Genomic DNA, 228,943 nt, shown 5'->3' on the forward strand with positions numbered 1-228,943 from the left:
AACGCGGGCTTGACGATGGGGTGTTCCTGCTCGCGGGCACGCTGGAGCCAGGGCGGGGCGGCGCTATCCTTGCCCACAATCTTGACCAGGCCGCCCTTGAAGCCCGGGTCAGCGAAGATCCGTTTGTTGCCAATGGGGTTGTGGCATATGAAATCCATGAGGTTTCACCGGCCTTCACGGATGAGCGCCTGGCATTTCTGAAAAGCTGAGGGGACTTTATGAGCGATCTATTCACCGGGCCGGACGGCCAGCCACGCTGCCATTGGTGCAGCGCCACGCCTGACTATGTCGACTATCATGACCGCGAATGGGGCTTCCCGGTCGCCGACGACAGGCGGCTGTTTGAAAAGCTGTGCCTTGAAGGCTTCCAGTCCGGCCTCAGCTGGCGCACCATTTTGGCGAAGTGGGAGAATTTTCGCGCGGCGTTCGCGGGCTTCGACTATGACAAGGTCGCGGCCTTCACGGAGGCGGATGTGGAACGGCTTCTTCAGGACGCCGGCATCGTCCGTCACCGCGGCAAGATCGAGGCGGTGATCAACAACGCCGCCCGCGCGCAGGAACTGGTGGCGGAAAAAGGCTCGCTCGCCGCTTATTTTTGGGGCTTTGAGCCTGCGGCCGAGGACCTGCCCGAGCCACAGACCGTTTCCACGACGCCAGAATCGGTAGCGATTTCCAAGGATCTCAAGAAGAAGGGGTGGAAATTCGTTGGCCCGACCACGGTTTATGCCTTCATGCAGGCCATGGGGCTCGTCAACGACCATGCGGATGGCTGCGCCGTTCGCGAAAAAGTCATCAAGGCGCGGGCGGAATTCGACAGTCCGGGCTGTCGCGGATGATCGAGTTCGGCTATAAGGCGGTCCGATCAATTTCGTTCGGACCGGAGCCTCTATATGCGCCTTGCTTTTCTTGCTTCCCGTGACACGCTGCCCGGCTCGCCCACGCGGCGGGTCGATGCTTTTGAACATGACCAGATGATGGATTTCCTGGAGGCCGCTTTCACGCGCCACGGCGCCAGCGTTGAGGCCGTGTCGTGGGACGATGCGTCGGCTGACTGGGCGGCCTATGACGCCGTGATGATCGGCACGGCCTGGGACTATCAGGACCGGTTGGAGGAGTTCCTCGCCACGCTCGCGCGGATTGAGGCGGTGACCCGGCTTTATAACCCGCGTGCGCTGGTCGCCTGGAACGCTGACAAACGCTACCTCCGGGACCTGGAAGAGAAGGGCGTGCGCCTTATCCCGACCCGCTGGGCCGACCGGGTGACCGAAGATGTGGTTGCTGCCGCCTTCGCCGATTTCGACACCGATGAACTGGTGGTCAAGCGCCAGGTGGGGGCGGGGGCTGCGGGCCAGCACAAGCTGCATCCGGGTGACCCGGTACCCCATATGCCGGAGCCGATGATGATCCAGCCGTTCCTGAAGGCGATCGTCGAGGAAGGCGAGCTCAGCTTCATCTTCATCGGTGGGGCGTTCAGCCATGCGCTTCTCAAGACCGCGGCTGCGGGGGATTACCGCATCCAGTCCTGCTATGGCGGGCAGGAAACGCCGGTGGTGCCGGATGATGCCGACATCAAGGCTGCGGCGCATGCGCTTTCCGCCCTGGAGGCCGCGCCGCTTTATGCCCGGGTCGACATGATCCGCGCCGAAGACGGCACGCTGCGCCTGATGGAGATGGAGCTGATTGAGCCGTTCCTGTACCCGCTTCAGGGGCCGGAACTGGGTGAGCGGCTCTATCAGGCGATTGCGGCGCGTGTGGGGACGGATACAAAAGGCTCGTAATCCAGGTTTTTTTCCGGCACCTTTGGTCTTAGGGGACTGGGACCAAGGAGGAGCAAGGCCTTATGGCCGAAGGAAACCGCCAGAAAAACCCGAAATATCTCGCCGTGGGCATAGCACTCGGCGTGGCGTTCGGTGTGGCTTTACATGAAATCGCTATCGGTATTGCCCTGGGGGTCGCCTTCGGTGTGCTGTGGCAACGCTATCAGGACGGCAAGGACGGCTGCTGAGCCGCCTACGCGCCCATCACGGAATACCGACCACCTTGTGCGTCTGAACGCTTAAGCGCCATTTGGGGTGCGCCTTGCAATAATCGATGGCACGTGCCGTGTTCTCAGCCTGCGTCGGGCTGTCCATCGGCTGCAGGAAGAAATGGTCGAAATCCAGATGCTCGAACTGGGCCGGATCGCCGCCTTCCTGCGGATAGACGAGCTTCAGTTCCTGCCCGCTGGTCACGATCATCTCCGAGCCGATTTTCGGGCTGATGCACAGCCAGTCGATGCCGTCTGGCGGCAGGACCGTGCCGTTGCTTTCAACCGCGATCTCGAACCCTGCAGCATGGAGTGCTTTTATGAGCGCCTCATCCAGCTGCAACAAGGGCTCCCCGCCGGTGCAGACCACCAGCGGCGTGCCGCCTGCGCCCATCGGCCACTGGGCCGTGACCGCGGCGGCCAAATCTTCCGCCGTTTTGAACTTGCCGCCGCCTTCACCGTCGGTGCCGATGAAATCGGTGTCGCAGAACTGGCAGATGGCGGTCGTACGGTCCCGCTCAAGCCCGCTCCAGAGGTTGCAGCCGGCGAAGCGGCAGAAAACCGCCGGGCGTCCGGCGTTCGCGCCTTCACCCTGCAGCGTATAGAACAGTTCTTTGACCGTATAGACCATCAGGATCTATCCCATTTTCGGTGTCATGCTGAATTTGTTTCAGCATCCATTTTCTGGACCCTGAATCAAGTTCAGGGTGACGGCAATGATACTATCGGCGCCCGCCGAGCTTAGCCCTGATAGCGCGTGGGGTCGGGGATGCCGGCCTCACGGAAGCCCTTCTGGCGCAGTTGGCAACTGTCACAGTGGCCACAGGCGCGGCCTTCTTCGTCCGGGTCGTAGCAGCTGATGGTCATGGCGTAATCGACGCCGAGGCGCGTGCCTTCGGTCACGATCTCCGCCTTGGTCATGTCAATCAGCGGCGTCTGGATGCGGATGCGCTCGTCTTCGGTGACACCGGCTTTGGTGGCGAGGTTCGCCATGGTCTCGAACGCCGCGATATATTCAGGACGGCAGTCCGGGTAGCCGGAATAGTCGAGCGCGTTGACGCCGATGAAAATATCCTTGGCGCCGACGACTTCAGCGTAGGCGAGGGCGAACGACAGGAAGATGGTGTTGCGCGCGGGCACGTAAGTGACCGGAATGTCGTGGCTCATGTCCTCGTCCGTGCGGTCCTTCGGCACGTCGATATCGGCCGTCAGCGCGCTGCCACCGAAGGTGCGGAGGTCCAGCACTGCCGTCTTGTGTTCAGTGACGCCCAGATACTTGGCAACCCGGTCGGCGGCTTCCAGTTCTACACTGTGGCGCTGGCCATAGCGGAAGGAAAGCGCGTGCACGTCATAGCCCTGGTCACGCGCGATGGCGACGACCGTCGCACTGTCGAGCCCGCCCGAGAGAAGAACAACTGCTTTTTTCCGCGTTTCCATGATCGCCTCTTATAAAACAAAACTGCCGGGCGCCCTATAGCACCCGGCAGCCGGATTGATAAGAAAAAATCCCGTGGCTCGCGCTTAGTCGACCGCGCTGGCGTTGAAGACTTTTTCATCCAGGTCGCCTTCCCATTTGGCGACGGCGGTGCTGACCGACAGGTCACCGGTGACGTTCACGACAGTCCGGATCATGTCGAGTGGCCGGTCAAACGGGAAGATGAAGCCGACGATGAGGGCGGTTTGCACGTCCGTGATACCGAGGACGGCCATGACGGCGGCCAGCATGAACAGACCCGCGGACGGCACGGCGGCGGTGCCGACCGAGACCATGGTGGCAGAGAAAGCGATCAGCACATATTGGGTAAGCCCAAGCGGGATATGGAAAATCTGTGCGGCAAACACTGCGACGATGCCGACATAAAGCGCGGTGCCGTCCATGTTGATGGTCGCACCCAGGGGCAGTACGGAGGAGGCAACCGTCTTGTTCACGCCCAGGTTTTCCTCAGCCACTGTCATGGTCACTGGCAGCGTGCCGGAGCTCGAGGAGGTCGAGAAGGCGACAAGCTGGGCGCCGGTGATGTCGCGGAAGAAGCGCACGGGCGACAGCCGCAGCATGAATTTCATAATGCTGCCGTGGGTGATGACAAGGTGCAGGATGCAAGCGCTCAGGAAGGCGCCCACAAGCGGCAGCACTTCCAGAAGTTTGCCAACGCCACCGGTGCCGACGACGCCTGCGATCAGGGCGAACACGCCGAAGGGGGCGGTTTCCATGACCAGGTGGGTCATCTTGAGCATGACCTCAGAGCCTGCATCGAACACTTCGGCGAGCGGCTTGGCTTTCCGGCCAGCCATCAGAATGCCCGAGCCCAAGAGGATGGCGAAGAAGATGATCGCCAGCATATTGCCGTTTGCAAGCGCATGGACCGGGTTGGTGGGAATAATACCGACCAGCGTCTCGGTGAGCGAATGGCTGCGGTCAACGGCCTTGGGCGCCGCCCCCGTGAGGTCAACGCCAACGCCGGGCTGGAAAATCGCCGCCATGGTCAGGCCGATGGTCACGGCGACCACGGTCGTGCCGATATACATGGTCAGCGTTTTAATGCCGAGGGAGCCCAGCTTTTTGGGATCGCCCATCGCAACCACGCCGGAGACGAGGGTGACAAACACCAGTGGCACGACAATCATGCGGATCAGGCGGATGAAGATGGTTCCCATCCAGCTGATGCTGCTTGCGGCATCGCCCGCGATGGCGCCGAAAAGGATACCCAGAACCAGCATCGCCATGATGCGCTTCCAAAGCGTCGTTGCAAACCAGGCACGGATCATTTGATCGTTCTCCCCCTAATCATTTTGTTGTTCCAAGGCTTAAGCCTTCCTGCCCGTTTGGCAAGGGACAATTGCCGGCACTCTTTAAGGTAGACGTTGCACGCCCCGCGTTTGGGAGCTGGGGATGCCTAAAATTGACCATATAAATTAAAATGTTAGGAGAATTTTTGCCATATTGTCCCTTTAAGTTTCCGTTAGGGAAAGTCGGTCAAAGTTGGATGCTGGACATACCGAATCGGTAATGAAGGGCAAGAATGATCAGGCAGATGTTCCATGGCATGGCGGTGGCAGCCGTCCTTAGTACCCAGGCGCTCGGGGCGGACCCCGCTGGCGCCAAGCCCATCTGTATGCGTCCGGACGAAGTCACTGCGGACCAAATTCGTTTTATCGAAACCGAGCTCAGGATAGCGGCCCAGCAGTGCGTGGGCGGCAAGAATATTGACCTGCCAGACCTTTATACCAGTTTTGTCCTTGAAAAGCGGCCGTATCTTGCGCGCAGTGAGCGTCCGCTCACGCTCTATCTCAAGCGCAAGGGCAAGCAGGACCTGTCCAGCTATCTGAACACGGTCGCAAGCCGGGTTTCCTACGAAAGCGCGAATGTCAGCCAGTTTTGCAGCAAGAGCCGCCTGGCGGCCGAGGTTGCGGTCAAATCGGCGGACCCTTCCATCCTTCTGTCCCTGCTTCCGATCCCGTACCAGCGCCCTGCAGAGCTGTGCCAAAGCAGCTGACAGCCGAAAAGCTGAGAGGCCTGCCCATCAAAAAATCTTGATCCCGCTTGTGCGCGCGGCAAAGAACGCTAGCGTAAGGACAGATATAAGTGCTGCCCTTTGCAGGGCGGCCCTGCCAAACAAGGGGATACCATGACACGCTGGACTTTCTTGAAATGCGGCCTCGCCGCGCTTGCGCTCTCAGCCGGTGCGCTTCAGCCGCTTTCCGCACCGGCCTTTGCCGCTGATGATCAGGCGCAGGCCGAAAAAGACAGGCCGATTCCGGCCCGGCTCGATGTGGTCACCAAACACAAGGGCACGTTCGGCGGTGTGAAGGTGGACTATAAGGCTGTGGTTTCCGACCTTCAGCTCAAGAATGATGACGGTGACATTTATGCCGATGCCGTCACCACCTCCTATATCGCTGATGCCAAAGGCAAGAACCGCCCGGTGGTCTTCATCTTCAACGGCGGGCCGGGGTCGGCTTCCGTATGGCTGCATATGGGCCTGATGGGGCCGAAGCGCGTTGTCGTGCCGTCGGATGCCAAAGATGCGGGCAGCGCGCCCTACAAGCTGGTGGATAACGATGTGGCGATGCTCGATGTCGCCGATCTTGTCTTCATCGACCCGATCGGCACCGGCTATAGCCGCCTCGCCGGCAAGGGCAAGCCTGAGGATGTGTACGGTCTGGCGGAGGATGCCGAGAGCGTCGCCCAGATCATCCGGGAATGGATCAGAAGCCATAACCGCTGGAACGCCCCCAAGTATGTGCTGGGCGAAAGCTTCGGCACCACCCGGGCGGCCGCGATCCTGCCGTACCTGGAGGGTGGGCCGGAGCCGATCCGCCTGAACGGCGTGATCATGATATCGCAGGCGCTGGATTATACCGGCAGCACGCCGTCGGCCGATAACCTCGTCGCCTTTGTCACCTACCTGCCGACCATGGCGGCCACGGCCTGGTACCACGGCAAGGTGGACCACAAGGGCCGGACGCTGGAGGATTTCCTGAAGGAAGTTCGGACCTTCGCGACGGACGAATATCTGCCTGCGCTTTTCAAGGGCTCCAGCCTTCCGAAGGCGGAGTTCGACCATATCGCTCAGAAACTGGCGGCCTATACCGGGCTTGATGTCGCCTATGTCAAACGTGCGAACCTGCGGGTGCGGGCTGACCGGTTCGAAAAGCAACTCCTCAGGGACAAGGGCCTGTCCGTTGGGCGGCTTGATGCGCGCTACACCACGGATGAGATCGACGATACCGGCGCAGAGCCGCATTATGATGCTGCGGATGCCGCCATTTCGGGCGCTTTCTCGGCAGCATTTCACCAATATCTGCGCAATGATCTCGGTGTCGATATCAGCCGGCCTTATTATATGTCCGGCCCGGAAGTGGGCGCGAACTGGGTTTGGCACCGCCCGTCCGGCAACGGCTATTATGAGCCGGAGTATGTGAATACGGCGCCGGATCTCGCCGAAGCCATGCGCCGGAATGCGACCCTCAGGGTCATGCTGGCATCGGGCTATTTTGATTTCGCCACACCTTTCTTCGATGGGGAATATACCTTCCACCGGCACGGCATCGATATGAGCCGGGTCAGCGCCCATTATTACAAGGCTGGCCACATGATGTATCTGAACGCGGATGCCCGCAAAGCGGTTGCGCACGATATCAGGACATTCCTGACCGGTAAGTAAGGCCGAAGAATGAGACGGACGGCGCGGATTTCGGTTCGCGCCGTTTTGGTTTTTAGCTAAATCGTCTCCTGTCCTTAAGCTGCCTCAAGGACTGTGTTACGATGCCCCCAGGCAAAGCGGAAAGAGGCGCGCCCAAGACGACTATTGGCGCGCCCATAGGGGAAACCTTCATGATCAGGCACATGAAAGGGGCCTTCACAGCGACAGTTCTGGGAACCAGCGTTCTTGGGGCGACCCTGTTTACGGCACCGGCGATAGCTGCGGATGACTGTATGCAGCCGCGTGAAGCGGTGGCTGATGAAGTCCGCTATGTTCAGACTCACCTGAATGTGGCCGCCCTGATGTGCCGCGGCCCGCGGTATCAACAGTTTCCCGCGCTCTATAACCGCTTCATCCGCAAGAATCGCCATCATCTGATCAATGGCCGGGAGGCGATGATAAGCCTTGTGGCGCGGCTGGATGTCTCGCTCGACACGTACCTTACCCGCAGCTTCAACCGTGTGTCGTTTGAAAGCACCCGCACTGACGGCTTTTGTGACCGGGCGTTGGCGGCGCTCAGGCAATCGGTTGGGTCACCTGACCCGCTTGATATGTTGCCCTTGCTGCCTGTTGCCTATCAGCCCCCCGCGAACCGGTGCGGCTATGCGGGCCAGGCAGTGACTGCGGACGCCCGCCCGAATCGGTAGGCCGGATATGTCCTTAAAACCGGGGGCGTCATAGAAAAAGGGCCGCAGCCTGTGATGAGGCTGCGGCCCTTTTCTGTTTTATGCGCGGCCAGCTTAGCGGCTGATCACAATCGCCGTGCGGCGGTTCTGCGGTTCACGCACACCGTCCGCAGTCGGGACCAGGAGGTCGGTCTCGCCTTTCGATTCTACGCTGATGCTGTCTGCCTCAACGCCGAGGGCGACAAGCGCGGCTTTCACCGCTTCGGCGCGGTGCATCCCAAGCTTCATGTTGTAAGCTTCAGGGCCGGAACGGTCAGCGTGGCCGGTTGCCTGGATATGGACTGCCTTGCCTTCCTTAAAGGCTTTGGCTGCGGCTTCGATGATGTTCTGGGCTTCGGGCGTGATGGTGCTCTTGTCCCAATCGAAGAAGACCATGAACGGACCCGGGAGCGCGACCGGTGCCTGCTTGACGGGCTCAGGGGCCGGGGCCGGCTTCGGTGCTTCCTGAACAACCGCAGGGGCAGGTGCCGGAGCTGCGACCGGAGCCGGTTCAGCTTTCTTGGCCGGAGCGTCAGCGCCGAAGTGCCAGGTCAGGCGGGCGAAGACTTCGTTGGCCTTGAACGGCAGGCTGACGGTGCCAACCGGGCTGGTGAAATCGGAGGACAGGGTCCGGAAGTGGCGGACGCCAGCACCGAGTTCGATCCCGCCCGGAATTTCATGCACGACCTGCAGCATGGCCTGACCGGCGAGCTGCCACTGCGAACCATTGAGGAGCGCTTGCGGGCCGGAGCGTTCACTTTCAACGCGCAGGTTGGCAAGGCCGAGGCCCATACCGGCGAACAGCTTGGTGCGCTCGTTCCCAGCCAGTTCGTACCAGGCATTGGCCATGATCGCGGTCGAACGGGTGTCACCGCCGGCGCGGTTTTCACCAGTGTCGAGGTTGAGGCCGCCAGCGTTGGTGACCTGCAATTGCTTCAGCCAGTTCTTGCGGATGGCATATTCGCCTTCCAGCCGCCACTTGCCCATGGCTTTACCGAAATAAACGCCGCCCAGAACGCCGAGGCGTTTCTCGTCGGTCAGCGACAGGCCGGACCCACTATGGGAGATATCGTTATCAAGCGCCTGGGTCAGCCCCAGTTCGAAGCCGCCATAGTAGCTGCCGCTATCGTCGGCCTGGGCCGCGGAAGAAAGGGCAGGAGCCGCGAGGGCGGAGCCAAGCATCAGGGTGGTCAAGAGAAGGGTGCGCATAATGCTTCCTCTGGTTTTAGTTCTGGTTTTCGCCGAACGAGTGTCCGGTACTGGGAACAGCGGTGATCTTTAAACTTTCGGTTACGGGGCAAATGCGGCGAAAGCAAGAGAAAACGGGGATAAAATCATGGCTTTATCGCCATTTATCCAACGTTGTTGCATCCGGGTAATAGTGCGGGGTGGGATCATGCAGGTATCGCATAAAGCGAAAAGGGCTTGGGAAATTTCCCAAGCCCTTCCGTGATTGGCTCCCCAGGCCGGACTCGAACCAGCGACAAAGCGGTTAACAGCCGCTTGCTCTACCAACTGAGCTACTGGGGATCAGTAACCCGCGACCAGCGCCGCAAGTGGGGCCTTTATACTCAAAATTTTTGCCCTGCCAAGCCCTAATTTACATTTTTCTGACGCCTATAGCAAAAATACCGGAACCCTGCGGGGAACACTGCGGTTTTTCATGTTTTGTAATGGGCTTCCGCCAGCTGGCTGCGCCGGGATTCGCCTCAACCATAATAGCCATTAAGGAGGGCATAATCGGCAGCATAATAGTCCCGGAGTTTCATCAGATGCTTTTCCGACAGGCGGTCCCGCGTGAGCTTCGGTCCGCCTGTCTGGCTGTGGGGCAGGGTGAGCGTCAGCCCGGTGTGCCGGGACAGGAAAGTCACGACCTGGTCCAGCTCCTCGATCCGGAAAACATGGTTGAAACGGCTGAGGTCTCCGCCCAGGAAATGCCTGAGGGGCCGGGTGTGATGGAGGATGGCTTCGGAATCAGCCTGATAGTCTTCAAGATAGTCGACAAAGTCTTCGAGTGACGGGCGCGGGGCGCGGCGCAGGCTCAAGCTGCCGTTTTTAATGCGCCAGCGGTCCAGTTCACCATGGTGAAGCACCCGGTTGGCATAGGCAGACAGGAAACGCTGGATCGGGTCCCGCACAATCACGAAGCTTTCAAGATGCGCTGTCGCTTCCCAGTCTGCGCGGCGGAAGGGCATCTCGCCTTTCACGACGGCATGGATATTCTGCTTTTGGCCGCTGCCCACAACGTCATTCAGCCACACCCCGTGATCGAGGAAGTAAAATAGATGCTTCATCGACGTACAGGCGATCTTGGGAACCGAATAATAGGCAAGGCCGTATTTATTAGAAACGACGGGCAAGAAGTCCCCCTCCGAAAGGCCACGTTAGTTCGTGCCTTGCTCTATAGCCGACCGGGGGCGCCGATGCCAATGAGGTTGCTATATATAAAAGGGAGGAAATGGAGGCGCGAACCGGAATCGAACCGGTCTTCACGGATTTGCAATCCGGTGCGTAACCACTCCGCCATCGCGCCTCACTTGAGTGGTGGCAAACGTATAGTCAGGGCGGTCATTGGGGTCAAGACGCTTTTTAAGCCGAAAGGGCGGTCAGGCAGTCCCCGGTGGAACGCAGGCTTCCGTTCACCGCAAAAATGAGACCGATGGTCGCACCGTGGCATGTGTTACCGCTTTTTCATGGTAGGGGATGCGCGTAAAAGGCTACCGTTAGCCAGAAAACGCGTTGTTTCTTTATGCTGCTACCAGTATAAAGCGGCAAAGTTGAACTAACTGTGTATTGCTGTAACAGATGAAGGACCAGAGTGCCGTGAGCGAATCAGCCGTTGCCCTCAGCCATATGATCGATTGCCAGCTCCGCCCGAGCGAAGTGAATGACGAACGCCTGATCGGGGCGATCCGTGCCGTTCCGCGTGAGCAGTTCGTCCCCAAAGCCAAACGCGCCATCGCCTATGTCGATGAAGACCTTGAGGTCGCGCCCGGCCGCTACCTGATGGAGCCGGTGACCTTCGCGCGCCTGCTGGTGGAAGCGAACGTTTCCAAGAAAGATGTGGTCCTCGATGTAGGGTGCGCCACCGGATATTCGGCCGCCGTTCTTGCCGGTCTCGCCGATGCGGTCGTCGCATTGGAAGAAGACGAAGACCTGGCAGCTGCCGCCGAGAAAAAGATCGCGGCGCAGGAAATTATCAATGTCGCCGTTGTGAAAGGCGCCCTCAACAAGGGTGTCGCGAAGCAGGGTCCGTTCGATGTGATCGTCATTGAAGGCGCGGTCGAGGAAGTCCCCGAGGCGCTTGTGAAGCAGCTCAAGGATGGCGGCAGGCTTGTTTGCGTGAAGATCAGCGGCGGTATTGGCCGCGGTCATATCATCACCAAAACGGCCGGGATCGCGATCGAACGTGACCTGTTTGACGCCAATGTTCCGGTTCTGCCGGGCTTTGTCGTTGAAAAAGGCTTTGTATTTTAAGGTGACGCTCCCATATGGGGGTTATTGAACCCGGTAGAGTTGAAATGAAAAAGGTGGTAAAAACACCACCATCCTTAAGGCAAAGGCCCCCCTTGGCTGGCGCCGTATAAAACAAACAGCGAGGAAATAAGGAGACGAGGATGAGAAAGGGGATGATTTCACTGTTGGCTGTGACCACGGTGATCTGCGGCAGTTACGCTGCATCGGCCGAAACGCTTCAGGATGCCCTGGCGGCGGCTTACGAAAGCAACCCGCAGCTTTTGGCACAGCGGGCGGCGCTGAGGGCGACGGATGAGAACGTATCCACCGCGAAGTCGGCCTTTTTGCCGAACCTGTCGGGTACATATACACATACGAGAGATCATTCGAGCCTGACCGGACCGTCCCAGCAGCAGGATGGCTCTATTGCGATCACGACCCAAGGGGCTAACAGCCGAAGCGACGACTATAGCATCACAGCACGGCAAAATATTTTTAATGGGTTTCAGGATCGAAACGCCGTCAAGTCTGCCAAAAGCGGTATCATGGCAGGCCGGGCACAGCTTCTGTCTGTTGAACAACAGGTGCTTCTGCAGGCTGTAACCGCCTATATGAACGTGGTGCGGGACGAAGCTGTCGTGAAGCTGAATGAGAATAACGTTCAGGTTCTGGAACGCCAGCTTCAGGCCAGTAAGGACCGGTTCCGTGTGGGGGAAATCACCCGGACCGATGTTGCTCAGTCCGAGGCGCGCCTCGAAAGCGCAAAGTCAGCGCTTCTGTCTGCTAAAGCGACGCTGGCCTCCAGCCGGGCTTTGTATCGTCGTGTCGTAGGTCGGACCCCCGCGGGGCTCGATACGCCGTCGAAGAAGCCTGAGCTTCCAGTAAATCTGGATGCTGCCGTTGAACAGGCGATGGAGCTTAGCCCCGGTGTGATCGCCGCCAAATACAATGAGGAAGCCGCACGCTATAATGTTAGCAAGGCAAAGGGCGCGTTGCTGCCGAGCCTTAATGCACAGGCCTCTGAGCGTTACACGTCTAACAATGGCGGCTTGTCTCAATATGGCGCTTATGCTGGACGGGACTTGGAGACACAGTCTGTAACCGTACAGCTTTCTGTGCCTTTGTATTCGGGTGGACAGCGCTATTCGACCATTCGGAAGGCAAAACAGATTCGCAGCCAGCGCATGATGGAAATTCATCAGGCGGAACGGGTTGCGCAGGAGACTGTTTTCACGGCATGGGATAATTACCGCGCGGCCGTGGGGCAGATCGCTTCGACTGAGGCGGCTGTTCACGCCAACGAAATCGCGCTTGAAGGCGTGCGTCAGGAAGCGGCTGTTGGTTCCCGGACCACGCTTGATGTCCTGAACGCCGAGCAGGAGCTTCTGAACTCCCGCGTGTCGCTCGTCCGGGCGCAGCGTGATGAGTTCGTCGCGGCCTACAGCCTTGTGTCAGCGACCGGCCGGTTGACCGCGACCAACCTTGGCCTGAATGTCGAAAAATATGACGACGAGGCCTATTATAACAAGGTCAAGAACAAGTTCATCGGCTTCGGCACCGGCGACAAATAAGGCATCCTTTTAGGGGCCATGTGGAGAAGGAGGCGTTTTCGCCTCCTTTTTTATTGTGGCTTAGGGTGCACACTATCTGTGCCGAAACAGGCTGAATGACGCTTAACCGCCTTTGATGTCTTAAGAATTATTGACAGCAGAGTCCCAAGCAGGTACCTGTTTGGAAGGGAGTGTAAAATCTGGCTGGTTTATGAGCGATAACGCATCCGAAGACGAACCGACCATGGAAGAAATTCTGGCATCTATCCGCCGGATTATTTCTGATGAGTCGGACGAAGAACCGATCCACGATGAGGAAGCCCCGGAAGAGGACTTCCCCGAGGAACCGGTTTCTGCGCCTGAACCAGAACCTGAGCCCGAGTTCGAACCAGAACCCGAGCCGGAGCCTGAGCCAGAACCCGAACCGATTCCTGAACCAGAGCCCGAGCCGGAACCTGAACCGGTTTACGAGCCGGAACCAGAGCCGGAGCCTGAACCCGAGGAAGATATTTTGGAGCTGACAGAGTTCGCTTCGGCGAGCGATGTTGACGCCATTGTCTCTCCGCCTGTGGAAACCAGGACGGCTGAAAGCTTCGCGCACCTGACCCAGCTTATGGTTGCGGGCTATGAAGGGGCGGATAATACGCTTGAGGGTCTGGTGCGTGCCATGCTGAAGCCGATGCTTCAGGGCTGGCTCGATGAACACCTGCCGCAGATCGTAACGGACGCCGTCGAACGCGAAGTCGCCCGGATCGCCCGCCGCAAGTAAGGCGTTACGTCTTTCCTAAATGTGATTATCAGAGGCTGAGGAAGCCCCGTGCGCTATCAGCGTGGCTGTCCGCCAGCCTGTCCGCCATAGATCACTACTTTTGGTGACGCGGAGACAGGAGGACGGAAGTCCTTGACCACAAACTCTTCGTTGCCGGGCGTATAGATGGCTTTATTGTCCAAGTCGAAGCCGGAATAAAGACCGGCGATATTGGGGGTTAGCCACAATTTCCCGCTGGACAGATCAATAGCATAATCGAACGGGGCCAGCATGGTGGCGCCGATAATGCCTTGCCGCTCCTGAAGCTGTTTCGGCGTATGGCTGCCGATAAAGATAGGCAAGTTATTGAATATCAGCTTCCCGAAGCGGAAGCGGCCGAAATACAGGATGCCTTTATCGCTCTTGCGCAGCTCCGCCGCTTCTATCGTATTTGTCGCACGGGTAAATTGGTCATCATCCCACAGGGCAACCCCGCCCGGGTAGCCGGTATCAAGCATGAAAACCTTTATCGTCGGCATCTTTTCCCACGGCAGGCGGGAGCGGTGCACCAGATATGGCGTCCCGTTCCGAAGCGTGATTGGCTGCATGGTTTTGAAAAGGGACGACATGTCGGTGCCGGCCGGATACAGGCTCATCTTGTGGTTTGACGCGGAAATCGCAACCACATAGTTGCGGAAAAAGTCCCGCCCCAGGATGCCGTCCATCTGGGAGACCAGCCGCTGAACCATGTCGCCTTCATTATGCAGAAGCAGGGTGTCCTGGTTCTTGAAAACGAAGTTTCCAGCGCGGAATTCGACATTGCTGATCTGGCTGGCGTCTGCCAACTGGTTGAAAGCGGGGAACCGGATGTTTACCGGGGCAGAGGCCTGCCACTGACCTCTATGGAGGTCTTCCTTTTCCAGAAGCAGGGATTTTGAGGCGCCCGTGTCCAGAAGAAGGTCGAGATTCTGGCCCATGACCTCGAACGTGGTCGACGGCCGGTTGTTGTCGAGATGGATGGGCAGGGTGACAAGCGGCTCAGGCGGCGGGGTCAAATCCTTCGCCGTGGCGGACTCGGCACCCGGTGCCAACATCGCCAAACTCAAGGCGCTATAAAGCGCCAGCCTTATGGGGCGCAACATTGTCATAGCGGTGATAATATAACACAAAAAGTAAACAAACTTCAAAGCAACAAAAGTTTAACCGTGCGTGATTTGCGATAAAGCGAGTGCCTTAATGCAGCAATCGCCATGTTTTCATGCCTTTCGCTTGGAAAATCCCGCTTTCAGGGCTTCCGTTTTGCTGTGTTTTTGTGCAATGTGCGCGCACTTTAGCCATTGAGTAAGACGCGTACGCGAAAAACGGATCGAAGAATGTTGGATAAGACCTACACCCCCGGGGACATTGAAGCCAAATGGTACGAACATTGGGAAGGCACGGGCGCGTTCGCCTGCGGCCAGCGGCCGGACGCCGAGCCCTTTGTCATCGTCATGCCGCCGCCCAACGTCACCGGCAACCTGCACATGGGCCACGCGCTCGACAATAGCCTGCAGGACTGTCTTGTCCGTTTCGAACGCCTGCGTGGCAAGGACGTGCTTTGGCAGCCAGGGACCGACCATGCCGGTATCGCGACCCAGATGGTCGTTGAACGCCAGCTGGACGCCGCAGGCGGCCCCAGCCGTCAGGAAATGGGCCGGGATGCCTTCATCGAACGCGTCTGGCAGTGGAAAGAGGAATCAGGCGGCAATATCACCCGTCAGCTCCGCCGCCTTGGTGCCAGCTGTGACTGGAGCCGTGAAGCCTTCACCATGGATGAGCCGCGCTCCAGGGCCGTTCTCAAGAAATTTGTCCAGCTCTACCGCGATGGGCTGCTTTATAAAGACCAGCGCCTGGTGAACTGGGACCCCAAGCTGAAGACCGCCATCTCCGACCTTGAGGTCGAGCAGAAGGAAGTCGACGGCAACTTCTGGCACTTCAACTATCCGGTTGAGGGTGAAGACGGCGTCTTCATCGAAATCGCCACCACGCGGCCTGAAACCATGCTCGGCGATACCGCCGTTGCCGTGAACCCGGAAGATGAGCGTTACAAGCACCTGATCGGCAAGCAGGTTCGTCTGCCGCTGATCGGCCGCCTGATACCGATCGTGGGGGATGAGCACGCAGACCCGGAGCAGGGCACCGGTGCCCTCAAGGTCACGCCCGCGCATGACTTCAACGACTTTGAGATCGGCAAGCGCCATAACCTGGAGATGATCAACATCTTCGACCGCGACGCTGCCATCAACGAAAATGCGCCGGAGAAATACCGCGGCATGGACCGGTTCGAGGCTCGCAAGGTCATCGTCGCCGACATGGATGCCGCTGGTTTCCTCGTTAAGGTTATCCCGCACCGCCATATGGTGCCCTACGGTGACCGTGGCGGCGTGGTGATCGAGCCGTGGCTGACGGAACAGTGGTATGTGGACGCCGAGACGCTCGCCAAGCCTGCCATCGAGGCGGTTGAGACCGGCAAGACCAACTTCATCCCGAAAAACTGGGAAAAGACCTATTTCGAATGGATGCGCAACATCCAGCCCTGGTGTGTTTCGCGCCAGCTGTGGTGGGGCCACCGTATCCCGGCCTGGTATGCGCCGGACGGCACTGTCTTCGTTGAGGAAACGGAAGAGGAAGCTTATGCCGCCGCCCGCAAGCAGCTCGGCGCCGATGTCACGCTGACGCGGGACCCGGACGTGCTCGACACCTGGTTCTCGTCTGCCATGTGGCCCTACAGCACTATGGGCTGGCCGGAAGAAACGCCTGAGCTCGCGAAATATTATCCGAACACCACGCTGATCACCGGCTTCGATATCATCTTCTTCTGGGTGGCGCGCATGATGATGTCCGGCATCCACTTCATGGGGGATGTGCCGTTCAAGGATGTTTATATCCACGCGCTGGTGCGGGATGAGCACGGCGCCAAGATGTCCAAGTCCAAGGGCAACGTGATCGACCCGATCGAGTTTATCGAGAAATACGGTGCCGACGCGCTCCGCTTCACGCTGGTCGCCATGGAAGCGCAAGGGCGGGACATCAAGCTCGCTGAGAAGCGGGTTGAAGGCTACCGGAACTTCGGGACCAAGCTCTGGAACGCTGCGCGCTTCTGCGAGATGAACGGCATTCAGGGCTCGGATAGCGTGGAGGCACCCGAAGCCACGCTCGCGGTCAACAAATGGATCATCGGCGAAGTCGCCAAGGCGGCGAATGGTGTGACCTCGGCCCTTGAAGCCTTCCGCTTCAACGATGCCGCTGACGCCATCTATCACTTCGCCTGGGGCACCTTCTGCGACTGGTACGTGGAGCTGATCAAGCCGATCTTCTGGGGTGAGGATGACGCGCAAAAGGCTGAAACCCGTGCGGTTGCCGGTTGGGTGCTCGACCAGATCCTGGTGCTTCTGCACCCGTTCATGCCCTTCATCACCGAAGAGCTGTGGCACGCCACGCGCGACGACCGTCCGTATGACCTGATTGCTGCCCAATGGCCGACCGTCACGGCGGCAGATGCCGCTGCGGGTGAGGAAGTCAACTGGGCGATCAAGTTCATCACCGAAATCCGCTCGATCCGTGCGGAGATGAACGTCCCCGCGTCCGCCAAGGCCACCGCGCTGGTGGTTGGCGCGTCCGACGCCACCAAGGCGCGGCTCGATGCCTTCCAGGACATGCTCTGCCGTCTGGCGCGGCTGGAGGTCGCCAAGGCGGTCGATACCGCCGAAACCAAAGGCGCGGCCCAGCTCGTCGTCGACGAAGCGACCGTCTATCTGCCGCTTGCCGACCTGATGGACCTGGACGCCGAGAAGGCCCGCCTTGAAAAGAACGCTGGCAAGCTGGAGAAGGAAGCTGGGGGCCTGCGGGGCAGGTTGAACAACCAGGGCTTCGTTGCCAAGGCACCTGCGCATGTGGTTGAGGAAGCCAAGGAACAGCTTGCCGACCTCGAAGCCCAGCTCGAAAAAACCAAGGCCGCGCTCAAGCGTCTGGGCTAATCCCTTTAAATATCAAAAGAAAAGGGGCGCTTCAGGGCGCCCCTTTTTGTATTCGGATGGTGCGTGCCTTACGTGTCGTGGCCGAGACCGATCAGATAGAGGATATCGGCCGCGATGGTGGCACCGGCAAGCGCGGTGATCTGGGCTGCGCCTTCATAATGCGGGGCGACTTCGACCTGGTCTCCGCCGACGATTTTCATGCCGGCAAGCGCGCGGAGCACATCGCGCGCGTATGCAACACTTGGGCCGCCTACGACCGGCGTACCTGTTGCAGGTGCAACACTTGGGTCGAGGAAGTCGATATCGAAGGTCAGATACGCCGCGCGGTCGCCGACACGGTCGCGGATGCGCTTGGCCATCTCCTCGGCAGGGGTCTTCAGACACTCATTACCGTCGACGACCATCATGCCGTGTTTGTCCGGGTTCGGGGTGCGCATGCCGAGCTGGATCGAATTCTCAGGCACGATGATGCCTTCCTTGATGGCATGGTAGAACATGGTGCCGTGGTTGAGGTCTTCGTCCGTCCAGGTGTCCGAATGGGCATCGAAATGGATGAGCGCGAGCGGGCCATGCTTGCGGGCGTGCGCGCGCAACAGCGGATAGCTGATCGAATGATCGCCGCCGAGGGTGAGGAGCGAGGACCCAGTCGCCAGTACGGCGTCGGCTTTTTCCTCAACCGCGGGCATCATGCGGTCACTGTAAGCGGTGAAGCCGGTGACATCGCCGAGATCCGCCACAGCCCAGCGGTCGCGGAAATGAAAGTCCCACGGCCAGACGCCCCAGGGGAATTCCGCCATGGTCAGCGACATTTCGCGGATGCCGCGCGGCCCGAATCGTGAGCCCGGACGCCCGGTGGTGGCGAGGTCGAACGGCACGCCCATCACGGCGATGTCCAGACCCTTCGCGGTCTCGGCGACCGGCTGGCGGAAAAAACTGATCAGGCCCAGGTAGGGCTCCATCATGCCTTCTGACATGGTTTGCTCCTTGGAAGTTGGTTGCCTCCTTCATACGGGGCCGTCCGAGCCTTAGCAAATTAATTCAGGCGCAATTAAAATACAAAAAAGAGCAAACAAACTTTTCATTTCTTATCGACAGCGGCGGCCGCGCTCAGTATTGTCCGGCCCATGTAACGCTGTTTGCCCGATAAGGAATTTTCGATGCCGCATTATCGTTCCCGCACCTCCACCCATGGCCGCAATATGGCGGGCGCCCGGGCGCTTTGGCGCGCCACCGGCATGAAGGACGGTGATTTCCAGAAGCCGATCATCGCCATCGCCAACAGCTTCACCCAGTTCGTGCCGGGCCATGTGCATCTGAAGGACCTCGGCCAGATGGTCGCGCGGGAGATTGAAGCGGCGGGCGGTATCGCCAAGGAATTCAACACCATCGCGGTCGATGACGGCATCGCCATGGGCCATGACGGCATGCTCTATAGCCTGCCGAGCCGTGAGATCATCGCCGACAGCGTCGAATATATGGTCAACGCCCACTGCGCCGACGCTATCGTCTGCATTTCCAACTGCGACAAGATCACGCCGGGTATGCTGATGGCGTCCCTGCGCCTCAATATTCCGGTGGTGTTCGTCTCCGGCGGGCCGATGGAAGCGGGCGAGGCCGACTATGATGGCGGCACGCGCAAGCTGGACCTGGTTGACGCCATGGTCGAAGCCGCGAACCCGAACGTCTCGGATGAGGATGTCGCGGTGATCGAACGTTCGGCCTGCCCGACGTGCGGGTCGTGCAGCGGCATGTTCACCGCCAACAGCATGAATTGCCTCACCGAAGCCCTGGGCCTCAGCCTGCCGGGTAACGGCACCACGCTGGCGACCCACGCAGACCGCAAGGAACTGTTCCTGACTGCGGCCCGGCTGGTCGTCGACCTGTGCCGCCGCTATTATGAGGGCGAAGACGCGAGTGTTCTGCCGCGCAGTATCGCGAACCATAAGGCGTTCGAGAATGCCATCGCGCTTGATATCGCCATGGGTGGGTCCACCAATACGGTCCTGCATCTGCTGGCGGCAGCGCAGGAAGCCGAGGTCGATTTCACCATGGAGGATATCGACCGGATGTCCCGCAAGGTGCCGAACCTCTGCAAGGTGGCGCCGTCGACGCAGAAATATCACATTCAGGATGTCCACCGCGCCGGTGGTGTGTTCGGTATCTTGGGGGAACTGGACCGTGCAGGTCTCCTGAACCGGGACTGCTCCACCGTGCATACCCCCACGATGGGGCAGGCGGTCGACCAGTTCGACATTGTGAACAGTGCCGATGCTGAGTTGCACCACTTCTTCAAGGCGGCGCCGGGTGGCGTGCCGACCCAGGTCGCCTTCAGCCAGAACAAGCGTTACGACACGCTGGACCTGGACCGTGTGGAAGGCTGTATCCGGGCGAAAGAGCACGCCTACAGCCAGGACGGTGGCCTTGCCGTGCTGTTCGGCAATATTGCCGAGGACGGCTGCATCGTCAAAACCGCGGGTGTGGATGACAGCATCCTCAAATTTACCGGGACTGCGCGCATTTTCGAAAGCCAGGATTCGGCGGTTGAGGCGATTCTTGCCAATGAGATCGTCGCGGGCGATGTCGTGGTCATCCGCTATGAAGGGCCGCGGGGCGGACCGGGGATGCAGGAAATGCTGTATCCGACCAGTTACCTCAAATCCATGGGGCTCGGCAAAGCCTGTGCGCTTCTGACCGACGGGCGTTTCTCCGGCGGCACGTCGGGCCTGTCGATCGGCCACGTCAGCCCGGAAGCGGCCGAAGGCGGGGCCATCGGCCTTGTGGAGGAAGGCGACCTGATCGATATCGACATCCCCAACCGCAGCATCAATGTATCGGTCTCGGCTGACGAACTCGCCCGCCGCCGCAAGGCGATGGACGCCAAGGGCGACACCGCCTGGAAGCCGGTCGAGGAACGTAGCCGCAAGGTTTCCAAGGCGCTGAAGGCCTATGCCGCGATGGCGACGTCGGCCAGCAAAGGCGCTGTGCGTCAGCTTTAGCCTGACGGCAACCCTTGGTCGCAATTTTCGGCTTTTCGGTGCCACTTACTTCCGCTAGTCTGCCCCTTCAATTCTATGAATGGGGGACTTTATGCAGAAATTTCCGATCCTTGCTGTCACCAAGGAAGCGCTGGCCTTGCCTTTCAAATATCCGATGGAGATGGCGAAAACGCTTGGGCTGATGATCGCTGGCGTCTTTGGCGTTTCTATCCTGATGGCCATCCTGGTCGCTATCATGGGGGGCGCTGGAATGATGGGCTCCGGCGGGACCATGATGCAGCAGATGGAACAGGGTAATTTCTCTGGTATGGGCGGGATGATCCTGATCGTCTTTATCGTGCTCCTTGGTGTTTTCTGGCTCATCGCCTACGTCTTCAACTATTGGGTTCGCCTTGGCGCCTATGGTCATGATCGGGCGGCGCTGCGTCCGCTCAGCAAGGCCTGGGGCGCGGCTGGCGTTACCATGGTCAAGATGTTCCTGATCACCATTTTGCTGGTGCTCGTGACGCTGGTTGTCTGGTACGTTCTGCACCTCATGGGGCTGGTGCCCAGCCTGGCGGACCAGATGCGTATGGGGGCGGAAGGTGACATGGCCCATGCGGCGCGTGGCGGGCTGGCCACCAACATCATCACGACCGTGATCACCTGTGTGGTCTATTCGATCTTCTCCGCCAACTTGACACAAACCGCGCTCGGTTCTGACAAGGAAGGCTTTGAACACCCGCATACCATCGATTTCGCCGTCGTCCTGATGCTGCTTTATGCCATCGTCCTCATTCCCATGACGCTTGCTGAGATGTCCGGCAGCATCGTGATGCTGATGCTGGTTGTCTATGTGCTGGAATTTTATGTCATGCTGGCCATCGCCACGGCCCATGGCCTCCGCTACCGCATCTGTGTCGCCGATATGCCTGATGTGCCGGAGACATCTGAAGCCTGATCCCATCAAGCTTCGTAATCGACAGGAATGGCCGGGTTTGATGACCCGGCTTTTCTTTTTGCGCCTTTCATGGCTAACTGATGGTCGCCGAAAGGGAGGTCGTATGCTCAAAAAGTTTGTGTTGCCGTTTATTGCCTGTACCGCCATCAGCCTTGGAGCCGGAGTTGGGGCCAGAACTGGGGCCTGGGCGGAAGATGCGCCGCTTTCCCCCGCCAACGTTATGGGCGACCAGCCCTACGAAAGCCCGAGCTGCGTGCAGGCCGACTATCATGAAATGGATTTCCTCAACGGAAGTTGGGCCATGAAGGTGCTGAAGGACGGCCGCTGGCACGCCGCGGGCTTTGCCGAGCAGAAGCCTGTCCTCGGCGGCTGCGCGGTGATGATGAGCGTCTCCTTCGCTGAGTGGGGCGACTATTACCGCGCACTCACCGGGCGGGATGGATTCGCCGCCATCCTGATCAGCAGCTACGATACCCGGGCCCACGACTGGCGCCAGCGCTGGATGACCGACATGGGCAGTATGGTTACGCTGATGCGCGGCCGTAAGTTCAAGGATGGCGCCCGTTTTGTCGGTCATGCGCCGGACAGCGCAGGCCCCGAGCTTCAGCGCCACGAATGGAAGGTCACGGGCGATAACACCCGCGAATTCACCTTCGAACAGTCGCTGGACGGCGGCCAGCACTGGAGCGTGATCGGCAAGGTCCAGCTTATCCGCCGCGCGCCCTGAGCCTTTTTGACAGAAATACTAATAGCCCCGCCCATCTTGACGGCGGGGTCCTCCTGCGCCATATCGCTTTCGTCCCGAATAGGAGGATAGGGTCGAGATGACAAAACCTGTGCTCGATGGCGCCCTGCGCCAGTTCATGTATGGCAAACTGCACCGCGTGACGGTAACCGGCGCCGAGCTGAATTATGTCGGCTCGATCACGGTGGACCCGGTGCTGCTGCGCGCGTCCGGCCTGATGCCCTATACGGCGGTTGATGTGGTCAACATCACGAACGGCGAACGCATCACCACCTATATCATCGAAGGCACCGAGGGTTCGGGCGTTATCTGCCTGAACGGCGCCGCTGCACATCAGTTCAGTAAAGGCGACCTCGCCATCATCATGGGCTATGAAGCCGTGCCGGCGTGCGACCTGCCGGGGCGGATTTCCCGCGCGGTGCATGTGGACAGCCAGAACCGTATCGTCTCAATCGATGAATATGTCACGCCGGGGCTCGACGCGCTCGGCCAGCCTGCGAATAACCGCGAGAATGAGTGCTACGAGACCGTAGACACCTGAGCGGGTGCCAATAGCCCAGGGGATGATCAAGCCAGTTCGATCCACACCGGTGTGTGGTCGCTGGCTTTTTCCTTGCCCCTTGGCGTGCGGTCAACCTGCGCGTCCTGAAGCCGGTCAGCGGCTTGCGGCGACAGCATCAGATGGTCGATGCGGATACCGTTATCCTTCTGCCAGGCGCCTGCCTGATAGTCCCAGAAGGTGAAGGCCGGGCCCGCCGGTTTGATCTGGCGGAGGGCATCGAGATAGCCGAGATAGGTCAGCTCCCGTAGTTTGGCGCGGCTTTCCGGCTGGGTGAGGGCGTCGTCGACCCATGCGGCGGGGTTGTAGCAGTCCTCATCCTTGGGGATGACGTTATAGTCACCCGCCAGCACAATGGGTTGCTCGGTTTCCAGCAGGCGCTTCGCGTGGGCGACCAGACGGTCCATCCAGGCGAGCTTATAATCGAACTTCGGCCCCGGTTGCGGGTTGCCGTTCGGCAGGTAGATGGAGGCGATGCGCACACCCTGAACGGTGGCCTCAATATAACGGGCCTGCTCGTCCTCGGTTTCCTCACCGCCATCAAGCGCGGGCAGGCCGCGGCGGACGTCCTCGATCTTGTGTTTCGAGAAGATCGCGACACCGTTGAAACCTTTCTGGCCGTGGGTTTCCACGTTCCAGCCCTTGTCCTCAAACTCGAGGCGCGGGAAATTCTCGTCGACGCTCTTGATCTCCTGCAGGCAGGCGACGTCGGGGGAGAATTCTTCCAGCCATTCCAGAAGCCGGGGCAGCCGGGCCTTGACGCCATTGATGTTGAAAGTGGCGATTTTCATCGAGGATGCTCCGGTCTTGAAAGGGGATTAGATGGCGAAGGACGACCCGCAGCCACAGGACGATGAGGCGTTCGGGTTCTTGACCTGGAAGGATGCGCCAACCAGATCCTCGACAAAATCGACTTCCGAGCCGATGACATAGAGGAGCGACATGGAATCGACCAGCATGGTGACGCCGTCCCGGGTGACGACGATGTCATCGTCCTTCTGGGCTTCGTCAAAGTCGAAACCATACTGGAAGCCGCTGCAGCCGCCGCCCGAAACCGACAGGCGCAGCTTCAGGTTCGGGTTGCCCTGTTGTTCGATCAGTTGCGCCACGCGCTTCGCGGCGTTTTCGCTCAGGGTCACGGGGGTGTCCGGGCTGGTCATTGCTCTACTCGCTTCGCTTTGCGGTCATGGCCATCACTCCGGCCATGACGTTTGGTTTCCCCTTATGTAAGGGGCCGGGGCGTCAAGGTCAATCGAGCGGCGCTCAACGGTCGCTATAGACGGGCCTGAAGGTGATGGTTTCGGGCGTGTCGGGCGCGGTGGTCTCAGGCGTGCGGACAAAGTCGAATGCCAGCAGGAGGCTGCTCAGGCTATCCGGCTCGCCTTCCTGCGAAAAAGGCAGGACGAGGGCGCTGAAGGGGATGGGGCGAGCATCATCCGGCATGAACTGACCCTCAAAATATAGCGGTTCGCAGTGTTCGGTCGAGGCCTCGAGAATCGCTGTGAGGGTCTGGTTTATCTTGGCATCCCTGAAGGGAATAAGCCTGTCATCCGGGGATGTTAGCTTGAGAACTTCACAGATGGTGGTGCCGATCAGCCTGTCCTGAAAACGGCTTTTTTCAGTGACAGAAACGATGGCAAGCTGGGGCAGGAATTTTGGGAACATCTGGGGGCGGAAATCGCGCTTGCGGGGAAACCGTTGGCCGTTCCTTATCTGATGCCAGTGGTCCAGCATGTCCGCCTGGAACGGGGCCCGGAAAGCGGGGCGGTTGTTGTCGGTTGTATGTGAGCTGTCGTTCATCCCTGAATCATAGTTAATGAAACGTTAACGCACAACGAACAAAGTAAGGATTTATTAATTATTTGGACGTTGCCCAATCAGCGGCCTGACTACGCCTTGTTCGCGGGAAAAAGTTGCTCTCCATGTGGTGCGGCGATAATGTGCCGAAAACCGCGCGGGGACGTGTCCTCGCGGAACACAGACTTGTTCCTTTTGCTCCTTGGGGGAAGACAATGACCGACCCGCTGCCGCGCTATGAAGACATTTTGGCGCCCTACGCCTGCAAGCCGTCCGAAACCCGTGGCCGTGTGTTCAAGGAACCGGAAACCGCGAATCGGAGCTGCTACCAGCGCGACCGCGACCGGGTCATCCATTCATCCAGCTTCCGGCGGCTGAAGCACAAGACCCAGGTTTTCGTCTATCATGAGGGCGACCATTTTAGGACGCGGTTGACCCATTCGCTTGAAGTCGCGCAGATCGCGCGGTCGATCTGCCGCTCGATGCATCTGAATGAGGACCTCGGCGAAGCGCTCGCGCTCGCCCATGACCTCGGCCATCCGCCGTTCGGCCACATCGGCGAGACGGTGATCAACGAGTGTATGAAGGATTTCGACGGTTTCGACCATAACGCCCAGGCGCTCCGTCTCTTGACCCGGCTGGAGCACCGCTATGCCTCCTTCGAAGGCTTGAACCTGACGTGGGAGACGCTTGAGGGCCTCGCCAAACATAATGGCCCGCTGGTTGATAAGCCGATCGATCATACCAATCCGCCGGAAAGTTTGCCGTTCGGTTTCCGGGATTACCTGCCGGAAAACGACTTGATGCTGCATACCTGGCCGTCGGCCGAAGCGCAGATCGCGGCGCTCGCCGACGATATCGCCTATTCGAGCCATGACCTGGATGACGGCCTGCGCGCCGGTCTGTTCGAGCTGGATGAGCTCAAGAATATCCCAGTCGTCATGCAGCTGATCGATGAAGTGAAATGGACCTATCCGGACGCGCCCAAGGATGTGATGATCCATGAGCTGGTGCGCCGCCTGATCAACCGCATGATCGCCGACCTGATGGTTGAAAGCGGCAAGCGCATCCAGGCGCTGGACCCGGATACACCGGACGATATCCGGAACGCCGGTGGCCCTGTCATCGCCTTCGGCAAGGATATGGCCGACGCCGTCAAGACTCTCAAGGGCTTCCTGTTCGAACGCATGTACCGCCACTATCTGGTCAACCGCATGGGCAGCAAGGCAAAAAGGGTGGTCTTGGACCTGTTCAACCTGTATATCTCCGAACCCGAATGCCTGCCGACGGAATGGAACGCGCGCGCCGGTGCCCCGAATTCGGCTGAAACCGCCCGTGTGGTGGCCGATTTCATTGCTGGTATGACCGACCGTTTCGCTTTCCGTGAGCACGCCAAACTATTTGACCTGAACCGAGTATCGCTATGAATGTTTTTACCCATTTCCGGGACGCCGTTGATGCGGCCCTGAAGGATCTCGCTAACACCGGTGCACTGCCCGAGGGCCTGGATACCCGCAATATCGCGGTTGAGCCGCCCCGGGATGCGTCTCATGGTGACATTGCCATCAACGCGGCGCTGGTGCTGTCGAAGCAGGCGAAGATGAACCCGCGGGAGATCGCCACGCTGCTCGCAGGCAAGCTGGAAGCGCTGCCTGAGGTCGAGAAGGTCGATATCGCCGGTCCCGGCTTTATCAACATGACGATCGCAGCCAGTTACTGGCAGGCGCAGGTGAAGGCCATTCTCGAGGCAGGCACTCATTTCGGTGACAGCCAGATGGGCGGCGGCGACAAGGTGAATGTGGAATATGTTTCCGCAAACCCGACCGGCCCGATGCATGTGGGCCACGTTCGCGGCGCCGTGTTCGGGGACGCGCTGGCCAACCTTCTCCAGAAGGCTGGCTATGAGGTCTGCAAGGAATATTACATCAACGACGCGGGCAGCCAGATCGACACGCTCGCGCGGTCGGCGCACCTCCGCTACCAGGAAGCCTATGGCCGCGATATCGGTGAAATCCCCGAGGGGCTTTACCCGGGGGATTACCTGGTGCCGGTGGGCGAGGCGCTGAAGGCCAAATATGGCGACCAGTATCTGGATGCGCCGGAAAGTGAATGGCTCGCCCTTTTCAAGGTCGAAGCCTCGAACGCCATGATGGACATGATCCGCGATGACCTGGCGACGCTGGGTGTTGAGCATGAGGTCTTCTTCTCGGAGCGTGCGCTTCATGCTTCCGACCGGATCGGCGAGGCGGTCGAGGTGCTGCGCCAGCGCGGCCACATCTATGAAGGCGTGCTCGAGCCGCCGAAAGGCAAGAAGCCGGAAGATTGGGAGCCGCGCGAACAGACGCTGTTCCGCGCCACCGACTTCGGCGATGACGTCGACCGGCCGCTCCAGAAATCGACGGGCGAATTCACCTATTTCGCCGCCGACATCGCTTACCACCACGACAAGTTCGTGCGCGGTTACAAGCAGATGATCGACGTGCTCGGCGCCGATCATGGCGGTTATGTCAAGCGGATGCAGGCTGCCGTGAAGGCGCTTTCCGAGGATGGCACGCTCGATGTCAAGCTGTGCCAGCTCGTGCGCCTGTTCCGGAACGGCGAACCGGTCAAGATGTCCAAGCGGGCAGGGACCTTCGTCACGCTGCGTGAAGTGGTGGAAGAGGTTGGCAAGGATGTCACCCGCTTCATCATGCTCACCCGTAAGAACGATGCGCCGCTCGACTTTGACTTCAACAAGGTGATGGAACAGTCGAAGGACAACCCGGTCTTCTATGTCCAGTATGCCCATGCCCGTATCTGTTCGGTGCTCCGGAAGGCGGCTGAGGCATTCGGCGGCCTGGATACCTCTGACGCAGGGCTTTCGGGCGCTGATCTGCACGCGATCAATCACCCCAGCGAGATCGCGATGATCAAGCAGTGTGCGGCCTGGCCCAGGCTGGTCGAGCAGGCCGCCGAGGCACATGAGCCCCACCGGATCGCATTTTTCCTCTATGATCTTGCGTCCGAGTTTCATACCTTCTGGAACAAAGGGAACGAAGATGCCTCGCTCCGCTTCGTTATCGAGGGGGATGAGGCGCTGACCAGGGCGCGCCTGGCGCTTATCCGCGCCGTGGCGCTTGTGATCGCAAGCGGCCTCGCGGTCCTGGGGGTCAAGCCCGTGGAGGAAATGCGCTAATGAGCGACGATAGGGAAAAGGGGACAATGCCGGATAAGGACACGCCGCCGTGGCTGCAGGCGGTCCCGGAAGATGAAGAGCCCGAAGGCTTTTTCACCGGCCGCCGCAAGCTGATAATTTCGGCGGGCGCCGCCGTCACGGTGATCGTGCTTTTCGGGGCTGTCATGTGGACGCTTTACGAGCATACGGAAAGCGGCCCGGCGCGCCATATCACCGCGCCCCAGACGACCTATAAGGAAAAACCGGCTGATCCCGGTGGCATGGATGTGCCTTACCAGGACAAGAAAGTATTCGAGCAGGCCGACGGCGAGCCGGTGCGCAGCGCCGTGAAACTTGGCGCCCAGCCTGAGCAGCCGGTCGATCATCTGCCGACGGAAAGCACGGAGACGGCGACCGATACGCAGGCTGCCGCATCTATGCCCGCGGCGTCTCAGCCCGAGCCTAAACCAGCCCCGCGCAAAGCTGAGGTCACTGAAGCACCGAAGACGGTAACGCCTCCGGCCCAGAAGGCCGAAGCAAAGCCTGCGGTTCCGGCCAGCAAAGCCTATCAGGTACAGCTTGGGGCTTATGGGTCTGAAAAAGGCGCGGCCTCTGCCTGGCGGGTTATCCGGGGTAAATACCGGTCGATCCTGGGGGATGATGTAAAGGCGAGCTATGAGCCCGTCCAGTCCGGCGACCGTACGCTTTACCGGCTTCGTGTCGGGCCGCTTGCAAACCGCGCTGCGGCCGATGCCATCTGTTTGGGTCTCCGGGCACGCCAGCAGGCTTGCATTGTTGTAAACCCGTAAAGGCTTACCGATGATCCCTGTCATATTCGGCTGCTCGGGCACGAGCCTTACCGCTACCGAACGTGCCTTCTTTGGCCGGATCAAACCGGCGGGGTTCATCCTTTTCGCCCGCAATATCGAAAGCCCGGATCAGGTTCGGGTGCTTGTCCGGGAACTCAAGGAAAGCGTTGGCCGCACCAAGGTGCCGATCCTGATCGACCAGGAAGGTGGCCGCGTCCAGCGGCTGAAGGCGCCCCACTGGCGTGCCTATCCGCCGATGGCGACCTTCGGCGACATGGCGGCCAAGGACCCGACCCTGGCGGCCAGTGCACTCAGGCTCAATTGCCGGATGATTGCGGATGACCTCAGGCGCCTGGGCATCAATGTCGACTGCCTGCCGGTTCTGGACCTGCCGCAGGGTGATGCCGACCCCATCATCGGCGACCGGGCGTTCTCGCACGATCCGGACCTGGTGGCGGCCCTGGGCCGTATCGCCGTCGATGCCCTGATGGCAAGCGGCGTGCTGCCGGTTATCAAGCATATCCCCGGTCATGGCCGCGCCACGCAGGACAGCCATCTGGCCCTGCCGGTGGTGGATACGCCTTTGGCCGACCTTCAACAAAAGGATTTCGTGCCCTTCAAGGCGCTGAAGGATGCGCCTTTCGCCATGACTGCCCATATCGTCTATAGCGACATTGATGCGCGGGAACCCGCGACGCTGTCGCGGGTCGTGATCGGCCGTGTCATCCGCATGAGCCTCGGCTTCAGCGGGCTTTTGATGTCGGACGACCTGTCGATGAAGGCGCTTTCGGGTGATTTTGCCGCACGGACGAAGGGCGCGCTGGAGGCGGGCTGCGACCTGGTTCTGCACTGTAACGGCGATATGGACGAGATGCAGGCTGTCGCAAGCGCCTGTCCGCCTGCCGCACAGGCGCTTGAGAAACGTCTGGCGACACTTATATCCCAGGCTGATAAGATGCCAATGGCGGACCGCGGCGATATCCGTGCGCGTTATGACGCCCTGATGGCCAAGTTTTGAGGACGAGCTGATGGAGTTTATTTCCAACCGAGTTTTGCTTCTAAGCGTGATGGCGCTGCCGTTCCTGGTCGCTGTAACCTTGCGGGAAGCAGGGCGTTCCTTCATGGCTTACAAGCTGGGGGATCAGACCCAGAAGGCATCTGGCCGTATGTCGCTGAACCCGCTCGTTCATGCACACCCGATCTATACCGGGCTCCTGCCGGCGATCAGCTTCCTGTCGGGAATGCCTTTCCTGCTCGGTTTTGCCAAGCCGGTCGTGGTTCAAAGCGCCTTCTTCCGCAAATTGCGCCGGGATCTGGCGCTGATGGCGCTTGCGGGGCCGCTGACGAACCTGACCCTCGCTTTTCTGTCCGCCGGGCTGATGCGGCTCGCGGTCAATTATGGCCTCACGGCCAATAGCTGGATCGTCAATACCACGGCTTTCGGTGTGCTGATGAACTGCATGTTCCTGGTCCTCAACATCCTGCCGATCCCGCCACTGGATGGTGGCAAACTGCTGGAACAATTCCTGCCGTATCACTTCGCGCAGGGCTTCCGCTCCGTAGAACCCTATGCTTTTCTGATTATCTTGGGCATTATTATCGTGGCGCCGGGCATAATCGTGACGCCGACTTATATGCTGGCCAGTGCTATCATTGGCGTATTCGGACTGTCTGCATTCTAAAACATGGATTTTGAGGAAGACATAAAGCCCGAGATGGCCGGTCGAACAGACCCTAACCAGCTTGTCCTGCATATGGACGGGTTCGAAGGGCCTTTGGACGTGCTTCTGGTGCTTGCCCGGGCGCAGAAGGTCGACCTCACGCAGATATCGATCCTGGAGCTTGTCGAACAGTTCCTTGAATTCGTGACAGCGGCGAAGAAGCTGAAGCTGGAGCTGGCGGCTGACTATCTGGTGATGGCGGCGTGGCTTGCCTACCTAAAATCCCGCTTGCTGCTGCCGAAGGATGACGATGACGAGGAACCCTCGGCCGAGGAACTGGCCTTCCGTCTGCAACTCAGGCTGCAACGGCTGGAAGCCATGCGCGAAGCCGGGGCCCAGCTCATGGCGCGGGACCGCATGGGGCGTGAGGTATTCCGCCGCGGCCAGCCCGAAGGCCTGAAGCTTATGAAGAATGGCGCCTATGACCTGACGCTCTATGAGCTTCTCAAGGCCTATGCTGAAAATTGCCAGCGCCATTCGATTACCGAAATCCGCATTGAACGCCGCCCGGTTTATGCCCTTGAGGATGCCATCGACAGGCTTTCGGGCCTGATTGGCAAAACCTTTACCTGGGCGCGGCTTGCAACCTTTTTGCCGAACAATCTGAAGGACGACAGGCTCAGGCGTTCCGCGCTTGCCAGCATGTTCGCCGCCAGCCTGGAACTGGCGCGCCAAGGCCATGCCGAGCTGAGGCAGATGGAAACCTTCGGCCCGATTTATCTGAAGCAGCGCAGCGGCGATGACGGCGCGGCTCCAGAATGATTTTTGACCGCATGAAGTGACAGACCTGAATGACAGACATTTCCGAAAGCCTGCCAGAGCAGACGACAGAACAAGCGCCAGAAAAGGCACCGGTACAAGCAATTGAACACCGGCGCATGGTCGAAGCGACCTTGTTCGCGAGCGAAAACCCCATGTCGGTTGAGGAAATCGCCGAACGCCTGCCTGATGGTGTCGATGTCGCCATGCATATCGAGGCCCTGACGGAGTCCTATGCCACCGCAGGCGTCAACCTCGTTTATGTGGCGGGCAAATATATGTTCCGCACGGCGGCCGACCTGGCCTTCCTGCTCCGCCGGGAAGTGGATGAGCCCAGGAAGCTCTCCCGCGCGGCGGTGGAAACCATGGCGATCATCGCCTATCACCAGCCGGTCACGCGGGCAGAGATCGAGGAGATCCGAGGGGTCACCATTTCCAAGGGTACGCTTGATGTTCTGATCGAAGCGGGCTGGGTCCGGATGATGGGGCGCAGGCGGACGCCGGGCCGTCCGGTAACCTATGGTACCAGCGAAGGTTTTCTGGTTCACTTTGGTCTCGAAAGTGTTAAAGACCTGCCGGGTATGGCAGATTTGAAGGCTGCGGGTCTTCTCGACAGTGTCGATGTCGCGCTCGATAAATTGGGCGGGATGCCGTCGCCCGCCGAAGCGCTGGAGCAGGAAGACGCGCAGATCGACCTTGAGGATGCGATCGCCCGGTCCGAACGCGAAGCGGCTGACAGCAGACGCAATCCGGCGCCTCAGACCGAGGCAGATGAAAATAGCGCCGAAAGTGCCGAGCAATAGCTTGTTGTGTGCAGTCGGCGACGATAGAGTGTAGCGAATTTCAGGGGCGGGGTGCCCCGCAAGGGAGATAAATAGTTATGTTTCCAGGATGGATGCAGATTGCGATTGTGATCATTCTGATCATGCTGCTCTTTGGTCGCGGTAAGATTTCGGACCTTATGGGCGATGTCGCCAAGGGGATCACCAGTTTCCGCAAGGGCCTGAAGGAAGGCGCCGAGCCGGAAGTGACGGAAGCGCCGAAGCCTGTCGAAGACAAGCGCACGATCGAAGGCGAAACCGTCAAGACCGAAGAAAAGGAAAAGGACAAAGCCTAAGGCTTGTCCTTTTGTTCAAGAGTAGCTTCTAGGGTCGGGAGGCCCTCAATCCATGTTTGACGTCGGCGGAATGGAAGTGCTGGTCGTTGGTGTCGTCGCGCTCATTGTGGTCGGCCCCAAGGATTTGCCTCGGCTCCTGCGCTCGGCCGGGGCCATTGTCCGCAAGATCCGCGAAATGGCCAACGAGTTCAAAGCCGGTATCGACACGCTGGCGACCGAGGTGGAGCAGGAAGTGGCACGCGAAGCCGACCCCTTTGCCGACCTTAGGCAGGAGGAGGGCTTGCAGCCCGGCATGAGCCCCGAGGAAGTCACCAAGCATATCATGGCAAACCGGGAGCGGGAGGCGGCTGAAAAGGCCGCGATGGAGGAAGCGCAGAAGCAGTCCTCCACCGATACGGCGAGCAAGGATAAAGACGGGGAGGGCGCCAGCTCATGATGACGCCCGAAGACCAAGGCCCGGAAAGCCAAAAGGCAGGGGCCGAAAAGGAAACCCTGCCTGCCAAGCCTGACATTATCGACGAGCCCGATGAGATCGATGCCAGCCGTGCGCCGCTTCTCGATCATCTGATCGAACTGCGCGCGCGTCTGATCAAGGTGATGATCGGTCTGATTATCGCCTTCGGGATCGGCCTTTATTTCGCCGAGGATATTTTCAACATCCTCGCGCGGCCTTACATGATGGCGCAGACCCACGGGCATGAGCGGCGGATGATCTACACCGCGCTCACCGAAGGTTTCTTCGTGAACCTCAAGGTGGCGCTGTATGCCGCCTTCATCGTGACCTTCCCGCTGCTCGCCTTGCAGATATGGAAGTTCGTGGCACCGGGGCTTTATAAAAGCGAGCGCCGGGCTTTCCTGCCGTTCCTGGTGGCCACACCGGTCCTGTTCGCGATGGGCGCCTGCCTCGCCTATTTCATGGTGATCCCGTACGCCTGGAAATTCCTCTTGAGCTACGAACAGACGGGCGGGCACGGGATGGTCGCCATCGCCGCCGAAGCGAAGGTGAGCGAATATCTCTCGCTGGTCATGCAGATGATTTTCGGCTTCGGCGTAGCTTTCCTGATGCCGGTCGCGCTGACGCTCATGGGCCGGGCAGGCATCATTTCGGCTGCGAGCCTCCGGGAAAAGCGGCGCTATGTCATCGTGGTGATTTTCCTGATCGCGGCGTTCCTTACGCCACCTGACCCGATCAGCCAGATCGCCCTTGGCATCCCCATGCTGCTGCTTTATGAAATCTCGATCCTGATGATTGCGTCGACCGAGAAGAAACGTGCCGCCAAATCCGAGGAATAAGCCCAGCTTTTTCCATGGACGGCCGATCAAAACTTTAAATGACAGAGACAAGCGATGTTTGACCTGAAACTGATCCGCGACAACCCTGAAGAATTCGACCGTGCGCTCGCGCGCCGGGGTGAAGACCCGCGTGCCGCCGAAATCCTGGCGCTCGACGAAAAGCACAGGGCGCTGATTACCGAAGCTCAAACCTCGCAAGCGCGCCGGAACGAGGCCTCGAAGCTGATCGGCAAGGCCAAAGCCCAGGGCAACGAAGAAGAAGCCCAGGCCTTGATGGCGGAAGTCAGCGGCCTTAAGGACAAGTTGACCCAGCTTGAAGAAGACGCGCGTAACGCGGGCGAGCAGCTCAACCTGCTGATGATGCATCTGCCCAACGCGGTTTATGATGATGTCCCGCAGGGTGATAGCGAAGACGATAATGTCGAGGTACGCACCTGGGGCACCCCGCGCGAATTCGATTTTGCACCCAAGGAGCATTTCGACCTCGGTGAAGCCATGGGGCTGATGGACTTCGAGCGCGCGGCCAAAATGTCCGGTTCGCGCTTCGTGATCCTGAAGGGCGGCATCGCCCGGCTTGAGCGCGCGCTCGGCCAGTTCATGCTGGACCTGCACACGCGCGAACACGGCTATACCGAGGTGCTGACGCCTGCCATGGTGCGCGATACGGCGCTTTTCGGCACCGGTCAGCTGCCCAAGTTCGGTGAGGATGCCTTCCGCACGACGACCGATCATTGGCTGATCCCGACCTCCGAGGTCACGCTCACCAACATGCATTCCGGTGAAATCCTCGATGAGGAGACGCTGCCGCTCCGCTTCACCGCGCACAGCCAGTGTTTCCGGGCTGAAGCGGGCTCCGCCGGTCGTGATACCCGCGGCATGATCCGCCAGCACCAGTTCGAAAAGGTCGAAATGGTGTCTGTTACGACCCCGGAACAATCGGATGATGAGCTGGAACGCATGACCGGTTGCGCCGAAGAAGTGCTGAAGCGGCTTGAGCTGCCGTACCGCGTGGTCAAGCTGTGTACCGGTGATATCGGTTTCAGCGCGCGCCGCACCTATGACATTGAGGTCTGGCTGCCGGGGCAGGACAAATACCGTGAGATTTCCAGCTGTTCGGTCTGTGGTGACTTCCAGGCCCGCCGCCTGAAGATGCGCTGCCGTCCGAAGGGCGAGAAGAACACCCGCTTCGTCCATACGCTCAATGGCTCGGGCCTTGCGGTTGGCCGCACGCTGATCGCGGTTCTGGAAAACTACCAGCTGGCAGACGGTTCGATCCGCATTCCTGAGGTGCTGAAGCCCTATATGGGCGGCCTCGACCAGATCGGCGTCTGAGCATGGCGCCAGTCTCGACCAAGCGAATCCTGATCTCGAACGATGATGGTATCCGGGCGCCGGGGCTTGAAATCCTTGAGCGCGTCGCCCGCCAGTTTTCCGACGATGTCTGGGTGGTCGCACCTGAGGACGAGCAGTCCGGCGCCAGCCATTCGCTGACGCTGACCCGGCCCCTGCGCGTGCGGGAACTGGGACCTAAACGCTGGGCCATCTCCGGCACGCCGACCGACTGCGTGATGATGGCGCTGAACAAGATCATGGCGGACAATCTGCCGACGCTGATCCTGTCCGGCGTCAACCGTGGCGGCAACCTGGCTGAGGACGTTACCTATTCGGGCACAGTATCGGTCGCCATGGAAGGTACGCTTGCGGGCATCCCGTCGATCGCGCTCAGCCAGTGCATCCGCCCGGATGAACCGGTCTATTGGGAGACGGCGGAACGCCATGCGCCTGAGGTGATCAAGAACCTTCTGGATGAGGGCTGGCCCGCCGATGTGCTGATGAATGTCAATTTCCCGGCCTTCGCCCCCGATGAAATCGGTGGGGTGCGCCTGACCGAGCAGGGCCGCCGCCAGATGGTCGGCACCAACATCACCGAACGGGTGGACCCGCGCGGCTTCAAATATTACTGGTTCGGCCTTGGCCGTGAGGTCGGGATCCCTGGCCACCAGACGGATTTGAAGTCGGTCCGGGAAAAATGGATTTCGGTCACGCCGCTGCATCTGGACCTTACCCACCATGAAACCCGGCAGGCGCTTCAGGGTAAAATCGAGCGCGCTTTCAAGGCCTGATGCTCTCCTTCCTGTTACCGCAGCCAGGATATGCTGAGGGGGCTGTTGCTCCTTCTGCTCCAACTCGGTATCGTGGAGCCATGATGGGTGGAGGACAGTTTCGGGCAATCTTGCGCGCGGCCTTTTGGGCTGGGCTCTGCTTGCCTTTTCTTGCGGCCTGCGGGCATAGCCCGACAGGGCCTGCCGCCATTCCCCCTGTATACGAAATCCGCAACGCGCCTGTGCCTGTGCCGTATCCGAAGGCGAAGCCGACCTACGCTGAACGTGTCAGTGGAAAAGCCTCAAGAGCACGGGCGACAGCTGTTCGGGCAGGGCGCACGGTGACGGTTCGCAAGGGTGATACACTGTTCGCCATTTCGCGCGCAAACGGTATCCCGGTCCGGGACCTGATCGACGCCAACAAGATGCGCCCGCCCTATGCACTGTCTGTCGGGCAACAGATTCGCCTGCCTGCGGCCAAAATCCATGTGGTCCAGAAGGGCGAGACCAGCTACGGCATCTCCCGCCAGTATGGTGTGACAGTGTCCGAGCTGATGGAAGCCAACCACATCAAATCCCCCTATACGCTGGTGATCGGCCAGAAACTGGTGCTGCCGGGGGGCGCGGAGGAGGCAACCGCGTCGGTCTCGCCCCAGCCACAGGTTTCGTCGCGGCACACGCGGCACGGCAGACGCAGCACAACCCACTATACGCCGCCACCGCGGTCCGGCAGCGGCTTTATCTGGCCCGTGAGCGGCAAGCTCGCGTCCCGGTTCGGCCCCAAGTCGGGCGGGCTGCATAATGACGGCATCAATATCATCGCGCCGCGCGGCACGCCGGTCCGGGCGGCTGAGGTCGGCGTGGTCGTCTATGCCTCAAACGCGCTTGAAGGCTACGGCAACCTGCTGCTGATCCGCCACAGCGGTGGCTGGATCACCGCCTATGCCCATAATGAGAGGCTGCTGGTGCGGCCCGGTCAGCAGGTGAAGAAGGGCCAGGTGGTGGCGCGGGTTGGCTCCACGGGTGGGGTGATGACCCCGCAGCTGCATTTTGAAATCCGCCGCGGACGGCAGGTGCTGGACCCGCTCCGTTACCTCAGGCCGCAGACAGCGCAGTCCCGGTAACTCATTGGATTAAAAGCCGACTTTACGGCCGTGACGGCCGGCGATGTCAGCGACAAACTGCCAGGCCGTGCGGCCTGACCGGTTGCCGCGAGTCTTCGCCCATTCAAGTGCGTCGGCCCGCCAGTCGACATCATCCAATCCGAATTCCTTGAGATAACCTTCGACCATGGCGAGATAGTCTGTCTGGTCGGACGGGTGAAACCCGAGCCACAGGCCAAACCGGTCGGAAAGCGCGATGGTTTCGTCCATCGACTCGTTCGGATGAATGCCGGTGGCGCTTTCCTGTTCCATCATCGTGCGCGGCAGCAGGTGGCGGCGGTTGGAGGTGGCGTAGAAGACCACATTGTCAGGCCGGCCCTCGAGCCCGCCTTCAAGCACGGATTTAAGCGCCTTGAAGTCGGTATCGGGATTGTTGAAGCTGAGGTCGTCACAGTAAACGATGAAGCGGCGGTCAAGCCCGCGCAGCGCGCCGAGGAGTGCGGGCAGGGCGGCGATATCCTCCCGGTGGATTTCAATGAGCGCAGGCGCCTCGGCCCCCATTTCGGCGGCAAGCGCACCCTGTACGGCCTTGATCAGCGTGCTTTTGCCCATGCCGCGCGCACCCCAAAGAAGCGCATTGTTGGCGGACAGCCCGGCGGCAAACCGGCGGCTGTTCTCAAGAAGGGTTGCTTTGACGCGGTCGATGCCTTTTAGGAGCGTGAGGTGAGGCGCGGCCACATGGCTTACCGGGCGCAAACCATGGTGCTCGGCCTCGAACACATATGCGGCGAAACCGTCCTCCACAACAAGCGGCTGGGCCTTGCCTTGCACCCTTTCCAGCGTGTCTGCCAGGCGGTGGATGGCATCAATAAGCGCCTTGCCCGTCTCCTGATCGATCCCGTTGTTGATTTTAGGCACTTGCAACCCTTTTCTTTGGCTCCCATCTAGGGGAGAACGCATAACACGGGACAGCCGCCTTTACGAGGCTTGCTGTTGCATTTGAAGGCAATACGGCTATAGTCCCGGCGATGGAAAAACGGGGGCGCATATCAGGCGCCCTTATCAGAGAGGTTCTTGTCCTATGTTTTCGACCCCTGTCTTTGCCGCCGCAGCCGGTGCGGCCCAGCAGCAGCCCGGTATGCTTGACGGCCTGATCATGTTCCTGCCGATCATCCTCCTGTTCTGGTTCCTGGTGCTTCGCCCCCAGAACAAGAAGATGAAAGAACACCGCGAAATGGTGAACAATGTTCGCCGTGGTGACACGGTTGTGACTGCAGGCGGCATCGTCGGCAAGGTGGCCAAGGTCAAGGACGATAACGAAATCGAAGTCGACATCGCTGAAAACGTCCGCATCCGCGTGGTTAAAGGCACGCTTTCAGATGTGCGCACCAAGGGCGAGCCGGCCAAGACCGAAGAAAAATAAAAAAGAACGCCCGAGCGGAAAACCGGTTCGGGCGTCTTTCAGTTTAGGGGACTGAGCATGTTGACCTTTCCGCGCTGGAAAGTGCTGATGATTTTTGGGGTGATCCTCTACGGGATCTTGACAGCCCTGCCAAACTTCCTGACCGCCGACGAACGCGCCGAGCTGCCGGGCTTCCTGCCGTCCAAGACGTTGAGCCTCGGCCTTGACCTTCAAGGCGGCGTTCACCTTTTGTGGGGTGCGGAAACGAACGATGTCATCAAGGCCCGCCTTGATAACCTGATCGACCAGGTCGTCAGCATCCGCCGTACCGAACACGGTCTGAACTTCCAGAACATCCACATTGATGGACGCTCGGTTGTCTTCAACGTCACCCGTGACGAAATGGTCGAAAAGGCCCGCGAAAAGCTGCTGCCGATCACCAAGGCGAGTACGGTTGCCGGTGGCAACATCATGCAGGCCGGTGTTCAGGAAGTGGAACTGAGCCATGATGGCCGCAAGTTCAAGCTGACGCTGACCGACCAAGGCATCGAGGTGCAGAAACGCGAAGCCGTTGCCCGTGCGATCGAGGTGATGCGGAAACGTGTCGACCCGGACGGTACCAAGGAAATCACCATCCAGCCGCAGGGCTCGGACCGGATTGTCCTTGAGGTGCCGGGGGCAAGCGACCCGCAGAAGATCATCGACATCGTCGGTAAGACCGCGAAGCTGACCTTCCATGACGTGGTTACGAACGCCTCGCCGGAAGATATCGCCCGTGGCCGGGTAATGCCGGGCACCAAGGTGTTGCCGATGAAAGACGGTGGTCAGATCGTCGTTAAGAACCGGGTGATTGTCTCGGGGGATGACCTGACCGACGCCAAGGCGGCCTTCGACCGTTATGGCCGTCCGGCCGTGGCCTTCTCCTTCAATACCGCAGGGGCTTTGAAGTTCGGCAATCATACCAAGAACAATATCGGCCGTCCGTTCGCCATCGTGCTCGATAACCAGGTTATCAGCGCGCCGGTGATCCAGAGCCCGATCCTGGGTGGCCAGGGCCAGATTACCGGTATCGGTACGGCCGCCGATGCACAGGAACTGGCGACGCTTCTGAAGGCTGGTGCCCTGCCGGTGCCGCTTACGGTCATGGAACAGCAGACGGTCGGCCCGACCCTCGGTGCCGACGCTATTGCCGCCGGTAAGAAAGCGTCCGTGATTGGCTTTACGCTTGTGGTTGCCTATATGCTGTTGACCTATGGCGGGTTTGGTGTTGCCGCGAACATCGCGCTTATCACCAACGTGGTGCTTATCCTCGGTGCGCTGAGCCTGTTCCAAGCGACGCTGACGCTGCCGGGTATTGCCGGTGTCGTGCTCACGATCGGTATGGCGGTGGACGCCAACGTGCTGATCTTCGAGCGGATGCGGGAAGAGCAGTCGAATGGCCGGAAGCCGTTTGACGCCATGGCCCAGGGCTATGGTCAGGCTTTCTCGACCATCGTTGACGCCAACATCACCACTTTCATTGCTGCGGTGCTTCTGTATCTCCTGGGTTCCGGCCCGGTACAGGGCTTTGCCGTGACGCTCGGGATCGGTATCCTGACGTCCATGTTTACGGCCGTCCTGCAGACCCGTCTCATTCTTGCCACTTGGCTGACGCGTCGTCGTCCGGCCAAGCTGCCGATTTAAGGGAGGAACCGAACATGTTGCTGCGTATGGTTCCAGAGAACACCAAGATCAACTTCATGAAGCCTCGCTTCATCGCGATGGCCATTTCCGGGGTGTTGATCCTTCTTTCCTATGTGCTCTTCTTCACCGAAGGCCTCAATTACGGGATCGACTTCAAAGGCGGTCTGGCGATTGAGATCGGCATGGACAACAAGGATCAGGCTGTTCCGCTTGCCAAGGTTCGTGAATCGCTCACGAAGCTTAATCTCGGCGATGTCATGATCAAGGAATACGGCCGCAAGTCCGAAGCCATGATTAAGATCGAACGCCAGCCGGGCGATGAAAAAGCCCAGACGGCTGCGATGAAAAAGGTCAGGGCTGCGCTTAGCGAAGCCATTCCGGGTGTCAACTTCCGTCAGGAAAACATCGTTGGCCCCGTGGTTTCGGGTGAGCTGAAGGTGGACGGCACCATTGCCGTGACCGCCGCTGTTCTGGCCGTTCTCGTCTATATCTGGTTCCGGTTCGAATGGCAGTTCGGCTTGGGGGCGGTGGTCGCGCTTGCGCACGACGTATCGCTGACCATCGGCTTCTTCGTCGTGACCGGGCTTGAATTCAACCTGTCGATCATTGCGGCGCTGCTCACCATCGTGGGGTACAGTCTCAACGATACGGTCGTGGTTTATGACCGTATCCGGGAAAATATCCGCAAATACCGAAAAATGCCGCTGGAAGAGCTGATCAACCTGTCGCTTAACCAGACGCTGAGCCGGACGACCATGACGTCCTTCACCACGCTTCTTGCCCTGCTTGCGCTCCTCTTCTTCGGGGGCGAGGTTATCCGCGGCTTCACGGCGGCCATGACCTGGGGCATCGTTGTCGGTACCTACAGCTCGATCTTCATCGCCTCGCCGATGCTGCCGATGCTGAATGTCCGCCGGGAAGCCATGTTGCAGGACGAGAAGAAAGATCCGACGGTCGACAATTCGCGGCCGACGCCTTTCGACATGATGTAAGGCTTTCTGACGTATGACCCAGAAAATCCAATCAGGCGGTATAACCATCGAGCAGCAGTCGGATGAAGACCTGCTGCTCATCGAAGCCTATGGCGACGGTGGTTTCCGCCTGATGGGACGTCGCGTCGAAGGCGCGACCCTCGTTCTCAAGGACGGTTTTTATCCGGTTGAGGCCACTGAGGTCTCCGAGCTGTCTGCCGCCAGTTTTGACCGGCTGATGACGCAAGGAACCGATGAAACCGATATCCTGCTGATCGGGACGGGGGAAAAGATGCAGCTGCTGCCTGCTGCCGTGCGGTCCCATCTCGACCAGAACGGCATCGGTTTCGATATCATGGATACAGGGGCCGCTGCGCGCACCTACAATGTCCTGATGCTGGAAGGCCGCCGGGTCGCCGCCCTGCTGCTGCCTGTCGCCTGAACCTTATCAGGCCCTTTTCCGGCTTTTTACCGCATTCTCCACTCTGCCTGTCGCGGAAAATCTTGCTTTTGGCGGTATATGCCGCATCCTTGTCTCACAAAAACGTGAAGAAACCGGTGCCTCCTGGCAACTGGTCCTTAACCGACATGCGATGAGGATTACAGAATGGATATGAACCAAGATATGAAAATGGGGCTGCCCATCGGCAAGCGCGCGCTTGTGTGGGTGGCGGGCCTGTCCCTCATAGGGATGGGTGGCTTGGCGCACGCAAGCGGTCAGGATGACGGCAAGACCGTTCATAAGAAACAGGTGATTACCGTTCAGTCGGACGGCAGCACCATCGTCCGGAAGGATGGCAAGATCATTGTCAGCAACACCCATGTGGTGGCGGATACCGACCCGAGCATGGCTGAGACGGTCAGCGCCAAGGCCATCAGGGATGCGCGCGCGGCGCTTGAGGATATCGATGACCGGCTTAAGAAAACCCGCAACAGCGATGAACGCAAGGTGCTGGAAGTCGCCCGGGATAGCCTGAGGGGCACGATTGACGCACTTGAAGCCGCGCCCAATACACTGATTTACGACCATTATGTCATGGACGATGGTGACCTGAATGCCCGGGTGAAGGAACTTCGCCTGCATGAAGGCAAGATCAAGGGCCTGCGCGTGGAGTTGCACCGTGACCTTGAAAACGCCCGTTCCGACATTGCCGACGCGCTTGAAGGGTTGGAGGTTGAGGTCAACCAGAATGGCGATATCACGCGCCTGCGTATGAATGACCTTAAAGGATTGCAGGATGAGCTCGACCGCACGGAGGAGCAGCGCCTGAAAGCGCTCGAACGCGCGGAAGCGGAAATCAAGCGTGCCCGGGCCAACCTCGAACGGCGGATCGAGGAAAAGAAGGCCCGCGAGGCCGAAAACGCCCCGAAACACTGAGGGTTATACCTTAAAACCTGCCGGGATGGCTGCCTCAGGTGGCCATCTCGCATTTCCCGGTTCCCACGTCATTATCTGTGGCGAACGCGCAACAGAATTTCAATTTCATAAAGAAATCATTCCGATGATTGCGCTTCGGTCGTTTATCCCTTAGGGATATCGGTTCGGGTTCGCGGCATGGTGCCGCCACCCCTCAAGAGCAATTTACTGGATACTACTTCATCATGGAAAACCCCGCCTTTTACCGTATCAGACGCCTGCCGCCTTATCTGTTCGCTGAAGTGAACCAGATGAAAGCAGCGGCACGAGCGCGGGGCGAGGACATTATCGACCTTGGGATGGGCAACCCGGACCTGCCGACGCCGCAGCATATCATCGACAAGCTCAAGGAATCTGCAGACAATCCGCGCGCTCATGGCTACAGCATGTCGCGGGGTATCCCGGGGCTCCGCAAGGCGCTGGCGGGCTATTATAAGCGCCGTTTCGGTGTGGATATCGACCCGGAAACCGAAGCTGTGGTGACGCTGGGCTCCAAGGAGGGGCTCGCCAACCTCGCGCAGGCCATCACGGCCCCCGGTGACGTTATCCTGTCGCCGAACCCCAGCTATCCGATCCACCCTTATGGTTTTATGATCGCGGGGGCTTCTGTGCGCCATATGCCGATGGCGCCGGGTTATGATTTCATGACCGAGCTTGAAAAGGCCGCCCAGCATTCGGTGCCGAGCCCGTCGGCGGTTATCCTCAATTATCCGTCAAACCCGACGGCTGAGGTCGTGGACCTGAATTTTTACCGCGAAGTGGTTAATTTCTGTAAGAAGCGCGGCATCTGGATCCTGTCGGACCTCGCATACGCCGAAATCTATTTCGACGACCAGCCGCCGCCCTCGATCCTGGAAATCCCGGAAGCACGGGATATCGCGGTTGAGTTTACCTCCATGTCGAAAACCTATTCCATGGCGGGCTGGCGTGTAGGCTTCGCGGCCGGTAACAAGCATCTGATCGGCGCGCTGACGCGGGTAAAAAGCTATCTGGACTATGGCGCTTTCACGCCGGTGCAGGTGGCTGCGGCTGCCGCGCTCAATGGCCCGCAGGAGTGCATTGAGGAACACCGGCAGACCTATAAGGCCCGGCGCGATGTCCTCATCGAAGGCCTCGCCGCTGCCGGTTGGCAGGTGCCGAGCCCCAAGGCCACCATGTTCGCCTGGGCGCCGCTGCCTGAAGCTTTCAAGGAGATCGGGTCGATGGAGTTTGCAAAACTCCTCTTGACCCACGCGAAGGTGGCTGTATCACCCGGTGTCGGCTTCGGCGAATATGGCGAAGGCTATGTGCGGATCGCGCTCGTGGAGAACGAGCACCGCATCCGCCAGGCCATCCGGAACATCAAGCGCTTCATGGCGCACAAGGACGAAATTCTGGCTGAGTGGCGTGAAGCCCAGCAGGACAAAGACTAAGCCCTTCAGGAGTATGAGTATGGCGCATTCCGATAAACGCGAACTGGTGCTTGGCATCGCGGGGCTTGGCACCGTTGGCGCCGGCGTGGTCAAGATACTGACCGGGCACGCGGATTTGATTGCCGCGCGGGCGGGGTGCCCGGTGCGCATCAAGGCTGTCTCCGCGCGGGACCGCAGCCGCGACCGCGGCGTCGATCTCTCCGCCTATGACTGGTACGATAATGCGGCCGATATGGTCGAAGACGATGAGATCAACCTGATCGTGGAGCTGATCGGTGGCTCGGACGGCCCTGCGCTGAAGCTTTCCCAGGCGGCGCTTGAACGCGGCAAGGGATTCGTCACCGCCAACAAGGCGCTCATCGCCACCCATGGCAAGGCGCTTGCGATAACGGCCGAGGAGCAGGGCGCCGCGCTCCGGTTCGAGGCGGCGGTCGCAGGTGGTATCCCGATCATCAAGGCGCTGGGCGAAGGCCTGGCCGCCAATGAGATCATCGGCGTGCGCGGCATCCTCAATGGTACCTGTAACTATATCCTGACGCGCATGGAGAACGAAGGCCTTGATTTCTCGGAGGTTCTCGCGGACGCACAGCGGCTGGGTTATGCCGAAGCCGACCCGACCTTCGACATCGACGGCATCGACACCGCGCACAAGACCGCGATTCTGGCGGCGATGGCGTTCGGGAAGGAGCCGAATATCCAGAACCTGCCGACCGAGGGCATCCGCACCATCGCGCCGGTGGATATAGAATATGCCCGGGAGCTCGGCTACCGGATCAAGCTTCTCGGTGTCGCACAGCGCACCAAGGAAGGCATCGAAACCCGCGTCCACCCTGCAATGGTGCCGATTTCCGCGCCGCTCGCCGGGGTGATGGATGCGACAAACGCGGTGATGGTAGAGGGTGATTTCGTCGGCCAGACCGTCTATGTCGGCGCGGGCGCGGGCGAGGGACCGACCGCTTCGGCCGTGGTTGCGGACATTATCGATGTCGCCCGCTGCGGCAACAGTTGTCCCGCTTTTGGTGTTGCACCTGCAACACTTGAGCCTTATGTGCCGGTGCCGGTCGAACGTCATCAGGGCACCTATTACATCCGCCTGCGCGTCGACGACCGCCATGGGGTGATGGCGGACATCACCGCCGCGCTTGCCGAGGAACAGGTGTCGATCGAAAGCATGCTCCAGCGCGGGCGTGCGACCGAAGGTGGCGTTTATATCGTCCTTACAACTCACCTGACGGCAGAAGCTGCAATTTCGGCAACACTCAACCGTTTTACAAAATTGGAATGTGTGCTAGAGACCCCCACTATGTTAAGAATCGAGGCATTCTGATAAGGGGAGCTTGCCGATGTCGTCACAGGATCTGACCCGCCTTCTGGTCCTTGAAATGGTGCGTGTCACCGAAGCCGCGGCGATTGCCGCCAGCGCCCTGACCGGTCGCGGAGATGAGAAAGCCGCCGATGCCGCGGCGGTGGAAGCCATGCGGGAGGCCCTCAACGGCTTGCCGATCGACGGCACCATCGTCATCGGCGAAGGGGAACGTGACGAAGCGCCGATGCTTTTCATCGGTGAGAAGGTCGGCACCGGCGGGCCCAAGCTCGATATCGCGCTCGACCCGCTCGAAGGCACCACCATCTGCGCCAAATCCATGCCGAACTCGCTGGCCGTGCTGGCGATTTCCGAAGCTGGCGGCCTCCTGAACGCCCCGGACGTTTACATGGACAAGATCGCCGTCGGCGGCGGCCTGCCGGAAGGCATCGTCGACCTCGACAAGTCGGTCGAACAGAACGTCCGTGACCTGGCCGAAGCCAAAGGCAAATCCATCGAAGACATGATGGTCTGTGTGCTGGACCGCCCGCGCCACGCCGAGCTTATCCGTGAGCTGCGTGACCTGGGCTGCGGCATCAAGCTGATCGGCGACGGTGACGTGGCCGGCGTCATCGCCACCACCGACCCCGCAACCTGTATCGACCTTTACATGGGTTCAGGCGGCGCGCCGGAAGGCGTTCTGGCGGCGGCAGCACTGCGCTGCATCGGCGGCCAGATGCAGGGCCGTCTCTTGTTCCGGAACGATGACGAACGCAGCCGCGCCCGCAAGTGGGGCATCGAGGACCTGGACCGCAAATATTCGATGATCGAACTGGCGTCCGGCAATGTCATTTTCTCGGCAACCGGCGTCACCGACGGCGACATGCTCGAAGGCGTGCACAAGGAAGACGGCTGCTTCACCACCGAAACGCTGGTCATGCGGTCGGAAAGCAAGACTGTCCGCCGGGTGAAAACCGTCCACGGCGCGAACTAAGGGGTGGGCCCGATGCAGGCCGACCCGGAAAAAACAGAAACGGCGGAACCGCTTCTCGGTGTCCGCCGTTCTATTTTGGGCCAGGCCTGGCAGGCCCGCGCCTATGTTCCCAGAATCGCCGAGGCGATAGCCGCCACGCTCGATGTACCGCTTGTGGTAGGGCAGCTTATCAACAGCCGCGGGATCGGCCTGGAGGACGCTGAAACCTTCTTCACGCCGTCCCTGAAGGAAAGCCTGCCTGATCCGTCCAGCTTCCTGGATATGGACAAGGCGGCGGCGCGTATCGTCCGCGCCATCCAAATGGGCGAAGAGATCGCCATCTTCGGTGATTATGACGTCGATGGCGCCACCTCCAGCGCCGTTCTCTACCGCTTTCTCACCGCGCTTGGTGCCAAGGTGCGGATCTATATCCCGGACAGGATGCGCGAAGGCTACGGCCCCAACGCGCCCGCGCTTTTAGGACTTCGGAGCCAAGGCGTCGACCTCGTCATCACGGTGGACTGCGGCACGCTGTCGTATGAGCCCCTGAAGGCCGCGAAGGATGCCGGGCTTGAGGTCATCGTGGTTGACCACCACAAGGCCGAAACCAAGCTGCCGGAGGCCGTGGCCATCATCAACCCCAACCGGCTGGATGACGACAGCGGGCAGGGCCAGTTGGCGGCGGTCGGTGTTGCCTTCCTGCTGGCGGTCGCTATCAACCGGGACCTGCGGACGGCGGGCTATTATGCGGGCAGGCGCGCGCCGGACCTTCTGGGCCTTCTGGATATCGTGGCGCTTGGCACCATCTGTGATGTCGTGCCGCTTACGGGGGTTAACCGCGCGCTGGTCACGCAAGGGCTGAAGGTGATGGCGAGCCGCCATAACGCCGGCATCAATGCGCTCGCGGATATCGGCCGCGTTTCGGAAGCGCCGGGCACCTACCATGCGGGCTTTATCATCGGGCCGCGGCTCAACGCCGGGGGCCGTGTGGGTGAAAGCCATCTGGGCGCCCGTATCCTGACGACCGACAGCGACAACGAAGCCCGGATGATCGCTGAGAAGCTGGACCGCTATAACCTGGAACGCCAGGCGATCGAAGCTGAGGTGCTTCAGGCGGCGATGGAGCAGGTGGAAGCGGGCCTCGGCCCTGAAGGCGAGCCGGACACCATGGTGATCGCGGCGGGCGAAGGCTGGCACGCGGGCGTGATCGGCATCGTCGCCAGCCGATTGAAGGACCGCTACGGTCTGCCGAGCCTGGTGATCGGTATCGATGACGGCGAGGCCAAGGGCTCCGCGCGCTCAATCAGCGGGGTCGACCTGGGGGCTGCGGTCATCGAGGCCGTGCAGCAGGGGCTCCTGATCAAGGGCGGTGGCCACGCCATGGCGGCGGGGCTTTCGGCGGCACCCGACAAGCTGGAGGAGCTCAGCAGCTTCCTGCGGGAGTATCTGCGTGATGAAGTGGCGCGGGCGCGTGAAAGCCGGGCGCTGAAGATCGATGCGGTGATCAGCCTGTCGGGCGCCACCGTGGAGCTCCTGGACCAGATAGAGCAGGTCGGGCCGTTCGGTGCCGGGAACCCGGGCCCGCACTTCGCCATTCCCAATGTGGACCTCATCAAGGCCGACCGGGTGGGCACCAACCACCTGCGCTGTATCTTCAAATCGAAAGACGGCCAGTCGATCAAGGCGATGGCGTTCAGACAGGCGGATCAGGAACTCGGGCACGTGCTTCTGACCGGCCTTGGACGGCGCTTCCATATTGCCGGAAAGCTGAAGAAAGATACCTGGGGTTCAACCCCGAAGGTGGAAATGACGCTGGAGGATGCAGCGCTCGTCGGCCTACCGTAAGAAAAATGCAAAAAGGTGTTGACCGGCGACATGGCGACCGGTATCTAGGCCCCCGTCAGAGCGAGATGGTCCCTTCGTCTAGCGGTCTAGGACGTCGCCCTTTCACGGCGAAAACACGGGTTCGAGTCCCGTAGGGATCACCACTCGCTGGCCCTGACAAAAATACCGCATGGTCCCTTCGTCTAGCGGTCTAGGACGTCGCCCTTTCACGGCGAAAACACGGGTTCGAGTCCCGTAGGGATCACCATCGAAGAAGCCCCGCCAAGTGCGGGGCTTTTTGATTCTGTGCTATTTCAAGGAAATGCTGGGGTCTTCCTGTGTACGCGGCCAAGGGGTCAACTTGCCACCCCCACCGGCATTGCCTTTTCCTGCACGACTTCGAGAAAACGGCTGGCGAGAAGCCGGTTCGCCAGCGAAAGCCTGATATCGTCCCCGAAATCTCCGGGAATTTCGGCCACGCGGAAGCTGGGCGTGGTCGCCATGAAGTGCATGGCGTTCGCAACATGGGGATGAACCAGAATTCGTTCCCCGGGCTGGCGGAAATCCACAATCTCCTGACTTGCTGAAACCGATGCCGTGGCAAGGGGATTGTGCCGGAGAAGGGAATTGACGGTGATCGGCGCCATCGGGGGCGTGCCGGTCTGTATCTTGGGCAGGTCCGTCATCATACGGGCCTGCCGGTGGTTCAATGCTTGCTCGATGAAGTTGTCCGACCGGCAGTGTTGCTGTAATTTCACAATGCCGTGCCGTATCTGCTCGAGGATGAGCGCGCCATTCTGCCCTGTGGCGAGGCTATCGGCCCGGTTCCCAAGCTCAGCCCGTAGCGGCCTGTCCAGGTCGGATAGATAGTCCAGCGCGGAGGCAATGGCTTCCCGGATCGTAACGGGAACGAAACCAATAGCTAAGTGTATGGATTCACTGGTGGATTCTACCGTGTGGACGGTGCCTCGGGGGATATAGAGCAAGTCACCGGGGGCGACATCATAGGTGCTGTAGGCCCCTATCGGCGGCTCAGTTCTGCCCATGGCTTTCCACGTGTTCGGCAACCGCGTGGTTTCATCGGAAATGAACCAGCGCTTTTGCCCCTTAAGCTGGATCGCAATAACGTCCGTTTCGTCATAGTGAATGGGGGCCTTTGCGCCCGCCTCGCTCCAGAAAATGACGACACCTGCGGGGTTGCCCAGGATCACTTCCAGCGCCCGCGTCAACCGGCTGAGAGCGGGGGAGAGGTCCGTCACCTCCGGGATGCGGACGGTATAGCCGTGCTGGTGATATTCCCGCAGCAGGCTCAGAAAACCATTAGGGCTTTCAACCGGCCTTGGTGCGGGAGGCGGTGTTTGTGGCGTGTGGATATGGCAGGTAAGCGTACTGGCGTATTTTTCATACGCCTTCAGGATTTCGGTGGCCGGGTCTTCCCCGACAATAGTGGCGCGGTCCGTCCTGCCGCCCTTCAGGAGGGCCAGCGGTCGTTTCCCGACGATATCGTCAAAGAAACGGTCATAAGGAAAAGGGGTCAGGGCTCTTGCCACCACGTCCTGCGCTTCGGTCAGGTCCATTGTTCTATCGCTCGTGTCTGTTTTTGTGAGTATATTTTTTTATGAGTATATGTGGGGGCCGACAGGGCAGTAATCCTGACAAAGGTTTATTTTGACCCCTTTGGCATAATTCAAAGGTTTATATCAGCCTTGTTCATGGGGCGATTATTGGATGGGGAAACGGATGGGCACAGCCTTGTTGAGGGATGCCGAAGAGGCCGGATTTGCTGACCTGGGGGCCAGTATCCCCGGCCTGATCGTCGAGGCGCGCTATGCGGGGCGTGAGAACTTCATGGGTCGACCTGTGGCGGGCTATCATGCGAACAAGGCCTTCTTGGCTAAACCGGCGGCTGAGGCGCTGCAGGCCGTGCAGGCGGCGCTTGCACGCGAAGGGCTTGGCCTCAAGGTATTCGATGCCTACCGACCGCAGCGCGCGGTGGATGACTTCATGGCCTGGTGCGCGGATGCGGGTGATACGGTGCGCAAGGCCGACTATTACCCGGACGTCGACAAGGGCCAGTTGGTGGCGAAAGGCTATATCGCCGAAAAGTCAGGCCATAGCCGCGGCTCGACCGTGGACCTCACGCTCGTGAAGGACGGCGTGGAGCTCGATATGGGCAGCGGCTTCGACTTTTTCGGCCCCGTCTCCCATTATGCCGCAGAAGGCCTTACGGACGCCCAGAAGGCCAATCGCAAGCTGTTGCGCGATGTCATGGCCCGGCACGGTTTTGAGCCGTACGCGCCCGAATGGTGGCATTTCACGCTGAGGCACGAGCCATACCCAGACACTTATTCCGATTTTCCGGTGAGGTGACCATGAAGAAGGAAGACCTGAAGGCCACGCTGCATACGCTCGAACTCAGGATCGGTGACCCGGCGGTACGCGGGAGCGCGTCGGCGCTCGATGACCTCCTGCATGACGATTTTCTGGAAGTGGCCGCGTCCGGCGCCGTGCGGGACAAAGAGGCGGTGATTGCGTTGCTGGCTGCAAACCCCGGCGCGGGTTACGAGCCCCAGGACCTGCAGGTGCTGCCCTTGGGGGGCGAGGCCGCGCTGGTCACCTTCCGTGAGCCTGCGGCCCCTGGGCGGGCAGGCAGCCGCAAGTCGAGCCTGTGGGTGCGCGAGGCGCGCCGCTGGCTGCTCCGCTACCGTCAGGGTACCTATTCGGAAGGCTGAAGGGGTTGGGGCGCGTCAGCGCTGCTTCGTGAGCTCAAAAATAAACCCAGAGTATATATTTAATATCTATGGTATTTATAGCTTGGAGGTGAAATGGGCATTTAAGGCATGCAATGCCCATATTCATGAACAGCTAAATCCAATACTCATAGATAGGAGCGAACAATGGCTGTAAAGCATAAACCCACGGGAGAAGTACATAGTGGGACCAAAGGAGGGACCACTGGATGTGGCTTTGATACCAGGAAAAACCCGGATCACTGGGTATCGACCTCGGAAAGGATCACTTGTGCAAAAAATGGATGTAAGAACTAGCGCAACGTGATGAACCACCACGGCTTCAAATCATAGCCTGCCACAGATTTCGATTTTCCGATGGAGTGACGCGTCAGCGCTGCTTGGTGAGCGTGCGGACATAGTCCTTGCCCGGCATGGCCAGGTTGCCGGCCTCATCGCGCGTGTAGCGCTCCAGAAGCTCGGTCTGGGTCATGTAACCGGCACCGTCCCGGATATCCGCCTCGATCGCGGCCTTCAGGCCGAACGGGTTGCGGGTTTCGATCGCGCGCATGATCTCCACATGCCGGTCCGTGACATAGGAGGATTCGAGGTTCGCGAGCGCCAGCCGGTGCAACGGCCCAAGCTGGAGCCAGACCCGCTCGATCATCGGCAGGGTCACGGGGTAGGGGTGCGAAGTATAAAGCGCGCGGTGGAAGGCCTGGTTGCCGAGGATGATGCCCTCGGGGTCCGGGCCTTCGAACGCCTTGTTCTGGTCTTCGTTGAGCTGCTTCAGCTCAGCCAGCTTTTCGTCGTTGATGTAAGGAAGCGCGCGGTCGGCCGCGTGGGTCTCAAGCACGATCCGGAGCTCCAGCAGCTCGGCCAGCCAGGCGGGGCTGAAGTCCGGCACCATGATGCGGCGGTTGGACTTGAGCTCCAGGGCGCCTTCGGAGGTCAGGCGGCGCAAGGCCTCCCGGACCGGCATGGCGCTGGTGCCCAGCATGTCGGCGATGCCGCGGATCGTGAGCGCGCGGCCCGGCTGGACCTGGCCTGACATGACGGCGAAGCGAAGGGCGCGGTACACCCATTCCTGCGCGGTTTCACCAGTTTCCTGGCCCAGTTTGTCCAGATTAATGCCGCTGTGTTTATTCAACCGTCTACCTTCCCCCAACCCTCTGCGGGTCTCCGCTTACGCCAGCAGCCAGAAGCCCGTGAGTGCCAGAATGGCGGTAATCACGGCATAAGGCAACTGTGTCAGCGCGTGTTGGAGGGAAGTACAACCACAACTGTGCGAGGTCAAGACCGTTGCATCGGCATAAAGGCAGGCGTGGCTGCCGAAGGTGCTGGCCGACAGGGTCGCGCCGATCACCAGCGGGATGTTGGCGTTGGTCTTGAGCGCAAGCTCGGCGATGACCGGCAGCGCGATCACGAACATGCCCCAACTGGAGCCGGTGCCGAACGCCACGAGGCCCATGATCGCGAAGATAATGAAGGGCAGGGTCTGCGCATTCATGTAAGGCAGCGCGAGCTCAAGCACATACTCAGTGAGGCCCAGCTGGCCGTTGATTTCCTTCAGCACATAGGCCGCGAAAATGATGGCGAGCGGCTCGATCATGGTCCTGAAGCCGTCGAGCACCGTGTCGAACGCGTCATGATGGTCGAGGATACGAAGGCCAATGATAGCGATCAGCGTCAGCGTCAGCGTCGTATAGATCGCGGGCAGGAATTCGAGGTTGAAATAGAGCGTGAAGCCGACAAGGCTGGCGATCGGCAGGATAAACAGCCAGATGGAGCGGCGCCTGCCTTCGATCTCATCGATCGGGTGTTTCTCAGCCACCAGCTTGCCCTTGTGCGGCGGCACGCAGTGACCAGCATGGGCGCGGGCCTCGGCGGCTTTCATAGGGCCGATAAGCGGCAGTTTGCCAAGCGCCACCAGGGGCACAAGCGCGACCGCGAGCCAGGCGTAGAACATGTAGGGGATGCCGCTGATATAGGCGTGCAGGCCACCGCCCGCAGGCGCCAGATGCACATCCTCGAGGAGCTTGCCGAAGAAGACTGCCCAGGTGGAGATCGGGATAATCACGCTCACCGGGGCGGCGGTGGAATCGATCAGGTACGCCAGCATCTCGCGGGAGACCTTGTAGCGGTCGGTCAGGCGTTTCATGGTCGACCCGACGGCGATGGCGTTGAGGTAATCATCCACGAAGACGGCGATACCCATGAGCCAGGTGGCGACAATGGCGCCGTTCCGGGAATGCACGCGCTTGGCCACCTTGTCCATAAAGACGGTGACGGAGCCTGTTCGCACCAGAAGGCCGATCATCGCCCCCATGGCGCCGCAAACGAGCACGACCCAGGCGAGATCCTCATCCATGAGCGCGGCGAGCGTGGAGTTGGCGTAGGCGACGATGGCGTCGGTCGGGCCCATATGGTTGATCACCGCCAGGATGATCTGGCCGATCACGGCACCGAACAGCAGCGCCTCGATCGGGCGATGGATGGTGACCGCGAGCACGAGCACCGAAAGCGTCGGCACAACCGACCAGAAGCCGAAATGCGCGGCGGCCGCCGCAACCGTAGAAGCATCCATGCCCCTGAACCCCTATAATACTGCGTCCCCCCGGACGCCACCCGCCAGGCCCCCGCGTGGAGCCTTGGCCGAAAAAAGGTGCAGCCCTAAAGCTGCACCCACGTGGTTTTGAGATTGGTATATTTTTCGATCGCGTGCAACGATTTGTCACGGCCGAAACCGGACTGCTTATAGCCGCCGAACGGGATGCTCATGTCGCCGGTCGGGTCCCAGCAGTTGACCCAGACGGTCCCCGCCTGGATCGCGCGCGCCATGCGGTGCGCCCGGCTGATATTCTGGCTCCATACGGCGCCTGCGAGGCCGTAGATCGTGTTGTTGGCGATCTTGATGGCTTCTTCTTCGCCGTCGAACTCGATCACCGCGAGCACGGGGCCGAAGATTTCCTCACACGCGATGGTCATGTCGCACGTCACACCGTCATAGATGGTCGGCTCGATGAAGAAACCGCCCGAGCTCACGCGCGCGGCAGCACCGCCCGCGACCAGCTTGGCGCCTTCGTTCGCGGCGCTTTCGATATAGCGCAGCACACGGCGGTACTGGTCGGAATCGACGATGGCACCCAGGGTGGTGGCGGGGTCAAGCGGATCACCCGGTACCCATTCCTTGGTGGCGGCGACGAGCTTTTCGAAGAATTCATCCTTCACCTTGCGGTCGACCAACAGGCGGGAGCCCGCGGTGCAGACCTCACCCTGGTTGAAGAAGATGGCGCCCGCAGCCGCGTGGGCGGCGGCGTCCAGGTCTTCACAGTCGTCCATGATGATGTGCGGGCTTTTGCCGCCGCACTCAAGCGCCACGCGCTTCAGGTTCGACTGGCCGGAATATTCCATGAAATATTTGCCAACCTGGGTCGAGCCGGTGAAGGCGATGCCGTCGACATCCATATGGAGGCCGAGCGCCTTGCCCGCGGTGTGGCCGAGGCCGGGCACCACGTTGAACACGCCCGCCGGGATTCCGGCCTCAAGGGCGATTTCAGCGAGGCGGAGTGCGGTCAGCGGCGACTGTTCGGCGGGCTTCAGGATCACCGAGTTCCCGGCGGCAAGCGCGGGGCCCAGTTTCCAGCAGGCCATCATCAGCGGGAAGTTCCACGGAACCACCGCGGCGACAACGCCGATCGGTTCGCGGGTGACCATGGCCACCGAGCTCGGGTCCGTGGGCGCGATTTCGTCCATCACCTTGTCACAGGCTTCACCGTACCAGCGCATGGCGCGGATACAGCCGGGAAGATCGATCGCGATGGCGTCGGTGATCGGCTTGCCCATGTCGGTGACTTCGAGAACAGCCAGCTCCTCGGCGTGCTTTTCAATCATGCGGCTGAAATTGACGAGAATTTCACCGCGCTTGGTCGGGTGCATGTCCGCCCAGACGCCACTGTTGAAGGCTTTCCGGGCCGAGGCGACGGCGCGGTCGACATCTTCGGTGTCACACGAGGCGATCTCGGCGATCACCTTGCCGGTGGCCGGGTTGATGGTCTTGAAAGTGGCGCCGGAGGCGGCATCTTCCCATTTGCCATGGATGAAAGCTTTGGTGCGGATGCCAGCCTTCGCCTGCACCGCCTGCCAATAGGCGAGAGTCTTTTCGGTCATTGAGGGATACTCCTTACAGGCGGCCGATTTCTTTGGCAGTGAGGTCCAGGGCGCCCCTGGCCTTGTCCACCAGCTCATCGATTTCATCGTTGGTGATGACCAAGGGCGGGCACAGGATCATGCTGTCGCCGACCGAGCGCATGACGAGCCCGGTGTTGAAGCAATGCTCACGGCATTTGAAGCCGACATCAAGCGCCGGGTCGAATGCCTGTTTGGTTTCCTTGTCAGCGACGATTTCGATACCGCCGAGCATCCCGAGACCGCGGGTCTGGCCCACGAGCGGATGGTCATTCAGCGTGGCGAGCTGCTTCTGGAAATAGTCGATCCGCGGCTGTGCGCGTTCGCCTACCAGACCGTCCCGCTCCATGATTTCCACGTTCTTGAGCGCGACGGCACAAGCAACCGGGTGGCCGGAATAGGTGAAGCCGTGCGCCATTTCCTCATCACCCGAAGCGATGGCGTCGGCGATATCGCCACCGAGCGCGACTGCGGACAGCGGTACATAGCCGGACGACATGCCCTTGGCCATGGTCATCACATCGGGCGTGATGCCGAAATACTGGCTGCCAAACCATTCGCCGGTACGGCCCCAGCCGGTGATGACTTCATCGGCCCACAGAAGCACGCCATATTTGCGGCAGACGGCTTCGATTTTCGGCCAGTAGCCAGCGGGCGGCGGCAACATGCCGCCAGCGCCCATGACGGGTTCGCCAACGAAGGCCGCGACATTTTCCGGGCCGAGTTCGAGGATCTTGTCCTCAAGCGCCTTGACGCAGACGTCGGTGAATTCTTCCTCACTGAGGCCTTCGCCGTATTTGTAATGTTCAGGCGTCGGGCCGATATGGTGGATGCCGGGCAGCGGGAGGTCGAACTGCGGATGCATACCGGTCAGGCCCGAAAGCGAGGCGCCAACGGTGGTGGAACCATGATAGGCGCGTTCGCGGGCAATGAACTGCTTGCGCTGAGGCTGGCCCTTGAGGTTCCAGTAATATTTGATCAGCTTGTAGGCGCTGTCGACCGCTTCGGAACCTGAGCAGGCGAACAGGACTTGCGAGATGCCTTCAGGCGCCTTTTCGCACACTTTGGCCGCCATTTCGGTGGCATAGGGGTGCGAGGTCATGAAGAACAGATTGTAGTAGCTGAGCGTCCGCATGGCTTCGGTCGCGGCTTCTACCAGTTCCTCATTGCCATAGCCGACCTGGGTACACCAAAGGCCGGACATGGCGTCCAGGATCTTGTTGCCTTCGGAATCTTCCAGATAAATGCCCTTGGCGCTGGTGATCATCCGGGGGCCACGCGCCCGGAGAACCGGGTGCGTGGTGAATGGGTGCAGGTGGTGCGCAGAATCCTGCGCTTGCCACGACAGAGTACGGTTGGAAAGCATGAGTACTCCCCTCCTAAATTGAGAATGACGTTTCAGTCCTGGGGCGAATAGGCCCTTAGACGGACAGCATCAGGTATTTCTTTTCCCAGGGGTTCAGGACGGAGGAATAGTTCTCATATTCCATTTCCTTGACCATGAGATAGGTTTCGACGAAGCCCTGACCGAGCACTTCAATGAGCGGCTCGCAGTTGCGCATTTTCTGGATACCGTCCAGGAAGTGGCCGGGCAGCGCGCGGCTGCGGGCTTCGTAGGCCGAGCCCTTGAATTCGGGCGACGGCTTCAGGCCTTCCTTCATACCGAGGTAACCGCAGGCAAGCGAGGTCGCGAGCGCGAAATACGGGTTCACGTCCGACCCGGCAATCCGGTTTTCCACGCGGCGTGCAGCCTTCGGACCCGCAGGCAGGCGCAGGCCAACGGAGCGGTTTTCCCGGCCCCAGTGCGTGTTGGTCGGCGAGGACATGCCAGACGAGAAACGACGGTAGCTGTTCGGATAGGGCGCAATCAGCGGGATGGCGTGGTGCATGTATTTCTGCAGGCCCGCGATGTGGCTCATGAACAGGTCGGAATCCGAGCCATCTTCATTGGCGAAGATATTTTCCCCGGTTTTCATGTCACAGACCGACTGGTGGATATGCATGGCGCTGCCGAAATTGTCGGAGTAGGGGCTGGCCATGAAGGTCGCGAACATATTGTGCCGGATCGCCACCTGCCGGATGATGCGCTTGAACAGGAACGACTGGTCGGCAACGTTGAGGGCCGGGCCGTGGATGACGTTGAATTCGAACTGCGCCGGGCCCGCTTCGTGGATCAGCGTGTCCACGTTGATGTTCTGGGCTTCGCAGCTGTCGTAAACTTCGTCGAAATAGGGCGCGAATTCATCGAGGCTGTCGATCGAATAAGGGGCCGAGCCGATGTCACGGCGGCCCGATTGACCAACAGGCGCGATCGGGTTGGCTTCGACGTTGTCCTGCCGGTCGATAAGGTAGAATTCGAATTCCGGCGCCACGATCGGCTGCCAGCCTTCTGCTTCATAAAGGGCGAGTACGCGCTTCAGGATCTGACGCGGGGCGAACTCAACCGGCTCGCCGCCTTCCAGTTCGGAATCGCAGATGACAGCGGCTGTCGGTTCCGGCTGCCACGGTGTGGTACACACAGTGTCCAGGTCCGGCATCAGGATGACGTCGCGGTCGATTTCCTGCAGATATTCGTTGATGGCGTAATCGCCATGAATGGTCATGCCGAACACTGTTTCCGGCATCCGCAGGCCCCGAGTTTTCAGGCCTTCGATGAATTTGACGCGGGGCATGGATTTGCCGCGGGCAATGCCTGCGAGGTCCGCCACCATACATTCGATATCATCGATGTTTTTTTCTTTCAGCCAGGTATCCAGCTCTTCGATGCGCTTTGCATCATACATGAGTCACCAAACCAGGCCCATTACTGGGCGCTGTCCTTCTCTTGGTTTTTTTGGGCTTTGGCCCTTTGGTTTTCGCGCACGGCATTTCCGAACGCTTGAAAAATCTTTGTCGATTGCGGGTTGTCCCAAGCTTTCCATTCCGGATGCCACTGGACCGCAAGCGCGAATGCCTTGGCGTCTTCGACCGAAACCGCCTCAACGGTACCGTCGTCGGCCAGCGCTTCCACCTTCAGCCCCGGTGCGACATCGCGGATGGCCTGGGCATGGACGGTGTTGACCATGAACTCCTTGTCGCCGGTTACGGTTTCGAGGAGGCCACCATCCATCACGGTAACGGCATGGGCGGGGCCATATTGCACCTCAACCGGTGCGTCCTTGTCCTCCCGGTGGTCGAACCGGCCATCGATTTCATGGACGCGCGGGTAAAGCGTACCGCCAAGCGCAACGTTCATCTCCTGCAGCCCCCGGCAGATACCGAGGACAGGCACACCCGCTTCCAGGATCGCGGAGACGAGGGGGAGGGTGTTCTTGTCCCGTGCCGGGTCTTCATGTTCGGTCGCCGGTGCTGGTGCCTCGCCATAATGGTGGCGCTGGATGTTGCTGTAGCCGCCGGTCATCAGGACGCCGTCGGCAAGCGCGAGGATTTCCTCACGCGCCAGCGGTTCGTCGAGCGCCGGGATCAGGACCGGGGTGACATCGGCGACGCGGACGAGCGCCTGGACATATTTGTCCCCAACCTGATGGTAGACATGCGGGCCGCTTTTAGCGGTATCGCAAACAATGGCAACGACAGGTTTCATGATACCGCTCCGTCAGCATGCGCCACGCGGGGCGAAGCCTGTTCCATGGAATGTTCCCTTTCTTCCTCTTCGAGGTCGGCCTCATGCCATTTGAACAGGTTCATCTCGATGAAGATGAAGGCGATGAGCCACAGAAGCGCGTCCCAGAAATCAATAAGTGCCCCCAGCATAATCCAGTAAAAACAAGCAACTGCCAGCGTAGTGTAGCTGAGAATCTTGATAAATACATTGATCCGGTAAAGCTTCCGGGTCAATTCCCCTTCAAGCTGGAGCATGACATCCACCTGCAGGACAACGACGACCAGCAGCCAGGCAGCGGAGTTGACCGTGTCGGTCACGGCCAGCCGGTGCATCCGCGTAAGCGTCTCATGGTCGGCGAGAATGCTGACATTCGGGTTAACATACATCTGGGTCGCGGGCAGCATGTGGCAATTGTTGGCCGTGAGCGCGGTATAGTCATCAATATCAAGCGCATAGGACATGGCGTGACCGACATACTGGCAGGCATCGCCGATGACGGGGGCGAAGCCATACGTCATCATTGCCCGGTCGAAATAGCCCTTGAAGGCCAGAAGCAGGAAAGCATAGCAGACGACAGTGGCGATGCTGATCGCCCACTTGAGCGGTCCCTTCAGCTTGTCATCCGGGATGATGTAGGTTTCCAGCTCGAAAATCAGGAGAAGCGTCAGCCACGCCATGGAATCGATTGAGGTGGCGAAGGCGTCGCTGAGTTCCTCAAGCGGCAGGCCGTCACGGAACGTATAGCTTGCGGCGATGAAGTCCTCGCGCAGGAAGTAGATAAAGTTGATGAAGATCAGCAGATAAATGCCGTACTTGAAGCCTTGGAAAAGGCTTTCCTTCTTCATCCCCAGAAACAGATTTGACGCACTCATTATTCTTAATTCCCCTGCGCGGAGGCGGCTCTCCCCAGAGCCAGCGTGCCCCCGCCAAACTTCCCGTTAGATTCCCAGCTTGTCGCGCATGGAATACCACCAGCAACCAAGGGTGCTGAGAGGTACGCTAAGCGTTTGTCCGCCCGGGAAGCTTCTGGCCGGCATGCCGGCAAAAATATCGAAGGCACTTGCATCGCCGTGGATGGCATGGGCCAGCACACGCCCCATCATGTGGGTGCTCGTGACGCCATGACCGCTGTAGCCGTGGGCGAAATAGGTGTTTCCGCCAAGGCGTCCGACGTGGGGCAGGCGCGACCAGGTCAGCGCGATATTGCCCTGCCAGCCGTATTCCACCTTGATGCCGCGCATGAAGGGGAACAGCTTTTCCATGTTGGGGCGCAGGGCCTTTTCGACGTCGGCCACATCCTGGCCGCCATAGACCGTGCCGCCGCCGAACAGCAGGCGCTTGTCAGCGGTCAGGCGGAAATAGTCGAGCACATAGTTGGCATCCTCGACGCATTTATCGGTCGGCAGAAGCGCGTTCGCCGTGGCGTCGTCGAGGGTTTCCGTGACGATGATTTGCGTACTGGCCGGCAGGATTTTGGGGTACAATTCCTTCACGGTCTTACCGAGATAGGCGTTGCCGGCCAGCACGACATAACGGGCAGTCACCGACCCGTTTTCCGTATGAACCACAGGGTTCGTGCGCACCCAATCGACGTCGGTTACGCGGGTTTGTTCGTAAATGGTGGCATCCAGGCTTTCGGCCGCGGCGGCTTCGCCCTGCGCCAGGTTAAGCGGATGAATATGGCCGCCATTATGGTCGAGCCAGCCACCGGCATAGACATCGGTGCCGACATGGTCGCGAATCGCGTTTTTGTCCAGAAGGTCGATACCGTCACGGCCGCGCTGCTTCCACATGTCGATGGTGTCGGCGATATCGCGCACCTGTTTGTTCGTGTAAGCGGCGAGGACGGAGCCGTGCTTGAGGTCGCAGTCGATGCTGTAGCGTTCGGCCAGCTCGCGGATGACGTTGCCGCCTTCGAGCGCCAGGTCTGCAAGTGCCTTGGCGCCCTCACGCCCGACGGTGTGTTCGATATAGTCGATCTCGCGGCTGAAGCCGTTGATGATCTGGCCACCGTTCCGGCCCGATGCCCCCCAGCCGACTCTGGCCGCCTCGAGAATCACCACCCGGTAGCCGAGTTCGGCGAGCGTGAGGCCGGTCACGAGCCCGGTAAAGCCGGCGCCGATGATGCAGACATCGGTGCTGACATCGCCCTTAAGGCTAGGGCGGGCGGGGGTCGCGTGTGCGCTGGCAGCATAGTAAGAGCCAGTATGATCAATCTGTTGCTTCAAGATAACACCGTAAAAATTAGTGATGCAGTAATCGGCATTTGGCCGCTGTATTTCAAATAAAGTGATCACATTTTATCGGCGGCGTCAAGGGGGCTTGTTGCGAGATTGTGAAGCTATATGCGGCCAAAAGTGGCCATGTGTGAGCAATGCTCTTTAATATCTATGTAAATTTTCTGCGCCGCGCTGGTTGACATCATTGTAACATTGTGATCACATTACCGCAACGCAATGGGCTGTCGTAGCCGCCAATTTGACCTAAACTCGCGGTCGTCGACACGATCGTGTCTGGGTGGTCGAATGCGGCCGGTCCAATGTTACGTGGGGAATAGTATGAAACTGGTGGATAGTGCCCTTCTCAGGGACAAAGGTTATATTAATGGTGCGTGGACGGCCTCAGGAGGCGGTGCCACGTTCGATGTGCGTAATCCGGCAACGGGTGATGTGGTGGCGACGCTGCCGGATCAGGGCCTGGCGGAAACCAAGGCTGCGATTGCGGCTGCCGAAGCGGCTTTCGGTCCCTGGAAGGCCAAGCTCGCCAAGGAGCGCAGTGCGATTCTGCGCCGTTGGTTCAACCTGATCATGGAAAACCAGGAAGACCTGGCACAGATACTGACCGCTGAAATGGGCAAGCCGATCGCGGAAGCGCGCGGTGAAATCGCCTATGGCGCCAGCTTCATCGAATGGTTCGCTGAAGAGGGCAAACGCGTTTATGGTGACGTTATCCCGCAGCACCAGGGCGACAAGCGAATCGTCGTGATCAAGCAGCCGATCGGCGTTGTCGCGGCCATTACCCCGTGGAACTTCCCGAACGCCATGATTACCCGCAAGGTGGCGCCTGCCATGGCTGTGGGTTGCCCGGTTGTTGTGAAGCCTGCCGCTGAAACGCCGCTGTCGGCGCTCGCGCTCGCTGAACTGGCTGAACGCGCGGGTGTCCCCAAAGGTGTGTTCAACGTGGTTGCCGGCACCAATGCCCGCGAAATCGGCGGTGAGCTGTGCGCGAACCAGACCGTGCGCAAGCTGACCTTTACGGGCTCGACCCCGGTCGGCAAGCTTCTGATGCGCCAGTGTTCGGACGATATCAAGAAAGTCTCGCTTGAGCTGGGTGGCAACGCGCCCTTCATCGTGTTCGACGATGCCGACCTCGATGCCGCGATTGACGGTGCGATGGCATCGAAATACCGCAATTCCGGCCAGACCTGTGTCTGCGCGAACCGCATGTATGTTCAGGCGGGCGTTTATGATGCCTTCGTCGAGAAGCTCGCGGTTGCCGTGAAGGCGATGAAAGTAGGCAACGGCGCCGAGGACGGTGTCGTGCAAGGCCCGCTGATCAGCGCCAAAGCGGTCGAAAAGGTCGAAGACCATATCGCCGATGCGCTTTCGAAAGGCGCCGAACTGGTCCTGGGCGGCAAGCGGCATGATCTCGGCGGCAGCTTCTTCGAGCCCACGCTTCTGAAGAATGTCACCCGGGACATGAAAGTCGCGCGTGAGGAAACCTTCGGTCCGGTCGCGCCTGTCTTCAAGTTCGAGGACGAAGCCGATGTGATCCAACAGGCGAACGATACCGAGTTTGGCCTGGCGTCCTATTTCTATGCCCGTGACCTGTCGCGCGTCTGGCGCGTAGCCGAGGCGCTCGAGTACGGCATGGTCGGTATCAACACCGGCATCCTGTCGACCGAAGTGGCGCCGTTTGGCGGCGTGAAGCAGTCCGGTCTCGGCCGGGAAGGTTCCCGCTACGGCATCGAAGATTATGTCGAGATCAAATATCTCTGCATGGGCGGGATATAAGCATTCAGGGCAGGGGCGCCAGCACCCGCGTTTCCGCTGACGCCCCTGCAGTATTAGATAAGAAACACTAGATAACTATCGGATTTTTATGCGTATTCGTGACTCCATTCACACCGATCAGCTGCCGCCCAGCTATTATGCGGCGACCTGTAACGACACGGCTGACTTTCCGCGCCTTGAAGGCAATATCAAGGTCGACGTGTGCGTGGTTGGCGGCGGTTTTACCGGCGTTGCCACGGCGCTTCACCTGGCGGAAGCAGGCTATGATGTCGCGCTGGTGGAGCAGAACAAGATCGGCTGGGGCGCGTCCGGCAGGAACGGTGGACAGATCATCGGCGGTTATGGCCAATCCATGTCCGACATGGCGAAGATCAACAAGTCCTTCGGCAAGAAGAATGTCCAGGCGGTGCTCGATATGGGCGTCGAATGCGTGGATATCATCCGCGACTGGGTAGAGAAATACGCTATCGATTGCGACCTGACCTGGGGCTATTTCGATGCCGCGATGAAGCCGTCCGACATGGACTATCTTCTGGGTGCGATGGACACCATGCAGAAGCACGGCTACCCGCACGAACAGCGCGTGATCGGCCAGGATGAAGTGAAGTCCATCGTTGGGTCCGACAAATATATCGGCGGCGTCGTCAATATGGGCTGGGGCCATGCCCATGTGCTCAATCTCGTCCGCGGCGAAGCCCGCGCGGCGGAAAAGCTCGGCGCCCGCATCTATGAAGATGCCCGTGTCAGCAGCATCGATATCCAGGACGATCAAACCATCGTCAATATGGATACCTGCCGCGTGACCGCGAACCATGTGGTGCTTGCGGGCAATGCTTATCTCGGCCATCTGGTGCCGAAGCTGGCATCCCGAGTGATCCCGGCGGGCAGCTATATCATCGCGACCGAGCCGCTTTCCGAGGAATTGGCCGACAAAATCATGCCCAAGCGCTACGCCGTGTGCGACCAGCGCTGGGCGCTTGACTATTTCCGCATGAGCGCGGATCGGCGCATGTTGTTCGGTGGCCTCGCGACCTATTCGGGCCGTCACCCGAGCGATATCGTCGCTGCGGTGCGGCCCAACATGCTCAAGGTATTCCCGGAACTTGAAAGTGCCGAGATCACCCACGCCTGGGGCGGCTATATGGGCATCGGCCTCAACCGTATTCCGCAGCTTGGCCGGATCGCGCCGAAGGTTTATTATGCTCAGGCCTATTCGGGCCATGGCGTGGCGCCAAGCCATATGTCGGGCCGCCTGATTGCCGAGGCGATCGGCGGGAAGACCGACCGCTTCGATATCATGGTCGGCGTCAAGCATCCGCCGTTCCCGGGAGGCCGGATGTTCCGGCAGCCGATCCTGGCGGTGGGCATGGCTTATTATCGTCTTAAGGATGCATGGGGCTGAAGATGGCGATGGCAGGCGGCATAATTGGCCAGGGTGGTGTCGGTGGAAGGCCGATGACCAAGGCTGATGCGGCCGGGCTTCTGCAGCGCGGTTTCGGCGCCATGATGCGCGGCGATTTCAGGGAGGCCGGTGGCTGCTGCACCCTTGTGCTGCGCCACTATCCCCGCGCCAAGGAAGCGCATTTCCTCGTCGGTCTGATCGGGGTCGAAAGCGGCGATTGGTCGACCGCGCAACATGCCTTCAAGAATGTCGTCTCGCTTGATGAAAATCATGCCGCCGCCTGGGCCCAGCTTGCCCGCGCGTTTGTGACGACAGGCCAGATGGCCAATGCCGATAAGGCGCTTGAGAAAGCGGTTGCGCTCAATTCAGGCGATCCGCTTGTCCATGAAGTTCTGGCAACGGTTTACAGCCTGCTCGGCCATCAGGAAGAAGCACTGAAATGGTATGACCGGGCGCGTCAGATATCGGGCTCCGCCTATTTTGACCTCGGCCGCGCCAAATGCCTGACCTTCCTGGGGCGTATGGATGAAGCCCGCACCGCGCTTGAAGCGGTTCTGGCAGACAAACCGGATGCCGCGCAGGCCCACTGGATGCTGTCGCGCCTCGGTAGCGCCAAGGATGATAGCCATGTCAAAGAAATGGCCAAGTTGCTGTCCGCCGTTCCGCCGGGCCATCAGGACCAGGCTTTCTATCACTATGCCATGGGTAAGGAGCTTGAAGATCTTAAGCGCTGGGATAAGGCTTTCGAGGCTTATGCTGCCGGTGCCAAGGTCCGCCGTGCGCTTGTCCGCTATGACGAGGCCGAAGACCAGGCGCTTTTTGAGACGCTGGAGCGTGTTTATGATGCGGACTGGTGGCAGAAGCGCGGGGCAGGGTGCGAAGACCCGTCGCCCATCTTTGTCGTGGGGCAGCCGCGCACAGGGACGACCCTTGTGGAACGGATTGTCACCGCGCACAGCGATGTTCATTCGGCAGGGGAATTGCAGCAGTTTGGCCAGTCGCTCAAGCGCATGACCGGGATCACATCCCCACGGGCGATGACGGCGGAAATCGTTGAGAAGGCGGCAGAGCTGGACCTTGAGAAGCTGGGTCAGCTGTATCTCGCCACCACACGCACAGTTCGGGGGGATTTACCCCGGTTTGTCGATAAACTACCGGTTAATTATCTTTATCTGCCGCTTATTTTCGCGGCCTTTCCGAATGCCCGTGTCATTCATGTAACGCGGGACGCAGCCGATAGCTGTTTCGCCAGTTTCAAACAGCTATTCGCCGATGCCTACTTCCATTCCTACGACCAGGAGGAAATGGCCCGGCATTATGGTCGCTACAGTCGCCTGATGGCGCACTGGCGTGACCTTTTAGGAGACCGTGTCCTCGAGGTCGCTTACGAGGATGTGGTCGCTGATATTCCAGCTAACGCTCGAAAAATTATTGAATATCTGGGTCTTGAGTGGCAGGACGCCTGCGAAAATTTCCATATGCAGGAGACGGCTGTAACCACAGCCAGTGCTGCCCAGGTGCGGGAGAAGGCGCACACGAGATCCGTGGGGAGATGGAGAGAGTTTGAACCATATTTGGGGCCGATGCTGTCGGCCCTGAAAAATGCGGGATGGCAAAGTCCATCCTAAATTCCGGATGCGGTTAGGTTGGCCCGCATCCAAACCACGTAAAGGGCATGACCCATGGGGGGATCCTTGCCCAAAATGAAACTCTCAGGCTTTGCCTGAAAGGGAGGAACAGAAAATGAAATCTGTGTATCAGACCCGCAGTGCCATGCTGGCAACCGGCGCTTCGCTGGTTGCTCTGCTCGGTGCGGGCCAGGCGTCCGCACAGGACAAGCCGAAGACCCTCGGCCTCGAAGAGATCGTGGTAACGGCGCAGAAGCGAGCGCAATCCGTGCAGGATGTGCCGATTGCCATCACGGCATTCGACGGCAACTTCACCAAGCGGGTTCACCTCGATGACGTGAAAGACCTGGTCAAATTCGCGCCGGGCTTTGCTGGCAACAGTAAAGACAGCTTCATCGACTATATCAACATCCGCGGTATCTCGACCAACGACTTCGGCGTTGGCGGCGACCCGTCGGCCGGCTTCTTCAAGAACGGCCTCTATCAGGGCCGGAACGGTGTTGTTGTGTCGTCGATGTTCGATATGGAACGCGCCGAGGTTCTGCGCGGCCCGCAGGGCTTCCTGTTCGGCCGGAACGCTATCGGTGGTGCTATCAGCCTCTATACCGCCAAGCCGAAGTTCGGCTCGTTCGGTGGCCACGTTGACGCCGGTGTCGGTGAACGCGGCATTCTTGAAGGCGAAGTGGCTGTAAACCTGCCGATGGGTGATGATTTCGCCCTGCGCCTGGCCGGTTACCATAGCCATGAAAATGGCTTTGTCACCAACCACTATAACCCGAACGGTGACAAGTTGGTTGCCCACAACAAGAATGCCCTTCGTGTCAGCGCTGGTTGGCGTGGTGACAAGTGGGATGCCACCATGGTTGGCGAGTTCGAAGACCGCAATCAAAGCGGCTCGATCTACCGAGCCATCAATGATGAATCGATGGCTTTCCTTCAGACGCTGCGTCCGATTATTGGCCGGGCGAAGCCGCATGGCGCCGACATGCGCAATATCGATTCCGACCTTGGTCTCGGCAACTATGACCGCGGCAAAATCTATTCCGGTAGCCTGGAGGTCAACTACGACCTCGATTTCGCTACCCTGACGTCGAACACCGGCTACAAAGGCCATACCTATGCCTATGCCGAAGATTTCGACGGCATGCCGATCCGCTATAACGATTATGGCCAGAACCAGAGCGGCAGCTATTTCGAGACCGAGCTGCGTCTTGTCTCGCAAAAGGGTGACAGCCCGCTTAGCTGGTATGCCGGTGTTTCCTACTATAAGGAAACCATCAACGCCACGTTCGACAACGCCTCGAATCCTGAGGTTCTCTGTGCCGCTTATTATGAAATGAGCTGCTCGGACCTGTATGCCTATTGGGGCTATGGCGACTTTACCGCCAACCCGAACGGCCACCACGAGCGCAACCGTGTTGCCGGCAAATATAAGGGTTGGGGTGCCTATGTGGACTTCACCTATGCCGTAACCGACAAGTTCGAACTTGATGCCGGTGTCCGCTATACCAAAGACACCAAGCACTTCGGTATCGACGTTCTGCCGGTTCATGACGAGCTCGGTCCGTTCTTCATGTTCGGCTACACCACCGATGGCTTCGTCTATGGCGACAAGTCGTGGGATGACTTCACGCCGCGCTTCATCGCCCGGTATCGTCCGAACGACAGCTGGATGATCTATGCCAGCGCGACCAAGGGCTATAAGTCCGGTGGTTTCGGCAGCTTTGCCGTTCTGTTGCCGAATGGCATGGACGACAATCTGGTGGCGAACCCGGGTGCAACGCCTGACGCCTTCAACCCGGAGAAAGTCTGGTCGTATGAAATCGGCGCCAAGGGCGACATGTTCGACAAGAAACTGCGTCTCGATTTCGCAGGCTACCACTACCGTTACACCGACCTGCAGATCAACTATTGGGATGCAGGCACCAAGGTGGCAAACGTTGGTACTGTGAACGCCTGGGGTCTCGAAGCGTCGGCTCAGGCCATTCTTGGCCCGAACTTCGACCTGTTCGTGTCCGGTTCCTATAACCACAACAAGATCCACGGTGCGGACCAGATCGTACCGGGCAGTGATGGCCACCGCCTTGGTGGTACGCCTGAATGGATCGCGTCCGGCGTGCTGACGTTCCATACGCCAGTCAAGGATAAGGGTGAGGCCAACGCATCGGTCGAATTCCGGACCCAGACGTCGACCTTCGGCGGGCTCGATAACGCTGTTGAGGCGATCAACCCGGGTTGGACCGACGTTACCTTCCGGATGGGCTTTGACGCCGATGCCGGCTGGTCGGTTACCGGCTATGTCGAGAACGTCTTCAATGCGCTCTATTTCGACGGTACCGGTGAGGCTTCCTTCCCGTTCCCGGCGCACTATTTCGGCGCCAGCCGTCCGCGCACCTTCGGCGTCAAATTCTCGTACAAGTTCGGCGACGAGTAAGCCTTCAGGCCCTTCCTGGGGCTTTTTGGCAGATTTTGGAAAGGGAGGCTTCGGCCTCCCTTTTTCGTGGGCCAGATGTTTGTTGACAAGCGCCTTAAAAACATGCGTCAAACCAAGGCAATGACATGACGCAGGCGGGATAGATGGTTCGCAAACATGTGCAAAAAGTAACCCCAAACAGCCGGACCGGGCGGCTGGTTGTTGGCATCGCGCTGATTATCGGCGGTATACTGGGCTTCCTGCCCGTGCTTGGTTTCTGGATGATCCCGCTGGGGTTCCTGGTTCTGTCGGTGGACTTTCCCTCCGTGCGCCGGTTCAGGCGCCGGTATGAGGTCAAGATCGGCCGGGCCTGGCAGAATTGGAAAGCCAAAAGACGTAAAGGCCATAAAGGGGACTAAGATGACCGCGCCAGCCATCAGCTATGACGATATTCTCTCTGCCGCCCGGCAGATCAAGGGCGTTGCCGTCCGGACGCCGCTTTATGAGAGCCCCGCGCTCAATGACAGGATTGGCGGCCGGGTCTTCATCAAGCTTGAGAACCTCCAGCAGACCGGCGCCTTCAAGTTTCGCGGCGCCTATAACCGTTTGTCGCGCCTGAATGAGGATGAAAAAGCCGCGGGCGTTGTTGCCTTTTCAAGCGGCAACCATGCCCAGGGCGTGGCGCGCGCGGCGCAGATGCTCGGCATCAAGGCGACGATCGTCATGCCGCATGACGCGCCGCCCCTGAAGGTAGAGCGCACGCGCGGGTTCGGGGCCGAAGTGGTGATCTATGACCGCTACAAGGAAGACCGTGAGGCGGTAGCGCGCTCGGTTGCGAGCGACAGCGGCGCCGTGATCGTGCCGCCCTTCAATAATGAGTATGTCATGGCCGGGCAGGGCACGGCGGGCCTTGAGATCGCCGAGGACCTGAACGCCCTTGGCGTGGTGCCGGACCAGGTGCTGGTCAACTGTGGCGGTGGCGGGCTGGCGTCCGGTATTTTCACCGCCATGTATCATCATTTCCCGGAAGTTCAGGGCTATGCGGTTGAGCCGGAGACCATGGATGACGTCAAACGCTCGCTTGAGACAGGCACGCGCCAGGTGATCGACCCGGACGCGCGCTCCATCTGTGATGCGCTCCTGACCCAAAGCCCGGGGGAGCTGACCTTCAGCGTGCTGCAGCATCTGGGCATCAAGGGACTGACGGTCAGCGATGACGATGCCCTGAAGACGGTGGGCTATGCCGCACGGGAGCTGAAACTGGTCGGCGAACCGGGGGGCGTGGTGTCGCTCGCGGCGCTGCTTTCCGGTAAAATGAGCGGGCGCGACAAGGTCAGTGTCTGCATCATAAGTGGTGGGAATATCGACCCTGCATTGTTGAAGCAGTGCCTGGACCTTTAGCGAACCTTTAGGGCTTGGCCTTGGCCGTTCAATAGGCTATAGAGCAAAATATGAACATCCAAGGGGGGCTGCGGCCCGGAGTGATTTAGCTGGCCGAGGAGCTGAGTGATGATGGAAATTCAAGAGCAAGAGCAGACCTACCATAACTTCCTGAAGTATGCGACGCGCGGACTGATCGCAGGCATCGTACTTCTGGTTTTCCTGGCGATGATTGCTTAATCGAGACAGGAATATCTGCCTAACAAAAAACGGCGCCTCATGCGGGCGCCGTTTTTTATTGCTCTGATCCCAGGGCCTCAATGGCGCGGGAAGGCCGTTAGCTGATAATGCCCGCGCTCCAGGCTGCCGAACAGCTCCGGTACATCCGGATGGTTGACCGGCTCATCTGAATCGTCGGGCACCAGGTTCTGCTGCGAGACATAGGCCTCGTAGCTCGAATCCTCATTCTCGGCGAACAGATGGTAATAAGGCTGTTCCTTCGCGGGCCGGATTTCGGCCGGGATGGATTCCCACCATTCCTCGGAATTGGCGAACTCGGCATCGACATCGAAGATGACGCCCCGGAACGGGAAATAGCGGTGACGCACGACTTGGCCAATCGTAAACAGCGGGCGCTTGGTAATCGGCAGATCTTTGTGCATTTGGTCTGGAACTCCTTTACTGACGCGTCAGATAGGCAGCGGGAGCAACTTTGTCAACCGAACCCGGTGTGATGCGGGTATTTCGTCGCACTCTGGGCGCAGTTTATCGCATGAAGGTTGGCAAAAGATTACCGGGCGTGAACAAATTTCTCTTTTTGACTGGGCAGGCAAACCTGATTGGGGCAGGTTTAAAGTCTGCTGTAAACGGCCGCTTGGGGCCGGAATCGCCATTTACAAAGGGAAAATCATGTTACGCAACACCGTTTCATCGCTCGCGCTTCTTCTCGCGCTCTCAGCTTGCGGCCAGCCGAAGGGGGAGGCCGACAAGGCCCAGGGCCAGCAGCAAACAACGCAACAGGCAGCACCTGCCAAGCAGGACGTCCATGTGCGCCTGGCCGCCTTCTTCGACAAGGCGATGAAAGACCGCCTGGCCTTCAACCCGATGATGGCGGACCGCCTCGGCGACCACAGCAACAATGACAAATGGCCGGAACTGACCGATGCCGCTGCCGACAAGGAACTGGCGCTCTATAAAGCCCAGCTTGCGGAACTGCATACATTTGACGTGAGCCAGCTGACCGATGCGGAAAAACTGAGCTACCGCATTTTCGATATTACAGCCAAGCGTTACATCGCCAATGACCGCTGGCGCGATTACGGCTATCCGGTCAACCAGATGTTCGGCTGGCAGACCGCGATCCCGACCCATTTGATGACGGTGCATCAGGTCCGCAAGGTCCGGGACGCCATGTCCTACATCAAGCGGCTTGAGGGTGTGAAGCCCCTGATGGAGGAGCTGACCGCCAATATGGAAAAACGCCAGAAGGAAGGCATCCTGCCGCCGAAGTTCGTTTTCCCGCTGGCCCTGTCGGCAACTGAAAACGTCCTCAAGGGCGCGCCGTTCGATGACGGACCGGACAGCATTCTCCTGGCCGACTTCCGCAAGAAAGTGGATGCGCTCCAGACCGACCCGCAGGTCAAGGATGACCTGATCAAGCGCGCCAAGGAAGCGCTCCTGACCGGGTTCAAGCCGGGCTACGAGCTTCTGATCAAGACGCTGAAGGCCGAGGAAGCGGTAGCAACCACCGATGACGGCGCCTGGAAGTTCCCGGACGGTGACGCCTATTACGCCCAGATGCTGAAAAACAACACCACGACCGACATGACCGCCGAGCAGATCCATCAGCTGGGACTTGAGAATGTCGCGCGCATCCATAAACAGATGCAGGCGATCATGAAAGAGGTCGGCTTCAAGGGCACCTTGCAGGACTTCTTCCAATATACCCGCACCGACAAGCGGTTCTTCGAGCCGAACACCGAGGCTGGCCGCGAAGATTACCTCAAACGTGCCAATGCCTACCTGGACGGTATGCGTGCCAAGGTGCCGGAATATTTCGACCATTCGCCGAAGGCACCGCTTGAGGTCCATGCGGTTGAGAAGTACCGCGAAAAGTCGGCAGGCAAGGCCTTCTATAACCGCGGCGCGCCTGATGGCTCCCGTCCTGGCATCGTTTATGTCAACCTGCGGGACATGAGCTATATGCCGCTCTATCAGCTCGAAGCGCTGATGTATCACGAAGGCATTCCGGGCCACCATTTCCAGATTTCCTTCGCGCAGGAACTGCCGAACGTGCCGCTGTTCCAGCGGATCGCCCGCTTTACCGCCTTCAGCGAGGGCTGGGGCCTTTATACTGAGGAACTGGGCAAGGATATGGGCTTCTATCAGGACCCGTATTCCGACTTCGGCCGTCTGGCGATGGAACTGTGGCGTGCCTGCCGCCTGGTAGTGGATACCGGTATCCACGCCAAACATTGGACCCGCGAACAGGCGATCGACTATCTCCTCAAGAACACCCCGAACCCGAAAGGTGACGATGTGGCGGCGATCGAGCGCTATATCGTGATGCCGGGGCAGGCGACTGCCTACATGGTTGGCAAGCTCAAGATCATGGAGCTCAGGCAGAAAGCCATGGATGAACTTGGCGATAAGTTCGACTGGCGTGACTTCCATAAAGTGGTGCTGTCTTCGGGCGCCGTACCGCTTTCCATTTTGGAAGAAAACGTCAATGCCTGGATCAAGGGCTTGAAACAACAGGGGTAAGTCCCCATCTGTTGGAAACACCCGGCGGCGGCTTCTCTTGGGGCCGCCGTTTTCTTTTAAGTGTCATGTTTCCGTCAAGAAAGCGTCGTGCGATCCGTGGATACTGATCAAGCTTAGAAGGGTATGAAAGAGAGAAAAGAATGTACCAACCTATCGACAGTAAAGGCCTTAGCCGTATTGTCAGCCTGGAACTCAGCCGGATGCATCCCGCCACGCGCGAGGAAGCCCACAAGGCTATGACAGGCCGTATCGGCGTCTATGACACCGACGGTACCGCTATCAAAGCTGGTATCGATGCGTATTTTGCCTCGCGCAATTTCCTCAATAATTGAGGTCATAGGCCTTAAGGCCACTCCATAAACAAAGGGCCCCACACATATGTGCCGGGGCCCGTTCTGTATCTGGATGGGGGGAGGCTTATTCAGCCGGTTCCAGAAGTTTGTGCAGGTGTACCACGACATATTTGGTCATGGCATCATCCACATTGGCTTGGCTTACGCTGCGCCATGCTTTTTCCGCCTCATCAAAGCTCGGGTAGATGCCAACGATATCCAGCTTGCTGAGGTCGCTGAATTCCAGGGATTGCGGGTCTTTGACCTGGCCGCCAAAGACAAGGTGAAGAAGCTGCTTGTCCGCCATGAAATATGTTCCTGTTTCAAATCTGTGATTGTCCGGGCGGCGTTTATTTAGCAAAATCACGGGAAAACGCCACCTTTTTCTTGGAGAGCAACAGTGAGCACCCATTCCCCCGACACCCTTCTCATCACTATCATAGGCCGTGACAGGGTCGGTGTTGTCTCCGCTGTGACCAGCTATCTGTTTGAAACGGGGGCTAATCTGGCCGACAGCGCCTTCGCGGTACTCGGGGAGGCGTTCGAGTTTTCCTGCGTGGCGGACTTCGGCGCCGGTGCCTCGGCTGAGGAAGTCCAGCAGGGCCTAGCTGGTCTTGATGTGCTGGAAGATGCCAGAATCACCGTGGCGCCGTTCCCGTTCAACCTCGTACGGGGCGATAGTGCCGCCATCACCCATGTCGTTGAGATCAGCGGCGGCGACAGGCCCGGCCTTGTTGCCCGTATCAGCGAGGTGTTGATGGAGTATGGCGCCAACATCGTGCGGATGAGCAGCAAGCGTATCCCCAGCAAGGACGGGTTCGACTATCGCACCCGCTTCGCCATCAGCGCAGGGCCGGAGCGGTTCGAACAGTTGGAGTCGGCACTTTACAATACCGCAGGCAGTTTGCGCCTCGACTGCAAGGTCGAAGCGCCAAACTGATGCGCTAGGGAAGGCGGGGTAGCTTCAGGACGCGTGGGCGACGTTGGCGCCCGTGGTCATGGTGCTCTGGGTCTTGAGCCAGGCGACAAGGCCGTCAAACCCGACGTCCTTGATCTTGGCGGAGAAAACATCCCGGTTGGTGATCAGAAGGTTGATGCCTTCGAATTCCAGATTGACGATCTGGAATTTGCCGTCCTTCTTGCGTACGCGCCAATCTGCGAGGATGGGTTCCCCCTGGTCGCGGGCAACCTGAGTGCGCACGAACAGGTGACCATGTCGGCCGGAGGCCGGCTTGGTGCCGGTCACCTCAAGCGACCGGAAGCCGATCTGGGTCATGCGCTTGTCAAACTCCGACACGATATAGTCGGTCATCGCGGCCATATAGGCGGCGCGCTGGGCCGGGGTCGCCGTGCGGTAATGGCGGCCGAGCATCCCCTTGGCAAGCAGGTCGATATCGGTTGCGTTCTCGAACAGCTTACGGAAAGCCTCATAGCGTTCCTTGCTGTTCATTTTGCTGTCGCTCCAGACGGCGATCACGTCCTTGGACAGGTTCTGGATGAATTCGATGGCCCCACGGGGGTCGTCGACCGCTGTCTGCCCCTGCGCTGCAGCAGGCAACGCGGGGACAAAAAGCAGGATCATAAGGGCGAAAAGGCGTTTCATTTTATAGTGTCCTCACTGTCAGCCTTTTTAGTAGCCTTGCGGTATCTGTCAGGCACCGATTACTCGGCAGTTGCCTGGCGCAGATAGGCGATCAGGTTTTTACGTTCCTGAGCGCTCTTGAGACCGGCAAACGGCATCTTGTTGCCCGGCAGGAAAGCCTGCGGCTTGGTCAGCCACTTGTCCAGCTTGGCTTCGGTCCAGACAAAGTCCGCATCCTGAAGGGCTTTCGAATATTTATACCCCTCTGATGTACCAACCTTCCGGCCAAACAGGCCGTTCAGGTTCGGGCCAATCCGGTGGCGTTGGGCACCGGACAGATTATGACATGCCTTGCAGCGGTTGAAAACACGTTCACCTACCTTGGCGTCACCTGCGGATGAGAAAGACGTATCGCTTACGCTGTCTTCCGCATGGGCGGTAACGGTCAGGTTTGCCAGGGCAAGGCCAGCGCCCAGGCTTAGGGTTAGGATCGATTTAATCATTCGTCTCTTTCCTCTTGATACAATGAGGCGGGGTAAAAAACCCCGCCGCATAATGGCTTGCAAAACTTAATCGGAAATGAACAGCGATCAAGTGGTCTGCGTCATTCTGTCTGGCGGCTAGCCACCATGAAAAGGTTTAATTTCGCCAGATTTAAGGCGCGCCAGATAACTGTCCAGCATCCCTTTGACTTCCTTGCGCATCACGAAGACACCGATCAGGTTCGGGAAGCCGAGCGCGAGCAGCGCAGCGTCCGCAAAGTCCATCACGGCAGTGAGCTGCATCATGGACCCCAGAATCACCGCCAGGAGATAGCACGCCTTATAGATGGTCGCGGAATGTTTCGCGTTACCGCCGGTCAGATAATCAAGCGCACGCTCACCGTAATAATAGTAGGTGATCGTGGTCGAGAAGGCGAACAGCGGAACAGCGACCGTCAGCACATAGCGGAAGCCGTTGAAGAAGGTGTCGAAGGCATAGGACGTCATGGCAATACCGTCACCGGTGTTGGCATTATTGGCGCCCGTGAGGATGATCACGAGGGCGGTCATGGTGCAGATGACGACCGTATCGACGAACGGCTCGATGAGGGCAACGAGGCCTTCAGCGACAGGTTCCTTGGTCTTGGCGGCAGCGTGAGCGATCGAGGCAGTGCCGAGGCCCGCTTCGTTCGAGAAGGCAGCGCGCCTGATACCCATGATCAGCACGCCAACGAAGCCACCAGTCACGCCTTCGCCCGTGAAGGCGCCGTGAATGATCTCACCAAAGGCAGCAGGCACATGGCCGATATTGGCGAAGATGATGGCGAGCGCGGCGATGACATAAATCGCGGCCATGAACGGCACCAGGATTTCGGTCACATGGGTGATACCGCGGATACCGCCGATAACGACGAGCGACAAGAGGCCCGAATAGATGATGCCGAAGATCCACGCCTTGCCGACGAAGAAGCTGGTCGGTCCGCCGGTCAGTTCGACGGCGATGGCCGTCAGCTGTGCAGTCGACTGGTTGACCTGGAACATGTTGCCGGCGCCAAAGGCACCGCCAATGCAGATCAGGGCGAAGATGATCGAAAGCACCTTGCCGAAATTCGGCCAGCCGCGGGCGGCAAAGCCTTTGGACAGATATTTCATCGGGCCGCCGGAGACGACGCCCTGTTCGTTGATGTCGCGGTACTTATGGCCGAGCGTCACTTCCGAGAATTTACTGGTCATACCCAGAAGGCCGGTCATGACCATCCAGAAGGTCGCACCAGGACCACCGATGCCGATGGCAAGCGCCACACCGGCGATGTTGCCGAGGCCGACAGTCGCGGACAAGGCCGCAGTCAGCGCCTGGAAGTGGGTGACTTCGCCCGGGTCTTCCGGGTTGTCATACTTGCCGGAGACAATACGGATGGCCTGCCCAAAACCCCGCAGGTTGATGAATCGCATATAGACGGTGAAGAACATGGCACCTGAGAAGAGCCACAGGACGATAACCGGGATACCCGGGGCGCCTTTGACCAGCCAGTCAAGCGGTATCGGGTAGAAGAGTACCTTTGAGATAGCGTCTGTGATTGGCGCTACCACACTGTTTACTGCGTTTTCGATGGACTGCTTTGCACCGTCTGACGCGCTGGCTGTCTGGCTCAAAAGCACAGCCGCAGCGACGAACGACATAATTCGTCTAATCATAACCTGTTGATTCCCCTCGCATGGACCCCACTATTTTTTATAGTTCCCATGCATTTAGTTCTTGGGACGGACCCTCCGCCCGGTTAAAATTGGGGCCATGCTAGCGGCTAACGGCTGAGGGCTCAACGGAAAGATACTCAAATATTTGGGATCAGATCTGGCGGTGGCCTTGGGTGTGCAGTTCTTTAACGGGCAATTAACCTGTTTGCCATAGCGTGCCGAGTTGGAACAATTAATACGGGATCAGGGCTTTGTCTGACAGCAATACGCTTTCCAGTGCCGACGTTGCGAAACTCCTGCAGGACCCCAATGTCGAAAACCGGGCCGATGCCGCGTCGAAAGTCGCCGCTACCTTTGGGGGCCATGACCTTACGGAAAGCGAACGCAAGATCGCTGAGGACATTTTCCGTTTCATGCTCAAGGACGCCGCGGTCCGTGTGCGGCAGGCCTTGTCGGAAAGTCTGAAAGACAACCCCGATGTCCCGAAGGATGTGGCAACGTCGCTTGCGCAGGACGTCGATGAAGTCGCGATTCCGATCATTGAAAGCTCTTCGGTTCTGTCGGACGCGGACCTGATCAATATCGTCCGGACGCGGGATGCTGAAGTGCAGAAGGCGGTCGCCAAGCGCGCCGACGTCTCGGAAGACGTGGCGGATGCGCTTGCCGACAGCAGTGACGAAGAAGTGATCGCCACGCTTGTCAGCAATGAGAACGCGAAGATCAATGAAAGCACCTTCGGCAAGGTGCTGGATAAGTTCGCGGACAGCGACCTGGTGAAAGTGCCGATGGCGATGCGCGGCGAGCTGCCGATCGGCGTGGCTGAGCGGCTGGTGACGCTGGTATCCGAACAGCTGCGCGACCATATCATGACCCACCATGAAATCTCGCCGACGATGGCGAGCGACCTGTTGATGGAAAGCCGGGAGAAGGCGACCGTTTCGCTTCTCGAAGGCGGCAAACAGCAGGCGACAGTCATGGAGCTTGTTGACCAGCTTTATGACAATGGCCGCCTGACGCCGACCCTGATGCTCCGGGCTCTCTGCATGGGTGACACCACCTTCTTCGAAACCGCGCTCGCCAAGCGGGTCGGTATTCCGGTCATCAACGCCTACAAGCTGGTGCATGACAAGGGCGACATGGGGCTGACGCGTCTGTTTGATGCCGCCAAGATGCCGCCGCAGTTCCTGGCAGTTGCCCGTGCAGCCCTTGATGTTGCCGAAGAAGCGGTCAAAACCGGTGGCGATGACCGTGAACTGCTGCGCCAGCTGATTATCGAGCGCGTGCTGACCGCGACCGAAGACGATATCGATACCGAAAACCTCGATTATCTGATCGGCAAGCTGCAGAAGGTCGACCAGAAGGACGCGGGCGCATCCGCCTGATAATCCGGTCTATGGAATAGAAAAGGGCGCCTGTTTGGGCGCCCTTTCTTTTTATTTATCAATGTTTTGTCGCTATTTCCCGAGAAACCGTGGCAGCCACAGGGCCAGGTCCGGCCAGATCAGCAGGGTGACAAGCCCCAGAAGCTGCAGCGCCACGAACGGCACGATCCCGCGGTAGATGTCCCCAAGCTTCACTTCCTTGGGGGCGGAGCCTTTCATATAGAAAAGCGCGAAGCCGAAGGGCGGTGTCAGGAAGCTGGTTTGCAGGTTCACCGCCATCAGCATAGCGAACCACACTACCGTGGTGCTTTGATCCGGCAGATGGGCACCGAAGTCGAGCTTGGTGATGATCGGCGCGAATACCGGCAGGATGATGAGGGTGATCTCGATCCAGTCGAAAAAGAATCCGAGGATGAAGACCGCGATCATCAGGACAGTCAGGACAGCCCAAGGGCCTGTGCCGGTGGCTTCCATCACCTGGAGGATCGTGTCATTGCCGCCCAGAAGCGCGAAGACGTAGGAGAAGGCGGTCGCGCCCACGAACAGGCCGAACAGCATCCCGGTCGTCAGCGCCGACTTTTCCACCACATCCTTGAGCGTGGCAAACGTGAGCTTGCCGTGAAGGGCCGCGAGAATGACAGCGCCCAAGGCCCCAACGCCACTGGCTTCCGTAGGCGTGGCGAAGCCGCCGAAGATGGAGCCCAGCACCACGAAAATGAGGAGCGCGGGCGGCACGAAACTGCGGATGATCCGCATGACGGTAAGCTGCCCTTTGGCTTCTTCCGCCCCGAGTGGCGGCGCAAGCGACGGCTTGGTCCAGGTGCGGATGAGGATATAGAGCATATAAAGCGCGGCGAGCATCAGGCTTGGCCCAATGGCGGCGGTGAACAGCCCGCCCGCGGAGGTTTGCAGCAGGTCCGCCATCACGACAAGCATGATCGACGGCGGCAGCAGGATGCCGAGCGTGCCCGAGGCCGCGATCGTCCCGGTCGCCAGCGCCTTGTCATAGCCGCGGTCGAGCATGACCGGCAGCGCCAGCAGCGTCATCATCACCACGCTGGCACCGATGATGCCGGTGGTGGCGGCGAGGATAACCCCAAGGATGGTGACCGAAAGCGCTAGCCCGCCGGGCACGCGCCGGGTGAGCAGTTGAAGCGTATTCAGAAGGTCCCGCGCCACGCCGCTGCGTTCCAGCATTGTCCCCATGAAAATGAACATGGGGATGGCGACAAGTACCAGCTTGCTGACCACACTGCCGAAGATACGGCTGACCACCAGGAAGAAACTGTGCGGGTTTTCAAGGCCGATCCCAACCGCGAGCAGCCAGAAGGCGAGCCCGACACCGCCGAGCACGAATGCGACCGGGTAGCCCGAAAACAGAAGCGGGATCAGCACCAGGAACATCAGGAAGGGCAGGTAGGTGATGAAAAAGTCCATGGTCATCAGCTTGCCCCTTCCATTTCATGGTGGACGGAGAAGGGCGTCTGCTTCCCAAGCTCATCGCCCCCGAACAGGAAGACGATGGCATTCAGCGCACGGGCGATCCCCGCAATGCCGAGGATGGCGAAGCCGAAGACGATGGCGCCCTTAATGATCCAGCGGTCCGGCAGCCCGGTTGCTGACGCCGAGGACTCGTTAAAGGCATAGCTGAAGCTGGTGTAATCGACGCCGAAATGCAGGATGGCGATCACGTAAGGGATCAGGAGCATGAGGCAGCCGAGAAGCTCGATCCAGGCCTGCGTGCGGGCGGAGAAGCGCTCGCTGATCAGTTCGATCCGCACATGCGCGCCTTTGGTATAAGCCCAGCCGAGGCACAGGAGGAACAGGCCGCCGTGCAGGTGCCACTCCAGCTCCTGCAGTTTGGTGGAGCCGATCACGAACCAGTGCCTCAGGGTCACGTCGGTAATGATGACGAGCATGAGCGCGACGATAAGCCAGGCGCCGAGGCGGCCGATGAAACTGCTCAGGCGTTCGAACGCCCGCGCGGCATTGAGGAGGGACTGCATGGGGCCTACTCCTTCAGATAGCCGCGTTCGGACCAGGTCTTGTAATCCTTGCGGAAGGCCTGGAGCGACGTCCAGGCCTTGGCGAAGGTCGGGTCCTTCTTCGCCATGTCAGCGGCAACCTTGTCCCAGGCCTTGTGGAGGCCGTCGAGGATTTCCGGCGGCCAGGTATGGATATGCACGCCTTTGGCCTCAAGCCGCTTCAAGGCTGCGACCTGCTTGGCCTCACCTTCCGAAATGCCATAGCGGATGTTGGAGGAACAGGCGGTCTCAATCTGCGCCTTCTGGACGTCGGTCAGCTTGTTCCATGCTTGTAGGTTGATCATCAGGTCAAAGAAGGTCGACTGCTGGTGCCAGCCGGGGAAATAATAATGCTTGGCCACTTCATAGAGGCCGAGCTTCTCGTCGATGGCGGGCATGGAATATTCGGTGGCATCAATGGTACCCAGCTCAAGCGCCTGATAGATTTCCCCACCGGCAATGAGCTGCGGCGCGGCGCCGACTTCTTCCATCACTTTGGCGCCAAGGCCGAAGAAGCGGATCTTCAGGCCCTTGAAGTCATCAAGTGACTTGATCTCTTTCTTGAACCAGCCTGAGGCCTCCGGCGGTTCGAGGCCGCACATGATGCTGTGGATATTGTGCTTGTGGTAGATTTTCTCGAACATCTCCTTGCCGCCGCCATAGTCGAACCAGGCGAGATATTCACGCGCGGGCGGCCCGAAGGGCACCGAGGCGAACAGTTGGAGCGCGGGTTCTTTCCCGGCCCAATAGCCGGGGGTGGACCAGCCTGCTTCCACGGCACCGTAGCTGACGGCATCGAAGGTCTCGAACGGTGGGGCCAAGACGCCGGGCTCATAAAGCTTCAGGTTCACCTTGCCGTCCGAGATAGTGCGGACGGTGTCAGACAGCCTTTTGGCCAGCGTGCCGATCAGGAACAGGTTGGAAGGGTAGGTGGTGGTCATCCGCCAATTGACGACCGGCGTGGTGCCAGCGGCTGGTGCTTCAGCCTTCTTTTCCTTGGCCGGGCCACAGCCGGACAGAAGCGACAGCATAACCGCTGCGGCAAGTGCGCGTTTTTTCATACCTTCCCCCTTTTAGGCCCCTCCCATAGGGCCGTGTGCCGGTTTGCCCGGCACTTGATCAGTTGAATTTCTTCATGGCTTGCCCAAGAAGCACATACAGCTTGCCCATGTCGGATGAGATGAGTGTGACCGCCATGGCGCTGCCGCGGTCGCCCAGCATGGCGCGTTCCATCATGCCTTCGAAATCGCGGCAATAGCGGCTGACGGTTTCGCGGAATTCACGGTCAGACTTGAATTTTTCGGCGATAGCCTTCCTGGTGCGCCGGTCCGCCATTTTGAGCGTGCGGCGCATGAAGACCGAGCGGTCGCCTTCCATGAAGCTTTCCCACACATCGTCCGGCAGGTCGTACGAGAGCGCCTTGTTGATGTCGATCGAGGCGGATTGCAGGCTTTCCATAAGAAGCTGCGACGTGCGGGCGAAATCGTTCTTGGTCGCGGCCACGATGCGCTTTTCGATGTCCGCGGTTTTTTCAATGAACTGTTCGGCGCGCTGGGCGATCTTCTCGGCTTCGTTGCCGAGCCGCATGGCCAGAAGCGCGCTTTCTTTCTCGGCCTGATCGGCGGTTTGCTGATAGTCGCTGAGCACGCGAGCGAGGGTGGCCTGCATTTCTTCCCGCAGGTAAGTGATGCGTTCAGATGCGCGGTCGCCAATGTCTTCCATGCTGGCGGTCAGTTCGGTCTTGGTGAGGTTGACGGCATTCTGCATGTCGCCCTGGGCACGCTGGGTTTGGTCCACCAGTGCCTGGGTTGCGGAATCCAGCTGGCTCGCCACGTCTTTGGAGCTTTCGGTGAAACGCTCCATCTCCCGGCCCATGGTGTCGGACGCGGCATTGAGGCGGCTGACTACAGCCTCGGTCTCTTCGCGGATGCGGGTGCGTTCGCCCGCGAAGGCTTCGGCGGCTGAGCCAAGCGCCTGGCTGGAATCGGAAAGTTCGGCCCTGAGCGTTTCAGATTGCTCGCCAAGGGATTTGGTGGCCCCGGCCAGTTTGGCGGCGGTATCCTCACCCGAGGTGCCGAGCCGTTCGACCAGGGAGACAATCTCGCCGGATTGGGCGCCGATGGTGTCGCTGGCGGTTCCGGCCGCGTCGGTGATGGCCTTGGTTTGCTCTGCGAAGCGCGTTGCCGCTTCGATCACCCGCTCGGACGCCTCGGAGGATGCCGCCGTCAGGGCATCGCGCTGGGCGGTCAGGTCCTCCTCAAGGTGGGCCAGTTTCATCCGGGTATCATTCAGGACATCGGCCAGCGCCCCGCTTTGGGTGTCCATTTTTTCGCGGACAGAATCGAGGTCGGCACTGGAGGCCCGGGCCTTCTCCGCCAGGGCATCGGCGCGTTCACCGATCTGACCGGCGATTTCTTCAAGTGAGATGCCTGCGTCCTTGCCTGCGCGGGCCAGTTCTTCCAGCTGTTCTTCGACACCGGCACGAAGCTGGCGGATATGCTGGAGCGTGCGTTCCGCGACACTTTCGGCCTCAGCCGCTGCGGCGGCTCCGTGGCCGTCAATGGCTGCCATCGTGCTTTCCAGCGCTTCCTGCGCACGGGCGAGATTGGCGCCCAGCACCTTGTCGACCTTTTCAGCGTGCTCAGCGACGGCGCGGCCGGTTGCTTCGGTGGTCTCCAGCGTGTGGTTGTTCATCCGTTCGCTGGTTTCAAGCGCGGAGCGGCAGTGCTCATCCAGCGCATGACCGGCCTCATCCAGAAGCGCCTTGGCCCGCTCCATGGTTTCCATGACCTGGGCTGACATGTTCTGCGCGCTTAGTGTGAAGGTATCGCTGACGGTGTTGGTGCGCTCAAGCGCCTCTGATGCCGCGGTGCGGACCTCACCCACATGGGTCTTGAGCGTGTTCTCGATCTTGGCGGATTCTGCGGCCGCCAGTTCGGCCAGGTCTTTCAGGACATGGGCCTGGGTGGTCATATGTTCGGAAAGCTCGTGCGAGCGGCCCTCAAGCCCTTCCATGTCATGGCGGAAGCGGTCCATGCCGTTCAGGACGTTCTCGGAAATGCCTTGAAGGCGCAGTTCGACATCGAGTGCGATTTCCTGGACCTTGTCAGCCCGGCCTTCGATACCGCTGCTGGTGGCCGCCAGGCGGTTCTCCAGCTCGTCGGCGGCAGAATTGAGCGCGCTCAGGCTTTCGTCGACCTTGGTCCGGGCCGACGTTGCCTGCTCGTCGGCATAGGCCCCGGCGCCTTCGATGCGGGCGGCCATCATGCGGACCATATCTTCAAGGGATTTGAAGCGCTGCTCGACCTCAGCGGTCAGGCCGTCAACGGATGTGCGTTCCCGCTCCAACAGGTCGCGGATGCTGATCGTCCGGGCTTCGGTGTCGGCGGTGGCGGAAAACAGATTGCTGATCTGTTCCTGGAAACGGTTTTCCAGATTATCGATCCGGTTCGAGGCCAGGTCAGCGACGGCTTCGATATTCTGGACTTCCTTTTTAAGGCCACGGCTTAATAGGGCGAGCCTCTGTTCCGCGGCTTCGACCGGGGCGATGGCCTTGTCGAGATTGCGCGCAATGGCGACACGGCGTTCCAGGAGCGGATCTGTGCGCTGGAAGGCGAGGGCTATTAGCCAGAACAAGGCCGCGGGCGTGCTGACGGCGGCTACAAGGCTGCTGAGCCCCATCGGCGTGCCTGTCAGTTTCTCAAGGCTGTCTGTTCCAACGAGATAGAGGAAGACGCCGGCAATCCAAAGCAGGGTCAGCGTGGCAGCGGTCATGAAGGGCACAAGGCGGCGTATATTCCGCGCTGTGGCAGCTTTTTGGGCGCGCTCTTCTTCTGCGCTGCCGTCTGCCGTACCACTGTCCGTGCTTTCCGGGAAATCCGCTTCCATTTTCGACATAAAAGTCCCCTCCGGCTCTGCCAAGCCCCAATGCGCTAACCTTGACGATTACGACTGTCAGGTCAACCATTGCTGATAACCCGCCTTGTCGGAAAAGGACAGTTTGGTGACAAGTTATGGCATTATTAGGGAAACAGGTTATTCTGCGACGTCTGGGGAAGAGGAAAGACGGTGACTGGCGTTAAGAACACATCCGCAGCACCCAAGCCAAGCAAGGTGCAAAGGCAATATCTGGAACGTGGCCTCAAGCAGCCGGGCGGTAAGCTGCCGCTGTTTGACAAGCATGGCCAGCGAATCAGGGAACAAACGATTCGGGCCTGCATGGACCATGGCTGGTGTGAACCCTGGGCCAGGAACCCGATCAAACCTGACTGGATCGTCTGCCGCCTCACCGATGCCGGGCGGACAGCCCTTCAATCAAAAGGCACTGTCTGATGCAGGAATCCGACTGGGATGAAAGCGTCATCTTGGACGCAGGCCATTTGCGCGGCTTCACGGCGGGGGATACAGACCTGGAGATAACCGTGCTGACGGTCTTTACTGACAACACACCGGGATACCTGGAAACATTGCGTGCCTCGGACGGCGAAAACTGGAAAAGCGACGCCCATAAGCTGAAGGGGGCGGCGCGCAGTATCGGGGCTTGGCGGCTTGCCCGTGTAGCCGAACGGGCTGAATTCATGGGCAACCCGGCGCCAGGGGACCCCAGGCGGGATGCTGTCCTTGATGAGCTCAAGGGGCGCCTGGATGAACTGATCCGCCATATTGAGGACCGCTGCCGCGCCCTTGAAGACGAGTGAAAGGATTGACCCGCCGCCGGAAACAGGGATAGTAGGTTGGGTAAGTGCCTGCAAAATGGCAATAATTAAGGTCCGCTTATGAGTGATTATGATTTCGACCGGCTGAATGTTCTACTTGCGGAAGACAGTCCGTTTATCCGGTCGCTTCTTGTCAATTCGCTGAAAGTTCTCGGTGTTGGGAACGTTTACGCGGTGGAACACGGCGGCGATGCGATCCATTTCCTGCAGCGCGTGAAGAACGAGCCGATGCGCGTAGGCGTCCAGCAAATTGATATCGTCATTTCCAACTGGGACATGCACCCGGTTGACGGCATGATGTTCCTGCGCTGGGTTCGCCGCCACAAGGACAGCCCGGACCGCTTCGTGCCTTTCATGATGATCACCAGCTATACCGAGCCCGAACGCGTGCTTCAGGCGCGGGAAATGGGCGTGACCGAAATGCTGGCCAAGCCCTTTACCATCAAGAATATCGGCGAGAAGCTCATCTCTATCATCGAGCGGCCGCGCCAGTTCGTGCATACCAAAGACTTTTTCGGGCCTGACAGGCGCCGCCAGAAGCTGGACCATGACGGGCCGGAGCGGCGCGTGCTGACCGATAAGAGCGAAGGCGTGGAGATCATCCGTGGCTGAAAAGAAACCCGTGATCGTGCGGTTTTACCGCTTCAAGAACCGCCTGAAGGAAAAAACCGCAGGACTGGCGCCCGGCAAGGTGACCATTTCGCCCGAGGCGTTGGAGGCGGCGGAAGAAGCGCTCCACAAGATGGCCGAAGACTATCCGGACTGGGTGTCCGGCCTGATCGTGAAGTTGCAGGAGCAGCATGGCCGCTGTGTCGACACGCCTGAAAAGCGGCGGGACTGCTTTGAGGAAATCAACCGCATCGCCCATGACATGAAGGGGCAGGGTGGCACGTTCGGTTATCCGCTCATCACAACGGTGTCGGACTCGCTTTACGGCTTCACGCAGTCCCGGGAAGAGATCAGCGACAACCAGGTTGAGCTCGTGAAGGCGCACCTGGACGCCATGCGCGCGGTTATCCGCGGTCGGGTCAGCGGCTCCGGCGGCGATATCGGCCAGAAGCTGATCGAAGGCCTCAACCAAGCCATCCTGAAATATTCGAAAAAATAACCCCGCTGCATGAGCCGGGGGATAAGAAAAAGGGCCGCATGAGCGGCCCTTTCCATTTGTCGTTTCCGAAAGCGTTATTTTTTCGCTTTGGCCGCGCGGTCGCGAACGTCAAGCGCGTGGTCCATCAGGTGGAAGATGACATTCTGTTCCATGGTGCCGTGGACGAGGTAAGACGACGGGCCGATGGCGAACAGCGCGACGTCTTCCCCGCTGTGGGTTTCCGAGTTGGTCGCATAGGCCGACTGCTGGTGGTAGTCCGGCTTGACGACTTCATCTTCGGTCAGGGTTTTGCGCTCGCCTTTGATGGCGCCCGGGCCGTTCTGGTAGCCGACGGTGGTGTAGGGCTTGCCGTCTTTCGCCAACAGATATTCACCCTTCTTCTGCCACGGGGCGGAAACAAGGCCGAGGATCGGGTTGCCGCGGCGGGGGTAGCCGGCCATGGTGAAGACGTGGCTGTGGTCAGCCGTGACCAGGATCAGCGTATCCTTGAGATCGACCATCGAGCGAGCCTTCGCAACAGCGCGGGACAGTGCCACCGTGTCATGAAGTGCGTTATAGGCATTGCCATTGTGGTGGGCATGGTCGATACGGCCTGCCTCGACCATCAGGAAGTAGCCTTTCTTGTTTTTCGATAGCATCTTGATGGCCGCTTCGGTCATCTGGCTCAGGTCAGGCTGCTTGGGGTCGTGGCCGGCGTCGAAGTCCATATGGGACTTGGAGAACAGGCCCAAGAGGCGGGACGTGTGGGCATAATCGGTTGCCTCAAGCTCACCGACGGTCTCGACGAAGCGCGCGCCCTTGCGGCCATTCACCCATTCCTTGGTCAGGTCGCGATGGTCGGCGCGGCGGCCGTCCTCGGTGCCCTTGGGCATGAATTTCTCACGTCCACCGGCCAGGGCGACTTCAAGGCCGTTACCGCCCATATTGTCCAGGATCTGCTGGGCGATATCGCGGCAGCCGTTTGCCTTGGCTTCGTCCGGCAGGTCATAGTCGGCTTCCCAGTCACGGTCCGGGCTGTGGGCATAAACCGCGGCCGGGGTCGCGTGGCTGAGACGCGTGGTGGTGACGACACCGGTCGAAAGACCCGCGCGCTCGGCATAGTAGGCGATCGGGGTCATGAAATGGTCGGACGCGCCTTTGCAAACACCGCGCGGCTGGTCCAGGTTCGTGTTGATCACACCCATGCGGGTTTTCGCGCCGCTGTTGATCGCGGAGGCCGTACCCGCTGAATCCGGCACCTGCGCATCGACATTGTAGGTTTTGATAAGCGCGGTGTAGGGAAACTTCTCGAAGCTGAGGTAATTTTCTTCACCCGTGTGGCCCGCCATCTGGCCTTCGAGGATGCGCGAGGCGGTGAGCGTGGAGATGCTCATGCCGTCGCCGATGAACAGGATGACGTTCTTTGCCCGTTGGGTGTTCGGTTTTTCCTGCATCCGCTCATTGATGGCTTTTTCGCCAGCGGCCATCCAGGACTGTTCAGTGCCGAAATCGTCGGCAAGGCAGGTACCGCTTATGAGCACGGTGAGGCCGATGTACCCCAAACTCTTCAGTTTCATGGTTGTTTCCTCAACATATTGGTGGGCGGGCTTAGGCGCAGGCCAAAAGCCTTAACAAGTAAGCCCTCTGTTTAAAAGCCGAATTTGAACCTTTTGCGACAGTCACAAATTTGGGAACAAACGCTGCGTTTAGGCTTTTCGCGCACACCGTAGGTTTAGAAGTTTAGCGGCAGACCGCAAAAGGCCCTCGGTTCACCGCACCGGTCTGCCGCTCAGGGGCGGATTGGCCTCATGCTTCAGGCACAAGAAAAGGCCGGAAAACCGGCATCACGATAAGCGACATGACAAGCGAGGAGAAAAGACATGGCTTATTCGATTCTGAAAACTGCGAAACCGCTGGCGGCGTTCGCCGTTGCAGCCCTTATGGCTACCAGTGCCCATGCACAAGGGACGTCCGGCCTGACAGGTTGGGCGAAAGACGCCGGCAAGTCTATCGACCGGGTGATGAGCTATCCGGCCATGGCGGTACAGCACAATAATGAAGGGACCGCGCGTTTTCGGGTGACGGTGGACCGGACCGGCAAGCTTCTGGCCGTCAGCCAGACCGTTCGGATGGATAGCCCAACCCTGAACGGCGCAGCCAAGCGCGTCATCAACCGCGCCAAGTTCCCGGCACTTCCGGCAAGTTACGGCAAGGACAAGATGACCTTCGCGGTGCGGCTTCAATATGCCATCGTTGCCAGCCAGGAAGAGGCCCTGGCCCTGAAACGGCAAGGCCACGTCACCGGCGAGGCGCTGGCGTCAAACGCTGAGCCAATGGTGGCAAGCATTGAGATTTTGAGCGATCAGGACTGACCCCTGACCCAAGAACCATAAGACGAAAGGGCCGCTTCTGCGGCCCTTTTTGCTGTATGGGGCAAATCAGCGCCTGAGGTCGCGCATGGCCCTGTCGATCCCGCTGATGCTGAGCGGGAACATCCGGTCTTCCATCAGCGTTTTCATGATCTGGATCGATTGGGAATAGTCCCAGTGGGTTTCCGGAATCGGGTTGAGCCAGACGCTGCGCTGATAGACGTTCGTCAGCCGTTTCATCCAGGTTTCGCCGGATTCTTCATTCCAATGCTCGACCGAGCCGCCGGGATAGACAATCTCATACGGGCTCATTGAGGCATCGCCGACGATGATGATTTTATAGTCGTGCGGGTATGTGTGCAGCACGTCCATCGTATTCATGGTATCGGTGTGGCGGCGGCTGTTATCGCGCCAGACGCGCTCATAAAGGCAGTTGTGGAAATAGAAGAATTCCAGGTGTTTGAACTCACTGCGCGCGGCGGAGAAGAGCTCCTCACATACTTTTACATGTGGGTCCATCGACCCGCCGACATCCAGAAACAGGAGCACTTTCACGGCGTTATGGCGTTCCGGCACCATTTTGATGTCGAGCCAGCCCTTGTGGGCGGTCGAGCGGATGGTATCGTCGAGGTCCAGTTCCGTGGCTTCGCCCTGGCGCGCGAACTGCCTGAGCTTCCTCAGCGCCACCTTAATGTTGCGGGTGCCAAGCTCGATGCTGTCATCGAGGTTCTTGTATTCGCGTTTGTCCCACACCTTGATGGCGCGGCCGTGCCGGCCCTTGTCCTGGCCGATGCGCACGCCTTCGGGGTTATAACCGTAGGCGCCGAACGGGCTGCGGCCGGCGGTGCCGATCCATTTGTTGCCGCCCTGGTGGCGTTCCTTCTGCTCCTCAAGCCGCTTCTTGAGGGTCTCCATGATTTCTTCCCAGCTTCCGAGGGCCTCAATCTTCTCCATCTCTTCCTTGCTGAGATAAAGCTCGGCCAGCTTCTTGAGCCATTCATCCGGGATTTCGGCAATATCATCGTCGCCGATGAATTCGATACCGCTGAAAACCTTGCCAAAGACGCGGTCGAACTTGTCGAGGTTCTTCTCATCTTTGACGAAAGCGGACCGGGACAGGAAGTAAAAATCGTCAACCTTGTAGCTGGCGCACCCGGCCTTCAATGCGTCGCACAGCATCAGATATTCCTTGATGCTGACGGGCACACCGGCGTCTTTTAGCTCATAGAAGAAGTTGACGAACATGGAGGTGTCCTCAGCCCTGCTGGCGACGGTTCATGAATGCCAGACGTTCAAACAGGTGCACATCCTGCTCGTTCTTCAGAAGCGCGCCATGGAGCGGCGGGATCAGCTTGGACGGGTCCTTGGATTTCAGGACCTCGACCGGCAGGTCTTCCGCCATCAACAGTTTCAACCAGTCCAAGAGTTCGCTGGTGGACGGCTTTTTCTTCAAGCCCGGCACCTCACGGACATCGAAGAAGACATTGAGCGCTTCTTTCACCAGTTCCTGCTGGATGTCCGGATAGTGGACATCGATGATCTCGCGCATGGTGTCCTTGTCCGGGAATTTGATGAAGTGGAAGAAGCAGCGGCGCAGGAAGGCGTCCGGCAGTTCCTTCTCGTTATTGGAGGTGATGATGACGATCGGCCGTTTCTCGGCCTTGATCGTTTCCCCGGTTTCGTAAACATGGAACTCCATACGGTCGAGTTCCAGGAGCAGGTCGTTCGGGAATTCAATGTCGGCCTTGTCGATTTCGTCGATCAGAAGGACAGGGGTTTCCTTGCTTTCGAAGGCTTCCCACAGTTTGCCGCGTTTGATGTAATTCTTGATGTCCTTGACCCGCTCATCGCCAAGCTGGCTGTCGCGCAGGCGGGAAACGGCGTCATATTCGTATAGGCCCTGTTGGGCTTTGGTCGTGGATTTGATGTGCCATTCAATCAGCGGCATCCCGAAGGATTCGGCGATTTCACTGGCGAGCACGGTTTTCCCGGTGCCGGGTTCCCCCTTGATCAGGAGCGGGCGCCTCAGCGTGGCGGCAGCGTTGACAGCGACCTTGAGGTCATCTGTGGCCACATAATTTTCGGTACCGGCAAATTTCATCAAAACTCTCCGACTGGCAAAAGTGTTTCTTGTTACGGTCTTATCTGATCCGTTTTCGTGATCTAGCACGAATGGTCGCGCTGTCCACCGGTGAATATTTCAAGCTGGCAACAAACACAAAAACCCCGCTTCGCGACCCGTCAACCGACAGGGCACAGCAGGGGCAATTCTAAAACCTCGACTTCGGGGCAGCGGCAATCGCCGCAATGGAGCCGATATCTAGGCTTTGCTGTCTACCGCCAGGCCTTCAGCCTCACGATAGTAGGATATGATCTCAAGAATCTTGGCGGGCGGGAATTGTGCAAGCACTTCGCCGGTATCCGCATCAACATTCTTGTAGATAAAGCGACCGGTTTCCTTGTCCCGATCGATCCTCAATTTGGTATTGCGTTGTTCATCGGAGCCCGGAAGGAACTTCTCCAGGGCTTTCGCCGCCTTTTCCAAAGGATCTTGTGCTGGCGATGCGCCAGCGACTTGCGGGACAATAGACGCAGTCGCGCTTTTGCCGTTTTCCTGACCGACTGGTGCGGCGGAAAAACGGCCAATACCGCCGGACGAAGACGCCCGAGCCGGAGCAGAAGTCAGGTTAACAACCTGAGTACTGCTATTTGTATTGCCAATTTCCGTCATCTCTCCACTCCTCACGAATTTTCGCTGCCACGAAATCTTCGGAGCTAAGTTTCCTATGCCAAACCGGTCTCTAATCCGTCACTAAAGCTGGAATGGGGCCCTCCGTAGAGAGCCCCATTGCCAAGGCTTATTAACGGAAGAGGCCGAGAACCGTCGAAGGCGCCTGGTTGGCGATCGACAGAGCCTGGAGACCAAGCTGCTGTTTCACCTGCAGGGACTGCAAGTTTGCAGACTCTTTTGCCAGGTCAGCGTCAACAAGGTTACCGATACCAACCTGGATGCTGTCAGACAGTTTGTTAACAAACGTCTTCTGCAGGTCGACACGCTTGGAGCCCGAACCGAGGGCCGACAGAGCGGTGTTCACCTTGGCGATCGAAGCATCGATCGCGGTCACAGCAGCCGCAGCCGTGGTGGCCGTGCTGATCTGCGTCGTTGCGGTAATGGTAACGTTACCGCCGCCCAGCGAAAGGTCTTGGGCAGAGATCGAGATGCTGTTGCTACCGTTGGCATTGGTGATCGCGGTCACGTTGCTGCCACCGCTCTTCACGACGTTGGTGCCGTTGAAGTCAGCGTTGCTAACGATCGAGGTGATCTGGTCGCGGAGCTGTTTGAAGTCATCGTTCAGCGCGGAACGGCTGGCGGTGTCAAGGCCGGTGTCCTTGGCAGCAACAGCTTTTTCTTTCAGCTGAATGAGGAGATCGGAAACGGCCTCGCCTGCAGCGATACCTACGTCAAGGGTCGAGGAAGCACGATCCAGCGAGGATTTAACAGCGGTGAGACCCGATACGTCGCCACGCAGTTTCTGCGCGATCGAGTAAACTGCGGCGTTGTCTTTTGCAGACGCAACCTTCAGGCCAGTGTTAATCCGACTCTGGACAGTTTTGAGAGAGTTACTTGTAGAGTTCAAGTTCTGCAGGGCAAGGAACGCACCTGCGTTGGTGTTTACCGAAAAAGCCATTTTGCTTCTCCTTTTTGGAGTTATTTAAAGGGCATTTTGCCCACGGGACCTTTTGTCCCAAAGCTATGCTAGCAAAATTGAGGCCAGAAATAGAAATAGAGTGTTATATTTTTAAGTAATTGATTCTAATGAAAAAAGACAAACTTGGCTCACGCGAAGCTAGGTTTATGTTGTGGGTATAAATTGCCTAGCGGGAAAAATGTGCCTACTTTTCAGCGTTTGCTAGGCAAAAATATACCGGGCTCCCCCATAGGGAAGCCCGGTGATTTTTGAGGCTTTATTGGAAAAGGCGCGTAATTGCCTGCGGAGCCTGGTTGGCAATCGACAGAGCCTGAAGGCCAAGCTGCTGCTTGACTTGCAGGGACTGAAGATTGGCCGACTCTTTAGCCAGGTCTGCGTCAACAAGGTTACCGATACCGATCTGGATGCTGTCAGACAGTTTGCCGACAAACGTCCTCTGCAGCTCAACCCGCTTAGAGCCGGAGCCTAATTGGGACAGAGCTGAGTTGACTTTGGTGATCGATGTGTCGAGCTGGCTTACTACCAAGGCTGCGCTGGTCGCCGTACTGATTTGCGATGTGGCGGTGATGGTAACATTACCGCCCCCCAGCGACAGGTCTTGGGCTGCGATTGTGAGCGTATTGCCGCCATCGGAGTTGGTGATGGCGATAATATCTTTACCCCCGCTCTTCACAACGTTGGTGCCATTGAATTCGGCGTTCTGAACGATGGAGGTAATCTGGTCACGAAGCTGTTTGAAATCATCATTCAATGCAGAACGGCTTGTGGTGTCGAGCCCGGCATCTTTCGCCGCGACAGCCTTTTCTTTCAGTTGAATGAGGAGATCGGAGACAGCTTCGCCAGCAGCAATCGCAACATCCAGGGTGGATGACGCACGGTCAAGCGAGGACTTGGCCGCGTTCAAGCCCGAGACGTCGCCCCGAAGCTTTTGTGCGATCGAGAAGACCGCTGCGTTATCCTTGGATGATGCCACCTTCAATCCCGTGTTGATTGCAGTTTGTACTTTTCCAAGCGACCGATTTGTTGCCGCCAGGTTTTGAAGGGCGGATAAAGCGGGCGCGTTCGTGTTGACTGACAAAGCCATTGTGTGTCTCCTTTTGAGATAATCCTGAGCCTTTCTGCTCTTGGCACCCTAAACAGCAAGCGTCATGCCAAAATAACCTTTTGTTTATAAAGGATAAAATTGATGGCGCCTGTTGCGGGGAGGGGAGAAGATGCCTAGTCTGGGCAAGATTTTCCGCAGGAGGGGCTTTGTGTGGAGGCGATGAGGGGTAATAAGAAGGGCCCCGAAGGGCCCTTAAGTGTGTTGCGGTTTCTTAGGAACCACTTACCGGAAGAGGGACAGGACCGTCGATGGAGCCTGGTTGGCGATCGACAGGGCCTGGAGACCAAGCTGCTGCTTAACTTGCAGGGACTGCAAGTTCGCGCTGGTCTTGGCCAGATCGGCGTCAACGAGGTTGCCGATACCAACTTCGATGCTGTCGGACAGTTTACCAACGAACGTCTTCTGCAGGTCGATACGCTTGGAGCCCGAACCAAGGGCGGAAAGCGAGGTGTTGACCTTGGTGATCGAAGCGTCGATTTTGGTCACTGCAGCAGCAGCGGTCGTGGCCGTGCTGATTGTTGCGGTGGACGACAGCGTAACGATGCTGCCGCTGAGCGACAGATCCTGAGCAGCAACTGTAATGGTGTTGCTGCCGTTAGCATTGGTGATGGCGATCACGCCATTGGCCGTGGAGCCGTCAACAACGTTGGTGCCGTTGAAGCTGGCGTTCTGTACGATCGAGGTGATCTGGTCACGCAGCTGTTTGAAGTCATCGTTCAGCGAGGAGCGGCTGGCGGTATCCAGGCCGGCGTCTTTTGCTGCAACAGCTTTTTCTTTAAGTTGGATGAGCAGATCGGAGACAGCTTCACCGGCAGCGATGGCAACATCGAGGGTCGAGGAAGCACGGTCCAGCGAGGACTTAACGGCGTTAAGGCCCGAAACATCACCGCGGAGCTTCTGTGCAATCGAGTAGACAGCTGCGTTGTCTTTTGCCGACGCAACTTTCAGGCCCGTGTTAATTTGGGTCTGGGTTTTGTTGAGGGCTTGGTTGGTGAGGCTGAGGTTTTGCAGGGCTGCAAACGCACCGGCATTGGTGTTTACTGAAAAGGCCATTTTGTTTCTCCATTCTGAGATGTCTTGAGCTTTTTGCTCACGAAAGCATTTTGCTTCCGCCTCAACATAAGCATGGGCTGTGCCAGTTTTCTGCGGGTGGGGTGTTTTGAAGGGCTAGTATATTGAATTTACATCAAATTTTATGAATGCGCTGGATAAGGCCGTTTTCGCAGAGGGCAAAATAAGATGGGTAATTATTGCCTATTGGGAAAAAAGTGCATTCTTGATGTAGGTAAAATTTGCCTTGTTGGGGCTCAAAGGGAGGAATCGACCGGCTTGGTGTTTGCTGGATCTTGCTGTTGTGCAGCTTCCCTTTGCAGCTTGGCTTGGGCTGCCAGTCCTTCCATGATCGTCTTATTGATGTTGATCAGGTCGTCGACAGATTCCGTGCCGCGCATCACGGCGGAGGAATGTTTTGATACCCATATAGAAAGAGAAATGATCCCCGCGCGCAATTGATCAGGGAGGCTGTTTCCCTCCGTGCCGCAGTCCGTGGAAAGAGTGGACCATAGCCGGCGGTTCCAGTCGAGCGCATCAACCATCACACTGTCACGAATGCCTCGATCGCGAACTGCAATCAGGGCGTTTGTAACTTGAGCAAACAGGCGGTACTCCACCTGGCTCGGTGTTTCTGATGTTTGTTGGGCCTTTTGATACGCTTGATATGACATTCACATTCCCAAAACTTACGATCTGGTGCTGCCTTACGTTGCTAAGCGCTCCTTTTCGAAGGCAAGCAGTTTCTTGCAGTTGATCAAGGCCCGGTAGTAATTCTTTTCCATGACGTCCCGGCTGATTTTGACACATGTCTCAATCGCGTCCGGCGTTGTTATGGCGCTCATGAATTCTGTCATGCGCATAACGAACTCGTCATAGTACCGGCCAGTCTGATCCGCATCCATATACATCAGCATAATCGGAAAATAGATCCGCTTAACTGGTGTATCGACATCTTCCTCCTGCATAATATCCTTCTCGCGAAGGATAGATGCTTTGTTATGGACGATCAAAGTCGCCCTCCTGTCCGCGTTTGCAATTACCGCGCCATTGATGACCAGTTTCTCATCAGGTTTTAAAGAAAGCTTTAACGCCATTCGTCTCTCTCCCGTGCGTCAAAAGCGGTATCCGAGGACTGGTAATTCCAGCTATGTCCATGACGCATAAATGTTTATTGCGGTTACCATACGTGTTTTTAGGGCTTTCGCCAATGAATAGTTTATTGGCCCTCATCTTGCATTGTTGTGTGCCAAGTGCATAATCATTGCCAATAAGCATTATATTGTCAGCAAGGCCGATGGAGATGGGGTTGCCCAAGAGTCGAAAGCATAAAAACGTGCTTAGCCAGCATGGTAGAGAAAAGAGTGTTCTTACCGGCAGCAAGGTTGCTGACAGCGGTGAAGCCGATATCAAAAAGGGCCAGGATGTCCATGGTATCCATGTGCAAACTTCCCCCCAAATTCTGCGCAAAGCTCAGAAAGCCCTGACGGCTGGCGTGAAAGCCAGCAGGAAAGGGGATTGGGCTGAGGCGGTCAAGCATATGACGGTTGCCTGGGACATGGCGCCGAATGACCTCAATATTCTGACGTCCCTTGCGCACTCATTGGTGCAGTTGGGGGTGCGTGAGCAGGCAATCGAGGTGCTGGAGCGGGCGCTGCGCTTCCACGAACCGACGCCTGAAATATTGGGCATCATGCTCGAACTTGCGGTTGGCATGGATTTCAACGATATCGGGATCCAGATCGGCCGTCACCTTGTGGCATTGGACCCTGACACCCCGGGTAACTATGTCAATTTGGCGACGGCTTATCTTGGGGCGGAACAATATGAAGAAGCCATCGAGCTGCTGCAGGCGGTTCTTCCCCGTTTCCCGGAAGAAGCGGATTTGTGGAACGTTCTGGCAAACGTTGTCCGGTTGCGGGACGGTATCGAACAATCCGAAGTATTCTATCAGGAGGCCCTGAAGCACGATCCGAATAACTTCAAAGTCCTCAGCAACTATGCCCAGAACCTTGAACGTATGTACCGGTTTGATGAAGCGCTGGAGATGGATCGGCGGGCAATGAAGGCCAGCCCTGGAAGCCCCGAGCCGCGCTTGGGCGCTTCCATCAACCTGTTCTTCCGGGGGGAAATGAAAGAAGCCTGGGACCTTTATGAAGCGCGTTTCGATCCACGCCGCAAAATTACCCAGAACCTTCAGTACACGCACCAAATCCCGGCCTGGAAAGGTCAAAGCCTTGCAGGGAAAACATTGTTTGTGACGGCTGAGCAGGGGATCGGTGACGAAATCATGTTTGGCAATTATTTGCCGTTCCTATACGACGAAGCCGAAAAATTGGTTATCGGCTGTGACACTCGTTTGGTGTCGCTTTATCAACGCCGTTTTCCGAATGCGGTGGTTGGCGGATATAACGGCGTTGTTCGCCATGGTTACCGGTACCGCTACTTCCCTGAGATAGAGCAGCTTATTGCCAAGGGTGAGCTTCATGTCGATTATTCTGTACCGGTTGCAAGTTGTGCCCAATTTGCATGGCTGAAGACAGAGGATATCAAACCGCATCCGGAAGGCTTCCTGAAGGCAGACCCCAAGCTTTCCAAGAAGTTTGCCAAGCGGCTTCAGGAGATCAGTGACAAGCCTAAAGTGGCACTCGCGTGGCGGAGCGGCAACGTGGAGGGCCTTCGGGCCGCCGGGTATGCGTCTATTGAAGATATGGGGCCGCTCTTCGCCGCCTTGAAGGATAAGGTGGACTTTATCAACGTACAGTATGGTGATTGTCAGGCTGAACTTGATAAAGTCCGGGAGATGTTCGGTGTCGAAATCCACAATTTTGAAGATGTCGACCTGAAGAAAGATATCGAGGCCAATATCGCGATCATGCAAAACTGTGACTTGGCTGTGGCAGGTGCCAGTGCGCCTTGTACATTTGCCATGGCGGCAGGTGTTTCGACGATCATGATTAACCCAATCCGCCCCTGGTGGAGTTTCGGCAGTAAGGATCACGCCCCCTTCGCGCGAGATGGGGCTTTTGTCGACGCGGACCTGAAGCCAGGGGAATGGGGTAAAACACTCGAAGCCGTTACGGAAATGGCTAAAGAAAAGCTGGGGCTCTGATGTATGCCGGTAGCGCCCTTCTTCATCGCCGAAGTCTCCAGTAACCACGCCCGGGACCAGGACCGTTGCCGGGCCTTCATTCAGAAGGCTGCTGAGGTGGGCTGCGATGCCGTCAAGTTCCAGCTTTTTCGTATCGATGAACTTTTCGCCCCGGAAATACTTGCGAAAAGTGAAGATCACCGCCGCCGCAAGGACTGGGAACTGCCTGTCAGTTTTCTGCCTGCCTTGAAGTCTGCGTGCGTCGAAAGCGGTATACAGTTTTCCTGCACGCCTTTCTATTTGGATGCGGTGGGCGAATTAGAACCCTATGTGGATTTCTATAAAATCGCCTCCTACGAGTTGCCGTGGGATGACCTGATCGCCGCCTGTGCGCGCACGGGCAAGCCTCTGGTATTGTCCACGGGGATGGCGACGCTTGAGGAAATCCGCCATGCCGTTACCGTGTTCCGGGCAAATGGCGGCAAAGACCTGACGCTTCTCCACTGTGTGTCGGGGTACCCTGTAAAGGCTGAGGACTGCAATCTGGCGGCAATTAAAACCATCCATGATGTAACGGGCGTACCTGTCGGTTGGTCGGACCATAGCCGTGACCCCGCTGTTGTCAGCCGGGCGACGTCTCATTGGGGCGCGCCGATGGTTGAGTTTCACCTCGACCTGGAAGGCGAGGGCGCGGAATATGCCGCGGGCCATTGTTGGTTGCCGGACGAAATCGCAGCAGTGATTGCGGATGGACGTCGTGGCCTTCTGGCTGATGGTACTGGCGTCAAGGCACCCACCCCGGCGGAGATTGACGACAGGCCATGGCGCGCTGATCCTTCGGACGGTTTGCGGCCGACGCTGGCTGTGAGGAAGCAATGGCAAACAAAGTAATCGCTGTTGTTGGCGCCCGGCTTAATTCAAGTCGGCTGCCGCGCAAGCATTTGTTGCCGCTCGCGGGCGAGCCTTTAATCGCCCATATTTTCCACCGGTTGGCCGCTGTTCCTGGCCTTGATAAGGCGGTCCTCGCCACTACGGCGGATTCCTATAATCAGGATTTGGTCTCATGGGCGGCGGCGGCGGATGTCGCCTGCTATGCCCATGAGGGTGACGTCAATGACCTCATGGGCCGTGTCGATGCCGTTGTGCGCAGGGAAGAAGCGGACATGGTGCTCTATGTCTGTGGGGACAGCCCGCTGATTGAGCCTGTGACCCTGCAAGGACTTATCAATACATTGAAGCAAGATGAAAGCGCCGATCTGGTTCAGTTGGCGGCGCATGAGAATGATGGTGTTCCCATTCATTGCGGTTTCGACCTTTATCGCCGGTCTTTCTGGGACCAGATGATGATGGCCGCGACCGAGCCTTTTGAGCGAGAGCATGTTGGTGCTGTCAGCCGTCATTCCGGCAAAGTGAAACCCAGGTCGATCGCCTTCTTTCAGGATGACCCTGCCTATGCCCGGATAGGGCACCGTATCTCAGTGGATACGGGGCAGGACTACAAGTTCATGAAGCAAATCTATGCTGATTGGTACAGTCAGCATGACCAGAAGGAGCCCGTCGACCTCCTGTGGGTGATAGACCGTTTGCTCAGCGAGCCGGAGCTGCGCGCCATAAATGCCGACGTCCATCAGCGCCGGCCGGAGGAAGTGCCGCCGCATGTAACCCTGCTGACAGAGGCGGGGCCAGATATTGGTCTTGGCCATCTGGTGCGAACCTGCGTGGCGGCGTCGTCCCTGCAAACCTATCTCGGGGCCAAGGTTCATGTCGTGGTGCGGGGCACGCCAGTCGATTTCGAAGATTTATCCCTTCTGCCCCATTCGTGGGTGGAAGACTTTTCAGGTGAAGAAGGGCGGCTTGGCGAAAGCGATTCGGTCATCCTCGACCTGAAAGCGGTTGATGCGGATTGTGAGACGCTCCTGCGAAACCTGCCCGCATCCACCGTGAAGGTCGGGATCGATTTCCCTCTGGATCATGCAGGGCTCGTCGACCTGTGCTGGATGCCGTCCATCCATGTCCCTGAAGCCGTCCAGAAGCATTTCGGGGATAAGCTGGCTTATGGACCCGATTGTTTTCTCCTTCGGCCGACGCCGAAACCATACCGGGCAAAGCACGAAGGCAAATCCGTGCTGGTGCTGACTGGTGGGTCCGACCCGGCGCACTTGTCGGAAACACTGCCGGCTAAACTTCTTGCCGCTATTCCACAGGATGTCCGGATCGATTGGGTTCAGGGGCCTTATGCTGATCCGCCGGTTTTGCCAGGGGAAGGCGTGCCCCTTACGCGCTGGCGTACGCTAAAGGCGCCGGATAACCTGAATGAATTGCTCGCCGGATATGATGCCGTCCTGTGTGTTTATGGCGTCAGTTTTTACGAATGCCAGCAGGCTGGTGTTCCGACGGTTGTGTTTGACGCCATTGGGGCAGCAAAGCCGGATGAATGGAAGGTTGTCTCCGATATGTTCCCGTCCCTGGCGGTGCAAGATGTTGAGGCTGCGGTAGACAGGACCGTTTCCTTGCTTGTTGAGGATAATTCCCGGCATGATCTGACTTTAGCGGACCGCCTGAAGCAAGCCCCTGAGCATTTTGCCCGGAAGGTCGCGGCGCTTATTGCGGAAAGAGGAAAGCAAGATGCCTGATCATAAAGATTGGAATGATGCTGCCTACGGGCGTCATGCGGGCCTCGTGGTATCCAGCCGGGATGGGGCCGACGTGATCGCGTGCGAAACCTGCGGGTTTAAGCATATCGTTCCGCTACCGGACCAAACCAAGCTCAAGGAATTCTATGAGCAGGCTTTCTACCAGTCGGAAAAGCCTGATTATCTGAACCGCAACCAGGAAGATCTGGATTGGCGGACATTGGAGTTTACGGACCGGTTCCTGGAAACCGAGGCTGTCTTGCCTGAAGGCGCTGCACGTCGTGTGCTGGATATCGGCTGTGGCCCAGGGGACTTTCTTGCCGCCGGGAAAGCGCGGGGCTGGGACTGTGTGGGGGTCGAGCCTTCACCTGTCGCGGCTGATTTTGCCCGGGGGCGCGGCCTTGAAATCATCACGGCAGCTTTCGACCGGGATGTTGCGGCTTCCCTTGGCCAGTTTTCCTTCGTCCATATGAGCGAAGTGCTGGAACATATTCCGAACCCGTCGGAACTGCTATCTCTTGCGACAGAGCTTCTGATCCCGGGTGGGGTGATGTGTGTCTCCGTCCCTAATGATTTCAACCCGCTGCAAAAGGCCTTTTGTGCTGAAAGCGGGGCTGATGATTGGTGGGTCGTGCCTGAACATCACCTGAATTATTTTGATTTTCAAAGCCTTGAGGGGCTGATCCGGCAATCAGGGCTTCTGCCTTTTGCACGGTCGACCAACTTCCCGATGGAGGCTTTCCTGCTGATGGGCCAGGATTATACCAAGGCGCCGGACTTGGGGCGTCAGTTGCACGGTCAGCGTAAGAATTTTGACATGACGCTTGGACGCCACGAGCCAGAGGCGCGCCGTGCCCTTTATAAGGCACTGGCTTCGGCAGGGCTTGGCAGGCTTGCGATAATCCTTGCGAAAAAAGGCTAAGCTCTTGGCATAAAAGGTGCTTATTATGCGGGAGCCGGTGTGCCTGACCATGACGGGTCAGGCTACACGGCCAGGTGATGGGAGATAATGCCGATGAGTCGAAAGTATGTGGTAGTTCAGGCCAGTTCGCGGTCATGGCAGGGGGGGCAAGATCTCTGCATGAACCACGTGGATGGTGTGCCTGCTGTCGTGGCCACAGCACGACGGTTTCTGGAGGCGGACCCTTCGACCAATATCATCATTGCCGCCCCTGCCTTTGATGATGGCGGGCCATTTTCAACCCTGTTTTCCGATTTACCGGCGGAGCGTATCTCGCTTGTTTTTGCGGCGGATGACAGCCCGCTGAGGCGCCTGGTCATTGCAACCGAGGCCCTGAATGAAGAAGACCATATCGTCCGTGTGGACGGCCTTCATTTCGCAGTATTGACCGACGCTGTTCTCGAAATGTTGGCGGCAGCTTCTGCTGAGAAGTGGGATTGCGCCAAGTTCCCCGATGATTTCCCGCCCCAGTTGGGAGCCGACATATACAAGATTGGGGCCTTGCGGCGGCTCTTGGCGACAGCACCGGATGGCGCGTTTCAGGTCCATCCCAAATACGCCATGTTCGCCGACCCTGAGCATTTCACATGCAGGCACTTCCCAGCGCCGGATGTCTCGGATGATTACCTCCGCCAAGCCCGGGCCCAGGCCGAAACCGTATATTTCATTCCGCGCATGGATGTTACCGATAAGGCCTTGGAAGTCGGCAATCAGTTGACCTGGCATTATCAGGAAGCGCTGAAATATTTACCTGGCAGCGGCCGGGTGCTCGACATCGCCTGCGGTGACGGATACGGCAGCCGCCTGATGGCCGAAAACGGTTATGAGGTCGTGGGTGGGGACCTGGACCCTGAGATCGTTGTCACGGCGCAAGGCCGGTCCAAGGGCATGAAGAACGCGCCTGACTTTCGCGTCCTCGATGTGACCAAGCTTGCCCTTGAAGATGCCAGCTTCGATGCTGTGGTCAGCATGGAAACGGTCGAGCATGTGGATGATCAGGCGTATCTCGCAGAAATATGCCGGGTCCTGAAGCCGGGCGGCACATTCATCCTGTCGACGCCGCAGAATTCCCTTGGCCATATTCCGGTGAATGCGGAACATGTCCGTGAATATAGCCTCAAGCAAATTCAGGAATTATGTCAAACGCGCTTTGACGTCGTGCAGACGATTGGTATTAAGCAGGGACGGGTGGTTATCCCCGACAGTCCTCTCGGCACGAACACTCTTCTCGTGTGTAAAAAGAAATGAAAGACACGTAACAATGACTGATCTGGAACAGCGGGCGCGGGACATCCGGGCAGGCGCCGTCAAAGCGGTCCATGCCGCGCGCTCCGGCCACCCCGGTGGCAGCCTGTCGATCGCCGATATGCTGGCCGTCCTCTATTTCGATGAAATGAATGTCGACCCCGCCAAGCCGGACGCGCCAGGGCGTGACCGCTTCGTGCTGTCGAAAGGCCATGCTTGCCCGGCGCTTTATATAGCGCTGGCGATGAAAGGCTTCTTCCCGATGGAAGAGGCGCTGAAGCTCAGGAAACTTGAAGGCTTCATGGAAGGTCACCCGGATGTCCGTATCCCTGGTGTTGACGCACCGTCCGGCTCGCTCGGCATGGGCTTGAGCCAGGGCCTCGGCATGGCCATCGGCGCCAAGCTGCAGGGGCTGGATTTCCGCACCTATGTCATCGTCGGAGACGGCGACATGCAGGAAGGCAATAGCTGGGAAGCCATCATGTCCGCGGGCTTCAAGAAGATGGACAATCTCGTCGCTATCTATGACGCCAACAAACTGCAGGGCGATGCCCCGGTTGAGACCCAGTTGGACCTCGGCGATGTCGCGGCCAAGGTGGCGCCGTTCGGCTGGCATGTCATTGAGCTCGATGGTCACGATATCGGGGCACTGAAGGCGGCACTGGCGGAAGCCCGCGCGACCAAGGGAAAGCCCACGTTCATCGTCGCCGATACGGTCAAGGGCAAGGGTGTCAGCTTCATGGAGAATGTTCTTTACTGGCACGGCAGTGTCACCATGAGCGACGAAGAACTCGCCAATGCCTTGTCTGAGCTGGAGGACGCTTGATGACCGATCTTGAGTTTTGGCCCATGGGGGCAGAGGTTTCGGTACGTGACGCCTTCGGCCGCGTGCTGGTTCATATGGCTGATGAGCGCAAGGACTGGGTGCTTCTGGACGCTGACGTTGCGGGCGGCACGGGCGCCAAGCCCTTGGTGGCTGCGCACCCTGACAGGGTCGTCCAGTTCGGGATCGCCGAACAGAATATGATGGCGGCCGCAGGCGGCATGGCGGACACCGGGCTTATCCCCGTGGTTTCCACCTTCGCGGCTTTTGGCACCATGCGCGCGCACGAACAGTTCCGTACGGCCATTGCCTACCCGAACCGCAACGTAAAACTCTGCTGTTCCCACATCGGCCTCGATGTCGGGCCGGACGGGGCCACGGCCCAGATGCTGGAGGACCTGGCAACCATGCGGGCCGTGCCGGGTGTGACCGTTATCAGCCCGGCTGACGCCAATGAATTCATGCAGGCCTTTGAGGCGATCCTCGATCATGACGGCCCGGTCTATATGCGTATCGGCCGTAGTCCGACGCCGGTGGTGACCGATAGCGCGGCACCGTTCAGGATCGGCAAAGCCAAGCGCCTCAGGGAAGGCAGCGATGTCACTGTCGTTGCGACCGGGGTGATGGTGGCCCGTGCGCTGAAGGCTGCTGAGGCGCTGGCGGCTGAAAATATTTCCGTCCGCGTCGTCAATATGGCGTCGATCAAACCCATCGATACCGATGAGCTGGTTGCCGCCGCGCGGGAAACCAAAGGGATCGTCACCGCCGAGGACCATAACGTCATCGGTGGCCTTGGCGGCGCTGTCGCCGAATGTCTGGCAGCCCACCATCCGGCGCGTGTGCGCTTCGTGGGTGTGCAGGACCGGTTCGGGAAATCGGGCGAACACACGAACTTGCCCGCGGCTCTCGGGATCGCGGCGGATGATGTGGCCGCTGCTTGCCGCGCACTTCTGAAGGATTAATCCCATGGAACTTAAGGATAAGGTTGCGCTGGTAACGGGCGGCAGCCGGGGTATTGGCCGTGCCGTTGTTGAAGCGTTCGTTCGCGAAGGCGCCAAGGTTTATTTTACCTACGCCAGCAATGATGCAGCCGCCGTTGAAACCTGCCAGGCCGCAGGCCTTGCATCTGACCGGGCGATCCGGGCGGACGTTAGAGACCGGGCGTCGGTGAAAAAGGCGCTTGAAGCTGTCGGTCAGGCCGAAGGACGGATCGATGTGCTCGTCAATAACGCGGGCATCAACAAGCCGACGGATTTCGATGCCATAACCGATGAAGACTGGGACGACATCATGGCGGTCAACCTGAAGGGGCCGTTCGTGGTCACCCAGGAAGCCTTGCCCTTCTTGCGCAAGTCACCCGCTGGCAGTGTTATCCAGATGGGATCGGTCTCGGGCCAGTATGGCGGGCCGCGCACAGCGCATTATGCTGCGTCGAAGGCTGGTCTGATTTCACTGTCCCAGGTGATTGCGCGCTTCCTGGCACCTGACAATATCCGCAGCAATACGCTGGCGGCAGGGCTTGTGGCCTCTGAGATGGCGGCGGGCGCGATGAGTAACCCGGCGGTAAAAGCCGCAGCGGAAAGCGTGCTTCTGAAGCGCATGGGAACAACAGCTGAGATTGCCGAAGCCGCCGTTTTCCTGGCGAGCGACCGGTCCAGCTATGTCACCGGCCAGACGCTCAATGTCAACGGTGGACTATATTTCTAATTCAAGGGGTATCGAAGTGGTACAAGCGTTCGGATTTTTTCAACCCACCCAGGTTTTTGTCGAAGAAGGGGCCGCGGGCCGCTTGGCCGACCTTTGCAAGCTGTACGGCTCTAAGCCTCTGGTCGTCTATTCGGCTGATCTGGAAGCTTTCGCCAATCCGGTGATCGCGGACCTCGAAGTTGCTGGCCTGTCGCCCGTCCGTTTTGCCCAGAAGGACCCTGAGCCGACGTGTGATTTTATCGATGCCGCCACGGCCGAGTTGAAGGCTGAAGCCCCGGACTGTGTTGTTGGCATCGGCGGCGGCAGTGCCGTGGACCTTGCCAAAGCTTTCGCCATTTCGCTGACGCAGGAAGCCGGGATCTGGATGTATGCCAACCTATCGAACCGGCCGCCGCTTCCCCTGAAAGCGCCGGTTCTGCCGGTTATCGCAGTTCCGACAACGTCGGGGACGGGCTCGGAAGTCACGCCCTATGCTGTCCTGACCAAGACGGATACCAAGCAGAAAGGCACGGTTCAGGAACCTGCAATTTTCCCGAAAGTGGCGTTGGTTGACCCGGTCTTCACCGCTGGGATGCCGCCCGCCTTGACCGCTTCAACCGGCATGGACGCATTCGCCCATGCGCTTGAAGCCACCATCAACGTGTCCAAAGTCGCGCCGATGGCCGAGCTATTCGGCATCCAGGCCATGAAGCTGATCCTTGAGTGGCTGCCGGTCGCCTATGAGGACGGCAAGAACCTGGAAGCGCGGCAACAGATGGCCTTTGCGGCCAGCCTTGCCGGGATGGCGATTTCGCACCGTGGCACCACGACGGCGCATGCGATTGCGGAACCGCTCGGCGCGCTGACCCATATTCCGCACGGTCTTGGTGTTGCCATCAGCACGGTGCCGGTGCTCCGGCATTCGCTCCCGGCGGCTTCTGCGTCGCTCGCGCGTCTGTGGCGGGACGTCATGGGCGGTGAGGCGCTCGCGACTGAAGAAGCGGAAGCGATGGCCTTTGTCGACGCCCTGGAAGCCCTGATGACCCGCGTTGGACTAAACAAAACCGTGCGGGACATTCTGGGGGATGAGAAGTGCGAAGGTCTCAGGGACTTGCTGGTCCAGAATATTCTGGAATTCAAGTTCCGCCCGCTCAAGCAGCATCCGGTGGAGTTTGACAAAGCTGCCCTGGAGACAATTACCGCCGACATTATCGGCTAAGGAGCATCAGGGCTCGACAATGCCCTTGATATAGCCTTCCGTGCGCGCCGCGCTCTGCTCATAGCCCTTGCCGACATCGGCGAGGGCGAAGCGGTGTGTGATCAGCTTCTCGACCGGGAAAATACCTTCGCCGAGCGCCCACATTGCCCGTTCCAGGTCATGCCGTTTATCGAGCGACTGGTTCGGATATGCCGGGATCAGCACTGGCGCACGGTTCTGCAAATAGTTGCCGATCATCAGCGGCATGTCGTTCGAATAGGCGGCGGCCAGCACAAGCTTCGCCCGTACTTTGGCCTGGCAAACGCTGGCGGCGAGCTGAAGGCTGCTGGCGGTACCGGCATATTCCACCGCCACCTGAACGCCGACATTACCCGTCAGTGCCATGATCTCTTTCCAGGCGTCGGTTTTCTTGCCGTTGATCACGGCTGTCGCGCCGAAGGATGAGGCCATGGCCAGACGGTCATCGTGGTGGCCGACGACAATAAGCTGCGCGAGTGGCACGCGGGCGAGGGCGGCAATGAGCAGCAGGCTCATATAGCCGTCGCCGACCACGAGAACCGTATCGCCATAGTCAGGCTGGGTCTGGCGGATGATATTCATCGTTGCCATCAAGGGTTCCCCGATCGCGAGCGAAAGGTCTCCCTTGTAGGCGTCCGGCACCTTGACCAGCATGGTATCTTTTTCAAGAAAATAGTCCGCGAAGCCGCAACCGCTGTAGGTCAGGCCCGTAACCTTGTCGCCTTCCTTGAAAGCCGTGACGTCCGGACCGACGGCTTCAACCGTTCCGACCACTTCATGGCCAAGGTCGGCCGGAAAGTCGGTATAGCGGAAGGAAACGCCCGCGGTGCCGATGACCGAGCCGTCAAAAACCGGCGCTTCTGACGAGCAGATGCCGCAGGCACGCACTTTGATCAAGACGTCATTGCCCGTAGGTGTGGGGACTTCGGCGTCGATGATTTCGAAACGGCGGGGGGCGACCAGTTTGGCGGCTTTCATCAGCGTCATGTTTGTTACCCCTTGAGCGTTTTGGCGATTTTCGCGCAAACGCTGTCGGTGTCGAGGCCATATTGACGGTAGATATAATCCCGCGTGCCATGCTCGATAAACTGTTTCGGGAACCCGAACCGTTGAACGGCAGGGGCGGTGCCTTCAAGGGCGTTGCAGGCTTCAAGAACCGCGGCGCCGATGCCGCCCGGCAGGACGTTCTCTTCCAGCGTCACCACATGGCCGTACTGGGGCAGAAGCGCAACGATTGCCTCGTTCAAGTCCGACACTTCGGTCAGGCAGATATGATCTGCTTTGATGCCGTGGTCTTTCTCAAGCGCGGCTTGCGCCAGTTGGCCATAGCGGTTCTGCATCCCGACCGACAGGATCAGCGTGTCAGCCGACGGGGTGAAGCCCGCAAGCTTACGGTCGATTACGACGTCGCCATCCGGGTCGTCGATAATGCCGCCATAGGGGAACAGGACCAGCGTCGGATGTGCGAGGTTGGCGACTTCCGTCTTCACGCACTCGGCAAGGTCTGCCTGGGTCGCGGGGTAGACGATGCGCAGGTTCGGGACCGCACGCAGGTAGGAAAGGTCGAGCATGGCGTGGTGCGTGACATGGTCGAGCCCGGTATGGCCCGAGCGCGCCGCAACCATCATGACCGGCAGGTCGGAAATGCACAGGTCATGGACGATCTGGTCATAGGTGAGCTGCAGGAAGGTCGCTTCGAAACAAACGATGGGTTTGACGCCGCGAAGCGCGAGGCCGCCGCCGAAGGTAACAGCGTGCTGTTCGGCCATGCCGACATCAAGGACCCGCTCCGGATATTTACGAGAAAGGCCATAGATGCCGGTATTTTGCAGCGTGGCGGGGGTGACGACAAAGACGTCTTTGTCCTCTTCCAGAACCTCATGCATGGTTTCGGCGAAGACAGCGGCGTGCGATTTGGACTTCGGCCCTTCGGTGTTCTCCAGCGTGCCGGTATCGAACGGGAAGTTCCAGTGGATGCGCACCGGGCTCTTCTCGGCCATAGTTTCAAGACCTTTGCCCTTCACGGTTTTGACATGGAGGACGGTGGGGCCTTCAAGCGTGTCTTTGATCTCATTCAGCTTGGCAATAAGGGCGCCGATATCATGGCCGTCAATGGGGCCTTCATAGCGCAGGCCCAGTTCCTTGAAGATGTTGGCCGCGTTGGGATCGCGAGTGATTTTCTTGAAATGCTCGTGCCAGCCACCGAAGTTCTCATCGAGCGCCATCTCATTGTCATTCAGGACATAGAGGAGGCGGCCCTTGTCGACGGCCAGGTGGTTCAGGGCTTCCTGGTTCGAGCCTTCAACGAAGGAGCCATCGCCGATGACGGCAACGCTGATGTTGGATTTGCCCTGAAGCTCGAAAGCTTTCGCCGCCCCCAGCGCAAGCGAAAGCGCGGCACCGGCGTGGCTGGACGTCACAGCCTCATAAGGGCTTTCAGGACGGAAAGCATAGCCCGGGGCACCGCCGTTCACGCGGATTTCCCGCAGGAGCGGCAGGCGTTCTGTCAGCATTTTCTGCACGTAAACCTGGTGGCCGATATCCCATACCAGCGAATCTTCCGGGAAATCGAAAACATGGTAGAGCGCCGTTGTCAGCTCGATCACGCCGAGGTTGACGCCGATATGCCCGCCGGTTTTGGAAATGATCTCGATCAGTTCCTGCCTCAACTCGGCACAAAAGTCGGGCAAGGTGTCTGCCCCGATCGATTTGACGTAGGCAGGATCCATGATTTCGCGGACTAGGCGGTAATTTTTATACATTTAACCCTCGGTTACCGATGTGGTGCAAAAATTGCTTATCGTATAAGCAAGTCATGTGCCATGTAGGCGTGTTTGCTGGTTAGAAGGAACATACAAACTTCGGTACGAATGTACAGTGTCGTGGGAAGATTGTTTAGGGTAATGGTGTGATGCCGGACAGCGATAGGTAAATTTATGAAAACATTGTTGATTATCGGGGCTGGGATGGAGCAGGCGGAGGCCTATAAGCTTGCCAAGTCGAAGGGGCTGACCGTGGTCGGCACGGACATGGACCCCGAGGCCCCGGCGTTCGAATTTGCCGATGTGCGCCTGATCGCCAGCACCCGCGATGTGGATGAAACATGCGCTGTGGTCGGTGCTTTTGCCAAGACCCATAAAATCGATGGCGTCATGACCATCGCGAACGATGTTCCCTATACAGTTGCCAAGGTGGCTGAGATGCTCGGCGTACCAGGAGCTCCCTCAGAAGCAGTCGCGCGGCTGACCAACAAGGCGGAGATGAAACGCGCCTTCCAGGCCGCAGGTGTGGCGACACCCGCATTTTGCGAAATCAGGACGCTTGCCGAGCTTGAGGCCGAGGCCGGTAAGCGGTCCTTCCCGATGATCTTGAAGCCATCGGACGGACGCGGTGCCAAGGGCGTGCTCTATCTCGAAGCGGAAATGGACCTGGCTTGGGCCTTTGATCATGCCATGTCGGCGTGCGGTAGCGGCCTTCTTTTGTTGGAGGCCTATTATGGTGGTCCGCAGCTGTCGGTCGAAGGCATGTTCATTGGTGGCCGCTATCATGCGGTTGCTTTTGCTGACCGGAATTATTCGAACCTGCCGCTTACCAAGCCTTATATCGTCGAAGATGGCGGGACGCTGCCGTCCCGCTTTGGCGGAGATATGCAGGAAAAAATCCGCGCCGTTATCGAAGCCGGCGCCAAGGCCATGGGGCTTCATTGGGGTGTGGTCAAAGCGGACATCGTGCTGGATGATGCCGGTGAACCGGCGATTATCGAACTGGCGGGACGCTTGTCAGGCAATTATCTCGCCACACACCATATTCCCTTCGCTTACGGCGTGGACCTTGTGGGTGCCGTGATGGATCTCTGCCTGGGGGACGAGGTTGCCCCCGAACGGTTGGTTCCGAAACGCATGGCCTATTTGGGGGTGCGCTATTTCTTCCCGCCAGCAGGGCGCGTAGTCGCAGTTTCAGGCGGTGACGAAGTCGCGGCGCTGCCTTATGTGCATGAACTGATGATTTACCGTAAGGCTGGGGATATGCAGCCCCGGATCGAAAGTCACGGGGCACGAGCCGGTACCGTTATGGCCGAAGGCGCGAGCTATGAAGAAGCGACAGAGCGGGCGGAAGCCTGTGCTGCAATGATTAAGTTTGTTGTAGAAACTCAGAAATAGACCGCTAAGATCGGCCGCAATGACCAAACCCGCACTTTATACGGCTTTTCATCTCAATCTGGCTTTCTCCTCGATAGAGGAGGAGGACAGGCCCATCGTTATTGAGCGCTGTTATTGGCCACTGTTGCACCTGGCGGAGCAGGGCTTTCCCATCGGCATTGAAATGACGGGCTATACCCTGAGGGCGATTGGCGACCATTCGCCAGCTTGGGTCGGCCGGTTCAGGGAGCTGTTGCAGGAAGGGGCCGCGGAACTGATCGCCAGCGGCTATACACAGATGATTGCCCCGCTTGTGCCACCTGAGGTCACCCGCAGGAACCTAGCTTACGGCCTTGCTGACTATGAACGCATCTTAGGCGTACGGCCGGAAATCGCGCTTCTGAATGAGCAAGCCTATGCCCCCGGGCTCGTGCCGATTTATCATGAAATGGGCTTTAAGGCGCTGATGATGGATTGGGCAGAACCCGCGAGCCATCACCGGGAATGGCCCGCCGAATGGTCGCTGTCACCGCAGCGGATCGAAGGGGCGGATGGCACAGTCATGCCGGTGGTCTGGTCCGATGCCATGTCGTTCCAGAAGTTCCAGCGCTATGCTCATGGCGAAATCGACCCGGAAGATTATGTTGAGTTTCTGTCCGGTCAGCTGGGAGGCGGGGCCACCGCAATGCCGATCTATACCAGCGACGCGGAAATATTCGACTTCAGGCCTGGCCGGTTTGAAAGCGAAGCCGCGCAGGCGGGAACCATTTCGGAATTCGACCGGATTGCGCTTTTGCTCACGGCGCTCAAGAAAAGCGATGATGTAGAGCTATGCCTGCCGTCATCGGTGATCCCATTGGTGGATCAGGACGGGCCGCTTCTTCATCTGGAAAGTGCCGCCGTGCCGGTGCCCGTGAAGAAGCAGCGGAAATATAACCTCGTCCGCTGGGGGGTGACGGGACGCGACGACCTCAGCCTCAATACCAATTGCTGGCGCCGCTATGAAGCGCTTATGGCGCGTGGTGTGCAGGATGAAGAGACCTGGCGCAGCTTATGCCGCGCCTGGGCCAGCGACCTCAGGACCCATATAACCGAGAAAAGGTGGCGCAAGGCCATGGAGGCGGCCCCCACCCTGGAGGCTGCGGCCGAAGTCGATGCCACTGAAGCGCCGCTTCCGGATGACATTAAGGTCACGATTACGAAGCGCTATCTGAGCATCGAAACGCCGACCCAACATCTGATGCTCAAGCTGTTCCGGGGGCTGGCGGTCCAGTCTTTCGGGTATGGCCCGGTCAAGCAACAGGTTCATGGGTCCCCTGGGCCTGAAGGCGTGGTTGGCACGCTGGCGCACGGTTTCTTCAAGGATATTCTGTATGGCGCCGACTTCTATAGCGGCCATCTGGTCTTTGAACCGCATAACAGCCATAAGGTCACTGACCTCGCGCACTGTGTGCCTGAATGGCGCTGGCTTCCAGGCCCACGGGCTGTTGAGGTTACGGCTTCTGTACCCAGTGCCAAAGGTCCGCTCGAGAAAAAGGTCCGCTTTTATGTGGATGAGAGCCGGCTTGAAGTCCTGTATGCATCCCTGTGGGATTGCCCCGTGGATGGGGTGCTGCGCCTTGGCCACATTACGCTCAATCCGCAGACTTTCGACAAGAACAGCCTGTATATGAGCTGCCATAATGGCGGAGAACTTCCTGAGAAACATACCCTGTTTAAGAATGGCAAGCTGGTGGTGTTCGATCATGGCCGCCATGTCTCACGGCTTGTGACCGCACAGACTGCCCAGGGTATGACGGGGGGGTATCTTGAACTTGGTGACGATCGCCATTTTGTCCGCCTCGAAATGGCGCGTACAGATGCGGCCGGTCTCGGTATGGTTACCTGCCAGGAGGTTGACGATCTCTATTTCATACGGGCTTCTGTGAGCCTCAGGGAAGTGGATGAGACATCGGTCAGGCCATCGCTGGGCGCTGCCTCGGTCTTTGGCGCGCCTGTTGTTCGCTATGGAATAAGGATTGGTCGCCACGACTAACACACTATAAAATATGAAGAAGTTCTTTGAACGGTGTGTGGGCGATGATAGGCTGAGCGCAATCTTGTTGCGTGAGGCCCATGGGGAAGGAAAACCCGATGACGATTTCAAGCTTTGACTGCTCAGACACGGATCTGACCGGTAAGTCCATTTTGATTACCGGCGGGACCGGGTCGTTCGGCAAAATGATGTTGAAGCACATTCTGGCCAATCATAAACCCCGCAAGGTTATTGTCTTCGCCCGTGGCGAATATAATCATTATCTGCTCCAGAATATGCTGACTGAGGAGCAGCTCCAACTGGTCCGTTTCTTCATCGGCGACGTTCGGGACCAGGACCGGTTGGTTATGGCGATGCGCGGTGTTGACATCGTAATCCATGCGGCTGCTCAAAAGCAGGTGCCTCTCGCCGAATATAACCCGTTTGAATGTATCCGTACCAATGTGATCGGGGCTGAGAATATCGTACAGGCCTCCATCCGGGCGGGCGTGAAACAGGTTATCGCGCTCTCGACTGATAAAGCCGTCAACCCGATCAACCTGTATGGCGCCAGCAAACTGGCGTCCGATAAGATTTTCGTGGCGGCCAACGCGCTTGCGTCAGGAACAGGTACACGCTTTGCCGTGGTGCGCTATGGCAATGTCCTTGGCTCGCGTGGCAGCGTTATCCCCTTTTTCCGCAAGCTTCTGAAGGAAGGGTCTGACTTCCTTCCTGTTACGGACCCCAGGATGACCCGTTTCTGGATCACGCTGGAACAGGCGGTCGCCTTTACCATGTCATGTTTGCCGGCGATGCGGGGCGGTGAAATTTTCGTACCTAAGATTCCGTCCATGCGCATCGTCGATCTGGTCGAAGCGATGGCGCCGGGGATCGAGGCGCGCCATGTCGGTATTCGTCCCGGTGAAAAGCTTCATGAAATCATGATTACCGAGCATAGCGCTCCGCGTACTTTCGATATGGACGACCGGTTTGTTATCGATCCGGATTGGAGCTTCTGGGATCGGGAACCTCATTCATCCGATGGGTACCCGGCGATGCCCGAAGGCTTCGAATATACCAGCGACAAAAACGATAGCTGGATGTCGGTGGCGGATTTGCAGGCTGTTCTGAAAAATATTCCGGAAGCTGGGGATTAGAACAGATGACCGATGCCTTCCTGCCTTATGGCCGGCATCAGATTGATGAAGATGACATCGCCGCCGTGGTTGATGTGCTGCGACATGGCGTGCTCACCTGCGGCCCCAAGGTCGAGGCATTCGAAAAAGCATTTGCAGAAAAAATAGGTGTGCCGGAAGCGGTCGTTTGCTCGAACGGCACGACTGCGTTGCATCTGGCGGCGATCGTCGCGGGCCTTGGCCCCGGGGACAAGGCCATTGTTCCGGCAATCACGTTTTTAGCAACCGCCAACGCCGTTCGTATGACCGGGGCTGACGTGGTGTTCGCTGATGTCGATCCGAATACCGGTTTGATGACGCCAGAGACCATGCAGGCCGCGATTGCCAAAGGTGGCAATGCGGTAAAAGCCGTGATGCCCGTGCATATGAACGGTCAAATGGGCGATATGGAAGCGTTGCGCTCTCTTACGGAAGAGCGGGAGTTACAGCTCATCAGTGATTGCTGCCACGCGCTGGGGGCCAAATACAATGGTGGCGGCGTGCCAGGAGATGGCCGGTTTGAGGACCTGGGCTGTTTCTCGCTTCACCCTGTGAAATCTATCGCGATGGGCGAGGGCGGCATGGTTACCACCCGGGATTCCGGGGTTGCGGCACGGCTCAGGCTTTTGCGCGGGCAGGGTATGGAACGTGGCCAAAATGGCTGGGCACGGCCTGAGCTGGCGTTTGATCAGAATGGGGACCCCAACCCCTGGTATTATGAAATGCAGGAACTGGCCTATAATTACCGGGCGACGGACTTGCAGTGCGCGCTTGGTTTAAGCCAGCTTGGCAAGCTTGACCGTTTTGTTTCGCGGCGGGTAGAAATTGCCGGTCTGTATGACGAGCTGCTCGCGCCGCTGGCGCCACGCCTGAAGCCAGTGCCCAGGTCGTCCTTCGGCCAGTCTGCCTGGCATCTTTATCCGGTGCTGATCGATTTTGAGGCTGTGGGCCAGGACCGTGCCGCTGTTATGAAGGCCCTTGTGGAGTACGGCGTCGGTACCCAGGTCCATTATGAACCGGTCGCCTGGCAGCCCTATTATCGGGGCCTGTATGGCGACATGCCGCTTCCGGGGGCAGCGCACTATTATGCGCGGGTTCTCAGCCTGCCGATCTTTCCGGCCATGTCGGATGAGGACGTGAAGCGGGTTGCTGACGCGCTGGACGCCGTCCTGAAAAGCTAAGCGAATAATCGGAAATGTCTAGAAAAGGCGGGGACGCTGGGCTGAAGCTGCCGCCCGCGGTGCCAGCACCTCATGGAGGATGCTGGCCGCGGGCTTAGCCGAAACGTCATGATGGATATCGGTCATCAACCGTGGGACCTTAGCCCCGGAACAGCGACAGGATCGCTTGCGGCGACTGGTTGGCGATCGAGAGCGCCTGAACACCAAGCTGCTGCTTAACTTGCAGGGCTTGCAGGTTGGCGCTTTCCTTGGCCATGTCGGCGTCAACAAGGTTACCGATACCAACTTGGATCACGTCAGCCAGTTTGCTGGTGAAGGTGCTCGTCTGTTCAAGCGAGGTGGAGCCGGAACCAAGTTTGGTCAGAACTGCGTTCAGGTTATTGATCGCGGAGCCCAGGGTGGTCACAGCAGCAGCAGCAGCCGTTTGCGTGGAAATATCCTGGGTGGCGGTGATCGGGATCGCGGTGCTGCCCAGCGACAGGTTCTCGTGGGAAACCGTCAGGGTCTGCGTCGCGTCGGAGTTGGTGATGGCGACGATTGCATCGGTGCCGTTGTCGATTAGGTTGGTGCCGTTGAAGGAGGCGTTTTGCACGATCGAGGTGATCTGGTCACGCAGGGCGGTAAAGTCCTGGGACAGAGCAGTACGGCTCGTGGTGTCGAGGCCTTGGTCGGCTGCGGCAACAGCTTTTTCTTTCATCGACAGCAGGAGGTCGGAAATCGCGCTGGCTGCTGCAAGGGCAACATCAACGGTCGACTTGCCGCGGTCGAGCGACTGTTTAACAGCATTGAGGCCTTTAAGGTCGCCACGCAGTTTCTGGGCGATCGAAAAGACGGCAGCATTGTCCTTGGCGGACGCAATCTTGAGACCGGTGTTAATGTGGGTCTGGGTCTTTTCCAGATCCTTGCTGGTCAGGTTCAGGTTGCGAAGCGCATTCAGCGCGCTGGCGTTTACGTTAATTGAGAAGGCCATTTAACCTCTCCTCTTCATGACGTTTCTGTTGGCCGCACTAAGCGGTTTGTCATGAATTATGCAACGGGTGTGCCAGTTTTTATTTTTATATAAGATATTGAAATATATAGAAAAATAATATCGCGCTAGTAGCGGTGGGAGAAAAAGGCAATTCCTGCCTTGCCGGGTTCCGGGTTTGACAGGGTAGAAGATTCATCCCTCCGCAGGCAAAAAGTGTCACATTGTGGGGCATCGGAAAGATAACAGGGCATGTGTGGAGTGGGTATGGCCAACAGGAAGAACCCGGTTTGGCGAGGGCCGCTCTGAGTGCCTTGGTACTGTCAATGAGGTTTTGGGGGTGGCGTGTCGCAGGAAGGCGCGCGCTTTTTCTTGCGTTTTTCGCTGCGTTTGGCGGGAGCTGCGCTGGCGCCCAAGGTAAGTGGGGCAAGACACGCCGGGAGGAACACCGGGGTCTGGATCGTCATGCCATGTACCTGTCCCACCCGAGGGACGGCCGCGCCAACGCGAGGTGGGGGCGAGGCCAGGAGGCGGGTCAATTGCTGCTGGAACAAAGCTTCAGTGGCTTGAAGCTGTGTGGCAGCGCCTGTTTGGATAGCAATTGGCCCAGCTGCAAGCTGGGCCGGGGCGATAAGCATTAGATGACCTGGTTAAGACTAAGAGATGTCGGCCGGGCGGTGCTTGAGCGCTGCATCGCCGCATTCTTGCCATATGCCATCACCGGCTGGTTCTGCCGGGTCACTTCTTCGCCGACGCTCTTGATCAGGCCTTCGGCAACCGATTTGAGCCTGAGGACAATACGCGCATGGTCACGCAGCGCTTCCCTCAGTTCATCGGTTACGTCACGCAGATATTTGCGTTCGGGTGAATCTTCAGGCCCGAGCAGGTGGCTGTTGACCTGCACCAGGCCCAGGCTGTTGCGGTATTCCGCCATCAGCCGGCTTTTTTCTCCATGAAGCTTTTGTGCTTCCCGCGGGCGCCTGCTTTTCAGAAGCGCGGTTTCCCGTTCGATCAGTTCCGTGAGTGCAACCGTCAGGCGCACCAGCTTTTCAACATTGCCGGTGAGGACGGGCTTCAGCGGTTCGGGGCGCTGGGGTAGGGGATCAAGCGGCATATTACTCCTCCTGCATCTTGAGGATTTCGCGGTAAACTTGGTCGGCAATGCCGATGCCGCCTTTTTTGGCGATCGCTTTACCCATTTGCTGGACCATCATGGAGCGGAAGACATCTTCACCGTTGCCGCCGCCCATCATGCTGTCCGTCTTGACGGTTTCGAACATGGGGGACAGCATCTGCGACAGGAAGACGGCTTCGAACTGCTCAGCGGCCTCATGTGCTTTGCGCTTGTTCGCGGAAAGCCTGGGGTTGTCGATCCCGTTCTTGGCCTGAGCGGCCTGGGCGTCCAGGATCTGGACGTTGGCGGCACTGGCGTTATTTGAGATGAGGCTCGACATTACATCACCTGAATTTCAGCTTGCATCGCGCCGGCGGCTTTGATCGCCTGCAGGATGGAAATCATGTCACGCGGGCCGACGCCAAGGGCATTGAGGCCATCGACAAGTTGCTGCAGCGTCACGGCATTGGGCAGGACGGCCAGGCGGTGGTCGCTCTGGGTGTCCACGGAGATGCTGGAGCGCGGCACAGTCTTGGTCTTGCCGCCCTGGGCAAAGGCGCCAGGCTGGGAAACCTGCGGGGTTTCCGAGATGCTGATGGTCAGGTTGCCCTGGGCAATCGCGACCTTGTTGATCCGGACCTCGGCGCCCATGACGATGATGCCGGTCCGTTCGTCAATGATGACACGGGCTTTCTGGTCGGGCTGCACCATCAGTTGCTCGATGTTGGTCAGGATATCGACGAGCGGCATGTCATAGCCGACGGGGCGGTCGAGTTCGATCGTCGCCGGGTCAAGCGCGCGGGCCAGATTGCCCTTGAGCTTTTTGTTGATTGCTTCGGCAACACGGTGCGCCGTGGTCAGGTCAGGGTTGTTGAGCGACAGCCGAACCGAGGTGAGGTCGGTCAGCTCAAACGGAATTTCGCGTTCGACGATACCACCGTTGGCGATACGGCCGTTGGTGGGGACGCCCTGGACGACCGAGGCTGCCTGTCCCTGGGCACTGAAGCCGGCAACGGCCACCGCGCCTTGGGCCACGGCATAAACTTCGCCGTCGGCACCCATCAGGGGCGTGGCGATCAGGGTGCCGCCCTTGAGGTCGTTGGCATCACCCATGGAGCTGACGGAAACGTCGATATGGGTACCCTGGCGCGAGAAGGCCGGCAAATTTGCGGTGACCATGACCGCGGCAACATTTTCCGGGCGCATGGTTTCGCCCTTGGAGTTTACGCCGAGACGTTCCAGCATCGCGGTCAGGCTTTGTTGGGTATAAGGCGTATTCCGGAGGGTATCACCGGTGCCATTGAGGCCGACGACAAGGCCGTAACCAATCAGCTGGTTTTCCCTAACGCCTTCAATTGTCACGATATCTTTGATCCGGGATGCGGCGCTGGCGGGCGCGTGCGTCCACAATACAGCGGCTGCGGTGAGCACCATTACTGTGATCTTGGAGCGAAGAAAGCGTGACATATTCTGTATCCCTGCTTGCATTGGGGCCGGCCCTTTTTTGCCGGTCCACGCTGGTTTCGCCTCATAATATGCGAAGATCGTGCCAATTATTATTTTGCCCTGTGGGATGAGGTGCCGTGAAAAACAGGCTGGCGCGCTTACGCGCTGGGCAGTACAGTCTGCCACCATGGAACCGGTGAGGGCTTGCCCGCGGCGTACGTTAGGAATAAGTTGTTGGTATGAAAATTAGCGGTCCCGGACGCGTCTCCTCAAAGACGGTCAAAAAAACCTCACGCAAAAGCAGCGCCAGTGGATCTTCATTCGCAGGCGAACTCAGCGGCGCGTCCTCGGCATCTGCCCCGGCGAGTGTAGCCGGAGCGTCGCCCATTGCGTCTGTCGATGCGCTCCTTGCCTTGCAGGAAGTGCCGGATGCGACGACCGGCCGGTCTAAAGGCCTGAAGCGCGCCGAGGAGATGCTCGATGCTCTTGACGAGATCAGGAAGGGTATCCTTTTGGGGGCCGTCCCCGTGCACCGGTTGCGTAGTCTTGCCGACATGGCAAGGAATCGCCGTGGCAAGACAGGTGATTCTCGCCTAGACAGTATTTTGGCCGATATCGAACTGAGGGCCGAAGTCGAGCTGGCAAAGCTTGGTGCGTAAATTCAATTAGTTAGCTTTCGTCTGCCGCCATCACAAAAACGTCTTTTTCTGAAAACCTAATACTTCTTGTGCTCATGCTAGGAAGTCATTATATAAGCGCGTGCCTTCGAGGGGGTGTTTTGAGGTGAAGGCCTATGGTTGCTTTTTGTTAGGGAGTGACAATGACCAATACTATGACGAAGCCCGCCAAGGAAATTACATTGCCTGATGGGTATCTGCCGTCACCTGACGAAGATTTCATGAACCCGCTTCAGTTGGAATATTTCCGTCGTAAACTGATTAATTGGAAAGAAGATATCCTGAGGGAATCTGCCGAAACCCTTCAGAATCTCCAAGAAGACAATCTACGGGAACCCGATATTGCGGACCGTGCTTCTTCCGAGACCGATTGGTCCGTGGAGTTGCGGACACGGGATCGTCAACGGAAGCTGGTAGCCAAAATCGATTCAGCGCTTCGCCGCATTGAAACGGGTGAGTATGGCTACTGTGAAGTTACCGGTGAGCCGATTAGCCTGCGCCGTCTGGATGCTCGCCCGATTGCGACCATGACGATCGAAGCTCAGGAAGCGCACGAACGTGCCGAAAAGGTGCACCGGGAAGACTAAGCATCGAGTTTAGAGATAGATACGACAGTGAGGGAGCTTCGGCTCCCTTTTCTTTTGTCAGGGCTGCGGCGTATTTTTGCCGGTGCGGATGCGTTCCATGATGCGCTGCATATGGGGGGGAGTGTCTCTTTCGTCGGCAGGCTGAAGGTGCCCGCGGCTTCCTGCCAGGCAGCGTGGGCCCCGGCCAAATAGCCAAGATAGGCAGCGATGAGCCAGGCAACCGGATACTCTGTGCCGATCTCCTGCGGCCAATACACAAACCAGAGGAGGGCATCGAGGAAGTTTGTCAGGCTGCCGATCAGGAACTTCACAACCAGGTCGAAACCGATATGGTCGAACCAGTGTTCGAGCTGGCCGAGGTTGTAGAGAAGATTTATGAAGTCGGTGAGTTCGACAAAAAGGTAGGTGAAAACGGCCATGCAGCCATAAAAACCACCGCCGAAACGCATCCATTTGGCATGGACTTTATTGACGCTCTTGTGTTTTTTCTTGGGCCGCTTCTTCAGGGCCTTGAGCCAAGCTTTGAGGGCGATGTCGCCGTCGCCTGGGGTGTGGGCCTCCGCCGCGAGCGACCAGCGCACCAGGAAATAGGTCAAGACCGCAAGTGGCATACCCATCAGAAATACGGCTTTGAAAAATGCCCAGATCACGGCGTTGTCCCCACTTCCGCTGCACCATAGGAGAGGGTTTTACCACAAGCTAAGCTGTCGGACTATCCGTCTGAAGATTAGGACAAAAAAAGGGCCGGTCGCACATGGCGCCGGCCTTTGAAGAGTTGGCTTTATTTCGGTAAGTGTTCCTAAATCTGCAGAAGGCTCCTCCTATTAGGCTATTGGTTAGAAAGGAAAGATGACGTCAAACAGTTGGGTCCCATAACGCGGCTGCTGGACGTCGGTTAGTTGGCCTTTCCCGCCATAAGAGATGCGGGCTTCGGCAATCTGTGTGTGTTCGATGGTGTTGTTGCTGGAAATATCCTGAGGGCGCACGATGCCTGCGATCAGCAGTTCGCGCTTCTCAAAGTTCACGCGGACTTCCTGGCGGCCCTGGATAACCAGGTTGCCGTTCGGCAGCACGTCGGTGACGATGGCGGCCACAGTCAGGTTGATCGCTTCCGACCGGTCAACTGCGCCCGTTCCGGCATAGGACGAGGATGAACCCGCGCTCAGAAGCGAAGACGGATCATAGGCGTTGGCCCCGGCTTCGGCGGCATTGGTGGCTGTACCTGAGCCAGAATCTGCGTTTGCGCCGGCGCTGTGGCCATAGAGGCCATATTTCAGCGCCTGTTCGGCACCGGCCGCGTTGGCGATGTTCGCGCCTTCAGCGGTTGTCCGGGTGCGAGAGGTCGAATTGCCGATCTTGGCATTGTCGGCGATATTGATGTGCACGGTCAGGATGTCGCCGACGTTCGAGGCACGCTGGTCCTTGAAGAAGGCACGGGCACCGGTCCGCCACAGGGAGTTGGGCTGGTATTTGTCCGGCTTGTTCTCGGGCATCGGCAAGCTGATCGACCGCTGCGTGGCCGGGGCCTTGATGTCTTTAATCGGAGTCATCTCGGGGGCTTTGCCGATGTTGGAAATCCGGTCCGCGGCGCCACACGCAGCCAGTGACATCAGCATCACGGCTAATCCGGCTTTTTTCATAGTGGTGACAAACATGGCTCTTCTCCTGCCTAAATCCGGGTTTATCCGGCGCCTTTTACCTGGCGGCGAGGTTTAAGGTGTTGCTGCTGATCACTTCAGCGAGACCTGGCTTGATAACGCGGGCGTCGACCGTCTGTTTCGACTTGGTGTTCATGACCCTGATGGTGTCGCCTGTGCCGCCATTTTCGAGGGCGCGGCCGTTGGTCGAGAGCACCATGGCACCGGAGCGGATCATCATGGTGATGATGCTGCCTTTGCCGATGATTATCGGAACAGTGATGTCGTTGGTCGAGATCAACTTGCCTGGGCGTTCAGGGCGGCGGACCGTTTGGCCAACCAGGTCGCTCATGTTGAGTACCGTACGGCTGTTGATGCGGGCCGCGGCCATCTTGCCCCAGGTGAGGTCAGATTTACGGATCACTTCACCCGGGCTGACGATGCGGGTGAACATGGGAACATCCCGCATTTCCTCAAGCGTACCACCGATATTCAGCCGGGTCGTCTGGCCATTGCCGGTCGGGATCAGGGCAACTGCCGAGAAACGGTCCTTGCGCTGGCTCAGGGTAAAGCTTTCGAAGCTGATATCCTTGAGGCTGGCGCCCTCGGGCAGGTACAGACCGCTTTTGCGGCCGAACAGCCGAACCTCGACATCCGAAGGTGCCCCTTGTGCTTCAGCGGCATCCAGGACGGACGGAATGAGGTCGTCGATCGAGAACGGGACACCGTCGCGCGTTACCGTGATGCGCTTCAGAAGCGTCGGACGCTTCCAGTCCAGCTTGTATTCCTTGGCGATGCGGTCCAGCTCGAAAGCGGACAGCTGATCGCTTTTACCCGGGGCAGGGGCTTCCATGACAACCGTGTCACCGTTTGCGCCGACATCGTTGAACAGGTCGCTGAGCCGAACCATGGCGTCTTCTACCACTATCTGGTCCTTCAGCGTCGCTGCGTGGGCGGCAGTTGCCGCCGACAGAACGGTGCCAACAAGGGCGGTGAGGCGGATTGCCTTCAGGCTCGCTTCATATGCCTTTGTGATGACCGGCATCATTGCCTCCTATTAGCGCAGGTTATTGGCAGCTTGGAGCATTTCGTCCGAGGTCTGGATAACCTTGGAGTTCAGCTCGTAGGCGCGTTGCGCTGCAATCATTGCGGTGATTTCGCTGACAGCATTGACGTTGGACTGCTCAAGGTAGCCCTGCTGGACGGTGCCGTAACCCTGGGTCCCGGCCTGGCCGATGTTCGGGGCGCCGGATGCCTGGCTTTCCAGGTACATGTTGCCGCCGATGGCTTCGAGGCCGGTTTCGTTCGGGAACATGACGAGATCCAACTGGCCGACCTGGGTCGGGTTCGTGGTCCCCTGAAGCTTGTAGGAGACATAGCCCTGATTGTTGATCTGGACGTCCACGGCGTTGTTCGGGATGTTGATGGCCGGCTGAACCGGATAACCTTCCGGCGTCACAAGCTGGCCGTTCTGGTCAATCTGGAACGAGCCTGCGCGGGTGTAGGCATCCTGACCGTCCGGCATCTGGACACGGAAGAAGCCGCGGCCGTTGATTGCCAGGTCATACTGGTTGCCGGTATTCGACAGGCTGCCTTGATCGGAGATGCGGTACACGCCTGCGGCCCGCACACCGACACCAACCTGGATACCGCTCGGGACCGTGGTGCCTGCGTCCGACGAGGTCGAGCCTACACGTTCGATGTTCTGGTAGAGCAGGTCCTGGAATTCAGCGCGCGAACGCTTGAAGCCCGTGGTGTTCATGTTGGCGATGTTGTTCGAGATTACCTCGATATTGAGCTGCTGGGCCATCATGCCCGTTGCTGCGGTGCTAAGAGATCTCATTGTCCTATCCTTTCCTCATTCCTGGTGGTCAGGCCGGCTATTGCACTCGGGCAAGCCGGTCGAGGCTATCCCTACGCATGTTTTCGTAAGACGAGCTGCTTTTCGAAGCGCGTTCATAGGCGCGCATGACGTCGATCATTTCGACCATGGATTCGATGGCATTGACGTTCGAGCCCTCGATAGCCTTGGGCTGAAGCTTGATGCCTTTCTTCTGGTCTGCGGGGATCGGCGACTGGTTGGTCTCGTAAAGCGAAGACCCACGTCGTTTCATGTTCTGCTCATTGGCAAAAGCTACGAGAGCGAGCTTGCCGCGCTCACCATTCTTTGTGGAGATGGTGCCGTCAGGCGCGATGAAATAGTCGCTATCATCATCCTGGAAGCGGATCGGCTTGCCACTGTCGTCCAGTACTTTTTCGCCGGACAAGAGGGCCAATTCATTGTCGGTATCGACCTTCATGCGCCCGTTACGGGTGTAATAGGTCTTGCCGTCCTTGCCTTGCACGCTCAGGTAACCGCGGCCATGGATGAAGACGTCGAGAGGGTTGTTGGTCGGGATCAGCGTACCGGCTTCGAGGTTACGCATAACGCCTCGGTCGATCACGGAAGCGATCTTGCCGCCACCCGTGGCTGTCGACCCGGGAACGTCGATCAGATAGGTTTGGAAAATTACCTTTTCCTTATTGAAGGCGGTCGTCGACATGTTCGCAATGTTGTGTGCGACGACATCCATGCGCCTCTGAAGCGCTGCTCTGTGTGCCAACCCGACAAAAAGTGCGGTGTCCATTGTTTTTCTCCTGCATTTAGCAGATGCTGCTTATTACGCAGACTTTGCTTTGCCAGAGACTAAGCATGTTCCATGCCAGAAGGTTATCTATATGAAAAATAATGGAAAAATTCTGAATGGTGGCTTAGTGCGGGGATGGATAGGCGAACTGTGCCGGAGGCTTTTGCCGGATGGCGGCAGAATTATCCCACCCCGTGAGGATGCTTTCTTGTGTGTTCTTTCACCGCTTGTTAACTATAGATAAATAAAGATAAAGTCGTAAGACTCTAAAGTGAGAGACAATCAGGCTTATCAGGCAGCGGTTAGGCGACGATGCGGCCGCGCCCTATGCCTAATTCATTTTGGAAGGTAGCGGGTTTTTTATGGCCGAAGATATTGATGACACCCTGGGCGAAGCTGAACTGGTCGAAGGGCTTGAGCGCAAGCGCTTCGCCGGTAAGAAGATGCTTATTCTGGTTGGCGCGGCGCTAATCCTTATTGCTGCGGCCGTTGGTGTTGCCAGCATGTTCGGTGGTGGTGACGGCGAACACGAGCAGACGGCCGACAATGCGATGGACAAGATGGCCGAACAGGCCGCGACCAAGCGCGATGAAGCCAAGCTTGAAAAAGATAAGCCGGTCGAAGAGCTCAAAACCCTGTTTGTTGATGTCCCTGATCAGCTTTACAACCTGAACACCGGCGGTGAAGGCAAAAGCTTTCTCCGGGTGAAGGTCAAGCTTGAGGTGGACCGCGAAAGCTATAAGGAAGAGCTCAAGGTCAAAATGCCCCGCATTTTGGATGAATTTAACGTTTATATGCGTGAATTGAGACCGGAGGACCTGGATGGGGCCGCCGGCATTATCCGCCTGAAGGAAGAGCTGCTGATGCGGATCAACCAGGCGGTGGCGCCCACCCGCGTGAAGGATGTCCTGTTCCAGGAGTTTCTCGTCCAGGGCCAGGGCTAACGGGCGCCTAGGAGTATAGTATGGCAGACGATGAAGAAATTGACGACGAAGCCGTAGCCGCCGAATGGGCTGCGATGGCTGGCGCCGACGAGGAAGAGACCGACCAGGATGCCATGGCTGCGGAATGGGAGGCTATGGCCGGCGGTGACGGTGGCGCCGAGGACGACGACGACGGCGGTCCGTCCCCCGGTCGTGTGCTCGACCAGGACGAGATCGACAGCCTGCTTGGTTTCGATGGGGATGCCGATGCCGGTGAGATGACAGGCATTCATGCCCTCATTAACAGTGCGCTTGTCTCCTATGAACGCCTGCCGATGCTGGATATCATCTTCGACCGCATGGTCCGGATGATGTCGACATCGCTCCGCAATTTCACGTCCGACAATATCGAAGTCTCGCTCGACAATATCACCTCGGTCCGCTTCGGGGATTATCTGAACTCGATCCCGCTGCCGGCGATGCTGGCGGTGTTCCGCGCCGAGGAATGGGACAACTATGGTCTGATGACCATCGACAGTAGCCTAATCTATTCGATCGTGGACGTGCTCCTCGGTGGCCGTCGCGGCACCGCCGCGATGCGGATCGAAGGCCGTCCTTATACAACGATCGAACAGACGCTGGTCGAACGGATGATCTCCGTCGTCCTTAAAGATATGTGCGGTGCGTTTGAACCCTTGAGCCCGGTCAACTTCACCTTCGACCGGCTGGAGACCAACCCGCGTTTCGCCACCATCGCACGGCCGCCTAACGCTGCGGTGCTCGTCAAGCTCCGCGTCGATATGGAAGACAGGGGCGGGCGCCTTGAGGTTCTGTTCCCCTATGCCACGCTCGAGCCTGTCCGTGAGCTGCTGCTCCAGCGCTTCATGGGTGAGAAATTCGGCCGTGACACCATCTGGGAAACCCACCTGGCGACCGAGCTTTGGCGCGCGGACGTCGACCTGATGGCGATCATGGATGAAACCACCATGACGCTCAGGGAAGTGATGGACCTTCAGGTCGGGCAGACGGTGCTTTTCAACAAAACGCCGAAAGATGAAGTTGTGCTGAAGTGTGGCGACGTTCCTATGGTGAGCGGTGCCATTGGCCGGGCGGGGCAGTATGTCGCCGTTCAGGTCCGGCAAACGGCTGAACGCTTGCAGCAGTCAGGGGAAGAATGATGACAGTAAGCCCACTTTCCGGCGTCATTGTTGACGGCATTCTCGCGGTCCTGCTTGTGGCGGTGATCGTTGTCTCCCTGATCGTCTACCGCCGCCTGGGGACCATCAAGTCGGGGCAGGCTGAACTCCGCCAGCTGGTGGACAGCCTTAATATGGCCGTTCTGGATGCCCAGCGCAGTGTGGCTAACCTCAAGCATTCCGCCGTTGAAGTGGAGGAACGCCTCAAAGCGGAAACGCAAAAGGCCAAGGCAATCTCCGATGAGCTCAGCATGATTACCGAAGCTGGCAACAATCTTGCAGACAGGATTGAGAAGGGGTTGACCGGCGATCGCGGCAGCTCTCAAGGGGCTGAAAAAGGCTCGGATGCCAAGCCTGCGCAGAAACAGCAGCAGGAACTTTTGGCCGCACTGAGGGAAGCGCGTTAAGCATATGACTGCAAAGGAAAGCCAGGAAATGAAAGGCTCGTCACTGAGCAAGGTAAGACTGTTTCCCTTGATGATGGGCGTGGCTTTCATTGCTCTTACGCTTCGTGGCGTCAGCCTTTACACCGGTATTGCCCTTATCGTGCAGCCCGCGCAGGCGGAAGATAGCGCCGCTGCGCAGCAGGGTGAAACCGACAAGGCTGCTGCTGAAAACAAGGGCGATGCTGCGCAGGATAAACAGCAGACCTCGGAACCCGTGAAACCGCCTTTGGTTGTGGGGCTGCCCAGTTCCCAGGAAATGCAGCTGATAACCCAGCTGCGGCAGCGCCGGGAAGAACTGGACAAACGCGCGCAGAAGCTGGACCTCCAGCAGGAGCTTCTGGCAGGCACCGAAAAGCGGATCAATGACAAGATCGATCAGCTCAAAAAGCTGGAAGAGCGCATCAAGGCGCACCTGAAGCTGTTTGAGAAACGGGAAGAAGAGAAGCTGGCGCAGATTGTCAAAGTCTATGAGACGATGAAGCCCAAGGAGGCGGCGCCGCGGTTCGAAGCCTTGCCGATCGGCACGCAGGTCGAACTGGCAACCCGGATGAACTCACGCAAGATTGCGGCGATCATGGGGGCCATGACGCCGAGCAAGGCGTCTGAGTTGACCCTGAAGCTGGCGACAATGGCGCAACCGCCGAGCATCGAAGAAATCCAGAAGGAAGAAAAGACCGCAGGCGGGAGCACCGGCCGCGGCAAGTAAGAATGGGGCCGGTGCTGGCAGGCGCCGGGTGGTGGCAGAATAAGTGGGGCTGAGCCCCTTAGGAGCGCGGAATGGTAAAGCAGGCAGCCGCAATGAGTTTGGCAGATCGGGCGACGATGCTGCGGAAGGACCGGGGGGACAGTGTCGCCATCGACGACATTACTCACGTGGTCGGGAGCCTAGTGAAAGGCACCACGCACGACGAAGACCTCGCCCAGATCGCCAGCGAGCTGAGGGAACTTCTGTCCTATATCGGCGCTGCTAAAAGCGAATTGGTCGGAATGCAGCCTAAGTCGCTGTCGAACCGAGACATTCCCGATGCCCATGACCAGCTTGAAGCCATCGTCAAATCGACCGAGGACGCTGCGGGCACGATCATGGATTCTGCCGAAACAGTAGAGGCGATTGCCGAATCTGTAGACGAAGAACTCGCGGCTCAGCTTAATGACGTTGCGACCAATCTTTTCCAGGCTTCCAGCTTTCAGGACCTGACGGGCCAGCGGATCACCAAGGTCGCTGGCACGCTTGCGCACCTGGAGGAGCGCCTGAACGCGCTTGCCGATGCCATTGGCGATGAGTATATCCGGCCGGCGGAAGACGATGTTGCGCGTGACGCGGAAGGCATTGTTCAGGACGAACATGACCTTTTGCATGGCCCGCAGCTTGAAGGTGAGGGCAACAGTCAGGCTGAAATTGACGCCATTTTGGCAAGCTTCGATTGACGGAGCGGTCGCGCCAGGTGATTTGGGCTGCATGTATATAGAAGATCAACAGACCAAACGGCTTTTTGGCAGCGACCCCACCATGGGGCTGTTCGTGGCCCTTTATCTCATCCTTCTGGCATTCTTTATCGTTCTGGCGGCCATGTCGGAACAGGCTGAAGTTCGGTCATCCGCAGCCCTGGAAAGCGTCAACAGCACCTTCCAGAAAGGCGGACACCAGAAGATGCCGGAGATCAACCCGGCCGCTAAAGATGCCGCGCAGGATACGGTTCTGTCCGGCATTCAACGTGAATTCATGTCGGAGATGAATATCAAGGGTCGCTTCTCGCGTGCGGGAGGCAATGTGTTCGAAGTCCAGTTTCCGCAGGAATATTTGTTCCAGAAAGGCTCCTTCCAGGTTCGTTCCGACATGGGGCCGTTTCTGGACCAGCTCATCCGGATCCTCAGGGAAGCCCCGGCCGGCAACCGCCAGGAAGTCGTGTTCCTGTTCGGAAGCGGTAATGGGGCTGTCCGGCGTGAGATTACCCGGTCCCAGGAGGTGGCAATCCGCAGGGCGGGGTCGCTTGCCCGTTACCTGCGAGACCAAGGCTTGCCTTCCGGTACGTTTTCCGCCGGGTTCACCGCTATCCCGCGGTCCGATATTGTGGCCGTGTTCCGCAACACGCTGCGCCGGGATGAAATACTGGATCTGGGCCGGGATGCCGTGACCCTGGATGGTCCGGTCTCGGACGCAACTCAAGAAACGTCGGGGGAGTAGGGCTATGGCCGATAAAAACACTCCCTTCCGGCAACAAGAAGCCGCGCCTGCGAACTGGATGCTGACATTCGCGGACCTTCTGTCCCTGCTTCTGACGTTCTTTGTCCTGATGTTTTCCATGAGCGCAATCCAGTTCGATAACTGGAAGGCCATGGTGCGCACCATGTCGGATGAGTTCAACCCGGCCCGGGTCGCTGTCGACACCAAGCCGCATGATGGGCAGGATTCGCTGCTTGTTCAGAAGGCGCCAGGGCTGAACCTGAGCTACCTGACGGTTCTGATCCGCCGCGCGCTTGACAAGAACCCGCTTCTGAAACAGGCGATCGTGCACCGTGTGCGGGACAATGTGGTGATCAGTATTCCTGCAAACCTTTTGTTCGGGGATAAAAACGCGACCCCCACGACCGACGGCGTGAAGGCGCTTAGGCAATTGGCGGGGTCTTTCGTGCAGGTGAAGAACCGGATCATGGTGGCGGGCTATACGGACCCGAACCCGGTAAAGAACGGTTTGTTCCGCTCCAACTGGGAGCTTTCGCTCACGCGCGCCCGGCTGGTTGCGGGTATCATGGCGGATGCGGGCTATGTGCAGCCTGTCAATGTTCTCGGCTATGCTGATACGCGGTTTGCTGAACTGAGCCCTAAACTTGGTCAGGTTCGGCGATATCAGCTGGCGGAACGTATTGATATTATTATAATAAACGAAAAGCGGGAACGAGGACCCTATGACCTTTTCTGATCGGCGCACCATGGCTGGCATTATGGCCGCAGCTCTTATCTGGGCTGCGCCGTCTGCTGTTGTCGCCCAGAATGCCAATGTCCTCCGTGTCCAAGGCGCTCAGCAGCCGACGTATGTCCGCCTGATATTGGACCTGCCTGCTGGTGTGCCTTATCAGGTCAGCCATCAGGGAACCGATCTGTCGGTGACGATTGCCGGCAGTTTCGAGGTCGACTTCAGCGCCCTCAATGCCGTTTCCTTGAAGCAGGTGTCGTCGCCCAGGGCGCGGCGCGCCGGCGGTGAAACGATTCTCAGCTTCAATGTGCCGGCAGATGCCGGGCCCAGTGCTTTCCGCTCCGGCGGCTATCTGGTGCTCGATGTTTATTCCGGGAATAGTGCACCGGCCATCGCGCGGCGCCAGGCGGCAGCCTCAGGTGCTACTACGCAGCCGCAGACCCCCGCGAGCACGTCCTCGGCTGCACAGGAAACGACAACCGCTAAACCACAAGGACCGGAACAAGCAGCCGATACAGGTGGGAAAGCCCCAGACTCTAAAGTCCCTGAACCTACTGCTGGGACTGAGACGCAGGCGGCTGAAAGCACAGGGCCCAGTGCACAGGAAAACACGGAACAGAAAGCGCCAGAGGGGAATGCCTCTCAGACCGCTCAACCGGCGGCAAAAGCCCCGGCAGTGTCTCTGGACCCGGTTGCGCCGCCCCCTGATCAGAATGGCGGTAACCTTGCGCGTCTTGAAGACCATTCCCTCGTGACCCGCGGGGGGACAACGGATATTGCACCGTTCAAGAAAGACGTCATTCCAGACCGCCTGCAGGTAACAGGCAGCCTTCCCGAGAATTCGGCGGCCGCGAATGTCATGTCAGCCAGCGTGAAAACCATAGACAGCGGCATCAGCCTGACCTTCGCCTGGCCTGAGGAGGTTGCCGCGGCTGCCTTCAAGCGGGGCGGTTATCTGTGGGTCGTGTTCGACCAGCCCTATAAGTTTGACGCCAAATCCTTGCTTCAGGCCGGGAAGACGGTCACCGAGCGCATTCGGTCCATTGATGTTGAAGCGAACCCCGACGCCCTTGTCCTGCGTATGGCTATTCGCGCCGGGCAGAATGCTGTGGTCGAGCGCCAGGAAAAAAGCTGGATTCTCAGCCTGAAAGATACGCCGGCCAAGCCGCGTTTCCCGCTGGCGCCCGAGCGTCAGGGGGCCGATTCCCAAGGCCAGCAGATCTATATTCCCGCGACCGATATCGGCCGCAAGATCACGGTCGAAGACCCGGCGATCGGCGACAATATGATTATTCTGCCCATGCTTCATGAAGGCAGGGGCATGGCTATGACCTACAATTATGCCGCCGTCAATATCCTGGAAACGTCGCAAGGTATTGCGATCATTCCGCTTTCGGACCTTGTCAATGTGGAGCGTTTCCCGAAGGGGGTTGCGATCCGGCTGTCCGGGAACAATGTTCTGTCGGCATCTCACCTGCCGTCCGGTGCAGGCCCGGGGGACCGGCGAGGCGGTAAATTCCACCGCCTTATCGATTTCGCGGCTTGGCGGCTTGGCCCGAAGTGGGAATACCGCAAAAGCAAGGACAAGCTCTTCTACGAACTGTCGTTGCAACCTGCGAACCGCCGAAATGGTGTGCGCTGGAAAATCGCCCGCTTCTACCTGGCGTTTGGCCGGGCGGCTGAATGCCTTGGGATGCTGGACCGTATGTTGTCTGAAGACCCGCTTTTGGCCCAGAACACCGATTATCTGGCTGTGCGCGGTGTCGCCAATTTCAAAATGGGGCGGCTTAAGGAAGCGGCGAAGGATCTCGGGTCGAAGGAGCTGGAGGCCGAACAGGATGCTGACCTTTGGCGCACCCAGGTCGCAGAGGCCATGGGTCATTATAAAGAAGCGCTCGACCATTACCGCCGCGGCAAAGACATCATGGGAACCTATGATGATTCCGACAGGGCTGACATCCAGTTGGCTGTTGTCCGTTCCGCTTTGGCAACGGGTGACCTGGAAATGGCCCAAAGGGAACTTGAGCTTCTAAACGGCCTGAAGCTGACGGATGCCCAGATGTCGGAATCGGTTTATCAGTCCGCCCGTATTGCCGAACGGCAGGGGCAGGTCGACAAAGCGCTTCAGCAGTTTGATGACCTGTCGAATGCGCCGCAGCACTGGATCGCCGCACGGGCACGGTATTCCCGTATCTTGATCGGTCTCAAGAAAGGGGACCTGAGCCCTGTGGATGCCATCGACCAGCTGGAGCGCCTGCGCTATTCCTGGCGGGGTGACCGGTTCGAGGTGCAGCTGATCGATAAGCTTTCCGAGCTTTATTTCCAGACCAAGCAGTATGCCAAGGGGCTGGAAATCCTGCGACAGGCTGTGTCCTACTTCCCGGAACTCTCGTCCGAGCGCAAGTTCACCCTGCGGATGGGCAATGTCTTCCGGGATCTGTATTTGGGCCATGACGCGGATGATATGACGCCGATTGCGGCCATCAGTCTCTTCTATAAGTTCCGTGAACTCACGCCGCTTGGCGCCGATGGTGACCTGATGATCCGCAGGCTTGCGGACAGGCTGGTGTCTGTCGACCTGCTCGACCGGGCGGCTGAACTGCTTCAATATCAGGTGAAGGTCCGGACCGAAGGGGCCGCGCGTGCGCAGATCGCTGCGAAGCTCGCCAAGATCTATATCCTTGATAAAAAACCGGAAAGTGCGCTTGAGATTATCCGCGCCACGCGTGAGCCGAGGTTGCCGGAGGATATCAACGCCAACCGCCGCTGGGTGGAGGCTCGTGCCCTGACCGAGCTTGGCCGGTATGAAGAAGCCGAAGTCATGCTTGAGAATGACCGGAGTGCCGGGGCGGAAGTGTTGCGCGCCGACATCTATTGGGGTGCCAAGAACTGGGCCAAATTCGCGGATACGGCGCGTCACCTTCTGGGCGACGGCTGGCGCCACAATGAATCGCTGACGTCGCTCCAGCGCCTGAATTTGATCCGCCTCACGATTGCGCTTACCTTCATGGAAGACCGGGCAGGGCTTGTTGAGCTCCGGCGCCGGTATGGCAACCAGATGAGCAGCGGTGATTTCGCCAATGCCTTCGACCTTCTGACCAACGATCAGAAGCTTTCCGGCCGCCAGCTGGGCAAGATCGCGAGCCAGATCGCCAGTGTCGAAAAGCTGCAATCCTTCATGCGGGATTACCGGAAGGATTTCAGCGGCAGGTAATTCTTTTCCGCGCGAACGGCTATTCGGGGGAGAATGCGATGAAGATCTCAGAAGATGCTGACCTAAGGGGCGGCTGTACCTGCGGGGCAGTGCGCTACCGTATCATGCGGAAACCCATGTTTGTTCATTGCTGTCACTGTCGCTGGTGCCAGCGGGAAACCGGGACGGCCTTCGCCCTGAATGCCCTTGTGGAAACGAGCGAGCTTTCGGTTCTTGAGGGCAACCCAAAAACTGTTCTGACCCCTTCAAACAGCGGCAAGGGCCAGAAAATCGTCCGCTGCCCTGATTGTGAGATAGCGCTTTGGAGCCATTATTCCGGGGCGGGGGACAAGCTGGCGTTCGTGCGTGTCGGGACACTTGATAACCCGGACCAGTTGCCGCCCGATATCCATATTTTCACGGCTTCCAAGCAGCCGTGGGTGGTCCTGCCACCGGACATGCCAGCGGTTGAGGAATATTATTCAGCCCGAACCTATTGGCCCGCTGAAAGCCTCGAACGCCGGAAAGCCCTGGCCGGGAAGGACTGATCGTCTTTTGCGTTAGGCCTTGGCTGGGCTTGGTTGATCGTCCATGAGCGCATAGGCCCGTGTCGGGAAAGTCCCGACGCCCTCAAACTTGATCGGGGCGGCAAAGAAGCGGAAGCCCTGGTCGGGGAGCGCATTCAGGTTGGTCATATGCTCGACAATCGGAATCTCTGCGCCCAGAAGGGTGGTGTGGACCGGCCGTTTACGGCCGCGCGTGTCGTCAATATTATGGCTGTCTATCCCGACAAGCGCTGCGCCGACATCCCGCAGGTATTGAGCCGCATCAGCGCTCAGGAACGGGTGGCCTTCATAATAGGCAGAGGAGCCGAAGTAACGGCACCAGCCGGTTTCAATCAACACAGCCTTGCCTTTGACATCCCTACCTTTGACGGCGGAAAGTTCCACAGACGCCCAGGGCGAGGCCGATGGCGCCCTGATCACGATTCCGGGAAGGTTGACGGTGGCCGCCAGGGAAAGAGCGGCCAAATCCTTGCCGTCTTTATAGCGGTGGAAGGGGGAATCGATATAGGTGCCGCTATTGCCGATCAACTGAATGTCATCGATCTGGAACTCGGCGCCGTCTTCATAATGCTGGCGGCTGTCTTCGCGCGATAAATGGCTGCAGACATGGATTTCGGGCAGGCCTTTGTAGGTCTGGAGGCCGTCTTTCATGGTCTGGCTCAGGTCGATGATATGCATGATCTATCCCCGAATGAGTGACATGTGGAGCGTGTATGATGACAACCCTCTCACCAAGTCGTGACGCTTATATTATTTTCCTTTTTTGGGGGGATGGGCAACCATGCTTGTACGGACAGCGTGGGATTGGCAGTGCCACTTCAAACGTTCCGTCCGGATTAGGAGGAGAAACTCATATGAAAATGAATCGCTTTGCAAAAGCCGCCGTTGCCGTTGCTGGTACGGCTCTTGTTATTGGTACGGCCACTGCTGCCGCCTCGGCTGCGGACGACATGAAGGCCAAAAAGGAAAAATGCTATGGCGTTGCCGCCAAGGGCATGAATGACTGTGCCAGCGCCAACCACAGCTGCGCAGGTCAAAGCACTCAGGATGCTCATCCTGAGGAATGGGTCTATGTCCCGGCCGGTCTGTGCGACCGTCTCGCAGGCGGTGTATCCGAAAGCAAGAAAAAGGGCGGCTGATAAGGCCAGGCCTTAAAGGAGGGCGGAACGATGACCTCACCTTTACCGCTTTCACCCTCCGGCAGCAGAACCCCGGTTGGTGTGGGGCTCAAGAGCCAGCATTATCAAGATGTGCTGCAAACGAGCCCCGCGCTGACCTTCTTTGAGGTTCATGCCGAGAATTACATGGTGCCCGGGGGGGCGCACCGTCGTTATCTCGATGCTATTTCAGACAAATATGCCCTGTCGCTTCACGGCGTCGGTATGTCGCTCGGCTCGGCGGAGGGGCTGGATGAAGCCCATGTCCGCCGCTTCCGTGCCCTGGTCGAAGACTATAGGCCCTGGCTGATTTCCGAGCATCTGGCCTGGTCCCGGCGGGGGGACACCTACCTGAATGACCTTTTGCCGCTGCCGCTCAATGCGGAAAGCCTGGAGATTGTCACCCGGAACGTGTCGCACCTGCAGGATGCCATTGGCCGTCGGGTGCTGGTGGAAAACCCGTCCGCCTACTTGTCCTTTGAAACCACCGATATCCCGGAAGTGGAGTTCCTTTCAGCCCTCGCGGACCGCACGGGCTGCGGCCTGCTTCTGGATGTGAATAATGTTTTCGTCTCGGCCACCAATATGGGCTGGGATGCGGCGGCGTACCTGGATGCAGTCCCCACGGCTGCGGTCGGCGAAATCCATCTGGCGGGCCATGCGCTCAAGGACATTGATGGTGTTCCCTTGCGTATTGATGACCATGGCAGCCGTGTCGCCGAGGACGTGTGGGAGCTTTACAGGCATACGATTGCCCGGCTTGGCGCCCGGCCGACCTTGATTGAATGGGACACGAATGTGCCGTCCCTTGCCACGCTGGTTTCCGAAGCGGGGATTGCCGAAGGGATCATGCGGCAGGAAGCGGTCGCGCGGGAGGTGGACCGTGTCTGACCTCGCCCGCCTGCAACAGGCCTTTACCGATGCGGTCCTGAGCCCTGAAGAAACGCTTGAGGGGTTGGCTGGCATGATCGAAGGCGGCCCGCTCAGCCCGGTCCAGCGACTTAATGTTTACCGCAACAATTATCGTCTCGGCCTCACGGACGGTGTTGCGGAGATATTTCCACTGGTGTCGGCTTTTGTCGGCAGCCAGTTCCTGAAGGGCGCGCTTCGGCGTTATATCTTAGCGGAACCGCCGGCTGAGCCCATGCTGCACCGCTATGGCGCCGGTTTTGCCGCCTTCCTGGACGATTTCGAACCGGCGTCGGGTGTCCCCTATATCGCGGACCTCGCCCGGATCGAGTGGGCTGTGCATGAACTTCAGAATGCTTTGGAAGAGCCTCTCTTGCCGCCCGAGGATGCAGAAGGTGCCATGCGGGCAGGATGGGCTCGGCTGTCTTCCAATATGCGTCTCGTCGTCAGCGCTTACCCTGTCGTCAATCTATGGATGGTGGGGCGCGGGCAATTGCCGCCTGAAGCGGTCCGCCTTGAAGACGGTGCCCAGACGGCGGCGGTCGTGCTGACGGGCAGGCAGGTTCGGATTTTGCCGCTTGAAGGCGGTTTGGCCAAGCTTGCCCGCTGTCTTCATGCCGGGGACCAGCCTGTGCCGGAAGACCTTTATGCTTATGCGGCGGGTTTGGCTGAAAGAAGCTTGTTGTCTAAACGGGATGGGGAGAGTTGAGGGTGTTTATGGCCAAGATACAGGCGGCCCAGGCTTTCCTGCAGGAGAAATTTCAGGCTGAAGACTTTATGCTTTTGTGGCTTCGCATGTGGATAGCCCATGTCTTTTTCGTGTCGGGGCGGCTCAAGACAGGGGGCAGCTTGCTGACCCCGACCGACATGGCCATCACGCTGTTCCAGGATGAATATCGCCTGCCGCTTATCTCGCCTGAGGTGGCCGCTTATATGTCGGTCTATGCCGAAACCTTCCTGCCGATCCTTTTGATGCTTGGGCTGTTCGCCCGCGTTGGCGCGGCGGGCCTTCTCGGCATGGCCCTGGTTATCCAGTTTCTGGTCTATCCGGGCCATTTTTCCGAGCATCTGACATGGATGGCTGCGCTTCTCGCCATTCTGGTCCTTGGGGCAGGGCGGGTATCGCTCGATCACCTGATCCAGCGCTTCAGTCGCCGTACCTGACGGTGGAGTGCTTGAAACCGCGCCGGGTTGTTTCAGCCCGGCTTTTTGTTTTATTTGCGAGAATTTTCCGCTAAGAGTGAGGCCAATAAAGGCGTGACAGCCTCATGCCTCACCACAAAAAGGACAAGCCATGGACGATATCGACCGTAAGATCCTAGGTCTCTTGCAGAAGGACGCCACCCTCAGTACGGCGGAGATCGCCGAGGCGGTCGGTCTGTCCACCACGCCGTGCTGGCGCCGTATCCAGATCCTGGAGCAGGAAGGTTATATCACCCGCCGTGTCGCCCTGGTTGACCGGAACAAGGTCAATGTCCCACTCGATGTTTTTGTCGCTGTCCGCACCAACGAACATAACTGGGATTGGCTGGATGAATTCGCCCGCCTCATCTGTGAGTTCCCCGAAGTGGTTGAGCTCTACCGGATGAGTGGCGAAATCGATTATCTGATGCGCGTTGTGGTGCCGGACATGGCCGCCTATGACGCTTTCTACAAGAAGCTGATCTCCAAGGTGCAACTGTCGGACGTCAGCTCCTCCTTCGCCATGGAACGGATCAAATACACAACGGCCCTGCCGCTTGACTATGCGCTTGAAGAAACGCGCGGACGGCGCCGGAGGTCTTAAGTCATGGATGTTTCAGCCGCTGCCTCGGTACCCAAGAGTGAAATCTATCTCGCCGATTACCGCCCGCCCGCTTTTGCCATTGATCATGTCCAGCTGACCTTCCGTCTTTTTGATGATTTTGCCGAAGTCGAAGCCGTCTCCGACGTGCGCCGGCAGGAAAAGGGCACGGCCCCGCTCATGCTTGATGGCGGTCCTTATATGGACCTGGTTTCCGTGGCGGTCGATGGCGAGGCCCTCACGGGGAATGCCTATACACTTGGCTCAGACAGCCTGACGCTTCATGACGTGCCGGACCAGTTCAGCCTGCGGATTGTCACCCGGCTGAAACCTCAGGAAAATACACGCCTTGAAGGGCTGTATCATTCCGGAGGCAACTTCTGCACCCAGTGTGAGGCGGAAGGCTTCCGTCACATCACATATTTTGTCGACAGGCCCGATAACCTTGCGCGCTATAGCGTCCGGATCGAGGCGAATAAGGCCCGTTGTCCGGTCCTGCTGTCGAACGGCAACCCGGGGGATGCCGGGGATCTGAATGAGAGGCGCCATTTTGCGGAATGGCATGACCCGTTCCCGAAACCCAGCTATCTGTTTGCGTTGGTCGCAGGCAAGCTCGGAGTGCTGAGTGACAGCTTCACGACCGAAAGCGGTCGCGATGTTGCCCTCAATATCTATGCCGCGCCGGCGGACCTGGATAAGTGCGGGTACGCCATGCAGTCGCTCAAACGCTCGATGAAATGGGACGAAGAAGCGTTCGGGCGTGAGTATGACCTCGATGTCTATAACATCGTCGCGGTGGGTGACTTCAATATGGGGGCCATGGAAAACAAGGGCCTCAATATCTTCAATTCCAAATATGTGCTGGCGAGCCCGGACACCGCGACCGATACGGATTTCGACCGCATCGAAGGCATCATCGGGCACGAATATTTCCACAACTGGTCGGGCAACCGGGTTACCTGCCGGGACTGGTTCCAACTGAGCCTCAAGGAAGGTCTCACCGTCTTCCGGGACCAGCAATTCTCGTCGGACATGACGTCCCGCGCGGTGAAGCGTCTGGATGATGTGCGGCTGTTGCGGATGCTCCAGTTCCCTGAGGATGCAGGTCCGCTCGCTCACCCGGTTCGCCCTGAAAAATATATTGAGATCAATAACTTCTACACGGTCACGGTCTATAATAAAGGTGCTGAGGTCATCCGGATGATGCACCGTCTCCTGGGGGCGGATGGTTTCCGTGCCGGGACCGACCTTTATTTCGACCGGCATGACGGACAGGCTGTTACCTGCGAAGATTTCGTCAAGGCGATGGAAGATGCCAATGGGGCTGATCTCGGTCAGTTCCGCCTGTGGTATTCCCAGGCTGGTACGCCCAAGCTGACGGTTGAGCGCATGCGGGACGGAAACCAGGTTACCCTGACCATTACACAGTCGTGCCCGCCCACACCGGGGCAGGCCGAAAAACTGCCATTCCATATGCCCTTTATGGTGGGCTGGGTTGGTGCCGATGGCGCCGAAATCCGCCCGACAATCGCGGCTGATGGTACCTGGCATGAAGACGGCTGCCTCCTGGACCTCAGACAAGAGCGGCAGCAATTTGTTTTTGAGGGCGTCCCGGAAGGGGCTGTGCCCAGCCTTCTCAGGGACTTTTCCTGCCCGGTGCTGATGACGAGCGACCTGACGGAAGCTGAGTTCGCTTTCCTCTCGGGCGCGGACACGGATGCTTTCGCCCGCTGGGAAGCGACGCAAACGCTTGTGTCCAATCTTCTCGTCCGGGTGGTTGAAGGGGATGAGCCTCTGACCTCGCTTCCGTCTCACCTTACGGATGCGTACGGCGCCGTCCTGACGGATGAAAACACAGACCCGGCGCTGATTGCCGAGCTTTTGATGCTGCCGAGCGAGATTGACGTCGGTCAGAAGCTTAAGGTTCTGGAGGCTGAAAAGCTGCACAAGGCAAGGGAAACGGTTCTTCATTTGCTGGTGAAGGCCCACGGCGGCGTGATGCGCAGCCGCTATGAGGCGCTGGCAAGCGACGGCTTCTTCCAGGATCAGGATGCAAAAGCCGCGCGCAAGCTTAGGAATGTGCTTCTCGGGTATCTGGCGCTTGGGGAAGACGGTGAAGCCCTGGTGAAGACGCATTATGACGGCGCCGATAATATGACCGACCAGATGGCTGCGCTTTCTCTTGTGACGGATAGCGACTTTGCTTGCCGGAAAGTAGTGCTGGATGATTTCTACGCGCAGTGGAAAGACAATACGCTGGTCATCGACAAATGGTTTGCCGTTCAGGCGAACAGCAAGCGTGAAGATACGGTTGAAGTGGTGCGGGCGCTCACGAACCATGAAGCCTTCACCATCAAGAACCCCAACCGCCTCCGTTCCCTGGTGTCTTCCTTCTCGATGCTCAACCAGGTTCGCTTCCATAGCGAAGACGGGGCAGGGTACCGCTTCCTGGCTGACATGATCGAAGCTGTTGATGCCATCAACCCACAGATGGCGGCTAAGCTGGTGGCGCCTCTTGGCCGTTGGCGCAGGCTTGAGGGCAGAGCCCGTGATATGATGCAGGAATCCCTCAGGAAAATCGCAGGGAACGCCGCTACCAGCGACGATGTCAGGGAATTGGTTGAAAAATCCCTGACTTAAGTTTAGTACGATTCGCGCAAAATTGTGGGAAACGTAAAACTGTCAACCGGGGATGCGACAAATAATCGCAGCGCCGCAAGGCAGTAGGTTAAGACAAGCTTAACCACCTTAGTTGATGATTTTACATAATAAAATGATAAGGGCGGCACTTGAGGCTGCGGGTAATCTCAACTTGAACGTGAGTGAAAATACAACGGACTAGAGATAGCCCGGAATGCAGCTTATACTGCTCATAGCCAATCACCAGAGAGAGAGTAGCATGACCACGAGTCCTGAAACAAATGTCAAGAACCCGGATCCCATCGATGTACATGTTGGGCAACGGGTCCGTGCTCGCCGCAAGATGTTGGGTCTTTCGCAAACCCAGCTCGGCAAAGAACTGGGCGTAACGTTCCAGCAGGTACAGAAATATGAACGCGGTACCAACCGCATCGGTTCTAGCCGTCTTTTCAAGATGTCTACAACCTTAGATGTTCCTGTGGCCTATTTCTTCGAAGGCGCTGAAACCAAGCTGCCGGGCTACAACGAAAGCGTTGAAGCCCTCGGCGAGGATGCTTTCGACAAGCAGGAAACCCAAGAGCTGGTTGAGGCTTACTATCGTATCGCCGACCCGCGTATCCGCAAGAAAGTTCTGGGCCTTGCCCGGCTTCTCTCCAGCGGTGTTGACGAATACGGCATGTAATTTACCCCATACCATTTCGCTAAAAGGAAAGCGCGCCCCTTAGCCAAGGGCGCGCTTTTTCTTTGGGATGATACCTGGCCAATGGGGGCTTAGCGCTTGTCGGCCGTTTCCTTTTTCGATTTCCGGCGTTTGCGTTCGCGCCGGACCACATAGGCGATACCCGGGGCGAGCAGGAACAGCCCAGCGGGCGCGGGCACGCTGGCAACGATATTGATGATCGCGGTATCCAGGCTGGTCAGGATGACATCCCCCGGTAGGAAGACGGTGCCGCCGCTCAGGAGGTCGACCAGACGGCCGTCGCTGCCGAGAAGGCTGCCATCAAACCGGACATGCAGGGTGACATTATAGAGGCCGCCCTGGGTGAAGGACGTGCCGTCGCCGGTATGGATCAGCAGGTTTTCCCCTGTGCCGAGAACCTGGTCCCCCAACATCCACGTCAGTTGAAACTGCGACAGGTCTGTCAGGTTACACACGGCTTCGATTGCGAAGGTGCTGCCGCAGCCATTGAGGGTGAAGTCTTCCCCAAGGGCGATCGGGTCGTAGACCCCTGCCTCTGCCACAATTTCCGGTGCTGGCGTTGGCGCCGGAGTTGGAGCAGGCGTTGGCGCCGGCGTCGGTGCCGGGGTAGGGGCTGGCGTTGGCGCCGGTGTTGGCGCCGGTGTCGGAGCTGGTGTTGGCGTCGCCGTCGGTTCCGGTGTCGGTGCGGGCGTCGGGGTCGCCGTTGGCTCCGGCGTAGGTGCCGGTGTCGGGGTTGCGGTCGGCGCGGGCGTCGGCGCAGGCGTTGGCGTTGCTGTCGGGGCCGGTGTCGGGGCGGGCGTCGGCGCAGATGTCGGTGTCGCACTCGGGCCGCCGATATCAGGTGTTCCGTCACTGGGGCTCGGCACCGCAACCGGCGTGCTGGTTGGGGTCGATGTCGAAGGTGACGGCGCCGGCGCAGAGGTCGGAGACGGTGAAGGACTGGAGGAGCTCGACGATGAGCTGGAACCGCTGCTCGAGGCCGGGGTGTTGGTCGTGGGCGTCGGTGTTGCTGCAGCCGCCTCGGAGGTTGGCAGGCCGTTGGCGGCATCGGCAAAGGTTTCAACCGGGTCGATGATCGGTGTATCGAGGCCGAGGATTTTCTCCGCGGTCATGTTCTGCCCGGCAGCCGGTGTGACTTTGTCGATGAATTTGGCGACATCCTGCGCCATCTGCTGCTCGACGTTGGTGTCCGGCTCGGGATAGATGATGACGGCGGTGACATAGGTGTCCTGGCCGCCAAGCTGACGGAAGTCGAGGCGCAGCGTGCCATCAACCACTTCGGCGCGTGTAACCAGCATATGGCCCGTCGCAGGGGCACCGCCACCACCACCGCCACTTTGCAGGAAGGAATGCGTCCCAGCCTCGGCAAAGGCCGAGATAAAGGAGCGGATCGTGGCAACACCGGTTCCACCGGTCATGCTGCTGGTCTGACTGCCGCGCTTCAGGGAGGCGGGGACCAGGGGCATGAGCCCTTCATGGCTTGTGTCCGCGTGTCCCGAAGCCGCAAGGCGCAGCGGCAGGGTCCTGAGAAGCGGCGTAGCGTCCGAAGTGGTATTGTCCGATGTCGCGTCTTTTTCGCGCTGTTCTTCCGGGCTGTCGGACAAACGGCCCGGGCCGCCGGTCGCCAGCTTCATAACCGGGACAAGGTCATCGGTCGCGCGGGTGTCAACCATGTTGACCTTGCCGCCGTTTCGTTTGACGTCAACACCAAAGGGATAAAGCGGCGATTTACCGTTCGGGCGCGGCGCGGTCAGGATAACCACGCGGTACCGGCCGTTCTTGAGGCCGGTCGCAACGAATTGTTCGATGTTGTGAACACCGTTCGACAGGATCGACGGCCCATCCTGGGCGGCTTCATCGTCCATATTCTTGCCGACGAGCATCTTGCTCTTGGAGCCGACGCGGATGAATTTGTCGTAAGGCTTCTTGTCTTCGGGGCCAAGGTCCCAGCCGATCGCGCCTTTTTTCAGTTCGAAGCCGGAATCGAGTACGAACGGGGACATAAAGGCGGTCCAGTGCGTCCGGGCACCGGCTTCGATGATCAGGTTTGCAGCGTCGGAGATGGTGCCGAGGTCATAATCGCCCGCGCGCTTGCCGATGGCGTCGAGAAGTGCATCCATCCGCGCCTTAAGCTGTTTGTCGTCGCCCAAAGCCTGGTTGAGATAGGACTGGACGACCTGGAAGCCCCATTCGTCAACCGCCAGTGCACCTTCAACCGCTTCTTCGAGCGAAACAGACGGGAAGGTTTCAATGCGGGCCTCAACAGGCTTGCGGATCAGTTCGGCACTGCGGGTGCCGGTGAGATAATAATCCACAGGGGACGTCTTGTCCGGTTTGCTGCCCTGGTCTTCGCTGGATTCTGCGCTTTGCAGTGCCGGGCGGATGATCTTCAGGCGCCGGATACCGGGGATTTCCACCGGCGGCGGCGTGGTCATGCGGTAGGTGGCGGGCGGCGGCAAAACGCCGGAGCCGATCACGGGCGGCAAAGTATCGTCGAGCACAGCAAGCTTGTTGTCTTGCTGACGACCGTAAAGGCCATAAATAAGTGTCCCCGTTGCCACGGCCGTGCCGGTCAGCAGCGTGGAGATGATCAAGGATTTATTGCTCGACAGCATCAGGTGCTTCCATATTCACGCAAGGTCCACGGCAAATCATTATTACCATACCATAATATGGCAACTACCGCTTGCTCGCCAATCCCCCAAAAGCGCCTTTTTCATAGCCATATACTGCCTGTTGCTCTAATACAAGCGTTGCCGAGGCCCATGGGGGTCACCCAATCGTCTATTTATTATAATCCGGGATGTTTGAACGAGATGTTAACTGGCCAGCCGTTTGACGATATTCGTACTGTTATCAGTGATTTATCAGGACCTGATGAGCAAAGTGTAACGGCGATACGGGCACAGGCGAATGCTAAACCATTTGCAGAGGCTCGCGGTCTTCTGGATCTGACCGCCTGGCTTGGAGCCTGGCAAGGCACGGAGCAGCCTGTCCTGAAGGACATACACATCTGTCTTCTTGTCTCTAGTTACAGCCACGTCGCCGAAGGACCGGCGATGGCGGCGGATTATGTCGATATGGCGGCCAAGGGCAGGGCGCCTGTCAATTTGCTGTGCGTTGACCGGGGTATCGGGTTGCGCGTTATTGATATGGCGCCGTCCGTGCCTCATGCGCTTGATGGCCGTTGGTCGGATGCTGACTGCGTTGCGGCCATTGCCTTCGGGATGGAAGCTGCAGCAGCCGGTGGCGACCTGCTGGGTCTCAGTGATTTTGCGCCCGGCAATGAAGCGCCGGCCGCGGCCCTGATTGCTTACTGCCTGGCAGGCAGCCTGGAAGGGGGCAATGACCTGTTGACGGATGAGGAGCCTGTGTTCGTCGCCGCCCGCACCATGCTTTCAAGCATCGACCTGCCCCCCAACCAGCCGCTTGCTGCCCTGCGCCTTCTGGGCGGGCGGGAAATCGCCGGGATGGTCGGGGCGATGATTGCCGCGCGCAGTGCCGGCCTGCCTGTCCTCACAGATGGATGGGCCGCCCTTGGGGCAATTGCGGTTCTGGAGGCCTTGTCGAAAGAGGCTGCGGCCCATGTCCGGGTTGCCGGTGTCGCAGACACGGCACAAGCACGCCTGATGGCCCAGATGAAACGGACCCCGCTCATCGGGGTTCCCGTGGGTGTGGGACCAGGCTGCGCGGTGGCCGCTGGCTTGCCGGTCCTTGCGGCCGCTGCGGCCCTGCCGGGTGTGCCCGAACGACGCCGCTAAGCCATTAGCTGTATTTTTGAGGGCCAGCTAGTCCATGCTTTATGGAAGGCACGGTTTTGGCTTGTCAAAGCAAGGGGTTGCAAGCGGGAACGCAGAAGTCTAGTGTTGGCGGCATTGGGGGCGGTTCTGGCATCACAAGGGAAGTGGCCAACGCCAAATGGTGCGAATTTTTCGTCATTATGTGTCACCGCTGAAGCTGACGCTGGCAGCTGTTGATTCATTTCTTGTTTTCGGTGCCGTCAATCTTGCCGAACACATTCGCTATGGCTTGATCGATATTCAGGGGCCGTCCGGCTATATTGTCTGGATTGCACGCCTGCTTGTCCCGATTATTTTCATGCCGGTTCTTCTTGGAGTTGGCGGCTACCAGCCGGATGCCATGCGGGACCTGCGTGTTTTTGCCGTGCGGATTGCCGTGGCGATCGTGATTTCCGGCACCGTCCTGTCGGCCTTGATGTTCCTGTTTCCCAGCCTGCCGCTTTGGCGTTCGATCCTGGTGCTGACCATGACCCTCACCGGCCTTGGTCTGGTAGCCAGCCACTATCTGTTTATCCTGACAGGTAGCGATCAGCTCCTAAGCCGTAGGGTTATTATTCTTGGGGCCGGGCATAAGGCCAGGGACCTGCTGGACTATGCCGACACGGCCCGCGAGGCTGGCTTGAATGTGGTCGATGTGGTTGCCCTTCCAGGTGAAGAAACACTTGTGAAAAGTGCCGTAATCCTAGAAAATTTAAACAATTTTGATGCGTTCGCTTTTCAGCAGGGCGCGGAAATGGTTCTGGTTTCCGCAGATGGCGACCATCCTGATTTGCCGCTCGAAGCCCTGATCGCGTGTAAGCTGGGCGGGATTGAGGTCAAGGAACGCAGGGCCTTTTATGAACAGGTTCGCGGCTATGTGTCGCTTGAATCGGTTAAGGCCGAATGGATCATCTTTTCCGAGGGCTTCAAGGGCGGGAACGGTATCGAGCGTGCAGCCAAGCGCTTCCTGGATATCCTTGTCGGAATTATTTCCCTGATCCTGTCGCTGCCGATCATGCTGGTCACCGCCCTCGCGATTAAGCTGACAAGCCGGGGCCCGGTTTTTTACCGGCAGGAGCGCGTCGGTCTGCATGGCCAGGTTTTCCGCTTGTTCAAGTTTCGCAGTATGCGCGTAGATGCCGAAAAAGAGGGGCAGCCGCAATGGGCGCAGCATAAAGACCCGCGGGTCACCAAGGTGGGGGCCTTCATCCGGCGTACCCGGATCGACGAGTTGCCACAGATATTGAATGTCCTTTCAGGGAACATGAGTTTCGTGGGGCCTCGGCCCGAGCGACCCTATTTTGTCGAGCAGTTGGAAAAGGAAATCCCTTTTTACCGGGAACGTCATTGTTTGAAGCCGGGCATTACCGGTTGGGCGCAAATTCAATATCCCTACGGGGCCTCGGTAGATGACGCACGCCGCAAGCTGGAATACGACCTATATTATATAAAAAACTACTCCCTGTTCCTGGATTTGCTGATTATCCTGCAAACAGCCAGGGTCATTCTTTTCCCGATCGGAGTACGCTAACGCCATGACGGCACAGTCAAAAAAATCAGGTTCCCGGCTGCGGCATACCGGGCGCGCGGCCCTTGTGGCGATGCTCTTGGCCTCAGCGGCCGGTATCGGCGGGCAAGGGGCCGTCTATGCGCAGGCAGGTGACAAGGCCAAGGTCGAAGCGCTGATGAAAAGCCGCCAGTTTGATGAGGTGATCAAACTGCTGACCAAGATGCAGGCGAGCGGGAAGGCGGATACCGACAGTTATATGCTGCTTGCGCGGGCTTACCTTGAAACCGGCGCGGGGATCGCGGCCGAGGCCTCCATCGAGCGCGCCCGCCGCCTTGGTGCCGACTATGCCCAGACCGTGGTGCCGTTTGCCAAAGCCCTTCTCCTGCAAGGCAAATATGCCGATGCCCTGGCCGCCCTCAGGGGGGTCAGTATTCCACAATCCTTCCAGCGCGAGGCCATGATCGTCACGGGGGACGCCAATTTCGCCCAGCATAAGTTTGATGCGGCGCGCGAAAGTTATGAGAAGGTCGTTAAAGGCTATGGCCCCGATTTTCAGGCTTTTCTGGGCCTTGCGCGTCTGGAACTTCGTGCCGGGAATCTCGAGGCTGCCAAAGCGGAGGCTGAAAAGGCCTATAAGCAGAACCCTGATAACACCATGGTGCAATATACCCGTGGCCTGATCGCGCGCTACCAGGGGGATATCAAGGACGCGGAGAAATATTTCCAGGATGCGCTGAGGCTCTACCCGGACAATATTCTGGTCAACCTGGAACTGGCAGCGATCCGGATCAACGAAGGCAAGCTCAAGGATGCGGAAAAGTATCTTGATGCTGTCTATGCCGTGTCGGCGAACCACCCCATGGCGCTGTATCTTTCCGGCACGATCCTGGCGAGCGAAGGGAAATACGAGCAGGCTGACGCCTTGCTCGTGCGTGCCCGTAATGTGACGGAACGCTATCTGCCGGCCATGTATGTCCGCGGCCTGGTCGCTTATCAGTTGGGCAAATATGCGATTGCCGAACGCTTTTTGAAGACGGTCATCGAAGCGCGGCCCGCGGATCGCCCGGCAAGGCTTGCGCTCGCGGCCACATATATGCGTGAGACACGGGCGCAGGAAGCCTATGATCTCCTGAAGCCGATGCTCAAGGCAACCAAGGAAAAAGACGCTGGGGTGATTGCTGTGGCGGCGGCTGCGGCCATCGCATCCGGGCATAAGGATGAAGGCGCCGCGCTTTACGCGAAGCTTTCGAGCGATGAAGCGAAAAGTCAGGACCAAGTCCTGAAAGGTCTTGCGGCCAAACTGGCGCTTGCCGACTTTGCGGAAGGCGATACCTCGGGCGCCATTGCGGCCCTGTCAGCTGTGACGGCAGGCAAGGACAAGGACCTGCGTGATCTTGGTATTCTGGGCGGGATGCAGCTCAGAACCGGGGACTATGAAGGTGCTGGTGTCACCATTGGCACCATTCTCAAGGAGGCCCCGGACCGGGCCCTCGGCTACAATATGCGCGGAACGCTGCAGTATAAGCGTCACCAGTATCTGGAGGCGGTTCGCTCCTTCTCGGAAGCGCTTGACCGCAACAGCGACTATTATACAGCGCTCCGGAACAGGGGGCTCGCGCTTCTCCAGCTCAAAAAATATGACGCGGCCGAAAAGGACCTCCGCCGCCTGTTGACGCTGAAGCCGGACGATGTCCGGTCGAAGGCGACGTTGGGCCGCGTGCTTTTGCGGGCGGGAAAATATGATGAGGCGAGCGGGTTCTTCCGTGCCGCGGTGGAGGCTCTGCCCAAGGTCGTTGACGTAAGGGCCGATTATGCAGACGCGCTTGCCGGTGCCGGACATACGACCCAGGCGATTAACCAAGCGCGGGAAACCGTGGTTCAGGGGGAAAACAGGCCGGACCTGTTGAAGCGCATGGGCGTTTTGTTCCTGAAGCTCAAGCAGCCCAGGCTCGCCGTGCAGCCGCTTTCCCGCTATGTCGCCTTTAATCCGGACGATGGGGAAGCCCATCTTCTGCAAGGACGGGCGCTGCTCGCAACGGGGCTTTATACCGGCGCCCGTACGTCGTTCCTGCGGGCGATGAAGGCTGACAAGGATCAACTGCCGCAGGCCGAGGGCAACTGGTATCTGTTTGCCGCCGCGGCGCGTGGGCATCATTTTGACGATGCGCGCACCCTGTTGCCGACGCTGGATCAAGCGGCACGCCCCGCCGATATCCGTGCTGGTGTTGTTGGCCAGTATCTGATGGAAGCAGGCAACGTGCAGGCTGCGGTCGAAGCTTATCGCACCGCCATGAAGACCGACGCATCCGAAGACACGGTGACGGGGCTTGCCAAAGCCCAAGCTTCGGCGGGGGATAGGGCAGGGGCGATCGCAACCCTCAGGTCCTACCTGAAGGACCACGACAGCGCACGCCAGGCGCATATGGAACTGGGCCTGCAGCTTGAAGCCGTCGGCAAACCCGATGAGGCCGCGAAAGAATATGAAGCCATTCTACAGGCCGGGGTGGCCGATGCGCAGGTTATGGCACGGCTTGCCAAGGCCTATCTGCGGCTTGGTAACAATACCAGCATTCCGCTCGCGGAACGGGCCTATCTGATCCTTCCGGAAGATCCGTCGATCCTGGATACATACGGCTGGGTTCTGTTGCAGGCGCAACACAATACCCAGAAGGCCGTGAAAATATTGGGGCAGGCGATCCGTAGGGCACCCTCGAACGCCACGTACCGCTATCACCTCGGTATGGCTTACCTGGCGCAAGGGCGGAGCAAGGACGCGGCCGAGATGTTTGACCAGGCGCTGCGGCTCAACCCGACGTTCCCGGAAGCAGCTGACGCAAAACGCCAGCTCGGCCAGTTGCGATAGTGCGGGACGGAAGCCTCAGGTCATGAAGATACTGGTTTTCTCCACTCTGTTCCCGAACCCGGAGGAACCGACACTCGGCATTTTCGTCGAAACCCGGCTGCGGCATTTGATCAAGGATACCGGCATCGAAGCGGTGGTCATCGCGCCCGTGCCCTGGTTTCCATTTCGTCACCGCCTGTTCGGGCGCTATGGCCGCTTCGCCAGGGTGCCCAGGATGGAAACGCAGAACGGCCTGACCATCCATCATCCCCGCTTTCTGGTTATCCCCAAGGTTGGAATGCGCCTGACGCCCGGGTTTCTCTTCAAGGCCGCGAAGCGGTGCCTTGCGGGCTTGATGGCCAAGGGGGAAAGGTTCGACCTGATCGACGCCCATTATCTCTATCCGGATGGTGTCGCGGCGGCGCGGCTTTCGGAGGCTGTCGGTATCCCGTTCGTGATGACGGCACGCGGCAGTGACGTAACCCAGATCGGCCGGATGCCGGCCCCGCGTCAGGAGATCCTGGCATCGACCAAGCGGGCAGGTCATGTGGTGACGGTGTCACGTTCCCTTAAGGAAGAGCTCACGTCCATGGGGGTCGCCCCTGAAAAGATTACCGTGCTCAGGAACGGGGTTGATACGGCAAAGTTTCATGAGACGGGACGAGATGAGGCCCGCAAGACCTGGGGCTTTGACGGGAGGGTCCTGCTGTTCGTAGGCTGGCTGATCGACCGCAAGCGGGTCGATGTTCTTCTCGATGTCGCGGCCCGAATTCCGGATATATCAGTGGTTATCGCAGGCGATGGCCCCTTGAAGGCCATGCTGGTGAAGAGGGCTGCGGCCTTGGGGCTTGAGGGGCGAATTCACTTCCTCGGGCAGGTGATGCCCGCTGACATGCCCCGGGTGATGAGCGGGGCGGATGTGTTGATGCTGCCGTCCGAACGCGAAGGCTGGGCCAATGTGCTTCTGGAAGCCATGGCGTGTGGTACGCCTGTGGTCAGCCGTGCCGTGGGCGGTGCGCCTGATTTGGTCACTGTCCCGAAAGCCGGGCGGCTGGTTGCGAAGGCCCCCCATGAAGATGGGGAAGTGGACGCCTTCGAAGCGGCCTTACGTGACCTGCTGGATAAATATCCGGCCCGCGATAAAGTCCGTGCCTATGCCGAAGGCTTCGGATGGGCCGAGACATCGGCGGGGCAGGTCTGTATTTTCGAAGAAGTCATCGCTGCTTACAAGGCGGCGGGGCAGGCTGAAGGCAAGGGGTAAAGGGCATGGATACCATCTATTTCGTCATCTTCTGCCTGGCTGTGGCGTTCGTCATTTTCTGGAGCCTCAGAAACGACGATCTTGCCGATTTCGATGATACGGCGATAAAGGATAAGAAATTCACACTCTCCAAAGGAGGGAAAGCGAAGGATTCGAACAACAAAGGCGATTGATTTTCAGTCCCAGTACTTTATTTGTTCGATGTTGATTTATCGGGCTTTTTCTTGCCATAGTGCAAGAAATGCGGGCCTTGTTGGCAGACAGGCCTGGCTAAGTTTTAGGTGGGAGATTGACGTGACGTCAGTTGGCAAGTCCTTGAGGACAATGCTGCTTTTGGTTTTTGCAGCAGTTATGGTGTCCGGCTGTGCCTGGATGAAAAGCTATCCGCAGTTGCCGTCGGCGCCTTTCGTGCCGCCGGATGAAGGGCCTGGACCCAATTATCTGATCGGTCCCGGCGACGGGCTTAGCATCTTCGTATGGCGCAACCCGGAACTGTCGGTTCAGGTGACGGTCCGGCCGGATGGTCGGTTGTCGATGCCGCTTATTGACGACTTGTCGGCGACCGGCAAGACGCCGAGCCAGCTTGCGCGCGATATCGAAGAAAAGCTGAATGTTTACATTCAAAGCCCGATCGTGACCGTCGTTGTGCAGAATTTTATCGGCCCGTTCTCACAGCAGGTGCGGGTCGTCGGGGAAGCCACCAACCCGCAGGCCATCCCGTACCGGGCCAATATGACCCTTCTGGATGTGATGATCCAGGTTGGCGGACTGACGCAGTTTGCCGCAGGCGACCGGGCGACGCTGATCCGGTTTGAAGATGGCAAGCAGAAGGAGTATCGGGTTCATATTGAATCGCTTCTGAAGGATGGCGATATCAAAGCCAACGTGAAGATACTGCCGGGCGATGTGCTGATTATACCAGAGAGCATTCTGTAGTATGATTAGACGCGTACGTTATGAGTAAGCGTTTTGGAGACGAGTAATGGCTGACGGCCAGCTTGGATTGCATGAAGTTTTTCAGCAGATCAAAGCTTTCGCCTACGGGATTTGGCGGAAGAAATGGTATATGCTGATTACAAGCTGGGTCATTTGCCTGGCGGGCTGGTCGCTCGTCGCGATGATGCCTTACCGCTATGAGGCGTCAGCCCAGGTTTTTGTCGATACCGAAACGCTCCTGCCGCAGATTGCCCGCAACCTGGGTGTGAATGTCGACCTGATGCGTCAGGTCGATATCATGCAGCGTACGCTGACGATGCGCCCGAACCTTGAGAAGGTCATCCGGCTGTCGGGTGATCTGGAGCATCTGGCCGCATCGCCCAAGGATATGGATGCGATGGTGGCCGAGCTCCAGCGTAATATCCGCGTCATTCAGTTGAGCGGCGGCATGTTCCGTATCCAGTTCGCGATCAATGACAGCCGCTTGAGCGACCGGGCCCGGGCCACCGTGGCGAGGTCGGTTGTCAGCAATCTCGTGTCTTTCTTCCTGGAGCGCAACACCACGGAAAATACCGCGAATTCGGAAAATGCCTCTGAATTCCTCGATCAACAGATCAAGGACTATAAAGGCCGCCTGGAAGCCGCGGAACGCGCACAAGCCAAGTTCGAGCAGGAGAATATCGAGTATTTGGGCGGCGAGGGGTCGTTCCTGTCCCGGCTCGACAGTGCCCGCGCCGACCTTCGCAAGACCAACCAGAAGATTGCCGAAATGGATGTGGCGCTCAAATCGCTGCAGGATCAGATCAAGAACGTCCCGCCGACCATCCGTGAGGCTCGGTCCGCCCGCTCAGGTGGCTCGGCTGGTGACCGCGACCCGCTTGAGGAACGCATTTCGGACCTGGAGAAGAAGCTCGATAAGCTCAAGACGCTCGGCTACAAGGACAAGCACCCTGATGTGGTCAACGTCAGCCGCCAGATCGAGAATCTCAAGGCCGAACTGAAGAAGAAGCAGGATAAGGTCGAAGAGGAACTGCAGTCGTCTGCCGAAACCGGCAAAAAGTCGAGCCTGACGACCGAGACACCAAACCGTCTCTATGAGCAGATGATGCTGCAGATCATCCAGACGACGACTGACCTCAAATCGATGCAGCAACGGGCGACCGAACAGAAGAAACTCATTACCGAGATGGAGGAAAAGGCCAAGCGCGTGCCTGAAATCCAGGCTGCTGAAAGCCAGCTGAAACGCGACTATAAAACCATCAAGCAGCAATATAACGAGCTTGTTCAACAGCAGCAGAACCTGGAGATCAGGAAGTCTGTGGAAGGGGCTGGCCAGTCTGTAGCGCTGCGAGTGGTCGAGCCGCCATCGGTCCCGAAAAAGCCGTCCGGCCCGAACCGCCTGCTGTTCATGACAGCCACCCTGTTCGGGGGGCTGTTGGGCGGCATCGGTGTTGCGCTCGTGCTGTCGCAGTTGCGGCCAGTTGTTATAACGGTTGACCAGCTGCGCGCTCATTTCGACCTGCCTGTGCTAGGCAACGTTACGCGGACTTTGTCCGAGGAGGAAAACCGCCAACGCAGTTATGATCTGCTTGGTTTTGCCGGAGCAACAGCCGGCCTGTTTTTAACCTTCATCATCTTTATCGCCCTCGATGTGTTCGTGGGCCCCAGCGTCAGCTGATGACGATGAATAGTGGAATGTCATGGACCTGATTGAACGCGCCGCCATGAAGGCGAAACAGAAGGAAAAGGAAGCCCGCTCGCTGGTCGAACGGGCTGCCGAAAAGGCTGCGTCCGGCGCCAAGCCTGTGGGTGGGATCGGAACACCGAAACCGGCCGGTGACGCGCCGCGGTCCGACCCGTCCTCGCTGAACCCTGGGGCAGGCGCGGACAGCGGTGTGGGTGGAAAGACGGCACCCCGCGGCATTGGTGACCCGACAGCCCCGCGTCAGCCCCGTCCGGCGCCGAAGGAGCAAGACGAAGCTATTGTTGGGTTTGAGGCCAAAACCGGGACGCTCGCGATTGGGGAGCCGGGGGCTATTGCGGCGACCGAGCAACCAGGCCCCGTTGCGGCCAAGCGGCCCAAGGGTGGGGGCAAGCCACGCCGGGAAGAAGAGATCGACCTCGTTGCCCTTCGGGACGCTGGGTATATCACCCCGGATATGCCGCCAAACCTGATGTCGGAGGAATTCCGGATTATTAAGCGGTCGCTGCTTCTGACGGCTTTTGCTAAGGGCGATAAGAAGACCAAGAACAGTAATATCGTGCTGGTTACCAGTTCGAACCCGGGTGAGGGCAAGACCTTCTGCACCATCAATCTGGCGCTCTCCATCGCGACGGAGCAGGACGTTACTGTGCTTCTGGTCGACGCCGACTTCTCCAAGCCGGAAGTTCTGAACCGTCTTGGGGTCGCCGGTGGCCGCGGCCTGATGGATGTTGTGGCCGATTCCGAGCTCGACCTGGGTGATTGCCTGGTCAGGACCAATATCCCGAACCTTGTCCTGCTGCCAGCAGGTCGTCAGCACAACCTGACCACCGAGCTTCTGGCCAGTGAGCGCATGGAACATATCGTCAATGAGCTTTCGACACGCTACCCGGACCGGATCGTCATTTTCGATTCACCTCCCGTGCTGGCAAGTTCGGCTGCTTCGGTGCTGGCGCTTTATATGGGGCAGACCGTGTTCGTGATTGAGGCGGAGAAAACCACCGAGCCTCAGATCAAGGAAAGCCTGACGATGATCAGCTCGTGCGAGAATATCAACTTGATCCTCAACAAGACCCGCTACAGCGGCAGCAACAAGAAATTCGCGTCCTATTATGGCTATGGCGGCCGCTAGGGATTAAATCGGGTGGCATCAGGCAAGCCAATATTCGGTCTAATAAGGGGAGGGCTGGCCGCGGGGCTCGCGCTGAGTTCGCACGCGGCCTGGGCACAGCATATCTGGGTTGAACCGCGCGCCGAGGCCAAGCTGGCGCTGACGGATAATGCCACCTTGGTGGATACAGGCCGGATATCCGATGCGGTTCTCGATATTTCACCCGGTATCAATATGCGCATTGAAGGCCGCAAGACCAAAGGCGCGATCGATTATTCCTACGATTACCTCTATTTCATGTCGGACAAATCCACCGACCAGCGCCACCATCTGTTCGGGCTGATTGATGCCGAGGTCTGGGAAGATCACCTGACGGTCAATGGCCGCGCGAGCGTGCAGGAAATGTTCATCGACCGAGGGGCGGGGCTGTCCAATACCATCGCCAACAGAAGCGCCAACAGGCGCACGGTCCAGAACTATACCACCGATGCCATCCTCAAGGGCGGCTTCAGGGATTTTGCTGATTGGCGACTGAGCTACCGGTTCGGTCTCATGCTGAGCCCCGCCGATAATCTGAATGATCCGACACTGACGGCTCATTTTTCGGATTCTGAGACCCACGAATTCGTGGGGTCGATCGGCTCGGGCGATCGGTTCAACAATCTGGAATGGACCATTTCTGCCAACCGGTCGACCGTGATCCGCAGCCTGGCAGTGGCCAACTATCTCAATGAAAGTGTCAAAGGGGAGTTCTGGTACAAGTTCAACCGGCATTTCGCCATCGTCGGGTCGCTTGGCTATACCAAGAATAATTTTCAGACCAGCGCACTTGCCGCAAATGGCCGCGCCTGGGAAGTTGGGGCACGCTGGACACCGGGCCAGAAGCTTGATCTGACGGTGAGGCGGGGCAAGGAAGGCAAGCGCAGTACCTGGTATGTCCGGCTCCAGCATTTTTTCTCTGCCCGGATCAATGTCACCGCCACCTACACGGATACCCTGTCCGCCATGTCTCTGGTAATGAACGATAGCCTGCAGGGTTATAAATTCGACCAGTCAGGGGGCATTGTGGACCCGTCGGGCATTACGGTGGACAATAGCACGCCAAACTTTTCGCTCTCTGACGTGGATTTCCGACGCCGGTTCGCAAACGTCGTGCTGACATGGCAGAAACGTCGGTCTCAGATTTATTTCAGTGCGAATAATGAATGGCGCACGTACGATAATGCAACAGGTACAGCAAAAACCTGGGGGATTTCCGGTGGACTGAAGCATAATATCGATGAGAATTCGAAACTTTCGGGCACACTAAGCTATCGACGGAGTAGATTTGAGAATTCAGTTCGGGTAGACAATTACATAGTTGGGGGTCTTGACTGGTCGAGGACTTTGTCGCGCTATTTTAAACTGTCGGTATCTGTGAACCACAGCGAAAGGTTGTCAAACACGGCTGGCGGCAATTTGCGCGAAAATACTTTGACCATGTATCTCAGAGGGACTTATTAGAGCGGCATGTACGAAAGCTTTTACAATTTACAGGGACGGCCTTTCCAACTGACGCCGGACCCGCGCTTTTATTTTAGCTCCCGCACTCATAAGAAGGCGATGGCCTACCTGACCTATGGCCTGAACCAGGGCGAAGGTTTCATTATCGTAACCGGTGACATTGGTACGGGTAAGACGACCTTGGTGCGTCACCTGTTCGACACGCTGGATCGCAACGAATTTATCGCAGCCATGATCGTCAGCACCCAGTTGAGCGCGGAGGACCTTTTGCGCAGTGTGGTCGCAGCGTTCGGGCTGGATGCCCAGGCCGATGACAAAGGCCAGTTGCTTGCACGGTTGGAGCGTCACCTCAGGGAACAATTCCGCATGGGGCGGCGCGCGCTTCTTGTGGTGGACGAAGCGCAGAACCTGTCGAACGCGGCCTTGGAAGAGATGCGGATGCTTTCTAACTTCCAGGAAGGCGACAAAGCCCTTCTGCAAAGCTTCCTCGTCGGCCAACCGGAATTCCGGGAGCGTATCTTCACAGCCCCCGAGCTTGAGCAACTGCGCCAGCGGGTGATCGCCACCCACCATCTGGAACCGATGGATAAGGAAGAACTGGCGGGCTATATCGAACACCGCCTGAAGCTTGTGGGCTGGGATAATGACCCGTGTTTTACTGCAGATGCTGTGGAAGCCATCTACAGGCATACCGCAGGTGTGCCGCGGCGCTTGAATACGCTGTGTTCGCGTGTCCTGCTCTTCGGGGCGCTTGAGGAAGTTCACACCATCGATGGGGATACCATCGAAAGCGTGGTGGCCGATATGGCCAGCGATACCCGGCAGGTTACGCCGACGTCCTCCGCCCGTCTGACCCCTCCGCCCGTCAGCCCACGGAATGATGGGACGGTGCCGCTTGAAGCCAAGACGGACAAAAATGCCAAGGAAATGCAGGACCGGATCAACCAGCTCGAAACCATGATGAAGTCGCAGGACGAGACCTTGAAACGCCTGACGGAGCTGATGACCAATCTCGCGGGTGGCGGCAAGAAGGATGACAGCTGAAGGCCTGAGCTCAGCCCCTTTTATTGCGCCAGTGGAGGCGTCGGTCTCTTATGACGGCCGTCATGCCTTCACGGTCGATGTCGAAGAATGGTTCCAGGTCGGGGCGTTCGAAACCACATTGAAGCGGGAAGACTGGCCTGCGCTCGAAAGCCGGGTCGAACGCCAGACCTATGCCATTCTGGCGCTGCTTGAAGAAACCGGTGTGAAGGCGACCTTCTTTTGCCTGGGCTGGGTGGCTGAACGTAAGCCGCTGCTCATTCATGCGCTTCATGAAGCGGGTCATGAGGTGGCCTGCCACGGCAGGGACCACCGCCGTTTGTTCACCATGGACCGCAAAACTTTCGAGCGTGACCTGACGGTTGCCAAGGCGCAGCTTGAAGATGCGATCGGCGCACCTGTGCGGGGTTACCGCGCGCCCAGTTTTTCGCTGACGCCGGATATCTGGTGGGTGTATGACGCGCTGGCTGCTGCGGGCTTTATCTACTCGTCCAGCCTTTATCCTTTGAAAACAGATCATTACGGGATGCCTGCGGCGCCGCGCCAGCCCTTTTGGCCGGTGGCGGATCGGTCCGTCCTAGAAGTGCCGATGACGGTTTGCCATGTGTTTGGCCGCTCATTGCCGGCGTCTGGCGGCGGGTATTTCCGTCTGCTGCCGTATGCCCTCGGTCGTTGGCTTCTGGCGAAAGGCAGTAAGCAGGCGGGCAGCCCGGCAGTTTTCTATATGCACCCGTGGGAGATGGACCCGGACCAGCCGTTTGTCGCCGATGCCCCGTGGCTATCGCGTTTCCGGCACTATACCGGCCAGCGCGCGCTTGAGGGCAAACTCCGGCGCTTGCACAAGGATTTCCGCTGGGGACGCATGGATGAAACCATCGTAGCGCCGGTTTTGAAGGCGGAAGGGCGGGTGCTGTGAGCCTGACGGTCCGACAGATGGAAGCCACGGATGTGGCCGCGTGGGATAGCTTCGTTGCAGGCCATCCTGATGGCACCTTCTGTCACCGTGCCGGTTGGAAGCAGGTACAGGAAGTGGGCGCGGGGCAGGAAAGTCCGTTCCTGCTTGCGGAAGACGAAGGCGGGCGTCTTGTCGGGGTCATGCCGCTCACGTTCCGCAACAGCCTGCTGTTCGGGCGCGCGGCCATGTCCAGCATGTTCGGGGTTTATGGTGGCGCCTTGGCGGAAACCGGCGCGGCTTACCAGGCTTTGGAAGACGAAGCCTGGAAGCGGGCGCAAGCCTGGGGCGCGGACGTGCTCGAGTGCCGGACGGTCAAGGCGCGCCATGCCGAAATGGAGGGCTGGCAGGTGCCGGCCCCGAAGGCGGCTACTTTCCGAAAAACCTTGGCGGATGATGAGGATGGACTTCTCAAGGCGATCCCGCGCAAGCAGCGGGCGGTGGTTAGAAAGGCGCTTGAAGGCGGTCTCAGTTCGGACTGGAGCGGGGACTTGGACACCTTCTATGCGCTTTATGCCCGCAGCGTTCATGCGCTTGGGACGCCGGTATTCCCTAAGAAAATATTCGAAGTGATGGCCGATGTTTTCGCGCCCAATCTCGATATTCAGGTCGTTCGGGACCAGGCTGGCAGGGCGGTGGCGAGCCTGATGAGCTTTTATGATGCTGATACCGTGCTGCCTTATTATGCGGGGTCAGGCCCGGGTGCGCGCGAGGCGAAAGCCCATGACTATATGTATTTCGACCTGATGAAACGGGCGCGTGAACGCGGTAAGACAGTGTTCGATTTCGGGCGCAGCAAAATCGGCAGCGGTCCTTATTTCTTCAAGAAAAACTGGGGCTTAGAGCCGACGCCGCTTGAGTATGAATACCGCGTGGCGGCGGGCGCCCAGGTTCCGGACCTGTCCCCGACCAGCGGCAAATATGCGCTGATGGTCAAGGTATGGAAACGGCTACCTTTATGGCTTGCCAACCGGCTCGGCCCGCCGGTCGCGCGGCACCTGGGATAGGGGGTAACACTATGGCCCGTATCCTTTTTCTCGCGCACCGCATCCCGTATCCACCCAACAAGGGTGACAAGATCCGATCATGGCATTTTTTCGAGCATCTGGCCCAGCAGCATGACGTGCATCTGGGCTTTTATGTCGATGACAAACGCGACCTGCAACACATTCCGTTCCTTGAGAATATGTCAGCAAGCCTATGTTTTGAAACGGTAAGTCCTTTCCGACAAAAGCTGCGCGGGCTGGTTTTGGGGTTGCTGCAACAGTTGCCCTTCACGCTTGCCGCTTATCCGCAAAAGCGGTTAAAGGCTTATGCGAAAAGGCTTATTGAGAATGACGAGGTCGACCTGGTCTTTTTGTTCTCAGCAGCGACAGCGCCGCTGGTTATGGAAAAAGACCGTATTTTCAAAGGGCTACCGGTCGTTGCTGACCTGGTGGATATGGATTCGGCCAAGTGGTCCGCCTATGCTGCACGCTCCCGCTGGCCTTTTAGCGCGCTATACCGCAGAGAAGCGCGGCTTTTGCGGGCTTTTGAGGCCGAAATCGCTGGTGTTGCAGATGCAACAGTTTTCGTCACCGACGCGGAAGCCAGGCTGTTCCGGCAGGAGACCGACAGCAAGGGCCGGGTCGAAGCCGTGCCGAACGGGGTCGACCTCAAAATGTTCGACCCGGATCGTTTCAGTGCCGGACCGAAAAATGCTGCCGAAGAACCGGTGGTCATTTTCACCGGTGCGATGGACTATCGGCCCAATGTCGAGGCGGCTGTGTGGTTTTGCCGGCATGTCTGGCCGCAGGTACGGCGCGCGATACCCGGCGCGCGGTTCAAAATCGCCGGGGCGCCGGTCGCCCCACGTGTGACGGAGGAGGCCGCGAAGGCGGACGGCGTTGAGGTGCTGGGCTATGTCGAGGATATGGCGGCGGAGATTGCCGCGGCTGACATCGCGGTTGCGCCGCTCCTGACCGCGCGGGGCCTGCAGAACAAGGTGCTGGAAGGCATGGCGATGGCAAAGCCGGTGATCGCGAGCCCGGCCGCGCTTGAAGGTATCGAGGCGGCCCCGGATGAAGACATCATGCTGGCGGACGGCCCGGGGGACTTTGCCTCAAGGCTGACCATGCTGCTGCATGACAGCGACAGGCGTACCGCGCTCGGTGCAAACGCCCGGCGCTTTGTCGAGGCCCATCATGCCTGGAAACCGGCGCTGGCCAAGTTCGACCGGCTGATCGCGGATGTGCTGGAGCGCAAGGGATGACGGGCGCGCCCCATGCCCGCCTCCAGTTGATGCCGGTGGCCTTATGGCTTTCCGGTCTTCTCCTGATCGGGCTGGCCTGGTGGCCGGATGCGCAGAACCTTGCTTGGCTCGTATGGACCAGGGACACCTATAACTACGGCCTTTGGGTGCCGGTGATCAGCCTGTGGCTTATCTGGCGTGACAGGGACAGGCTTCAGGGCCAAGCCTTAACGCCGTGGCTCGGCGGCGCGCCGGTGATGGCGGGCGCGGCCATCCTGTGGCTGGCGGGAAGCTTTTTCGATGCTGGCCTCCTGCGTCATCTGGCGCTGATCACGGCGTTGCAGGGGCTGACGCTGGTGGCGTTTGGGCCGGTGGTCTACCGCCGTGTCCTGTTCCCGATGCTGTTCCTCTATCTGATGGTGCCGTTTGGCGAGGGGATGATACCACCCCTTCAGCAATTAACCGCGGACGGCACGATCCGTCTGCTCCGCCTGGTGGGCATCCCCGCCCAGTCGGACGGTGTGCTGATCACCTTGCCGAGCGGGGTTTACGAGGTCGCCCGCGCCTGTGCCGGGGTCCAGTTCCTGTTCACCAGCCTGGTGATGAGCGTGCTGATGGCCTTCCTGGCGTTCCGGCGCTGGCGCAAACGCGCGGCCATGGTGCTTGCAGGCGTCCTGGTGCCGATTTTGGCCAATATTCTGCGGGTTTTCAGCATCCTGGTGATCTCGGAACTGACAAGCCAGCAGTTTGCCAAAAGCATCGACCATATCGTGTACGGATGGGTGTTCCTGTCCTTCATCCTCCTGATCCTGATCGCCCTCGCTTACCGTTATGCCGATAACGCGGAAGACGAGGCAGAGGCGGACCCCGGTGAGGTGGCGGCGCCGACACGGCAGGCTATGGCCTGGATCGCGGTCCTCATCCTTCTGCCGCTGGGTGCGCGGCTTTTGCTGCCCCCGGTCGAGGCTTCGACTGTTTGCCCGCTGCCGGACAAACCCCTGCCGGCCTGCGAAGGGTGCGGCTACCGTTTGCTGGATGCCAGCCACACATATGGCTGGCCGCTTTATGCTGGGACGGACAAGGAAGGCAAGGCCCTGTACCGGCATGCAGGCATCCGGCTTCAGCTTTACCGCGCGCTCTATAGCCCGGAACGGCCCGGTCACCGGCTCAGCGGGCTTGAAAACCGGCTGGGGAGTGATGGCTGGGCGCCGCTGCCGGGCCGGGGTGGTACCACGGTGACCGTGGGGGCTTACAAAGCCCGGGAAATCGTCCTGTGGCGCGGCGCGGCGCGGCGGCTTGTGTGGCAACTTCAGTTTGTCGGCGGTCATGCTGTCACATCACTGTGGCAAGCCAAGCTGTGGGGCGGGTTTGCCAGGCTGCGCCATGGGGCTGCCCGTGCGGCGGTCCTCAGCGTCTCAACCGAGATATCCGGTACGGAAAACGCGGCGCGCGCCGAGATCCGGAATTTTCTATCGACTTTTCCCCCTGAAACGATTTTATGGGATGGGGGCATAAACGCGGATAAGGATATTTTATGTGCGGCATCAGCGGGATAATGACGGCAGACGGTGCGGGGGTCGACCAGTCGGCCCTCAGGCGGATGACCGACCGGATCGCCCACCGCGGCCCTGATGGCGAAGGCTTTTTCTGGGGCGCGGGCGTTGCCCTTGGCCACCGCAGGCTCGTCATTCTGGATGAAAGCGGCGGTGTGCAGCCCATGTATGGCGCCGACGACCAGGTCGTGATTAGCTACAATGGCGAAATCTATAATTTCCAGACGCTTCGGCGCGAGCTGGAACTGCTGGGCCATACGTTCAAGACCGACCATTCCGACACCGAAACCCTGCTTCATGCCTATCTGGAATGGGGCAGGGACTGCGTGCACCGGCTGCGGGGCATGTTTGCCTTCGCTATCTGGGACAACAGAACCGGTGAGCTGATGCTGGCGCGCGACCGCCTCGGCATCAAACCGCTTTACTATGGCACGCTGCCGGATGGCACCTTCCTGTTCGCGTCGGAGCTGAAGGCGCTCCTCACCCATCCGGGCCTGCCGCGCAAGCTGCGGCTTGATGCGCTGGAGGACTATCTCGCGCTTGGCTATGTCCCGGACCCCAAAACCATCATCGACGGGGTGGAGAAGCTGGCGCCGGGTCATACGCTGGTGCGCCGGAAAGGCCAGCGCCACGCGGTGCCTGAACGCTATTGGGCACCCGATGTCACCACGCCGCACGCAAAGGAAAACGATGCAAGCGAGTTTCTGGAGCGGCTTGAAGAAGCCGTGAAGATGCGCATGGTCGCTGACGTACCTTTGGGGGCATTCCTGTCCGGCGGGCTGGATTCCAGCACCGTTGTCGGCCTGATGAGCCGCAACAGCGCGGAGCCGGTGGAAACCTGTGCGATCGGGTCGGAGGACCCGGCCTATGACGAAAGCGGTTTCGCCCAGCTTGCTGCCGATCATTTCCATACCCACCACCGGCTGCGCCTGTCGTCACCCGAAGACGGCTTTTTGCTGAAATGCATGGCGGACGTCTATGACGAGCCATTCGCGGACCTGTCGGCCTTGCCGACATACCGGGTGTGTGCGCTGGCGCGGGAAAAGGTGAAGGTGGCGCTGTCAGGCGATGGCGGCGATGAACTGTTCGCGGGCTACAGACGCTACCGCTTCCATATGGCGGAGGAAGGGCTGCGCTCGATGCTGCCGCTGGGCCTCAGGCGCCCGCTTTTTGGCACACTGGCCCGGCTTTACCCCAAAATGGACTGGGCGCCCCAGTTCCTGCGCGCCAAATCCACCTTCGATGCGCTCGCCCGGTCCTCGGTTGAGGCCTATTTCCAAAGCGTCAGCAAAACGCCGGACCGTGACCGTGTGCGCCTGCAGTCAGCCAAAATGAAGATGCGGCTCGCGGGTTATCATCCCCATGACCGCTTCAAGGAAATCGCGGATGAGGTCAAGGGCGCCCACGCGCTTTCGGTCGTGCAATATATCGATTTCATGACCTATCTGCCCGGCGATATCCTGACCAAGGTGGACAGGGCCAGCATGGCTCATTCGCTGGAGGTCCGCGTGCCGGTGCTGGACCACAAGTTCGTCGAATGGGGGCTCAGGTTCGACCCCGATGCCCGCATCCATGACGGTGAGGGCAAGGCGATCTTCAAGAACGCCGTGCGGGGCTTTCTGCCGGACGAGATTATCGACAGGCCCAAGCGGGGCTTTGACGTGCCGGCGGTGAACTGGCTCCGCCACGAACTGGTGCCTGAGCTGGAAAAGCTCACGAACAGTGAACGGCTGCTGGATTCAGGGCTGATCGACCGCCGGGGGCTCCGCCGCATGGTCGATGAACATGTGAAGGGAGAAAGGGACCATCATACGACCTTATGGTCCCTTCTGATGCTCGACGGGTCGCTGGAACAGCTTGACTTGGATACCGCGGCCTAAGCCAAAGGGCCGGCCGCGGCAGGATTTGGGTCAATATCAGGTTTTAACGATTGTCGAGCGCGTAGCCGGCGGAGCGGACGGTGCGGATGAAATCCTTGCCGCCATGTTCGTTGATCGCCTTGCGCAGACGGCGGATATGAACGTCCACCGTGCGCGGTTCGACATAGACGTCATGGCCCCACACCGAATCCAGCAGTTGCTCGCGCGAGAAGACGCGGCCCGGATTTTCCATGAAGTGACGCAGGAGCCGGTATTCGGTCGGCCCCAGATGCACGGGCTGATCGCCGCGCGTCACCCGGTGGGAGACATTGTCGAGCTTGATATCCTCGAACACCAGTTCATGGCCTGCAAGGGCAGGGCGGACGCGGCGGAGCACCGCCTGGATACGGGCCAGCAGTTCCTTCGGCGAGAAGGGCTTGACGATATAATCGTCGGCACCGGTCTCCAGGCCGCGGATACGGTCAGGCTCGTCCGCGCGGGCGGTGAGCATGATGATCGGCACATTGGCCGTGGTGTCCTTGCGGCGCAGCTGGCGGCAGATTTCAAGGCCGGAAAGGTTCGGCAGCATCCAGTCCAGCAGGATGACGTCGGGGCATTCCTGGCTGGCGTGGTAAAGACCTTCCTCGCCGTCGGCGATCGCTTCAACCTGATAGCCTGCGCGTTCAAGATTGTAGCGCACCAGCTCGGTGATGTTCTCGTCGTCCTCGATGAGAAGAATACGTGTTTTCAAGACTGTGTCCCTCCGGGCTTAGTCGTCGGACTCATCCAACACGGTGGTGCTGGTTTCGTCGTTTTTCGGACGCGCGTCCTCAAGCAGGGTGCCGGTGATGGCATAATAGACCTGCTCGGCTACATTCGTCGCCTGATCGCCGATCCGTTCCAGGTTCTTGGCGATCATCAGATAGTGGGTCAGCGCATTGATCTGATCCGGCGCTTCCATCATGCGGGCCAGGATCTGCCGGTAAGCGGCATTATGCATATTGTCGAGGTTCTCATCGCGCTCCCACACGTCCATGGCCGCGTTGGCGTCATTGTGAACGTATGAGTCCATCACCTCTCGGATCATGACGCGGGCTTCGGCGGCCATGCGGTCCAGCGTGGCCGGCATGGGGACCGGGTCGCTTTCGGCGATCGCGAGGGTGCGCTTGGCGATATTCTTGGCATAGTCGCCCATGCGTTCGATGAGGCTGGTCATCTTGAGCGCGGCAACGACAACCCGCAGGTCATCGGCCACCGGGGCGCGGAGGGCGAAGAGCGTGATGGCGGCGCGCTCAGCCTGGAGCTCCATCTGGTCCAGGGTCTGGTCGGCCACGCGGACTTTATGCGCTTTTTCGACGTTGGTTTCCCTCAAGGCTTCCATAGCGGCGACCAGTTGGTCTTCTGCCATACCGCCCATGCGGCTCACAATGGTCCGCAGGTCCTTGAGGTCGTCGTCGTATGCACGCATGGTATGCTCTGTCATTCTGGTACCTTTCTTAGCCAAACGCCCCGTAATCTTACTGCGGGTGCGTTCCCGCTTCGGTGCTGTATGAAACTCGGGTCGCTTCCTACCGGCCGCGGTTCGCCGTTTTCATAAATTGACGATAAACACTCCCATACCGATCATCAAGAGCAGTCGGTGGTATCCCCCTATGAAGAAGGATGTTTCTGGAAGCGGCGGCCTTCACGGCACGCGGCAGTCTAGGATCGGTGAGGCCATATAGGGCAGGGCAGCGGCGGAGGCTTGGAACATCCGGGCGCCCAGAAACGGTAGTGCCGAGTGCTTGTTCATTATACCTGTCTCCGCCCTTATGGCCTCACCAAAAGGTGTAAGAGTTCAAGCAGGGCCTGTTGAGGCTCTGGTTGGTTGCGTATCCCAATATAGAGGCATTGTTACAAAGTGATGACGGGCGGGAACGTGGCTTATGACGCTTCCGTGACGGGCTGAGCTTGGCCGACTTTGCCGGGAATCGGCAGGCGGAAGCTGAAAGACGTGCCTTTGCCGAGCTGGCTCTTGATTTCCATCTGGCTGCCGTGGCGCAGGAGGATGTGTTTGACGATCGCGAGGCCGAGGCCGGTGCCGCCCATCTTGCGAGAACGCGCGGTGTCGACCCGGTAGAAGCGTTCGGTCAGGCGCGCCAGGTGCTCGGGGGCGATTCCCGGTCCTTCGTCGCGGATGGTGATCGTCACATGGCGGCCACCGTAATGCGGTGTGGCGGTGACATGGACGGTGGTGCCTCTTTCGGCATATTTGGCGGCGTTCGACAGCAGGTTGAGAAGGACCTGGGTGATCTGGTCGGCGTCGGCCACGACCATTTTGACATCGGGCGCCGTCTGTTGGTCGAACTTGATTCCGCGTTCGCTGGCCTGGGGCAGCACGGTATTGATGCTGCTGGCGATCAGTTGCGGAAGGTCGATGGTCGAAGTCGGCGCGACATGGCGCGACATTTCAATGCGCGACAGGGACAGAAGGTCGTCGATCAGCCGGACCATGCGCTCGGCTTCCTTCTGCATGATGCCGAGGAAGCGTTGCTGGGCCTCCTGGTCGTCCATCGCCGGGCCCTGCAGGGTTTCAATGAAGCCGATAAGGGACGTAAGCGGTGTGCGCAGTTCGTGGCTGGCGTTGGCGACAAAGTCGGCGCGCATCTGTTCGGTCTTCAGGAGGCTGGTGACCTCATAGAAGAAGACCATCGCCTGGGCGCCGATGGTGCCGTCGTCACTGGCCGGGACGGGGGCGACCGTCACGTCGAAGCTGCGTTCGTTGCTGGAGGTATAGCGGATGGTGCCGAACTCGACCTGCTTGCCGCTGATGACGGCGTCGAGCGCGTTGACGAAATTCGACTGGCGCAGATAAAGCACGACATCGTTATTGAGGATGTCGCTGCCGAGAAGGTCGAGGGCGGCCTGGTTGGCGAAGGCGATTCTCTGCTGGTCGTCGATCAGGAGTACGGGCGAGGGCAGGCGGTTGAGCGTGTTGGCGCGCACGGTCATCGCACCCTGCTTGGTGGTGCGGCGCTGTTCGCGCACGGTTTCCCGCATGAGTCTCAGGGATTCCATCCGGCGTTTGATCCGGAGCTGGATCAGGAGCGTCCAGGCGGTGGCGAAGACGATGATGGCGCCGAGAAGGCTGACCTGGCCGAAATACCAAAGAATTACGAGCGCAAGCGTGATCATCATGATGATCGACCGCTCGTTCAAAAGGCGCCGGTACTCTTTAAGGGATACACTCATTCCATCGCCAGTTTATCGCAATACGCCATGCATGCGGGAGGGGGGATTTCGCCCAAAATAGTCGGACCGGATTTAAGAGAATATATATTGCAGTTTCGTGACAAGGGAAAAATTAGCCTTTTCTGCCGTTTAAACCGTGCGTCATAATGACTTTTTTCTCGTCAGGACTTGAAGAATAGCCTAGACCGGGCCAAATTGCGGCTGTTAAAGTTGCCTTAATTGGGGGTCGGCTATGATCATAAGGCAAATGGTCGGATGTGGAGACCGGGACTGACATGAACGAGCCGAACGAAAAAGACAGCGTTTTTCTTGAAAAGCGACGCCAACTACTGAAGTTGGGGGCGGCCGGTGTGCCTATGCTCCTGACGATGAAAGCGTCGGCGGCCCAGCCGCTGCATTCCGCACTGGATTGCGCGATCACCATCCCGTCGGGCATGTGCATCATGGTCGGCAGTGACGGTGCGGCCTGGATTTCGACCCGCTATAATTATGACGGCAGCAAGCTCACGAACGGCAAGGTCAAGCAGTTCAAGAGTGCGTCGGAATATGTCCTGCCTGCGGGCTCTGTGCCTGCGCGCTACCGCCCCGACGGCAATTGCCCAACCGACCCGTGCAGCAGCAGCGGCGGCAGCAGTGGTGATGACGATGAAGGCGGCCATTGGGGACACCATAGCCAACAGGAAAGCGGCTTTGCGGCGCTTTTCGACCGCCTGACCCTGACGCGGACCGCTCAGGCCGACGATACGCTTTATGCGTCCGACTGGGGGCATAGCGGAGGTGAAGGCGACGACAGTGATGACGGCAGCAGCGGATGTCCTACCTCCGGCGGTGACGACGATGACAATCATGACAGCTATTCCAGCAACCACTGGGGAAGCAGCGACGATAATCATGACGATGACGAGGGCGGCAGCAGCGGCAGTAACGATACGTCCAGCTGCGACTACAAGATCTATTGTTTCGACAGCTCAACCCAGTTCCAGCCGGGCACCTTCATTGACGCCAACGGCAACTGGAACCTGAGCGGCGACCTGGGCCTCTACACCATCGTCGCGGCGAAATACGGGGAATATTACGGCACCTACAATAACTTCCCCGGCGTGTCGTGTATGCTGTCGATCATGACTTACCTGAATAACCAGTAAAGCCCGCGGCCATGGCGGCGGGGCCGAACAGAAAAACATGGCGCTGGCGGGCAAATCCCCGCCATTACCGGTGCCATGTGCTGGGTGATGTGACCTTCGTCTATAACCACCTGTCCGGCGATACCCACATGCTCAACCTGGTCTCCATCGCGCTCCTGAACCTTATGGCGGAGCGGACCTTCACGCTGGACGAGCTTGCGGCGGCGTTTCCTGCCCATATGGATGTGTCTGCGGATGAATGCCCGCCCGGCGTGGTGTGGCGCCTGTTTGACGAGCTGGACGAGGTTGGCCTTGTCGAGCGGTCGGGCGGGGCCTGACCGGTGCGGCGGCTGGAGGACTATGGCAGGCGGGCCGTGCGCCAGGCGCTTAGGCGCGGGACGCTGGTTCTGCACCTTGGCCCCTTCGCCATGCAGCTGAAGGCCGACAGCCGGGCGCTCCTGGCGTTTCTCCTGTCCATGTATGGGGCCTGCCATGCCACGCTGGAAGCGGGCGTGCTGGCTGACTTTTCGCTCCATGTGCGGGCGCCTAATATGATCAGGCGCTTTGTCCGCCGTCAGATCACGCCGGACCCCGGCTTTTATTTCCCGACCGTGCCGCTGCCGCGCCCGATGGCGCCCTTGGCGCTTGAGATGGGGATGAACCTGGCGGTCGCGCTCCAGTGCTTCCGCTTCGCCATCTATCACGCCGGGGTAGTGGCGGACGAGCGGGGCGCCATTGCCATCTCCGCTTTCTCAGGCGGTGGAAAAAGCACGCTGACCGCGGCGTTGATGGAAGAAGGCTTCCGCCTGCTGTCCGACGAATTCGCGATCATGGGGCTGGATGAGCCCGGGCTTTACCCTTACCCGCGCCCGGTTTCGCTCAAAAACGCGTCGGTGGAAATCGTCCGGGCCTTCGCGGGCGCGGAGGAAATGAGCACGACGCTGACCGGCACCCCAAAGGGCGACATCGGCTACCGCCGCGCGCGGCCGCACGAACTTGAAATGATGCACGAACCGGCGATGCCGAAGCTTTTGCTGTTTCCGCAGTTCAGCCTGGATGCCGAACCGCGCGCCGAAAAGGTGGAACCGGGCGACGCCGTCATGCGTTTCATCGCGGGCTCCCCCAATTATCACGCACTGGGCGAAGCCGCCTTCGGCAGCCTTATGGCCTTTGCCGACAGTGTCGCGGCCTATGACCTGCATTATGGCAACACGGCGGACAGCATCGCGCTCGTCAAGGACCTGTGGCGGGAGCATGGATCATGAGCCGGTCGTTCCTGCAAATCGCCGTCGGTCTCGCGCCCTTGCCCACAGGGGAAAGGTTGGTGCGCTTTATCGGCTGGGGACGGCGCGCCCATATCCTCGGACAGCTCGCCACCGTGTGGGAGGAGCGGGCTGACGGCAAGCTCGCCGAAATTCTCGCCAACGCCCGCATCTGGGCCGGGCATGACAGGCGGATGCTGAGCTATGAAATGAACAGGATTACCCGCGCCCTGATGGGGACGGATATCTACCCCGTGCTTCTCAAGGGCGGGGCCTATGTCGCCAAGGCGCTGACGGCGGGCGAAGGCAGGCGGGTCAGCGATATCGACATCCTGGTGAAGGAAGACGAACTCGACCGGGTCGAAGCATCGCTCAAGGATGCAGGCTGGGTGGCCGATGAAGGCACCAGCGGTGACTATGACCAGCAATATTACCGGGCCTGGATGCATGAACTGCCGCCGCTCCGCCACAAAAGCCGGCGCACGGTGGTGGATGTGCACCACCGGCTGACCCCGCGCACCGCGCGGCTGAAGGTCGATCATGAAGCTATGTTCGCGGCGGCGCGGCCGACGGCGGATAGTGCGCTCAAGGTCTTCAACCCCACCGACCGTTTCATCCATGCCGCGATCCATATTTGTGCGGATGGCGCGTTCGAGACGCCGGAACGCAGCCTGATCGAGCTCTTTTACCTGTTTGCCGACCTGAGCGAGGCGGAGGCCGAAGGCCTGCGCGCGCGGGCGGCTGAGGTTGGGGCCTTATGGCCGGTCGATCATGCGCTGTGGGCGATAAGCTGGTTCTTCGCCAACAAGCGCGCCCGGTCGCTTTGCAGGGAAGGGATGTTTGCGAAAGCCTTCGCCGCCCCCGTACGCTGGGCTATCCGCGCCAAGGTGGCGGGTGGCCTCAGGGCCAAGGCGGCCATGCTGCTCCTCTACCCGCGCAGCCATCTTCTCAGGATGCCGATCGGAATGCTGACGGTGCATCTGTTCAGGAAAGCGGTGCGGTCCCTCAGCGGGTCACAAGCGAACTGATGTCGCCAAGGTGGCTGATCAGATGGTCGGCCCCCAGCTCAGCCGCGGGAACCGTGGAATAGCCGAAATCGACGGCGATACAGGGCACTTTGGCATCACGCGCGGCGTTTACGTCCGTCGCACTGTCGCCCACCATCAAGAGAGGGCCGTCGCCCGCCACCATGGCGGCGGTTTCCAGGATATGGCGGCCATCGGGCTTGCGGAAAGCGAAGCTGTCCCCGCCTGCAATGGCGTCGAAACGGCCCCGGATATCCAGCTCTTCCAGCAGCTGTTCGGTCAGCCCGATCGGCTTGTTGGTGCAGAGGGCAACGCCGAAGCCACGGTCCCTCAGATCTGCGAGCAACGCCTCGGCGCCGGGGAACAGGTCGGTGCCATCGGCGATATGCTCGCCATAGTAAGCCAGGAACACCGGCAGAAGGTCATCGACGGAATGCCCGTCCATGCCGCCTGTGGCCTCAAGCCCCAGCTCAATGAGCTTGCGGGCACCAAGGCCAACCATATGGCGGACCTGGTCGAGCGTCACGGACGCGCGCCCGACACTTGCCAGGACATGGTTGGTGGCGCCATAGAGGTCCGGGGCGGAATCGACGAGGGTGCCGTCTAGGTCGAAAATGATTTTCTGGGCGGTGAAGGCGGTCATGGAACGCGGTACTCACATTTATCATGCCAGCGACAAAAAGCCTGTGGGCTTGTCTCCAGCTTTTAAGCTATAAAATAGATGGTCTGACGCTACAGGTTAGAAATGGTGGCAAGCAAGGCTTTTCAAGGGCTGCTATAGCCAAAATATTCGCGGGACCGGGCCGAAAAACCTTGCTTTGCAGTCAGGGCCTAGATTATTAGTGTGTTCTTAAATTGCTTAAAAGTGCAGTTTATTGAAATTTTGTTACATGTGAAAACGATGTAGAGCTGAGGTTTGGTGATGAGTGACTGGCGCCCCGATAGCTGGAGAAAACGGCCCATAGTTCAGGTGCCCGAGTATCCGGACGCCGCTGCGGTGAAAGAGGTAGAGGCAGAACTTGCCAGCTATCCGCCGCTGGTATTTGCCGGCGAGGCCCGCAATCTGAAAAGAGAGCTCGCCCAGGTGGCGGAAGGTAAGGCCTTCCTGCTGCAAGGGGGCGACTGCGCCGAAAGCTTTGCAGAATTTCATCCGAACAATATCCGCGATACCTTCCGTGTGATCCTGCAAATGGCGGTGGTGCTGACCTTCGCGGCCAGCTGCCCGGTGGTCAAGGTCGGCCGTCTGGCGGGCCAGTTTGCCAAGCCGCGGTCGTCGAACACCGAAACCATCGATGATGTGACGCTGCCGAGCTACCGTGGCGATATCATCAATGGCCCGGCGTTCGATGCTGAATCCCGTGTGCCGGACCCGGCGCGCATGTTGAAGGCTTTCAGCCAGTCGGCTGCCACGCTCAACCTCCTGCGCGCCTTCGCACAGGGCGGCTATGCCAACCTATTGTCCGTCCATCGCTGGAACCTGGATTTCGTCAGCCAAAGCGCGGCGGGCGAACGCTACCAGGAACTGGCGGACCGGATCGGTGAGGCGCTCGCCTTTATGGAAGCCTGCGGTATCAACCCTAGCAATGTTCAACAGCTGCAGGGCACGGATTTCTATACGTCGCACGAGGCACTGCTGCTCGGCTACGAACAAGCACTGACCCGCGTCGACAGCACGTCGGGGGACTGGTACGACACCTCCGCCCACATGCTGTGGGTTGGGGACCGCACGCGCCAGCCTGAAGGCGCCCATGTTGAATTCCTGCGCGGCATCGGCAACCCGGTTGCCTGCAAGGTCGGGCCGACCACCGAGGTCGATGACCTGATGCGGCTGATCGATATCCTCAACCCGGATAACGAAGCCGGTCGGCTGACGCTGATCACCCGCTTTGGCGCCGACAAGGTTGAGGAGCATCTGCCCAAGTTCCTGCGCAAGGTTCGGGAAGAAGGCCGCAAGGTCGTCTGGTCGTGTGACCCGATGCACGGCAACACCAAATCGTCCGCAGGCGGGCTCAAGACCCGGCCGTTCGACCGGGTGCTCAAGGAAGTCAAGCAGGTGTTCGCCTGCCACAAGGCCGAAGGCACCTACGCGGGCGGCATCCACCTGGAGCTCACAGGCCAGAATGTCACTGAATGTATTGGCGGCGCAGTCGCGATCACGGAAGAGGGGCTTTCCAGCCGCTATCACACCCACTGTGATCCGCGCCTCAACGCAAGCCAGTCGATCGAACTGGCCTTCCAACTGGCGGAAGCCCTGAAGGAAGAACGCGAAGCCCTCGGCGCCTCCGCTGCCGCTTAAAAGGCACAGGATGGGAAAAGAATTTCAGGCGGCTTCCGGGCCGCCTTTTCTTTAGCTTGTTTGGGGCCTTAAGGCAGGGTAAAAGCGCGGCATGACCGAAAGACTTTCCATATATATGGCACAGCTGAACCCGACGGTGGGGGCAGTGAAAGCCAATGCAGAAGCAATCGCGGCGGCGTATGCCGATGCGGTGCTCGCGGGTGCTGATCTCGTGCTCACGCCTGAGCTGTCGATCGCCGGCTACCCGCCGGAGGATCTGGTCCTGAAGCCCTTCTTTGTGCGCACGGTCGCGCAGGCGGTGGAAGGCCTCGCGGAAATTACCTCGGGCGAGGGCGCGCCGGGGCTGGTCGTCGGCGGGCCGTGGGCCGAAGGCGACAAGCTTTATAATGCCGTGTTCCTCTTGGCGGGCGGCAAGGTTGCGGCTATCCGCTATAAGCATGAGCTGCCGAACTATGGCGTCTTCGACGAGAAGCGCGTGTTCGATTCCGGGCCGCTGATCGAACCGGTTGAATTCCGCGGCATCAAGCTCGGTATCATGATCTGCGAAGATATGTGGTTCCCGGCCGTCAGCAACCATCTGGCGGACCGCGGCGCTGAAATCCTGCTCGTGCCCACCTGCAGCCCCTATGAGGCGCGCAAGCATGACGAACGCAAATGGCAGGCGGGCCAGCGCGTCAAGGATACCGGCTTGCCGCTTGCTTTCTGTAATCAGGTTGGCGGGCAGGACGAACTGGTGTTCGATGGCGCCAGCTTCGCCATGTCGGCCGATGGCCATATCGGTGTTCAGATGGACGCCTGGGCGGAAGCCGGGCTGCTGACCGAATGGTCGCGGAGCGCTGACGGCTGGTTTGTCTGCACGACCGTATTTGAAGGCCATGAGCCGGACGGCCTTGAAGGCATGTACCAGGCGATGATGCTGGGTCTCCGTGACTATATCACCAAGAACCGCTTCCCCGGTGTGATCCTCGGCCTGTCCGGCGGGATCGACAGCGCGCTGTCGGCCGCCGTCGCCGTCGATGCCCTGGGCGCGGACAAAGTTCACTGTGTGATGATGCCGTCCGTCTATACCTCCGGCGAAAGCCTCGAGGACGCCGAGGCGTGCGCGCGCATGCTTGGGGTTCATTATGACATCGTCAGCATCAAGGACGGCGTTGAGGCATTCGGTGCCATGCTTGGACCGCTTTTCGAAGGCACGGCGCCGGACACGACGGAAGAAAACATCCAGTCACGCCTGCGCGGTGTGCTGTTGATGGCGCTTTCGAACAAGTTCGGCAAAATGGTGCTGACGACCGGCAACAAGTCCGAGGTGTCGGTGGGCTACGCCACGCTCTATGGTGACATGTGCGGCGGCTATAGTGTGCTGAAGGACGTCTATAAAACCGACGTGTTCGCGCTGTCGCGCTGGCGGAATGACAATCTGCCGCGGGGTGCCCAGGGGCCTGAGGGCACGGTGATGCCGGACCGCATCATCACCAAGCCGCCGAGCGCCGAGCTGCGCGCCGACCAGAAAGACGAAGACAGCCTGCCGCCCTATGACGATCTGGACGATATGCTGCGCTGTCTGGTCGATGAGGAAATGTCGGTTGCCGACATTGTCGCGCGCGGGCATGACGCATCAACGGTTGCACGCATCGAACACCTGCTGTACATCGCCGAATACAAACGGCGGCAGGCGTCGCCCGGTGTGAAAATCACCCGCAAGAATTTCGGCCGCGACCGGCGGTACCCAATTACCAACGGGTTCCGCTCCGCGCGCAAGGACGGCTAGGCCGCCCACCCACTTAACTGACTGGATAGGTAATATGACTGTCAAGGTTCGCTTCGCTCCGTCGCCCACCGGTAAACTGCATCTGGGCAATATCCGCGCTGCCCTCGTAAACTGGATGTATGCGCGACAGCAGGGCGGCACCTTCTTCCTCCGGATCGACGATACCGACCGTGAGCGGTCGACCGAGGAAAATGTCGACGACATCAAGAAGGACCTGACCTGGCTTGGCCTTAATTGGGATGAGACCTTCCGTCAGAGCGACCGTTTCGCCCGCTATGACGGTGTGGTCGACAAGCTGAAGGCCGATGGCCGCCTGTACGCCTGCTATGAAACCGCCGAAGAGCTGGAGATGAAACGCAAGATCCAGCTCGGCCGTGGCAAGCCGCCGGTTTATGACCGTGCGGGCCTTTCGCTTACCGATGATGAGAAGGCCGCATATGAGGCCGAGGGCCGCAAGCCGCACTGGCGCTTCAAGCTCAACCTGCCGGGCCGGGTGGACTGGACCGACCTGATCCGCGGTGACGTTTCCATCGACCTCGAATCACTTTCCGACCCGATTCTGATTCGCGAAGATGGCTCCTATCTCTATACGCTGCCGAGCGTGGTGGACGATGTCGATTACGGCATCACCCATATCGTGCGCGGTGAGGACCATGTGACCAACTCCGCGGTTCAGGTGGAGATTTTCGAAGCCCTCGGTGCCCGCGCGCCCGAGATGGCGCACTTCGCGCTCCTGACCGGTAAGGGCGGTGAAGGCCTTTCGAAGCGCTACGGCGCCATGTCGATCGGTGAATACCGCGACGAAGCCGGACTTGAGCCCATGTCTGTGGTTTCGCTGCTCGCGCGTGTTGGCACCAGCGAGCCGATTGAGGCATTCGCCGACGTCCAGCCGCTCATCGATGCGTTCGATTTCGGCAAGTTCGGCCGCTCGACCGCCAAGCTCGATACGGCAGAGCTTGAGCACCTGAACGCGAAAATCCTGCATATGACGCCGTTTGAAAAGGTCGCCGACCGTCTCGAGGGTGTCGACGAAGCCATGTGGGAAACGCTCAAGCCGAACCTTGAGAAGCTGCATGACATCCGTGAATGGCTCGCCATCATCAACGGCCCGGTTGAGCCGGTCATCGAAGACGCGGCCCATATGGCCAAGTGCCATGACCTGCTGCCCGCGGGTGACATCACCGCCGACACCTGGAAGGCCTGGACCGATGTGATCAAGGCTGAGACCGGTGTGAAGGGCCGCGGCCTCTTTATGCCGCTCCGCCAGGCGCTCACGGGGCAGGACCATGGCCCGGACATGTCGGCTTTGCTGCCGCTTCTCGGCCGCGACAAGGTGCTTGCCCGGCTGATGGGCAAAAGCGCCTGATTTGGAGGGGCTGATGACCGAGATCCAGCTCTACAACACGCTCGCGCGCGCCAAACAGGCGTTTGAGCCGATCGACCCCGCCAACGTACGCATGTATGTCTGCGGGCCGACGGTCTATAACTATGCCCATATCGGCAACGCGCGTCCTGTTGTGGTGTTCGACATGTTGTTCCGGCTTCTCCGTCATGTTTATGGTGCGGAGCACGTCACCTACGCCCGCAACATCACCGACATCGACGACAAGATCATGAAGGCGGCGGCGGACGAGGGCGTCAGCATCAAGGCGATCAGCGCCCGCTATGCCAAGGCCTATCAGGACGATATGGCCGCCCTTGGGGCTTTGGACCCGACGATCCAGCCGAAGGCGACCGAGCATCTGTCCGAGATGATCAAGATGATGCAGTCGCTGATCCAGAAGGGCCACGCCTATGTCGCTGAAGGGCATGTGATGTTCAACGTGCCCTCGATGGAGACTTATGGCCGCCTGTCCGGACATTCGCGCGATGAGCTGATCGCGGGGGCCCGCGTCGATGTCGCGCCCTATAAGAAGGACCCGGCCGATTTCGTGCTGTGGAAGCCGTCGACCGAGGACCAGCCGGGCTGGATGAGCCCGTGGGGCCGTGGCCGCCCGGGCTGGCACCTTGAATGCTCCTGCATGATCGAGAAGCACCTGGGCGAGACCATCGACATCCACGGCGGCGGGCAGGATCTGATCTTCCCGCACCATGAGAATGAGATCGCGCAGAGCGAATGCAGCCACGGCGCCCAGTTCGTGCGCTACTGGATGCATAACGGCTATCTGACCGTGGACGGCGAGAAAATGTCCAAGTCGCTCGGCAACTTCCACACCGTGCATGACCTGATCAAGGATCATCCGGGGGAAGCGCTGCGCATGAGCTTGCTCACCGCGCATTACCGCCAGCCGGTGGACTTTTCGCTCGACGGTGTCGCTGAGCAGAAGCGCAGGCTGGACCGCTGGTACCGCCTGACGGACGGTGTCGAGGCTACTGCGGAAGTGCCGCAGACAGTGATTGAAGCCCTCGCGGATGATCTCAACACCCCGCGGGCTATTTCGGCGCTCGATGCGCTCGCCACCAAGGAAACGGCCGCTGAGCTGAAAGCCGGCGCCCAGTTCATGGGCTTCCTGAACCAGGACGCGAACGCCTGGTTCCAGGGCGGCGCGACCGATGAGCTGGAAGCCGCCGAGATCGAAGCGATGATAACCGCCCGCAAGAATGCGCGGGCGAACAAGGATTTCGCCGAATCCGACCGTATCCGCGATGCTTTGCTCGCGAAGGGGATCGTGCTTGAAGACGGTCCAAACGGGACGACTTGGCGCCGTAAGGACTGAGGAATGACTGAAACCAACCTTCAACCCGCTATCATTCTCGTGCGGCCGCAGCTTGGCGAAAATATCGGCAAGGCGGCGCGGGCGATGCTGAACTTCGGCCTGACCGAGATGCGGCTTGTCGCCCCGCGGGACGGCTGGCCCAACCCGGCGGCAGGCCCTACCGCGTCCGGCGCCGATCAGATCCTTGATGATGCGCAGGTATTCGAGACGGTCGCTGACGCGATTGCCGACTGTACCCATGTTTATGCCGCCACCGTGCGGGACCGCGATATGCCGAAACCGGTGGTGACGCCGCGGGAAGCCGCAGGCCAGATGCATGAGATCATCAGGGCCGGGTCGCGCCCCGCTATCCTGTTCGGGCCGGAACGCGCCGGGCTTACCAATGACGATGTTTCGCTGGCCGATACGGTGCTCACCGTGCCGGTGAATCCGGGGTTCGGTAGCCTGAACCTTGCCCAGGCGGTCATTCTGGCGGCGTATGAATATTACCAGCACGGTAATGAAACCCCTGCCTACCAGCCGTCCCACCCGGAAGGCGCCGCGAACAAGCAGGAACTTCTGGGCCTGGTGGAGCATATCGAAACGGAGCTTGGCAAACGCGGTTTCTTCCGCAGCGAAGACCGCCGCGAAACCCAGGTCAGGATGATCCGTAACCTGATCCAGAATGCGCACTTCTCCTCACAGGAAGTGCAGACATTGCGCGGTATCGTCAAATCGCTGACCCTGGAACCCTTTGAGCGCTAGGCCTTTCCGCTCTTTCCGCTCTTGCCGTTCATCTGCTGTACAGCGTCTTTCGTTTTTAATCGCACCCGGTTAGAGTGTGGCTGACTTCACCGTGAGAGGGAGAGGAAGACCGAATGTCATTTCTGGGCATGATCGCGATTGTCGCCACCCTGTTTCAGGGTGGGGTTGATGCCACGGGGACGGCTATCGCCCGTCCGCTCGGTGAAGCGCATGAGGACCCGTCGACAGGTAACTACTATCAGATATTCCAGTTTTACGGCCCTAAACCCTACACGTGGGCCCATGCCAAACATATGGTGCACGGCTATATCTATGAAGGCCGGGTAGGGCAGCTTGCTTCGGTCAAGACGCTGGAAACCCATTATTTCCTGCTGCTCCAGTTCCCGGAAATGCGCAAGCACAAAACCTGGATCGGCCTCAGTGCCCAGTGTAATGAGCAAGCCGACCTGGAATGGCTCGACGGCACGAAGCTGGAGGATACCAATTTCCGGGCCTGGGCCGCGGATGCGCAGCGGAAGATCAGCCGGACCTGCCGTGACCACCGCTTGAGTGGCAATATCTACCCGATCTATTACATGCCGGACGCATTTGGCGTGCGCTGGGAAATGGGCCAGTCAAACACCGACATCGAATATATGGTGGTCGAATTCCCGAAATCTGAGGACCCGAAAGCCGCCGGCCAAAAATCCGACAGTAAAGACAAGCCGGAGGGGGCTAAGGATTCAGGCACGAAAAAACCGGCAGACGACAAAGGGCCATCTGCCGGTCGGTAACGGGACCGTTTCTTATCCCTGCATCAGCTTCGCGGCCATCGGGGCGAAATAGCTGAGTACGCCATCAGCCCCCGCGCGTTTGAAGGCGAGAAGCGACTCCATCATCACACCGTTCTGGTCCAGCCAGCCGTTCTGGGCGGCGGCCATCAGCATCGCATACTCACCGGAGACCTGATAGGCATAGGTCGGCACGCCGAAGCGGTCCTTTACCTCACGGATGACATCCAGATAGGGCATCCCCGGCTTGACCATGACGCTGTCGGCGCCTTCATTAATATCCAGTTCGACTTCGCGCAGGGCTTCCAGCCGGTTGGCCGGGTCCATCTGGTAGGTTTTCTTGTCCCCCTTCAGCACACCGGTGCTGCCAACCGCGTCCCGGAACGGGCCATAGAAGCTGGAGGCATATTTGGCGCTGTAGGCCATGACCTGGACATGGTCGAACCCGGCGCGGTCCAGCTCTTCCCGGATCGCCCCGATGCGGCCGTCCATCATGTCGGACGGGGCGATGATGTCGGCGCCGGCTTCAGCCTGCACGACAGCCTGCTGCACCAGGATGCCGACGGTTTCGTCATTGAGGACCTTGCCGTCTTCCACAAGGCCGTCCTGGCCATGGCTGGTGTAGGGGTCGAGCGCCACATCGGCCAGAAGGCCGATTTCCGGCACAGCGTCCTTGATGGCGCGCATGGCGGTGTTCATCAGGTTATCGCCGTTGAGCGCTTCGTCACCACGGTCGGACCGAAGCTCAGCCGGGGTATAGGGGAAGAGGGCAAGGCAGGGGATGCCAAGGGACTTTGCCTGCCGGGCCGCTTCAACCGCCTGGTCCACCGAAAGCCGTTCCACGCCGGGCATGGATTTGACTTCTTCCCGGATACCTTCGCCTTCACGCACGAAAATCGGCCAGATCAGATCGTCCGGCGTGACGAGATTTTCACGGACCAGACGGCGCGACCAATCGGTGGCGCGGGTACGGCGCATACGGGTGTTCGGGAAAGACGCGTTGGACATGGCAGTTCCTAACTTGTGAAACTTACAGCCGGCGGATGCCGGGTTTATGGAAAAACTTATGCGGGCGAGTGCAGCATAAGACAGGCAGGAAAGCTACAAAAAGGCAAGGGGGCCTGTCACGCTTTGTGATAATTTTGCGTGCAATTTTGATCGAATTTTAGCATTAACAAAGCATTAGGACTTGTCGCACACAGTGTCATGCACAAGATTCGACGAAAAATCGTCCTAAATTCAGGCAGGTTTAATATGAGCAGCTACGATTTTAACGACCCGAAGTTCCTATTCCTGGACATATTGTCCCTGGTGGAACGTCTGCACCGGCGCCTTCTTGATGTTCTCAAGAACCATCTTGAGCATATCGGCAAGAACGACCTGAACCCGGTTCAAGCGCTTCTTCTGCATAACGTGGCGGACCATGAAATGACCGCGGGCGAGCTGAAGACCCGGGGCTATTACCAGGGGTCCAACGTCTCCTATAACCTCAAGAAACTGGTGGAAATGGGCTATCTGCGCCATGAACGCTCGGATTATGATCGCCGTGCCGTCCGTATTTCGCTGACCGACAAGGGCTACGAAATCCGTGACGTGATCGACGGCCTTTATGAGCGCCAGCTTGAGGAACTGCTGCAGGATGACCTTATCTCGCACGACGAGCTGAAGCACCTGCGCAAGAACCTCAGGAACCTGGAACGCTACTGGTCCGACAAACTTCATTTCGGTCTTTGACTTTAGGCAAGAACCTGCTCATCGGTTTTTCCTATATCTGTGTGCGACAATTTCGACGCTGGACTGCAACACCAGCATTGCGTTAAAGGAATCCCACCGCTAAAATCCGGTGGTAAGCAGCAGACGGATACCGTGATGGATTACGAAAAGATTTTTGCCGACGCGATTGGGGCCATTCGCGAAGAAGGCCGTTATCGGGTCTTTGCAGATATTTCGCGGGAGCGGGGCAACTTCCCCCGAGCGCTTCGGCATGACGCAGGCGATAACGCCCGGTCGATCACGGTCTGGTGCTCCAATGATTATCTCGGTATGGGCCAGCACCCGAAGGTGCTTGAAGCCATGCACAAGGCGCTGGATGAAACCGGCGCTGGGGCAGGCGGAACCCGCAATATCGCTGGGAATAACCACTATCACGTCCTCTTGGAACAGGAACTTGCCGACCTGCATGGCAAGGAAGCTGCGCTCCTGTTTACGTCGGGCTACATTTCCAACGAAGCCACGCTGTCGACCGTTGCCAAGGTTCTGCCGGGCTGCATCATCTTCTCCGATGAGATGAACCATGCCTCGATGATCCAGGGCATCCGCAACAGCGGCGCGCAGAAACATATTTTCCGTCATAACGATCTCGAGCACCTGGAAGAGCTTCTTAAAGCTGCTGACCCGGATGCGCCGAAGATCATCGCCTTTGAGTCGGTTTATTCGATGGACGGCGATATCGCGCCGATCGCCAAGATTTGCGATCTGGCCGACAAATATGGCGCCATGACCTATCTGGACGAAGTTCATGCGGTTGGCCTGTACGGCCGTCGTGGCGGCGGCGTGTCCGACCGCGACGAGGTTGCTGAGCGTCTGACCATCATTGAAGGCACGCTCGGCAAGGCGTTTGGGGTTATGGGCGGTTATATCGCCTCCTCGAAAACGCTGGTCGATGTGATCCGCAGCTATGCGTCCGGCTTTATCTTCACCACCGCGCTGAGCCCGGTTCTCGCGGCTGGTGCCCTGGCCAGCATTCGTCACCTGAAGCAAAGTGGCGCGGAACGCTCGCTGCACCAGGAGCGGGCGGCTGCGCTCAAAGCGCGCCTGAAGGCGGCAAACCTGCCGGTGATGGACTCGGAAAGCCATATCGTGCCGGTCTTTATCGGGGACCCGATCCTGTGCAAGGATGTTTCCGACCTGCTGCTCAACGAATATGGCATCTATGTCCAGCCGATCAATTTCCCGACGGTGCCGCGCGGCACGGAGCGCCTGCGCTTCACGCCAGGTCCGCTGCATGACGACACCGCCATGGATGCGCTGGTTGAGGCCCTCAGCGATGTCTGGCAGCGCCTGAACCTCAAGCGGGCTGTGGGCTGTTAAGAAACCCAGAAAGGGCGCTCATGCCTGAGACTGGTGAAGTTCTCATAGAAATTACGCAGATGGGCAATTCGGTCCGGGTGTGTGCTGTGTGCACACGGACCGGGACGGAGGTCTCTATCGTCGGGGACCCCCGGGCCAGCAGGCGAGAGCTTGAGATGCTGGCTATGCGCAAATTGCAGTATGTGATGAACCGGGACGAAAAGAAGCCGGTGGTGGAAAACAAAAAAGGGCTGATCGTTTGATCAGCCCTTTTTTGTTGGCGATGGGGTGGCAATTATCGTTTTTTGCCGAGGCCGATTTTCTTTGCGAATTCTGAACGGCGGGCAGCATAGCTTGGCGCCACCATCGGATAATCGGCCGGAAGCCCCCATTTGGCCCGATATTCCTCGGGGCTCAGGTCATAGCGCGAGCGCAGATAGCGCTTGAGCATCTTGAGCTTTTTCCCGTCTTCGAGGCAAATGATATAGTCATTGGTGTAGGATTTTTTTATGGGAACAGCAGGAGTCTGCTGGTTCGCAGTCGTTTGTTGATCGGTGCCCAAGTTGGTCAGCGTTGAATATACGGTCTTGATGACGTCAGGAAGATCGCCGGATGATACCGTATTGTTGCTGACATAAGCGGTGACAATATCAGCCGCTAACCCGAGCATGGAATCAACAATAGTAGTATTATCGCCTGACATTAATTCTATGCTCCGATTTTAATGATACGTTCGGTCCGGTTATTTGCAGCATTTCAATGACAAATTCAACAGCAAATAGTAGTCGTGCCCAATTTTAATCCTTAATAAACTGTTAATAAATGCATGTTGCAAGTAATCGGCAGTCTTTTCTGTGTCATTACTCAAAACAGTTCGGAATGCGATTCCGTGTCTTGGGTTCGGGAGATGAGTGTGCTATCCAGACGCCACAGAACCGGCGGCTTCCAGCTCTTTCCGATGCTCCTGGCGTTGCCGAGGTAAGACCCATCATCGTTTAGTAAAAAAGGCCATCGCCATGACCGCAGAAACCATCGCCGTTGCCAGCGATCACGCAGGGTACGATTTAAAAGAATTTATCAAAGAAGAGCTCGAAAACCGGGGCTTTGAGGTGCTTGACCTGGGCACGCATGGCCGGGAGTCGGTCGACTATCCTGACTATGGCGCCGCCATGGGCGAAGCCATCGCCAGCGGCAAGGTGGGGCGCGGTGTTGTCGTCTGCGGTTCGGGTATCGGAATCTCGATTGCGGCCAACCGCAACCCGGCGGTGCGCGCAGCTCTCTGCCAGGACGGCCTGATGGCGCGTCTTTCCCGCCTGCATAACGACGCCAACGTTTTGGCCCTTGGTGCGCGTCTTATTGGTATTGAGACAGCTAAGGATTGCCTCGACAATTTCCTGGATACCGATTTTGAGGGCGGCCGCCATCAAAGGCGGGTCGACAAACTCGGTACTTCCAATTAAACCAGCTTTCAGTTCGCTTCCATCATCCATAGTGCGCAGGGGTTATTGCCAATGACCACATTTACCCAACCGGGCTTTTTTACCGCCAGCCTTGCCGAAACCGATCCTGAGCTGAAAACCGCCATCGACGGCGAGCTCAAGCGTCAGCAGGGGCAGATCGAGCTGATCGCGTCTGAAAACATCGTCAGCCGCGCCGTGCTTGAAGCACAGGGCTCGGTTCTGACCAACAAATATGCCGAAGGCTATCCGGGCCGCCGTTATTATCAGGGCTGCCACCATGTCGATATCGCCGAGAACCTGGCGATCGACCGGGCCAAGCAGCTGTTCAATGCAGGTTTCGTCAACGTGCAGCCGCATTCGGGCGCCCAGGCCAACGGCGCTGTTATGCTGGCGCTCACCAAGCCGGGCGATACCATCATGGGCATGTCGCTCGATGCTGGCGGTCACCTGACCCACGGGGCCGCGCCTGCCATGTCCGGCAAATGGTACAATGCGGTCCAGTATGGCGTTCGCCGTGAAGACGCGCTCATCGACTATGATGAAGTTGCTGCTATGGCGAAGGAGCACAAGCCGGTCCTCATCATCGCTGGTGGCTCGGCCTATCCGCGCTTTATCGATTTCGCCCGCTTCCGTGAAATCGCAGACAGCGTCGGTGCCTATTTCATGGTCGATATGGCCCACTTCGCCGGCCTCGTGGCCGGTGGCCAGCATCCGAACCCGCTTGAGTATGCCGACGTTGTCACCACGACGACGCACAAAACCCTGCGCGGTCCGCGTGGCGGCATGATCCTGACCAACCGTGAGGATGTGTCGAAAAAGATCAACTCGGCCGTATTCCCCGGCCTCCAGGGTGGTCCGCTTGAGCATGTGGTCGCCGCCAAGGCTGTCGCCTTCGGCGAAGCGCTGAAGCCGGAATTCAAAGGCTATGCCGCGCAGGTGGTCAAGAACGCCAAGGTTCTGGCTGATCGCCTCAAGGAAAAAGGCTTTGATATCGTCTCCGGCGGCACCGACACCCACGTGGTGCTGGTTGACCTGCGTCCGAAAGGCCTGACCGGTAAGGCGGCCGACGAAGCGCTGGAGCGCTCGCACATGACCTGTAACAAGAACGGTGTGCCGTTCGATCCTGAGAAGCCGATGATTACCTCGGGTATCCGCCTGGGGACGCCTGCGGGCACCACGCGCGGCTTCGCGGAAGCTGAGTTCACCCTGATCGCCGACATGATCACCGAAGTGCTCGACGGCCTGGCTGCGAACCCGGAAAATAACGAGGCTGCTGAAGCCAGCGTCCGGGCAAAAGTCGCTGATCTCTGTGAACGCTTCCCCATCTATAGTGATTTGGGCTAAGCTAGCCCCAACTGCTGGGGGTGGGCGTGCGCGGCCACCCTCCAGACTTAGTACATCAGGGGGCTATGTAAGGGGGCATTATGCGCTGTCCGTTTTGCCAGAACGACGACACACAGGTTAAAGATTCACGGCCAACCGAAGATAAGTCGGCGATCCGGCGTCGGCGTTTCTGCCCGGCGTGCGGGGCCCGCTTTACCACATTTGAACGCGTACAGCTGCGTGAGCTGACGGTGGTCAAAAAGTCCGGGCGGCGGGTGCCGTTCGAACGCGAGAAGCTTGAACGCTCGCTCGATATCGCGCTCAGGAAACGGGCGGTCGAACCCGACCGGGTCGAACGTATGATCAACGGTATCGTCAGGCGCCTTGAATCGATGGGTGAAAGCGATATCGATTCCGATCACATCGGCAAACTGGTGATGGAGGGTCTCGAAAGCCTCGACCAGGTAGCCTATGTCCGCTATGCCTCGGTCTACCGTAACTTCCGTGAAGCATCAGACTTTGAAAAATTCCTCGGCAAAATGGGCGGTACGGAAGACGATTTCCATGACGAGGAGTATCGCGAGGAGTCCTGAGTGACCGATACCGCGAAGCTCGACCAGCGTTTCATGCGTCACGCCCTGTCCCTGGCGGGGCGGGGCCTTGGCCGCACGGCACCCAACCCTGCGGTTGGCTGCGTCATTGTCAAAAATGGTGTCATTATTGCGCGCGGGCATACCATGCCCGGCGGTCGCCCCCATGCCGAGCGTGTCGCGCTCGACCAGGCGGGGGAGGCGGCACGCGGCGCCACGGCCTATGTCTCCCTTGAACCCTGTTCCCATACCGGCAAAACCGGCCCGTGCGCGGATGCGCTGATAGATGCAGGCATTGCCCGTGTGGTTGTCGCGGTCGGCGATCCGGACCCCCGGGTGTCGGGGGACGGCATCGCCAAGCTCAAGGCTGCGGGCATCGATGTTACCGAAGGTGTTGAAGAAGCGGCCGCGGACGCGCTCAATGCCGGCTTTTTCCTGAAAGTGACGGAAGGGCGTCCGCTCTTTACCCTCAAGATGGCAACCTCGGCCGATGGCCGTATCGCGCTCGCGTCGGGGGAAAGCAAATGGATCACTGGGGCTGAAGCCCGCCAGGCCGGGCATATGCTGCGGGCGACACATGACGCCATCCTCATCGGCGCAGGAACCGTGCTGGCGGACAATCCGGCGCTCGATTGCCGGATCGCCGGCCTTGAGGACCGCTCTCCTGTGCGTGTGATCCTGGATGGCCGTTTGCGGACGCCGGTTCATAGCAAACTTGTCGCCACCGCAGGCGATATCCCGACCTGGATCGTGACGGATAAGGCCCATGCGGACCGGTTCGACCAATATGAAGACTGGGGCGTTGACGTCATCGCGCTGGATGACCCGCATGACATACAGGCGGTCGCGCAAGCGCTGGGGGACCGGGGGCTGACACGAGTGCTGATCGAAGGCGGCGGGCAGGTTCATGCCTCCTTTCTGAAGGCGGGGCTGGTCGACCGGGTCGCCCATTTCATCGCGCCCAAGCTGATCGGCGGCGACGGTGTCGCGGCGATTGCGTCTTTGGACCTTGCCAGCCTTGGGGCAGCGCCCCATCTTAAACTCAAACATATTCGGCGGCTCGGGCCGGATATCCTTGCATCCTATGAGAAGGCGGAGTAACTGAGGCCCATGTTTACAGGGATAGTCACAGATGTAGGCCGCGTGCGCGCGGTGGAAGGCGATGCGGACAAGCGTGTCACCATTGAGACCGCCTATGATATGGGCCGTGTTGAAATCGGTGCATCGATCGCCTGTGAAGGCGTGTGCCTGACGGTTGTCGACAAGGGCGATGGCTGGTTCGCCGCCGATGTCTCCGCTGAAACCCTGAAGGTCACCAACCTGGGCGACTGGAAGGTTGGCAGCCTCGTCAACCTCGAGCGTTCCTTGAAGCTTGGGGACGAAATGGGCGGTCATATCGTCACCGGTCATGTGGACTGTGTCGGTACCATTGCCCGGTTCGAGACCTTGGGTGAATCCATTGTGATGGATGTGGCCGTTCCCGCGTCCCTTGGCACCTTCGTGGCCCAGAAGGGCAGTGTTGCGGTCAATGGTGCGTCGCTCACCGTCAACAGCGTGGCGGACGAGGGTGATATCACCCGCTTTTCCATCAATCTCATTCCTCATACCCAGGCTGTCACCAGCTTCCGTGCGAGCAAGGAAGGCGACCGGGTGAATGTGGAGTTTGACATTCTGGCGCGTTATGTCGCGCGCCTGCAGATAAAAGGCTAACGGTCGTGCCCCAAGAGTTTCTTTCGCCAATCGAAGACGTCATTGAAGACGCCCGCAACGGTAAAATGTTCATCCTGGTCGATGATGAAGACCGGGAGAATGAAGGTGACCTGATCATCCCGGCGCAGATGGCAACGCCGGATGTGGTGAATTTCATGGCCAAATATGGCCGTGGCCTCATCTGTCTGCCAATGACGGGCGAACGGGTTGCTCAGCTTGGTCTGCCGCTGATGAGCACTAATAACCAGGCCCGCCACCAGACGGCCTTCACCGTTTCCATCGAAGCGAAAACCGGGGTGACCACCGGCATTTCCGCGGCGGACCGGGCCCGTACCATTGCTGTTGCCATCGATGCCAGCAAGGGCAAGGACGATCTTGCGACCCCGGGGCATGTGTTCCCGCTGGTCGCGCGCGACGGCGGTGTGCTGGTGCGCGCGGGCCATACCGAGGCCTCGGTCGATATTTCGCGGCTGGCCGGGCTGAACCCGTCGGCTGTTATCTGTGAAATCATGAATGAAGACGGCACCATGGCGCGGCTCAATGACCTTGTGCCTTTTGCCAAGGAGCATGGCCTCAAGATCGCGACCATCCGGGACCTCATCGCTTACCGGCTCAAGTATGACAATCTCATCTCCCGCGTGACCGAGACCAAGCTCAAGCGCCGCAGTGGCCATGAGTGGAACGTCATCGTCTATACCGCGGACGCCGACCGGCGTGAGACCGTTGCGCTGGTGCTGGGGGATATAAAAGCCGAGGTGCCGACGCCCGTGCGGATGCATTCGCTCAATCCGTTTGAGGACCTTCTGGATATGGACCATCCGCGCACGGGCCAGCTTGGCCGTGCGATGGCGGCGATTGAGGCTGAAGGCCACGGTGTCGTCGTGCTGTTTCCGGGCCTTATCGGGATGCGGCCGTCCGAAGCCGTGCGCCCGCGTGACCCCGGTCATGAGAAAGGCCAGGGCGCCCTTAAGGATTATGGCATCGGCGCGCAGATTTTGCGTGATCTCGGTGTCGGTCACATGATTCTCTATTCGAATACGCCAAGCCATATTGTTGGCCTTGAAGGCTACGGCCTCGATGTCGTAGAACAGCGCGAAATTCCGGATGCCTGATCTCAGGCACGTGTAACGTAAGGATTAGTCAGATGGCACAGCCTCATCTTTTGCTTGTTGAAGCGCGTTTTTATGGTGATTTGGCCGACGAACTGGCCCTCGGGGCTATCGAGGCAATTGAGGAGGCCGGTGCAACCTGTGACCGTGTCGCCGTGCCTGGTGCACTGGAAATTCCGGGGGCGATCAAGTTTGCCCATATCGGCCCCCGCGTGAAATATGACGGCTATGTCGCGCTTGGCTGTGTCATTCGCGGCGAGACGACGCACTATGATTATGTCTGCGGTGAAAGCGCCCGCGGACTGCAGCAACTGACGCTCAACAATAATCTGTCCATCGGCAACGGTATCCTGACCGTTGAGGACTGGGACCAGGCTTGGGCGCGGGCGAAACGCAGTGAAAAGAACAAAGGCGCGGGGGCAGCGGAAGCAGCGCTTGCCATGATCGCGCTCAAGGAAAAGTTTGGAGTAGAATAATGGCGCGTGAGCCCAGAAAAATGAAAAATGGCGGTCCGCGCAGTGCGGCCAGGCTCGCGGCGGTTCAGGCGCTTTATCAGCTTGAAATGTCCGACGATCCTAAGCCCACGCTGGTGATCGAGGAATATATCCGCCATCGTCTGGGTGCCGAAATCGAAGGCGACCAGTATGTGGAGGCTGATGCCGACCTGTTCGCCGATATCACCGAAGGCGGCTGGGGCCGACGGGCTGAGTGGGACGAGGCGATCACACCGTGCCTGAGCACCGATTGGTCGCTCGACCGGTTGGAGGCCATCATCCGCGCGATTTTCCGGGCAGGCGCCTATGAACTTGCGGCGCGGCCGGATGTGCCGACTGCGGTTATCATCAACGAATATGTCGATGTCGCGCACGGCTTTTATGAAAGAAGCGAAGCCGCTTTCGTAAACGGCGTGCTCGATAAATTGGCCAAATCCCTGCGCGCCTGAGATTGAGGGCGTTGCGGGGCCGAGAAGGCAATGGCAGGCGGACATAAGGCACATGACGAGACCCTTGGCGAATTCGGCCTGATAGACCGGTATTTCGCGCCGCTCGCCGGCCCCGAAGGGCTTGGCCTCAAGGATGATGCCGCCTGTCTTACCCCCACAGCGGGTACAGATCTCGTTATTTCCAAAGATATGCTTCTGGAAGGCGTGCACTTCCTTGGTGATGACCCGGCGGACAGCCTGGGCCATAAGGCGCTCGCGGTTAATCTGTCCGACCTTGCCGCCAAGGGCGCGGTCCCGCGTCATTATTTCCTCGGCCTTGCTCTGCCTAAAGGGACGCCAGCGGACTGGTGTGCCGCCTTTGCTGCGGGCCTCAAGTCCCTGCAGGAGACAAGCGGTATTGTCCTGCAGGGCGGGGATACAACGGCGAGCCGCTCGGGCATTGTGATCAGTGTCACCGCCGTGGGGGAGGTGCCTTCGGGGGCCATAATCCGGCGCTCAGGCGCGCAAGTTGGCGATGATGTCTATGTCACCGGCACATTGGGGGACGGGGCGCTCGGGCTTTTGAGCCTTCAAGGCAAGATCGCCGCCGATGAATATCTGACCGACCGCTACCGGCGGCCGACGCCGAGGAGCGCCCTTGGGGTGGCGCTTCGCGGTCTTGCCCACAGCGCGGCGGATATCTCCGATGGGCTTATCGCCGACCTGGGCCATATTTGTGAGGCTTCAGGCCTGGGGGCCCAGCTCGAACAAGCTTTGCTGCCGGTCTCGGCCCAGGCCCAGGCGGCCGTGGCGGAAAACCCGGCCGTTAAACCGCTGATCTGGTCGGGCGGGGACGATTATGAGCTGGTGTTTACGGCGCCCCCGGCTATGCGGGCGGAAATCGCCGCACGTGCACGCGCGCAGGGCGTAGCCGTCACCCGCATTGGGCAGATAGAGGCAAAAAAGGGTGTGCGTCTGGTTGATCCGGGCGGACAGCTGGTGCAGATTGGCCGGGAAGGCTATCAACATTTCTAACCGACAGGGATAGGACGCTTATGTCGCAGGACAATGCAAGTCTGGAATCTGAAAGCGGCTCAGGCAAGATGCTGCTTGTGCTGGGCCTTTTGGGCGGTCTCGCCGTCGGGGGTGGCCTTGGCTATTTCTATTCCAAGCAGTTTGGCAGCCACGAAGGCGCCACAACGACCTCTGAGGCGAAACCGGCGAAGGCTGAAGGCAAGCTTCTGAGCGTGCCTTTCGACCGGTTGGCGGTGCCGATTTACATGCACGCCAACGGATCGTCGCGGTTCGTGGGCAATTATTTCGTCGATATCAAGGTCGAAACCCACGGCGAAGAGAACCAGATCAAGATCAGGAAGGCGCAGCCTCAACTCCAGCAGGCCTTCCTCTCCGCCATCAGCAAAAATGACATGATGCGCGACGATGCCCCGCTTGAGATCGACGTCGACAAAGCCGGGGATATCCTCAAGAAGAAAGCCGATGAGGTGCTCGGCCCCGGTGTTGCCGAACGGGTCCTGATCATGAGTGCGCTGCGGGTTTCGCAGTAACGGTATATCTCTGGAAAGCGCTGAAAGAAGGGCTGGCGACCTCCCGTTGGGGGCCGCCTGTTTCCGTTCGCCCGCATTACTGCCCTTGCAAGAGTTGCGATTGCTCCATAAGGTTGAACGTGGCCGACCTGTGTTGGGAGTATACCAGGGGTTTCGCCTATAATAGCGGGCAGGGTGGTCAGTTGGGGAGTATTGCCGCCCGTAAGCCCAAGGTCTTGGGTCTGATTATAGGGAGGGTTTATCCCATGCAAGTTATGTACGCCGCCATTGCCTGCGGCGTTATCGCTGTTCTTTACGGCATCATCACGCGTCAATCCATTCTGTCTGCCAGTGCAGGCAATGAGAAAATGCAAGAAATCGCCGAAGCCATCCAGGCTGGTGCACGCGCTTACCTTAATCGTCAGTACCGCACCATTGCGATGGTGGGGGTTGTTGTCGCCATCCTTCTGTTCTTCCTGATCACGAAGCTGGCGGCTTTGGGCTTTGTCATCGGTGCTGTGCTGTCTGGCGCTGCCGGCTATATCGGGATGCTGATCTCGGTCAAAGCCAACGTGCGCACGACCGAAGCGGCCCGCACCGGGCTTCAGGAAGGTCTGACGCTGTCGTTCCGTTCGGGTGCTGTAACCGGCATGCTGGTTGCCGGTCTCGCGCTTTTGGCGGTCTCCGGCTATTATACCGTGCTCACGGGTCCGATGGGCTATGCCCCCAATGACCGCACGGTGATCGACGCGCTGGTGTCGCTCGGGTTCGGGGCGTCGCTGATTTCCATCTTTGCCCGTCTGGGCGGCGGTATCTTCACCAAAGGTGCCGACGTGGGGGCCGACCTCGTTGGGAAGGTTGAGGCTGGTATCCCGGAAGATGATCCGCGTAACCCGGCGGTGATCGCCGATAACGTGGGCGACAACGTCGGTGACTGCGCCGGTATGGCGGCTGACCTTTTCGAGACCTATGTGGTCACGATGGGGGCGACCATGGTGCTGTCCGCGCTGTTCATCAAAGCCGGTGTGGCCGATATCATGTCGCTGCCGCTGATCATCGGCGGGACCTGTATTCTGACCTCGATCATCGGCACCTTCTTCGTCAAGCTTGGTAAGTCGCAGTCGATCATGGGCGCGCTTTACAAGGGCTTCATCGTGACGGCTGTCCTGTCGGCCATCGTGATGTGGTTCGCCATGAGCTGGGCGCTGGGTGGCGATATGGAGAAAGTCTTCACCACGGGCACGACGTCCTTCTCGGGCCGCGATCTCTATTATTGCGGGCTTGTCGGGCTGGCTGTGACCGGTCTCATCATCTGGATCACCGAATATTATACCGGCACCGAATTCCGCCCTGTGCGGTCGATTGCCAAGGCATCGGTGACAGGTCATGGCACCAACGTGATCCAGGGTCTTGCTGTGTCGCTTGAATCCACGGCGCTGCCGACGATTGTTATCTGTGCCGGTATCATCGCCGCCTTCAAGCTGGCCGGTCTTCTGGGGCTGGGCTTCGCGGCAACGGCAATGCTGGCGCTCGCCGGTATGGTCGTGGCGCTCGATGCCTATGGTCCGGTAACCGACAACGCGGGCGGGATCGCCGAAATGGCGGGCCTTGACGATGATGTCCGTGCCCGTACCGACGCGCTTGATGCGGTTGGCAACACCACCAAAGCGGTGACCAAGGGCTATGCCATCGGCTCGGCCGGTCTGGCGGCGCTTGTGCTGTTCGGGGCCTATACCACCGACCTGAAGACCTACTTCGCGTCGGTAACGGTCGATTTCAGCCTGTCGAACCCGTATGTGGTTGTCGGGCTGTTAATGGGGGCGCTGTTGCCGTATCTGTTCGGTGCCATGGCTATGACGGCCGTTGGCCGGGCAGGGGGCGCTGTGGTTGAGGAAGTCCGGGCGCAGTTCCGTGACAACCCGGGGATCATGGAAGGGACGACAAAGCCGGATTATGCCCGGTCGGTCGACCTTCTGACCAAAACCGCGATCAAGGAAATGGTGATTCCGAGTCTGCTGCCGGTGGCGGCGCCGGTTGTCATCTATTTCGTGATCCACGCGATTGCCGGCCAGGCAGCGGCTTTTGCCGCCCTTGGTGCCCTGCTTCTGGGCGTGATCGTCGGTGGTCTTTTCGTCGCGCTGTCGATGACGGCGGGCGGTGGTGCCTGGGATAACGCCAAGAAATATATCGAGGACGGTAATTATGGCGGCAAGGGCTCGGAAGCCCACAAAGCTGCCGTCACCGGCGATACGGTTGGCGATCCTTACAAGGATACCGCTGGCCCGGCGGTGAACCCGATGATCAAGATCAGCAACATCGTTGCGCTCTTGCTTCTGGCGATCCTGGCCCACGCGGGCTAAAGCGGGTCTGTCCTGGAAACACAAAACCCCGGCCAAGGCCGGGGTTTTTCTTTGTAACGCGTATGAGCCGGTTGCTTAACCGTTCGGGCCCGGCGTGTCGGAGGAGCCCACAGGCGCCTGGCCGGAGAAGCGGCCGATGCTGCCGAAAATCTGCTGGAAGAAGTTGAGCGACCGGCCGTAGGTCGGCGTCTTGTCCTTGACCGGGTTGATATGGCGCATGGTCGAAATATCGTAGTTTTCCACGTCGGAGACGACGCCTTTGTCGTTGAAGGCCACGGCGAGAACGCGGTGGTCTTTCGGGTCCGGCCAGAAGACCGGGCGTACCCGCACGATGGTGGAAACATAATACCAGGTTTTGTCCGAGAAGGTGGAGGTGACCGTCGGGGTCCCCAGCGTAGCCTTCACGGACTGTCTGTTGTCCACGCCCGGCTGGATCGCATTCGCAAGCTCGGGGTCGAAAACATAACCACGTACCATCCTGGCGTTGCCGCAGGCCGACAGACTAGCCCCTAAAACGAGGCATAGCCCAAGCGCGCGGGCAGTTTTCAAGGATTTGGCAGGCGTTTTCGTCATGCTCTCAACTTTCCATATTCTTGTGTCTTGGGACACATTCCACCCGTTTAATAGCCCCAGCCGTTGCATGGTGCAAGGCTCCGTGATAGAGCGACCGACAATAGCTTGCAAGCCCTGTGCACATAAGCGGGCATATCTTGCAGGCGATACAGGCTGATTAAGGCAATTTGAAGGAGGGCTCATGTTTGGGCGCTGGCTGAAAAATCGTCAGGAAAAGAAACTGGCTTACCGTCTGTATCAGAAGCTTGCGACCCAATCGCGGGAGCCAATCTTCTATACAAGGCTGGGCGTGCCGGACACTTTCGACGGCCGTTTCGATATGGTCCTCCTGCATCTGTTTCTGGTGCAGAGCCGTCTGGAAGACTTCGGGACGGAGACACGCACCCTCAGGCGCAAGGTTCAGGAAGCCATGGTGGCGGACCTCGACCGGGCCCTCCGCGAGGTTGGGGTCGGTGACATGAGCGTCGGCAAGGAGATGAAAAAGGTCGGGTCGGCCTGGTTCGGTCGCCTGAATGCCTATGGCGCAGCGGTTGAGGACGATGCGGAAGAGGGCGCCTTGAAAGTTGCCCTCAAGCGTAATCTTTACCGTGAAGACGCCGATGATGCCCTTCTGGACGCCATGACAGAATATGTCGAGACGACGCGCGCCAAGCTGGCAGGCTATGGCCTGGAGGCCTTTCTGGCTGTATCATTCGACTTTCCCACCCCTGATGGCGGCGAGGCCGCCCAAGTTCAAGGACAGGGCTGATGACCAAGACATATACCCTTGCTTTCAAGCTGCCGGTGGAAGAGCTGGACCGGGAGCATCGTCATTACGTGGTTGAAGCCACGGAGGCTGAGCGCGCCCAATTGGTTGAGCGTTTCGACATCGTGGCCCTCAATAGCCTGTCCGCGGAGGTCGATGCCTGGGATGGTGGAGACGAAAGGTTCCATCTGAAAGGGCATTTGAAGGCGGATCTGGTTCAGCGCTGCATCACGACCCTTGCGGATGTGCCGGAGAAAATAGACTCATCTTTCGAACTGATGCTCGTGGATGCCGCTACGGCCGACAGGATGGACGCCGAAGAAGCATATCTCGATCCCGCCGTTCCTGATTATGATGCGATCGAAGGCAATGAAATCGGGCTTGGGGAAATTGTCGCGCAGACGCTGGCAATCTCGATGAACCCTTATCCCCGGGCCGAAGGCGCTGAGCTTGAAGCCTCATCGGGCGGCAAGGTTTCGGTCAATGAGCCCGAGCTCAAGCGGCCAAATCCATTTGCGGTCTTGGAAAAATTGCGTGACGAATCTTGAAGTAGGCGCCAAAATCGCTATGGTCCCGGTGTGGGGGAGCTACCGACCGTAATAGCGGCAAGGTAGCTGGCGGATGATAATAAGCGTCTCGACGCGCAAGAATGGACAAAAAATTCGTGGCCAAGAATATTACCATCGCAGTCGATGCAATGGGCGGCGACCACGCACCAGGCATGGTCATAGATGGCATCGCGCAGGCACGTACCCTTTTCCCGGATACACAGTTTCATATATACGGTGACGAAGCCGCGGTTCTGCCGCTGCTCGACAAATATCCCGAGCTAAAGGCGGCCAGCCAGGTCTTTCATACCGATGAACGGGTGAAGGCGGACGACAAGCCCTCCCAGGCGCTTCGGCGCGGGCGGCAATCCTCAATGGGGTTGACGATCCAGGCGGTCAAGGACGGCACCGCCGATGTGGCGCTCTCAGCCGGGAATACCGGTGCCTTAATGGCGCTCTCGAAATTCATCCTGCGCACGATGCCGGGGATCGACCGGCCGGCCCTGATCTCACCCTTGCCGACCCTTCGGGGCGAAAGCGTGATGCTGGATCTGGGCGCCAACATTGAATGTGACGCCAAGAACCTTGTTCAGTTTGCCATCATGGGCGCCGCTTATGTGCGGACCGTTCTGGGCCTCAGCCGGCCGACTGTGGCGCTTCTCAATGTCGGAGTCGAAGAGCTGAAGGGCAAAGACACCATCAAGGCGGCGGCGGACACATTGAAGGCGTCCGCGCACCTGCCGATGGACTTTGTCGGCTTCGTGGAGGGCAATGACATTGCCCGCGGCGAGGTTGATGTGGTTGTCACCGACGGTTTCACCGGCAATATCGCCTTGAAGACCGCAGAAGGCACCGCACGTCTGGTGGCTGAGCTTCTCGGGCGGGCGTTCCGCTCATCCTTCATGACCAAGCTCGGCTATCTGATGGCGCGTCATGGCCTGCGCTCCTTCCGGGACCATATGGACCCGAACAATCATAATGGCGGGGTTTTCCTTGGTCTTAACGGCCTTGTGATGAAAAGCCATGGTGGCGCCAATGCCCATGGGTTCGCGTCTGCGGTGACGTCTGCGATCGATATGGCGCAGAACGATCTGATTCGCCTTATCGCCGAGGATTTGCAGGGGATTGCGGAGGTCGAAGAGACCGCTGGCGTGGCCTGAAACCCCGGTTATCCCGGTCGAATCTGTCCCAAAGAGTCAAAAATCGCATATAAACCCTTCTAAATACTGACTTATCGTACGTTGGTGCGTTGACTCTCCCGCTGCCTTAGATTAGCTTTTTAAGGTTGCAGGAGCATGCCTATCGTCCATGAGGGGGCCAATATGAGCACAAAGACACTGACACGAGCAGACCTGACGGAAGCGGTTTATGAAGAAGTCGGCCTGTCGCGCAATGAGTCCGCCGACCTTGTGGAATCCGTTCTGAGCGAGATTTCCGACTGCCTGGTTGGCGGTGAAAATGTCAAAATTTCCTCTTTTGGCAGCTTCCTTGTCCGCGATAAAAACGGCCGTATGGGCCGGAACCCGAAGACCGGCGAAGAAGTGCCGATCGACCCGCGCCGTGTGCTGGTCTTCCGCCCGAGCCAGGTCATGAAGGACCGCATCAACAGTTGACCTCAGGGAGTATTGAGGTGCCCAATCCTGCCGAGAGCGAGGGAAGGCTGCGCGGCGGCAAGGGACGCGAAGCGTTCCGGACTATTTCCGAAGTTGCCGACGAGCTTGACCTGCCGCAGCACGTGCTGCGTTTCTGGGAAAGTAAATTTTCCCAAATCCGCCCGCTGAAGCGCGGCGGGAACCGGCGGTATTATCGTCCTGATGATGTTCAGCTCCTGATGGCGATCAAACAGCTTCTCCATGCCGATGGCTATACCATCCGCGGGGTGCAAAATCTCTTCAAGGCGCAAGGGCTCAAGGCCACCATCGCGCAGGCGCTGCGCCTGGAAGGGGAAGAGGGTGATGTCGCGGAAGCACAAAGTGTCGATGAGCAGCCCTCAAGCCATGAGATGGCCCCGCAGGTGACTGAAGGGGCAGACGAGGGCGCGGATACGGATGCACTCAGGGCTGTGCTTGCCAAGCTCAGGAAAATCCGTGCCCGGCTCGACTAGGCCGGCCTTTCCCATCCTCCACTTTCAATAAAATGATCAGCGCGACGGTGTAATCCGGTAGGCGCAACGGCGGCCGCCTTTCAGGACATGTTCTGTCCGTTCAACGGTGGCATCCTCGCCGATGAGATTCTGGAAAAGCATCAGTTCCTGTTTGCACAGGCCGCTGCAGGCCTTGGCGGCCTCACAGATCGGGCAATGATTTTCGAGAAGGAGGAGGCTGCCGTCATCCGATTCCTGAACTTCGGCCATATAGCCGTCATGCACGCGTTCCGCCGCCAGTTTTTCCAGCCGGGCTTTCAGGCCATGCGCATCTTTCATGGCATTTCCGTAGCGGGCTTCTTGTTTCTGGGTGCGGTGGGCGATCAGCGTGTCGAGCGCATCCTGGCCCATCACGGTGCGAATGCTGTCGATCAGGTCGAGTGACAGGTCGCGGTGGGCGTCCTGGAAATAGACGTCGGACTTTTCCGTCAGTTGCCAATGCTTGGGCGGCCGTCCGCGGCCCGGGCTTGGTGTGGCACAGCAGGTGACCATGCCTTCATCCTGCATCTGATACAGATGCTGGCGGACCGCCATCGGTGTGAGGTCCAGTGTTTCAGCAAGCTCACATGCCTGGGCATGGCCGCGTCGCTTCAGCTCGGTCAGGATAGTTTCTCGGGTGCTCATAACTGCCTTTCTGTTGTCGAATTTATTTCTAAAGAAATATATTGAAAAAATCAACAGGCGGGATTATACGCTAATTTATAAACATATTCCTTTACAAATAAAGGAGGCAGCGATGATCCCTGATCTGCAATGGATTGAATATGCTAAAATCCGGTCCGGGTTACGACACGAGAAAGAAGAACAATGCAAAAAGCAACCATCCGAGCCGTGCGAGCGGCCGAAGAAGAAGGACGAGCCTGGCTTAGGTTGGGCGATGCTGCGGCGCTCACGGATACGGGCCGCGCTGTTTTTAAGATAAAAGGCCACCAGATCGCGGTTTTTGAGACCCCCGCCGGTCTTTATGCCATCAACAACCGCTGTCCGCATGAGGGCTACCCGCTCGTCGAGGGCTCCCTCAAGGGCGATTGCATCCTGGCCTGCAACTGGCATGGCTGGACCTTCGACCTTAAGGACGGACACACCCTTCAGGGCCGCGACCCGGTCAAGACCTATCCGGTCGAACGGCGGGACGGTGCCCTGTGGGTGGACCTGGCGCCTGAACCCGCGGGCACGCTCAAGGCCCGCGCCTACGCTGAGCTCGATGAAGCCATGCGGGAGCATGATTATGAGCGTCTCGCCCGCGCCCTCTGCCGTCTTGATAAGGCAGGGGAGGCTTATGAAAGCGTTGCCGTTAAGGTTATTAACGATAGCCTTGGCCAGCTTGAACGCGGCCTGACCCACGCCCAGGCGGGGCTTGCCGATTGGACGGCCCTGGCGGGCGACGATCCTGACCTGCGCTTGGTGGCGTTCCTCGAAGCGCTCGGTCATTTATCCTGGGACGGCTTGATGAGCCGTGAGGCGCCGGTCTGCGATGCCGTGGCACCTTATAGCGCTGATGACCTGAAGGCGGCTATCGAGGACATGGACCAGGATTCCGCGCTTGCGCTCGTGCGCGGGGCTTTCCGTACGGGCAAGGGCTTTGCTGACCTCAAGCCCGTGTTCCTAGGGGTGATTTTTAGCCATTATGCCGGTTTCGGCCATCCGGCTATCTATATCATGAAGATCGAGGAACTGATCGCTCGGCTCGGTCCGGGGGTGGAGGAAACCCTGGCGCTCCAGACGGCGCGCTATATGTGCCAGGCTGCGCGCGAGGACCTGATCCCTGAGTTCCGTCCGTTCGGTGACTATCTCACCGCCAAGCCGGGGGATGAACCCGTCCCGTCGGCTGCGCGGTTCAGCGGCCAGTCCGTGCGGTCGGCCCTCGCCATGGCGTCGTCGTCACTTGCACGCCCCCTGGAGCTGTGGGAGCATTTGCTGGCTGCCGGGGCGCTCAACATGCTCAGGTTTGACATCACCCGGCAGGATAGGGTGGAACAACCGATCGCCCAGAATATCGGTTGGCTGGATTTCACCCATACGCTCACCTTCGCGGAGGCTGTCCGCTTTCACGCCAGGGAAAACCCGGCTTATTGGCGCTCGGGCCTGTTGCAGATGGCCTGCTTCGTTGGTCGGAACGCGGCTTTCCTTGGGGGCGATGACTGGGGCGAATGGCGGGTGGCGGACCGGGGGCATTTCTTCGCCATACAGAAGGCCGCGCTCTTCAACATGGATGAGGGCGACTATATCTTCGGCGTTCACCGGCTGAAGATGGTGCGCGCGGGGGAGGCGCTATGCGCCGTGGTCGGCGAGGATACGGCCAGCCTGATCGCCGCGGCGCTCAACCGCTACCTGGGCTCACCGCTCCGGAAACGCCATCCGGCACGGGCGGCTTTCCAGGCCCGCCAAACGGTTCTGAAAGAAGGCTGAATTTTTCCAAAAACATCTATTGCAGTGCCCCATGGTGCTGGCTATAGTGCGCGCCACCCAAGCCCCCTTTGAGGCATTCCTGTCGGGGAGTAGCTCAGCCTGGTAGAGCACTACGCTGGGGGTGTAGGGGTCGCAGGTTCGAATCCTGTCTCCCCGACCATAAAAGACCGTCGCAGCTTAGGCTGTGGCGGTTTTTTGTTGGGGCCACCGCTGGGCTTACCCGAGTCCCCAGATTTCTTTTCTTGCGAATTTGCTGCACTGCAGTAAAGTTGCCGCCGAAAGGCTGGGTGGGCCAGAAGGTCAATAAGGCCAGAAGGCTAATAGGGAAGGACGCACGCGTGAGCGATATACTCCTCAACATGCTGCCGCTGATCGGCGCGGGTCTTGTCGCCGGTTTTCTGGCTGGTCTTCTGGGTATTGGCGGTGGGATCGTTACCATCCCCGCGCTGTTCATCGTGCTCGGCAAGGTCGGTGTCCCGCATGAATGGCGGATGCATGTTGCCATCGCCACATCGCTGACCATCATTATCGCCACAAATTCCTCCAGCGTCTGGGCCCATAACCGCAAGGGTGGGGTCGCCTGGTCTGTGGTGAAGGACTGGTGGTGGGCTGTCGCCCTCGGGGCGTTCGCCGGCAGTTTCTTCGCCAAGGGGCTGAAAACCGCCGAACTGGTCTATTTTTTCGCGACCCTCGCAGGCTTTGTTGCCCTCAAGATGCTGCTGCCGTTCGACCGCTGGAAACTGGGGGATGAATTGCCGTCCGGACCGTTCCGCTACCTGAACCCTGGCCTTATCGGCTTCTTCTCAGCCGTGATGGGCATCGGCGGCGGCAGTTTCTCCGTGCCTTACATGACGCTCTATAACGTGCCGATCCACCGCGCGGTGGGCACGTCGGCGCTGATGGGGCTGGTGATCAGCGTCACCGCAGGCCTTGGCTACCTGATCGGCGGCTACGGTATCGCGGGAATGCCCGCCGGGATGGCTGGCTTCATCCACCTGCCGTCGGCCCTTGTGGTGGCGGCGGCTGCCGTCATCATGGCGCCCCTGGGTGCCAAGGTCGCGCACAAACTGCCGAAAAAGGCGCTCAGCACCACCTTTGGCATCTTTCTGGTGATCGCCACAATTCGGCTTCTGAGCGACGTCTAAGCCATTGCATCTGCGCGGCGCTTTCACTAGGGTCGCGGCCAAATAATTGGTAACCTAGAGACAATAAGAGGGAAGGTACCGATGTCCGAGAGTAAGTTGAAACTGGCGGCCGAATTTGCCCCGGCGAGCGACGAAAAGTGGCGCGCGCTGGTCGAAAAAACGCTGGCCGGCAAGGATTTTGACCGCGCCATGCGCGCGCGGTCCTATGACGGCATCCCCATTGAGGCGCTTTACACCCCTGAAAATGCCCGCATTGAGCCGCAATCCAGCGTGCGCGATGACGGCTGGGACATGATGACCGCGCACTGGGAAGCGGACCCCGAGGCTGCGAACAAGGCGGTGCTGACTGCGCTTGAACGCGGCGCGACCTCCTTCGCGCTCCGCATGGAAGCAGGCGCGTGCCCTGGTATACGGGCTGAGGATCTTGGCGCTGCGCTTGACGGTGTTTATCTCAATATGGCGCGGACCGCGCTGTTGCCGGGCGAGGCCTTCTCGGCCTCGGCCAAAGCCTTCATGGCACTTGCGAAAGCGGCGGGCCATAAGCCGGGCGAGGTTGCAGCTTCTCTGGGCGCAGACCCCATCGGCACGCTCGCGCAGACCGGCCGGTTGTTGACCACGGCTGAGGCGGCCACCACAGAGGCCGCTGAGATCGCCGCGGGCGTGGCAGGCGCGGGCTACAGCCGTGTCCAGACCTTCACGGCTTCCGGCACCATGTATCACACCGCAGGCGCCACTGAAGCGCAGGAGCTGGGCTTGATGCTGGCGACGGGTGTGGCGTATTTGCGGGCAATGGATGCCGCCGGGCTTGACGTCGATACGGCCGCGAAACAAATCCAGCTGACGCTGGCGGCCGATGCCGACATCTATTTCACCACGGCGAAGTTCCGCGCGGCGCGCCGCCTGTGGGGCAGGGTGCTCGCGGCATCGGGGGCGAAGGCGGATACCATGTCACCGGTGACGGCTGTCAGCTCGCTCCGGATGCTGACCATCAAGGACCCGTGGGTGAATGTCCTGCGGGGGACCGCCGCCTGTTTCTCTGCCGGTGTTGGTGGGGCGGACAGCATCTGTATTTTGCCGCACGACACGCTCCTTGGCTTGCCGTCGCTTTCGGCCGACCGGGTAGCCCGCAATATCCAGGTGATCCTACAGGAAGAAAGCAATATCGCCCGCGTGGCTGACCCGGCCGCAGGGGCTTATGCTTTTGAAACAATCACATCCGAACTTTGTGATAAGGCATGGGAATATTTCCAGAAAATTGAATCCGCAGGTGGCGTTCTCGCCGCTCTGCGCTCGGGCACTATCGCATCCGACCTTGCCGCCGCATGGGACGCTCGCCGCACCAATATCGCCAAGCGCAAGGATGCCGTGACCGGCGTTTCCGAGTTCCCGGATATCCATGAAAAACCGCTCAAGGATGTGGGTGAACCACCTGCCTGGCTGACCGATGTCGCGGAGGTGGGCGACACGCTCACGCCGCTGCCGTTCCACCGCACGGCGGAGGAATTTGAGGCCCTGCGGCTCAGAAGTGATGAGATCCTTGAGGCGACCGGCAAGCGTCCGCAAATCTTCCTCGCGAACCTTGGGGCTGTCGCCCAGCACACGGCGCGGGCGACCTTCGCCAAGAACTTCTTCGAAGCAGGCGGGATTGAAGCCATCGCCACGCCGGGCTTTTCGGATGCGGCCGAAGCGGCTGCTGCCTTCAAGGAAAGCGGTGCTCATGCCGCCGTGATCTGCGGCACGGATGGCCAGTATGAAACCCTCGGCCTTGAGGTAGCGAAAGCCCTGAAGGCAGCGGGCTGTGGCCTTCTGTATCTGGCAGGCAAACCCGCTGACATGGCGCCGTTCGCGGCAGCCGGGGTCGATAACACCATCTATATGGGCGCGGATGTGCTGCAAACGCTCGCTGACGCCCTCCACACGCTGGGAGACGCATCATGAGCCGCATCCCCGATTTCACCAAAGTCGCCTTTGAAACCGACACGGCCGCCACGATCCCGCACGGGGACGCCTGGCAGACGCCGGAAGGCATTAACGTCAAGCCCGCGTATGGCGCGGCTGACACCGAAGGCCTCGACTTCCTCGATACGCGCCCGGGTATCCCGCCTTTCCTGCGTGGGCCGTACCCCACCATGTATGTGACCCGTCCCTGGACGGTCCGTCAGTATGCCGGTTTCTCGACCGCTGAGGACAGCAATGCCTTTTACCGCCGCAACCTCGCGGCTGGGCAGAAGGGCCTGTCCGTCGCCTTCGATCTGGCCACCCACCGGGGCTATGACAGTGATCATCCGCGCGTGGTCGGCGATGTCGGCATGGCGGGTGTGGCGATTGACAGCATCTATGACATGCGGACGCTGTTCAGCGGTATCCCGCTCGATCAGATGTCCGTCTCCATGACCATGAACGGCGCTGTGCTGCCGATCCTCGCGCTTTATATCGTCGCGGCGGAGGAGCAGGGCGTGAGCCCGGACAAGCTGGCGGGCACCATTCAGAATGACATTCTGAAGGAATTCATGGTCCGCAATACCTATATCTTCCCGCCTGCGCCGTCGATGAGGATCATTTCGGATATTTTCGCCTACACGTCGCAGAATATGCCGAAATTCAACAGCATTTCGATTTCCGGCTATCACATGCAGGAAGCCGGCGCGACCGCGGACCTGGAGCTGGCCTATACGCTGGCGGACGGGGTTGAATATCTCCGCGCGGGCGTTGCCGCCGGGTTGGATGTGGATGCGTTTGCGCCGCGCCTCAGCTTCTTCTGGGCGATCGGCATGAACTATTTCATGGAAGTCGCCAAGATGCGGGCGGCGCGGATGCTGTGGGCCAAGCTGGTCAAACAGTTTGACCCCAAATCGGACAAGTCTCTGTCGCTGAGGACGCACTGCCAGACGTCTGGCTGGTCGCTGACCGCGCAGGATGTCTATAATAACGTCAGCCGTACCTGCATTGAGGCGCTGGCGGCAGCCCACGGCCATACCCAAAGCCTGCACACCAACGCGCTTGATGAGGCGCTGGCGCTGCCGACCGACTTCTCGGCACGGATTGCGCGCAACACCCAGTTGTTCATCCAGCAGGAAACCGGCACCAGCCGCGTGATCGACCCGTGGGGCGGCAGCTATTATGTTGAGCGCCTGACCGCAGACCTGGCCGAACGTGCGTGGCAGCATATCGAGGAGGTCGAACGCGAAGGTGGCATGGCTAAGGCTATTGAAGCCGGTATTCCCAAGCTTCGGATCGAGGACGCCGCAGCGCGCACGCAAGCGCGGATCGACAGTGGCCGCCAGACTGTCGTGGGCGTCAACAAATACCGCCTGGACGGGACCGAGGAGGTCGATGTCCTCAAGGTTGATAACTCCGCCGTGCGGGCCGCGCAGCTTGATAAGCTCATGCGTCTGAAGGCCGAACGCGATGGCGATAAGGTCACGGAAACCCTGAATGCCTTGACGGCGGCAGCCGAACGGGGCGAGGGTAACCTGCTGGCGCTGGCGGTTGATGCCGCGCGGGCGATGGCGACTGTCGGTGAAATCACCACGGCGCTGGAGAAAGTATACGGGCGCCACAAGGCGGAGATCAGGGCTGTGACCGGCGTTTACAAATCGGAAGTGGGCAAGAACAACCCGGCGGTCAAACGGGTTCACGCCCTTGTCGACGCGTTCGAGGCGCATGACGGCCGCCGTCCGCGTATCCTTGTTGCCAAGATGGGGCAGGACGGGCATGACCGTGGCCAGAAGGTGATTGCCTCCGCGTTCGCCGACCTCGGCTTCGATGTCGATATCGGCCCGCTGTTCCAGACCCCGGCTGAGGCCGCGCGTCAGGCGGTGGAAAACGATGTTCACATCATTGGGGCTTCGTCCCTGGCGGCTGGGCACCTGACTTTGGTGCCGGAACTCAAGGCTGAACTCGCCAAGCTGGGCCGGTCGGACATCATGATCGTCGCCGGTGGTGTTATCCCGCCGCAGGATTATGATGCGCTTTATAAGGCTGGCGCCGAAGCCATCTTCCCGCCGGGCACCGTGATTGCGGATGCGGCGGCTGAGCTGATCGAAAAGCTCAATGCGCGGCTTGGCTACGACCAGGCGGCGGAATAGGGGGCTTATGAGCGCGGTTAGGCAACCGACCATAGACGAGCTTTATGACGGCGTGCGCGCGGGTAACCGCGCGCTCATCGGCCGCGCTATTACCCTGATTGAAAGCCGCAACGCCGCGCACCAGGAAAAGGCACAGGCGCTCCTGCACAAATTGTTGCCCCATGCCGGGAACGCCCAGCGTGTCGGTATCTCCGGCGTGCCGGGGGTGGGGAAATCCACCTTCATCGAAAGCCTCGGTTGCTGGCTGACCGGCGAAGGCCATAAGGTCGCGGTGCTGGCGGTGGACCCGTCAAGCGGGCGTACCGGCGGCTCCATTCTGGGTGACAAAACCCGGATGGAGAAACTGTCCGCCGACCATAATGCTTTCATCCGACCGAGCCCGTCCGCCGGTGTTCTCGGCGGTGTTGCGCGGGCAACACGCGAAACCATGGTGGTGGTCGAGGCTGCGGGCTTTGATGTCGTGCTCGTCGAGACGGTTGGCACTGGCCAGTCCGAGACTATGGTCGCCGATATGGTCGACTTTTTCCTCGTCCTGATGCTGCCGGGCGCGGGCGATGAGCTTCAGGGCATCAAGAAGGGCATTCTGGAACTGGCCGACATGGTGGCGGTCAACAAGGCCGACATATTCGAAGCCAAGCTCAAGCAGGCGGTGCGCGAATATAAGTCCGCGCTCCATATCCTGACGGACGCGAGCCCGAGCTGGCACCCGCCGGTCATCACCTGCGCGGGGCTGAGGGGCACAGGCGTCCCCGAGCTGTGGGCCGAGATCGAAAAGCACAAACGCATCATGGGCGAGAGCGGTGAGCGGGAGGAACGTCGGCGTGACCAGCGTATCTCCTGGTTGAGGAACCAGATTGCCGACCGGCTTTTGACCAGTTTCTATGCTGATGAGGCGGTTAGTGCCGCGTTTGAAGGCATGTTGGGGGATGTGGAGGATGGCAGGAAAACGGTCTCGTCCGCTGTGAATCAGCTGCTGGCGCTCTACCACCCTGAAAAGGGCTAGCCCGCGAGCCTTTGGGCTTCCTCAGCCAGCAGTTTGACCGCGCCGATAAAGTCTTCCTGCGGCAGTGCTGCGATCTTTTCACCCACCATCACTTCCATGGCGCAGACACCATCGCCTTCATAGGCCCAGAAGCGGTTGGCGATCCAGATACCGGTCTTTTCCGCAACGATGTCCCGCGCCTGCTCAGCCACTGAGGCGTTCACGGGCAGCATGACATGGAACATGTTCACCTGCGGCGGATTGGGGGAGACGCTGACACCTTCGATAGCCTCAACAGCTTGTCCAAGCCGTTTTGCAACTTCGATGAAGCCGGGCATCTGCGCGAGCCTTTTGTCGAGAAGGCGCAAGGTGTCGGCAATATAATAGCTTGCGTCGACGAGCGTGCCGCCAAGCCGCTTGCGCCAGATTTTGGCTTCCTCGATGAAATCCTCATCGCCGATCAACGCCGCGCCAACGGGCGCGCCGATGTCCTTGTAGAAGGAGACATAGATGGATGAAAAGCCGTCGACGATTTCGGCGTAGGACCGGTTGTCATAATAGGGACGGGTGGACCAGACACGCGCGCCATCCATATGGAGCGGCAGGCCGAGGTCCGCCGCACGCGCCTTGAGCGCACTGAGATCGTCCCACGTAGGCAGCAAGCCGCCGCTCTGGCGCTCTGGTACCTCGACGAAGGCGCAGGCGGCATCACCGTCCAGCATGTCCGCGGACATGGGTTCGCGCCACTTACCTACAACCTTGGCCGCAAGGCCATGCGCGGCGCTGTAGCCATCTTCTTCATGGAGCAGGAGGTGCGATGTCGGGTGGAAGATAACCGTGTTGTTGCCGGAGCGTTCCGCGTAAATCCGGCCGGCAATGCCTTGTGCCATTGTCCCGGTCGGGCACCATAGGGCGGCGGGCTTGCCGAACATCTTGGCGACTTTTTCTTCCAGCATATCGGGCGTGGGGGCGGCACCGCTCTGGAACTGTGCCTGAAGGGCGGCCAGATGCTCAGCGGGGCTGTCGTTCAGGTGATAGGGATAGCCAAGGTTAACCTTGCAGCTTGCCTTCAGCGATGCCCCGGTTTCCTTGATGCTGACCATCCCATATTCCCCTTAATCGGCTGTTTTAGACCGGGCCGGCCTTGGTGGCGGCCCGCTCAATGCCCGCCCAATCGTAGAAGTTGACGATCTCGCCTGTGCTTTGGTGCTCGGGGCTCGCAAGCTCCACGAACAGCGGCGCGATCTGCTCCGGTGTCGGCAGGGTCATCGGGTCTTCGCCCGGCACGGCCTTCGCGCGCATCATGGTGCGGATCGGGCCCGGGTTGATCATGTTGACCTTGATCGGGGTGATCTCGCATTCATCGGCGTAGGTCAGGGCCATGGCTTCAAGAGCGGCCTTGGTGGTGGCATAACCGCCCCAGTAAGCCCGGGGCTTGCGCGCGACGCTGGAGGTCACGAATACCACACGGCCCGCGTCCGAAAGCTTCAAAAGCGGGTCCATGGACCGGATCAGCCGCCAGTTGGCGGTGACATTGACAGCCATCAGCTCTTCCCAGTCCTTGACCGAGATATGGCCGAGCGGGCTCATGGTGCCGAGAACCGCGGCGTTACCGATCAGGATATCCAGTTTTCCAAACCGTTCGAAGATGGCGCCGCCCAGGCGGTCGATGGCATCGCCTTCGGTCAGGTCCATCGGCACCAGGGTGCATTCACGGCCCTTGGCGCGGATTTCATCGTCAAGCTCTTCCAGCGCGCCCTGGCTGCGGGCCTTGGCAATGGCGATCACGTCGGCACCGGCGTCAGCCAGCGCGAGGGCGACAGCGCGGCCAATACCCCGGGATGCACCAGTGACAAGCGCTCGGCGGCCTTCAAGCGGTTTGGTCATTGGGTCAGGCTCCTGTGGAGGCAATCAGGTTAAGCTGGCTGTCATCCTTGTCGGTTTCCGACTGGTCAGTCAGGAAGGTCGGATAGTCGCCGGTGAAGCAGGCGTCACAGAATGCCGGGCACTTTTTGTCACGGCCTTCCGGATGATTGACAGCGCGGTAGAGGCCGTCGATCGACAGGAAGGAAAGCGTGTCTGCGCCGATATATTCCCGCATGGCTTCAACGTCCATGCGCGCGGCGAGAAGCTGTTTCCTCGACGGCGTGTCGACACCGTAGAAACAGCTGTGTGCCGTGGGCGGCGACGCGATCCGCATATGCACTTCGGTCGCGCCCGCTTCGCGCATCATGTTGACGATCTTGAGGGACGTGGTGCCGCGCACGATGCTGTCATCCACGAGGATGATGCGCTTGCCTTCAATATGCCAGCGGTTGGCATTGTGCTTCAGCTTGACGCCGAAGTGACGGATCTGGTCGCTCGGCTCGATGAAGGTCCGGCCGACATAATGGTTTCGGATGATGCCGAGCTCGAACGGAATGCCGGACTCCTGGGCATAGCCGATCGCCGCGGGCGTGCCGCTATCCGGCACCGGGATCACCAGGTCGGCGTCGACCCCATTTTCACGGGCCAGTTCCGCACCGATGCGCTTGCGGACTTCATAGACGCTCATATGGTCCATGTAGCTGTCAGGGCGCGCGAAATAGACATGCTCGAAAATGCACGGGCGCGGGCGCTCTTCCGGGAAGGGGTGGTGGCTCACGATACCTTCTTCGGTAATGACGACCATTTCGCCCGGTTCGATGTCACGCACATAGGTTGCGCCGATGATGTCGAGCGCACAGGTTTCCGAGCACAGGATCCAGGCCTTGTCGAGCTGGCCGAGGACAAGCGGGCGAACCCCCAAGGGGTCACGGACGCCGATCAGGCCTTCCTTGGTCAGCGACACCAGCGAATAGGCGCCTTCGATCTGGCGGAGGGCATCGATGAAGCGGTCCAGGAGCGTGCGGAAGCGGCTGGTGGCAATGAGGTGGATGATCACCTCGGAATCCGACGTCGACTGGAAGATAGAACCACGCTGCACCAGCGATTTCCTGAGGTGGGCCGCGTTGGTGATATTGCCATTGTGCGCAACGGCAAAGCCGCCCGATGCGAATTCAGCAAAGAGCGGCTGGCAGTTGCGGAGTTCGGTTCCTCCGGTCGTCGAATAGCGCGTATGACCGATGGCGGTATAACCCGGCAGGCTGTCGATGACATCCTGGCTGGTGAAATTGTCGGCGACATGGCCGAGCACGCGTTTGGTGTGGAAGTTTTCACCGTCGAAGGCCGTGATGCCGGCGGCTTCCTGGCCGCGGTGCTGCAGGGCGTGCAGACCGAGCGCGCAGTGCGCGGTGGCGTCCGGGGTGCCGTAAATGCCGAAGACGCCGCATTCTTCCTTGAGCTTGTCGTCATCGAACGGATTGGTGGTAAGCTGGGGCGCTGGTTGCTTTGCCATGAAGTCAGTCCTGTCCTAACGTGGCTTACTTTGAGCCTTTTGGGCTCTCTTCGGGGGCGGCCGCTCTTATGGCTCCATCCTGCCCGAGGTGGTTGCCCGCTCCATATATCGCCTCATACCCGCGCTGCCTAGGGCCAAAACAAATTTTACCGAAATATTACTTCGGCGGGTCCTTCTTGTCCTTGGTCGTGTCGGTCTTTTCTTTGTCCAGCTCGTCGACCAGCTCATTGAGCTGATCGCGTTGCTTTTCCTTGTATTTCGCGGCCTGTTCTTCAAGCTTTTCAGTGATGAACTGGCTGGGGACGCTGTCTGCGGCGCGCTTCAGATAGTCGCTGCCGACCTTGGTCGGGTCCTTGCCGAGCGCTTCGGCGGCCAGGCCTTCCAGCATTTCCGCGCTCCAGGCGACAAGCGGGCGCAGGCGCGCTTCCTTCATCCATACTGGTTGGTCCTCAGGGCCGAACAGCTTGGAGAAGCCAAGATAAAGCGTGGCGACGATGACCATCCCGCGCAGAAGCCCGAACAGCGCACCGAGTGAGCGGTCCAGAAGCCCGACAGGGCTGTGCTTGACCATGCCGCCGACCATCTCAGCAATGCGCTTGAGGATGAAGAGCGTGACGAAGAAAAGCACGGCAAGCGTGATCAGGTCAGCCAGTTCCGGCGGGGAGATATATTGCCTGCCATACGGCTTGAGGACTTCAAGCCCGAAGACAGTGGCCATCAGGGCGCCGGCCCAGGCGGCAAAGGAAAGGGCGACTGTGGCGAAGCCACGTCCGAAGGCGAACAGGGTGGAAAGCCCGATAATCGCGAGCACACCAGCGTCAAAAGCGGTCAGGGTCGATACATCCATGGCTCAACTATACTCCCGCATTATGGTGCCGTCATCCAAACTGTTCGATTGATTGATGGATGCTGAAACAAGTTCAGCATGACAGCGTAAGTATTTCATAGCTTTCATTATTTCTGTAGCATCACCCTGAACTTGTTTCATGGTCCATGTTGCACAGAAGCCGTTATGCCGCCCACTCACGCCACACCTTCAGGGAAGAAGTGGGCCACCAGGTCCGTCACACGGACGAGGCCTTGCTGCTCGATACCCTTGATGGTGCTTTTCTTGGCTGATTTTTTGCCGGAGGGCATCAGCGCCTTGGCGAAGCCGAGCTTGGCCGATTCCTTGAGGCGGGCTTCGGTTTGTGACACACCGCGCACATCGCCCGACAGGCTGATCTCACCGAAAACGACGGTTTCTTCCGGGACCGGCACCTGGGCGAGGCTGGAAATGAGCGCCGAGGCAACCGCAAGGTCGGCTGCGGGCTCGGATATCTTGAGGCCACCGGCCACGTTCAGGTAAACATCACAGCCCGCGAGGCCAAGGCCCGCCCGTGCGTCCAGAACCGCCAGCACCATGGCGAGGCGTCCGCTGTCCCAGCCGACGACGGCGCGGCGCGGATTGGCGGCACTTGAGCGCGCGACCAGTGCCTGCACTTCCACCAGAACGGGGCGGGAGCCCTCAATGCCCGCGAAGACGGCGGAGCCGGGTTCCCGGCTGTTATGATCGGCGAGGAACAGTTCGGACGGGTTATTCACTTCCTGAAGGCCGAGGCCGGTCATCTCGAATACGCCGATCTCATCAGTGCCGCCGAAGCGGTTCTTGACTGCGCGCAGGATACGGAACTGGTGGCCGCGGTCGCCTTCGAAATAAAGCACGGTGTCGACCATATGTTCGAGCACGCGGGGGCCTGCGATCTGGCCGTCCTTGGTGACATGGCCGACCAGGAACACCACGGTGCCACGGCGTTTGGCATAGGTGATCAGCTCATGCCCGCACACACGTACCTGGCTGACCGTGCCGGGGGCCGATTCCACATGGTCCGCGAACAGGGTCTGGATACTGTCGATGACCACGGCGCGCGGCGGTTTGCCTTCGTCGAGCGTGGTAAGGATATCGCGCAAACTGGTTTCGCAGCCGAGCTTCAGGGGGGCACCGGCAAGGCCAAGGCGCGCGGCGCGCATCTGGACCTGGGCGGTTGCTTCCTCGCCGGAGATATAGATGCAGTCTTCCCCCCTTAGTGACAGGGCGCCCATGGCCTGGAGGAGCAGGGTGGATTTGCCGATGCCGGGGTCGCCGCCGATCAGGATCGCGCTGCCGGGAACAAGCCCGCCGCCGAGCGCGCGGTCGAATTCACCGATGCCGGTCAGCGTGCGTGGCTCTTCCTTGATCGGGGTGTCGAGGGAGACAAGTTGGGTCGCGCGGCCCTTCTTGGCGCTCAGGCCCTTGGGGGCGCCGGAGACGGCAGCCGCTTCCTCAACGATGCTGTTCCAGTCGCCGCAGTCTTCACACTTGCCCTGCCAGCGCCGGTAGACGGCACCGCAATTCGAACAGGCGAATGTTTTCTGCGCCTTCGCCATCAGAGCTTCAACACTTCCATCTGGATCGGTCCTTGCGCACGGCCGTGGATGAACTGGTCGACATACTCATTGCCCGAATGGTCGATCTCGTCCTTGGCACCTTCCCAGATGATCTCACCGTGATAGAGCATGGCGATACGGTCGGCGATCTTGCGGGCGCTGGCCATGTCGTGGGTGATCGAAAGCGTGGTGGCGCCAAGGTCCTTCACGCATTCGACGATCAGGTCATTGATGACGTCTGCCATGATCGGGTCGAGGCCCGTGGTCGGTTCGTCGAAGAAGATGATTTCCGGCTCTGTCGCGATCGCGCGGGCAAGGCCGACGCGCTTCTGCATCCCGCCCGAAAGCTCGGCAGGGGACAGATCACCCACATCCGGCGTCAGGCCGACGCGGCGCAGTTTTTCGAGCGCGATCTCATGCGCTTCCTTCTTGCTCATGCCTTTGCCCTGGATCAGGCCGAAGGCGACATTCTCCCAGACAGGCAGGCTGTCGAACAGCGCCGCGCCCTGGAACAGCATGCCGAATTTGCTGAGGACTTGCTTGCGGTCGCTTCGGCCCATGGTGGTGACTTCCTCACCATTCACCTTGATCGAACCCTTGTCGGCCTTCAGAAGCCCGAGGATGCATTTCAGCATCACCGACTTACCGGTGCCGGAGCCGCCGATAATGACCATGGATTCGCCGTGCTGGACCGTAAGGTCTATGCCCTGCAGCACCTTCTTCGGGCCGAAACCCTTGTGAACGCCAGTCAATTCGATCATCGGGACACTCATCAGTCAGCTCCAAACACGATTACGGTGATGATGAGGTTGGACATCAGGATGGCGATGAAGGCCGAGACCACGGCATTGGTGGTTGCCTTGCCCACCCCTTGCGCGCCGCCGCGGCTGTTGTAGCCGTGGTAGCTGCCCATGAGGGCGACGAAAAAGCCGAACACCGCGGCTTTGACCAGCGAGGAGATAACGTCCGATTGCTCCAGGAAGTCACTGGTGACCTGAAGGTAGGTGGCTTCATTGAGGCCGAGCTTGCCTGTGCCGATGATATAGCCGCCGAGCACGCCGATGATGTTGGCGATAATCACCAGCATCGGCAGCGTAAGCACCGCCGCGATCAGGCGCGGGGCGATCAGATATTTGAACGGGTCGGTCGAAAGCGTGACGAGCGCGTCGATCTGTTCGGTCACCCGCATGGTGCCAAGTTCGGCTGCCATGGCGGATGACACCCGGCCCGCGACCATCAGGCCGCCAAGCACGGGGCCAAGCTCGCGGACGATGGCGATGACAACGACGCCCGGCACAACGGATTCGGCATTGAAGCGGCTGCCACCCACGTAAATCTGCTGGGCGAGCGCAGCACCCGTGAAGAGCGCGGTCATGCCCACGACAGGCAGGCTGTTATAGCCGATCAGCCACATTTGCTGGGCAATCAGACGCCAGTAAATGGGCGGTCGCACGATATGGCTGATGGCTTCAGCGGCAAAAGCCGACAGCCGTCCGATTTCAGCAAGGGCGGAGAGAAAGACCCGGCCGATGATAGCAAGGGGGTTGGTCACTGAGCGTCCTAGATGTTGCCTTTATGTTCTTGCGGCTTAGCTATAGCCTGTATCGCCTTCCGATAAAAACAAAAAGTGGCAACTTCAAGCCCGGAAGTCGGAAATAACCTCTGATCGTCGGCTTACTTGCCTTTGAAGACGGCCGGACGTTTCTGCACGAAGGCCATGACGCCTTCGATACTGTCTTCCGTGCGGCTTGCGAGGCGCTGGACCATGGCTTCGGCCTGCAGCTGTTCGGAATAGCTGTTGTCGGCGCTGTCGCGCATCAGGGCGCGGATGCCGGCATAGGCCTTGGTGGGGCCTGCGGCCATCTTACGGCCGAGCGCTGTGGCGACCTCCAGAAGGCTGTCGTCTTCGATGACGTCATAGACGAGGCCCCAGTCGAGCGCTTTGTCGGCGGAAAGCTTTTCCCCCAGCATCATCATGGCGCGTGCCCGCGAGGTACCAATAAGCCGCGGCAGAAGGAAGGTGGAGCCGGCGTCCGGCACCAGGCCGATATTGACGAAGGCCTGCAGGAAATAGGCGGACTTGCCAGCAAGCACGATATCGGCCGAGATAGCGAGGCTCATACCCGCGCCCGCCGCAACCCCGTTGACGGCGCTGATGACCGGGATTTCAAGGGCGGCAAGTTCCAGCAGGAAAGGGTGGTAGCTGTCGATGAGGTTGGCGCCTGCGTCGCGCGTGTCGGCAGCTGCCATGCTCTCGCTGAGGTCGGCACCCGCGCAGAAACCGCGGCCGGCCCCGGTGATCAGAAGGGCGCGGACGCCGCTGTAGGGGCCGCCGATCTGCCGGAGAGCATCCCGGAGCTCCGCCTTCATCTGCGCATTGAGGGCGTTGAGGCGGTCCGGACAGTTGAGCGTCAGGACCGCAAGGCCGTCATCGATATCAAGGGTGATGGTTTTAAAGTCTGCCACGTCTGCCTCCCCGCATTTGGCGTTCCCTCATGATCTAGGGCGCGGGGGCAGGCGTGGCAACTGCTCTTGTGTCAGCTGGCTTTTTTGTCGTCGCTGGTGTCGCGCAGAAGAAAGGCCGGGACATGCGGGCCCATGCCGACAAACGGCTCCTTGGGCATGTCGTCCGGCGCGAACTGCAAGTTGCCTTTTTCGTCGGTAGCCGCCGCCGGCCGACGACGATTGTCGCTGCGGGAACGGCTTTCGCGGGGTTCTCGCGCGTTTCTGCGACCACGAGGGCTGCTTTCCTTGGGCTTCTCGTCCTTGACCTCAGGTTTGGCAGGGGCATCAGCCTTGGCAGGGGCATCAGCCTTGACAGGGACGTCGTCGGCTTTTGCTGGGGTGTCTGCCTTGGCAGTTTTCCTGGTGTCGTCGCTTTTGGCGGGTTTAGGGCTTTTGGCGCTTTTCGCGCTGCCTGCCGCTTTGCTGCCTTCAAGTGCGAAGTCTTTTGCTTCAACCAGCTTGTTGCCGATCAGCTTTTCGATGGCGGCGACATAGCGGTCGTCTTCGCGGGACTTGGTGGCGATGGTGAAGGATTTACCCTTGCGGCCTGCGCGGCCTGTCCGGCCGATCCGGTGGACATAGTCTTCCGCGTGGCTCGGGACATCGAAGTTGAAAACGTGGCTGACATCCGGCACGTCAAGGCCGCGGGCAGCCACGTCGGAAGCGCACAGAAGCTGAATTTCATTGTTTTTGAACTGGGCCAGAACTTTCAGCCGCTCGCTTTGTTCCATGTCTCCATGGAGCTGGCCGACGCTGAAACCGTGGCGCTCAAGCGACTGGTACACTTCCTTCACATCGCGTTTGCGGTTGCAGAAGATGATGCCGTTCTTGACTTCTTCGGTGCGGAGAAGCTGGCGCAGGGCGGCGCGCTTTTCACGCGGGCCGACGGTGACAAGCGCTTGTTCGATCGTGAGCGCGGCGGATGACGCCTTGGCCACTTCGATCTTGCGTGGATCATTGAGGAACTGCTGGGTCAGGCGCTGAATGGGCGGCGGCATGGTGGCCGAGAAGAACAGCGTCTGGTGCGCTTTGGTGATGCGTTCGCAGATTTTTTCCACATCCGGGATAAAGCCCATGTCGAGCATCCGGTCGGCTTCGTCAACCACCAGGATATCGATCCCGGTCAGGAGAAGCTTACCGCGTTCGAAATGGTCCAGGAGACGGCCCGGCGTGGCGATCAGCACATCGACACCACGGTCGAGCAGCTTTTCCTGGTCGCCAAAGTTCACGCCGCCGATCAAAAGCGCCATGGTGAGCTTGTGGTTCTTGCCGTATTTCTCGAAACTCTCGGCAACCTGGGCCGCGAGTTCGCGCGTCGGCTCAAGGATCAGCGAGCGCGGCATACGGGCTCGGGCCCGGCCTTCGGACAGAATGTCGATAAGCGGCAAGGTGAAGGACGCGGTCTTGCCCGTACCGGTCTGGGCGATGCCGAGCACATCCCGACCCATCAGCACCTGCGGAATGGCTTGCGCTTGAATGGGGGTCGGTTCAGTGTAACCGGCGTCTGCGACTGCGGTCAGGGTGGGCTCACTAAGCCCAAGGCGTTCAAAACCCATGCGTTCCTACCAATTGATATACAACAATTTTGCGCGCAGCATATGGGGCACACCGCTAATGTCAATCGATGAAGGGGTAAAAGATGGCGAAAAAGCCAACAATCGTGTGCGTACCGGCACTTTTATGTGACAGTCGGCTGTATCAGGGCGTGAAAACGTCCCTGCAGGATGACTTCGACGTGGTCCTTGCGGACACGGTGCAGGACAGCTGCGTTGACGCCATGGCACGCAGGCTTCTCGCCGTGGCCCCGGACCGTTTCGTGCTCGCGGGCAATTCGCTGGGCGGCTATGTCGCCTTGCAGGTGATGCTGCTCGCGCCCGAGCGGGTGAGTCACCTGATGCTGATGGGTACCAATGCCCACGCTGACAGCCATGAAGCGCGGCAACGGCGCGAACAGGCGATCCGCCTTGCGGAAGGCGGCAAGTTCATGAGCTTTGTCGACGGCTATGTCGAAGGGGCGCTCAGCCCGCATGGCTCGAAAGCCGCGGCGCCGGTCCTGGAGGCGATGGCGCGGGCGTTAGGCCCCAAGGTGCTGATCAGCCAGCAGCGGGCGATTATGGGGCGGCCTGACATGATGCGGCATCTGAAGGATTTCCATGTGCCTGCGACAGTGCTCTATGGCGAGGCGGACCATTTGTCGCCGCTTGCCGCCCATGAAGACATGGCGGAAGGCCTGCCCAACGCGGAACTGGAAATCCTGCCGGAATGTGGCCACCTGATTCCGCTTGAACAGCCGGAGGCGGTGGCTATCTCCCTGAGACGGCTGATGGCGCGTTAGATATCGAGCGCGTCGATATCGACGCTGTTGCTGCGGATGAAGTCGAAGCGTTTCTCAGGTTTCTTGCCCATCAGGTCGTCCACCAACTGGTTGACGTCTGCACGCTCGGCATATTCTTCGGGCAGGGTGACACGCAACAGGGTACGGCGCGCGGGCGCCATGGTGGTCTCCTTGAGCTGCCCCGGCGGCATTTCGCCAAGACCCTTGAAGCGGCTGATTTCCACCTTGCCTTTGCCGGCAAAGTCGGTGGCCATCAGTTCATCCTTGTGGGCGTCGTCCCGGGCATAGGCAACCTTGCCGCCCTTGGCGATGCGGTAAAGAGGCGGCATGGCGAGATAAAGCCTGCCGTCCCGCACCATGCCCGGCATTTCCTGGAAGAAGAAGGTCATCAGAAGCGTGGCAATGTGGGCGCCGTCCACGTCAGCATCGGTCATGATGATGACTTTCTCGTAGCGGAGAGCCTCCCGGTCGTACCCGTCCCGGGTGCCGCACCCGAGGGCCTGGATCAGGTCCCGGATTTCCTGGTTGGCGGCAATCTTGTCGCGCGTGGCGGACGCGACGTTGAGGATTTTACCGCGGATCGGCAGCACGGCCTGGGTTTTGCGGTCCCGTGCCTGCTTGGCGGAACCGCCGGCCGAATCGCCCTCTACAATATAAATTTCGGTGCCTTCCGAGCTGTCGCTCGAACAGTCGGTCAGCTTGCCAGGCAGGCGCAGTTTGCGCTTGCCGACGGCGGTCGCGCGTTTGATTTCCTTTTCCTGGCGGCGCTTGAGGCGCTCATCCAGGCGTTCCAGCGCCCAGGTCAGCAAGCCACCCGCCCGCTCCGGATGGTCGGCGAGCCAATGATCGAACGCGTCGCGGACGGCGTTTTCAGTCAGGCGCGTGGCGTCTGAGGTCGAAAGCTTGTCCTTGGTCTGGCCCTGGAACTGCGGGTCGCGGATGAAGACCGACAGCATGGTGCAGGATGAGCCGCAGACATCGTCAGACGTCAACTGGGACGCCTTCTTGTTGCCCGTGAGGTCGCCGTAAGCCTTGAGGCCGCGCAGGATCGCGCTCCGGAACCCAATCTCGTGCGTGCCGCCCTGTGGTGTCGGGATGGTGTTACAGTAGCTTTCACAGAAGCCGTCGCCGAACTCGGGCCAATGGATCGCCCACTCGACCTGGCCGGCCTCATCCGGGAATTTCACGAAGCCCGAGAAGGGCTTTTCGGTCACACAGGTCCGATTCTTGGTGGTATCGACCAGAAAGTCCGAAAGGCCACCCGGGAAGTGGAGGGTGGCATCGGTCGGGGTCTTGTCGTCGCCTGTGATCAGGCTTGGGGCGCATTTGAAACGAATTTCGACGCCGCGGAACAGATAGGCCTTCGAGCGCGCCATCTTGTAAAGACGGGCAGGCTTCAGGCGCGCTTTCTCCCCGAAGATCTGAGGGTCGGGCAGGAAGCTTATGCTGGTGCCGCGACGGTTCTGGACGGGGCCGAGGTCTTCCAGTTTGCTCATGACCTGGCCGCGGGAAAAGGCTTGGCGCCACAGGTTACGGTCCTTGGCGACTTCGACCGTCATCCATTCGCTGAGCGCGTTGACGACTGAAATACCGACGCCGTGCAAGCCGCCTGACGTGGCGTAGGCATCCGAGTTGAACTTGCCGCCCGAGTGCAGGGTCGACAGGATCACTTCCAGCGCGGACTTGCCGGGATATTTAGGGTGCGGGTCAACCGGGATGCCGCGGCCGTTATCGTTGACGGATACCGAGCCGTCCTCATGGAGCGATACAACGATCCGGCTGGCGTGGCCCGCGACTGCTTCGTCCATGGAGTTGTCGAGAATTTCTGCGACAAGGTGGTGGAGCGCGCGTTCGTCAGTACCGCCGATATACATGCCCGGGCGTTGGCGTACGGGCTCCAGGCCTTCAAGGACTTCAATGTCCTTGGCTGAATAATCGGTTTTAGTTTGCTGTACTGCGAACAGATCGTTCATTGCCTCACCCGGTAAAACTGCTGATAGAACAGGGGGTAAACTAGAGCTCTGCCCCCGTCAAGAATGTCAATATATAGTGACAGTTCACGAAACCTAAAGAAAATATAGTATGGCGGCCATGGAAAAAAGCGTATAGTAGACACAGCCCGAAAGATAAATTTAACAGTGTTGCGGTAGCTTCAAGGGTGCCCCTTTCCGATGGCGGAGGCCGGATATGTCGTCAATCAGTCCGATGAGAATGGTTCGTAAATTTTCCAAGAAGCGCAGGAATGAACGCCTGAGCGATACGCTGGCGGTCGGTGACCGGTATGAGCAGGCTGATCGCACGCTCTCCATTTGGGTGGTGGAGCGGATCACCAAGCTTGGCTCCAGCCAGTATCCGCTGGTGAGTCTCGCCCGTGAAGATCATCCCGATCTTAAAAAGACCGTATCGGTCGCTGTGCTGGAGGAAGGTGAAGATTTCCGTCCGGCGGGAGAGGTCACGCCGCCCATGGTGAAGGGTGCGTCTGGGGAGCCTCAGGCCCCGGCAGCATAAGGCTTCGCTCAAGAAGCAGCGATCAGATTGAAAAAGGAAGCGCTATGCCGTGCGGTGTGGCGCTTTTTTATTATGGTGATGGGGAAGGGGACGCCTGCGGGGTCAATCGAACAGCTTGTCGATGTCTTCCTGGGTCTGGGCGCTGTCTTCGACCTGTTCCGGCTCGATAATGGCGACGGCGCGGTCCAGTTGGGCATGGATGACCTTGTTGAGGTCCATCAGCATCGCCTGGATTTGCTCCACACGCCCCCGGATCAGCATCTGGGCTTCTGGCGACATGCCGCGTTCGGCGATATTGACGGCGCCGAGCCCCTTGAGGGTGGAGATGATCAGCTTATCGAGGTCACGGCAGATTTTGTCGAAGGGTGCCCGGATGGCCTTCGGGGCCATCTGGTAAGCTTCGATTGCCAGTGCCTTGCCCTGGAAACCGCTGTCCTCGAAATGCTGAATGTAGGTTTTGGGGTGCCAGTCGGCGGCATCTTCCAATAGCTCCGGCATATCAGGGACCATTTCGAGAAGCATGACGATCTCGTTGAAGTGGTTCAGATAGTCGGTTGCCAGAAAGCTGTCGGGATTGATGTTGGCTTCAGCGAGCCTGGGTTGAAGCGCCGACTGCTTTGCTGTGTACTGGATTTGCATAGAGATAATAGTCCCGTCTCAGCATCATTTAGCCCGCCCCCATACCGGCAGCCTATAACCCAGCCGTTGTTAAATGGTAAAGAGCTTGGAAAGAATTTAAAAAAAGAGGCCCCGCAAATGCGCGGAGCCTCCCTTCATGCGTTTATGTCTGCAGCTTATGCGCTGTAATACATTTCGAACTCGACCGGATGCGGGGCCAGTTCGACGCGGTACACTTCTTCCATCTTCAGTTCGATGTAAGCGCTGATCTGGTCATCGGTGAAGACGTCGCCCTTCTTGAGGAACTCACGGTCTTCGTTGAGCGAGGCCAGAGCTTCGCGGAGTGAACCAGCAACGGTCGGAACACCGAGGAGCTCTTCTGCCGGCAGGGCATAGAGGTCTTTGTCCATGGCGTCGCCCGGGTGGATCTTGTTCTCGATACCGTCAAGGCCAGCCATCAGCATGGCGGCGAAGGCCAGGTACGGGTTGGCGGTCGCATCCGGGAAGCGGACTTCAACGCGCTTGCCTTTCGGGCTCGACACGTACGGGATACGGCAGGAAGCCGAACGGTTGCGGCTGGAGTAGGCCAGCAGAACCGGTGCCTCAAAACCCGGGGTCAGACGCTTGTAGCTGTTGGTCGACGGGTTGGTGAAGGCGTTGATCGCCTTGGCGTGCTTGATGATACCGCCGATATAGTAGAGGGCGGTCTCGGACAGGTCAGCATAGCCCGAACCGGCGAACAGCGGCTTGCCGTCTTTCCAGATCGACTGGTGGGTGTGCATGCCCGAGCCGTTGTCTTCGGCAACCGGCTTCGGCATGAAGGTCGCGGTTTTGCCATAAGCATGGGCAACCTGGTGGACGGCGTACTTGTAAAGCTGTACGCGGTCAGCCGTGTGGGTCAGGGTCGAGAAGAGCATGCCCAGTTCGTGCTGGGACGCCGCCACTTCGTGGTGGTGCTTGTCCATGGCAACGCCCATTTCGGTGGCGGCCTTGACCATCTCGCCGCGGAGGTCGACACAGCTGTCAACCGGCGCAACCGGGAAGTAGCCGCCCTTGACGGCCGGGCGGTGACCGATGTTGCCGCCTTCGAAGTTGCGGTCGGAGTTGTACGGGCCTTCGACGTCGTCGATCTGGTACATGGCGCCGCGGTAGCCGGTGGAGAATTTCACGTCGTCAAAGACAAAGAATTCGGGTTCCGGGCCGAAGTAGGCGGTGTCACCGATGCCGGAGAATTTCACATATTCTTCAGCTTTCTTGGCAGTCGAGCGCGGGTCACGGTCGTAAGGCTGGCCGTTGGCCGGTTCGACGACGTCACAGAACACCACAAGGGTCGGGTCAGCGGTGAAGGGGTCGATCGTCACGGCGTTGAGGTCCGGCTTGAGGATCATGTCGGATTCGTTGATGGCTTTCCAGCCGGCGATCGAAGAACCGTCAAACATGAAGCCGTCGGTCAGCATGTCTTCATCAACCGCAGCGGCGCACATGGTGAGGTGCTGCCATTTACCTTTGGGGTCGGTGAAGCGCAGGTCGATCCAATCGGATTTGGTTTCTTTTACGAGGGCAAGAAACTCATCGACACTGAGATTGGTGTATTTGGACATGGGTATTTTCCTCTAACAAACTTTGTTGCGAATTTGAGTGTGCTTCCGGCGTGGACTAGATGGCGTCGTCGCCCGTTTCGCCGGTGCGGATTCGGATGGCCTCTTCAACCGAACTGACGAAGATCTTGCCGTCGCCGATGCGGCCCGTATGGGCGGCATTCTTGATTGCTTCCACGGCGCGTTCCGCCTGGGAATCAACCACGACAACCTCAACCTTCACCTTGGGCACAAAATCGACCACATATTCTGCGCCGCGGTAGAGCTCGGTATGGCCCTTTTGCCGACCGAACCCTTTTGCTTCTGTAACTGTAATCCCTGAAATGCCGACGTCATGAAGGGCTTCCTTCACTTCATCAAGCTTGAAGGGTTTGACGATAGCTTCGATCTTCTTCATATCCTGGTACCACTTTTTTAATTATGCCCGTATGTTAGCAGGGACCGTGCCAAGAGCGTGGGTGCGTGAAAAACGGCAGTTTATGGCGATTCCGTTACACGCTGCTGACCGGCGTGCCTTTTCTTTAATCGTAAAATTGATTAAATTTTGTGCAGATGCCTTCGGGCTGCACAGGCGGGCAGGCGAAAAGCCCAGGGCTGCGCAGATGGAAAATCGGGACTTTTTTGATAAAAAATAAAGCCCGAGGAAAAAACCGGCCAGTTCGGTCTTGACGAAAGCCGGGCGTTGCGCATAAACAGTCGCACCTCAGAGATGGCGGGTGTAGCTCAGTTGGTTAGAGCACCAGTTTGTGGCACTGGGGGTCGCCGGTTCGAAGCCGGTCACTCGCCCCACTCTGAAGTTTTTTTAAGAAGCCCCTTTCGGGGCTTTTTTCTTTTGGTACACTGCGCCGAGTCACGCCCGAGTCTCATAGGGGGAGCTTCGACCGGTGCCGTCTGAATTTTCAAAGAATATTCTTCTTACGCCTGCCGAATCGCGTCAGGCGGATGCCCTGGCCATGGAAGCGGGGGCCGAGGGTCTTGCCTTGATGGAAGCAGCCGGTGCTGCCGTCGCGGAAATCACGGCCGACTATATCGGCACGCCCCTGGAAGCCGGGGGGGAAATCGTCGTCCTGTGCGGCCCTGGCAATAATGGCGGTGACGGCTTCGTGGCCGCACGCCACCTGGATGATTGGGGCTATCCGGTCCGTTTGATGCTGGCGGGTGAAATTGGCGCCCTCAAAGGCGATGCCGCTGAAATGGCGCGCCGCTGGCCCGGTCAGATCGAGCCGATGAACCCCAAGGGCCTCGGTCATGCAGTTGCGATCATCGATGCCCTGTTCGGGACGGGACTCGCCCGGCCGCTCGAAGGCGACTTCGCCGCGATGATCGACGCCGCCAATGCCCATGATGCGTTCAAGGTGGCGGTAGATGTGCCGAGCGGGCTGGATGCCGCGACGGGCAACACCACAGGCCTCTGTTTTGCTGCAGATACAACAGTTACCTTTTTCCGGCGCAAGGTCGGGCAGGCCGTTGCCCCGGGACGCTTCCTGTGTGGCGGGCTTGAGCATGTCCATGTCGCCGATATCGGTATCCGGGATGCGGTGCTTTCCGAGATCAAGCCGCAGACATATCTGAACGACCCCGGCTTATGGGGTGACAGTTTCGCCTTCCCGGGACCTGCGGCCCATAAATATCTTCGTGGTCATCTGCTGGTGCTCGGTGGTCGGGAGCCGACGCTGGGCGCGTCCCGTCTTGCCAGCATGGCCGGCCTGCGGGTCGGCGCGGGGCTCGTGACCCTGGCGGCACCTTCGGAAACATATGCCATTCAGGCGACGGCACTGACCGATATCATGGTCCGGCGGTTCGATTCCGCGTTCGGTTTCATGGGGCTTCTGGCGGATAACCGCATCAACAGCGTGCTGATCGGCCCCGGTGCCGGGGTTGGTGAAAAGACGGCTGAGATCGTGCAGGATGTCGGCAGGCGCGGCCGCCAGATGGTGCTGGATGCCGACGCGCTGACAAGCCTTGTCGGTCGTCTCGACCTGCTGACGAGCGTCAAGAAGAGCGAAATCGTGCTGACCCCGCATGAGGGCGAGTTTGCCCGGCTGTTCCCGTCCTGCAACCCGCGGGAGGATCGGGTCAAGGCTGCCCGGGATGCCGCAAGGCTCGCCGGTAGCGTGATCGTGCTCAAGGGCGCGTCGACTGTGGTGGCCGCGCCTGACGGCCGGGCGTCGATCGCCGCCAATGCGCCGTCCTGGTTGTCGGTTGCCGGCACAGGGGATGTCCTCGGCGGGATGATCGCCGGATTGATGGCGCAGGGGATGCCCGCATTTGAGGCTGCATCCGCGGGCGTATGGCTGCATGGCGAAGCCGGGACAGAGGCGGGCAGGGGGCTTGTGGCGTCCGACTTGCTGAGCTGTATCCCGTCCATTCTGCCGTAGGGTCATTCGTCCCCTTTGGGCGGCTGAACCGGTCTGGGCTATTCCAGGCGAAAAACAGTTTCGGCGAGCGGTGGATTTAGTGCCGGTTTTTCGCTGATTCTGATACGAAAATACTTGTACTCCGCATCACGGCTGTTATAAGCGCGTCAAATTGCCCTTCGTGAGGGGACGATGTCCCTTTCGTTTGGCTTTTGCAAAAGCTCTGACCGTACGATTTTGCGGTCAGCGGAATTAGCCGTTGGTAAGCGGGCGTGGCGAAATTGGTAGACGCGCCAGATTTAGGTTCTGGTGTCTTCGGACGTGGGGGTTCAAGTCCCTTCGCCCGCACCAAAGGGCCCCGGTCTTTCCCTTTAGGGGAGGCCTGTGGGGGTAAACATTAGAAGAGAGTTGGTAGACCATGCAGATCGAAGAACTGCTCAACGAAGGCCTGGTTCGGGAATATAAAGTTGTCGTCGCTGCAAATGAGCTGGACGATCGCCTGAACCGCATCCTCGAAGATTTCCGTGCAAATGCCAAAATCAAGGGCTTCCGCCCCGGTAAAGCGCCGCTGTCGCTCCTGAAGCGTATGCACGGCGAGCGCGCCATGGGCCAGGTTCTCAATGAAACCATGCAGGAAACCTCCGCGAAGCTTTTTGAAGAAAAAGGCGTTCGCCCGGCACTGCGCCCGGAGGTTGACCTCGGTGACTATAAAGAAGGCAAAGACCTGGAATATACCCTGAAGGTCGAAATCCTGCCGGAAATCAATGTTGACGATTTCAAAGCTCCGGCGCTTGAGCGTTGGATTGCTGAAGTTGCCGATGCCGACATCGACACCGTGCTTGAGCGTGTTGCCGGCCAGCAGAAAACCTTCAAGAAAGCCGCCAAGACCGTGAAAGCGGGCGAAGGCGATGCCGTTCTGATCGATTATGTCGGCCGTGTTGACGGCGTCGAATTCGACGGCGGCAAGGGCGAAGAATTCCAGCTGGAGCTGGGCTCCAACACCTTCATCCCGGGCTTTGAAGATCAGCTCGTTGGCGCCAAGGCTGGCGACGAGAAGCTGGTGAAAGTAACCTTCCCGGCAGAATATCACGCTGAGAACCTGGCCGGTAAAGAAGCCGAGTTCACCGTGACCGTGAAGGAAGTTCAGAAGCCGGCTGAAGCCGAAGTGAACGACGAAATGGCCAAGAACATGGGCTTCGACGACCTCGCCGGTCTCCGTGAAGCCATCAAGGGCCAGCTTGAAGGTGACAACCAGGGCCTGACGCGCGCTCACATGAAGCGCGGCCTTCTGGACGCCCTGGCCGACCAGTATGACTTTGCTGTTCCGCAAGGCATGGTCGACATGGAATTCAAGCAGATCTGGGAACAGATCAAGCATGATGCCGTCATCTCCGGTGAAGCCACGTCCGAAGACTTCGAAGGCAAGGATGAGCCGGAAGACAAGGAAGAGGCCGCTGAATTCCGCGCCATTGCAGAGCGCCGCGTTCGCCTTGGCCTGCTGCTTTCCGAAATCGGTGTGAAGAACGAAGTCCAGGTTAGCCAGGAAGAAGTCAACCGCCGCATTATCGAGGAAGCCCGTCGCTATCCGGGTCAGGAAGCTCAGGTCTTCCAATACTTCCAGCAGAATGAAGAAGCCCGTGCCCAGCTGCGCGCGCCGATCTTCGAAGAGAAGGTTGTCGACTTCGTTATCGAGCAAGCCGATCTCACCGACAAGACGGTAAGCCGTGAAGAGCTTGAGGCCGCTGTCCGCGCGATCGACGAGGAAGACGCCAACCCGAAGAAGAAGGCTCCGGCCAAGAAAGCTGCTGCCAAGAAGCCGGCTGCCAAGAAAGCTGCGGCCAAGAAGCCGGCGGCGGAAAAGGCTGCTGAGGGCGAGGCTAAAAAGCCGGCTGCCAAGAAGGCTCCGGCGAAGAAGGCTCCGGCCAAAAAAGCTGCGCCGAAGAAGAAAGCTGACGCCAAATAAGCCTGGCGTTTACAGGAATTGAGAAAGGGGCCTGCTGGCCCCTTTTTTTGTCCTGCCCTTTAAAGCCTGCGAAAGACGCATATTTATCAGGGTAGTGGCGGCAATTCTCTTGCCGGGCGTTGCTTCACTTTGCTACAGCTTGCCCTATGAGATGACATGCCGCGCCGAGCGGTCATCGATCTCTCGTATTAACATACAAGGCCTGTCCGTTGGGCCTGCTGACTGGAGTGCCAGATGAAAGATATCATGGAAACTTATGCGAGCACGCTGGTGCCGATGGTCGTGGAACAGACGAACCGGGGCGAACGCTCCTACGATATCTATTCCCGCCTTCTCAAGGAACGCATCATTTTCCTGACGGGCGAGGTCAACGACTATGTTTCCAGTCTGATTGTTGCACAGCTCCTGTTCCTGGAAGCCGAGAACCCGACGAAGGACATCTCTTTCTACATCAACTCGCCGGGCGGGATCGTATCCTCCGGTCTCGCGATGTATGACACCATGCAGTATATCCGCCCGAAAGTGGCGACCATCTGCATCGGTCAGGCATGTTCCATGGGGTCGCTGCTTCTGGCAGCCGGTGAGCCGGGGATGCGTTATGCCCTCCCGAACGCCCGTATCATGATCCACCAGCCGTCCGGCGGTGCCCGTGGTCAGGCCGCGGATATCGAAATTCAGGCGCGTGAGATTTTAAAGCTTCGTCAACGCTTGAATGATATCTATGTGAAACATACGGGCCAGAAGCTGGAGACCATTGAAACCGCGATGGATCGTGACAATTTCATGAGTGCCGAGGAAGCGAAGGACTTCGGTCTGATCGACCAAGTCTATACCTCGCGCGAAGGAAGCGATAGCTAATCACGTTGCCCGGGGCTGCCCCGGGCCACAACCAAGGGCCTGAGGTCCGAAATTTTTTGTTGTATGCTTCTTTTCAACCGGTCTACGATGGAAAAGAAGCAAGTGTAGGAAGCGGTGACGAACTTGAGTAACAGTGATTCAAAAAACACGCTCTATTGCTCCTTCTGCGGCAAAAGCCAGCATGAGGTTCGCAAGCTTATTGCGGGCCCGACTGTCTTTATCTGCGATGAGTGTGTTGAGCTCTGTAACGACATCATCAAGGAAGAGAGCAAAAGCGCGCTCGCCAAAGGTGGCGACGGCGTGCCGTCCCCGCAGGAAATCCTTGAGGTTCTCAATGATTATGTGATCGGCCAAGGCTCTGCCAAGAAGGTCTTGTCGGTTGCGGTCCATAACCATTACAAGCGCCTGAACCACGCCAGCACCGGCACCTCGGATGTTGAGCTGGCCAAATCGAACATTCTGCTCGTCGGCCCGACCGGTTGCGGTAAGACGCTGCTTGCGCAGACGCTTGCCCGTATTCTGGACGTCCCCTTTACCATGGCTGACGCCACCACGCTGACCGAAGCCGGTTACGTGGGCGAGGACGTGGAAAACATTATCCTGAAGCTGCTGCAGGCTGCTGACTATAATGTCGAACGCGCCCAGCGCGGCATCGTTTATATCGATGAGGTCGACAAGATCAGCCGCAAGGCGGACAACCCCTCGATTACGCGTGACGTGTCGGGTGAGGGCGTCCAGCAGGCGCTTCTGAAAATCATGGAAGGCACCGTTGCCAGCGTCCCGCCCCAGGGTGGCCGCAAGCATCCGCAGCAGGAATTCCTGCAGGTGGACACCACCAACATCCTGTTTATCTGCGGTGGTGCGTTCGCGGGGCTCGACAAAGTTATCGCTGATCGCCTGCAAGGTAAGTCGATCGGCTTTGGCGCCAAGGTTACGTCCCCGGACGACCGCGGCATTGGCCAGCTGTTCAAGGAAACCGAACCGGAAGATCTTCTGAAGTTCGGCCTGATCCCTGAATTTGTCGGCCGCCTGCCGGTGATCGCAACGCTCGAAGATCTGGATGAGGATGCCCTTATCCGGATTTTGACCGAGCCGAAGAACGCGCTTCTGAAGCAGTATCAGTGTCTGTTCGATATGGAGAACGTCAAGCTGACCTTCTCCGAGGATGCGCTGATGGCCGTTGCCAAGAAGGCGATTGAACGCAAAACCGGTGCCCGGGGCCTGCGCTCGATCATGGAAGACACGCTTCTCGATACCATGTTCGAATTGCCCAGCCTGGAAGGCGTTGAAGAGATCGTCATCAACGCTGAAGTGGTGGATGGCAAGGCGACTCCCCTGCATATCTACGCTGACCGGCGTGAGGAAGCAGGCAAGCCCGCCTGATAAGCACAGTTTCATGATGTTCTGGGGGTTGAAACAGATGTTTCAGCCCCCAATTTCTTTTGTATGTGGCGTAAATTTCGCACTTAAGCCTGAAATTTCGTCTTTTCCTTTCGTATCGGGAGGGGATTGGCGTAAAATCGCTGCACAAGAATCATAAAACCTCGTTGTGAAAGTCAGTGCCATGTCCTCAAAACCCGAAGAAACCACGAATGCTGTTGTCCTGCCGGTTCTGCCGCTGAGGGATATTGTTGTATTCCCGCACATGATTGTGCCGCTCTTCGTTGGCCGCGATAAGTCGGTTCGCGCCCTTGAGGAGGTGATGGCCAAGGATAAGCAGATCCTGCTCGTCGCCCAGAAGGAAGCGGGTGAGGATGATCCCGATACCAAGGATGTTTTCGAAATCGGTACCGTTGCGTCGGTTCTGCAGCTCCTGAAGCTGCCGGACGGCACGGTCAAGGTATTGGTGGAAGGCTTCAGCCGCGCCAAGATTGAGGAATTCGTCCGGTCGGATGATTATTTTGAAGCGCGCGCCAGTGAGCTTGATAATGACATTGCCGATGAGGCCGAGGTTGAGGCGCTGGCCCGCTCGGTTGTTGCGCAGTTCGACCAGTATGTGAAGCTCAACAAGAAAATCCCGGCTGAGGTGCTGGTCACCGTCAGCCAGATTGACGATCCGTCGAAGCTGGCGGATACGGTGGCGTCTCATCTTGCGCTCAAGATCGATGACAAGCAGGAATTGCTGGCCTGTGTTTCCGTCACGGACCGGCTGGAGCGTATCTTCGGCCTGATGGAAGGCGAGATCGGCGTTCTGCAGGTCGAGAAGAAGATTCGCGGCCGGGTCAAGCGCCAGATGGAGAAGACCCAGCGCGAATATTATCTCAATGAACAGCTGAAGGCGATCCAGAAGGAACTGGGTGAGGGCGATGAAGGCCGCGAAGAAACCCAGGAACTTGAGGAAAAGATCGCCAAGACCAAGCTGACCAAGGAAGCCAAGGAAAAATGCATGGCTGAGCTGAAGAAGCTCAAGTCCATGAGTCCGATGTCGGCCGAAGCTACCGTTGTCCGCAACTATCTTGACTGGATGCTTTCGGTGCCCTGGGGCAAGCGGAGCCGGGTCAAGAAAGACATCAAGCTCGCGCAGAAGGTCTTGGACACGGATCATTACGGTCTAGAAAAGGTCAAAGAACGCATCATCGAATATTTGGCCGTGCAGCAGCGCACGCGGACCCTCAAGGGCCCGATCCTGTGCCTCGTCGGCCCGCCGGGTGTTGGTAAAACCTCGCTTGGTAAGTCTGTCGCCAAGGCAACGGGGCGTGAGTTCGTGCGCTTTTCCCTGGGCGGCGTGCGGGACGAAGCTGAAATCCGCGGTCACCGCCGGACCTATATCGGCTCCATGCCTGGCAAGGTCATGCAGTCGATGAAAAAGGCCGGGACCTCGAACCCGCTGTTCCTCCTCGATGAGATCGACAAGATGGGCCAGGATTTCCGCGGTGATCCGGCGTCCGCCCTCCTGGAGGTGCTGGACCCGGAACAGAACGCCAAGTTCAATGACCACTATCTGGAGGTCGATTATGACCTTTCGGATGTGATGTTCGTGACGACCGCAAACTCGCTCAACATGCCACGGCCGCTTCTGGACCGTATGGAGATCATTCATCTCTCCGGTTACACCGAAGATGAAAAGGTTGAGATCGCCAAGCGTCACCTGATTCCTAAGCAGATCAAGAATCACGGTCTGAAGAAAAAGGAATGGGCGATTTCCGACGGCGCGCTCAAGGACCTCGTCCGCTACTACACGCGGGAGGCCGGCGTCCGGAACCTGGAACGTGAAATTGCACGCCTGACCCGGAAAGCGGTGAAGGAAATCGTTGAAGGCTCGAAAGAGAAGATCAGCGTGACCTCTCGCAACCTTTCCCATTATGCCGGGGTACGGAAGTATCATTACGGCATGGCTGAGGAAACCGACCAGGTTGGTCTCACCACCGGTTTGGCCTGGACCGAGGTTGGCGGTGAACTTCTGGCTATCGAAGCTGTGACTGTTCCCGGCAAGGGCCTGATCAAGCAGACCGGTAAGCTTGGTGAAGTGATGAAAGAATCGATTCAGGCGGCGCGGTCTTATGTTCAGTCGCGGTCGATCGAATACGGTATTCATCCGCGTTTCTTTGATAAAAAGGACATCCACATTCACGTGCCGGAGGGTGCGACTCCGAAAGATGGCCCGTCAGCGGGTGTTGCCATGTGCACATCGATCGTTTCGGTGCTGACCAATAACCCGGTTCGCAAGGATATTGCCATGACCGGTGAGGTTACGCTGCGCGGTCGGGTTTTGCCTATCGGCGGCCTCAAGGAGAAGCTCCTGGCGGCGCTTCGTGGCGGAATCAAGAAGGTCCTGATCCCGAAAGAGAACGAGAAAGACCTTGTTGAAATTCCGGATAATGTGAAGAAGGGCCTTGAAATCGTTGCGGTTTCTACCGTCGATGAGGTGCTTTCACATGCCCTGGTTGAGAAGCTCGAACCGATCGAGTGGACGGAGGAAGATGCCCTCGCGGAAATGGCCTCAGACGCCCCTGTTGAGGACCTCGAACACACGACTCATTGAGTGGCTTGATCCGAATTCGGGAAATTTCAAGCAAAAAAAAGCGAAAAGCCGCAGGTTTCTGCGGTTTTTTGCTTTGACAAGCCGAATTTTCCGCGCATACACTGCAACCGCATTTCGGAACCATCATAACGAAATCAACTCTTCAACTCAGAGGGGGATACCTTGAATAAGAACGATCTGATCGCAAAGGTAGCTGAAGTAGCTGACCTGTCCAAAGCTGATGCTGGTAAAGCTGTAGACGGCGTTTTTGACGCCATCAGCGGTGCGCTTGCTTCTGGTGATGAAGTACGCCTTGTCGGCTTCGGTACGTTTGCTGTTGCTCAGCGCGCAGCCACCAAAGGCCGCAACCCGCGTACCGGTGAAGAAATCGACATTCCGGCTTCTAAGCAGCCGAAATTCAAGGCCGGCAAAGGCCTGAAAGACGCAGTTAACGGTTAATCCGTTACTCGCCGATTTAGGGAAATGGCCACAGGCGGTGCCTGTGGCCATTTTTCTTTGTCTGGCCTTTGGCACCAGGGCAGGGGGCGTCAGATCAGGAAGCGCTGATTTCGTGACGTTTTTTTGAAAAATAGGGGTTGCGCGCCGCCCGATTTGGCCCTAAAAGCGCGTCCACCACATGGATACATGTGGGCGATTAGCTCAGTTGGTAGAGCATCTCGTTTACACCGAGAGGGTCGGCAGTTCGAGCCTGTCATCGCCCACCATTCACCCCGCAAGGGGACCCGCCGTGGCACGGGCGATTAGCTCAGTTGGTAGAGCATCTCGTTTACACCGAGAGGGTCGGCAGTTCGAGCCTGTCATCGCCCACCACGTGCCGGCACTTCTTCCTCCCTATATAATCAGGCTGATTTGGCATGACGTCACGGCGTGCGCCGTGGTATGCGCTCAAGGCATCTTCTTTCGTTTGAAGCGGCTTAGGGAACAGCATGACTGAAAAACCGTCTTCCGATCACACGGCGGCCCAGGATAAGGCCGACAAGGCCCATGATGCCGCCGAAGAGAGCGGGGGCATCGTCATTGAGGCCAGTTGGGCCCCGAAGGACCCGCGGGACCGTCTGTATGATTCGACGGCCACCAGCCGGGAAAAAACCGTCTCTCTGGTCCGCATCTTCGCGTCCTTCCATCCGGTCCTGAACAGTATCGTTTTGACCAACGATATGGTGCGCCGTTTGGGGGCTAAAAAAAGCCTGCTGATTCTGACTATTCTCGTCCTTGTGGGGGCGGGTCTCTGGTGGCGTCTAACCTAGGTATATCAAGGCGTCCCGGGGGCTCGGTCCGCCCGGCTTTATTTTATCCAAAAAGACTGTTGACAGGGCAGGGGGCAGAACGTAAACAGCACCCCGCAAGCGATGCGCGGGTGTAGCTCAGTTGGTTAGAGTATCGGCCTGTCACGCCGAGGGTCGCGGGTTCGAGTCCCGTCACTCGCGCCAGCTTG

217 protein-coding genes and 10 tRNA genes (1 of these 227 only partly in view) are annotated in these 228,943 nt (G+C 59.0%); 153 read left to right on the plus strand and 74 right to left on the minus strand.

Translation table 11 applies throughout. The annotated features are described in order from the left end of the window. From K6118_RS14075 to K6118_RS14090, 4 genes are all read left to right on the plus strand, one after another. Positions 1 to 209, plus strand: partial view of a YciI family protein gene (locus tag K6118_RS14075; protein ID WP_247121124.1) — the 3' portion only. Its footprint begins 79 nt before the window's first position; only the last 209 of its 288 coding nucleotides appear in the window; the start codon falls outside the window, past its left edge; its stop codon occupies positions 207 to 209. Between the two features lie 9 nt (positions 210 to 218). Further along, positions 219 to 836, plus strand: coding sequence for a DNA-3-methyladenine glycosylase I (locus tag K6118_RS14080; RefSeq protein WP_247121125.1), 618 nt, complete (start codon positions 219 to 221; stop codon positions 834 to 836). Between the two features lie 54 nt (positions 837 to 890). Beyond that, entirely contained in the window at positions 891 to 1,778 is an 888-nt protein-coding gene (locus tag K6118_RS14085) for an ATP-grasp domain-containing protein (RefSeq protein WP_247121126.1), read from the plus strand. A gap of 62 nt (positions 1,779 to 1,840) precedes the next feature. Next, complete coding sequence (locus K6118_RS14090) at positions 1,841 to 2,005, plus strand: glycine zipper domain-containing protein (RefSeq protein ID WP_247121127.1); 165 nt, start codon at positions 1,841 to 1,843, stop codon at positions 2,003 to 2,005. A gap of 16 nt (positions 2,006 to 2,021) precedes the next feature. Here K6118_RS14090 and queE read toward each other — a convergent pair whose 3' ends face one another. From queE to K6118_RS14105, 3 genes are all read right to left on the minus strand, one after another. After that, positions 2,022 to 2,657, minus strand: coding sequence for a 7-carboxy-7-deazaguanine synthase (gene queE, locus K6118_RS14095; protein ID WP_247121128.1), 636 nt, complete (start codon positions 2,655 to 2,657; stop codon positions 2,022 to 2,024). 110 nt (positions 2,658 to 2,767) lie between these two features. Continuing rightward, on the minus strand, positions 2,768 to 3,463 hold the full coding sequence (queC, locus tag K6118_RS14100) for a 7-cyano-7-deazaguanine synthase QueC (protein WP_247121129.1): 696 nt from the start codon (positions 3,461 to 3,463) through the stop codon (positions 2,768 to 2,770). An 84-nt stretch (positions 3,464 to 3,547) separates the two neighbouring features. Next, entirely contained in the window at positions 3,548 to 4,792 is a 1,245-nt protein-coding gene (locus tag K6118_RS14105) for a dicarboxylate/amino acid:cation symporter (RefSeq protein WP_247121130.1), read from the minus strand. 254 nt (positions 4,793 to 5,046) lie between these two features. Here K6118_RS14105 and K6118_RS14110 point away from each other — a divergent pair, with 254 nt between their 5' ends. The 3 genes from K6118_RS14110 to K6118_RS14120 all read left to right on the plus strand — a co-directional run bounded on the left by K6118_RS14110 (position 5,047) and on the right by K6118_RS14120 (position 7,877). Beyond that, positions 5,047 to 5,520 (plus strand): hypothetical protein, encoded by a 474-nt coding sequence (locus K6118_RS14110; protein ID WP_247121131.1) that lies wholly within the window; start codon positions 5,047 to 5,049, stop codon positions 5,518 to 5,520. Positions 5,521 to 5,652: 132 nt separating this feature from the next. Beyond that, the gene (locus K6118_RS14115; protein WP_247121132.1) at positions 5,653 to 7,191 is read left to right on the plus strand and encodes a S10 family peptidase; all 1,539 of its coding nucleotides are present in this window, start codon (positions 5,653 to 5,655) and stop codon (positions 7,189 to 7,191) included. Positions 7,192 to 7,361: 170 nt separating this feature from the next. Then, positions 7,362 to 7,877, plus strand: a complete 516-nt coding sequence (locus K6118_RS14120) for a hypothetical protein (protein ID WP_247121133.1) — start codon at positions 7,362 to 7,364, stop codon at positions 7,875 to 7,877. A 93-nt stretch (positions 7,878 to 7,970) separates the two neighbouring features. Here K6118_RS14120 and K6118_RS14125 read toward each other — a convergent pair whose 3' ends face one another. The 4 genes from K6118_RS14125 to K6118_RS14140 form a co-directional block, all read right to left on the minus strand. Further along, the gene (locus tag K6118_RS14125) at positions 7,971 to 9,104 is read right to left on the minus strand and encodes an OmpA family protein (protein ID WP_247121134.1); all 1,134 of its coding nucleotides are present in this window, start codon (positions 9,102 to 9,104) and stop codon (positions 7,971 to 7,973) included. Positions 9,105 to 9,349: 245 nt separating this feature from the next. Continuing rightward, a tRNA-Asn gene (locus K6118_RS14130) sits at positions 9,350 to 9,425 on the minus strand. Between the two features lie 179 nt (positions 9,426 to 9,604). Beyond that, on the minus strand, positions 9,605 to 10,255 hold the full coding sequence (locus K6118_RS14135; protein ID WP_247121135.1) for a sulfotransferase family 2 domain-containing protein: 651 nt from the start codon (positions 10,253 to 10,255) through the stop codon (positions 9,605 to 9,607). A gap of 99 nt (positions 10,256 to 10,354) precedes the next feature. Then, positions 10,355 to 10,428: transfer RNA gene (locus K6118_RS14140), tRNA-Cys, on the minus strand. Positions 10,429 to 10,718: 290 nt separating this feature from the next. Here K6118_RS14140 and K6118_RS14145 point away from each other — a divergent pair. From K6118_RS14145 to K6118_RS14155, 3 genes are all read left to right on the plus strand, one after another. Continuing rightward, complete coding sequence (locus K6118_RS14145; protein ID WP_247121136.1) at positions 10,719 to 11,372, plus strand: protein-L-isoaspartate O-methyltransferase family protein; 654 nt, start codon at positions 10,719 to 10,721, stop codon at positions 11,370 to 11,372. A 152-nt stretch (positions 11,373 to 11,524) separates the two neighbouring features. After that, positions 11,525 to 12,922: a TolC family outer membrane protein gene (locus K6118_RS14150; RefSeq protein WP_247121137.1), complete on the plus strand. Its 1,398-nt coding sequence runs from the start codon at positions 11,525 to 11,527 to the stop codon at positions 12,920 to 12,922. A gap of 190 nt (positions 12,923 to 13,112) precedes the next feature. Further along, positions 13,113 to 13,670, plus strand: coding sequence for a DUF2497 domain-containing protein (locus K6118_RS14155; protein ID WP_247121138.1), 558 nt, complete (start codon positions 13,113 to 13,115; stop codon positions 13,668 to 13,670). A gap of 56 nt (positions 13,671 to 13,726) precedes the next feature. On the opposite strand, the gene K6118_RS14160 is transcribed toward K6118_RS14155, so the two are convergent. After that, entirely contained in the window at positions 13,727 to 14,743 is a 1,017-nt protein-coding gene (locus K6118_RS14160) for an aspartyl protease family protein (RefSeq protein ID WP_247121139.1), read from the minus strand. Between the two features lie 279 nt (positions 14,744 to 15,022). Here K6118_RS14160 and K6118_RS14165 point away from each other — a divergent pair, with 279 nt between their 5' ends. Beyond that, the gene (locus tag K6118_RS14165) at positions 15,023 to 17,665 is read left to right on the plus strand and encodes a valine--tRNA ligase (protein WP_247121140.1); all 2,643 of its coding nucleotides are present in this window, start codon (positions 15,023 to 15,025) and stop codon (positions 17,663 to 17,665) included. Positions 17,666 to 17,733: 68 nt separating this feature from the next. Here K6118_RS14165 and speB read toward each other — a convergent pair whose 3' ends face one another. Next, positions 17,734 to 18,639 carry an agmatinase gene (speB, locus tag K6118_RS14170; protein WP_247121141.1) on the minus strand — a complete coding sequence of 302 codons (906 nt, stop codon included), beginning with the start codon at positions 18,637 to 18,639 and terminating at the stop codon, positions 17,734 to 17,736. Positions 18,640 to 18,822: 183 nt separating this feature from the next. Between speB and ilvD the strand changes: the two genes are divergently transcribed. From ilvD to panD, 4 genes are all read left to right on the plus strand, one after another. After that, entirely contained in the window at positions 18,823 to 20,661 is a 1,839-nt protein-coding gene (gene ilvD, locus K6118_RS14175; protein WP_247121142.1) for a dihydroxy-acid dehydratase, read from the plus strand. Between the two features lie 91 nt (positions 20,662 to 20,752). Continuing rightward, entirely contained in the window at positions 20,753 to 21,601 is an 849-nt protein-coding gene (locus K6118_RS14180; protein ID WP_247121143.1) for a hypothetical protein, read from the plus strand. A gap of 103 nt (positions 21,602 to 21,704) precedes the next feature. Then, positions 21,705 to 22,328, plus strand: a complete 624-nt coding sequence (locus K6118_RS14185; protein WP_247121144.1) for a hypothetical protein — start codon at positions 21,705 to 21,707, stop codon at positions 22,326 to 22,328. A 97-nt stretch (positions 22,329 to 22,425) separates the two neighbouring features. Further along, entirely contained in the window at positions 22,426 to 22,887 is a 462-nt protein-coding gene (gene panD / locus K6118_RS14190; protein ID WP_247121145.1) for an aspartate 1-decarboxylase, read from the plus strand. A gap of 26 nt (positions 22,888 to 22,913) precedes the next feature. On the opposite strand, the gene xth is transcribed toward panD, so the two are convergent. The 3 genes from xth to K6118_RS14205 all read right to left on the minus strand — a co-directional run bounded on the left by xth (position 22,914) and on the right by K6118_RS14205 (position 24,705). After that, a complete protein-coding gene (xth, locus tag K6118_RS14195) occupies positions 22,914 to 23,696 on the minus strand; it encodes an exodeoxyribonuclease III (protein ID WP_247121146.1) in 783 nt (260 codons plus the stop codon). A gap of 27 nt (positions 23,697 to 23,723) precedes the next feature. Further along, positions 23,724 to 24,065 (minus strand): iron-sulfur cluster insertion protein ErpA, encoded by a 342-nt coding sequence (erpA, locus tag K6118_RS14200; protein ID WP_247121147.1) that lies wholly within the window; start codon positions 24,063 to 24,065, stop codon positions 23,724 to 23,726. Between the two features lie 103 nt (positions 24,066 to 24,168). Then, entirely contained in the window at positions 24,169 to 24,705 is a 537-nt protein-coding gene (locus K6118_RS14205; protein ID WP_247121148.1) for a PAS domain-containing protein, read from the minus strand. Positions 24,706 to 24,917: 212 nt separating this feature from the next. On the opposite strand from K6118_RS14205, the gene K6118_RS14210 reads away from it, so the two are divergent. The 13 genes from K6118_RS14210 to K6118_RS14270 all read left to right on the plus strand — a co-directional run bounded on the left by K6118_RS14210 (position 24,918) and on the right by K6118_RS14270 (position 36,781). Beyond that, positions 24,918 to 26,129, plus strand: coding sequence for a deoxyguanosinetriphosphate triphosphohydrolase (locus K6118_RS14210; RefSeq protein WP_247121149.1), 1,212 nt, complete (start codon positions 24,918 to 24,920; stop codon positions 26,127 to 26,129). Next, positions 26,126 to 27,877, plus strand: coding sequence for an arginine--tRNA ligase (gene argS / locus K6118_RS14215; RefSeq protein ID WP_247121150.1), 1,752 nt, complete (start codon positions 26,126 to 26,128; stop codon positions 27,875 to 27,877). Before K6118_RS14210 ends, argS begins: the two co-directional genes overlap by 4 nt. Beyond that, positions 27,877 to 28,665, plus strand: a complete 789-nt coding sequence (locus K6118_RS14220; RefSeq protein WP_247121151.1) for an SPOR domain-containing protein — start codon at positions 27,877 to 27,879, stop codon at positions 28,663 to 28,665. Before argS ends, K6118_RS14220 begins: the two co-directional genes overlap by 1 nt. Positions 28,666 to 28,675: 10 nt before the next feature. Next, positions 28,676 to 29,683, plus strand: coding sequence for a beta-N-acetylhexosaminidase (gene nagZ, locus K6118_RS14225; RefSeq protein ID WP_247121152.1), 1,008 nt, complete (start codon positions 28,676 to 28,678; stop codon positions 29,681 to 29,683). Positions 29,684 to 29,693: 10 nt separating this feature from the next. Continuing rightward, complete coding sequence (locus tag K6118_RS14230) at positions 29,694 to 30,347, plus strand: site-2 protease family protein (RefSeq protein WP_247121153.1); 654 nt, start codon at positions 29,694 to 29,696, stop codon at positions 30,345 to 30,347. Between the two features lie 33 nt (positions 30,348 to 30,380). Then, positions 30,381 to 31,148, plus strand: a complete 768-nt coding sequence (locus K6118_RS14235) for a segregation and condensation protein A (protein WP_247121154.1) — start codon at positions 30,381 to 30,383, stop codon at positions 31,146 to 31,148. A gap of 29 nt (positions 31,149 to 31,177) precedes the next feature. Beyond that, positions 31,178 to 31,948: an SMC-Scp complex subunit ScpB gene (gene scpB / locus K6118_RS14240; RefSeq protein WP_247121155.1), complete on the plus strand. Its 771-nt coding sequence runs from the start codon at positions 31,178 to 31,180 to the stop codon at positions 31,946 to 31,948. Between the two features lie 77 nt (positions 31,949 to 32,025). Continuing rightward, the gene (locus K6118_RS14245) at positions 32,026 to 32,262 is read left to right on the plus strand and encodes a twin-arginine translocase TatA/TatE family subunit (RefSeq protein WP_247121156.1); all 237 of its coding nucleotides are present in this window, start codon (positions 32,026 to 32,028) and stop codon (positions 32,260 to 32,262) included. 52 nt (positions 32,263 to 32,314) lie between these two features. Next, positions 32,315 to 32,698, plus strand: coding sequence for a Sec-independent protein translocase protein TatB (tatB, locus tag K6118_RS14250; RefSeq protein WP_247121157.1), 384 nt, complete (start codon positions 32,315 to 32,317; stop codon positions 32,696 to 32,698). Further along, complete coding sequence (gene tatC, locus K6118_RS14255) at positions 32,695 to 33,555, plus strand: twin-arginine translocase subunit TatC (RefSeq protein ID WP_247121158.1); 861 nt, start codon at positions 32,695 to 32,697, stop codon at positions 33,553 to 33,555. The genes tatB and tatC overlap by 4 nt, the downstream gene beginning before the upstream one ends. 54 nt (positions 33,556 to 33,609) lie before the next feature. Beyond that, positions 33,610 to 34,887 (plus strand): serine--tRNA ligase, encoded by a 1,278-nt coding sequence (gene serS, locus K6118_RS14260; protein WP_247121159.1) that lies wholly within the window; start codon positions 33,610 to 33,612, stop codon positions 34,885 to 34,887. A 2-nt stretch (positions 34,888 to 34,889) separates the two neighbouring features. Continuing rightward, positions 34,890 to 35,678, plus strand: coding sequence for a 5'/3'-nucleotidase SurE (surE, locus tag K6118_RS14265; protein WP_247121160.1), 789 nt, complete (start codon positions 34,890 to 34,892; stop codon positions 35,676 to 35,678). A 320-nt stretch (positions 35,679 to 35,998) separates the two neighbouring features. Beyond that, a complete protein-coding gene (locus K6118_RS14270; RefSeq protein ID WP_247121161.1) occupies positions 35,999 to 36,781 on the plus strand; it encodes a LysM peptidoglycan-binding domain-containing protein in 783 nt (260 codons plus the stop codon). A gap of 9 nt (positions 36,782 to 36,790) precedes the next feature. On the opposite strand, the gene K6118_RS14275 is transcribed toward K6118_RS14270, so the two are convergent. After that, entirely contained in the window at positions 36,791 to 37,669 is an 879-nt protein-coding gene (locus K6118_RS14275; protein WP_425531556.1) for an ATP-binding protein, read from the minus strand. Between the two features lie 172 nt (positions 37,670 to 37,841). Here K6118_RS14275 and yajC point away from each other — a divergent pair, with 172 nt between their 5' ends. The 11 genes from yajC to K6118_RS14330 all read left to right on the plus strand — a co-directional run bounded on the left by yajC (position 37,842) and on the right by K6118_RS14330 (position 48,013). Beyond that, entirely contained in the window at positions 37,842 to 38,183 is a 342-nt protein-coding gene (gene yajC / locus K6118_RS14280; RefSeq protein ID WP_247121163.1) for a preprotein translocase subunit YajC, read from the plus strand. A 57-nt stretch (positions 38,184 to 38,240) separates the two neighbouring features. Further along, positions 38,241 to 39,845, plus strand: coding sequence for a protein translocase subunit SecD (gene secD / locus K6118_RS14285; protein ID WP_247121164.1), 1,605 nt, complete (start codon positions 38,241 to 38,243; stop codon positions 39,843 to 39,845). Positions 39,846 to 39,859: 14 nt separating this feature from the next. Further along, a complete protein-coding gene (secF, locus tag K6118_RS14290; protein WP_247121165.1) occupies positions 39,860 to 40,837 on the plus strand; it encodes a protein translocase subunit SecF in 978 nt (325 codons plus the stop codon). Positions 40,838 to 40,850: 13 nt separating this feature from the next. Further along, positions 40,851 to 41,258, plus strand: a complete 408-nt coding sequence (locus K6118_RS14295; protein WP_247121166.1) for an Mth938-like domain-containing protein — start codon at positions 40,851 to 40,853, stop codon at positions 41,256 to 41,258. A 165-nt stretch (positions 41,259 to 41,423) separates the two neighbouring features. Continuing rightward, complete coding sequence (locus K6118_RS14300) at positions 41,424 to 42,194, plus strand: AAA family ATPase (RefSeq protein ID WP_247121167.1); 771 nt, start codon at positions 41,424 to 41,426, stop codon at positions 42,192 to 42,194. Positions 42,195 to 42,418: 224 nt separating this feature from the next. Then, complete coding sequence (locus tag K6118_RS14305; protein ID WP_247121168.1) at positions 42,419 to 43,645, plus strand: LL-diaminopimelate aminotransferase; 1,227 nt, start codon at positions 42,419 to 42,421, stop codon at positions 43,643 to 43,645. Positions 43,646 to 43,664: 19 nt separating this feature from the next. Then, positions 43,665 to 44,972, plus strand: a complete 1,308-nt coding sequence (locus K6118_RS14310) for a homoserine dehydrogenase (RefSeq protein WP_247121169.1) — start codon at positions 43,665 to 43,667, stop codon at positions 44,970 to 44,972. Positions 44,973 to 44,988: 16 nt separating this feature from the next. Next, a complete protein-coding gene (glpX, locus tag K6118_RS14315; protein ID WP_281500816.1) occupies positions 44,989 to 45,942 on the plus strand; it encodes a class II fructose-bisphosphatase in 954 nt (317 codons plus the stop codon). Between the two features lie 12 nt (positions 45,943 to 45,954). Further along, complete coding sequence (gene recJ / locus K6118_RS14320; RefSeq protein ID WP_247121170.1) at positions 45,955 to 47,766, plus strand: single-stranded-DNA-specific exonuclease RecJ; 1,812 nt, start codon at positions 45,955 to 45,957, stop codon at positions 47,764 to 47,766. Positions 47,767 to 47,833: 67 nt separating this feature from the next. Then, positions 47,834 to 47,909: transfer RNA gene (locus tag K6118_RS14325), tRNA-Glu, on the plus strand. Between the two features lie 28 nt (positions 47,910 to 47,937). Next, positions 47,938 to 48,013, plus strand: a tRNA-Glu gene (locus K6118_RS14330). A gap of 88 nt (positions 48,014 to 48,101) precedes the next feature. Here K6118_RS14330 and K6118_RS14335 read toward each other — a convergent pair. After that, on the minus strand, positions 48,102 to 49,322 hold the full coding sequence (locus K6118_RS14335) for a JmjC domain-containing protein (RefSeq protein ID WP_247121171.1): 1,221 nt from the start codon (positions 49,320 to 49,322) through the stop codon (positions 48,102 to 48,104). A 163-nt stretch (positions 49,323 to 49,485) separates the two neighbouring features. On the opposite strand from K6118_RS14335, the gene K6118_RS14340 reads away from it, so the two are divergent. Next, on the plus strand, positions 49,486 to 50,115 hold the full coding sequence (locus tag K6118_RS14340) for a M15 family metallopeptidase (protein WP_247121172.1): 630 nt from the start codon (positions 49,486 to 49,488) through the stop codon (positions 50,113 to 50,115). A gap of 2 nt (positions 50,116 to 50,117) precedes the next feature. Then, on the plus strand, positions 50,118 to 50,477 hold the full coding sequence (locus tag K6118_RS14345) for a nuclear transport factor 2 family protein (RefSeq protein ID WP_247121173.1): 360 nt from the start codon (positions 50,118 to 50,120) through the stop codon (positions 50,475 to 50,477). 388 nt (positions 50,478 to 50,865) lie between these two features. Here the strand turns inward: K6118_RS14345 and K6118_RS14350 are convergent, their stop codons facing one another. The 8 genes from K6118_RS14350 to K6118_RS14385 form a co-directional block, all read right to left on the minus strand. After that, positions 50,866 to 51,624 carry a GntR family transcriptional regulator gene (locus K6118_RS14350; RefSeq protein ID WP_247121174.1) on the minus strand — a complete coding sequence of 253 codons (759 nt, stop codon included), beginning with the start codon at positions 51,622 to 51,624 and terminating at the stop codon, positions 50,866 to 50,868. Between the two features lie 36 nt (positions 51,625 to 51,660). Beyond that, the gene (locus tag K6118_RS14355) at positions 51,661 to 53,061 is read right to left on the minus strand and encodes a Na+/H+ antiporter NhaC family protein (protein WP_247121175.1); all 1,401 of its coding nucleotides are present in this window, start codon (positions 53,059 to 53,061) and stop codon (positions 51,661 to 51,663) included. 86 nt (positions 53,062 to 53,147) lie between these two features. Continuing rightward, on the minus strand, positions 53,148 to 54,644 hold the full coding sequence (locus tag K6118_RS14360) for an aldehyde dehydrogenase (RefSeq protein WP_247121176.1): 1,497 nt from the start codon (positions 54,642 to 54,644) through the stop codon (positions 53,148 to 53,150). A gap of 13 nt (positions 54,645 to 54,657) precedes the next feature. Next, positions 54,658 to 56,028 carry an aminotransferase gene (locus K6118_RS14365; protein WP_247121177.1) on the minus strand — a complete coding sequence of 457 codons (1,371 nt, stop codon included), beginning with the start codon at positions 56,026 to 56,028 and terminating at the stop codon, positions 54,658 to 54,660. 55 nt (positions 56,029 to 56,083) lie between these two features. Next, the gene (locus tag K6118_RS14370) at positions 56,084 to 57,445 is read right to left on the minus strand and encodes a glutamine synthetase family protein (RefSeq protein ID WP_247121178.1); all 1,362 of its coding nucleotides are present in this window, start codon (positions 57,443 to 57,445) and stop codon (positions 56,084 to 56,086) included. A gap of 20 nt (positions 57,446 to 57,465) precedes the next feature. After that, positions 57,466 to 58,245: a gamma-glutamyl-gamma-aminobutyrate hydrolase family protein gene (locus K6118_RS14375; RefSeq protein WP_247121179.1), complete on the minus strand. Its 780-nt coding sequence runs from the start codon at positions 58,243 to 58,245 to the stop codon at positions 57,466 to 57,468. Beyond that, the gene (locus K6118_RS14380) at positions 58,242 to 59,138 is read right to left on the minus strand and encodes a hypothetical protein (RefSeq protein WP_247121180.1); all 897 of its coding nucleotides are present in this window, start codon (positions 59,136 to 59,138) and stop codon (positions 58,242 to 58,244) included. Before K6118_RS14380 ends, K6118_RS14375 begins: the two co-directional genes overlap by 4 nt. A gap of 66 nt (positions 59,139 to 59,204) precedes the next feature. Beyond that, entirely contained in the window at positions 59,205 to 60,494 is a 1,290-nt protein-coding gene (locus tag K6118_RS14385; RefSeq protein WP_247121181.1) for an NAD(P)/FAD-dependent oxidoreductase, read from the minus strand. Positions 60,495 to 60,824: 330 nt separating this feature from the next. Here K6118_RS14385 and K6118_RS14390 point away from each other — a divergent pair, with 330 nt between their 5' ends. The 7 genes from K6118_RS14390 (at position 60,825) to K6118_RS14420 (ending at position 69,342) form a co-directional block, all read left to right on the plus strand. Beyond that, entirely contained in the window at positions 60,825 to 62,279 is a 1,455-nt protein-coding gene (locus K6118_RS14390) for an NAD-dependent succinate-semialdehyde dehydrogenase (protein ID WP_247121182.1), read from the plus strand. A gap of 82 nt (positions 62,280 to 62,361) precedes the next feature. Beyond that, a complete protein-coding gene (locus K6118_RS14395) occupies positions 62,362 to 63,681 on the plus strand; it encodes an NAD(P)/FAD-dependent oxidoreductase (RefSeq protein ID WP_343269988.1) in 1,320 nt (439 codons plus the stop codon). Between the two features lie 53 nt (positions 63,682 to 63,734). After that, a complete protein-coding gene (locus K6118_RS14400) occupies positions 63,735 to 65,309 on the plus strand; it encodes a tetratricopeptide repeat-containing sulfotransferase family protein (protein WP_247121184.1) in 1,575 nt (524 codons plus the stop codon). A gap of 115 nt (positions 65,310 to 65,424) precedes the next feature. After that, on the plus strand, positions 65,425 to 67,743 hold the full coding sequence (locus K6118_RS14405) for a TonB-dependent receptor (RefSeq protein ID WP_247121185.1): 2,319 nt from the start codon (positions 65,425 to 65,427) through the stop codon (positions 67,741 to 67,743). A gap of 143 nt (positions 67,744 to 67,886) precedes the next feature. Beyond that, positions 67,887 to 68,141, plus strand: coding sequence for a PGPGW domain-containing protein (locus tag K6118_RS14410; RefSeq protein WP_247121186.1), 255 nt, complete (start codon positions 67,887 to 67,889; stop codon positions 68,139 to 68,141). A gap of 1 nt (position 68,142) precedes the next feature. Beyond that, entirely contained in the window at positions 68,143 to 69,123 is a 981-nt protein-coding gene (locus K6118_RS14415) for a threonine ammonia-lyase (RefSeq protein ID WP_247121187.1), read from the plus strand. Positions 69,124 to 69,231: 108 nt separating this feature from the next. Further along, on the plus strand, positions 69,232 to 69,342 hold the full coding sequence (locus tag K6118_RS14420; RefSeq protein ID WP_247121188.1) for an aa3-type cytochrome c oxidase subunit IV: 111 nt from the start codon (positions 69,232 to 69,234) through the stop codon (positions 69,340 to 69,342). Positions 69,343 to 69,419: 77 nt separating this feature from the next. On the opposite strand, the gene hspQ is transcribed toward K6118_RS14420, so the two are convergent. Beyond that, entirely contained in the window at positions 69,420 to 69,764 is a 345-nt protein-coding gene (gene hspQ, locus K6118_RS14425) for a heat shock protein HspQ (protein ID WP_247121189.1), read from the minus strand. Between the two features lie 247 nt (positions 69,765 to 70,011). Here hspQ and K6118_RS14430 point away from each other — a divergent pair, with 247 nt between their 5' ends. Both K6118_RS14430 and K6118_RS14435 read left to right on the plus strand, forming a co-directional pair. Beyond that, a complete protein-coding gene (locus tag K6118_RS14430; protein ID WP_247121190.1) occupies positions 70,012 to 71,865 on the plus strand; it encodes a DUF885 domain-containing protein in 1,854 nt (617 codons plus the stop codon). Between the two features lie 140 nt (positions 71,866 to 72,005). Then, the gene (locus K6118_RS14435; protein WP_247121191.1) at positions 72,006 to 72,197 is read left to right on the plus strand and encodes a hypothetical protein; all 192 of its coding nucleotides are present in this window, start codon (positions 72,006 to 72,008) and stop codon (positions 72,195 to 72,197) included. An 85-nt stretch (positions 72,198 to 72,282) separates the two neighbouring features. Here K6118_RS14435 and K6118_RS14440 read toward each other — a convergent pair whose 3' ends face one another. After that, positions 72,283 to 72,504 (minus strand): DUF4170 domain-containing protein, encoded by a 222-nt coding sequence (locus K6118_RS14440; RefSeq protein WP_247121192.1) that lies wholly within the window; start codon positions 72,502 to 72,504, stop codon positions 72,283 to 72,285. A gap of 93 nt (positions 72,505 to 72,597) precedes the next feature. On the opposite strand from K6118_RS14440, the gene K6118_RS17580 reads away from it, so the two are divergent. Next, positions 72,598 to 73,137 carry a glycine cleavage system transcriptional repressor gene (locus K6118_RS17580; protein WP_247121193.1) on the plus strand — a complete coding sequence of 180 codons (540 nt, stop codon included), beginning with the start codon at positions 72,598 to 72,600 and terminating at the stop codon, positions 73,135 to 73,137. A gap of 24 nt (positions 73,138 to 73,161) precedes the next feature. Here the strand turns inward: K6118_RS17580 and K6118_RS14450 are convergent, their stop codons facing one another. The 3 genes from K6118_RS14450 to K6118_RS14460 form a co-directional block, all read right to left on the minus strand. Then, complete coding sequence (locus K6118_RS14450; RefSeq protein WP_247121194.1) at positions 73,162 to 73,800, minus strand: MlaC/ttg2D family ABC transporter substrate-binding protein; 639 nt, start codon at positions 73,798 to 73,800, stop codon at positions 73,162 to 73,164. Positions 73,801 to 73,859: 59 nt separating this feature from the next. Next, positions 73,860 to 74,282 carry a c-type cytochrome gene (locus K6118_RS14455; RefSeq protein ID WP_247121195.1) on the minus strand — a complete coding sequence of 141 codons (423 nt, stop codon included), beginning with the start codon at positions 74,280 to 74,282 and terminating at the stop codon, positions 73,860 to 73,862. Positions 74,283 to 74,399: 117 nt separating this feature from the next. Next, positions 74,400 to 75,956, minus strand: a complete 1,557-nt coding sequence (locus K6118_RS14460; protein ID WP_247121196.1) for an alanine/glycine:cation symporter family protein — start codon at positions 75,954 to 75,956, stop codon at positions 74,400 to 74,402. A 251-nt stretch (positions 75,957 to 76,207) separates the two neighbouring features. On the opposite strand from K6118_RS14460, the gene spbR reads away from it, so the two are divergent. Further along, positions 76,208 to 77,338 (plus strand): SpbR family protein, encoded by a 1,131-nt coding sequence (spbR, locus tag K6118_RS14465; RefSeq protein WP_247121197.1) that lies wholly within the window; start codon positions 76,208 to 76,210, stop codon positions 77,336 to 77,338. Positions 77,339 to 77,410: 72 nt separating this feature from the next. Here spbR and K6118_RS14470 read toward each other — a convergent pair whose 3' ends face one another. From K6118_RS14470 to K6118_RS14485, 4 genes are read right to left on the minus strand one after another with little or no spacing between them, the layout of a single operon-like run. Beyond that, the gene (locus K6118_RS14470; protein ID WP_247121198.1) at positions 77,411 to 78,781 is read right to left on the minus strand and encodes a TRAP transporter large permease; all 1,371 of its coding nucleotides are present in this window, start codon (positions 78,779 to 78,781) and stop codon (positions 77,411 to 77,413) included. Beyond that, entirely contained in the window at positions 78,781 to 79,344 is a 564-nt protein-coding gene (locus K6118_RS14475) for a TRAP transporter small permease subunit (protein ID WP_247121199.1), read from the minus strand. Before K6118_RS14475 ends, K6118_RS14470 begins: the two co-directional genes overlap by 1 nt. A 5-nt stretch (positions 79,345 to 79,349) precedes the next feature. Next, positions 79,350 to 80,423 carry a TRAP transporter substrate-binding protein gene (locus K6118_RS14480; RefSeq protein ID WP_247121200.1) on the minus strand — a complete coding sequence of 358 codons (1,074 nt, stop codon included), beginning with the start codon at positions 80,421 to 80,423 and terminating at the stop codon, positions 79,350 to 79,352. A gap of 58 nt (positions 80,424 to 80,481) precedes the next feature. Next, complete coding sequence (locus K6118_RS14485) at positions 80,482 to 83,259, minus strand: coiled-coil domain-containing protein (protein WP_247121201.1); 2,778 nt, start codon at positions 83,257 to 83,259, stop codon at positions 80,482 to 80,484. 171 nt (positions 83,260 to 83,430) lie between these two features. On the opposite strand from K6118_RS14485, the gene K6118_RS14490 reads away from it, so the two are divergent. The 4 genes from K6118_RS14490 to K6118_RS14505 all read left to right on the plus strand — a co-directional run bounded on the left by K6118_RS14490 (position 83,431) and on the right by K6118_RS14505 (position 85,185). Further along, positions 83,431 to 83,694 (plus strand): hypothetical protein, encoded by a 264-nt coding sequence (locus tag K6118_RS14490; RefSeq protein ID WP_247121202.1) that lies wholly within the window; start codon positions 83,431 to 83,433, stop codon positions 83,692 to 83,694. Next, positions 83,694 to 84,059: an Hpt domain-containing protein gene (locus tag K6118_RS14495; protein WP_247121203.1), complete on the plus strand. Its 366-nt coding sequence runs from the start codon at positions 83,694 to 83,696 to the stop codon at positions 84,057 to 84,059. The genes K6118_RS14490 and K6118_RS14495 overlap by 1 nt, the downstream gene beginning before the upstream one ends. 78 nt (positions 84,060 to 84,137) lie before the next feature. Next, positions 84,138 to 84,689: a response regulator gene (locus tag K6118_RS14500; RefSeq protein ID WP_247121204.1), complete on the plus strand. Its 552-nt coding sequence runs from the start codon at positions 84,138 to 84,140 to the stop codon at positions 84,687 to 84,689. Beyond that, a complete protein-coding gene (locus K6118_RS14505) occupies positions 84,682 to 85,185 on the plus strand; it encodes an Hpt domain-containing protein (protein WP_247121205.1) in 504 nt (167 codons plus the stop codon). Before K6118_RS14500 ends, K6118_RS14505 begins: the two co-directional genes overlap by 8 nt. A gap of 74 nt (positions 85,186 to 85,259) precedes the next feature. On the opposite strand, the gene K6118_RS14510 is transcribed toward K6118_RS14505, so the two are convergent. Beyond that, positions 85,260 to 86,741, minus strand: a complete 1,482-nt coding sequence (locus K6118_RS14510) for an alkaline phosphatase (protein WP_247121206.1) — start codon at positions 86,739 to 86,741, stop codon at positions 85,260 to 85,262. 303 nt (positions 86,742 to 87,044) lie between these two features. On the opposite strand from K6118_RS14510, the gene K6118_RS14515 reads away from it, so the two are divergent. Continuing rightward, positions 87,045 to 87,536, plus strand: coding sequence for a TonB family protein (locus K6118_RS14515; protein WP_247121207.1), 492 nt, complete (start codon positions 87,045 to 87,047; stop codon positions 87,534 to 87,536). 66 nt (positions 87,537 to 87,602) lie between these two features. On the opposite strand, the gene K6118_RS14520 is transcribed toward K6118_RS14515, so the two are convergent. The 8 genes from K6118_RS14520 to flbT form a co-directional block, all read right to left on the minus strand. Continuing rightward, positions 87,603 to 88,778 (minus strand): vWA domain-containing protein, encoded by a 1,176-nt coding sequence (locus K6118_RS14520; protein WP_247121208.1) that lies wholly within the window; start codon positions 88,776 to 88,778, stop codon positions 87,603 to 87,605. A 10-nt stretch (positions 88,779 to 88,788) separates the two neighbouring features. After that, a complete protein-coding gene (locus K6118_RS14525; protein WP_247121209.1) occupies positions 88,789 to 89,634 on the minus strand; it encodes an AAA family ATPase in 846 nt (281 codons plus the stop codon). 219 nt (positions 89,635 to 89,853) lie between these two features. Beyond that, complete coding sequence (locus K6118_RS14530) at positions 89,854 to 90,264, minus strand: flagellar protein FlaG (protein WP_247121210.1); 411 nt, start codon at positions 90,262 to 90,264, stop codon at positions 89,854 to 89,856. A 130-nt stretch (positions 90,265 to 90,394) separates the two neighbouring features. Next, entirely contained in the window at positions 90,395 to 91,222 is an 828-nt protein-coding gene (locus tag K6118_RS14535) for a flagellin (RefSeq protein WP_247121211.1), read from the minus strand. Between the two features lie 277 nt (positions 91,223 to 91,499). Then, entirely contained in the window at positions 91,500 to 92,327 is an 828-nt protein-coding gene (locus K6118_RS14540) for a flagellin (protein ID WP_247121212.1), read from the minus strand. A 243-nt stretch (positions 92,328 to 92,570) separates the two neighbouring features. Then, positions 92,571 to 93,401 (minus strand): flagellin, encoded by an 831-nt coding sequence (locus K6118_RS14545; RefSeq protein WP_247121213.1) that lies wholly within the window; start codon positions 93,399 to 93,401, stop codon positions 92,571 to 92,573. Between the two features lie 254 nt (positions 93,402 to 93,655). Continuing rightward, complete coding sequence (gene flaF / locus K6118_RS14550) at positions 93,656 to 94,072, minus strand: flagellar biosynthesis regulator FlaF (protein ID WP_247121214.1); 417 nt, start codon at positions 94,070 to 94,072, stop codon at positions 93,656 to 93,658. 33 nt (positions 94,073 to 94,105) lie between these two features. Further along, positions 94,106 to 94,495: a flagellar biosynthesis repressor FlbT gene (gene flbT / locus K6118_RS14555; protein ID WP_247121215.1), complete on the minus strand. Its 390-nt coding sequence runs from the start codon at positions 94,493 to 94,495 to the stop codon at positions 94,106 to 94,108. Between the two features lie 200 nt (positions 94,496 to 94,695). Between flbT and K6118_RS14560 the strand changes: the two genes are divergently transcribed. From K6118_RS14560 to K6118_RS14600, 9 genes are all read left to right on the plus strand, one after another. After that, positions 94,696 to 96,510: a tetratricopeptide repeat protein gene (locus tag K6118_RS14560; RefSeq protein ID WP_247121216.1), complete on the plus strand. Its 1,815-nt coding sequence runs from the start codon at positions 94,696 to 94,698 to the stop codon at positions 96,508 to 96,510. Positions 96,511 to 96,513: 3 nt separating this feature from the next. Then, on the plus strand, positions 96,514 to 97,380 hold the full coding sequence (locus K6118_RS14565; RefSeq protein ID WP_247121217.1) for an N-acetylneuraminate synthase family protein: 867 nt from the start codon (positions 96,514 to 96,516) through the stop codon (positions 97,378 to 97,380). Continuing rightward, positions 97,365 to 99,122, plus strand: coding sequence for a cytidylyltransferase domain-containing protein (locus K6118_RS14570; RefSeq protein ID WP_247121218.1), 1,758 nt, complete (start codon positions 97,365 to 97,367; stop codon positions 99,120 to 99,122). Before K6118_RS14565 ends, K6118_RS14570 begins: the two co-directional genes overlap by 16 nt. Continuing rightward, positions 99,115 to 100,044, plus strand: coding sequence for a class I SAM-dependent methyltransferase (locus K6118_RS14575; RefSeq protein ID WP_247121219.1), 930 nt, complete (start codon positions 99,115 to 99,117; stop codon positions 100,042 to 100,044). Before K6118_RS14570 ends, K6118_RS14575 begins: the two co-directional genes overlap by 8 nt. Positions 100,045 to 100,203: 159 nt before the next feature. Next, a complete protein-coding gene (locus tag K6118_RS14580; protein WP_247121220.1) occupies positions 100,204 to 101,331 on the plus strand; it encodes a class I SAM-dependent methyltransferase in 1,128 nt (375 codons plus the stop codon). A 13-nt stretch (positions 101,332 to 101,344) separates the two neighbouring features. Further along, a complete protein-coding gene (locus K6118_RS14585) occupies positions 101,345 to 102,154 on the plus strand; it encodes a transketolase (RefSeq protein ID WP_247121221.1) in 810 nt (269 codons plus the stop codon). Then, positions 102,154 to 103,113 carry a transketolase family protein gene (locus K6118_RS14590; protein ID WP_247121222.1) on the plus strand — a complete coding sequence of 320 codons (960 nt, stop codon included), beginning with the start codon at positions 102,154 to 102,156 and terminating at the stop codon, positions 103,111 to 103,113. Before K6118_RS14585 ends, K6118_RS14590 begins: the two co-directional genes overlap by 1 nt. 4 nt (positions 103,114 to 103,117) lie before the next feature. Continuing rightward, on the plus strand, positions 103,118 to 103,858 hold the full coding sequence (locus K6118_RS14595) for an SDR family NAD(P)-dependent oxidoreductase (protein WP_247121223.1): 741 nt from the start codon (positions 103,118 to 103,120) through the stop codon (positions 103,856 to 103,858). Beyond that, positions 103,833 to 105,056: an iron-containing alcohol dehydrogenase family protein gene (locus K6118_RS14600; protein WP_281500818.1), complete on the plus strand. Its 1,224-nt coding sequence runs from the start codon at positions 103,833 to 103,835 to the stop codon at positions 105,054 to 105,056. Before K6118_RS14595 ends, K6118_RS14600 begins: the two co-directional genes overlap by 26 nt. A gap of 6 nt (positions 105,057 to 105,062) precedes the next feature. Here K6118_RS14600 and K6118_RS14605 read toward each other — a convergent pair whose 3' ends face one another. Both K6118_RS14605 and K6118_RS14610 read right to left on the minus strand, forming a co-directional pair. Continuing rightward, on the minus strand, positions 105,063 to 106,061 hold the full coding sequence (locus tag K6118_RS14605) for a zinc-dependent alcohol dehydrogenase (protein ID WP_247121225.1): 999 nt from the start codon (positions 106,059 to 106,061) through the stop codon (positions 105,063 to 105,065). A 5-nt stretch (positions 106,062 to 106,066) separates the two neighbouring features. Further along, a complete protein-coding gene (locus tag K6118_RS14610) occupies positions 106,067 to 107,836 on the minus strand; it encodes a 1-deoxy-D-xylulose-5-phosphate synthase (protein ID WP_247121226.1) in 1,770 nt (589 codons plus the stop codon). A 174-nt stretch (positions 107,837 to 108,010) separates the two neighbouring features. On the opposite strand from K6118_RS14610, the gene K6118_RS14615 reads away from it, so the two are divergent. The 4 genes from K6118_RS14615 (at position 108,011) to pseC (ending at position 113,583) form a co-directional block, all read left to right on the plus strand. Next, the gene (locus tag K6118_RS14615) at positions 108,011 to 109,234 is read left to right on the plus strand and encodes an ATP-grasp domain-containing protein (protein ID WP_247121227.1); all 1,224 of its coding nucleotides are present in this window, start codon (positions 108,011 to 108,013) and stop codon (positions 109,232 to 109,234) included. Positions 109,235 to 109,253: 19 nt separating this feature from the next. Next, complete coding sequence (locus K6118_RS14620; RefSeq protein WP_247121228.1) at positions 109,254 to 111,248, plus strand: hypothetical protein; 1,995 nt, start codon at positions 109,254 to 109,256, stop codon at positions 111,246 to 111,248. A 98-nt stretch (positions 111,249 to 111,346) separates the two neighbouring features. Further along, complete coding sequence (gene pseB / locus K6118_RS14625; protein WP_247121229.1) at positions 111,347 to 112,384, plus strand: UDP-N-acetylglucosamine 4,6-dehydratase (inverting); 1,038 nt, start codon at positions 111,347 to 111,349, stop codon at positions 112,382 to 112,384. 5 nt (positions 112,385 to 112,389) lie between these two features. Further along, positions 112,390 to 113,583, plus strand: coding sequence for a UDP-4-amino-4,6-dideoxy-N-acetyl-beta-L-altrosamine transaminase (pseC, locus tag K6118_RS14630; protein WP_247121230.1), 1,194 nt, complete (start codon positions 112,390 to 112,392; stop codon positions 113,581 to 113,583). Between the two features lie 139 nt (positions 113,584 to 113,722). Here pseC and K6118_RS14635 read toward each other — a convergent pair whose 3' ends face one another. The 4 genes from K6118_RS14635 to K6118_RS14650 all read right to left on the minus strand — a co-directional run bounded on the left by K6118_RS14635 (position 113,723) and on the right by K6118_RS14650 (position 117,131). Further along, positions 113,723 to 114,553 carry a flagellin gene (locus K6118_RS14635; protein WP_247121231.1) on the minus strand — a complete coding sequence of 277 codons (831 nt, stop codon included), beginning with the start codon at positions 114,551 to 114,553 and terminating at the stop codon, positions 113,723 to 113,725. A gap of 634 nt (positions 114,554 to 115,187) precedes the next feature. Next, the gene (locus K6118_RS14640) at positions 115,188 to 115,664 is read right to left on the minus strand and encodes a hypothetical protein (protein WP_247121232.1); all 477 of its coding nucleotides are present in this window, start codon (positions 115,662 to 115,664) and stop codon (positions 115,188 to 115,190) included. Position 115,665: 1 nt separating this feature from the next. Continuing rightward, positions 115,666 to 116,004, minus strand: a complete 339-nt coding sequence (locus K6118_RS14645; RefSeq protein WP_247121233.1) for a rod-binding protein — start codon at positions 116,002 to 116,004, stop codon at positions 115,666 to 115,668. Continuing rightward, the gene (locus tag K6118_RS14650; RefSeq protein ID WP_247121234.1) at positions 116,004 to 117,131 is read right to left on the minus strand and encodes a flagellar basal body P-ring protein FlgI; all 1,128 of its coding nucleotides are present in this window, start codon (positions 117,129 to 117,131) and stop codon (positions 116,004 to 116,006) included. Before K6118_RS14650 ends, K6118_RS14645 begins: the two co-directional genes overlap by 1 nt. Before the next feature lie 218 nt (positions 117,132 to 117,349). Between K6118_RS14650 and K6118_RS14655 the strand changes: the two genes are divergently transcribed. After that, positions 117,350 to 117,769, plus strand: coding sequence for a flagellar assembly protein FliX (locus tag K6118_RS14655; protein ID WP_247121235.1), 420 nt, complete (start codon positions 117,350 to 117,352; stop codon positions 117,767 to 117,769). Positions 117,770 to 117,930: 161 nt separating this feature from the next. Next, positions 117,931 to 118,374, plus strand: coding sequence for an RNA polymerase-binding protein DksA (gene dksA, locus K6118_RS14660; RefSeq protein ID WP_247121236.1), 444 nt, complete (start codon positions 117,931 to 117,933; stop codon positions 118,372 to 118,374). Here dksA and K6118_RS14665 read toward each other — a convergent pair. From K6118_RS14665 to K6118_RS14685, 5 genes are all read right to left on the minus strand, one after another. Continuing rightward, positions 118,371 to 119,024: a hypothetical protein gene (locus K6118_RS14665; protein WP_247121237.1), complete on the minus strand. Its 654-nt coding sequence runs from the start codon at positions 119,022 to 119,024 to the stop codon at positions 118,371 to 118,373. The two genes, dksA and K6118_RS14665, sit on opposite strands and share 4 nt — an antisense overlap. Positions 119,025 to 119,210: 186 nt before the next feature. Beyond that, positions 119,211 to 120,029 carry a flagellar basal body L-ring protein FlgH gene (locus K6118_RS14670; protein ID WP_247121238.1) on the minus strand — a complete coding sequence of 273 codons (819 nt, stop codon included), beginning with the start codon at positions 120,027 to 120,029 and terminating at the stop codon, positions 119,211 to 119,213. A 40-nt stretch (positions 120,030 to 120,069) separates the two neighbouring features. Then, positions 120,070 to 121,056, minus strand: a complete 987-nt coding sequence (gene flgA / locus K6118_RS14675) for a flagellar basal body P-ring formation chaperone FlgA (protein ID WP_247121239.1) — start codon at positions 121,054 to 121,056, stop codon at positions 120,070 to 120,072. A gap of 12 nt (positions 121,057 to 121,068) precedes the next feature. Next, on the minus strand, positions 121,069 to 121,854 hold the full coding sequence (gene flgG, locus K6118_RS14680) for a flagellar basal-body rod protein FlgG (RefSeq protein ID WP_247121240.1): 786 nt from the start codon (positions 121,852 to 121,854) through the stop codon (positions 121,069 to 121,071). Positions 121,855 to 121,891: 37 nt separating this feature from the next. Then, a complete protein-coding gene (locus tag K6118_RS14685; protein ID WP_247121241.1) occupies positions 121,892 to 122,638 on the minus strand; it encodes a flagellar hook-basal body complex protein in 747 nt (248 codons plus the stop codon). Between the two features lie 362 nt (positions 122,639 to 123,000). On the opposite strand from K6118_RS14685, the gene K6118_RS14690 reads away from it, so the two are divergent. The 9 genes from K6118_RS14690 (at position 123,001) to K6118_RS14730 (ending at position 131,859) form a co-directional block, all read left to right on the plus strand. Then, positions 123,001 to 123,582, plus strand: coding sequence for a flagellar basal body-associated FliL family protein (locus tag K6118_RS14690; RefSeq protein WP_247121242.1), 582 nt, complete (start codon positions 123,001 to 123,003; stop codon positions 123,580 to 123,582). Positions 123,583 to 123,602: 20 nt separating this feature from the next. Then, positions 123,603 to 124,739: a flagellar motor switch protein FliM gene (gene fliM / locus K6118_RS14695; RefSeq protein WP_247121243.1), complete on the plus strand. Its 1,137-nt coding sequence runs from the start codon at positions 123,603 to 123,605 to the stop codon at positions 124,737 to 124,739. Then, positions 124,736 to 125,164, plus strand: a complete 429-nt coding sequence (locus K6118_RS14700) for a DUF6468 domain-containing protein (protein ID WP_247121244.1) — start codon at positions 124,736 to 124,738, stop codon at positions 125,162 to 125,164. The genes fliM and K6118_RS14700 overlap by 4 nt, the downstream gene beginning before the upstream one ends. Before the next feature lie 4 nt (positions 125,165 to 125,168). Next, entirely contained in the window at positions 125,169 to 125,909 is a 741-nt protein-coding gene (locus K6118_RS14705) for a MotE family protein (RefSeq protein WP_247121245.1), read from the plus strand. Between the two features lie 92 nt (positions 125,910 to 126,001). Next, positions 126,002 to 126,631 (plus strand): protein phosphatase CheZ, encoded by a 630-nt coding sequence (locus K6118_RS14710; RefSeq protein ID WP_247121246.1) that lies wholly within the window; start codon positions 126,002 to 126,004, stop codon positions 126,629 to 126,631. 31 nt (positions 126,632 to 126,662) lie between these two features. Next, entirely contained in the window at positions 126,663 to 127,388 is a 726-nt protein-coding gene (locus tag K6118_RS14715) for a hypothetical protein (protein WP_247121247.1), read from the plus strand. Positions 127,389 to 127,392: 4 nt separating this feature from the next. After that, positions 127,393 to 128,124, plus strand: a complete 732-nt coding sequence (locus K6118_RS14720) for an OmpA/MotB family protein (RefSeq protein ID WP_247121248.1) — start codon at positions 127,393 to 127,395, stop codon at positions 128,122 to 128,124. Next, on the plus strand, positions 128,111 to 131,332 hold the full coding sequence (locus K6118_RS14725) for a hypothetical protein (protein WP_247121249.1): 3,222 nt from the start codon (positions 128,111 to 128,113) through the stop codon (positions 131,330 to 131,332). The genes K6118_RS14720 and K6118_RS14725 overlap by 14 nt, the downstream gene beginning before the upstream one ends. A gap of 38 nt (positions 131,333 to 131,370) precedes the next feature. After that, positions 131,371 to 131,859, plus strand: coding sequence for a GFA family protein (locus K6118_RS14730; RefSeq protein ID WP_247121250.1), 489 nt, complete (start codon positions 131,371 to 131,373; stop codon positions 131,857 to 131,859). Between the two features lie 12 nt (positions 131,860 to 131,871). Here the strand turns inward: K6118_RS14730 and K6118_RS14735 are convergent, their stop codons facing one another. After that, complete coding sequence (locus K6118_RS14735; protein WP_247121251.1) at positions 131,872 to 132,555, minus strand: cyclase family protein; 684 nt, start codon at positions 132,553 to 132,555, stop codon at positions 131,872 to 131,874. Positions 132,556 to 132,731: 176 nt separating this feature from the next. On the opposite strand from K6118_RS14735, the gene K6118_RS14740 reads away from it, so the two are divergent. From K6118_RS14740 to K6118_RS14770, 7 genes are all read left to right on the plus strand, one after another. Further along, the gene (locus K6118_RS14740; RefSeq protein ID WP_247121252.1) at positions 132,732 to 133,016 is read left to right on the plus strand and encodes a BufA1 family periplasmic bufferin-type metallophore; all 285 of its coding nucleotides are present in this window, start codon (positions 132,732 to 132,734) and stop codon (positions 133,014 to 133,016) included. A gap of 30 nt (positions 133,017 to 133,046) precedes the next feature. Continuing rightward, positions 133,047 to 133,925 carry an MNIO family bufferin maturase gene (bufB, locus tag K6118_RS14745; protein WP_247121253.1) on the plus strand — a complete coding sequence of 293 codons (879 nt, stop codon included), beginning with the start codon at positions 133,047 to 133,049 and terminating at the stop codon, positions 133,923 to 133,925. Next, positions 133,918 to 134,652: an HvfC/BufC family peptide modification chaperone gene (locus K6118_RS14750; RefSeq protein WP_247121254.1), complete on the plus strand. Its 735-nt coding sequence runs from the start codon at positions 133,918 to 133,920 to the stop codon at positions 134,650 to 134,652. Before bufB ends, K6118_RS14750 begins: the two co-directional genes overlap by 8 nt. Positions 134,653 to 134,660: 8 nt before the next feature. After that, a complete protein-coding gene (locus K6118_RS14755; RefSeq protein ID WP_247121255.1) occupies positions 134,661 to 135,107 on the plus strand; it encodes a DoxX family protein in 447 nt (148 codons plus the stop codon). A 130-nt stretch (positions 135,108 to 135,237) separates the two neighbouring features. Continuing rightward, positions 135,238 to 135,729 (plus strand): Lrp/AsnC family transcriptional regulator, encoded by a 492-nt coding sequence (locus tag K6118_RS14760; protein WP_247121256.1) that lies wholly within the window; start codon positions 135,238 to 135,240, stop codon positions 135,727 to 135,729. Positions 135,730 to 135,732: 3 nt separating this feature from the next. Beyond that, positions 135,733 to 138,366, plus strand: coding sequence for an aminopeptidase N (pepN, locus tag K6118_RS14765; RefSeq protein ID WP_247121257.1), 2,634 nt, complete (start codon positions 135,733 to 135,735; stop codon positions 138,364 to 138,366). A gap of 259 nt (positions 138,367 to 138,625) precedes the next feature. Continuing rightward, positions 138,626 to 139,048 carry a helix-turn-helix domain-containing protein gene (locus tag K6118_RS14770; protein ID WP_247121258.1) on the plus strand — a complete coding sequence of 141 codons (423 nt, stop codon included), beginning with the start codon at positions 138,626 to 138,628 and terminating at the stop codon, positions 139,046 to 139,048. An 89-nt stretch (positions 139,049 to 139,137) separates the two neighbouring features. Here the strand turns inward: K6118_RS14770 and K6118_RS14775 are convergent, their stop codons facing one another. Beyond that, positions 139,138 to 141,681 carry a hypothetical protein gene (locus tag K6118_RS14775; protein WP_247121259.1) on the minus strand — a complete coding sequence of 848 codons (2,544 nt, stop codon included), beginning with the start codon at positions 141,679 to 141,681 and terminating at the stop codon, positions 139,138 to 139,140. A 201-nt stretch (positions 141,682 to 141,882) separates the two neighbouring features. Between K6118_RS14775 and K6118_RS14780 the strand changes: the two genes are divergently transcribed. The 15 genes from K6118_RS14780 (at position 141,883) to K6118_RS14850 (ending at position 161,366) form a co-directional block, all read left to right on the plus strand. Next, positions 141,883 to 142,827, plus strand: a complete 945-nt coding sequence (locus tag K6118_RS14780) for a nicotinate-nucleotide--dimethylbenzimidazole phosphoribosyltransferase (RefSeq protein ID WP_247121260.1) — start codon at positions 141,883 to 141,885, stop codon at positions 142,825 to 142,827. A 181-nt stretch (positions 142,828 to 143,008) separates the two neighbouring features. Continuing rightward, positions 143,009 to 144,376 carry a TIGR03013 family XrtA/PEP-CTERM system glycosyltransferase gene (locus K6118_RS14785; RefSeq protein WP_247121261.1) on the plus strand — a complete coding sequence of 456 codons (1,368 nt, stop codon included), beginning with the start codon at positions 143,009 to 143,011 and terminating at the stop codon, positions 144,374 to 144,376. Between the two features lie 4 nt (positions 144,377 to 144,380). Beyond that, complete coding sequence (gene prsT / locus K6118_RS14790; protein ID WP_247121262.1) at positions 144,381 to 147,218, plus strand: XrtA/PEP-CTERM system TPR-repeat protein PrsT; 2,838 nt, start codon at positions 144,381 to 144,383, stop codon at positions 147,216 to 147,218. A 22-nt stretch (positions 147,219 to 147,240) separates the two neighbouring features. After that, on the plus strand, positions 147,241 to 148,458 hold the full coding sequence (locus tag K6118_RS14795; protein ID WP_247121263.1) for a glycosyltransferase family 4 protein: 1,218 nt from the start codon (positions 147,241 to 147,243) through the stop codon (positions 148,456 to 148,458). Between the two features lie 5 nt (positions 148,459 to 148,463). Then, the gene (locus tag K6118_RS14800) at positions 148,464 to 148,631 is read left to right on the plus strand and encodes a hypothetical protein (protein ID WP_247121264.1); all 168 of its coding nucleotides are present in this window, start codon (positions 148,464 to 148,466) and stop codon (positions 148,629 to 148,631) included. 115 nt (positions 148,632 to 148,746) lie between these two features. Further along, positions 148,747 to 149,394: an XrtA/PEP-CTERM system exopolysaccharide export protein gene (locus tag K6118_RS14805; RefSeq protein WP_425531557.1), complete on the plus strand. Its 648-nt coding sequence runs from the start codon at positions 148,747 to 148,749 to the stop codon at positions 149,392 to 149,394. Between the two features lie 46 nt (positions 149,395 to 149,440). Further along, complete coding sequence (locus tag K6118_RS14810) at positions 149,441 to 151,072, plus strand: XrtA system polysaccharide chain length determinant (protein WP_247121266.1); 1,632 nt, start codon at positions 149,441 to 149,443, stop codon at positions 151,070 to 151,072. A 22-nt stretch (positions 151,073 to 151,094) separates the two neighbouring features. Then, on the plus strand, positions 151,095 to 152,228 hold the full coding sequence (locus K6118_RS14815; protein WP_247121267.1) for an XrtA-associated tyrosine autokinase: 1,134 nt from the start codon (positions 151,095 to 151,097) through the stop codon (positions 152,226 to 152,228). A 12-nt stretch (positions 152,229 to 152,240) separates the two neighbouring features. Next, positions 152,241 to 153,710 carry a TIGR03016 family PEP-CTERM system-associated outer membrane protein gene (locus K6118_RS14820; RefSeq protein ID WP_247121268.1) on the plus strand — a complete coding sequence of 490 codons (1,470 nt, stop codon included), beginning with the start codon at positions 152,241 to 152,243 and terminating at the stop codon, positions 153,708 to 153,710. 6 nt (positions 153,711 to 153,716) lie between these two features. Continuing rightward, positions 153,717 to 154,754: an XrtA/PEP-CTERM system-associated ATPase gene (locus K6118_RS14825; protein WP_247121269.1), complete on the plus strand. Its 1,038-nt coding sequence runs from the start codon at positions 153,717 to 153,719 to the stop codon at positions 154,752 to 154,754. Then, positions 154,744 to 155,667: an XrtA system polysaccharide deacetylase gene (locus K6118_RS14830; protein ID WP_247121270.1), complete on the plus strand. Its 924-nt coding sequence runs from the start codon at positions 154,744 to 154,746 to the stop codon at positions 155,665 to 155,667. Before K6118_RS14825 ends, K6118_RS14830 begins: the two co-directional genes overlap by 11 nt. After that, positions 155,664 to 156,710, plus strand: coding sequence for a FemAB family XrtA/PEP-CTERM system-associated protein (locus K6118_RS14835; RefSeq protein WP_247121271.1), 1,047 nt, complete (start codon positions 155,664 to 155,666; stop codon positions 156,708 to 156,710). Before K6118_RS14830 ends, K6118_RS14835 begins: the two co-directional genes overlap by 4 nt. An 11-nt stretch (positions 156,711 to 156,721) precedes the next feature. Continuing rightward, on the plus strand, positions 156,722 to 157,954 hold the full coding sequence (locus tag K6118_RS14840) for a TIGR03087 family PEP-CTERM/XrtA system glycosyltransferase (protein ID WP_247121272.1): 1,233 nt from the start codon (positions 156,722 to 156,724) through the stop codon (positions 157,952 to 157,954). After that, positions 157,951 to 159,489, plus strand: a complete 1,539-nt coding sequence (xrtA, locus tag K6118_RS14845; protein WP_247121273.1) for an exosortase A — start codon at positions 157,951 to 157,953, stop codon at positions 159,487 to 159,489. Before K6118_RS14840 ends, xrtA begins: the two co-directional genes overlap by 4 nt. Beyond that, positions 159,468 to 161,366 (plus strand): XrtA/PEP-CTERM system amidotransferase, encoded by a 1,899-nt coding sequence (locus K6118_RS14850; protein ID WP_343269979.1) that lies wholly within the window; start codon positions 159,468 to 159,470, stop codon positions 161,364 to 161,366. Before xrtA ends, K6118_RS14850 begins: the two co-directional genes overlap by 22 nt. 43 nt (positions 161,367 to 161,409) lie before the next feature. Here K6118_RS14850 and phoB read toward each other — a convergent pair whose 3' ends face one another. From phoB to K6118_RS14865, 3 genes are all read right to left on the minus strand, one after another. After that, positions 161,410 to 162,096, minus strand: a complete 687-nt coding sequence (phoB, locus tag K6118_RS14855) for a phosphate regulon transcriptional regulator PhoB (protein WP_247121275.1) — start codon at positions 162,094 to 162,096, stop codon at positions 161,410 to 161,412. Positions 162,097 to 162,114: 18 nt separating this feature from the next. Then, entirely contained in the window at positions 162,115 to 162,828 is a 714-nt protein-coding gene (phoU, locus tag K6118_RS14860; RefSeq protein WP_247121276.1) for a phosphate signaling complex protein PhoU, read from the minus strand. A 440-nt stretch (positions 162,829 to 163,268) separates the two neighbouring features. Then, positions 163,269 to 164,576: a sensor histidine kinase gene (locus K6118_RS14865; protein ID WP_247121277.1), complete on the minus strand. Its 1,308-nt coding sequence runs from the start codon at positions 164,574 to 164,576 to the stop codon at positions 163,269 to 163,271. A gap of 275 nt (positions 164,577 to 164,851) precedes the next feature. Here K6118_RS14865 and K6118_RS14870 point away from each other — a divergent pair, with 275 nt between their 5' ends. The 4 genes from K6118_RS14870 (at position 164,852) to K6118_RS14885 (ending at position 167,990) form a co-directional block, all read left to right on the plus strand. After that, positions 164,852 to 165,721 carry a hypothetical protein gene (locus tag K6118_RS14870; protein WP_247121278.1) on the plus strand — a complete coding sequence of 290 codons (870 nt, stop codon included), beginning with the start codon at positions 164,852 to 164,854 and terminating at the stop codon, positions 165,719 to 165,721. 89 nt (positions 165,722 to 165,810) lie between these two features. Next, positions 165,811 to 166,038, plus strand: a complete 228-nt coding sequence (locus tag K6118_RS14875) for an HPr-rel-A system PqqD family peptide chaperone (RefSeq protein ID WP_247121279.1) — start codon at positions 165,811 to 165,813, stop codon at positions 166,036 to 166,038. 3 nt (positions 166,039 to 166,041) lie between these two features. Then, entirely contained in the window at positions 166,042 to 166,965 is a 924-nt protein-coding gene (locus tag K6118_RS14880; RefSeq protein WP_247121280.1) for an HprK-related kinase A, read from the plus strand. Continuing rightward, positions 166,962 to 167,990, plus strand: a complete 1,029-nt coding sequence (locus tag K6118_RS14885) for a nucleotidyltransferase family protein (RefSeq protein WP_247121281.1) — start codon at positions 166,962 to 166,964, stop codon at positions 167,988 to 167,990. The genes K6118_RS14880 and K6118_RS14885 overlap by 4 nt, the downstream gene beginning before the upstream one ends. Here the strand turns inward: K6118_RS14885 and K6118_RS14890 are convergent. Then, positions 167,968 to 168,630 (minus strand): HAD-IA family hydrolase, encoded by a 663-nt coding sequence (locus tag K6118_RS14890; protein WP_247121282.1) that lies wholly within the window; start codon positions 168,628 to 168,630, stop codon positions 167,968 to 167,970. The genes K6118_RS14885 and K6118_RS14890 overlap by 23 nt on opposite strands. A 279-nt stretch (positions 168,631 to 168,909) precedes the next feature. Between K6118_RS14890 and K6118_RS14895 the strand changes: the two genes are divergently transcribed. The 6 genes from K6118_RS14895 to K6118_RS14920 all read left to right on the plus strand — a co-directional run bounded on the left by K6118_RS14895 (position 168,910) and on the right by K6118_RS14920 (position 176,285). Beyond that, positions 168,910 to 170,283 (plus strand): class II 3-deoxy-7-phosphoheptulonate synthase, encoded by a 1,374-nt coding sequence (locus K6118_RS14895; RefSeq protein WP_247121283.1) that lies wholly within the window; start codon positions 168,910 to 168,912, stop codon positions 170,281 to 170,283. Positions 170,284 to 170,374: 91 nt separating this feature from the next. Further along, complete coding sequence (locus tag K6118_RS14900) at positions 170,375 to 172,051, plus strand: NAD+ synthase (protein ID WP_247121284.1); 1,677 nt, start codon at positions 170,375 to 170,377, stop codon at positions 172,049 to 172,051. Between the two features lie 34 nt (positions 172,052 to 172,085). After that, entirely contained in the window at positions 172,086 to 173,417 is a 1,332-nt protein-coding gene (gene gltX / locus K6118_RS14905; protein ID WP_247121285.1) for a glutamate--tRNA ligase, read from the plus strand. A gap of 13 nt (positions 173,418 to 173,430) precedes the next feature. Further along, positions 173,431 to 174,768, plus strand: a complete 1,338-nt coding sequence (gene cysS, locus K6118_RS14910) for a cysteine--tRNA ligase (RefSeq protein ID WP_247121286.1) — start codon at positions 173,431 to 173,433, stop codon at positions 174,766 to 174,768. A gap of 3 nt (positions 174,769 to 174,771) precedes the next feature. After that, positions 174,772 to 175,512 (plus strand): RNA methyltransferase, encoded by a 741-nt coding sequence (locus K6118_RS14915; RefSeq protein WP_247121287.1) that lies wholly within the window; start codon positions 174,772 to 174,774, stop codon positions 175,510 to 175,512. Between the two features lie 113 nt (positions 175,513 to 175,625). Next, positions 175,626 to 176,285, plus strand: a complete 660-nt coding sequence (locus K6118_RS14920; protein ID WP_247121288.1) for a C-type lectin domain-containing protein — start codon at positions 175,626 to 175,628, stop codon at positions 176,283 to 176,285. 12 nt (positions 176,286 to 176,297) lie between these two features. On the opposite strand, the gene hemB is transcribed toward K6118_RS14920, so the two are convergent. Then, positions 176,298 to 177,290, minus strand: a complete 993-nt coding sequence (hemB, locus tag K6118_RS14925; protein WP_247121289.1) for a porphobilinogen synthase — start codon at positions 177,288 to 177,290, stop codon at positions 176,298 to 176,300. Between the two features lie 246 nt (positions 177,291 to 177,536). Here hemB and K6118_RS14930 point away from each other — a divergent pair, with 246 nt between their 5' ends. The 3 genes from K6118_RS14930 to K6118_RS14940 all read left to right on the plus strand — a co-directional run bounded on the left by K6118_RS14930 (position 177,537) and on the right by K6118_RS14940 (position 179,614). Further along, on the plus strand, positions 177,537 to 178,016 hold the full coding sequence (locus K6118_RS14930) for a MarR family winged helix-turn-helix transcriptional regulator (RefSeq protein WP_247121290.1): 480 nt from the start codon (positions 177,537 to 177,539) through the stop codon (positions 178,014 to 178,016). Positions 178,017 to 178,151: 135 nt separating this feature from the next. Next, entirely contained in the window at positions 178,152 to 179,372 is a 1,221-nt protein-coding gene (gene hemA, locus K6118_RS14935) for a 5-aminolevulinate synthase (RefSeq protein WP_247121342.1), read from the plus strand. Between the two features lie 20 nt (positions 179,373 to 179,392). Further along, entirely contained in the window at positions 179,393 to 179,614 is a 222-nt protein-coding gene (locus tag K6118_RS14940; RefSeq protein WP_247121291.1) for a DUF6898 family protein, read from the plus strand. Between the two features lie 32 nt (positions 179,615 to 179,646). Here K6118_RS14940 and K6118_RS14945 read toward each other — a convergent pair whose 3' ends face one another. Continuing rightward, positions 179,647 to 180,054, minus strand: a complete 408-nt coding sequence (locus tag K6118_RS14945; RefSeq protein ID WP_247121292.1) for a Ros/MucR family transcriptional regulator — start codon at positions 180,052 to 180,054, stop codon at positions 179,647 to 179,649. 313 nt (positions 180,055 to 180,367) lie between these two features. Here K6118_RS14945 and rpiB point away from each other — a divergent pair, with 313 nt between their 5' ends. The 11 genes from rpiB to K6118_RS15000 all read left to right on the plus strand — a co-directional run bounded on the left by rpiB (position 180,368) and on the right by K6118_RS15000 (position 190,369). Further along, positions 180,368 to 180,811 carry a ribose 5-phosphate isomerase B gene (rpiB, locus tag K6118_RS14950; protein ID WP_247121293.1) on the plus strand — a complete coding sequence of 148 codons (444 nt, stop codon included), beginning with the start codon at positions 180,368 to 180,370 and terminating at the stop codon, positions 180,809 to 180,811. Between the two features lie 51 nt (positions 180,812 to 180,862). Beyond that, complete coding sequence (gene glyA, locus K6118_RS14955) at positions 180,863 to 182,155, plus strand: serine hydroxymethyltransferase (protein ID WP_247121294.1); 1,293 nt, start codon at positions 180,863 to 180,865, stop codon at positions 182,153 to 182,155. A gap of 80 nt (positions 182,156 to 182,235) precedes the next feature. Further along, positions 182,236 to 182,727, plus strand: coding sequence for a transcriptional regulator NrdR (gene nrdR / locus K6118_RS14960; RefSeq protein ID WP_247121295.1), 492 nt, complete (start codon positions 182,236 to 182,238; stop codon positions 182,725 to 182,727). Then, positions 182,728 to 183,825 (plus strand): bifunctional diaminohydroxyphosphoribosylaminopyrimidine deaminase/5-amino-6-(5-phosphoribosylamino)uracil reductase RibD, encoded by a 1,098-nt coding sequence (gene ribD, locus K6118_RS14965; RefSeq protein ID WP_247121296.1) that lies wholly within the window; start codon positions 182,728 to 182,730, stop codon positions 183,823 to 183,825. It begins immediately after the preceding gene. Between the two features lie 9 nt (positions 183,826 to 183,834). Beyond that, positions 183,835 to 184,434: a riboflavin synthase gene (locus K6118_RS14970; RefSeq protein WP_247121297.1), complete on the plus strand. Its 600-nt coding sequence runs from the start codon at positions 183,835 to 183,837 to the stop codon at positions 184,432 to 184,434. A gap of 5 nt (positions 184,435 to 184,439) precedes the next feature. Then, the gene (gene ribB / locus K6118_RS14975) at positions 184,440 to 185,546 is read left to right on the plus strand and encodes a 3,4-dihydroxy-2-butanone-4-phosphate synthase (protein WP_247121298.1); all 1,107 of its coding nucleotides are present in this window, start codon (positions 184,440 to 184,442) and stop codon (positions 185,544 to 185,546) included. 32 nt (positions 185,547 to 185,578) lie between these two features. After that, positions 185,579 to 186,019, plus strand: a complete 441-nt coding sequence (locus tag K6118_RS14980) for a 6,7-dimethyl-8-ribityllumazine synthase (protein WP_247121299.1) — start codon at positions 185,579 to 185,581, stop codon at positions 186,017 to 186,019. A 20-nt stretch (positions 186,020 to 186,039) separates the two neighbouring features. Beyond that, positions 186,040 to 186,486, plus strand: a complete 447-nt coding sequence (gene nusB, locus K6118_RS14985; RefSeq protein ID WP_247121300.1) for a transcription antitermination factor NusB — start codon at positions 186,040 to 186,042, stop codon at positions 186,484 to 186,486. A 30-nt stretch (positions 186,487 to 186,516) separates the two neighbouring features. Further along, complete coding sequence (gene thiL / locus K6118_RS14990; RefSeq protein WP_247121301.1) at positions 186,517 to 187,500, plus strand: thiamine-phosphate kinase; 984 nt, start codon at positions 186,517 to 186,519, stop codon at positions 187,498 to 187,500. Between the two features lie 20 nt (positions 187,501 to 187,520). Next, on the plus strand, positions 187,521 to 188,030 hold the full coding sequence (locus K6118_RS14995; RefSeq protein WP_247121302.1) for a hypothetical protein: 510 nt from the start codon (positions 187,521 to 187,523) through the stop codon (positions 188,028 to 188,030). Positions 188,031 to 188,275: 245 nt separating this feature from the next. Next, entirely contained in the window at positions 188,276 to 190,369 is a 2,094-nt protein-coding gene (locus tag K6118_RS15000; RefSeq protein ID WP_247121303.1) for a sodium-translocating pyrophosphatase, read from the plus strand. A 75-nt stretch (positions 190,370 to 190,444) separates the two neighbouring features. Here the strand turns inward: K6118_RS15000 and K6118_RS15005 are convergent, their stop codons facing one another. Beyond that, complete coding sequence (locus K6118_RS15005) at positions 190,445 to 190,942, minus strand: outer membrane protein assembly factor BamE (RefSeq protein ID WP_247121304.1); 498 nt, start codon at positions 190,940 to 190,942, stop codon at positions 190,445 to 190,447. A 181-nt stretch (positions 190,943 to 191,123) separates the two neighbouring features. Between K6118_RS15005 and K6118_RS15010 the strand changes: the two genes are divergently transcribed. From K6118_RS15010 to K6118_RS15030, 5 genes are all read left to right on the plus strand, one after another. Next, complete coding sequence (locus K6118_RS15010) at positions 191,124 to 191,690, plus strand: ubiquinol-cytochrome C chaperone family protein (RefSeq protein ID WP_247121305.1); 567 nt, start codon at positions 191,124 to 191,126, stop codon at positions 191,688 to 191,690. Further along, the gene (locus K6118_RS15015) at positions 191,690 to 192,235 is read left to right on the plus strand and encodes a YceD family protein (RefSeq protein WP_247121306.1); all 546 of its coding nucleotides are present in this window, start codon (positions 191,690 to 191,692) and stop codon (positions 192,233 to 192,235) included. Before K6118_RS15010 ends, K6118_RS15015 begins: the two co-directional genes overlap by 1 nt. 116 nt (positions 192,236 to 192,351) lie before the next feature. Next, positions 192,352 to 193,395 (plus strand): phosphate acyltransferase PlsX, encoded by a 1,044-nt coding sequence (gene plsX, locus K6118_RS15020; RefSeq protein ID WP_247121307.1) that lies wholly within the window; start codon positions 192,352 to 192,354, stop codon positions 193,393 to 193,395. 162 nt (positions 193,396 to 193,557) lie between these two features. Further along, complete coding sequence (gene ihfA, locus K6118_RS15025; RefSeq protein WP_247121308.1) at positions 193,558 to 193,848, plus strand: integration host factor subunit alpha; 291 nt, start codon at positions 193,558 to 193,560, stop codon at positions 193,846 to 193,848. Between the two features lie 17 nt (positions 193,849 to 193,865). Next, positions 193,866 to 194,339, plus strand: a complete 474-nt coding sequence (locus K6118_RS15030) for a MerR family transcriptional regulator (protein WP_247121309.1) — start codon at positions 193,866 to 193,868, stop codon at positions 194,337 to 194,339. Positions 194,340 to 194,375: 36 nt separating this feature from the next. Here the strand turns inward: K6118_RS15030 and K6118_RS15035 are convergent, their stop codons facing one another. Next, positions 194,376 to 195,002: a helix-turn-helix transcriptional regulator gene (locus K6118_RS15035; RefSeq protein WP_247121310.1), complete on the minus strand. Its 627-nt coding sequence runs from the start codon at positions 195,000 to 195,002 to the stop codon at positions 194,376 to 194,378. Between the two features lie 183 nt (positions 195,003 to 195,185). Here K6118_RS15035 and K6118_RS15040 point away from each other — a divergent pair, with 183 nt between their 5' ends. The 6 genes from K6118_RS15040 (at position 195,186) to meaB (ending at position 203,023) form a co-directional block, all read left to right on the plus strand. After that, positions 195,186 to 196,787, plus strand: a complete 1,602-nt coding sequence (locus K6118_RS15040) for a Rieske 2Fe-2S domain-containing protein (protein WP_247121311.1) — start codon at positions 195,186 to 195,188, stop codon at positions 196,785 to 196,787. 83 nt (positions 196,788 to 196,870) lie between these two features. Beyond that, positions 196,871 to 196,947, plus strand: a tRNA-Pro gene (locus K6118_RS15045). Between the two features lie 178 nt (positions 196,948 to 197,125). Next, entirely contained in the window at positions 197,126 to 197,932 is an 807-nt protein-coding gene (locus tag K6118_RS15050) for a sulfite exporter TauE/SafE family protein (protein ID WP_247121312.1), read from the plus strand. Between the two features lie 81 nt (positions 197,933 to 198,013). Next, a complete protein-coding gene (locus tag K6118_RS15055; RefSeq protein ID WP_247121313.1) occupies positions 198,014 to 199,870 on the plus strand; it encodes a methylmalonyl-CoA mutase family protein in 1,857 nt (618 codons plus the stop codon). Further along, positions 199,867 to 202,020 carry a methylmalonyl-CoA mutase gene (gene scpA, locus K6118_RS15060; protein WP_247121314.1) on the plus strand — a complete coding sequence of 718 codons (2,154 nt, stop codon included), beginning with the start codon at positions 199,867 to 199,869 and terminating at the stop codon, positions 202,018 to 202,020. The genes K6118_RS15055 and scpA overlap by 4 nt, the downstream gene beginning before the upstream one ends. 7 nt (positions 202,021 to 202,027) lie before the next feature. After that, positions 202,028 to 203,023, plus strand: a complete 996-nt coding sequence (gene meaB, locus K6118_RS15065; protein WP_247121315.1) for a methylmalonyl Co-A mutase-associated GTPase MeaB — start codon at positions 202,028 to 202,030, stop codon at positions 203,021 to 203,023. Here meaB and K6118_RS15070 read toward each other — a convergent pair. The 9 genes from K6118_RS15070 to K6118_RS15110 all read right to left on the minus strand — a co-directional run bounded on the left by K6118_RS15070 (position 203,020) and on the right by K6118_RS15110 (position 212,845). Next, positions 203,020 to 204,105: a threonine aldolase family protein gene (locus K6118_RS15070; protein ID WP_247121316.1), complete on the minus strand. Its 1,086-nt coding sequence runs from the start codon at positions 204,103 to 204,105 to the stop codon at positions 203,020 to 203,022. The two genes, meaB and K6118_RS15070, sit on opposite strands and share 4 nt — an antisense overlap. Before the next feature lie 25 nt (positions 204,106 to 204,130). After that, positions 204,131 to 204,889 (minus strand): SDR family NAD(P)-dependent oxidoreductase, encoded by a 759-nt coding sequence (locus K6118_RS15075; RefSeq protein WP_247121317.1) that lies wholly within the window; start codon positions 204,887 to 204,889, stop codon positions 204,131 to 204,133. 4 nt (positions 204,890 to 204,893) lie between these two features. Further along, a complete protein-coding gene (gene purF, locus K6118_RS15080; RefSeq protein WP_247121318.1) occupies positions 204,894 to 206,378 on the minus strand; it encodes an amidophosphoribosyltransferase in 1,485 nt (494 codons plus the stop codon). 157 nt (positions 206,379 to 206,535) lie between these two features. Then, positions 206,536 to 207,225 carry a CvpA family protein gene (locus tag K6118_RS15085; protein ID WP_247121319.1) on the minus strand — a complete coding sequence of 230 codons (690 nt, stop codon included), beginning with the start codon at positions 207,223 to 207,225 and terminating at the stop codon, positions 206,536 to 206,538. 176 nt (positions 207,226 to 207,401) lie between these two features. After that, the gene (radA, locus tag K6118_RS15090) at positions 207,402 to 208,784 is read right to left on the minus strand and encodes a DNA repair protein RadA (protein WP_247121320.1); all 1,383 of its coding nucleotides are present in this window, start codon (positions 208,782 to 208,784) and stop codon (positions 207,402 to 207,404) included. Then, the gene (locus tag K6118_RS15095; protein ID WP_247121321.1) at positions 208,784 to 209,545 is read right to left on the minus strand and encodes an ABC transporter ATP-binding protein; all 762 of its coding nucleotides are present in this window, start codon (positions 209,543 to 209,545) and stop codon (positions 208,784 to 208,786) included. Before K6118_RS15095 ends, radA begins: the two co-directional genes overlap by 1 nt. 11 nt (positions 209,546 to 209,556) lie before the next feature. Then, complete coding sequence (locus K6118_RS15100; RefSeq protein ID WP_247121322.1) at positions 209,557 to 210,336, minus strand: MlaE family ABC transporter permease; 780 nt, start codon at positions 210,334 to 210,336, stop codon at positions 209,557 to 209,559. A 122-nt stretch (positions 210,337 to 210,458) separates the two neighbouring features. Then, the gene (locus tag K6118_RS15105; protein WP_247121323.1) at positions 210,459 to 211,250 is read right to left on the minus strand and encodes an enoyl-CoA hydratase-related protein; all 792 of its coding nucleotides are present in this window, start codon (positions 211,248 to 211,250) and stop codon (positions 210,459 to 210,461) included. A 71-nt stretch (positions 211,251 to 211,321) separates the two neighbouring features. Further along, on the minus strand, positions 211,322 to 212,845 hold the full coding sequence (locus K6118_RS15110) for a DEAD/DEAH box helicase (protein WP_247121324.1): 1,524 nt from the start codon (positions 212,843 to 212,845) through the stop codon (positions 211,322 to 211,324). Positions 212,846 to 212,928: 83 nt separating this feature from the next. Between K6118_RS15110 and K6118_RS15115 the strand changes: the two genes are divergently transcribed. After that, positions 212,929 to 213,624, plus strand: a complete 696-nt coding sequence (locus K6118_RS15115) for an alpha/beta fold hydrolase (RefSeq protein ID WP_247121325.1) — start codon at positions 212,929 to 212,931, stop codon at positions 213,622 to 213,624. On the opposite strand, the gene parE is transcribed toward K6118_RS15115, so the two are convergent. Further along, positions 213,621 to 215,597, minus strand: coding sequence for a DNA topoisomerase IV subunit B (gene parE / locus K6118_RS15120; protein ID WP_247121326.1), 1,977 nt, complete (start codon positions 215,595 to 215,597; stop codon positions 213,621 to 213,623). The two genes, K6118_RS15115 and parE, sit on opposite strands and share 4 nt — an antisense overlap. A gap of 214 nt (positions 215,598 to 215,811) precedes the next feature. Here parE and K6118_RS15125 point away from each other — a divergent pair, with 214 nt between their 5' ends. After that, positions 215,812 to 216,132 (plus strand): hypothetical protein, encoded by a 321-nt coding sequence (locus K6118_RS15125; RefSeq protein WP_247121327.1) that lies wholly within the window; start codon positions 215,812 to 215,814, stop codon positions 216,130 to 216,132. Between the two features lie 102 nt (positions 216,133 to 216,234). Here the strand turns inward: K6118_RS15125 and K6118_RS15130 are convergent, their stop codons facing one another. The 3 genes from K6118_RS15130 to K6118_RS15140 form a co-directional block, all read right to left on the minus strand. Continuing rightward, positions 216,235 to 216,771 carry a hypothetical protein gene (locus K6118_RS15130; RefSeq protein WP_247121328.1) on the minus strand — a complete coding sequence of 179 codons (537 nt, stop codon included), beginning with the start codon at positions 216,769 to 216,771 and terminating at the stop codon, positions 216,235 to 216,237. A gap of 155 nt (positions 216,772 to 216,926) precedes the next feature. Beyond that, positions 216,927 to 218,351 (minus strand): type I glutamate--ammonia ligase, encoded by a 1,425-nt coding sequence (glnA, locus tag K6118_RS15135; RefSeq protein ID WP_247121329.1) that lies wholly within the window; start codon positions 218,349 to 218,351, stop codon positions 216,927 to 216,929. A 55-nt stretch (positions 218,352 to 218,406) separates the two neighbouring features. Continuing rightward, entirely contained in the window at positions 218,407 to 218,745 is a 339-nt protein-coding gene (locus K6118_RS15140; RefSeq protein ID WP_247121330.1) for a P-II family nitrogen regulator, read from the minus strand. 61 nt (positions 218,746 to 218,806) lie between these two features. Between K6118_RS15140 and K6118_RS15145 the strand changes: the two genes are divergently transcribed. The 13 genes from K6118_RS15145 (at position 218,807) to K6118_RS15205 (ending at position 228,938) form a co-directional block, all read left to right on the plus strand. After that, entirely contained in the window at positions 218,807 to 218,983 is a 177-nt protein-coding gene (locus K6118_RS15145) for a hypothetical protein (protein ID WP_247121331.1), read from the plus strand. Between the two features lie 77 nt (positions 218,984 to 219,060). Next, positions 219,061 to 219,137: transfer RNA gene (locus K6118_RS15150), tRNA-His, on the plus strand. Positions 219,138 to 219,232: 95 nt separating this feature from the next. After that, positions 219,233 to 220,726: an NAD(P)H-hydrate dehydratase gene (locus K6118_RS17585; protein ID WP_247121332.1), complete on the plus strand. Its 1,494-nt coding sequence runs from the start codon at positions 219,233 to 219,235 to the stop codon at positions 220,724 to 220,726. 245 nt (positions 220,727 to 220,971) lie between these two features. Then, positions 220,972 to 221,056 (plus strand) — tRNA-Leu (locus tag K6118_RS15160). A gap of 67 nt (positions 221,057 to 221,123) precedes the next feature. After that, a complete protein-coding gene (gene tig / locus K6118_RS15165) occupies positions 221,124 to 222,668 on the plus strand; it encodes a trigger factor (RefSeq protein WP_247121333.1) in 1,545 nt (514 codons plus the stop codon). Positions 222,669 to 222,902: 234 nt separating this feature from the next. Then, positions 222,903 to 223,526 (plus strand): ATP-dependent Clp endopeptidase proteolytic subunit ClpP, encoded by a 624-nt coding sequence (gene clpP, locus K6118_RS15170; protein WP_343269980.1) that lies wholly within the window; start codon positions 222,903 to 222,905, stop codon positions 223,524 to 223,526. A 114-nt stretch (positions 223,527 to 223,640) separates the two neighbouring features. After that, positions 223,641 to 224,909, plus strand: a complete 1,269-nt coding sequence (clpX, locus tag K6118_RS15175) for an ATP-dependent Clp protease ATP-binding subunit ClpX (protein ID WP_247121335.1) — start codon at positions 223,641 to 223,643, stop codon at positions 224,907 to 224,909. Between the two features lie 181 nt (positions 224,910 to 225,090). Beyond that, entirely contained in the window at positions 225,091 to 227,508 is a 2,418-nt protein-coding gene (gene lon, locus K6118_RS15180) for an endopeptidase La (protein WP_247121336.1), read from the plus strand. 162 nt (positions 227,509 to 227,670) lie between these two features. Beyond that, positions 227,671 to 227,946 carry an HU family DNA-binding protein gene (locus K6118_RS15185; RefSeq protein WP_247121337.1) on the plus strand — a complete coding sequence of 92 codons (276 nt, stop codon included), beginning with the start codon at positions 227,671 to 227,673 and terminating at the stop codon, positions 227,944 to 227,946. A gap of 190 nt (positions 227,947 to 228,136) precedes the next feature. Continuing rightward, positions 228,137 to 228,212 (plus strand) — tRNA-Val (locus K6118_RS15190). A gap of 30 nt (positions 228,213 to 228,242) precedes the next feature. Continuing rightward, positions 228,243 to 228,318: transfer RNA gene (locus K6118_RS15195), tRNA-Val, on the plus strand. A gap of 116 nt (positions 228,319 to 228,434) precedes the next feature. After that, positions 228,435 to 228,755, plus strand: coding sequence for a hypothetical protein (locus K6118_RS15200; RefSeq protein ID WP_247121338.1), 321 nt, complete (start codon positions 228,435 to 228,437; stop codon positions 228,753 to 228,755). 106 nt (positions 228,756 to 228,861) lie between these two features. Next, positions 228,862 to 228,938 (plus strand) — tRNA-Asp (locus K6118_RS15205). The last annotated feature ends 5 nt before the right edge of the window (positions 228,939 to 228,943 follow it).

The sequence above is a fragment of the Kordiimonas marina genome, from assembly GCF_023006325.1.
In the GTDB taxonomy this organism is placed as follows: domain Bacteria; phylum Pseudomonadota; class Alphaproteobacteria; order Sphingomonadales; family Kordiimonadaceae; genus Kordiimonas; species Kordiimonas marina.

Bases quoted from the DNA above. Each gene is read 5' to 3' on its own strand.
- K6118_RS14640 (WP_247121232.1), bottom strand. From the start codon at position 115,664: ATGCCGCTTGATCCCCTACCCCAGCGCCCCGAACCGCTGAAGCCCGTC.
- K6118_RS15075 (WP_247121317.1), bottom strand. From the start codon at position 204,889: ATGACCAAACCGCTTGAAGGCCGCCGAGCGCTTGTCACTGGTGCATCC.
- K6118_RS14515 (WP_247121207.1), top strand. From the start codon at position 87,045: ATGGCTTATTCGATTCTGAAAACTGCGAAACCGCTGGCGGCGTTCGCC.
- K6118_RS14410 (WP_247121186.1), top strand. From the start codon at position 67,887: ATGGTTCGCAAACATGTGCAAAAAGTAACCCCAAACAGCCGGACCGGG.
- tatB (WP_247121157.1), top strand. From the start codon at position 32,315: ATGTTTGACGTCGGCGGAATGGAAGTGCTGGTCGTTGGTGTCGTCGCG.
- queE (WP_247121128.1), bottom strand. From the start codon at position 2,657: ATGGTCTATACGGTCAAAGAACTGTTCTATACGCTGCAGGGTGAAGGC.
- queC (WP_247121129.1), bottom strand. From the start codon at position 3,463: ATGGAAACGCGGAAAAAAGCAGTTGTTCTTCTCTCGGGCGGGCTCGAC.
- K6118_RS15200 (WP_247121338.1), top strand. From the start codon at position 228,435: ATGACTGAAAAACCGTCTTCCGATCACACGGCGGCCCAGGATAAGGCC.
- panD (WP_247121145.1), top strand. From the start codon at position 22,426: ATGACAAAACCTGTGCTCGATGGCGCCCTGCGCCAGTTCATGTATGGC.
- K6118_RS14390 (WP_247121182.1), top strand. From the start codon at position 60,825: ATGAAACTGGTGGATAGTGCCCTTCTCAGGGACAAAGGTTATATTAAT.
- K6118_RS14915 (WP_247121287.1), top strand. From the start codon at position 174,772: ATGACTGAAACCAACCTTCAACCCGCTATCATTCTCGTGCGGCCGCAG.
- K6118_RS14340 (WP_247121172.1), top strand. From the start codon at position 49,486: ATGGGCACAGCCTTGTTGAGGGATGCCGAAGAGGCCGGATTTGCTGAC.
- pseC (WP_247121230.1), top strand. From the start codon at position 112,390: ATGACCGATGCCTTCCTGCCTTATGGCCGGCATCAGATTGATGAAGAT.
- secF (WP_247121165.1), top strand. From the start codon at position 39,860: ATGTTGCTGCGTATGGTTCCAGAGAACACCAAGATCAACTTCATGAAG.
- K6118_RS14295 (WP_247121166.1), top strand. From the start codon at position 40,851: ATGACCCAGAAAATCCAATCAGGCGGTATAACCATCGAGCAGCAGTCG.
- serS (WP_247121159.1), top strand. From the start codon at position 33,610: ATGTTTGACCTGAAACTGATCCGCGACAACCCTGAAGAATTCGACCGT.
- K6118_RS14580 (WP_247121220.1), top strand. From the start codon at position 100,204: ATGAACCACGTGGATGGTGTGCCTGCTGTCGTGGCCACAGCACGACGG.
- K6118_RS14450 (WP_247121194.1), bottom strand. From the start codon at position 73,800: ATGAAACGCCTTTTCGCCCTTATGATCCTGCTTTTTGTCCCCGCGTTG.
- K6118_RS14895 (WP_247121283.1), top strand. From the start codon at position 168,910: ATGAGTGACTGGCGCCCCGATAGCTGGAGAAAACGGCCCATAGTTCAG.
- K6118_RS14180 (WP_247121143.1), top strand. From the start codon at position 20,753: ATGCAGAAATTTCCGATCCTTGCTGTCACCAAGGAAGCGCTGGCCTTG.
- K6118_RS14080 (WP_247121125.1), top strand. From the start codon at position 219: ATGAGCGATCTATTCACCGGGCCGGACGGCCAGCCACGCTGCCATTGG.
- K6118_RS14605 (WP_247121225.1), bottom strand. From the start codon at position 106,061: ATGACGCTGATGAAAGCCGCCAAACTGGTCGCCCCCCGCCGTTTCGAA.
- K6118_RS14415 (WP_247121187.1), top strand. From the start codon at position 68,143: ATGACCGCGCCAGCCATCAGCTATGACGATATTCTCTCTGCCGCCCGG.
- K6118_RS15000 (WP_247121303.1), top strand. From the start codon at position 188,276: ATGCAAGTTATGTACGCCGCCATTGCCTGCGGCGTTATCGCTGTTCTT.
- K6118_RS14670 (WP_247121238.1), bottom strand. From the start codon at position 120,029: ATGTTTGTCACCACTATGAAAAAAGCCGGATTAGCCGTGATGCTGATG.
- K6118_RS14615 (WP_247121227.1), top strand. From the start codon at position 108,011: ATGAAAACATTGTTGATTATCGGGGCTGGGATGGAGCAGGCGGAGGCC.
- K6118_RS14645 (WP_247121233.1), bottom strand. From the start codon at position 116,004: ATGTCGAGCCTCATCTCAAATAACGCCAGTGCCGCCAACGTCCAGATC.
- K6118_RS14885 (WP_247121281.1), top strand. From the start codon at position 166,962: ATGAGCCGGTCGTTCCTGCAAATCGCCGTCGGTCTCGCGCCCTTGCCC.
- K6118_RS15055 (WP_247121313.1), top strand. From the start codon at position 198,014: ATGTCCGAGAGTAAGTTGAAACTGGCGGCCGAATTTGCCCCGGCGAGC.
- K6118_RS14635 (WP_247121231.1), bottom strand. From the start codon at position 114,553: ATGGCCTTCTCAATTAACGTAAACGCCAGCGCGCTGAATGCGCTTCGC.
- K6118_RS15115 (WP_247121325.1), top strand. From the start codon at position 212,929: ATGGCGAAAAAGCCAACAATCGTGTGCGTACCGGCACTTTTATGTGAC.
- K6118_RS14375 (WP_247121179.1), bottom strand. From the start codon at position 58,245: ATGAAACCTGTCGTTGCCATTGTTTGCGATACCGCTAAAAGCGGCCCG.
- K6118_RS14405 (WP_247121185.1), top strand. From the start codon at position 65,425: ATGAAATCTGTGTATCAGACCCGCAGTGCCATGCTGGCAACCGGCGCT.
- K6118_RS15125 (WP_247121327.1), top strand. From the start codon at position 215,812: ATGTCGTCAATCAGTCCGATGAGAATGGTTCGTAAATTTTCCAAGAAG.
- ihfA (WP_247121308.1), top strand. From the start codon at position 193,558: ATGAGCACAAAGACACTGACACGAGCAGACCTGACGGAAGCGGTTTAT.
- fliM (WP_247121243.1), top strand. From the start codon at position 123,603: ATGGCAGACGATGAAGAAATTGACGACGAAGCCGTAGCCGCCGAATGG.
- rpiB (WP_247121293.1), top strand. From the start codon at position 180,368: ATGACCGCAGAAACCATCGCCGTTGCCAGCGATCACGCAGGGTACGAT.
- K6118_RS15015 (WP_247121306.1), top strand. From the start codon at position 191,690: ATGACCAAGACATATACCCTTGCTTTCAAGCTGCCGGTGGAAGAGCTG.
- K6118_RS15095 (WP_247121321.1), bottom strand. From the start codon at position 209,545: ATGATCGAATTGACTGGCGTTCACAAGGGTTTCGGCCCGAAGAAGGTG.
- meaB (WP_247121315.1), top strand. From the start codon at position 202,028: ATGAGCGCGGTTAGGCAACCGACCATAGACGAGCTTTATGACGGCGTG.
- K6118_RS14420 (WP_247121188.1), top strand. From the start codon at position 69,232: ATGATGGAAATTCAAGAGCAAGAGCAGACCTACCATAACTTCCTGAAG.
- K6118_RS14595 (WP_247121223.1), top strand. From the start codon at position 103,118: ATGGAACTTAAGGATAAGGTTGCGCTGGTAACGGGCGGCAGCCGGGGT.
- K6118_RS14690 (WP_247121242.1), top strand. From the start codon at position 123,001: ATGGCCGAAGATATTGATGACACCCTGGGCGAAGCTGAACTGGTCGAA.
- hspQ (WP_247121189.1), bottom strand. From the start codon at position 69,764: ATGCACAAAGATCTGCCGATTACCAAGCGCCCGCTGTTTACGATTGGC.
- K6118_RS14370 (WP_247121178.1), bottom strand. From the start codon at position 57,445: ATGTATGATGCAAAGCGCATCGAAGAGCTGGATACCTGGCTGAAAGAA.
- K6118_RS14620 (WP_247121228.1), top strand. From the start codon at position 109,254: ATGACCAAACCCGCACTTTATACGGCTTTTCATCTCAATCTGGCTTTC.
- K6118_RS14345 (WP_247121173.1), top strand. From the start codon at position 50,118: ATGAAGAAGGAAGACCTGAAGGCCACGCTGCATACGCTCGAACTCAGG.
- K6118_RS14575 (WP_247121219.1), top strand. From the start codon at position 99,115: ATGCCTGATCATAAAGATTGGAATGATGCTGCCTACGGGCGTCATGCG.
- flgA (WP_247121239.1), bottom strand. From the start codon at position 121,056: ATGCCGGTCATCACAAAGGCATATGAAGCGAGCCTGAAGGCAATCCGC.
- K6118_RS14205 (WP_247121148.1), bottom strand. From the start codon at position 24,705: ATGAACGACAGCTCACATACAACCGACAACAACCGCCCCGCTTTCCGG.
- K6118_RS14400 (WP_247121184.1), top strand. From the start codon at position 63,735: ATGACCAAGGCTGATGCGGCCGGGCTTCTGCAGCGCGGTTTCGGCGCC.
- K6118_RS14430 (WP_247121190.1), top strand. From the start codon at position 70,012: ATGTTACGCAACACCGTTTCATCGCTCGCGCTTCTTCTCGCGCTCTCA.
- K6118_RS14115 (WP_247121132.1), top strand. From the start codon at position 5,653: ATGACACGCTGGACTTTCTTGAAATGCGGCCTCGCCGCGCTTGCGCTC.
- K6118_RS14210 (WP_247121149.1), top strand. From the start codon at position 24,918: ATGACCGACCCGCTGCCGCGCTATGAAGACATTTTGGCGCCCTACGCC.
- glpX (WP_281500816.1), top strand. From the start codon at position 44,989: ATGTCGTCACAGGATCTGACCCGCCTTCTGGTCCTTGAAATGGTGCGT.
- K6118_RS14380 (WP_247121180.1), bottom strand. From the start codon at position 59,138: ATGAGTGCGTCAAATCTGTTTCTGGGGATGAAGAAGGAAAGCCTTTTC.
- speB (WP_247121141.1), bottom strand. From the start codon at position 18,639: ATGTCAGAAGGCATGATGGAGCCCTACCTGGGCCTGATCAGTTTTTTC.
- thiL (WP_247121301.1), top strand. From the start codon at position 186,517: ATGGCAGGCGGACATAAGGCACATGACGAGACCCTTGGCGAATTCGGC.
- tatC (WP_247121158.1), top strand. From the start codon at position 32,695: ATGATGACGCCCGAAGACCAAGGCCCGGAAAGCCAAAAGGCAGGGGCC.
- K6118_RS14440 (WP_247121192.1), bottom strand. From the start codon at position 72,504: ATGGCGGACAAGCAGCTTCTTCACCTTGTCTTTGGCGGCCAGGTCAAA.
- bufB (WP_247121253.1), top strand. From the start codon at position 133,047: ATGACCTCACCTTTACCGCTTTCACCCTCCGGCAGCAGAACCCCGGTT.
- K6118_RS14160 (WP_247121139.1), bottom strand. From the start codon at position 14,743: ATGTTGGCACCGGGTGCCGAGTCCGCCACGGCGAAGGATTTGACCCCG.
- K6118_RS14920 (WP_247121288.1), top strand. From the start codon at position 175,626: ATGTCATTTCTGGGCATGATCGCGATTGTCGCCACCCTGTTTCAGGGT.
- K6118_RS14900 (WP_247121284.1), top strand. From the start codon at position 170,375: ATGACCGAAAGACTTTCCATATATATGGCACAGCTGAACCCGACGGTG.
- phoU (WP_247121276.1), bottom strand. From the start codon at position 162,828: ATGACAGAGCATACCATGCGTGCATACGACGACGACCTCAAGGACCTG.
- K6118_RS14300 (WP_247121167.1), top strand. From the start codon at position 41,424: ATGGATATGAACCAAGATATGAAAATGGGGCTGCCCATCGGCAAGCGC.
- K6118_RS14310 (WP_247121169.1), top strand. From the start codon at position 43,665: ATGGCGCATTCCGATAAACGCGAACTGGTGCTTGGCATCGCGGGGCTT.
- nagZ (WP_247121152.1), top strand. From the start codon at position 28,676: ATGATCCCTGTCATATTCGGCTGCTCGGGCACGAGCCTTACCGCTACC.
- K6118_RS14475 (WP_247121199.1), bottom strand. From the start codon at position 79,344: ATGCAGTCCCTCCTCAATGCCGCGCGGGCGTTCGAACGCCTGAGCAGT.
- K6118_RS15040 (WP_247121311.1), top strand. From the start codon at position 195,186: ATGCAAAAAGCAACCATCCGAGCCGTGCGAGCGGCCGAAGAAGAAGGA.
- K6118_RS14815 (WP_247121267.1), top strand. From the start codon at position 151,095: ATGGACCTGATTGAACGCGCCGCCATGAAGGCGAAACAGAAGGAAAAG.
- dksA (WP_247121236.1), top strand. From the start codon at position 117,931: ATGACCAATACTATGACGAAGCCCGCCAAGGAAATTACATTGCCTGAT.
- K6118_RS14995 (WP_247121302.1), top strand. From the start codon at position 187,521: ATGTCGCAGGACAATGCAAGTCTGGAATCTGAAAGCGGCTCAGGCAAG.
- surE (WP_247121160.1), top strand. From the start codon at position 34,890: ATGGCGCCAGTCTCGACCAAGCGAATCCTGATCTCGAACGATGATGGT.
- K6118_RS14090 (WP_247121127.1), top strand. From the start codon at position 1,841: ATGGCCGAAGGAAACCGCCAGAAAAACCCGAAATATCTCGCCGTGGGC.
- K6118_RS14755 (WP_247121255.1), top strand. From the start codon at position 134,661: ATGGCCAAGATACAGGCGGCCCAGGCTTTCCTGCAGGAGAAATTTCAG.
- K6118_RS14930 (WP_247121290.1), top strand. From the start codon at position 177,537: ATGAGCAGCTACGATTTTAACGACCCGAAGTTCCTATTCCTGGACATA.
- K6118_RS14720 (WP_247121248.1), top strand. From the start codon at position 127,393: ATGGCCGATAAAAACACTCCCTTCCGGCAACAAGAAGCCGCGCCTGCG.
- scpB (WP_247121155.1), top strand. From the start codon at position 31,178: ATGACAGACATTTCCGAAAGCCTGCCAGAGCAGACGACAGAACAAGCG.
- K6118_RS14120 (WP_247121133.1), top strand. From the start codon at position 7,362: ATGATCAGGCACATGAAAGGGGCCTTCACAGCGACAGTTCTGGGAACC.
- K6118_RS14495 (WP_247121203.1), top strand. From the start codon at position 83,694: ATGCAGGAATCCGACTGGGATGAAAGCGTCATCTTGGACGCAGGCCAT.
- K6118_RS14730 (WP_247121250.1), top strand. From the start codon at position 131,371: ATGAAGATCTCAGAAGATGCTGACCTAAGGGGCGGCTGTACCTGCGGG.
- secD (WP_247121164.1), top strand. From the start codon at position 38,241: ATGTTGACCTTTCCGCGCTGGAAAGTGCTGATGATTTTTGGGGTGATC.
- K6118_RS14865 (WP_247121277.1), bottom strand. From the start codon at position 164,576: ATGAGTGTATCCCTTAAAGAGTACCGGCGCCTTTTGAACGAGCGGTCG.
- xth (WP_247121146.1), bottom strand. From the start codon at position 23,696: ATGAAAATCGCCACTTTCAACATCAATGGCGTCAAGGCCCGGCTGCCC.
- K6118_RS14760 (WP_247121256.1), top strand. From the start codon at position 135,238: ATGGACGATATCGACCGTAAGATCCTAGGTCTCTTGCAGAAGGACGCC.
- prsT (WP_247121262.1), top strand. From the start codon at position 144,381: ATGACGGCACAGTCAAAAAAATCAGGTTCCCGGCTGCGGCATACCGGG.
- K6118_RS14970 (WP_247121297.1), top strand. From the start codon at position 183,835: ATGTTTACAGGGATAGTCACAGATGTAGGCCGCGTGCGCGCGGTGGAA.
- K6118_RS14715 (WP_247121247.1), top strand. From the start codon at position 126,663: ATGTATATAGAAGATCAACAGACCAAACGGCTTTTTGGCAGCGACCCC.
- radA (WP_247121320.1), bottom strand. From the start codon at position 208,784: ATGGCGAAGGCGCAGAAAACATTCGCCTGTTCGAATTGCGGTGCCGTC.
- K6118_RS14825 (WP_247121269.1), top strand. From the start codon at position 153,717: ATGTACGAAAGCTTTTACAATTTACAGGGACGGCCTTTCCAACTGACG.
- K6118_RS14810 (WP_247121266.1), top strand. From the start codon at position 149,441: ATGGCTGACGGCCAGCTTGGATTGCATGAAGTTTTTCAGCAGATCAAA.
- pepN (WP_247121257.1), top strand. From the start codon at position 135,733: ATGGATGTTTCAGCCGCTGCCTCGGTACCCAAGAGTGAAATCTATCTC.
- K6118_RS14435 (WP_247121191.1), top strand. From the start codon at position 72,006: ATGTACCAACCTATCGACAGTAAAGGCCTTAGCCGTATTGTCAGCCTG.
- K6118_RS14085 (WP_247121126.1), top strand. From the start codon at position 891: ATGCGCCTTGCTTTTCTTGCTTCCCGTGACACGCTGCCCGGCTCGCCC.
- K6118_RS14740 (WP_247121252.1), top strand. From the start codon at position 132,732: ATGAAAATGAATCGCTTTGCAAAAGCCGCCGTTGCCGTTGCTGGTACG.
- K6118_RS14355 (WP_247121175.1), bottom strand. From the start codon at position 53,061: ATGGATGCTTCTACGGTTGCGGCGGCCGCCGCGCATTTCGGCTTCTGG.
- K6118_RS14470 (WP_247121198.1), bottom strand. From the start codon at position 78,781: ATGACCATGGACTTTTTCATCACCTACCTGCCCTTCCTGATGTTCCTG.
- K6118_RS14480 (WP_247121200.1), bottom strand. From the start codon at position 80,423: ATGAAAAAACGCGCACTTGCCGCAGCGGTTATGCTGTCGCTTCTGTCC.
- K6118_RS15110 (WP_247121324.1), bottom strand. From the start codon at position 212,845: ATGGGTTTTGAACGCCTTGGGCTTAGTGAGCCCACCCTGACCGCAGTC.
- K6118_RS14940 (WP_247121291.1), top strand. From the start codon at position 179,393: ATGCCTGAGACTGGTGAAGTTCTCATAGAAATTACGCAGATGGGCAAT.
- flbT (WP_247121215.1), bottom strand. From the start codon at position 94,495: ATGGCGTTAAAGCTTTCTTTAAAACCTGATGAGAAACTGGTCATCAAT.
- K6118_RS14525 (WP_247121209.1), bottom strand. From the start codon at position 89,634: ATGAAATTTGCCGGTACCGAAAATTATGTGGCCACAGATGACCTCAAG.
- K6118_RS14510 (WP_247121206.1), bottom strand. From the start codon at position 86,741: ATGAAACTGAAGAGTTTGGGGTACATCGGCCTCACCGTGCTCATAAGC.
- K6118_RS14500 (WP_247121204.1), top strand. From the start codon at position 84,138: ATGAGTGATTATGATTTCGACCGGCTGAATGTTCTACTTGCGGAAGAC.
- K6118_RS14650 (WP_247121234.1), bottom strand. From the start codon at position 117,131: ATGTCACGCTTTCTTCGCTCCAAGATCACAGTAATGGTGCTCACCGCA.
- K6118_RS14220 (WP_247121151.1), top strand. From the start codon at position 27,877: ATGAGCGACGATAGGGAAAAGGGGACAATGCCGGATAAGGACACGCCG.
- glnA (WP_247121329.1), bottom strand. From the start codon at position 218,351: ATGTCCAAATACACCAATCTCAGTGTCGATGAGTTTCTTGCCCTCGTA.
- K6118_RS14230 (WP_247121153.1), top strand. From the start codon at position 29,694: ATGGAGTTTATTTCCAACCGAGTTTTGCTTCTAAGCGTGATGGCGCTG.
- K6118_RS14535 (WP_247121211.1), bottom strand. From the start codon at position 91,222: ATGGCTTTTTCGGTAAACACCAACGCAGGTGCGTTCCTTGCCCTGCAG.
- K6118_RS14725 (WP_247121249.1), top strand. From the start codon at position 128,111: ATGACCTTTTCTGATCGGCGCACCATGGCTGGCATTATGGCCGCAGCT.
- K6118_RS15070 (WP_247121316.1), bottom strand. From the start codon at position 204,105: ATGGTCAGCATCAAGGAAACCGGGGCATCGCTGAAGGCAAGCTGCAAG.
- K6118_RS14770 (WP_247121258.1), top strand. From the start codon at position 138,626: ATGACCACGAGTCCTGAAACAAATGTCAAGAACCCGGATCCCATCGAT.
- K6118_RS14980 (WP_247121299.1), top strand. From the start codon at position 185,579: ATGGCACAGCCTCATCTTTTGCTTGTTGAAGCGCGTTTTTATGGTGAT.
- K6118_RS14795 (WP_247121263.1), top strand. From the start codon at position 147,241: ATGAAGATACTGGTTTTCTCCACTCTGTTCCCGAACCCGGAGGAACCG.
- parE (WP_247121326.1), bottom strand. From the start codon at position 215,597: ATGAACGATCTGTTCGCAGTACAGCAAACTAAAACCGATTATTCAGCC.
- K6118_RS14485 (WP_247121201.1), bottom strand. From the start codon at position 83,259: ATGTCGAAAATGGAAGCGGATTTCCCGGAAAGCACGGACAGTGGTACG.
- K6118_RS14125 (WP_247121134.1), bottom strand. From the start codon at position 9,104: ATGCGCACCCTTCTCTTGACCACCCTGATGCTTGGCTCCGCCCTCGCG.
- argS (WP_247121150.1), top strand. From the start codon at position 26,126: ATGAATGTTTTTACCCATTTCCGGGACGCCGTTGATGCGGCCCTGAAG.
- nusB (WP_247121300.1), top strand. From the start codon at position 186,040: ATGAAAAATGGCGGTCCGCGCAGTGCGGCCAGGCTCGCGGCGGTTCAG.
- K6118_RS14890 (WP_247121282.1), bottom strand. From the start codon at position 168,630: ATGACCGCCTTCACCGCCCAGAAAATCATTTTCGACCTAGACGGCACC.
- K6118_RS14335 (WP_247121171.1), bottom strand. From the start codon at position 49,322: ATGGACCTGACCGAAGCGCAGGACGTGGTGGCAAGAGCCCTGACCCCT.
- glyA (WP_247121294.1), top strand. From the start codon at position 180,863: ATGACCACATTTACCCAACCGGGCTTTTTTACCGCCAGCCTTGCCGAA.
- K6118_RS14945 (WP_247121292.1), bottom strand. From the start codon at position 180,054: ATGTCAGGCGATAATACTACTATTGTTGATTCCATGCTCGGGTTAGCG.
- K6118_RS14870 (WP_247121278.1), top strand. From the start codon at position 164,852: ATGAACGAGCCGAACGAAAAAGACAGCGTTTTTCTTGAAAAGCGACGC.
- K6118_RS14155 (WP_247121138.1), top strand. From the start codon at position 13,113: ATGAGCGATAACGCATCCGAAGACGAACCGACCATGGAAGAAATTCTG.
- K6118_RS14560 (WP_247121216.1), top strand. From the start codon at position 94,696: ATGGAGATGGGGTTGCCCAAGAGTCGAAAGCATAAAAACGTGCTTAGC.
- clpP (WP_343269980.1), top strand. From the start codon at position 222,903: ATGAAAGATATCATGGAAACTTATGCGAGCACGCTGGTGCCGATGGTC.
- purF (WP_247121318.1), bottom strand. From the start codon at position 206,378: ATGGCAAAGCAACCAGCGCCCCAGCTTACCACCAATCCGTTCGATGAC.
- K6118_RS14610 (WP_247121226.1), bottom strand. From the start codon at position 107,836: ATGTATAAAAATTACCGCCTAGTCCGCGAAATCATGGATCCTGCCTAC.
- K6118_RS14185 (WP_247121144.1), top strand. From the start codon at position 21,705: ATGCTCAAAAAGTTTGTGTTGCCGTTTATTGCCTGTACCGCCATCAGC.
- K6118_RS14520 (WP_247121208.1), bottom strand. From the start codon at position 88,778: ATGTTCGTCAACTTCTTCTATGAGCTAAAAGACGCCGGTGTGCCCGTC.
- K6118_RS14840 (WP_247121272.1), top strand. From the start codon at position 156,722: ATGGCCCGTATCCTTTTTCTCGCGCACCGCATCCCGTATCCACCCAAC.
- K6118_RS14305 (WP_247121168.1), top strand. From the start codon at position 42,419: ATGGAAAACCCCGCCTTTTACCGTATCAGACGCCTGCCGCCTTATCTG.
- gltX (WP_247121285.1), top strand. From the start codon at position 172,086: ATGACTGTCAAGGTTCGCTTCGCTCCGTCGCCCACCGGTAAACTGCAT.
- nrdR (WP_247121295.1), top strand. From the start codon at position 182,236: ATGCGCTGTCCGTTTTGCCAGAACGACGACACACAGGTTAAAGATTCA.
- K6118_RS14105 (WP_247121130.1), bottom strand. From the start codon at position 4,792: ATGATCCGTGCCTGGTTTGCAACGACGCTTTGGAAGCGCATCATGGCG.
- lon (WP_247121336.1), top strand. From the start codon at position 225,091: ATGTCCTCAAAACCCGAAGAAACCACGAATGCTGTTGTCCTGCCGGTT.
- K6118_RS14590 (WP_247121222.1), top strand. From the start codon at position 102,154: ATGACCGATCTTGAGTTTTGGCCCATGGGGGCAGAGGTTTCGGTACGT.
- K6118_RS14460 (WP_247121196.1), bottom strand. From the start codon at position 75,956: ATGATTAGACGAATTATGTCGTTCGTCGCTGCGGCTGTGCTTTTGAGC.
- hemB (WP_247121289.1), bottom strand. From the start codon at position 177,290: ATGTCCAACGCGTCTTTCCCGAACACCCGTATGCGCCGTACCCGCGCC.
- K6118_RS14545 (WP_247121213.1), bottom strand. From the start codon at position 93,401: ATGGCCTTTTCAGTAAACACCAATGCCGGTGCGTTTGCAGCCCTGCAA.
- K6118_RS14110 (WP_247121131.1), top strand. From the start codon at position 5,047: ATGATCAGGCAGATGTTCCATGGCATGGCGGTGGCAGCCGTCCTTAGT.
- cysS (WP_247121286.1), top strand. From the start codon at position 173,431: ATGACCGAGATCCAGCTCTACAACACGCTCGCGCGCGCCAAACAGGCG.
- K6118_RS14600 (WP_281500818.1), top strand. From the start codon at position 103,833: ATGTCAACGGTGGACTATATTTCTAATTCAAGGGGTATCGAAGTGGTA.
- K6118_RS14365 (WP_247121177.1), bottom strand. From the start codon at position 56,028: ATGCTTTCCAACCGTACTCTGTCGTGGCAAGCGCAGGATTCTGCGCAC.
- K6118_RS15085 (WP_247121319.1), bottom strand. From the start codon at position 207,225: ATGGATGTATCGACCCTGACCGCTTTTGACGCTGGTGTGCTCGCGATT.
- K6118_RS14705 (WP_247121245.1), top strand. From the start codon at position 125,169: ATGACTGCAAAGGAAAGCCAGGAAATGAAAGGCTCGTCACTGAGCAAG.
- flaF (WP_247121214.1), bottom strand. From the start codon at position 94,072: ATGTCATATCAAGCGTATCAAAAGGCCCAACAAACATCAGAAACACCG.
- K6118_RS14700 (WP_247121244.1), top strand. From the start codon at position 124,736: ATGATGACAGTAAGCCCACTTTCCGGCGTCATTGTTGACGGCATTCTC.
- K6118_RS14455 (WP_247121195.1), bottom strand. From the start codon at position 74,282: ATGATTAAATCGATCCTAACCCTAAGCCTGGGCGCTGGCCTTGCCCTG.
- K6118_RS14565 (WP_247121217.1), top strand. From the start codon at position 96,514: ATGCCGGTAGCGCCCTTCTTCATCGCCGAAGTCTCCAGTAACCACGCC.
- K6118_RS14540 (WP_247121212.1), bottom strand. From the start codon at position 92,327: ATGGCTTTGTCAGTCAACACGAACGCGCCCGCTTTATCCGCCCTTCAA.
- K6118_RS15010 (WP_247121305.1), top strand. From the start codon at position 191,124: ATGTTTGGGCGCTGGCTGAAAAATCGTCAGGAAAAGAAACTGGCTTAC.
- pseB (WP_247121229.1), top strand. From the start codon at position 111,347: ATGACGATTTCAAGCTTTGACTGCTCAGACACGGATCTGACCGGTAAG.
- K6118_RS15005 (WP_247121304.1), bottom strand. From the start codon at position 190,942: ATGACGAAAACGCCTGCCAAATCCTTGAAAACTGCCCGCGCGCTTGGG.
- K6118_RS14775 (WP_247121259.1), bottom strand. From the start codon at position 141,681: ATGCTGTCGAGCAATAAATCCTTGATCATCTCCACGCTGCTGACCGGC.
- K6118_RS14830 (WP_247121270.1), top strand. From the start codon at position 154,744: ATGACAGCTGAAGGCCTGAGCTCAGCCCCTTTTATTGCGCCAGTGGAG.
- recJ (WP_247121170.1), top strand. From the start codon at position 45,955: ATGCAGGCCGACCCGGAAAAAACAGAAACGGCGGAACCGCTTCTCGGT.
- hemA (WP_247121342.1), top strand. From the start codon at position 178,152: ATGGATTACGAAAAGATTTTTGCCGACGCGATTGGGGCCATTCGCGAA.
- K6118_RS15140 (WP_247121330.1), bottom strand. From the start codon at position 218,745: ATGAAGAAGATCGAAGCTATCGTCAAACCCTTCAAGCTTGATGAAGTG.
- K6118_RS14585 (WP_247121221.1), top strand. From the start codon at position 101,345: ATGACTGATCTGGAACAGCGGGCGCGGGACATCCGGGCAGGCGCCGTC.
- K6118_RS14245 (WP_247121156.1), top strand. From the start codon at position 32,026: ATGTTTCCAGGATGGATGCAGATTGCGATTGTGATCATTCTGATCATG.
- yajC (WP_247121163.1), top strand. From the start codon at position 37,842: ATGTTTTCGACCCCTGTCTTTGCCGCCGCAGCCGGTGCGGCCCAGCAG.
- scpA (WP_247121314.1), top strand. From the start codon at position 199,867: ATGAGCCGCATCCCCGATTTCACCAAAGTCGCCTTTGAAACCGACACG.
- xrtA (WP_247121273.1), top strand. From the start codon at position 157,951: ATGACGGGCGCGCCCCATGCCCGCCTCCAGTTGATGCCGGTGGCCTTA.
- K6118_RS15035 (WP_247121310.1), bottom strand. From the start codon at position 195,002: ATGAGCACCCGAGAAACTATCCTGACCGAGCTGAAGCGACGCGGCCAT.
- K6118_RS14530 (WP_247121210.1), bottom strand. From the start codon at position 90,264: ATGACGGAAATTGGCAATACAAATAGCAGTACTCAGGTTGTTAACCTG.
- K6118_RS14150 (WP_247121137.1), top strand. From the start codon at position 11,525: ATGATTTCACTGTTGGCTGTGACCACGGTGATCTGCGGCAGTTACGCT.
- K6118_RS15130 (WP_247121328.1), bottom strand. From the start codon at position 216,771: ATGCAAATCCAGTACACAGCAAAGCAGTCGGCGCTTCAACCCAGGCTC.
- K6118_RS14710 (WP_247121246.1), top strand. From the start codon at position 126,002: ATGAGTTTGGCAGATCGGGCGACGATGCTGCGGAAGGACCGGGGGGAC.
- K6118_RS14800 (WP_247121264.1), top strand. From the start codon at position 148,464: ATGGATACCATCTATTTCGTCATCTTCTGCCTGGCTGTGGCGTTCGTC.
- K6118_RS14685 (WP_247121241.1), bottom strand. From the start codon at position 122,638: ATGGACACCGCACTTTTTGTCGGGTTGGCACACAGAGCAGCGCTTCAG.
- K6118_RS14850 (WP_343269979.1), top strand. From the start codon at position 159,468: ATGTGCGGCATCAGCGGGATAATGACGGCAGACGGTGCGGGGGTCGAC.
- ilvD (WP_247121142.1), top strand. From the start codon at position 18,823: ATGCCGCATTATCGTTCCCGCACCTCCACCCATGGCCGCAATATGGCG.
- K6118_RS14570 (WP_247121218.1), top strand. From the start codon at position 97,365: ATGGCAAACAAAGTAATCGCTGTTGTTGGCGCCCGGCTTAATTCAAGT.
- K6118_RS14655 (WP_247121235.1), top strand. From the start codon at position 117,350: ATGAAAATTAGCGGTCCCGGACGCGTCTCCTCAAAGACGGTCAAAAAA.
- flgG (WP_247121240.1), bottom strand. From the start codon at position 121,854: ATGAGATCTCTTAGCACCGCAGCAACGGGCATGATGGCCCAGCAGCTC.
- K6118_RS14780 (WP_247121260.1), top strand. From the start codon at position 141,883: ATGTTAACTGGCCAGCCGTTTGACGATATTCGTACTGTTATCAGTGAT.
- tig (WP_247121333.1), top strand. From the start codon at position 221,124: ATGCAGATCGAAGAACTGCTCAACGAAGGCCTGGTTCGGGAATATAAA.
- K6118_RS14165 (WP_247121140.1), top strand. From the start codon at position 15,023: ATGTTGGATAAGACCTACACCCCCGGGGACATTGAAGCCAAATGGTAC.
- erpA (WP_247121147.1), bottom strand. From the start codon at position 24,065: ATGACCAGCCCGGACACCCCCGTGACCCTGAGCGAAAACGCCGCGAAG.
- K6118_RS14235 (WP_247121154.1), top strand. From the start codon at position 30,381: ATGGCCGGTCGAACAGACCCTAACCAGCTTGTCCTGCATATGGACGGG.
- K6118_RS14735 (WP_247121251.1), bottom strand. From the start codon at position 132,555: ATGCATATCATCGACCTGAGCCAGACCATGAAAGACGGCCTCCAGACC.
- K6118_RS14360 (WP_247121176.1), bottom strand. From the start codon at position 54,644: ATGACCGAAAAGACTCTCGCCTATTGGCAGGCGGTGCAGGCGAAGGCT.